Origin of the sequence: Mesorhizobium sp. RCC_202 (genome assembly GCF_041355295.1) — a bacterium.
Taxonomy (GTDB): Bacteria; Pseudomonadota; Alphaproteobacteria; order Rhizobiales; family Rhizobiaceae; genus Mesorhizobium.
The window spans coordinates 57,672-280,658 of the sequence record NZ_JBFUPO010000009.1 but is presented as its reverse complement, the minus strand read 5'-3'; the positions used below and the strand labels follow the sequence as shown (position 1 = coordinate 280,658).

The window sequence follows — 222,987 nt, the reverse complement described above, 5'->3', positions numbered from 1 at the left end:
TGCCTCGGAAGCGCGACGTCTGTGCCAGGCCCCCCTCTCTGTCCTGCCGGCCATCTCCCCCTCAAGGGGGGAGATTGGCTGCGGCTGCGCCCCGCTTCCTTCTCTCGCGTTGAGGATTGGCGAAACCGTCCGCGACTTCTGATCTCCCCCCTTGAGGGGGAGATGGCCGGCAGGCCAGAGAGGGGGGCTTCGCGCAAGCCTTACAATCCTTACCGCTCAACGCCCGCCACCCAGCACGGGCTTGCGTCATGACCATCCGCTTCGACAAGCTCGGCGTGGTCATCGCGGTGATCGTGGCCTACGCGGCGCTGTTCGCGCCTTTCGCCACCTTCCGCGCCAACCGCATCGTGCCAGGACAAGCGCGTTCGATCCTCGACGCACTGCCTACGCCGCTTGGCGCGCTGCTGCTGGCGATCCTCATTGCCGGCGCTATCATCGCCCTGCTGAAGACGCCGCTCGTCCTCAGGCTTGCCACCAGTATCGTGGCACTTGTCGCCCTGACGCTTCTGATCGGTATCGCCGGCGGTTTTCTGACGCCTGCCGGCAACGCTCTAGCCCGCATTGCCCCGGCGTCCGGTTTCTGGCTGCTGATCTTTGCCTTCACGCTGCTCCTGGCCGATGTGCTGACCCGGCTGAACCTCTCGCCATTGGCGCGCGTCGGCGTTCTGGTCGTGGCCGCGCTGGCTATCGCCGGGGTACTCGTCTCCGGAAGCTTGGACAGCCTTTCCATCTTCAAGGAATATGCCAGTCACGCCGACAGTTTCTGGGCCGAGGCCTCCAAGCATGTCACGCTGGCACTTGGATCGCTGGCGGCTGCGGTAATCGTCGGCCTGCCGCTCGGCATCCTTTGCCACCGCATCGAGCGGCTGCAGGCAGGGGTGCTCAATGTTCTCAACATCATCCAGACCATCCCCTCGATCGCGCTGTTCGGTCTGCTGATCGCACCGCTCGGCTGGGTGGCCATGCACATTCCCGGCGCCGCCGCGATCGGCATCAGGGGCATCGGCACCGCGCCGGCTTTCGTTGCGCTGTTCCTCTATTCGCTGCTGCCGGTGGTGGCCAACACCGTGGTTGGGCTTGCGGGCGTGCCGCGCGCGGCCAACGACGCGGCACGCGGCATGGGTATGACCGACCGCCAGCGCCTGTTCGGGGTCGAGTTCCCGCTCGCCTTCCCGGTGATCCTGACCGGTATCCGCATCGTCCTGGTGCAGAACATCGGGCTGGCCACCATCGCGGCGCTGATCGGCGGCGGCGGCTTCGGCGTGTTCGTCTTCCAGGGCGTCGGCCAGACGGCGATGGACCTCGTGCTGCTGGGAGCCTTGCCCACCGTGGCACTGGCCTTCGCGGCCGCCATCATCCTCGACGCGGTCATCGAGATGACCGCCACCAAGCGCAGGGTTGAAACGGCATGATCGAAATCGAAGGCATCACCAAGCGCTATGACGCCACGACCGTGGTAGACAACGTGTCGATGGTCGTCGAGCCCCGCACGATCGCCGTCATCGTCGGCACCTCAGGCTCCGGCAAGACGACGCTGCTCAGGATGATCAACCGGCTGGTCGAGCCGACCTTGGGCGTGATCAAGCTCGACGGCGCCGACAACCGCTCGGTGCCGGGCTACCAGTTGCGCCGCAGCATCGGCTACGCCATCCAGGGCCACGGATTGTTTCCGCACCGGACCGTGGCGCAGAACATTGCCACGGTGCCTTTGTTGCTCGGCTGGGACAAGGACCGCATCAAGGCGCGCGTCGATGAGTTGATGACGCTCTACCAGCTCGATCCGCAGGCCTATGGCCCGCGCTATCCGCATGAGCTGTCCGGCGGTCAGCAGCAGCGCGTCGGCGTCGCCCGCGCCTTGGCCGCGGAGCCGAACGTGCTGCTCATGGACGAACCTTTCGGCGCGCTCGACCCGATCATTCGCACCAAGGCGCAAGAGGACCTGCTCAAGATCCAGAAGCGTTTCGGCACCACCATCATCCTCGTCACCCACGACATGGAAGAGGCGATCCATATGGGCGACAAGATCGCCGTCATGGATGCCGGCAAGCTGGTGCAATACGCCAAGCCCGCTGAAATCCTGGCGAAGCCGGCAAGCGACTTTGTCGAGACGCTGGTCGGCGCCAGCGAGCGGCCGTTCAGGCTGTTGTCGCTTGGACGCGTGCGCGATGCCGTCGAGACGGGCGGCGCGGAAGGCGAGGCGATCCCCGGCGATATCAGCCAGCGCGACGCCCTGGCCGAGCTTTTGTGGACGGGCCGCCCCGCGCTGTCGGTGAAGGACACCGACGGCAAGGCGCTCGGCCGCGTCACGGTCGAAGGGCTGGTGAAGCGTGCGGCGAGGCCGCAATGAAAACCTGGCTGCCGACGCTGCTGAGGCTCGCCTTGCTGGTGCTGCTGGTGGTCTTCATCACTAGACCGGAGTGGTTCGAGCCGCTGCTGCGGCCGCTGACCGAGAACGGCGCGCCGGCAATCTACAATCGCGGCAGCCTGCTGAGCCTGACCCTGCAGCATCTGGGAACAGTGGCGATTGCGACAGCCTGCGCCACGATCGTCGCGGTGGCGCTTGCCATCCTCGTCACCAGGCCCGCCGGCGTCGAATTCCTGCCGCTGTCGCGCAGCCTGGTCAACATCGGCCAGACCTTTCCGCCGGTGGCGGTGCTGGCGCTCGCGGTGCCGGCGGTCGGTTTCGGCGAGGAGCCGACGCTGATCGCGCTGTTCCTTTACGGCCTGCTGCCGATCTTCGAGAACGCGCTGACAGCGCTGACGACGCTGCCCGGCAACGTCACGGAAGCGGCGCGCGGCGCCGGCATGACCGGCTGGCAAAGGCTGGTGAAGGTCGAGCTGCCGCTGAGCGCCCCGGTTATCCTCGGCGGCATCCGGCTCTCGGTGGTCATCAGCCTCGCCACCGCTACCATCGGTTCGACGGTTGCGGCCAAGACACTGGGCGAAGTCATCATCGCCGGCCTGACATCCAACAACCTTGCCTTCGTCCTGCAGGGCGGCCTGATCGTCGCCGCGCTCGCCGTCTTGATCTACGACGCATTCTCGGCGATCGAGCGCTTTGCCGCGCGCCGGATGGGACAGGAAGCGGAATAGGCTCGAAAAGCCGGCCGCCATGGCCGCATGATTCCCCTGCGTCATTTCAATCGATCTAATTCGGGGCCTGCGCCAACAGGGTCGCGGCGCGCTTCGCCTTTTGGGCGAAAGCCGGGCAAAAACCGAACAATATCTTGACGTTCCGAGCCCTGTTTCGCATACACGCCAGCGAAGGGGGCGGATTCCGATTGCCGGCAATTCGTCTCCCGTCTCAACGGCCCAGGGAGGGGTTCTTTTGGGCCATCAATCGAGGAAAATTCGGCAATGACCATACTTTACGCCGTCATCGCCTGCGGCCTGCTTTCAATACTGTACGCCATCTGGGCGACACGTTCGGTCCTCGCGTCCGACCAAGGCAATGCACGCATGCAGGAAATCTCAGCCGCCATCCGCGAAGGCGCGCAAGCCTACCTGGCCCGCCAGTACACCACCATCGCCATTGTCGGCGTCGTCGTGCTGGTGCTTGCCTGGTGGCTGCTCTCCATTACCGCGGCCATAGGCTTCCTGATCGGCGCCGTGCTTTCGGGCGCGGCCGGCTTCATCGGCATGCATGTTTCGGTACGCGCCAATGTGCGCACCGCGCAGGCGGCCTCCAACAGCCTGGCCGCCGGCCTCGACATCGCCTTCAAGTCGGGTGCCATCACCGGCATGCTGGTTGCGGGTCTGGCTCTGCTCGGCGTCTCGATCTACTACCTGATCCTGACCGGCCCGATGGGCCTGCAGCCCAATGACCGCATCGTCATCGACTCGCTGGTCTCGCTCGGCTTCGGCGCCTCGCTGATATCGATCTTCGCCCGCCTCGGCGGCGGTATCTTCACCAAGGGCGCCGATGTCGGCGGCGATCTCGTCGGCAAGGTCGAAGCCGGTATCCCGGAAGACGATCCGCGCAACCCGGCCACCATCGCCGACAACGTCGGCGACAATGTCGGTGACTGCGCCGGCATGGCCGCCGACCTGTTCGAGACCTATGCCGTGACCGTCGTCGCCACCATGGTGCTGGCCGCGATCTTCTTCGGCGGCAGCGCGGTGCTGGGCGCAGCGATGCTTTATCCGCTCGCCATCTGCGGCGCCTGCATCCTGACCTCGATCGTCGGCACCTTTTTCGTCAAGCTCGGGTCCAACGGCTCGATCATGGGCGCGCTCTACAAGGGCCTGATCGTCACCGGCCTGCTGTCGATCGTCGGCCTGGGTGTCGCCACATCGGCAACCGTCGGCTGGGGCGAAATCGGCACCGTTGCCGGCATGGTCATCACCGGCAAGAACCTGTTCACCTGCGGCCTGATCGGCTTGGTTGTGACCGGTCTGATCGTGGTGATCACCGAATACTACACCGGCACCAACAAGCGGCCGGTCAACTCGATCGCCCAGGCATCGGTGACCGGTCACGGCACCAATGTCATCCAGGGCCTCGCGGTCTCGCTGGAATCGACGGCGCTGCCGGCCATCGTCATCGTCGGCGGCATCATCTCCACCTATCAGCTTGGCGGCCTGTTCGGCACCGCCATCGCCGTCACCACCATGCTCGGCCTCGCCGGCATGATCGTGGCGCTCGACGCTTTCGGCCCGGTCACCGACAATGCCGGCGGCATTGCCGAAATGGCCGGCCTGCCCAAGGAAGTGCGCCACTCCACCGACGCGCTCGACGCGGTCGGCAACACCACCAAGGCGGTGACCAAGGGCTATGCCATCGGCTCCGCCGGCCTCGGCGCGCTGGTGCTGTTTGCCGCCTACTCGAACGACCTGAAGTTCTTTGCCGCCAATGGCGACAAATACCACTACTTCCAGGGCATGGGCGATGTCTCCTTCGACCTCTCCAATCCTTACGTTGTCGCCGGCCTGATCTTCGGCGGCCTGATCCCGTATCTGTTCGGCGGCATCGCCATGACCGCTGTCGGTCGCGCCGCGGGCTCGATCGTCGAGGAGGTGCGCAAGCAGTTCCGTGAGGATCCCGGCATCATGGCCGGCACTTCCAAGCCGAACTATGCGCGTGCAGTCGACATCCTGACCAAGGCGGCGATCCGGGAAATGATCATCCCGTCGCTGCTGCCGGTGCTGGCGCCGCTCGTCGTCTATTTCGGCGTGCTGCTGATCTCCGGCTCCAAGGCCTCGGCTTTCGCGGCGCTCGGCGCCTCGCTTCTCGGCGTCATCGTCAACGGCCTGTTCGTTGCCATCTCGATGACCTCGGGCGGTGGTGCATGGGACAACGCCAAGAAGTCGTTCGAGGACGGTTTCACCGATAAGGACGGCGTCAAGCACCTCAAGGGCTCCGAGGCGCACAAGGCCTCGGTCACCGGCGACACCGTCGGCGATCCCTACAAGGACACCGCCGGACCGGCCGTGAACCCGGCGATCAAGATCACCAACATCGTCGCACTGCTGCTGCTTGCCGTGCTTGCGCACGGCTGATTGCTGCGCTCGTTCCAAGATAAAATCCGCGGGAGCGATCCCGCGGGTTTTTGTTTGAGAGGGCTCGACTATTTGTCAAGGACGGCAATGGTTGGGTGAAGTGCTCATCCGGCTTTCGGCGGTTCACTGCTTTTGCTGTAGCGGTCCAGCAACTCCTTGACGCCTGGTTCGCGCTCGGGCATCGGCGAAAGGCCTCGAACTTTGCGTAACGCGTCAATATACGACCCGGGCACATATTTGCGTCGGAACTCCCGGGCTCTCGGATGGACGCCGAATATGGCGGCCAGAAACCTTCGCTTGAAATAATTGAACGGACGCGGCGACTTCGGGTCAACGACGCTGGCCAGAAGCTCTGCGCGCAAGGCATCGGGCGCATCCATGGCGCGGACGAGCTTCTCCTGCTCCAGCGCTCTGTCCGTGACATAGCTTCCTTCGCGCGAGCCTGAATGCAGCGCGAGCACGGTTACATGTGGCAGCGTTGCGATTATTGCTCCCTTGCGCCATGCCCGGAACAGCCAGTCCTGTGAGCTCTCGCAATAGCATTCGATGGCCGGGCGCCAGGGTCCTAGCCGGTCAATGGCCTTGCGCCGAACCAGTTGGGCTGAACCAAATCCCTTGGTAAGGACGGGGTCGTAAAAGCCGCCTTTGCCGTATCCGAAAAGCTCGTCCTTTCCGCCGGCTTCGTGATCGGGGTGAACGACCACGCTGCGCGCGACGACCACGTCGGCGCTGGTTGCGTCGGCCCATCCGGTTGTAGCGGCGAGATGATCGGGAAACCAGAGGTCGTCGTGGTTCAGGATGGCAACGAAGCGGCCGCGCGCCCTGGCAAAGCCGATATTGTTCGGTCCCGATTGTTCACCGTAGTTCACCGGCAGATCGATATAGGACATCCGCGGATCGCCAAAGGAAGCGACTACGGCCGCCGTGTCCGCTCGGCAGGCATCGCCGATGACGATGGTCTCCCAGTCCTGCAACGTCTGGGCCACGACGCTTCTCAATGTCTGCCGCAATACCACTGGGCGGTTGTGCGTCGCGATGACGACCGAGACCAGCGGCTCGCGCCTTCCAACAGCAACGGGTTGGCTGGATTCTGCCAAGTTACACCAGTCTGTAGGGAATGTGTTCGGTGTCCGGAGGCAGGCGCCGGTGGTCGGGCGCGTCGTAAGCGTAGGCCTTGTCGACGAGGTTGAGCAGCAACGCCGTTTCCGGTCCGAGCGAAACCACGCCATGCCATACGCCTGCCGGGATGATGACGAGCGACGGGCGCAAGGGGCCGGCAATCTTGTGCCACAGCGCACCGAAGGTCGGCGAAGCCTTTCTCCCGTCATAGAGCGAGATGCGGACGCTGCCGACGGAGCAGAAAAGCCGGTCGAGCGTCCGAACGTGCGCGTGCCATCCGGTCACTGCGCCTGGATACATCGTCCGCTGAAAGACCTGGCCGACAGGCAGGCCGTCCAGGCCCCACTCGTCGCGAAACACCTCGGTAAGATAGCCGTTCGAAGTCGCGACAGGCCTGATTTCCTTGATTTTTACGCCTTCGAGTGGCGGCGGATCGATCGCCAGCCAGTCCGCCGTCACCGTTTGCCGGTCCGGCGTCCCCGTCGCCATCCACCCCTCCAGCGCCGCATGATCGTCACTGCTCATTGTCAAAGCCCCCAACCCTTCGGATCTGATATGTGCTTTGCCCTGCCGGTGACAAGCTGGTCCTTTCCCGGGCCGAAACAAAAAATCCGTAAGATAGCCCTTCCGCACGTCGCACGCGTTGAAAACCGATCGCATGCCGCGGGGCGGATCAAACAAAAAGACCCGCAGGCGATCCGGCGGGTCTTGGTTTGTCGAAAGCTTGTAGAAACTTATGGCGTGCCGCCGCCGGGGATACCGGGAGCCAGCTTGCTCGCGCCGTTGATGATCTGGCTGAGGAAGTTCTGGTCCTTGCCGCCGGTCGGCGTGGTCCGCGAGATGAAGTCGAAGACCTTGCCGTCTTTCAGGCCGTAATTGGCGATTTGCGTGACGCGCCCATCGGCGCCGAAATAGACCGCAAGCACATGCTGGTCGACTATCCTTGGCTTGGCGAAGGCGACGTAGCGCTTGCGCGTCTGCGAGATGTAATAGAACGTCTCGTTGTCGAAGGTCGCCGTCGTCGACGGCGTGCCCAACGCCAACAATACCTGTTCGCGGCTCGATCCCACCGGCACCGAGTCGATGGCCGCCTGGTCGATGACATAGCCCTGCGTCAGCGTCTGGCTCGGATGAAGATCACCAAACATCTTCGACGAATTGCAGGCTGAAAGCGCGGAGGCCGCCACCAGGAGAGAGGCCATTCCCGCCGGCAACGGCGTAAGAAACGACTTGAATTTCAGCGCACCCAACAACAATTCTCCATCACATCCCCGCAACTTGCGCTGGGCCGCAAAACCGGTAAACCAGCTTGCATGCCGATGCAACAAGGCCAAATCAAACAAAAGGTCCCCGGGAGACCGCCCTCAATGTTCCAGCGCCTTTTTGGTCGTGAACGCTATGCCAACCGCGCTATTACCGACGCGCTCTACGCACAAATCGTGGCGGCGGCGCGGCAAACCGTGTTTTATTCCGACTGGAATGTACCCGATACGCCGCTCGGCCGCTTCGAGATGCTGTCGCTGCACATGTTCCTGTTTCAGCACAGGCTGCGGGGCGAGGAAGGTGCGGCCGCCGAAGTCGCGCAGGTGTTGATCGACGAGTTCTTCCTCGACGTCGAGCATTCGCTGAGAGAACTCGGCATCAGCGATGTCGGTGTGCCCAAACGCATGAAGAAGCTGGCTAAGATGTTTTATGGCCGCACCGCGGCTTATGACGACGCCTTGCGCGAAGACGATCGCGCAGCCCTTGCCGCCGCCCTTGCCCGCAATGTCAGGCCCGAAGCAGGCGCCTGGCCGGAGGCTCCGCTGCTGGCGAACTATGTTTGCGAGGCGTCCCGGGAACTTGCTGGGCAAAAGAGCGAATCGATCACTGCCGGCAAGGTTGCGTTTCCGGCCGCGGCGGCAGAGTAGGACATGGAGATGAAACACGCCGAGCCGAAGAGCCCCGTCTCCTTCATCGCCAATGTCGCGCGGCTGCCGCAGAAGGGCTTGCCGGTCGTCGTCGAGGCCGACGAGCGGCAGCGCGCCGCCCTTGCCGCAGACCACGAGCTGCTCTCGGTCGAGACCTACCGCGCCGAGCTTCTGGTGGAGCGCTGGAAGCGCAACGGCGTCAAGGTCAGCGGTCATGTCGAGGCCGATATCACCCAGGCCTGCATCGTAACCCTCGATCCGGTGAGCGCGCATATCGACGAACCGGTCGAGGCGCTGCTTCTGCCGGAAGAATCGAAGCTTGGACGTGAGGGCTTCGAAGGCGGCGGCGAGATCATTCTGGACGCCGATGGGCCTGACAGCCCAGAGACTTTTTCCGGTGACTTCATCGATGTCGGGGCGCTGGCCGAACAGTTTTTCGGCCTGGCGATCGGCCCTTACCCGCGCAAGGCCGGGGCCGCGATCGAGGCCGCGAGCGACGATCAGCCGGAAGAAAGCGAATTCCAGAAAAAGCTGCGTTCGCTGCTCGGAAAATCCTGAGAGCGGTTCGGATTTTGGAAAAGTTGGTTGTGCGCAGGCGCAAAACAGCTATTTTCGCCAAACCTTCGCGAGCCCCCTTATTCTGGCAGGCGTCCGCCGCAAGCCAGGCAAACCGTGAGAAAAGCAATACGTGATCAGAATTTCCATCGATGCCATGGGCGGCGATCACGGACCGAGTGTGGTCATCCCGGCGCTGATGACGGTGGCCATCCGCCGCCCTGACATCCGCTTCGTCATCTATGGTCGCGAGGACGCGGTGCGCCCCGAGCTCGCCAAGTTCCCCAAACTCGCCGAGGTGAGTGAATTCATCCATTGCGAGATCGCGGTGCGCATGGACGACAAGCCGAGCCAGGCGCTGCGTCATGGCCGTTGGAAGTCGTCGATGTGGAAGGCGGTCGAGGCCATCAAGAACGGCGGCGCGCAAGCCTGTATCTCGGCCGGCAACACCGGCGCGCTGATGGCCATGTCGAAATTCTGCCTGCGCACCATGGCCACCATCGATCGGCCGGCGATCGCCGCACTTTGGCCGACGACGCGCGGCGAAAGCGTGGTGCTCGATGTCGGCGCCACCATCGGCGCGGATGCGCATCAACTGGTCGATTTCGCCATCCTTGGCACCGGCATGGCGCGCTCGGTGTTCGGCATCGAGCAGCCGAGCGTCGGCCTGCTCAATGTCGGCGTCGAAGAGATCAAGGGCCAGGAAGAAGTCAAGGAGGCCGGCCGCATGCTGCGTGAGGCCAACATGGCCTCGATGAGTTATCGCGGCTTCGTCGAAGGCGACGACATCGGCAAGGGCACGGTCGACGTCGTCGTCACCGAGGGCTTTGCCGGCAATATCGCGCTCAAGACAGCCGAAGGCACGGCAAGGCAGATCGCCGGCTATCTGCGCGCCGCCATGAGCCGCACGCTGATGGCCAAGATCGGCTATGTTTTCGCCAAGGGCGCCTTCGACCGGCTGCGCGAAAAGATGGATGTCGGCCGCTCCAATGGCGGCGTCTTCCTGGGTTTGAATGGTATTGTCGTAAAGAGCCATGGCGGCGCCGATTCGGACGGCTTCGCCGCGGCGATCGAGCTTGGCTATGACATGGTGCGCAACAATCTGCTTGACCGGATCGAGGCCGACCTCGATCTGTTCCATGCGCGCAACCCGAGTGCTCAGGCAAACAGGAAATCCGGCGGCACCGCCGACGCCGAGGAATAGGACAGAACCTTGATCAGATCAGTCGTGCGCGGCAACGGTGCCGCGCTGCCCCGCCGCATCATGAAGAATGCCGACTTCGAAGGCATGGTCGAGACCTCGGACGAGTGGATCGTCCAGCGCACCGGCATCCGCCAGCGCCATGTCGCTGCCGACGACGAGACGACTGCTTCGCTGGGTGAGGCGGCTGCGCGCGCCGCGCTCGACAGCGCCGGACTGACGCCCGCCGATATCGACCTGATCGTGCTGGCGACCTCGACGCCCAACAACACCTTTCCGGCGACCTCCGTCGAGATCCAGAACAGGCTCGGCATGCATCACGGCTTTGCCTTCGACATGCAGGCTGTGTGCTCCGGCTTCGTCTACGCGGTCACCACCGCCGATCTCTATATCCGCGGCGGGCTGGCCAAACGCGTGCTGGTGATCGGCTCCGAAACCTTCTCGCGCATCCTCGACTGGAACGACCGATCGACTTGCGTTCTGTTTGGCGACGGCGCCGGCGCGCTGGTCCTGGAAGCGCAGGAGGGTGCTGGCGGCATTGCCGATCATGGCGTGCTGGCGGCGAGCCTGCGTTCGGATGGCGCCCATAAGGACAAGCTTTTCGTCGACGGCGGCCCTTCGACGACTGGCACCGTCGGTCATCTCAGGATGGAAGGTCGCGAAGTTTTCAAGCACGCCGTCGGCATGATCACCGACGTTATCGAGGCGACCTTTTCCCAAGCCGGCATCACGGCCCAGGACCTCGACTGGTTCGTGCCGCACCAGGCCAATAAACGAATTATTGACGCTTCCGCCAGGAAGCTCGGGATTGCCGAAGATAAAGTGGTGGTCACCGTCGATTTGCACGGTAACACCTCGGCTGCCTCGGTGCCGCTCGCGCTTTCTGTGGCCGTCGCCGACGGCCGCATCAAGAAGGGCGATCTGGTGCTTCTCGAGGCAATGGGTGGTGGTTTCACCTGGGGCGCGGTACTACTTCGCTGGTAAGTGCCGAACAGTCCGGTTCGGTTCTTGACCTTGCCGGATCAATTACTTAGGCTCCGCCGTTGCCTGTATCGATTTACGTTTTCTGCGAACTGATGGGACGGTCGCATGGGGGGAAAGACACTGACGCGTGCCGACCTTGCCGAAGCCGTTTACCGGAAGGTCGGCTTGTCGCGCACGGAATCGGCCGAGCTCGTCGAGGCCGTGCTCGATGAGATCTGCGAAGCCATCGTTCGGGGCGAGACGGTCAAGCTGTCGTCCTTTGCCACCTTCCATGTCCGCTCCAAGAACGAGCGCATCGGCCGCAATCCGAAGACCGGCGAGGAAGTGCCGATCTTGCCGCGGCGGGTGATGACCTTCAAATCGTCGAACGTGCTCAAGAGCCGGATCCTGCGCTCGCATCAGAACAGCAAGACCAAAAGCGGCAAATAGTTCTGGCGGCGAATGCGGTTGAAAACCACTGCACGTTTGACGCCGGGCTTGAATATCGTGTCATAAATCGCTGAAATAAAGACCGATTCGGGATCAATTGACCCGATCTCCGTCCAGCGTGAGGTTTCGCCCATGGACAAGAGCCCCGATGCGTTCCGCACCATCAGCGAGGTGGCGGAAGATCTCGACCTGCCGCAGCATGTGCTGCGTTTCTGGGAAACGCGCTTCAATCAGATCAAGCCGATGAAGCGCGGCGGCGGCCGCCGCTATTACCGGCCGCAGGATGTCGAACTGATCAAGGGCATAAGACATATGCTCTACGACCAGGGCTACACAATCAAGGGCGTGCAAAAGCTGTTGCGCGAGAATGGCAATCATTTTCTGGTCGCCATTGGCAATGGCGACATGGCGGCCGTCGAGGCGATCGCGCAGCGCCGGCAGGCCGATCAGGTGCCGCTGACCTCCGGCGCCCAGCCGCGTGGCGACGAGGACGCGCTGGTCGGCCAACCGAAGGTGAAGCCCAGCCGCCGCTTCTTCGGCCTTGGCAAAGGCGACGAGGAAGGCCCCGTACAGCCGGATTCCTCGAAACTGTCGCGCGACAACCGCGCCTTGCTGCAGGAGGCGCTGTTCGACCTTCTGGAGTGCAAGCGCTTGCTCGACCAGGTGCGCTGACGCCGCTTCGTCTTTCGAAAATTGAGGCGAAGCGGTCCGGAACTGCTGCCGCAGCCATGCGTTAGGCCTTCTCTCGGAGAGAAGGACATTCTGCATGGCATCGTTTTCGACCCTCTCGGACCTCGACCTCGACAAGAAGTTTGCCTCGCTTTCGCGGCAGCTCGACGATCTCAGGAAGGCTTTGGCCAAACAGGGCGATGCCTATTACGAGGATGGTCGCGAGACGGCGTCCGATTATTATTCGCAGCTTGCCGAGCGCCTCCACGAGGCGCTGCCGGCCATCAAGCGCCGGGGTAGGGCGCTGGAGCGCACGGCCCGCGGCAATCCCGCGGCCACTGCCGCTGTCGGTCTGGTCGTGGTCGGAGTGCTTGCCGGTCTTCTCTTCAGCCGGCGCTGATTTTTGAGGTATGGAAACAGAAATGGCGGCCGTCATCGACGGCCGTCATTTCCACTCCATAGCTCGTATTGCTTGGCGAACTTGATCTGGCCTGTCGGGGCAAAACTGAGCGGTGGCCGGGCGGCATTTGCCATAAACGGTGCCGGACGAATCGGTGCCGTCGAGATATTTGCCCTTACAGTTGTTGAGCTGCGGCGCCATGCACGGGCCGTGACCCTTGGCAAGCGGGCCGATCGACCGACCATCATCCCCAAGCATAATCACCAGTACGCGCCTTGGTGAGGCAAGCGTGGTGCAAAAAATCAGCAGGAAGGCGGCTTGGTTAGATTGTCCAAAGCCAGCCTTCCCGCCGCGGAAGTCAGCCGGCTCAGGCCTTCTTGGCCACCTTCTTCATGTGGTGGTGATGATGATGGTGGTGATGGTGATGGCGGTGATGATGCTTGTGGTGGTGATGATGGTGATGATGCTTCTTCATCGGAGCTGCATCAGCGCTGGTGGCGCCGACCATCGACATGCCGAACGCCAGGGCCAGAGCCAGCCCGGACGCGGTGAGGAGGGACTTCTTCATGACTTTGTTTCCTTTTTTCGCGGGCGTTCCGAGATCCACCGGACCAAATCAGTGACCCAAGCCCCGCAGTGGAACTATCCTCCTGGTTTTTTTCGACAATTTTTCCCAACTGTAGATTTTTGTTTCTGGATTGTTTCTGGGAGACATTTCGATGCGCGCGCCTGTGCGGGCGCGCGCCAGCATCGCCGGACACACGGAAAGTGCCTGCCTCACATCGGCGGCGCGATGCCGTGATTGCCGACCACGACGCGGCTTGAGACGAGCTTGCCGTCGCCGTCGCGTTCGGCGTTGACGAAGACGGCCGTGCCCGGCGTCAGATCCGCCGGCGTGGCGCTCGCGATAGTCACGATCGGCGTCGTTTGCGGGATCGCGATCTGCTTCTTCTGGCCGTTGTCATAAGTCAGCGTCACCGAACGGCCGTTGATCTCGGTGACGTCGGCGACGGTGCCATTGGTCATGCGGCTGTTAGGCTGCAGGTCCCAGTCGCGGTCGCCCTCGCCGGTGCCTTTGAGAGCGGCCGGGAAGACCACGACCTCCAGCGCGCCGCTGCCGCCATCGGCTTTTGAAACTGAGGCGATGCCGAGGAAATCGCCCTGCTTGATATCCCCAGCCGACGCCTTGGCGACGCCTGAGATCTTCCAGCCATCGGCCAGCGTGATGGCATCGGTCTTGCCGTCACGGTCTTTTACCGTCAGCGTCGAGCCGGCGAGCTCCACCACCGTGCCGCGCACGCGTGTCGCGTCCGCCGCCTGGGCCTCCGCCGCGCCGACAACTGAAATCGTGCCGAGCACGATCGCGAACAATTTCAAGTTCATGGGGTCTGGTCCTTCCAAAAAATGGCCGGCATCCATCTGTCGATAGCCGGCGACAGCAAGCTAACGAGCTGAGGCGTCGAAAATGCTGGCGAATTCGGTTCGGGACCCTTCAAAAGAACTTGATTGGGCGCGCCGCCGCCTTACATGTACGAGGCCTGTGGACATACGGTCCAAATGCCGCTTCACGATGGCGTTATGGCCGCGGCCCTGCTCTTGGCAAATCAATCGTTAACGAGCATTCTGCGCCCGTCTCAGGCAACGCCACATTTCATCCGACCCTGTTTCATCTCAAGGAGTTGCCATGCCCAACACCGCACGAAGCGCTGTTTCCAACGACATCATTGCCGCGCCCGGCCTCAACCCGCTGAAAGCTGCCCGCGAAACCAGGGGATACACGATCGAGGAGCTCTCATTGACGTGCGGCTTGGCCGTGGGTGAGATCATCGATATCGAGGACGGCAAGGATGCCGATCCGGCGAAGCTCCGGCGCATTGCCTTGGCATTGCAGGTGCCGGAAGAGGAATTGATCCGGGTGCCGGCCGCCGAAGACCGGCCCACACAGCAATAGAGACGCGAGCAAGCGTCCATTCGAGAGCCCGCCGGCATCCGCCAGGCGGGCTTTTTGATAAGTACAATGCTGAACCACGGCTCTTGCCAATGGCTGCGCCGCCATGCGATTCGCCGGCATGCGGTTCGATATGTCTGACGAGAGGTCGCCATGAGCTTGGAATCGGTTCGCGCCTTTTTTGCCGAGCACGCGCCGGACATCGAAGTCATGGTCACCGAGGCAAGTTCGGCCACGGTGGCGCTGGCGGCCGAAGCCCATGGCGTTATGCCGGCGCAGATAGCCAAGACGATCTGCCTGCGCGTCGGCGACGAAACCATGCTGGTCGTGACCAGCGGCATCGCCAGGCTCGACAACCGTAAATTCAAGGACAGGATGGGCGGCAAGCCGCGCATGCTGGGCGGCGACGAAGTGGTGGCGGCCACCAGCCATCCGCCGGGCGGCGTCTGCCCGTTCGGCCTGCCGGCGCCGCTGCCGATCTATTGCGATGTCTCGCTGAAGGCCTTTGACGAGGTCGTTCCCGCCGCCGGCGCCACCAACGCCGCGGTGCGCATCGCACCGCAGCGCATGGCCGATCTGGTCGGCGCCGAATGGGTCGACGTTTGCCAATAACTATTGCCGCCTAGATATCTGTTGATGATGTCAAAGCCGCCGTCGAGCGGCCGTAACCAGCTACCGATAAAGTGGCCGGAGACGGCCGCGAAAATCGGTGCGCGCGCGGCTGCTCCGCACCTTTCACGGTGGCGCTTGGACCAATTCGAAAAGCGGCGACTGATGATCGAATAATTGGACATTAGTCTTGACAGAAATACATATGTTCAATACCCGTCAAGCAACCGAACAGCATGCAATATGGGAGGAATATACGGTATGGCATCCAACATTTCGTTGACGGGCCTTGCCCGCGACCTTGAGGAACGCGCCAAGTCCGGCAAGCCCATCCGCATCGGCCTTATCGGCTCCGGCGAAATGGGCACCGACATCGTCACCCGCGTCGCCCATATGTCCGGCATCGAGATCGGCGCCATCTCCGAATTGAACCTGCCGGCGGCCGGCAAGGCCGTCGATATCGCCTTCCAGGAAACCGGGCACGCGCGTGAAGTGTCGAACGCGTCCGCGATGAATTCGGCCATCGAGGCCGGCAAGATCGCGGTGACCAACGATTCCAGCTTGGTTATCGGCAATGACCTGATCGACGTCGTCATCGACGCCACCGGCGTTCCGGCCGTCGGCGCCGAGATCGGGCTGCGCGCCATGGAGCATGGCAAGCATCTGGTGATGATGAACGTCGAAGCCGACGTCACCATCGGCGCTTATCTGAAGAGCGAGGCCGACCGGCTCGGCGTCACCTATTCGCTCGGCGCCGGCGACGAGCCGTCGTCCTGCATGGAACTGATCGAGTTCGTGTCCGCCATGGGCCATCCGATCGTCGCCGCCGGCAAAGGCAAGAACAACCCGCTCAACATCGACGCCACGCCTCCCGACTATGAGGAGGAAGCCAAGCGCCGCCACATGAATGTGCGCATGCTGGTCGAGTTCGTCGATGGCTCGAAGACCATGGTCGAGATGGCGGCGATCGCCAACGCGACAGGACTGGTTCCCGACAAGCCGGGCATGCATGGCCCTTCCGCGACGCTCGGCGAATTGTCGAAGGTGCTGGTGCCGCGGAAGGATGGCGGCGTGCTGTCCAGGGTCGGCGTCGTCGACTACTCGATCGGCAAGGGCGTAGCACCTGGCGTCTTCGTCGTCGCCGACATGTCGCATCCGCGCATCTCGGAGCGCATGGAGGACCTGAAGATGGGCAAGGGCCCGTACTTCACCTTCCACCGCCCCTATCACCTCACCTCGCTCGAAGTGCCGCTGACCTGCGCGCGCGTCGTGCTTTACGGCAAGGCCGATATGGTGCCGCTGGCAAAGCCGGTGGCCGAAGTTGCCGCTGTCGCCAAGAAGGATTTGAAGCCCGGCGACAAGCTCGATGCCATCGGCGAGTACTGCTACCGCGCCTGGATCATGACCGCGCCCGAAGCACATGCGGTCCGGGCCATTCCCTGTGGCCTGTTGCAGGGCGGCTCGGTCACCGCGCCGATCAAGAAGGGCGAGCTCATCACCTATGCCAATGCGGCGGTCGCGCCGGGCTCCAGAATCGCCGAGCTGCGCGCCCGCCAGGACAAGCTCGTTTACGGTGCCGTGGAGGCGTGATCATGGCCACTGCCAGCAAAGCCGTCGTCGATAGCCGCGCCAACCTGCCTTTCGTCTACCGCCAGTACAGCGCCGAGCAGCTCAAGCAGGTGCTCTACAAGATGTACCTCATCCGCCGCTTCGAGGAAGGCGCCGAAGAGTGCTACACGCGCGGCCTCATCCACGGCACCATGCACCTGTCGATCGGCCAGGAAGCGAGCGCCATGGGCATCTGCATGCCGCTCGCCGAGGACGATCAGATCACGTCTACGCATCGCGGCCACGGCCACTGCATCGCCAAGGGCGCCGAGGTCAGCCGCATGTTCGCTGAGTTCTTCGGCAAGACCACCGGCTACTGCAAGGGCCGCGGCGGCTCGATGCATATCGCCGACGTCGCCAAGGGCAATCTCGGCGCCAACGGCATCGTTGCCGGCGGCATTCCGATCGCGGTCGGTGCTGCGCTTTCCTCCAAGCGGATGAAAACCGGCAAGGTCGTCGTCTCTTTCTTCGGCGATGGCGCCAACAATGAAGGCGCTTTCCACGAGGCGTTGAACATGGCGGCGATCTGGAAACTGCCGGTGATCTTCGTATGCGAGAACAATGGCTACGGCATGTCGACCTCGACGGCGCGCTCGACAGCTGTGAAGAACATCGCCGACCGGGCGGCCGCCTATTCGATGCCGGGCGTTATCGTCAACGGCAACATCTTTTCCGAGGTTGCCGAGGCATCGTTCAAAGCGATCGAGCGGGCGCGCGCGGGTGAGGGGCCGACACTGATCGAGTCGAAAACCTATCGCCATCGCGGTCACTCCAAGAGCGATCGCAACCGCTACCGCACCAAGGAAGAGATCGAGGACTGGATGGCGAACCGCGATCCGATCACGCTGTTCGAGACCGAACTGCGCGATTTCGGCTTCATCGATAACCAGGGTGTCCAAGCCATCCGCGACGCCGTGGCGCAGGAAATCGCCGACGGCATCGAGTTCGCCAAGGCGAGCCCGGCGCCCGACATCGCCAGCCTCGCGGATTATGTTTACACGGAGCAGGCGTGATGGACGCCGTGGTGCGTGAACTGAGCTACGCCCAGGCAATCCAGGAGGCGATGGCGATCGCCATGGACATGGACGAGCGCGTCTTCCTGATGGGCGAGGACATCGGCGTCTATGGCGGCGCCTTCCAGGTGACGGGCGACCTTGTCGAGCGCTACGGCGCCGACCGCGTCATCGACACGCCGATCTCGGAGTTGGGCGGCGCCGGCGTCGCGGTCGGTGCCGCAGTCACCGGCATGCGGCCGATCTTCGAATTCCAGTTCTCGGATTTCGCCACGCTTGGCATGGAGCAGATCGTCAACCAGGCGGCGAAGATGCGCTTCATGTTGGGCGGCGAGGTTTCGGTGCCGGTGGTGATGCGTTTCCCGGCCGGTTCCGGCACGGGCGCCGCCGCGCAGCACAGCCAGAGCCTCGAAGCCTGGCTCGGCCACGTGCCTGGGCTGAAGGTCATCCAGCCGGCGACGCCGCACGATGCCAAGGGCATGCTGCTTGCCGCGGTCGCCGATCCGGATCCGGTCATGATCTTCGAGCACAAGCTGCTCTACAAGATGAAGGGCCCTGTGCCTGAAGGCCACTACACCGTGCCGATCGGCAAGGCCGACATCCGCCGCCAGGGGTGCGACCTGACCATCGTCGCGACATCGATCATGGTGCACAAAGCGCTCGACGCCGCGGCAGCACTCGAAAGCGAGGGCATCGACATCGAGGTGATCGACCTGCGCACGATCCGGCCGCTCGACCGGCAGACCGTCATCGACAGCGTCAAGAAGACGTCGCGCCTGCTTTGCGTCTACGAAGCGGTGAAGACGCTGGGTATCGGCGCGGAAGTCAGCGCGTTGGTGGCCGAGAGCGAGGCCTTCGACTATCTCGACGCGCCGATCGTGCGGCTGGGCGGCGCCGAGACGCCGATCCCCTACAATCCGGACCTGGAAAAGGCCACCGTGCCGCAGGTTCCCGACATCATCGCCGCCGCGCGCGACCTCGTGAAAGGGGTTCGCTGAGCGATGCCGACAGAGGTCATTCTTCCCAAGGTCGACATGGACATGGCGACCGGCCAGATCTCGCGCTGGTTCGCCGCGGAGGGCGCTCATGTCAAGAAGGGCGATGTGCTCTTCGAGATCGAGACCGACAAGGCCGCGATGGAAATCGACGCGCCGGCCAGCGGCACGCTACGCAACGTGACGGGCAAGGAGCGCGTCGATATTCCGGTCGGTGCGCCGGTGGCGTGGATCTATGCGGATGATGAAGTGTACGGGGCCAAGCAGGATGAGGCTCCAATCTCCCCCCTCGTGGGGGAGATGTCGGCGAAGCCGACAAAGGGGCGCGCTGTCCCGCCGACCTCTCAGCGCGAGGCCCCCTCTGGCCTGCCGGCCATCTCCCCCACGAGGGGGGAGATCAGCCAATCGCCGACCGGCGAGCGCGCGACGCCACTGGCGCGCCGTTTGGCTCGTGAGGCTGGCCTCAAGATTGCCGACATACAAGGCAGTGGTCCGCGCGGCCGTGTCGTGCGCGCCGACGTAGAGGCCGCAGTCGCCGCGAAAGACTCGGCCATCCCTGCGCAGCCGACCGCCGAGATCGCATCGCCAGCCCAGGCTGAAGTCACGCAGGCCCCTGCATTGCCCAAGGCGATGTCGGACGACCAGGTGCTAAAATTATTCGAGCAGGGTTCCTACGAGCTCGTCCCGCACGACAACATGCGCAAGACCATCGCGCGCCGTCTTGTCGAGGCCAAGTCCACCATCCCGCATTTCTACCTGACGCTCGACTGCGAGCTCGACGCGCTGCTGGCGCTGCGCACGCAGTTGAATGCGGCCGCGCCGATGAAGAAGACCGACAAGGGCGAAGCCCCGGTCTACAAGCTGTCGGTCAACGACATGGTCATCAAGGCGATGGCGATGGCCTTGAAGGCGGTGCCGGACGCCAATGCATCCTGGACCGAGACCGCCATGGTCAAGCACCGGCATGCCGATGTCGGCGTCGCCGTCTCGATCCCCGGCGGCCTGATCACGCCGATCATCCGGCATGCCGATGAAAAGACGCTGTCGACCATCTCCAACGAGATGAAGGATCTGGCCAGCCGCGCCAGGAGCCGCAAGCTGAAGCCCGAAGAGTATCAGGGCGGCACGACGGCGGTGTCCAACCTCGGCATGTTCGGCATCAAGGACTTTGCCGCCGTCATCAACCCGCCGCATGCGACGATTCTCGCGGTCGGCGCCGGCGAGGAGCGGGCGGTGGTCAAGAATGGCGAGATCAAGATTGCCACCGTGATGTCCGTCACGCTCTCGACCGATCACCGTGCCGTCGACGGCGCCCTCGGCGCCGAGCTGCTCGGCGCCTTCAAGCGCATGATCGAAAACCCGATGGGCATGCTGGTGTAGGCCAATTCTGAGGCCTGAATCCGGCTTGCGCATGTGCGCGCGGGTCAACCGATCACCGACTTGTCAGGCAGCTGGTTCACGCCAATCCGATTCCAATGCTTGAAGCTGCCGTTATTTCGTTCCACATCGGGCGCAATGAACGGCAAGATACAGGAATGGTTTCGCAATTGGCGCTGGGCCCTGGCCGCGTCGCTGTTCCTGCATGTCCTGATCGCAGTGTTCTTGTTCCTTGGCTTGCCGAGACCTGAGCAACAGCCGGATCAGCAGGAAGAACCGGTCAATGTCGCCATCGTGCCGCCGACCGAGCCGCCAAAGCCTGCTCCAAAGCCGCCGGAGCCCAAGCCTGTTCCAAAGCCGCCGGAGCCGGAAAAGAAGGCTGAAAAGCCGCCGGAAGAAAAGCCTCCGGAACCGAAGAAACAGCCGGACGATCAGGTTCTGAAGCGCGTCTTCCAGTATGGCCAGAAGGACACCGGGCCGCAGAAATCGCTCGACGGCGGCGCCGCTCAACCCAACACGCCGCAGCCGGCCAAGGACGCCCCTAAGCCGCCTGTCGAGCCGACGCCCGCGCCGGCCCAGGTTCCTCCGCCTCCAACGCCTGAGCCACAGGCAGAGCCCAGCAAGCCTGATGAGAAGCCGGCAACCGCCGCGCCGGACGATAACCCTGCGCCAAGCGAAGAAAAGCAGCCCGACAAACCGGGGCCGCGAACCGATGAGAAGCAAGCGGTCGTGGAACCAAAGCCTTTGGCCGCAACCGGCGGCAAGCCTTCGCCTCCAGCCTCGACGGAAAAGCCAAAGCCTAAACCGGCAAAACCAATGAAGTTCAAATCCGCAAGGGCCCTCAAAGCCCCAAGCGCGGGCATAGCATTGTCAAATCCCACGAACAACGATGCAGCGGGATCGCCGCTGTACTCCGGTCTTCCAGGCGTCAGGAAGCTCTATTCCCAGGGTGCGACCGGCAATATGGATGCCACAAGCTCGATGGAGAACGTGCCACGCGGCGAGCGCGTTGCCAACCTCTGCGCCAATGTTCTGAATCAGGAGCTGCAAAGTGCGGACTATTCGCCCAGATGGTTGCCAACCATTCCGCTGAAAACAGGCACTGTTCTGAACCCCACGGAAGCCGCATTCAGCACCATGACCCAATGGTATGATCTAACCTTCCGCTGCGAGGTCGACCCCGATGCGACGAGGGTTCTATCCTTCAACTTTCGGGTCGGAGGATTGGTCCCGCCCGGCGAATGGGTGCGGCGTAAATTCCCCAGTCTTCGCTAAACTAGGCCGGCACGCCGAGCCCGGCCAATTGCCGGCTAACCTCTTGCCAATCGGCGCAGACGTAATCGGCGCCGGCGGCTGTCAGGCGCACGGCATGCTCGGCATAGGTATGCCCGCCGCCGGTATAGCCGATCGCGATCATGCCGGCCGCGACAGCGCCCTGGATGCCGAAGGGCGAATCCTCGATGACGATGCAGTCAGCGGGCTTCGCGGCCATTTTCTCGGCCGCGTAGAGGAAGATGTCGGGCGCCGGCTTGCCGTTCTTCACCATCGAGGAGCTGTAGATCGCACCGCCGAAGAACTGCGCCAGCCCGGTGACTGCAAGGCTGTGATTGATGCGCTCGACCGACGATGACGAGGCAACGCAGCGGTCGCCCTCGAGCCTATCCAGAAACGCTGCGATCCCCGGTGTCGGCTTCAATTCCTGCGAGAACAGGATTTTGGTTTCGGCCCAGATGTCGCCGTCGGCGGCGAGCGGGAACTGATGGCCGGTCAAGTCCTTGATTTTGGCGATGATGTCGGACTGCTTCATGCCGACGCATTGAGCGACGATGCCGCCGTGAACGCCGGGCATGCCGTGCTTTTCGTAGACGCGCTCATAGGCCTTGGCGGCCAGCGGCTCGCTGTCGACGAGAACGCCGTCGCAGTCGAAAATCATCAGTCTGGATCGCGCCACGCGCCTCTCCCGTCTCGGTAACAATGCGCACATCGCTATCGATAAAAAGTCAGATGTTCAATAGTGAGGTGGGCAGGAGCATCATAGCTGGCGAAGTGCATTGCCCACTGGCGCGCCGCCGAGCGCGCGCTGCATGGCCTGGCGGGACTGGGCGCGATCGGGCGTGATCCAGTTGGGTTCGGCGCCAAGAAAACGGTCGAGGAACGCGACCGCATAGGCCGGCATCTCCGTCGCGTTCTCGCGGTAGGACCACCAGGTGCGCAGGTCGTCGGCGCATTTGTCGATGCTGGGCGCGCTGCCGAATTCCTGCTCGTGGACCGCCAGGATCGCCGACACGCAATAATTCGTATAGAGAAAGCCCTCCGGCCAGAAGCGCACGATTTCCGCAGTGCCGGCGTTCTCCTCTGTCTCGATCATGTCGCCAAGGCCCGAGATTTCGTGCGCCGGCGCCTGCCGGATCAGTTCGCGCAGCACCAGCCCGGCCGAAAAGACGATGAAGTCCGCCCGATCGACAGCGGCGAATCGTTTCTGCGCGTCCATGACCTCGATCCAGTCGAGAAAGGCGCGCGTCAGCTTGGCCTCGTCGATCTCGAAACGCACGCCGAACGTCTCCGACACCACCTTGGCGCTGCTGCGGAAGGTGGCGCGGAACCAGCGCAACTGCCGCAGCCGGTGACGCAGATCCGGCATAAGCGCCAGTTCATGCCTGAAGGGCAGATCCATGTCTCATTTCCCGTTTGCTGGCAGGCTAGCACAAGGGCCGTCAATGCCGAAATCGGCCCGCAGCCTGTGGAGCGTTATGGCGGCTAATATAATACATGTTGACATTGTAGGAAACAAATGTTCTCACTTTCGGGTCGTCTCGCCTCCGTCCAATATGCGCCGGAGGAAGAGAATCGGGAGGAGAACCGAATGGCGATCTGGCAGTGGGCGCTGCTTCTGTTGTTTGTCGTCTGGGCGCTGCAATCGCTCGGCGTCTGGCTGCAGATGCGGCACTATTCGGACGTCTTCAAAGGCGTCACCAATCAGTACAAGGACGGCTTCGTCGGCGCCGGCAATTTCCGCGGCCGGCTCGCAAAAGGCACCATAGCGCTGGTCGTCGTGACGCCGGATCTCATCGTGCGCCGCATGATGATCATGAGCGGCCGCTCGGTGCTCACCAAGTTCAAACGACATGAAGAATTCGAGGGCGTCCCCCTCGATCGAGTCCGGTCCAACCCTGCGATCATGGGGGAGGGGGAACCCGGTGTGGCCGAGGCCGTGAAACGCGCGATCGAGCAGATCGACCGCGCGCGGTCGGAGCCGGGGAAGAAGCCGGGCCTGTCCGGCTTGAACGTAGCAAGGGCTTAAGCGACGCCGTCAGCCGGCTGGGAATGACCGGCAGGGGTCATAAGGAGGAGAAATGTCACTAATATCGTTATTGGCGCAGCATGCCGACCTGGCGGTGCATAACCTGCATGTCGCAGGCACCATGGTCTCGGATGCTGCCTGGCACGGCAAGCTTGGCGTCGAGCACGCCACCGACCATCTCGTGGTCCTGGCGCAGGCAACGACCGACAACGCGCCGGTCACTGCCGATCAGCTGAAGGAACAGCTGAAAAACGTCCAGCAGGAAGAGCAGCTTGGCTGGCTGACCGCTATCGGCAAATACTTCATCGGTATCTTCCAGAAGGGCGGCGAAGTGTTCGCCGGCTTCGTCACCGGCATCATCCCGACCCTGGTCGTGCTGATGACGGCCTTCTACGCCGTCACCGAACTGGTCGGCGAAGAGCGCGTTCACGGCCTGGCGCGCGGCGCCGGACGCATCGCGTTGACCCGCTATACCGTGTTGCCGGTGCTATCGGTGTTCTTCCTCACCAACCCGATGGCTTACACCTTCGGCTCCTTCCTGGAAGAAAAGCACAAGCCCGCCTTCTACGACGCGGCCGTGTCCTACGTGCATCCGCCGCTCGGCCTTTTCCCGCACATCAACCCCGGCGAATATTTCGTCTGGGGCGGCATGCTGGTCGCGCTGCTCGATCTCGAGAAGCGTGGCGTCATCGCCGCCGGCTATCACGTCAAGGTGGCCATCTGGTACGCGCTTGTCGGCCTGGTCGTCATCCTGCTGAAAGGCATGCTGACCGAGCGCATCACGGCCATCATGGCGCGCCGCCAGGGCGTCGAGCTCTGAGCGCGGGGGAGGACATCATGGCCAAGACATACAAAGCCGTACGCATCTCCAGGGGCAACACCGGTTGGGGTGGCCCGCTGGTGATCGAGCCGACCGAGCAACGCAGCAAGGTCGTATCGGTGACCGGCGGCGGCATTCACCCGGTGGCGCAGTTGATCGCCGACATGACCGGCGCCGAGGCAGTCGACGGCTTCAGGGCGCCGCCGATCGAAAGCGAAATGGCGGTCGTCGTCGTCGACTGCGGCGGCACCGCGCGCTGCGGCGTCTATCCGCGCAAGCGCATCCCGACCGTCAATCTGACGCCGGTCGGCCAGGCTGGGCCGCTCGCCCAGTTCATCACGGAAGACATCTACGTTTCGGGTGTGAAGCCGGCCAACGTCACAATGGCGGACGGGTCCGAGGCGGTCACCACTGCGGGGGGAGCAGCATCGATGAGTTCAAGCAACACCACGGCCGCGGCGCCACAACCACTGCCGAGCGAAGGCGGGATGATCGGCCTGATCAGCTCGATCGGCCGCGTCATGGGCCGCGTGGTCGGCATCTTCTTCAACGCCGGCCGCCGCACCATCGACCAGGTCATCCGCAACGTGCTGCCGTTCATGGCCTTCGTGACCATGCTGATCGGTCTGATCCTCTATACCGGCATCGGTGACGTGCTGGCGCAGCCGATGGGCCCCTTGGCCAACAACATCGTCGGCCTGCTGGTGATCTCGGCAATCTGCGGCCTGCCGTTCCTGTCGCCCATCCTGGGACCAGGTGCGGTCATCGCGCAGGTCATCGGCGTCGCCATCATCGGCCCGCAGATCGCCAACGGCACCATCTCGCCGGCCATGGCCCTGCCGGCGCTGTTTGCCTACAACACGCAAGTTGGCTGCGACTTCGTTCCCGTCGGTCTGGCGCTCGGTGAGGCCAAGCCGAAGACGATCGAAATCGGCGTGCCGGCGGTGCTGATCAGCCGCCAGATCATGGGCCCGGTCTCCGTGCTGATCGCATGGATCGTCTCGCTGATCGTGTTCTAAGAAACCAAAAAGAGGTTCGCCATATGTCGGTTCTTCTCAAGACACGGGTCACGGCGATAGGACCCGAAGTGGCGGACCTCGCCGAGGGCGGCGTGGTCATCCTGTTTGCGGATGGCTCGCCCCCTGAACTGGCCGAGGTTTCCGTGCTCCACCTGACGGAGCAGGGCCCGAGCGACGACGCGCCGCAAAGAGGCGCGTCGATCACGCTCGGTCCGGTCTCGGCGACCATCACCGCGGTAGGCGAAACGGCCTGGAGCAAGGTCCGCGAAATGGGCCATGTCGTGATCTCCTTCAACGGCGCGACCGAGGCCGAAAGGCCGGGCGAAGTCTGTGCATCCGCTGTCGATACCGCCGCGCTGGTGGCGGCCCTGACGCCAGGTGCTGTCATCACCATCGCCGCCTGATAGATTTGCCGTCCAAGAACGGCGCCACAACGCTAGAGTATTGTCATGGAACGCTCGACCATCGTCAGAGTGCATGAAGGTTTGCACGCCCGTCCCGCCACGCGGTTCGTCAAGCTCGCCAAGGGTTTCGAATCCGACGTCGAGCTGGTCAAGGACGGCAAGGCGGTCAGCGCCAAGAGCTCGGTCAAGCTGATGCTCTTGGCAGTCAAGGAAAACCAGGAGGTCACCGTACGGGCCAACGGCGCCGACGCTATCGAGGCGATCGAGGCGCTGATCGGCTATCTGGAAAACCCGCATGCTGGCCTCGACAGCGAGGCAGGCGAGGCTGCGTCCGACGCGCCGGCCGCGGTCGCTCCGCAGGGCGCTTCGCCGATTGCCGTGCCGGCGGAGGGGACAGCAAAACTCCAGGGCGTTGCCGCCAGTGAAGGTGTGGCCATCGGGCCGGCCTTTGCGCATTTCCCGGCCGAGATCGAAGGACCAGGCAGGCGGCTCCAAGCCGACGAGATCGATGGCGAGCTCGAACGGTTCCGCGGCGCCGTCGCGTCCGTTCAGGCGCGCATGGATCGCACGCTCGCCGAAGACTCTCTCTCCGGCGGCGATCGCGGCATTGTGGCTGCCTTGCGCGACATTGCCGCCGATGACAGCCTGACCGCCGGGGTCGAAAAATTCATCAGGGACGGCGATGACGCGGTGTCGGCGGTGATCGGCGCAGCCTCGTCCATCGCCGCCGATTTCAGCGCCGTCGACGACCATTACCTCAACGCCCGCGCCGACGACGTCCACGCCGTCGGCAGGCAGATCTGCCTGGTGTTGCTCGGCCAGGATGAGGTCAGCCTCGAGACCATCCCGCAAGGCGCGATCCTGATCGCCGACGACATCGGCGCCTGGGATCTGGCGCGCGCGCCATTGAAGCGTATCGGCGGCGTGGTCTGCGGCCATGGCGGCGCCACCTCGCACATCGCCATCATCGCCCGCTCGCACGGCATCCCGGCGGTGCTGGGTCTGGGCGACAAGGTCAACGCGCTGCGCAACGCCAAGGTGGTGGCGATCGACGGTAATGCCGGGCACGTGATCGTCGATCCGAACGAGGCCGCCCGGGCCGAGTTTGCCACGCGTGTCGAGGCGGCGGCGCAGGAGCGTGCGGGCCTCAAAGTATTCAAGCATTTAACGCCTTCCCGCGCGGACGGAACGGTGATCGAGGTCGCGGCCAATATCGGTTCGCTGGAGGAGATCGAGGCGGCGCAGGAGGCCGGCGCGATGGGCGTCGGGCTGTTCCGCACCGAGTTGCTGTTCATGCGCCACATGCATCTGCCCTCGGAAGAGATGCAGGCCGAAACCTACAGCGCCTTGGCCAAGGCCTTCGCGCCGCATTCGGTCATCGTGCGCACGCTCGACATCGGTGGCGACAAGCCGATCGCCGGTATCGAGTTCCCCGACGAGGAAAACCCATTCCTGGGCTGGCGCGGCATCCGCATGTGCCTCGATCGCCCGGACATTTTCAAAAAGCAGCTGCGGGCGCTGCTCAGGGCCGCAATTCACGGCAACATCAAGGTGATGCTGCCGATGGTTGCGGAGATCGGCGAGGTCACGCGCACCCGTGCGCTGGTCGCGGAATGCGCCGCCGAACTGAAGGCCGAAGGCGTGCCGCATGCCGCCTTTGATCTCGGCGTCATGATCGAGACGCCGGCTGCCGTGCTGATCGCGCCGGCGCTGGCCAAGGAAGTGGCGTTCTTCTCGATCGGCACCAACGACCTCACCCAGTACATCATGGCCGCCGACCGCCTCAACCCGACCGTCGCCAAGCTCAACGACGTCACCAATCCGGCGGTGATGGCGGCGATCGAGCTGACGGCCAGAGCCGGCGTTGCCGCCGGCATCATGGTCGGCATGTGCGGCGAGGCGGCAGGCCGACCTGACCTGATCCCCATATTCATCAAGATGGGCCTGACGGAGCTCAGCATGAGCCCGGCCTCGATCCAGCGCGCCAAGAAGACCATCGCCGCCATGGCGGCCGAAAAGTAGTTTGGAAGCCGGCGGTTACGTCAGATGCGCAAGCAGCGTGGCGAAAACCGGGGTCAGTTCCTGAACCGGATTGGCCTGGGCGCAGGCCAGGCGGATGCGGTCCTCCCGCACTTCGGCCGCCAGCACCGCGATCTCGAGGATATCCGGCTCAGGCGCGCCGCCATCGGCCTTGCTCGCCAGTCCGCAGGCAAGCACCACCGGTGCAAGACTTTTGATCTCGAGCGAATGGTCGATGCTTCCAGTCTCGCCAGATTGCACGGGGCGGTGACTGAGGCATTCGACGAGCAGGGCGGAACAGGCGGCCGCGACCTGATCGTTCGAGGCAGTCTCCGCCGTCGCGGCGGCCAGAAGATCCGCGTGGTGCCTGCGCATCGCGGCATGGATGGCCGAAAAGCTCGCCTCGTGCACCCGGGGATTGTCGATGCCGTAGCCGGCAAGCACCGCGCGGGCCAGGTAATACATATCGCGCCGGAACTGGCGTTCGCCGTCGATCTGCCGGTCCTCATCGCCTTCAGGAAAATAGATGCTCAGGCTTTTGACGGTCGTGCCGTCGACCTTGAGCGGCCGGGAATGCGGAACGAAGGATTCGGCGATCGTCAGCGCCTCGTCGACGGCGCTCGCGGCATGGCCGATCAGGCTCCTGCCCGGGAACGGCGGCAAATTGGCGATTTCGCGCGGCGGCTCGCCGGCGCTGTCGTGGCGGCTCTGGCGGATGACGTCGCGCAGTTCCCGAAGCCGATCCTTCAGATTGACGCGCATATCCTCGGAAATTTGTCGCAGCATCGGCAATGGCCTCGAAATGCTTCAAGCCGGTCAAGGCTCGGGGGTGTCAGCCACCCTCTCTAGATTGTTCCTGTCGATTGGTAGATCAATAGACGATAATTAACCAGCATGCAGAATCGGCGAGGGCAGCGTCATCGCCGGGCTTGGAGGGGAAATTGGGCAGGCGACGTCAAGGCGAATCCGAACACGGCAGGGCGGAAGCGTCCGAGCAGGTCGTCAATGAAAGCCGGACCGATCGCCTGAGAATTCGCGCCGCCTGGATGTATTTCGTCGAGCAGATGACGCAGAACGAGATCGCCGACGTGCTCGGTGTTGGCCGCGTCACCATCGTGCGTATGCTGGCGGACGCCAGATCGCGCAACGAGGTGAAGATCACCATCGAAAGCGAGCTCCTGGAGATCGTTCGGCTTGAGCGGGCGCTGGAAAAGACCTTCGGCCTGCAGCAGGCGCTGGTGGCGCCGCTCAGCGACCCCAACGCCGATCCGATCCCGGCAATCGCCGCCAAGACCGGCATGTTCCTGTCCGACGCCATGAAATCAGGCATGCGGGTCGGCGTCGGCTGGGGCGTGACTTTGTTCCACACCTTGCCTTTCATCAGCGCCAAATCGCTTGCCGATTTCAGTGTGATCTCGCTGCTTGGCGGTGTCGGCGTCGCGCGCCGGGTCAACCCGGCCGAATTCGCCTGGCGCTTCGCCCAGATCTTTCAGGGTGACGGCTATCTGATGCCGACCCCGGCCGTCGTCGACAGCGTCGAGACCAAGATCGCGCTGGTCGAGCGCTGCGGCCTGCAGGAGATTTTTGAAATGGCCGACGCACTCGACGCCGTTCTGCTCAGCGTCGGCGGCATCGCTTCGGCCACCACCTTCTCGCGCGGCGGCTTTCTCAAGGAAGCGGACCGCGAGGCCCTGCTGGCGCGTGGCGCCGTCGGCGACCTTCTGTTCCATTTCTACGACCGCAACGGCGATCTGGTCGACCATCCCGTCAACAGCCATGTGATGTCGGTGGATGTCGACCGCCTGCGCAAGGCGCCGATCCGCATCCTGACGTCCGGCGGCGCGGAGAAGACCGAGGCGCTGCTCGGCGCCATGAACCTCATCGCGCCGACCGTCTTGATCACCGACGAGGAAAGCGCGCGCCGCATGCTGGCAGGGCACGGGGCCTAGCGGTAGAGGCATAAAATTCGCAGGCCACGTTTCGTGCTGCCTTCGCGGGGGATTTCAAGGAAAAATGGTCGGAGTGGCCGGATTCGAACCGACGACCCCTTGACCCCCAGTCAAGTGCGCTACCGGGCTGCGCTACACTCCGGACCGGGTGGCGATGTATCGTGATAAGGCGGTGCGGGTCAACCGAATTCGGCGGCTATCTCGCCGCTGAAAGTACCGGCGTGGTCGCGGGTCGTGCCAGCCGCAATTCGCGCTGGTGCCGGTACTCCAGCGCGATCGCGCTCCAGATCAGTCCGAGCAGCAGATAGAGGTGGCGCCAGTGGTCGATGTCGATGAAGGTGCCGAGCCCGATATTGCCGAGATAGGCGACATAGGCGCACAGCAGATAGGGCTGCCACGGCCGGTCGCGCAGGAGAATGCGGAAGCCGGCCCCGATCGTCCATAGCGTCAGCGTCAGGAACGAGACGAAGCCGAGCCAGCCATAATCCATCAGCGCCTTCAGCCAGATGTCGTGGGTGTCCTCGCCATAGATCGTGCCGAAGACCAGCGGGCCGATGCCGAAGGGGTGCTCCATAGCCAGTTGGAAACCGATCGAGTAGCGGGCGAAGCGGCCGAGCCGCGCGGTGTCGTAGCTCTGTTCCAGATGGGCGCGCTGGGTGAACATGTCCGACACGCCGGGCAGCTGCAGGATGACGAGGATGGCAATAATCAGCAGCGCCGCTGCCGCGATCGTCATCACCACGACCCGCAGGCGGAACATGCCGCTGGCGCTCTGCAGGAAGAGGCATGCGGTAAGCAGCACCGCCGAGACCGCGAACATGCCCCAGGCGCCGCGCGAGAAGGAAAAGAAGATGCCCGCGGTGATGATCAGCAGCGGCACCGCCAGCAGCGGCATGCGCGAGACGGGACCGGCGAGCAGCAGATAGAGCAGATAGGTGCCGGGCAGCACCAGGAACGGGCCGAACACGTTCGGGTCCTGGAAGGCGCCGGCGGCGCGGTCGTATTTGGTGAACATTTCCGCGCCCGGGAAGGCGTGGAAATAGCCGGCGATGCCGAGCAGCGAGGTCGCCACCGCCGACACCACATAGGCGATGAAGATCAGCCGGTAGAGGCTGGGCTGGACCGAGGTCACCGAGGCGAAGAAGACAGCGCTGAAGGCAAGGAACAGCGACACCGAGAGATAGAGCGGCGTGAAGGCGAGATCGGCCATCTGCGTCATCGCGATCATGCCGCCGATGTTCATGGCCACCAGGAGGATGAGCAGCGGCAGGATCGCGCGGGAGATTCTGAGGCCGAACAGCGCCCAGACGGCGATCAGCCCGGCCATGTAGATTTCGTAAGGCGCCGGCTCGCTCATGACGAAGCCCGACAGAAGGATGCCGATGCCGATCGCCGCCGACGCAATGAGCGCGATCGCCTTGGCGTTTATAGCCGAAGCCGGCAACCGGTTGACAGCCTGCGGCTGCAACTTGTTGACAGCCTGCGGCTGCAACTTGTTGACAGCCTGCGGCTGCAACTCATGGGTGACGGCGCTCAATAGGCGTTTTCCGTATTGAGCAGGCGGATCGGCGTCAGGAACAGGATGCGCAGGTCGAACAGCATCGACCAGTTCTCGATGTAGTAGAGGTCGTACTCGGTGCGCATGCGGATCTTTTCGTTGGTGTCCATCTCGCCGCGCCAGCCATTGATCTGAGCCCAGCCGGTGACGCCGGGCTTGACCTTGTGGCGGGCGAAATAGCCGTCGACCACTTCGTTGTAGAGCAGGTTATGCGATTGCGCGGCGATGGCATGCGGCCGCGGCCCGACCAGCGACAGCGAGCCGAGCAGCGAGTTGAAGAACTGCGGCAATTCGTCGATCGAGGTCTTGCGGATAAAGCGACCGACGCGGGTGACGCGCGGATCGTTTTTCGTCACCGTCTGCTTGGCGGTCGGGTCCGACCGGTCGGTGTACATGGAACGAAATTTGTAGACCTCGACGATCTCATTGTTGAAGCCATGCCGCTTCTGCTTGAACAGCACCGGGCCCTTGCTGTCGAGTTTGATGGCAATCGCGGTCGCCAGCATCACCGGTGAGAACAGAATGATGCCGATCAGCGAAAAGACGATGTCGAAAGCGCGCTTGGCGACCGAATCCCAGTCGTTGATCGGCTTGTCGAAGATGTCGAGCATCGGCACCGAGCCGATGTAGGAATAAGCGCGCGGGCGAAATTGCAGCGCATTCGAATGCGCCGACAGCCGGATATCGACCGGCAGCACCCAGAGCTTCTTGAGAAGCTGCAGGACACGCGATTCGGCGGTCAGCGGCAGCGACACGATCAGCATGTCGATACGCGCGATGCGGGCGAATTCGATCAGCTCGGAGATCGTGCCGAGCTTCGGATAGCCGGCGACGATCGGCGGCGAGCGCTTGTCGCCGCGGTCGTCGAAGATGCCGCAGATGCGGATGTCGTTGTAGGGCTGCTTCTCGACCGTGCGGATCAACTGCTCCGCCGCCTTGCCGCCGCCGACAATGACGGCGCGGCGCTCCATGCGGCCGTCGCGCGCCCAGCGTCGGATCAGCCTCGACATCACCACTCTGAGGCTGAAGATCAGCACGAAGCCGACGACGAACCAGGCGCCGAACAAAAGGCGAGAATAGTCTTGCGAGGCCTTCATGGCGAAGGCGGTCAGGGCCATCAGCGCGAAGGCGCCGGCCCAGACGGCCAGTATGCGGCCGAAATTGGCGAACGGTCGCATCAGTCTCGAGATCTGATAGCAGTCGGAGACGTCGAGCAGCACGACCGCCAGGAACGAGGCCGCCGCCATCGTCAGCGGATATTGCCAGGCCAGATAGTTGAAGAAGCCGACAAAGTAGAAGTAGACGCAGAGCCCGGACCCGAACAGCAGCGCGAATTCGACCATGCGCAGCACGCCGCTGACCATAATCGGCGACATCGTATCGCGCCGATATTGCGAGGCGACCTGGCGCGCGACATCGTTCATGCCGCCGGGCTTCTCACCTTCGGCAGGGGCATCGAAATTGCGCACCGCATCCAAGGAAAAGCGGCGCGCGGGGTCGATCTCATTCATGCGATTGTCCGCGAGCTACACGGACCTGCATAGCAAAAGAGAGCTAATAAAGACTTGAAACAACCGGTGGTTTTGAAAAGGTCTGTGCGGTTGTGAAGCAGGTGCCTGGCGCCCTGCTTCTCGACGCGGAAGGTTTGACGGCGATGCGAACTGGTTTCGATCGGAGATGAAATGACGGCAACGCGTCCTGTTTCGATCGCTGTTGCGCCCAATGGCGGCAGGAAAACCCATGCCGATCATCCGGCTTTGCCGATGACGGCGGCCGAGCTCGCCCGCGTCGCCGGTCTTTGCCTGGAGGTAGGGGCCAGCATGATCCATGTCCACGTACGGGATCGTGACGGCAGGCATCTCCTCGATGCGGATGCGTATCGCGCCGCCATCGGCGCGATACGTAAATCGGTCGGCGATGGCCTCGTCATCCAGATCACCAGCGAATCGCTCGGCGTCTACACGCCGGCACAGCAGATGCAGGTGGTTCGCGACGTCCGGCCCGAATCGGTCTCGCTCGCTTTACGCGAATTGCTGCCGGATACGCGCGACGAGACTGAGTTCAGCGTCTTCCTGCATTGGCTGCGCCAGGAAAAAATCGCGCCGCAATTCATTCTCTATTCGCCGGACGAAGCGACGCGACTTGCCCAACTGCAGGGGCGCGGAGTGGTGCCGTTCGAACGCCTTTCGGTCCTCTATGTGCTGGGGCGGTATACCGCCGGCCAGACATCCGACCCCAGCGACCTGCTGCCCTTTCTCGGTGAAGCCATGCCGCGTTTCGCGCACTGGTCGACATGTGCCTTCGGCCGCAGGGAGGCGGCCTGTGTTGTCGCCGGCGCGCTGCTTGGCGGGAATGTCCGCGTCGGATTCGAGAACAATCTGCTCATGCCCGACGGACGGATCGCACGCGGCAATGAGGAGTTGGTCGGCGTGGCCAGGGAAAGCATCGCGCGTCTTGGCTTCAATGTGGCCACAGCCGCTCAACTGCGCGCGGATTGGCAATTGAAGTAGAGACAAGTCACCGCCTGGGTGAATGCCCCAAGCCTATTTTTTCAGCGCCCCGAAATAGGCGCTCTCGATCTCGGCCGCCATGACGTCGGCGCCGAATCGAGCCTTGAGCTCGTCGGCTTGCGGCATCGCCTGCCGATAAGCATCGAGGTCCTTGAGCGCCATGACGATCTTGTCGGCGAGCTGGTTCGGATCCGGCCTGATCAGGGCAGGGGAGCTCTCGCCAAAAATTTCCGGAATGCCGCCGACCGCTGTTGCGATCATCGGCATACCGGCGGCAAGCGCTTCCAGCACGATGTAAGGCATCGCCTCGGCACGGGAGGGCACGACGATCAGTTGCGCCAGCGCGAAGGCTTCCCGCGCCGGCATTGGCGGCAGGAAGCGGATGCTGTTCTTGAGCCCCAATCGTTCGGCCCGCGCGTGATAGCGGGGCAGGTCGTCGCCATCGCCGACCATGACGGCGCTCAACGGGCGCCCCATCGCGACGCTGGCCAGCGCCAGCGCATCGATGAAGATGTCAGGGCCTTTGAGATCGCGCATCATGCCGATGTATAAGAGATCGGCGGCATCCGCCGCCGTCGTCACTGGTTCGAATTCCGCGGCACGCAGGCCGTTATAAACCAGCCTGTTGGGGATTGGCGGCTCGCCGACCTTGCGGCGATAGGTCCGACGCTCGTATTCGGAAACGAACAGCAGGCAGTCGGTGAACCGCGCCATGGAGTACTCCAGGCCGAAGAACAGCTTTCCCGTGACTGTCGTTTCGTCATAGTGGAGCGAGCCGCCATGCGGCGAATAAAGGCGGGCAACGCGAGACCTAGATACCCGCAACAGTGAGCCGAACAGACGGGCATAAGCGCCACCCTTGGCGCCGTGCCCGTGCAGCACGTCCGGCCGCAATTCCTTGATGATTCGATAGGTGCGCCAGGCCGAGGCGAGATCGCCGGGGCCGACATGGCGCTGCATCGGCGTGCGATGGATGCCGAGCGCCAGACTGTCCTTCATCGCCTCGAACAGCCATTCCTCATAGCCGCCGCCTGTCGTCGAATCGCAGACGATGCCCACCGAATGGCCGGCGGCGACCTGCGCCTCGGTCAGGTCGCGCACATGCCGGAAGATACCTCCTACAGGTGAGCGAAAACAGTGGACGATCCTGAGATTCGCCGCCACGTTGATGATTTCAGAACAGGCGTTCGCGGACGTAGACAGTGTCGCCGGGCAGCAGCGGGTCGGATGTCAGCACCCGCCCGGTTATCACCTTGCCGTTGATGTCGCGGGTGATGTCGACGTTCCCCTGATTGGCGCGTGGCGAGAAGCCGCCGGCGATCGCCACCGCTTTCTGCACGGTGAGGCCCGGCACATAGGAATACTGGCCTGCGGCGCCGACTTCACCCATGACGAAGATTGGCCGGTAGCGGTCGATCTCGACCGAAACGTCGGGATCGCGCAGATAGCCCTGGCGCAGTTTGTCGGCGAGTTCCTTTTCCAGCTGCTGGGCGGTATGGCCCCGCGCCGGGATCGCGCCGACAAGCGGGAAGGAGATGTAGCCGGATTGGTCGACGCTGTAAGTGTTGGTCAGCCCGTCCTGTTCGAACACGGTGACGCGGACACGGTCGCCGGCGCCAAGTCTGTAAGGCTGGTCGAGCACTTCATGGAAGGCGGCGGGCGTCGGCCGGTAACTCGAGCAGCCCGTGAGCAGCGACAAGGCAATGAAAGCGCGAAAGAGGGAAGCTGTGCTTTTCATGACCGGTCAGGAACCTTCATCGCTCTTGCCGCAAAATCCTGCGGCCAACCCTAGGACGTAGGATCGTTATCATCCTGTTAGGGTTAATGGGCGGTAAAGGACGGTGACATGAAGAGGCGGCCACCGGCAAAAAACTGAGTCTTTATATTGCCTTCGCTCAATATCGTGCAGACGTCGCACAGCAACCGTCCGCCCAAATCTTAACGGCTGGGTTACCATAGTTGTTTACGGTCCGTCCTCGACTCAAAGTTCGGAGCAGGATGCAATGTCCGTTCAATCCGCGGCCGCAGATGTCGATGTCGACCTGAGACAGCTCTTCGCCAGTCTTGGGCGCAACTGGTTGCGCATTGTTGTCGTCACGCTGGTGGTAACCGGCCTTGCCTTTGCCTTCGCGTGGCTCGCCACGCCTTATTACAAAGCAACGGCCAAGCTGGAGATCGGACCGCGCGAATCGGTCTACACCCGGCCGACGAGCACCGCCAATGACGACAAGGCGGTGACCGACGAGGGCGCGGTGGCCACCGAGGTGCAGATCATCGGCTCGCCCGACATCCTCAAGAAAGTCGCTACCGATCTCGATCTGGAAAAACTGCCTGAATTCGACGAAACGCTGAGAATGTCGGCGCTGGGCCGCATGCTCGTCCTTGTCGGCCTGAAGAGCGATCCCTTCGATATCCCGGCGGAAGAGCGCGTGCTGAATGCCATGCACGAGAAGCTCAATGTCTATGCCGTCGAGAAGACGCGCATCATCGCCGTCGAGTTCTCCTCCAAGGATCCGCAGCTTGCCAAGAAGGTTGCCGATGCGATTGCGCAGGCCTACCTCGGGGCCAAGCAGGATACAAAGAAGGATACCAATACCGCCGCCACCGGCTTTCTTGGCCCGGAAATCACCGATCTGCAGAATCGGGTGAAGGAAGCCGAAGCCAAGGTTGCGGCGTTTCGCTCGCAATCCGACCTCCTGATGGGCGGCAACAATGCGGTGCTCGCGACCCAGCAGCTTTCCGAACAGTCGAGCGAACTGTCACGGGTACGCGCCAATCGTGCCGCCGCCGAGGCCACTGCCGACAGCGTGCGCAGGGCGCTGCAGAATGGCGGCACGCTCGACAGCGTGCCGGAAGTTATGTCTTCCGATCTGATCCAGCGCCTGCTCGAGCGGCAGGTGGAACTCAGGGCCAACATCGCCGACCTGTCGACCACGCTGCTCGACAACCATCCGCGCATCCGGGCGCTGAGGTCGCAGCTTGCCGATCTCAATGGCCAGATCCGCAACGAAGGGCAAAAGATCCTAAGGGGATTGGCGACCCAGGCGCAGACGGCCAAGGCCCGCGAGGACCAATTGGTCAAGGAGGTCGACCAATTGAAGGAGGCCTCGGCTCGCGCCGGCCAACAGCAGGTGCAGCTCGACGCGCTGCAGCGCGACGCCAATGCCCAGCGCCAGCAGCTTGAGTCCTACATGACGAATTATCGCGAGGCATCCTCGCGCGTGGATCGCAAATATCTGCCGGTGGATGCCAATCTGCTGTCGAAAGCGCAGGTGCCGACCGAGCCTTATTTCCCGAAGGTCGGACCGATCACCGGTGCGGCGGCGGCGGCGTCGCTGTTGCTGATGGCGATTGCCACCTTGCTCGGTGAATTGTTCTCCGGCCGCGCCATGCGCCCGGCGCCGGGCGCGCGGATAGAGCATATCGAGCAAGTGCCAATGCCCGCCGCCAGGATCGAGCCAACAGTCGCCGATGCGCGGGACAAAGATGGCACTTTTGCCCTTTACGAGGCGCCTGTGGCAGGCCCGTCGATTGCGGAGGCCGAGCTTCCGAAGCCGGCCGAGAGCGAGCCGGCCGAGGTTCACGCCGTCGCCGAGACGCCGGCCGAACCGATCGACCAGGCACCGGAGCCGGAGCCAGCGCCCGAACCCAGGCAATCCCTGCTGGGCGAGATCGATGTCGACAAGGCGGCGGAAAAGCTGATTTCTTCCGGCACTGCTCGCGCGATCTTCGTATCGCCCGAGGGCGACGAAGCGGCTGCGTCGGCAGTGCTGGTGGCACGCGAAGTCTCCGATGCCGGCCTGCGCGTCCTGCTGCTCGATCTCACCGCGTCGGGCGCCGCATCGCGACCGATGCTCGACTCAAACCTGTTCCCCGGCATCACCAATCTGCTCGCCTCCGAAGCGCAGTTCAGCGATGTCATCCATCCTGACCTTTATTCCGACGCCCATGTCATTCCGGTCGGCACCGCCGATCCGGTCCGCGCCATGCGCGCCGCAGACCGGCTGCCGATCATCATGCAGTCGCTGACGACGGCTTACGACCTTGTCGTGGTCGAATGCGGCCCGGCCGACGCGCAAGGCATCGGCCGTCTGGTCGGCGACGGCACCGAGGTCTTGTTGTCGATGCTGGAAGCCGACGACCAAGTGACGCAGGCCGCGGTCAAGCTGATCGAGAATGGTTATCCTAATCTGACTTTAGTCACGCCGATCGGCCATGAGCCGCCCGGAACGCCGGTGCCGGGACGCCGCTCGGCGGCCTGAGATCGGGCCGCCGACAAAGCGTTGCTTAGGAGTTCAGCAGAATCTAGTTGTCGTCCTCGGCGGCGGGTGCTGCCGCTGCTTGCCCCGCGGTCTTGCGGCGCAGCATCTTGGTCAGCTTCCAGGCCGTCGGATTGTTCTTGATGAACGCCTTGGCGCGCGTGCCTTGCCTCAAGGCAGCCGCCAGCGCACGGCCCTTCAGTGTCAGCGGCGCCAGCAGCTCGAAATGCTGGATTTCGATGTCGCACCAGAGACGCTTGTAAGGTTCATCGCCGACCGAGAAATCATAGACGGCAAAGCCGAGTTCGCAGGCTTCCTGGATATTGTCGAAGAACAGGAAGTCGCCCGGACTGGTGAAGGCGAGATCGTCCTCGGCAATCGCGCCGAACTCGCAGATCAGGCGCTTGCCCGAGCGGCTGGAGCCGGTGACGGCGCGCAGCTTGCCCGCCACCTCCAGCCCATGCAGCAGGAAGGACGGCCTTTCCTCGGCGAGCGCATCGGCAAACAGCGCCCGGAAGAAGGCGCGCACTGGCTTGTCGCTGAACACGTCGGCGATGCCCATTTTGGCGAAACGGGACTCCTTCATTTCGAAGAAGGCGCCAAGCAACCGGTCCACTTCTTCGGGCGTGCGCGCCTCGATGCGGCGGAAAGGTCCGACGGCTTCGAATTTGCGGGTCTGCGAACGGTGCTTCTTGCGCTTGCGCTTGCCGCTGGCGCGCGACAGCAGCGCATCGAACCCGCCATCGAGATCGACCGCGAGCGCCAGATTCGGACTCGTGAAATTGGGCATGGCGGCGAGCGGGTTGGCGACGCCGTCGAGGTCGGGCAGCAGCCTCTCCAGCGCGATGAGGTCGACGTCCGGCCGCGCTTTATGGATCGAGGCGAACAGCGAGCCGATCGCCGCGTTGTCGATAGCCGGCAGAAATCGAGGATCGGCGGCGGCGAAATTGCCGTTGGCGTGACGACCGCCGGCGAAGCGCGCAACCTTGAATGGCCCACGGCGCACGATTTCCAAGGCCAGCGAAAGCGCTGGGCGACCCCCGATGCTGAGCGTTCCGACAGCGATATCCGCATCGATCGCGGCCGCCCAGTTGCTCACCCAGGATGCGCTTTGCGCCGGTGCAAACAGTGCCGAAGCGCAGAATTGCGCATAGTCGGCAAGGCCGGCACTTCCCGTCGTCACGATAACGGTCAAATCGTCATGACGCACTTGGGCCGGCCGGGCAGGGGCCTCATTGGCGGCGACCCGATTGCCGTCAAATGACGCGGCGGCGTCAACCATACCTCAATCCTTAAGACGTATTGGTTCCGATCTGGGGGTTCGCATAGGCGCACTTCGTGCTTGGATAAGCCTAGGCGCAAAAGGTGAAGGAATGATCCACGGGGGCGAGGCAATCCGAAAGCTGGCATTGAACCTTGCCCGCTACACCGGCCTTGCCCCTTTGGCAAAGCCGTTTGTCGGCGGCATCGGCGCCATTCTGATGCTGCATCGTGTCACCGCGACGCCGGAGAAGCCGAACAGCGTCAATCGCCACTTGAACATCGCCCCGGCCTTCCTTGACGCGCTGATCGTCGACATGAAGGCGAGGGGCTACGTCTTTGTTTCCCTTGATGAAGCGATCGAACGCATCAAGCTCGGTGGCAAGGGCGACCAGTTCGCCACCATCACCGCCGACGACGCCTACCGCGACAACATGACCGAGGCGCTGCCGGTGCTGGAGAAACACGGCGCGCCGATCACCATCTATACAGCGCCGGGCCTGATCGACGGCGCCGCCGACCTGTGGTGGGACGTGGTCGAGGATATCGTCGACACCAGCTCACGCCTGACGCTGCAGACGGCGCGCGGAGCCACGGTCGTTGATTGCTTAACCCCCGGCCGAAAGATCCAGGCCGTCGCGCGCCTGAACGCTTGGCTGACCCTCGAAGTGCCGGAGGCGGAGCAAGGAGCTGCGCTGCGCGAGCTGGCGCGCGCCAACGGCTACAATTTCGACTCTGGCCGCCCATGCACTTTGATGAACTGGGACGAGCTGCGCACGATGGCCGCCCATCCGCTGGTGACCATCGGCGCGCACACCGTCAATCATCGCAATTTGAAGCGGCTGTCGGAAGCCGATGCGCGCCATGAGATCGACGACGTCCGCCGCATCCTCCACGAAAGGCTCGGCCAGGAGCCGCGCCATTTCGCCTACCCTTACGGCTACCCCAGCGCCGTCGGCTGCCGCGAGGTGGGCTTTGCCCGCGACGCCGGCTATGCCTCGGCGGTGACGACACGGCACGGCGTGCTCAGGGCCGAGCATGCCGGCTTCCTGCATGCGCTGCCGCGCATCTCCGTCAACGGCCGCTACCAGAGCGTGGCGCATCTCCGCACGATGCTGTCAGGCGTGACGACGCCGCTCGCCAATGCCGGCAAGATGGTCGTTACGATCTGATCGAAATCAACATTGGTGGAAATAGCGATAGGTGCCTGGGCTAGCCAAGGCACTGCCATGTTCAGCTTTTGGGCCGCGGCTCCACCATCAGCCATTTGATGATCCCCATGGCCGGCAGCACCCAGAGCAGGCCGCTGAACAGGAAAAACAGGAAATGCACCATCGGGCCATATTCGACCAGCCTGGTGACCGCGATGGCCGAGGCGATCAGCGCATAGATGATCACCAGCGCCACCAGGAGAATGGTTCCGATCAGCTTTTTCAGGCGAAGGGGCATGTCGCGGTTCCGTTGACGCGCATCGCTTAGGCCGAATGGGACACGCGCGCAACCGTCGCGGGCCGGCGCGACGGCGTGCCGCGCTGTCCGGCCTTGCCACGGCGCAAGCCTTGGTCCACCACTTCGGCGTTTCGAACCGCCGGAAAGCATATGGCTGCCATCACCGCCACGGCCCCTTACGCCGCTCGCGTTCGCGAGTTGCACAATCGCGCCCTGGTGCGCGGCTGGCTGTATTTCGTGCTGCTCTTGTTGTTCGCGCTGGTGCTGGTCGGGGGCTCCACCCGTCTGACCGGCTCGGGCCTGTCGATCACCGAGTGGCAGCCGATCCACGGCGTCATCCCGCCGCTCAACGACACCGAATGGCAGGAAGAATTCCAGCGCTACCAGCAGATCCCGCAATATACCGAGATCAACAAGGGCATGAGCCTGGAAGATTTCAAATCGATCTTCTGGTGGGAATGGGCGCACCGGATTATCGCGCGCCTGCTTGGCTTCGTTTTCGCCCTGCCGCTCGTCTTTTTCTGGGCGATGCGTCGCATCGAACCCGGCCTTGGACCGAAGCTCATCGGCATTCTGGCACTCGGCGGACTGCAAGGCGCCATCGGCTGGTGGATGGTGGCTTCGGGTCTGGTCGACCGCGTCTCGGTCAGCCAGTACCGGCTGGCGACGCACCTGACGCTGGCCTCAGTGATCTTCATCGCAACGATGGTGGTCGCGCGCGGGCTGGCGCCGCATTCCGAACCTGCCGCCGACCGGTCGACGCAGCGGCTCGCCGGCTTCATCGTGCTTTTGGTGCTGATCCAGATCTATCTCGGCGGCCTAGTCGCCGGGCTGCATGCCGGCCTTTCCTACAACACATGGCCGCTGATGGACGGAAAAGTGATCCCGTCCGATCTGCTTCTCCTGAAACCCGCCTGGCTGAACTTCTTCGAAAACCCCAAAACTGTGCAGTTCGTGCATCGGATCGGCGCCTACACGATCTTTCTGGTCGTGCTCTGGCACTTGATCGCCACCTGGCGGCGTCAGCCCGGCACCACGCATGCGCGCCGCGCCACGCTTCTGTTCCTGCTGGTGGTCGTCCAGGCTTCGATCGGCATCGGCACGCTCTTGATGCAGGTGCCGCTGCACATGGCGTTGACGCATCAGGCGATCGCGCTTGTGCTGCTCGGCTTCGCCGCCGCGCATTGGCGTGGCACCAAAGGGGCTTACCCGCTGCCGACCGAGATAAACGTCAGAAGCTGACAGCCGGCGATCAGAACTGCGATTGAACCGTTCGAACGGCTTCGGCGACGGCCAGTTCCCGGTTCTCGTCGACCGCGTTCTTGTCCTCGCGATGCCACGCGGCCGACAGACAGCCATAGGCGATCGCATGGTCGAGGATGGCGCGCGGCGACAGTCCGAGCGTCTTGCCGAACACCTCAGCCATATGCCCGATGCGGCGTGGATCGAGGCAGAGATCGTCGCGGTCGAGCGGGTTGTAGAACAGGTTCGCCGCGTCGAAGCCGGGATCGCCGAGCACGCCCTTGGGGTCGATCGCCAGCCAGCCGCGCGGCCCAAACAGGATGTTGTCATGGTGCAGGTCGCCATGCAGCGGGCGGACTGTATGCGGGTCGGCAAGCAACCGCTCGGCGATCGCCGCCGCCTCGACGTAGAGGCTGTGTCGCCCGGCTTCCTGATCGGCCTTGGCCGCTCGAAACAAGCTTACATATCGTTCCCGCAACGGCTGCAGGTCGGCCGGAGGCGCGTGCTCGGATGGGGATAGCAGCTTCGCCAAAACCTCGGCGGCAATCGCCGTCGCGGCCTCGTCGCCATGTTCCGCAAGATGTTCGGAAAGCAGCCTGTCTCCGGCATATTCGAGCAGCATGCGGTGGCCGTCACGGCCGAGCAGCCGCACCGCGCCTTCGCCGCGCCGCCAGGCGAGGTAATGCTCGCCGCGCAATTCATCCGCGATATCGTCGAAAGGCTTCAGGTCCTTGACGATGGCAACCGAGCCATCGTCCCGCGCGACCTTCCAGATGCGGCTGGAGAAGGTTTCGGCAATGAGTTCGGGCGCGCTGACCTTCCAGCGCTCAGGAAAGGCCTGCATGAGTACTCAGTGCTTGATGCCGAGCATCAGGTCGAGGTTCTGCACCGCGGCGCCTGACGCGCCCTTGCCGAGATTGTCGTAGACGGCAAGCAGCAGCGCCTGCGCCCGGTCGTCATTGGCAAACACGTAGACCTTCATCCGGTTGGTGCCGTTGAACACCTCCGGATCGATCTCGGGCATGCGCTCCATGTGCGTATAGGGCGCGACCTCGACCACGCCGCCGTCGATCGCGGCGAAATGGTCGGCGATCGCCGCATGGAGTTCAGCGCCGGTCGGCACACGATCAAGCCCGCCGAGCTGCAGCGGCACCACCGTGATCATGCCTTGCGCGAAATTGCCGACCGCCGGCTGCATGATCGGGTCGTTCGAGAGCTTCGCATAGGTCCTGAGCTCCGGCACGTGCTTGTGCTGCAGCGTTAGCCCATAGGGCAGGAACTCGGGCGCATCCTCGCCCTTGCCGACATAGTCCTCGATCATCGGCCTGCCACCGCCGGAATAGCCGGAGATGCCGTTGACGGTGACCGGGAAATCCGCCGGCAAAAGCCCGGCAGAGACCAGCGGCCTGAGCGTCGCGATCGGACCTTGCGGCCAGCAGCCCGGATTGGCGAGGCGCTTCGCGCCGGCGATCTTCTTCGCCTGATCCTTGTCGAGCTCGGCAAAGCCGTATTCCCAGCCCTCGGCCACGCGATGCGCGGTCGAGGCGTCGATCACCTTGGTCGTGTCGTTCTCGATCAGCGAGACGCTTTCCTTGGCCGCGGCATCCGGCAGGCACAGGATCGCGACATCGGCGGCATTGAGGAATTCGGCGCGCGCGGCGGCTTCCTTGCGGCGCTCCGTCGGGATCGAGATGATTTCCAGGTCGCCGCGATCGGCCAGCAGCGCCCTGATCTGCAATCCAGTCGTGCCGTGCTCGCCGTCAATGAAGATCTTCGGTTTCATCTCTTGCCAAATTCCCTGCGATTCCAAGCCTATATGCCGTGCGCGTGATTTATCGCGGCATGATTTCCGTTGTTCAAGTCCTCAGCCCGCGCTTTTCGCTCCGCCAGCAGGCCGAGATAGTGCATGGCGATGATCGATCCGGCGATCGCCGTTATATCGGCATGATCGTAGGCCGGCGCAACCTCGACGATGTCGGCGCCGACGATGTCGACCTGGCCGAGCTGACGCAGCGTCGACAGCATCTTTGCCGAGGACGGACCGCCGGCGACCGGTGTGCCTGTGCCGGGCGCGAAGGCCGGGTCAAGGCAGTCGATGTCGAAGGTGAGATAGGTCTTCCTGCCGCCGGTGCGGTCGACGATCGCATAGGCGATGTCGGAGGCGCGCATCTCCTCGACCTCATGGCCGTAGAGGATCTTGATGCCGAAGCTGTCGGGCGCATGCGTGCGGATGCCGATCTGGATCGAGCGGTCCGGGTCGATGATGCCCTCGTTGACTGCCCGCGCAACGAAGGAGCCGTGGTCGATGCGCTTGCCGTCATCGGGCCAGGTGTCCTGATGCGCGTCGAACTGCACCAGCGCCAGCGGGCCGTGGATGGCTGCATGGGCTTTCAGGATCGGCCAGGTGACGAAATGGTCGCCACCGAGCGTCAAAAGGAAAGCGCCTGATTTCAGGATTTTGGCCGCCTCGCGTTCGATCGTGCCGGGCGTCTTCTGGTGGTTGCCGCTGTCGAGCAGGCAATCGCCATAGTCGACCACCGAGAGGTGTTCGAACAGGTCGCGCGAGAACGGGTATTGCGGGTCGTTGTCGAGGATCGCCGAGGCGCGGCGGATCGCCTGCGGCCCGAAGCGCGCACCAGGGCGGTTGGTGACGGCGGCATCGAAAGGAACGCCCCATACCACCGCGTCCGCGCCTTTCACGTCCTTGGAATATTTGCGCCGCATGAACGACAGCGCGCCGGCATAGGTCGGCTCGAACGACGCGCCTGTTTTGGAGCGGGCTGTGAAGGCGTGGTCGATCTCTTGGTTCGCCATTATTTGTCCTCGGTTTTCGTCGGGCAGCCACAACTACAGAACCGGCACGCAACATGCCAGTCACAGCTTGCGGAGAGCAAATGGCGCGCGGTCAGTGCCATGGCAACACAGGATTTGTATCATCATGACGCACGCTGCCTTGCTGAACCTTGCACCCGCTCCGGCGGCGACCCGTGCCGGCACGCGGGCGGGCGAGCGCTTCCTGGTGCTCGATTCCTGGCGCGGCATTTGCGCGTTGCTGGTGGCGCTGTATCATTTCCCGACCAGCTCGATGATTTCGCAAAGCGCCTTTGTCGGCGGCTCCTATTTGTTCGTCGATTTCTTCTTTGTCCTGTCCGGTTTCGTCATCGCCAGCTCTTATGGCGGCCGGCTCGGCGAGCCGGATGAACTCGGCCGGTTCGCGCTGGTGCGTTTTGGCCGTATCTATCCGCTGCATGTGCTGATGCTGGTCGCCTTCGCCGGCTTCGAGGCGCTGCGGCTGGTGCTGCCGGCGGTGCACGGGACAGGCCCGGCACCCTTCACCGGCGGCTTCGACTTGAAAGGCCTGCTCGCCAACCTGCTGCTGCTGCAAGGCATGGGCGTTCAGGACCATCTGAGCTGGAATGCGCCGAGCTGGAGCATTTCGGCCGAGTTCTTTGCTTATCTTCTGTTTGCCGGCGTCGTCTTTGCGACCGGGAGGCGCGCCTGGATCTGGTTCCTCGCCGCGGCGGTCACGGCGCCCTTGTTCCTGCTTGCTGTCTCGACCCACCATATGGACGTGTCTTTCGATTTCGGCTTCATCCGCTGCCTGTACGGCTTTTCGCTTGGCGCGCTTCTGGCCTGGTTTCAGCACGATTCCATTGCAGCGGCGCGACAGTCGCTGGCCGGCGGGGCAGGGCGTATCGCCTGGACGCTGGCCGAGTTCGCGATGATCGCGGTGATCGGGGTGTTCGTATCGGTTGCCGGAACCAACGATGCCGGCATTGCCGCGCCATTCGTCTTCGCGCTCGCGCTCTATCTCTTTGCCCACGAAGGCGGTTGGATCAGCGCCTTGCTGCGCAGCCGCCCGATGCTGATGCTGGGCGCGCTCTCCTATTCGATTTACATGGTCCACCTCTTCATCCAGGCCCGCATGATCAATGTCGGCGGCATCCTCGAGCGCAAGCTCGGCCACGGCATCGTTGGCGACCTTATGCTGCGCGGCGATCCGGCCACCGGCTTCGGCGCCGGATCGCCATGGCTCGGCTTCATCGCCCTCGTGACCATGCTGGTCGCCGTCGTCTTTGCGTCCTGGTTCACCTGGCGCTTCGTTGAAATGCCAGCGCTGGCCTGGTTCCGGCGCCTCGCTAAGAGAATCTAGGGCAGCTTCCGGCCAGACAGCTAGCCGGCTTCGTTCACCGGCCTGTCATGGGCATCGCCTAACCGGGTTGCGACCCGGAACGGAGCGATTCCCGATGCGAGCACTCTGGCTGAGCCTGCTGTTCTCCGCTGCCCTTGCCTCGATGGCGGGGCAAAGCTTAGCCGGCGGGACGCGGGCCAGTCAGATCCTCGAGCGCTTCGAGCACGCCAACCAGTGGCGCGACCATGTGATGATCGCCGCCCATCGCGCCGGCAGCATGCAGGCCGGCAAGACGCTTTATGCCGAGAATCCGCTGGCCGCGGTCGAAGGTTCGATCGCCATCGGCGCCGAGATCGTCGAGGTCGACATCCGGCGCTCGAAGGACGGCGTGTTTGTCGTCATGCATGACAGCTGGCTCGACCGCACGACCACCTGCAAGGGCGAGGTGGTGAACTATGCGCTGGCCGAACTGAAGAAATGCCGGCTGGTCATCGAAGGCACCGGCGCCGTCACCAGCGAACCGGTATCGACACTGCGCGAGATGCTGCTGGCGACAAGGGACCGGATTCTCATCAACCTCGACAACAAGCTGGATGTGACGGACCTGCCCGGCATGATCGCGGTGGCGCGCGATCTCGGCATGGTCGATCAGGTCATCGTCAAGGAAAATCTATGGAACGGCCAGCGCATCGACACCGCCAGGGCCGCGCTCGCCAAGGCTGGTGGCGGCTTTCAGTTCATGCCGATCCTCGCCGACGACGCCGTGTCCGACGCCGCTTTCGCCAGCGATGTCGACAAGGCCTTCGCGCCACATGCCGTCGAGCTCATCAATTGGCGCAACGGCGCCGAGACGCTGACCGCGACCGGTGGCCCGTTGTTCAGCACCCGCATGCGGGCAGAGGCCGCTCGCGGCGACTGGCATCTCTGGGCCGACACTTACGCCATCGTCAACAAGCCGGGCGGCTTCCTCGCCGGCGGCCGCGGCGACGAGCTCGCAGTCGCCGCCAGCTTGCCGCGCGAAGCCTGGGGTTTCTGGGTCGACCGCGGCGCCACCATCATCCAGACCGACGAGCCGAAGGCGGCGATCGACTGGCTGACGGCCAACGGGTTTCGCGTGCCGTATACGACAGATGGCAAGACTGCCGAGCCGCATACGGCGAGCATTAATTGAGAGCCAGCGCCAACACAGCTGATCTCCCCCCTTGTGGGGGAGATGCCCGGCAGGGCAGAGAGGGGCGCTGTCCCGCCGGCATATCCAATGTGAGCCACCACGCTCTACACAGAAGATCGCAAGCCTTCCAGGTCAGCGTTCCTTCGCGCCCCCCTCTGGCCTGCCGGCCATCTCCCCCACAAAGGGGGAGATCAGCTAGTCGCGCCGGCCTACGCCGCCTTCGCCACTCCATCCAACTCGGCCAACACGTCCTCCGAGAGCTTCAACTCCGCAGCCGCCAGGTTCTCCCGCAGATGCGCGATTGACGATGTCCCCGGGATCAGCAGCACATTGGGCGAACGCTGCAGCAGCCAGGTGAGCGCCACTTGCAGCGGCGTCGCGTCAAGACGTTCGGCCACATCCGACAAAGTCGAGGACTGCAGCGGGCTGAAACCGCCGAGCGGGAAGAACGGCGTGTAGGCGATGCCGGCGCGCGCCAATTCGTCGATCAATCCGTCATCATCCCGGTGCGCCAGATTGTACTGGTTCTGCACACAGACGATCTCGGCGATTCCGCGACCTTCCTTGATCTGTGCATGCGTGACGTTGCTCAGCCCGATATGGCGCACCAGGCCCTTGCGCTGCAGTTCGGCAAGCGCTGTCAGCTGCGCTTCGATCGAGCCCTCGGTCGGGCCCATGCCGAACATGATACGCAGATTGACGACGTCGAGCACCTCAAGTCCGAGATTGCGCAGATTGTCATGCACGGCCTGCTTGAGTTCCTTGGGTGAGTAGGCGGGAAGCCAGGAGGCGTCGCTGCCGCGCCGTGCTCCGATCTTGGTGACGATGACCAGATCTTGCGGATAGGGCGCCAACGCTTCGCGGATCAGCTGGTTGGTGACATACGGACCGTAGTAGTCGCTGGTGTCGATGTGGTTGACCCCACTCGCAACCGCTTCGCGCAGCACCGCTATGGCCGCGTCATGATCCTTGGGCGGACCGAAAACATGGGGGCCAGCAAGCTGCATGGCGCCGTAGCCGAGGCGACGGACCGAGCGGTCGCCGAGTTTGTAGGTGCCGGATTTATCGATACTGGACATGCTGCTTCTCCTGATCCTGTTGGCGAGAGAGATAGGGCATAGTCGCTGTCTCGATAATCAGGCATAATCCAAACGGCTTGTGCGGGTTTTCGAACAATGGCTTCAACCGACCTCAACGATCTCCAGGCATTCCTGGTCGTGGCGCGCGCCGGCGGTTTTCGCGAGGGCGCCCGCGCGACGGCGGGTAGCGCGTCCGCGCTCAGCGAGGCCATCCGGCGTCTCGAGACCCAACTGGGCGTCAGGCTGTTCAACCGCACCACGCGCAGCGTCGCCTTGACCGAGGCCGGCGCGAGCCTGCTGGCGCGGCTCGGGCCGGCACTGGGCGAGGTCGAAGCGGCGCTCGACGTGGTCAACGGTTTTCGCGACCGGCCGGCAGGCACGCTGCGGCTCAACGTGCCGATCAGCGCGTCACGGCTGGTGCTGCCGAAAATCGTGCCGGGATTTCTTGCCGCTTATCCGGCGATCCGGCTGGAGGTGATTGCCGAGGAAAGCTTTGTCGATCTGCTGGCGGCCGGCTGCGATGCCGGCATCCGCTATGACGAGCGGTTGGAGCAGGATATGATCGCGGTGCCGATCGGGCCGCGCGTCCAACGCTTCACCGCCTCGGCGGCACCGGCCTATCTGGATCGTCACGGTCGGCCGCAACACCCCAGCGAATTGCTTGGTCATGCCTGCATTCGCGGCCGTTTTCCCAGTGGGGCGATGACGCCCTGGGAATTCGAGCGTGAGGGTGAGGTGGTGCGGGTCGACACCACCGGGCCGCTGATCGTCAGCATCGGTGGCGGCGTAGACCTTGCCATCGAAGCGGCCATCGCTGGCGTCGGCATTCTTTGGCTCTTCGAGGATTGGGTGCGCCCGCACCTTAAAAGTGGCGCGCTGGAGCCCGTCCTCGAGCCGTGGTGGCAGGAGTTTTCCGGACCATTCCTTTACTATCCCGGGCGGCGTCTGGTGCCGGCGCCGCTGCGCGCCTTCATCGACTACATCAAGACGCCGGTGGGGCGTGGTCACTAGCTGGGCGAAAACAAAAGGCCGCCCGGAGGCGGCCTTTCGAGAAACCTGTAAGCCGTAAAGCTTAGCGCTTCGAGAACTGGAAGCTGCGGCGGGCCTTGGCCTTGCCGTACTTCTTACGTTCGACGACGCGGCTGTCGCGGGTCAGGAAGCCGCCCTTCTTGAGCACCGCGCGCAGCGCCGGCTCATAGTAGGTCAGCGCCTTGGAGATGCCGTGACGCACGGCACCGGCCTGGCCGGAGAGACCGCCGCCGACGACGGTGGCGATGATGTCGTACTGGCCGGCGCGGTTGGCCGCCACGATCGGCTGGTTGAGGATCATCTGCAGCACCGGACGCGCGAAATAGGCCGCGAATTCCTTCTCGTTGACGACGATCTTGCCGGAACCCGGCTTCACCCAGACGCGCGCGATGGCGTTCTTGCGCTTGCCAGTGGCATAGGCGCGGCCCGACTTGTCGAGCTTCTGGACGTGGACGGGCGCGGCAGCCTGGGTGTTGGTGTTGCCGGTGGCGGCGCCCAGTTCTGCGAGCGAGGAAAGCTCAGCCATCTTATGCGACCTTCTTGTTCTTGGAATTCAGCTTGGCCACGTCGAGAACTTCGGGCTGCTGGGCGACATGCGGATGCTCGGCGCCTGCATAGACGCGCAAATTCTTCATCTGTCGACGGCCGAGCGGGCCACGCGGGACCATGCGCTCAACGGCCTTCTCGACGACACGCTCCGGGAAACGACCCTCGAGCAGCTGGCGCGCGGTGCGCTCCTTGATGCCGCCGGGGTGGCCGGTATGCCAGTAATAGACCTTGTCGGTGAACTTCTTGCCGGTGAACACCACCTTGTCGGCATTGATGACGATGACATTGTCGCCGTCGTCGACATGCGGGGTGAAGGTCGGCTTGTGCTTGCCGCGAAGATGGTTGGCGATGACAGTGGCCAGGCGACCGACGACGAGACCTTCGGCGTCGATCAGGATCCACTTCTTCACCACATCCGCAGGCTTCTGCGAAAAGGTTGTCATGTTTTCTGCTCTCGGTTCTGACCTTCACGAGGAAGGCGTTTCTTGTTGCTTGGATTGGCGAAAAGCGCTTGCCCGCCGCCAATAACAAAACGGCGGCCTTTGCGGGCCGCTGCTTCGGGATGGCTTATAGGCGAGGGTGGCGGTTGCGTCAAGGCGTAGGAAGGGCGAGTTTGTACGCAAAATCCAGCAAAACCAATGGCTTGCTGGAAAGGTATTATTTTACCACATCGAAATGGTTCGGCGTGAATGGAACTAGAGACTAGGCAGTTGCCTCGGCAAGCGCGGTAGGCAAGCTGGGATCGACCCAGTAGCGCGTCGCTATCCCCGATCCAATCCAAGACCTTTACGTCATACGACAGACCGTAAGGACAAAGAGCTCTCGATAGCAGAAATCAGGCTGGTCGAGCAGATCGCCCGGATTTTGGCCCAGGCGCTGCCAATAGCTACGGTCGTCCTGACTGAGGTCGTAAGTCGTTGAAACGGATGCGAAGTAAGCCAGGAGATCGGTGATATAGGCGCGTGTGAAAGACGAAACGGGTGCCCAGCGTTCCACGAGCCAACCCTTGCGCCATAAAGGTGTGACGCCGGCGGCTCGAAGGCGAGCGGGCAGCGTCGACCCGCAATCGGTTCCCAATACCCCCTTGTCGCGGAATGCCTGCAAGCGGATCGACATGAAACGCGAGAGAACGCTCTGGTCGATCGGCAGGATATGCAGCACAGTCGAATCGAAGTCCTTGATGGCCAGCGTCCCGCCGGGCTTCAGGACACGGCAAGCTTCCCGGACCGCTTGAGCAAACTCGCCCGGGGTCAGGTACTGCATGACATTGGCTGACCAGACGCAGTCGAAGGAAGCGTCAACAAAGGGCAATTCCAGAACGTTGCCAGTTTGGGCGCGGATGGTCGGCTCCTGCCCAACGTCCAGTGCCCAGCCCTTCACCCGCGCGATGTTCTCGGGCGCCAGGTCGATCACATCGATCGTTCCGCTCGGGCCAACCAAGTCACGCAGGACAGGCAAGAAGCTGCCGCCACCGCAGCCGGCGTCCAGAACCGCCCAACCCGGCTGAATGCCTATCGCACGCAGTGCCTGTTCATATTCAGGACGCGACGACTCGAAGTGCAAATCAAGCCATCCCGCATCGCTGGCTTCATGTCCAGTAGAGGTGGAGTTCGTTGCCAAGGACTCAGTCTCGGGTGCCGACCGTGGGTGCAAACTAGTCGGTTGCTTGCCCACTGGGAAGCTTTCTCGCTGCCTTGGTCCGACTGACGCCTTAGGTGACCCGTTTCGGCGGGATCGAATAGGTGCCGGTTGCATGCGCCACAGTGTGCTTGTCAGGCCCGGCAACGATGTCGATGTCGAACACCATCAGGCTCCGGCCGAGCTTGAGAATCCGGCAATGGCCGTCGATCGGACCGGCCTCGGCCTTGCGCACGAAGTTGATGTTGAGATTGGTGGTGACCGAAAGCGCGTCCGGTCCGGCATGCGAAAGCACGCAGACATAGCCGCCTATGTCGGCGAGTGTGAACAGCGATGGCCCCGAAACGGTGCCGCCCGGTCGCAAATGCCGCTCATCGGCATTGAGCCGCACCGTGCAGCCGCCCGGAAACACATCCAGCGCTTCGTAGAAGGTGAACTGGTCGTTCAACTGCGGATAGACGCTTGCCATTAAGCGGTTGACCTCTGGCGCGGTCAGCACCGGCTTCAGATTGCTTTGGGCAGGCATGCTCGGTTCCCTATATGGAGAGAAAGGCCCCAGGCGCGATCCGCCTGGACCAAACGGTGTGACGGAGAAAACACGTCTCGCGGCTGTTCTTCAACCGGCAGCGTGGTAGTTGTGTTGCTCCATGCGAACGCTGACCCCGGAGGTTTTAAAAGTGGCTGAAGTCGTTGCCATGAAGCCGGCCGTCGCCGAAGGCCCCGTTTTTGCCAGTAAGGACAAAGGCGTTCTGCGCCTCACGCTCGCCAGCCCCCCGGCCAATGCGCTCTCGCTGGCGACGATGGCTGCGCTGCAGGCTGAGTTCGATCGCGCGGAAGACGACAAATCCGTGCGCGTCATCATCCTCGCCGCATCCGGAAAAGTGTTCTGCGCCGGCCACGATCTCAAGGAGATCACCGCGCATCGCGCCGAGCCCGACCGTGGCAAGGCGTTCTTCGAGAAGACATTTGGAGCCTGCGCGACCTTGATGCAGACGATCGTGCGCCATCCGAAGCCGGTGATTGCCGAAGTCGATGGCCTCGCCACCGCCGCCGGGCTGCAGCTGGTCGCGAGCTGCGACCTCGCCATTGCCTCGCATGAAGCGAGTTTCTGCACGCCGGGCGTCAACATCGGCCTGTTCTGCTCGACGCCGATGGTGGCGCTGTCGCGCAACGTCTCGCGCAAGCAGGCGATGGAAATGCTTCTCACCGGCGAGACGATCGACGCCGCCACCGCCAAGGACTTCGGCCTGATCAACCGCATCGTGCCGCGCGAATATCTTAATCAGGTTGTCAACAAATACGCGCAAACAATTGCTTCAAAATCGTCTTTGGTCGTCAGCACCGGCAAGGAGGCTTTTTACGCCCAGGCCGAAATGGGGCTGGCCGACGCCTACGCCTATACCGGCCGCGTGATGGTGGAGAACATGCTGGCGCGCGACGCCGAGGAAGGCATCGGCGCCTTCATCGGCAAGCGCAAGCCGGAATGGACCGACGAGTAGCCAACCCGCAATGGAGCCACGCGTTTCAATCGTTGAGGGTCCGACGTGGCTGCCCGCAAGCAACTGACGCGGCTGAAAGCGCCCTACCTCAAGCGCATCCTGCTCGAGCCCTCTCGGGTCACCGACTGGGATCAGTATCCCTGGAACCTGTCGATCTTTCGGGAGCGCGAATTCGAGCTCGCATTCACAACCCCTATCACCATCATCGTCGGCGAGAACGGCACCGGCAAATCGACGCTGCTCGAAGCCATCGGCGCGCTGGCCGGCTATGACGAGGCGGGTGGTGGCAAGGGCTATATGCCAGTCGATCATTCGATTGCCATCGACAAGAGCGGCGCGTCACTCGCCGGTACATTCCGGGCTCATTGGCTGCCGAAGGTCACCGCCGGCTGGTTCTTCCGCGCCGAATCTTTCTACTCGGTCGCCCGCTATCTCGATAAGGCGGCGCTGGAAGATCCGTTCAAGCCGCCGCCACCCGATTTCCTGTCCTGGTCGCACGGCGAGGGCTTCATCCGCTTCTTCGAGGAACGCTGCCGCCGGCAAGGCATCTATATCCTCGACGAACCTGAAAGCGCGCTGTCACCGACGCGCCAGATCGAACTCTTGAAACTGCTTCAGCGCATGGAGCAGTCCGGCACCGCGCAGGTGATCATGGCCACGCACTCGCCGCTGCTGATGGCCTGCCCCAATGCGCGGCTCTTCCGCATCAGCCGCTTCGGCCTCGATCCGACCGATTTTCGCGACACCGATCATTTTCGCATGATGCGCGACTTCTGCCGCGACCCGCAGGCTTTTATGGAGGAAGCGCTGCGGGAGGATGACGAATGACTGCCGGCGATGACGATCTCAATTGGCGGATCGAGCAGGCTTGCCGCGAAGGCTGGCCGGCGGCAGCCGAGACGGTTGTGGGCGGTTGGTTGCTCAGACAATCGGGTGGGCGGATCCGGCGTGCCAATTCGGCCAATCCCTTGCGCGGCGAGCGCGGCGCAGCTGACGGGGTCATCGATGCCGCCGAGGCGTTCTATGCGCGCCACGGCCAGACGCCGCTGTTTCGCGTGCCCGACATCGCCAACGAGCTCGAACCCGCCCTCGACCGGCGCGGCTACCAGCTGGAAGGAGGAACCATCCACCTCCTTGCCGGGATCGACGACCTTGCCGAGGTCCGGGATGAACACGTCACGGCTTCGCCCGTGCCGGGTGAGGACTGGTTCGCGGCGCGGTTTCGCATGGGCGCCTATGACGATACCGATCGCCGTGTCTTTCGCGAGATGACCGGGCTGATCGTCGGCGACCGCGCGTTCGTTTCCTGTCGGCGCGACAGCGAAATTGCCGCTCTGGCCTATGGTGTCATCCGCAACGGGTTGCTTGTGGTGGAATCGGTTGAAACCGACGGCCGTTTCAGGCAGCAAGGCCTGGGTCGCAAGACGGTAGGCGGCCTCATCGACTGGGCGCGACGGGCGGGTGCATCGGCGGCGTGCCTGCAGGTGGTGGCCGACAATTTGGCCGGCCGTGCGCTCTATGCCTCGCTTGGGTTCAATCGTGAACTCTATCGCTATCACTACCGCAGGAAGCCGCATGAACCACGATAGCTACGACAATTCATACATTGGCGGCATCCTCAATTCGGTGAAGACGATCGCCATGGTCGGCGCCTCGCCCAACGATGTGCGGCCAAGCTACTTCGTGCTGAAATATCTTCTGGCCAAGGGCTTTTCGGTCTTCCCGATCAATCCCGGCCATGCCGGTAAGGAGATACTGGGACGCACGGTCTACGCCAGCCTGGCCGACCTGCCGCAGCCGGTCGACATGGTCGACATTTTTCGCGCTTCCCCGGCGGTGCCTGGCATTGTCGAGGAGGTGCTGAAGCTCGATCCGCTGCCACAGGTGCTGTGGATGCAGCTCGGCGTGCGCGATGACGTGGCAGCCGCCCGCGCCGAGGCCGCCGGCATGAAGGTGGTGATGAACCGCTGCCCGAAGATCGAATACGGCAAACTGTCCGGCGAGATCGGCTGGACCGGCGTCAATTCCGGCGTGCTGTCGTCGAAGAAGCCGCTGATGCGGCAGGGTTTTCAAAGCTTCGGCGTTCGACAGAAATAGGCTGCCCGCCAGGCGCGCAAAATTATTCCGGGAAGAAATGGATTTTCCCGGGCGTTCGTTCCAGATCGCCTGCCGAAAGGTATTTTCTTCTTTGCATTCATAGCCGCACTTCGCCAAGAATGCCCGGCGATTTTCAAGACAAGTCAGTAGAGGGAGGTTTCGATGACCCGTACGCCCGGTTTCAACACACTTGCCGTTCACGCCGGCGCAAAGCCCGACCCAGCGACCGGCGCGCGCGCCACGCCGATCTACCAGACGACCTCCTACGTCTTCGATGACGCCGACCACGCCGCCTCGCTGTTTGGGCTAAAGGCCTTCGGCAACATCTACACGCGCATCATGAACCCGACGCAGGCTGTGCTCGAAGAGCGGCTTGCTGCACTCGAAGGCGGTACGGCCGCGCTCGCCGTTGCCTCCGGCCATGGCGCGCAGGTGCTGGTATTCCACAATCTGATGCAGCCGGGCGACAATTTCATCGCCGCCAACAAACTCTATGGCGGTTCGATCAACCAGTTCGGCCATGCCTTCAAGAATTATGGCTGGGAGGTGCGCTGGGCCGACACCAACGACATTTCGACCTTCGAGAGCCAGATCGACGACAGGACCAAGGCGATCTTCATCGAAAGCCTCGCCAATCCGGGCGGCACGTTCGTCGACATCGAGAAGATCGGCGACATCGCTCGCAAGCACGGCCTGCCGCTGATCGTCGACAACACGCTGGCCTCGCCCTATCTGGTGCGGCCGATCGAGCACGGCGCCGACATCGTCGTTCACTCGCTGACCAAGTTCATCGGCGGTCATGGCAATTCGATCGGCGGCGCCCTCATCGACGGCGGCACCTTCGATTGGTCGAAGTCGGGCAAATATCCGATGCTGTCGCAACCGCGCCCGGAATATGGCGGCATCGTCCTGCACGAGACCTTTGGCAATTTCGCCTTCGCGATCGCCGCGCGCGTGCTTGGCCTGCGCGACCTTGGCCCGGCGATCTCGCCCTTCAACGCCTTCCTGATCCTCACCGGGCTGGAAACCCTGCCGCTGCGCATGCAGCGCCATTGCGACAACGCAATCACCGTTGCCGGCTGGCTGTCCAACCATCCCAAGGTCGCCTGGGTGAACTATCCCGGCCTGCCAAGCGACAAGAACAATGCGCTGCAGAAGAAATACTCGCCGCAGGGCGCCGGTGCCGTCTTCACCTTCGGCCTCAAAGGCGGCTACGAGGCGGGCGTCAAGTTCGTCGAGGCGCTGGAACTCTTCTCGCATCTCGCCAATGTCGGCGACACCAAGTCGCTGGTCATCCATCCGGCCTCGACCACGCACCGCCAGCTCACCGACGAGCAAAAGGTCGCGGCCGGCGCCGGCCCCGACACGGTCCGCCTGTCGATCGGCATCGAGGACGTCAACGACATCGTCGCCGACCTCGAACATGCCTTGGCCGAGGTTTGATTTTTTGAGTGAGTAGTGAGTAGTGAGTAGTGAGTAGAAAGCGCTCCGTCGACGCGCGGGTGACTCGTCACTACTCACTACTCACTGTTGGAGGCAAATCCTGTCCACGCACTATCTGACCATTTCGACCGACAGCGTCGACGCCGAGCATGGCGCGCTGGCCCCGGACCGTGTGATCTCGGGCGATCCGAAATTCCGCACCTGGAATGTCGAGGAGCGCGACGGCGGCCTCTATGCCGGCATATGGGAAGCAACACCCGGCAAATGGCGCATCGTCTACGATGAATGGGAGTTCTGCCACATCCTGTCCGGTGTGTCGGTGATCGCCGAGGACGGTGGCGAAGCCCGCACCGTGCGCGCCGGCGACAGTTTTGTGCTGAGGCCTGGGTTCAAAGGCACTTGGGAAGTGCTCGAGACCACCCGCAAGGAATATGTGATCCGGCTTTAGGCACGCCGGGCTTCACAAGAGTCGGTCGATGTCGGCTTTGGCAAAACCGAAGCCGGCCATCAGCTTTCGGTGCCATGGGCTCCCAAGCAGGCTGCCCAGGCATTGATCTAGGCGATCACGCAGGTCATCGTTGCCCTTGGAAATAGCAAATGCACCCGCGGCGGGCTGCTTTTCGGACGCGGGTACATCGACAACATCAAGCGGCGCCCCCGGTCTTCGTGCAACATAGCCGCGATGCGCCATCGCGACGCTGGCGTAGGCCTGCACGGTACTTGTGGCCACCGCCTCCGCCGCCTCGGCTTGCGTTGCGAATGCCCTGATCCGCTCGGGCGGGACACCATTTTGCATCGCCGTTCGATGCTGGATCTGGCCCGATATCACGCCGAGCACAGCCGACTGCTGGCGGGCGAGTGCCCGGTAGCCGTCCAAGTCAAACGGATTGCCTTTGGCGACCATCAGCCCATCCGGCAACGACCAGATCGGCCGGGTGAAGTCCACGAGCTGGCTGCGCTCCTCTGAGATGAAAAGGCCGGTCGTCATGTCCCAGCGGCCGTCGACTAAGCCGGGAAGCAGTTCGCCAAACTCGGTCTCGATCGATGAAAAATCCGCGAGTTCGAGCATCTGACAGATCTTCTCGGCGAGCACCGCATCGCAGCCGCCAAGCCTGCCGCTAGCATTGGTCAAGCAAAACGGCGGTTCCTGCAGGAAGGCGAATTTCATGACTCGGGTCTCGGATGGTGGTTCAGCTCCTCAGGGCAGGCCGATTCACCGGTCAAAAGGTAACGGCAAGCCTTTCCAGCCCATGGAAGTGGTAAGTATCGCGAAATCGCGGCGCCTCGGCCAGCCTTAGATACGGCAGCCGTTCGAACAACGCCTTCAACGATACCTGTAGTTCCAGCCGCGCCAGCGGTGCGCCGATGCAGAAATGGATGCCGGCGCCGAAGGACACATTCTTCTGGTCGGTGCGTGCCGGATTGAACGTGTCGGGTCCGGAAAAGGCCTGCGGGTCGTGATTGGCCATGCCGAGCAGCATCGCCACCATCTCGCCGGGCTTGACCAGAATGCCCGGCGACACCTCCATCTCCTCATAGGCATAGCGCAGGAACATATGCAGCGGCGCGTCGAAACGCAGGCATTCCTCGACCGTCGCGGCATTCGCCTCCGGCGTTGCGAAGAAGCGGCGCGGATCGCCGCCTTGCGCCAGGATCGACCGCACCGCATTGCCGGTCTGGTGCACGGTCGCCTCGTGGCCGGCATTGAGCAGAAGGATAGCTGACGACACAAGCTCGTCCTCGGACAGCTTCTGGCCGTTGTCCTGGGCATCGATCAGCAGCGAAAGCAGGTCGTCACCTGGTTTCCGACGTCGCTCGGCGACGTAGCCGCGCAGGAAATCCGAAAACTCGTGCGCGGCGCGATTGGCGGTATCCTCGATTTCGCGTCTGCGGCCATGCATATACATGGCGACCATCCGGTGCGACCAGTCGAGCAGTTGCGGCCCCATTTCGATGGGAACGCCGAGCATCTCGGCAATGATGGTGATCGGCAAGGGCGAGGCATAGGCCGGCAGGAGATCGACGCCGCCCGGTGCGAAGCGGTCGATCAGCTCATTGGCAAGGATTTCGATGCGTGGCCGCAGCCGTTCGACCTGGCGCGAGACGAAAGCGCGGTTGACCAGCGTGCGCAGCCTGGTGTGCATAGGCGGCTCGAGCTCCAGCATCGAATTGGCTTCGATGCCGTCAAAAGCCGTCAGATGCGAGCGATCGTCACCAACGCCGCGGCTGTCGGGAATGCCCGCCGGGTTCTGGCGTCCAAAGCGGCGGTCGCGCAGCAGGCGGTTGACGTCGTCGAAACCGCCAAAGCACCAGAAACCGTAGTCTTCCCAGAAGAAAGCGTTCGCCGCGCCGTGGAGGAAGGCATAGGCCTCATACGGGTTCTGCACGAAAGCCGGCTCGTGCGGGTCGAGCCGCAGGCGGCGGCTGGCAGCATCGAAGGCAAGATAGGCTGGCATCATGCCAAACCATTAGCGCGCCTTGTCAGCCCGATGCCAGTCGGTATCTTGGCGCCGTTGACGTTGAAGCGTTGAGCCAGGCTAGCTGAGACAGCGGGAGAGCGGAGGGCGCGCGGTATGTCGCACATTCCAGGCAAAATCGAGCTGGCCGCGCTATCGCTTCCTTCCTCTTATCTTGATTTTTTGGAACGTTGCGGCAACTCCCAGTGGGTTTGTCGCGACGAACTTGTTTTTCTTTGGGCCGGGGAGGACATCGAGCCGTTCAACAACGAATACCGAGTTCAAACTCTCGCCCCTGGTCTTATCTTGATCGGTTCCGATGGCTCTACGGAAGCGTTCGGTTTCGATTTGCGCTCGTCCGTAGGCAGGTGGTTCAAATCCCGTTTGTCGGCATGAATTGGAAATACATGAATGTCGTCGCAACCGGATTTGGCGAATGGCAGGCAATGCTGGCTCCACGGGAGGACAGGGATTCTCATCCGGAGATGCAACTCGCGGAAGTAAATCCGGTGTTGTTTGGCGGAGATCCGACCGACCCTGCCAACAGGGCATGGCTGACGCGCGGTCAGCATTTTGAATATGTGCGTTTCTGGAACGACGTGTTTCTGGCCGCTAGCGCGAAAACCACACCGCAGTAGCGATATCGGGATCGTCAGCGTCCCGTCTTTAGAATGCCGGCCACCTTGGCCGCGATCGCCGCGTCGAGTGCCGGCCAGTCGCCCAGCAGTTCCCTGGGAAAGCGGTAGGTCAGGCTGAGGTCATCGCCGACCTGGATGTCGCGTTCGCAAGGCGCCAGCGACTCCTCAGCGCTCGGTCCGCTGAGGCAGCGCGCGACGAACGGATCCTTGCCGGGGCGTTCGGCGACAGCGAGCACTTCGTTGAGATAGCCTGATTTTTCGGTGAAGGCATAAATCGTCGTGCCACCTGGACCCGGCGTGCCCGGCTTTTCGATCAGCGCGCTGTAGATCGGCGCGAAGCGGCCGCTCATGTCGCGCGACATCATTTTCGGCTCGAACGACAGGAAGACGATCTTCTTGGTCGTCACTTGGTTGAAGTCGTCGCGCGCGGCCGTGCTGTAGCCGTCCATTTCCGGATAGCGAAGATAGAGGTCGAGGCGTGAGGCGATGCCGTCGCGCCGGGCCTGGTCGAAGCGGATGAAGTTGGCCGGCACGGCGATCACATTGTCGCCCATGACGATGTGGCGCAGCACGGTCTCATCCGTATAGCCGGCGAGCGCGATCGACCGTCCCAGCCATTTGCCGCCGAGGCTGATCGCCACCGACAGCAGCGCGAGCGCCGCAAACGCAAAGAAAACCCGCTTCATGAAGGTCGAATCGACGATCTGGATGTCGGGGCTCTCGGCAACGGTTGCCTCTCTCATTCGCGTTCCCCGATCCGCTCACCTGTCCTTCGGCGGCACAGAAGGCGCGGCATGGCTCTTGCAGCGCATGGGGACGACTGTGCGATGTCATGGTAAACGGTTGGTAAAGATGGAACCCTTGCTGCTTGCTCTTTATGCTTTCGCGGTCGGCCTGACCGCTTGCGGACTGACGGGATCGGCCATGGAACTGGCCTCCGGCCGGCGACTTGCATTCGCCGAGCCCTATGTTTCGCCCGCCCATATCCTGCGCTCGCTGGGCGCAACCGCCTGCGCGGGACCATTCATGCTCGCCAACGAGGCTTTGGCCGCCAGGCGCGAGGGCCGCATCGGCACGACGGCGTTGCTGTCCTGCGGCTGCACGGCCGTTGCCTGGGCTTTGGCGCTCGGCGTGGTGCTGCTCACCATTGCTTCCTTGGCCGTCGGTCTCCTAGGCTCAGCCGACTTCCCGGCTTGAGACGAATCGGAGACCAGAGAAATGCCGCTCTATGCGATCGACGGAAAGGCGCCGCAGCTCGAGGACGCCGACACCAACTGGATCGCGCCGGATGCCAAGCTGATCGGTGACATCAGGATAGGCCGCAACGCCGGCTTCTGGTTCGGCGTCGTCATCCGCGGCGACAACGAGCCGGTCACCATCGGCGCCGACACCAATGTGCAGGAACATACAGTCATGCACACCGATCCCGGCTTCCCGCTGACCATCGGGGAAGGCTGCACGATCGGCCACCGCGCGCTGCTGCATGGCTGCAGCATCGGTGACAACAGCCTGATCGGCATGGGCGCCATCGTGCTGAACGGCGCCAGGATCGGCAACAACTCACTGGTCGGCGCCGGCGCGCTGGTGACCGAAAACAAGGTCTTTCCGGACAATTCGCTGATCGTCGGCTCGCCCGCCAAGGTCATCCGCGTGCTGGATGAGGCGGCGATCGAGCGGCTTCGTGTCTCGGCCGCGCACTATGTCGCCAATGGCAAGCGCTTCAAAGCCAAACTGAAGCCGGTGTGACGGCGCCGGGTTTCTCGCGCGTTATGCGCCGCGGTTGTTCATCGCCGCGCGCAGCAAGGATGCACCGGCCGCGAAGCCTGCCTGCTCCGCGCCCTCCAGTGCCGTCTCATAGTCGTCGATGCGGGTTCTGAGTGACGGGTCCGCACCGCAATGGAGCAACAGGCGGATCGCTTCGGCGTCACGCCGCGATACCGCATGGTGCAGGGGCGTCCAGTCATTGACGCCGCGCGTGTCCGGATTGGCGCCATGCGCGAGAAGGATATGGATGAGCTCCAGCCGGTCCGGCCGGTCCGTCGACAGCGCGGCAATGATCGACGGAAAGCCTGCGTGATCCTCATAATTCGGGTTCGAGCCGGCATCGAGCAAGGCGCTTACGAACCGGGCCGGGCTCCAATAGATCGCATATTCCAACGGATGGCCGAGGCCGAGCTCGAACGGCATCCTCTCGTCGAACCAGCGCGGCGAGCCGCCGAGCGCTTTGCCAAGGGTCTCGAAATCACCTGCTTTAAAGGCGTCGTCGATCGCCTTGTACAGCTTGGCGCGTTCGCATCGGTCTTCAGGGATCTCTAACATGATCGCGTTACCCGGATCTGCCCTTTCCTTTCTTTTCGACGGCCTTGACCCGTATTCGCATGGACCCGCCTTTGGGGTTCTCGATATCGAAGGCGGCCGTTTTCCTTACCAGATCGCTCAATTTGCTGAAGCCGTAGGTACGCGGGTCGAAATCCGAAAAGAGATTTGAAAGCTGCTTGCCGAAAGTGCCCAGGAGCACCCAGCCATCCTCACTCTCCATCTGACCGATGACCTTCTTCAGAATGGGCGTAGCGGCTGTCGGTGTCTGAAGCGGCTTCGTCGCAGGAGCGGCATCTTGAGCATTCCCCAAGCCATGGAGAAGGTTCTCGGTGTAGACGAAACGGCGACATGCCTGCCGAAAGCTCTCCGGGGTCTTTTGCTCCCCAAATCCAAACACGTCGACGCCTTGCTCGCGTATCCGCGCCGCAAGTCGAGTGAAGTCGCTGTCGGAAGAAACCAGGCAGAAACCGTCGAATCGGCCGCTATGAAGCAAATCCATCGCGTCGATCACCAATGTGATATCCGACGCGTTCTTGCCGGTGATGTAAGCGAACTGTTGCTGCGGAATGATCGCGTGTTTCGACAGAACCTCTGCCCAGCCCTTCGAACGGGCGCTGGAGAAATCACCATAGATGCGGCGAACGCTTGCCTCGCCGATCTTCGCGATCTCCTCGAACAGTCCCTCGGCAATCTTCGCGGAGGCGTTGTCGGCGTCGATAAGAACCGCAAGGCGAGGTGATCGAGGTTCGGTCGGCATGCGGAACATCCCACGACTGGCGCGCAATAGGTCTTGAACCGGACAAACCGGAAAAGAACTGCGCGCTGTTGTCTGTTGTAGCAGAAGCGCCCCCAAACAGAAATTCGGGCCACCGGAAACCGCGCTGCCGGAAACAGCGGAGCCGGCCCCGGGGACAGGGGCCGGCTCCTAAACCCGGTCGTTGGGGACGGGGAGGGTGGGGACTCGACCGGGCTTTCTTTGAAAGCGCGCCGCGTCGGGGCGACGCGCTTAGTCTCGTCGTGTCCTAGCGGACGCTGGCGACGGCGGCGTCGCGGCCGTCGTTGATCGTAACCCAAACGCCCGAATTCTCGGTCGATTGACGCTTGAGGTAGGTGTAGACCGTCTCGTTCCAGGCGAGCACTTTGGTTTCGAGGTTATCGAGGACGAATTCGCCGAGGCTGGTGCGCACCGTCAGCACCGCATGGCCGTCGCCATTCGGCTGGCGCACCACCGTCATCAGCAGATCGCCGGCCGGCACGCCGGCCGCCATCAGCTCGCGGCGCTTCTCCAGCGCATAGTCCTCGCAGTCGCCATAGCCATTGTCGGGATAGGCCCAGTATTCCTCGACGCCGTAGTTTTCCTGGTCGGTACGCGGCTTGACGCGCGTGTTGACCAAATTGTTGACGTTGATGATCGTGGCCCACAGCTTGCGCGACAACACGACCGGGGCGCCCTTCGGCGTGCGTTCGCTGCACTCGACCGGAATGCGCTGGCAGAAGTCATAATGGCCGACCGGCTGGGTGGTGCGGCCGCCGGTGTGCATAAAGGCCGGTCCCGCGCTTGCCGTTCCCCATGCGGAAAGCTGCATCGCCATTGCCAAGAGCAACAGCCTGCCCCTCGTCATTCTCATTGTTGTAGTCTCCCCGTTTGAGAAGACTGTGCCACGATGGGATTTATTTGACGCAAAAACGCGAAGTAGTTATTGAGTAAAACGCCGCTATAATAAGCATAAAATTTGAACTATCTGGATTTGCTATCGTTTAGATTCGGGTCGGGCTTTCGCCTGCGCTCGCTCGAATCGCGGCCCGCGCCGCCGGCGCGAACCGCTGCATCGGACAAACGAAAAGACCGGCCGCAAGCGGCCGGTCGCGTTCTGCCGGACAGGATCAGTTCAGGATCGCGGTGCGTTGAATTCGGAGTCCAGCGTTTCGGGCCTCTGGATGACGGCGAACTCGATGGCGACGCCGTCTTCGAAATGGCGCACCACCTGGCCGCGCATCGTGCCGAGCGTGACCTGGACGCCGATTGCCGGCTTGACGTCGATTTCGACCGCCGCGCCAGAAAGCGACAGATCGATGATACGGCACTGATACTGGCGCCCGTCGATGAGCTGCAGAACGCTCATTGGATTGCGCGGCGCCACCCGTTCGTGCCGGCGGTCCTCGGGCAGATCGAGCTCGTGCTTGTTGGCAAGCCAGGTCAGCTGCGCGGCAAGCTTGTCTTTCTTGCGATCCGAGGCAATGACGGTCATGGCGAAACCGTCTGACGAGGTGCGTGTCACCACGCCTTCGACGCGGCCGATATGGTCGATATAGGCAATTACCTTTTCGCCAGGCATGCCGACGCGTTCGGTGCGCAAGGCGACATTGCCCGGCGACATGTCGATCACCTGGCATGGGTGCTCGGTGCGATCTTCCAGCATGAAGCGTCCGTAGATTTTCACCCGGACACGCTGAAAGTTGCGCCGCTCAGCTCTGGACGGCGCGTAGTCTACCGCCGCTGATCTCATGACTGCCTACACCCCGTTGGCATTCCACGCGACGATGCGGGAATTTCAGACGAAAACTACAGCCAAGCAGGTTAACAAAGGGGAAAAGACGACCGTGAACGGCTTAATATCGCAGGCCGGCGCAGGCTACGAAAGCGATGCAAAATCCGGCGCGACAAGACTTATTCCTGACGCCCGCCATCGAAGACGACGAGGTGGCGGATACGGCGCACGCGGCCGAGCGCCGAGATGGTTTCGGGACGATCGAATTCCGTCGGCACGAGCGAAGGAACGTCGATTGCCGGCCGGTTCTTCAGGAACATCGGCTCTTTGTCGGGATCGATGACCCGGATCGAATCGATAGGCGCGTCGGCCAGCGGGTCGGCGCCAAGCCAGAACGGCTTTTCGACCGCGCTGATGATGCCGAGGCAGCGCGGGTTCTCAGTGCCGCCATCGAGCGGCAGCGCCAGCATTTCGAATTTGTTGGAGCGGCCGTTGCGGCTGAAGCCCTCGTAAGTCAGCAAAAGCACGGATTTCTGTTCGAAAACACCATGCAGAAGCCGCGACACCAGCCGCTGGTCTTTTTCGCGCCAGAGCGAAGGAAAGGAGAAGCCCTTGAGCTCGCGGCCGTAACAGGCGCAGAGCCTGGTGCCGGCAAGCCGGAACACGGCTTCGCCGCGTGTGTCGCGTTCCAGGATGAAAGTGTCGGCCAGAAGCGATTTGATGTCGGCCGGCTCCACTTCCGAACGCTTCGGCGCCGGGCGGCCGTCACGCAGCTGGTTCCAATATTGGAACAGCGTGATCGATCCGTTCTCGTTCATGTCCATTCCGCTCCGCGCAATCTGCCTCTTGATGTCCCATCGGTGGACAGACAGGGCGCCCTCCGATGACCTTCATGCGGTGCGGAGCAGGATGCGTGCCAGTATCGTTAACGTTTGTTCACGCTTCGGGGTCGTTAAGGTTAACAATTGGTTTACGTTGCGCGCCAACCAGGCCTGTGGCACATCAAAACCACTCCAAAACGGTCGTTCAAGCAGCGATCGGCAGCACTTTCAGTCACGAGTTTATGGGGAGCAGGGGGCTCGACCGGCCGTTCAGGGAAACCTGGACGGCCTTCTTTTTGATTCGCGGCCTTTGATTCGGGTCGCTTCCTCTTTACCCAGTGTTGCGGCGATTCGCTGTTTGTCAGCCGTGCGGTCGTGATCTACATCCTCGCAGAATCCGAACTCCAGCCGATTGCAGGGTGCATGAGCGAACCGGTAACCCCTCCTGAAGCCGAGCCCCAACCGGTCGAACCCCAGTCGGTTGAACCCGGGCCGCAAGAGGCGCAGGAACAGCGCCGCGAGCCGGTGTTCAACCTGCCGCCGGTGGTGCTGGCGGTGATCGGCATCTGCGTGGTCGTCTATCTGCTGCAGCAATATGTGCTGAACGATACGCAGAACATGACGCTGCTCTACGACGGGGCTTTCATCCCGGTGCTCTATACCGGCCGGTATGGCTTCGACTGGTTCCTGCTGACGCGGCCCTTCACCTATGCCTTCATGCATGGCAACCTCACCCATATCGCTATCAACATGATCTGGCTTGCCGCCTTCGGCTCGCCGCTCGCCTACCGCGTCGGCGCGCCTCGCTTTGCGCTGTTCTATGCAGTGACCGGATTGGCCTCGGTCGCACTGTTCTGGGCGCTGCATCCTTATGGCGAGGCGCCGCTCGTCGGCGCATCCGGCGCGATTTCCGGCATGATGGGAGCGGCGGCCCGCTACGGCTTCCATGTCGACCGGTCGTCGGGCAGCGCAGCTTTCGTGGGCGATCCCTTGCCGGTTACCGTCGCGTTGCGTTCACGGCGCGTGATGGTCTTTCTTGGCATCCTGACGCTGGCCAATCTCGCCATCGGCCTGTTCGGCTTTGCACCGGGCGTCGATGGCCAGGTCGCCTGGGAGGCTCATATCGGCGGCCTGATCGCCGGCTTTTTCGGCCTGCGATTCTTCGATCGTCCGCTGCCGGCGGCATAGCGTAACCGCGCACTTGAAATGCAACCATTGACGGCGCACGATGTTCTCCAGGCACCTGGCGTCCACGGCGCTGGGCTGAAAAGCCGGTCAGGGCACGAGCCGGCGCACAAGGCTGAGGAGGACGCCATGACGGTTAAGGCAATTCTCGAAAGTAAGGGCCATGACGTGTTCACGCTCGGGCCCAACGAAAAGCTGAGCGAAGCCATTCGAATACTGGCCGACCACAGGATCGGCGCATTGGTCATCACCAATGGTGACCGCAAGATCGTCGGAATATTGTCGGAGCGCGACATCGTGCGCGTGGTTGCCAAGGAGGGCGCCGCCGCGCTCGACATCGCGGTGCGCTCGGCAATGACGCCGAAGGTCAAGATCTGCAACGAGAACCATACGGTCAACGAGGTCATGGAAATCATGACCAGGGGCCGCTTTCGCCATCTGCCCGTCGAGAAGGATGGTCTGCTCGACGGCATCGTGTCGATCGGCGACGTGGTCAAGCGCCGCATCGAGGATGTCGAACGCGAGGCCGAGGAGATCAAGCAATACATCGCCACCGCTTGATGCGGGTGGAAACCGCCGGCCGATAGCGGCCGGCGGCTGTCCCTATCTGTTGTCGAGCTCGGCGCGGACGAGCCGGAGACCGCGCCGGGTGATGCGGTAAGGGCCGCCATCGATCGATGAAACCGCCTTTTTGCGCCTCAGTTTTCGAAACAGATCCAGATCGAAGTCCGGATAGCGCCAACCGTCGCGGGTGAGGCACAGGACCGCCGCGATCCGTTTCTTCTCGTTCTTTTCGATTTCGATACGTCCGCCCTGCGCGAGCAGGTGCAGGATGCGCTGTTCGTTGCGCGAAATGTCCATTGGATAAGTCCTGGGAAAAACAACAAAAGCCGCCGCCGCGAGACTTCGCGGCACGGGGTTTCAGGTTTTTCTGCCCTGCCTCCTAAGAGGTCAGGGCCTTACCGGGACTGAGCGTAAGTGGACATCCACTCTCCGTTGGGATGGGCGTCCTATAGGCGAAAGCCGCCGAAAAGGCCAGAGGACGGCTTTGCGGTTGTCTCACAAGGCTTGTCTCAAAAGGCGGTTTGCACTAGCGAGTGCACATCAAAATATGCGTTTTGCATATTCGCAAATTCACACGACGCAGGCTTCCATGAGCATCATCGACACCCGCACACCCGACGCAAAACGCCTGATCCCTGGCGCCACCGGCGACTGGGAGATCATCATCGGGCTCGAAGTGCATGCGCAAGTGATCTCGCAAGCAAAACTGTTCTCGGGCGCCTCGACGGCTTTCGGCGCCGCGCCCAATGCCAATGTCAGCCTGGTCGATGCGGCGATGCCCGGCATGCTGCCGGTCATCAACGAGGAATGCGTCAAGCAGGCGATCCGAACCGGCCTGGGCCTGAAGGCCGCGATCAACCACAAGTCGGTCTTCGACCGGAAGAACTATTTCTATCCCGACCTGCCGCAGGGCTACCAGATCTCGCAGTTCAAGCAGCCGATCGTCGGTGAGGGCAAGGTGATCGTCTCGGTCGGCCCCGATCGTCAGGGCGAATTCGAGGATATCGAGGTCGGCATCGAGCGCCTGCATCTGGAACAGGATGCCGGCAAGTCGATGCATGACCAGCATCCGACCATGTCCTATGTCGATCTCAACCGTTCAGGCGTGGCGCTGATGGAAATCGTCTCCAAGCCCGACCTGCGGTCGGGCGACGAAGCCAAGGCCTATGTCACCAAGCTGCGCTCGATCATGCGCTATCTCGGCACTTGCGACGGCAACATGGACGAAGGCTCGCTGCGCGCCGACGTCAACGTGTCCGTTCGCCGTCCGGGCGGCGAGTTCGGCACGCGCTGCGAGATCAAGAACATGAACTCGATCCGCTTCATCGGCCAGGCCATCGACTTCGAGGCGCGCCGGCAGATCGCCATACTCGAGGATGGCGGCAGGATCGATCAGGAGACGCGCCTGTACGACCCCATCAAGGGCGAGACGCGCTCGATGCGCTCCAAGGAAGAAGCGCATGATTACCGCTATTTCCCCGATCCCGACCTTCTGCCGCTGGAGTTCGACCAGGCCTATGTCGACGCGCTCGCAAAGCACCTGCCGGAGCTGCCCGACGACAAGAAGGCGCGACTGATCGATACGCTTGGACTTTCGGCTTATGACGCCTCGGTGCTGGTCTCGGAAAAGCCGATTGCCGATTATTTCGAGAAGGTGGCGGCCGGCCGCGACGGCAAGCTTGCCGCCAACTGGGTCATCAACGACCTGCTCGGCGCGTTGAACAGAGCCGGCAAGGACATTGAAAATGCTCCGGTTTCGCCGGAGCAGATCGGCGCGATCCTCGATCTGATCAAGGAAGGCACGATCTCCGGCAAGATCGCCAAGGACCTGTTCGAGATCGTCTTGAACGAAGGCGGCGACCCGCGTCAGCTGGTCGAGAGCCGCGGCATGAAGCAGGTCACCGACACCGGCACCATCGAGAAGGCGGTCGACGATGTCATCGCCGCCAATCCGGACAAGGTCGAGCAGGCGCGCGCCAAGCCGACCATGGCCGGCTGGTTCGTCGGTCAGGTGATGAAGGCGACAGGCGGCAAGGCCAACCCGCAGGCGGTCAACGACCTGGTCAAGGCCAAGCTCGGCATCGAGTGAGCCGATGTTTGTCCGCACCGCAGGCGAACGTGACCTTGATGCAATCCGGGCCGTGCTGGTCGAAACCTGGCATGCGACCTATGACGCCATCTACGGCGCGGCCAAGGTCACCGAGATCACCGACGAATGGCATTCGATCACTTCGCTGAAGGCGCGGCTGATCAAGCCGAACAGCGACTTCCTCGTTGCCGATGACGGAAAGCGCATTGGCGGCGTGGCTTTTGCGGAAAGCATCGACGGCGGCAAGCTGATTGCGCTGAGGCAGCTCTACGTGCTTCCCAGCCTGCAGGGGCGAGGCATCGGCGGCATGCTTCTCGATGAGATCATCGAAAGTTTTCCCGAGGCCAACGCCATCCGTCTGGAAGTGGAGGCGCAAAACACGCGCGCCATCGCCTTCTACGAAGCCAACGGCTTCGTGCAATCCGGTGCTGCCGGTGGGCACACCGGTGCTTCAGGCGGGCCGACGCTGGTCTATCTTCGGCCTCTTGTCGGCTGATCCTTTCGACGCGCACCTGTCTGGATCACCTTCGCGCGAGCGGTGCGGTGGCGGATTGTTTTCGTTTGACGATCCGGGGGGCCGGTACCAAAGCTGCTGCAGCTGACCGTGCGGAAGCCGGAATGGGCTGGCGCGCAAGGCGGCGAAGGGGGACAAACCATGCCGAGCTTGCCGGAATTGATGCCGACCGAGGTGTCGGACGAGACGTTTGGCGGCGTGACCTATCACGTCGCCGGCGAACTGGTGCCGGTGCTGTCGGTCGACGTGACCAACATGCCGGTCTATTTCGAGCACCACATCCTTTTGTGGAAGAACACCACGATCACGATCGGCCTGAAGTCGCTGAAAGGCGCGCTGAAGCGCATGATCGCCGGCATGCAGATCTTCGTCACTGAAGCGTCCGGCGCGGGCGTCGTCGCCTTCAGCCGCGACGGTCCAGGCCATATCGTGCCGATCCATCTTCGCCGTGGCGAGGAAATCCAGGTGCGCGAGCACCAGTTCCTCGCCGCGACCGCCAGCGTCGACTACACGTTCGAGCGCGTGCGCGGGTTAGGGACAATGCTGTTCGGCCAGAGCGGCTTTTTCATCGATCGCTTTCGCGGTGAGACCGGCGACGGCATCGTCTGGCTGCACGGCTACGGCAATGTCTTCGAGAAGGTGCTGGCGCCCGGCGAGACCATCGACGTCGAGCCCGGCGGCTGGCTGTTCAAGGACGCTTCGGTGAAGATGGAGACCAGGATCGACAAGCTCTCAAGCGGCTTCTTTGGCGCCAACATGAACTTCGTCGTCAACCGCTTCATCGGCCCGGGACGGGTCGGCATCCAGTCGATGTATCTGCACATGCCGTCCGAAGAATAGGTCAGTGGCGACCGCGCATTCTCTTTGGCCGTGACCTGGCTGGACCGGGCTGCGCGCCCTGCTGGTAGCGCGGAAACCGCTCAGGCGGCGGGAATCTCCACATTGTCGATCAGCCTGGTCGCACCGAGCCAGACCGCCGCGAGCAGGCGGCCATCGTGGCCGCGCCGCCAGGGCGTGAGCGTGACGCTCTCACGTGCTGCAACATAATCGATCTTCTGAAAGCCAGCGCCGACCAGCAGCTGTTGCGCATGATCGATGCTCTCGATCTCGGTTGAGCCGGCCGCGAGCATTGCCGCGGATTGCCGCAGGATGACGTTCAACCTGCGCGCAATGTCGAGTTCGGCCTCGCCCAGATAGGCGTTGCGCGAAGACATGGCGAGACCATGCGCATCGCGCACGGTCGGCGCGCCGATGATCTCAACTGGCAGGTCGAGGTCGCGGCAGAGTTGGCGCACGACGCAAAGCTGCTGATAATCCTTCTCGCCGAACACCGCGCAGTCGGGCGCGGTCTGCAAAAACAGCTTGGCCACGACGGTGGCGACGCCATCGAAGAAAGTCGGCCTGAAATCCGTTTCCAAACCGGAAGAGGGCCCGCCCACGGAGATTTTCGTCGCAAAGCCGGCCGGATACATGGCGGCGACGCCAGGGGTGAAGGCAAGATGCGCTCCTGCTTCCCGCAGCCGGTCGAGATCGCGGGCGAGCTGGCGCGGATATTTGTCGAGATCCTCGGTCGGCGCGAACTGGGTCGGATTGACGAAGATCGAGACGACGCAGCGCTCGGCCTGTTCAAGGCCAATCCTGACCAGCGAGACATGGCCATCATGCAACGCCCCCATGGTCGGCACCATGGCGACCTTGAGGCCGGCCTGGCGCCAGTCACGGACCTGCGCGCGAAGGGCTGCGACGGTGTCGACGACGATCGGCGCGCTCATGCTTCGTCCTTGAAGACATGGCTGGGGCCAGGAAAGGCGCGGCTGCGCACCTCCGCTGCATAACGTGCGGCCGCGTCGGCGATGACGCTGCGCAGATCGGCATATTGCTTGACGAATTTCGGCACGCGGTCGACCGTCATGCCGATCATGTCGTCGATGACCAGGATCTGGCCGTCGCAATCGCCGCTGGCGCCGATGCCGATGGTCGGGATGGAGATGTGGCGGGTGAGTTCCGACGCCACGGTCTCCATCGTGCCCTCGATGACGACGGAGAAAGCGCCTGCTTTCTCGACCGCTTCGGCGTCGCGGAAGAGGGCTCGGATATTGTCCTGGGTGCGGCCCTTGATCTTGTAGCCGCCGTCTTTTTCCACCGATTGCGGCTGCAGGCCGATATGGCCCATGACAGGAATGCCCTCGGCGACGATCGCGGCGATCTGGCTTGAGACATCGACGCCGCCTTCGAGCTTCACCGCCTGACAGCCGGTTTCGTCAGAAATGCGCCGCGCCGAGGCGACGGCCTGCGCCGGCGACGTCTCATAGCTGCCCGCCGGCATGTCGACCACCACGCATGCCCTGGCCGAGCCGCGCATCACCGCTTGACCGTGGGCGATCATCATCTCCAGCGAGGCGCCGAGCGTCGTGGCGTGGCCGTGCAGCACCATGGCGACGCTGTCGCCGACCAGCAGAAGATCGACATGCGAATCGAGCATGCGGCCGGTCGGATAGGTGTAGGCGGTAAGGCAGACGATTGGCACGCCACCTTTGCGGCGACGGATATCTTCGGCGCCGATCCGGCTATCGGTAGACCGTTCTGGGGCCAAGCGTCACCTCCGTCAGCCGCCACGGGCCAGGCGCGCCCGTTGTCGGGCAATCGAGCTTTAGAAACAGAGGTTGCGCTTGGCAAGCCGGCTTGCCGGCGGACGAGGATGTGCATCGATTTAGCGCACGAAGCATTTACGTCCGCGGCGGCAAAACCCTTGCCTTCGGGGTGACGTGACGCCATAAGCAGGAACAGCGTAGCCGCTGCCGCCCGCGAGGATCTGGATGAAAACTTTCCTGCTGCAGTTTTTCACCTGGTGGAACAGCCAGACGCTTGGCACGCGTCTCCACACCTGGCGCTTCGGCAAGAAGGTCGGCGAGGACGAGAACGGTAACGTCTATTACGAGGGTGGTATCGATTCAGAGGGCCGCACCCGCCGCTGGGTCATCTATCGCGATTATTCGGAAGCCTCGAAGATCCCGCCGGGCTGGCATGGCTGGATGCATCATCGCGTCGATACGGCTCCCGCAAGCGAAAGCTATAAGCCGCGCGAATGGCAGAAGGGCCATCTGCCGAACATGACCGGAACGCCCGGCGCATATCGCCCGAAAGGTTCGGTGCTTGGCAACCAGCATCGCCCGCAGGTGACCGGCGACTACGACGCCTGGACGCCCGGTTCTTAAATCCGGCCGCAGGATCATCGCCGGATCGACTTCGATCCTTTGTCGCCACAATTGACGTTTAGCTGCTTGCTGATATCGCAGCCCTGATTAGCCTTGGGCGATCGAAAGAATCACCTGGGCGCAACCGCCGGTATCCTTGCATGAGCTTTTTTCGCCGAACCTCGACGGCACTGATCGCGGCAACTCCGATCCTGTTTGCGTCCGCGACGGTCTTTGCCGCCGCGCAGACGCCGGCCGCGCCCTCGGTCGCCGATCGCATCACCAATCCGGTGGCCGAGTTCGCCGGTATCGACAAGATCACCGGCCGCATCATCACCTTCGATGTCTATATCGACGAGACCGTGCAGTTCGGCGCGCTGCAGGTGACGCCGCGTGTCTGCTATTCGCGGCCAGACACCGAGCAGCCGAAGACCGATTCGTTCGTCGAGGTCGACGAGATCACGCTCGATCGCAAGATCCGCCGCATCTTCACCGGCTGGATGTTTGCCGAAAGCCCCGGCCTCAACGCCGTCGAGCACGCTGTCTATGACGTCTGGCTGAAGGGCTGCAAGCAGAAGTCGGACGTGCCGCCGCCGACCGCCGCCAAGGCCGATACGGCAAAGCCGAAGGCGCCAGCCGCCAACCCCAAGCCGACCGCGACTCAACCGGCCGACACCGCGCCGGATTCGACCGACGCAGCACCAGACGCCACCGACGACGCGCCCGCCACCACCAATTGATTGCGGAACCCTCGTTCTCACCGCCCGTTGGTAGACAGCGAGCGTCAAGGAGGAGTCCCGTCATGGCCAACAGCAAGCCGATTACCGCCAACAAGCAGGAACTTCTCGACCTCGAGAAGGCTTTCTGGACGGGGGATTCCGCCTTCTACGCGGCCAATGCCGACGTCGAGTGCCTCGTCGCCTTTCCCAAGATGGCGCAGGCTATGAGCAATGCCGACCTGGCCAAGACCGCAACCAAGCCGAACAAATGGCGCGACCTCGACATCAAGATGAAGGGCATGGTCGAGCCGGGCAGTGACATCGTCATGCTGACCTACGAGGCGCATGCGACACGCGAGGACGGCGAGCTCTATGCCGCGTTGGTCAGCACCGGCTATGTCCATCGCGCCGACGGCTGGAAGATGATGTTCCATTCCCAGACGCCAATCGAGACGGGGGCAAAGGCTCAGGGGTAGAAGACAGCCTCGCCCTTTAGCGCGGCGGCCAGCATCTTCTCATACTGGCCGCGCGGCACGTCGACAGCGCCGAACCGTTTCAGATGCTCGGTGGTGAACTGCGTGTCGAGCAAGGCGAAGCCGCGCGCCTTCAACCGCTCGACGAGATAGTAAAGGCAGGTCTTCGACGCGTCCGTTTCCCTGGCGAACATGCTTTCGCCGAAGAAGACACGTCCTAGCGAAACGCCATAGAGTCCGCCGACAAGCTGTCCCTCGCGCCAAGCCTCGACCGAGTGGCAATGGCCTAGCCGGTAAAGTTCGGTGTAGGCTTCGCGGATCGGGGCGTTGATCCAGGTCGAGCGGCGCTCCTCGCGCTTTTCCGCGCAGCCGTCGATCGTCGCCTCGAAATCGAAATCGTAACGGATCTCGAACGGGTGCTTGCGGATCGTTTTCCTCAGACTGCGCGGTGTGTGGAACCCTTCCAGAGGGATGATGCCGCGGGTTTCCGGCCGCACCCAGAATACCTCCGGGTCACTGGCGCTTTCGGCCATCGGGAACACGCCCGAGGCGTAAGCTTTCAGGAGCAGGTCGGTCGGGATGCGATAGCCGGGCGCGTAGGGTCGGGTCATCGCATTCCCGGATTATTCTTCCTTGGCCAGATATTTTTCCAGCCAGTGGATGTCGTAGTCGCCATTGGCGATGTCGGCATTGCCGACCAGGTCGCGAAACAGCGGCAGCGTCGTCTTGATGCCGTCGACGACGAATTCATCCAGTGCGCGCCGCAGCCGCATCATGCATTCGACACGATTGCGGCCATGCACGATCAGCTTACCGATCAGGCTGTCGTAATAGGGCGGGATCTTGTAGCCGGAATAGACGCCGGAATCGACGCGGATGCCGAGGCCGCCAGGCGTGTGGAAATGTGTGATCGTGCCGGGCGACGGCGTGAAGGTACGCGGATCCTCGGCGTTGATGCGGCATTCGATGGCATGGCCGTTGAACTTGATGTCCTCCTGCCTGACCGAAAGCCCGCCGCCGGAAGCGACGCGGATCTGCTCGTGCACGAGGTCGATGCCGGTGATCGCTTCCGTCACCGGATGCTCGACCTGCAGGCGGGTGTTCATCTCGATAAAATAGAACTCGCCATTCTCGTAGAGGAACTCGATCGTGCCGGCGCCGGAATAGCCGAGATCGGCAATGGCCTTGGCGCAAATGCCGCCGATGCGAGACCGCTCCTCGGCGTTGAGCGCCGGCGAATTGGCTTCTTCCCAGACTTTCTGGTGGCGCCGTTGCAGCGAACAGTCGCGTTCGCCGAAATGCACGCCGCGGCCAAAACCGTCGCCGAACACCTGCACTTCGATGTGGCGCGGCTTCTGCAGGTACTTCTCGATGTAGACCGCGTCGTCACCAAAGGCGGCGCCTGCTTCCGTGCGCGCCGTCTGCAAGGCGATCTCGAGGTCCGCTTCGGTAAGTGCGACCTTCATGCCGCGCCCGCCGCCGCCGGCCGAGGCCTTGATGATCACGGGATAGCCGATCTCGGCGGCAATGCGCTTGGCTTCCTTCTCGTCGCTCACCGCGCCGTCGGAACCGGGCACCACCGGAATTCCGAGGCGCTTGGCGGTACGCTTGGCCTCGATCTTGTCGCCCATGATGCGGATGTGGTCGCCGGACGGGCCGATGAAGGTGATGTTGTGCGCGGCCAGGATGTCGGCGAACTTGGCGTTTTCGGACAGGAAGCCGTAGCCCGGATGCACGGCATCCGCCCCGGTGATCTCGCAGGCGGCGACGATCTGATGGATGTTGAGATAGCTGTCGCGCGACGGCGGCGGGCCGATGCACACGCTTTCGTCGGCAAGTCGGACATGCATGGCGTCGGAATCGGCCGTCGAATGGACCACCACCGTCTGGATGCCGAGCTCCTTGCAGGCGCGCAGCACCCGAAGGGCGATTTCGCCGCGATTGGCGATGAGGATTTTCTGGAACATCCGGCCTACTCGATGACCACGAGCGGCATGCCGTATTCGACCGGCTGGGCGTCCTCGATCAGGATCGCCGTCACCGTGCCGGCGCGCGGCGAGGGGATCTGGTTCATCGTCTTCATCGCTTCGATGATGAGCAGCGTCTGGCCTTCCTTGACCTTCTGGCCGACCTCGACGAAGGCCTTGGCGTCGGGCGAGGGCGACAGATAAGCGGTGCCGACCATCGGCGAGGGCACGGCGTTCTTGGACGGGTCTGCCACCGCCACGGCTGCCACCGGCGTTGCGGCCTGCGCCGGGGCGGATGCCGAAGCCGCATAGGGAGCGGCGACCGTGTGAACCGTCTGCGACTGCCGTGACACGCGCACCTTGAGATCGCCGAGTTCGACCTCGATCTCGGTGAGGTTGGTGTCGTTCAGAATGCCCGCCAGATCGCGGATCAGCTGCTGGTCAACACCGGTCTTCTTTATTGACATTTTCGAGCCTTCTGGTTGGGGGCTGGTCACAGGCGTGCCGCCAATGCCTGCAGCGCAAGCGTGTAGCCGAGCGGCCCGAATCCGCAGATCATGCCGACAGCGACCGGCGCGACCATGGAGACGTGGCGGAAGGGTTCCCGCGCGTGGATGTTGGAAAGATGGACTTCAGCGACGGGCAGGGGTGCCGCGGCGCGTATGGCGTCATGGATGGCGATCGAGGTGTGGCTGTAGGCGCCGGGATTGATGACGATGCCTGCCGCCTTGTCGCCGGCTTCCTGGATCCAGTCGACCAGGTCGCCCTCATGGTTGGACTGGCGGAAATCGATCTCGAGCCCGAGCGCGGCGCCCGCTGCCTTGCAGTCCTCTTCTATGGCGGCCAGCGTCTTGCCGCCATAGATCCCCGGCTCACGTTTGCCGAGCGCATTGAGATTGGGACCGTTAAGGACGAAAATCGTTTTCAATATGCCGACCTTGTTCAGCGCCGGCCCAAAGCCGGCGCACTGGGCCTCTATAATGGGCATAGCCGCCCACGAAAAGAGCGCAAGTGCGTTCTTTTGCTGTCCACAGCAGGCACAAAACCGCCCCTTGGCGCAGCCGGTTGCTGCTCAAAGCGCTGTTTTCGCTTCCTCGATCTTCTGCGCAAGAACCTGCTGTCCGAGCGCGCCGAAGATAACCTCGTTGCCGACCACATAGGACGGTGTGCCGGTGATCGACAGCTTGGTGGCGAGGTCATAGGTCCGCGACAGCGCCTCTGGGATGCGCGGGTCCTTCATCTTTTCGCGCAAGGCTGCCTCGTCGGCGCCGAGTGACAGCGCCACTTTGATGGCGGTGGCTTCCGTGGCGCGGCCCTGGCCGCCGAGCAACGCGGTGTGGAATTCGCCGTATTTCTCCGGGTGCATCAGGTGGAACGCCATCGACACGACGCTGGCCTTCTGCGAATCCGGGCTCAGAATCGGGAATTCCTTCAGCACGAAGCGCAGATCCGGATCGGCCTTGGTCAGCGCCTTCATGTCGTCGATGGCCCTTTTGCAGAAGCCGCAATTGTAATCGTAGAACTCGACGATGGTCATCTTGCCCTTCGGATTGCCGACGACGCCGTCGAAGGTGGAGTTGAAGATCTCGTCCTTGGCGTCCTTGATGACGCCGAGATTGGCGAGCCGCTGTTCTTCCTTCTGCTTGGCCTCGAGCGCATCTTGCACCTCGAGCAGCACTTCGGGGTTCTTCAGCAGGTAATCGCGGATGATGCCCTCGACTTCCTTGCGATCGACCTTGGTATCGCCAGGGACCTTCGCATCGCTAGGCGCCTTGGTGTCGGCGGCGGCGGCCACCTGAACCGCTTGCACCGTATCGGCCTTCGCGCTCTGCGGGCTTCCCGCCACAAAGCCGACGGCCAGCATGCCCAGCGCCACCACCACGCCAGCGCTGCCAAGCAGGATTGCCTTGTTCATGATCGTCGATCCTTTCTGTCCCGGTCCACTCCAGTCGCCGCTGGCGTCCAGGAGGTTCATTTGAGTTTGTTCGATGGCGTGTAGTTTATGATATCCTGAGCCCGGACCCAGCGAGGCTCGCCTCGCTTCAACTTTTGTTGAGCGCGCATGGCGAAGATTTTCGCGTTCTGGTAGTCGCCGGCATAGTAGTGGCCCTCGGCGGTGGCAAGGTCGGCGGCAGGAATATCGCCAAGTTCGCCATAGGCCTGCGCCAGAAAGCGATAAGCTTCGGCATTATCCTTGTCGCGTCCGACGCCGCTATTGAGCATAGCCGCGGCTTTCTTCACCGAATCGGGCGTGCCGATCGCCATCAGCGCTTGGCCGAGCGAGACCATCAGCAGTCCTGAACGCGTAGGATCCAGGCTGACCGCCTTGGCATAGGCGTCGGCCGCATCCTTCGGCTTGTTGATTTTCATCAGGATGTCGCCGCGCAACTCCTGGAAATAAGGGTTTTTCGGCTGCTCCTTGATCAGGGCCGCCGTCTTTACAAGCGCAGCACCAGGATTGCCGTAGAGATAGTTTGACTGCGCATCGCCATAGCGTGCGGCGAGCCCTGTCGGATCCTTGCGCATCAGCCGCGCCACTGCCGCCTGGCCCTGCATATAGGCGGCTATCTTGATGCGCATCATGTCATGCCGTTGCTGCAGCGGCGCCGGGTCGACATTGCCGACATAGGGGCTCGCCTTGACCAGCACTTCGAGATTGGCGATGCGCTCCTGCGGCATCGGATGGCTGATCCGGTAGGGGTCGATCTGGGTGCCGGCCAGCGAAAGCGCGCTTTGGAAGCGGCCGAAGGTCTTCAGCATGCCCATGCCGGATTGGCCGGTGGCGTTGAGATAGGTGATGGCCGAACGGTCGGCGGTGATCTCTTCGGTGCGCTGATAGGCAAGGATCGAGCGCTGGGCCATCTCGCCGCCGCCCGCGGCGACGCCCATGCCGGCACCTGCCAGGCCCTTGCTGTTGGTGGTTGCGCCGGCGACGATGGCGCCGGCCCCGAGCAGCGTGGCGATGATGGCCATGGTCTTGGCGCGGTCGAGCTGGTCGCGCAGCTTCTGCTGGTGCCCGCCGGCGATGTGGCCTGCCTCGTGCGCGATGACGCCGATGATCTCGTTCGGCGTTTCGGCGGTCACCAGCGCGCCGGTGTTGATGAACAGGCGCCGTCCGGTGACGAAGGCGTTGAAACTCTGATCGTTGACCAGGACGATGTCGATGCCGTCATTGGCGAGGCCGGCAGCCTTGAAGATCGGCCGCGCATAGTCACGTACCAGCGCCTCGATCTCGGCATCGCGCACCACCGGCACGCCCTGCGCGAAGGCGCTAACCGAACTCGAAACAGCGACAGCGGCGGCAAGCAGAAGGGTCGCAAATCCGCGCGTATTTCGGGTCAGATAGGTCGATCTGCCAATCATTGATCGGGGTCGGCTCAACATAAGTCCACTGGTAGACGAGCGGGCGAAAGATGAAAAGTCGGCGCCGGTAACTTCCTGCGCGCTTGTGATCCCCACATCAATCGGGCATTTGTGCGGCGCTACCGCCGAACTCCAACCTGTTCAAGAACAACAGGCGGCGGTTTTCTGTCGGAATTGCGCCGGAACTGGCAGGCTGGACAAGAGGTCAAATGGTGGTTTCGCTTTCACGTCGCGGCGCGGTCGAGCCGTTCCACGCCATGGATATCCTGGCCGAAGCCAATCGGCTGAAGGCCACCGGCGTTCCCGTCGTGTCGATGGCGGTCGGCCAGCCTTCCGACCCTGCGCCGGCGGGTGTCCGCGAGGCCGCGGCCGCGGCACTCAAGCACGGTCGCATCGGCTATACCGATGCTCTCGGCCTGGCCGATCTGCGCAAGGCGATCGCCGCGCATTACGGCGAGCATTACGGGCTCGATATCGCGCCAGCCCGCATCGCCGTCACCACCGGCTCATCGGCCGCCTTCAACCTGGCGTTCCTGGCGATGTTCGATCCCGGTGACCGTGTCGCCATCGCGGCGCCTGGTTATCCGGCCTATCGCAACATCATGGCTGCTCTCGGCATCGAGATCGTCGAGATCGAGCTAGGCTCGGAGGCCTATCTGCATGCCGATCACCTGAAGGCGGCGCACGGTGAAAAACCGTTGAAGGGCGTGCTGTTCGCCAGCCCCGCCAACCCGACCGGCGCGGTCATCCCGGCCGGCGAACTGTCGGCGCTGGTAAAGGCAGCCGAGGAACTGGGCGTCGCCGTCATCTCCGACGAGATCTATCACCGGCTGGCCTATGCGGCGCCGGATACGACGGCGCTTTCCCATGGCGCCGACGTGACGGTCATCAACTCGTTTTCGAAATACTATTGCATGACCGGCTGGCGCATCGGCTGGATGGTGCTGCCGGAGGCACTTGTGCGGCCGGTGGAGCGGATTGCCCAGAGTCTCTACATCTCGCCGCCCGAGCTCTCCCAGATCGCCGCGATCGAAGCTTTCAAGGCGACCGTGGAATTGGAAGCGGTGAAGGCGCGCTATGCCTGGAATCGCAAGCTGCTGATGACCCGTTTGCCGGAACTCGGTTTTCCGCTTGCAGCACCCATGGATGGCGCCTTCTATGCCTTCTGCGATGTCACCCGGCACACCAATGACAGCATGGCCTTCGCGCGCAAAATGCTGGGCGAGGCGCATGTCGCGGCGACACCTGGCCGCGACTTCGATCCACTGCAAGGGCACCGCACCATGCGCTTTTCCTATGCCGGCAGCCATGACGACATGGTCGGGGCGCTGGCGCGCATCGAGCGCTGGCTGAAATAACCATGCCGGAACTCGAGCAAGCACTGGCCGAAGTCGCCGCCGAAATGGCGGCGCGCACCGATCGCGGCAATGTCGCCACTTATATTCCACAGCTCGGCAAGGTCGATCCGCGCAAGTTCGGTATCGCGGCGGTGACCAATGACGGCCGTGTCATCCTTGCCGGCGATGCCGACCAACCCTTTTCGATCCAGAGCGTCTCGAAGGTCTTCACGCTGACACTGGCGCTGGGCAAGATCGGCGACGCGCTCTGGCAGCGGGTCGGCCGAGAGCCCTCCGGCAATCCGTTCAACTCGATCGTCCAGCTTGAGCACGAGAACGGCATTCCGCGCAATCCGTTCATCAATGCCGGCGCCATTGTCATCTCGGATGTCCTGCTTGCCGGCCATCAGCCGCGCGAGGCGATCGGCGAGATCCTGCGCTTCATCCAGTTCCTCGCCGATGACGACACCATCATCATCGACCGCGACGTCGCAGCGTCCGAGCGCGCCACCGGATACCGCAATTTCGCCTTGGCCAACTACATGAAATCCTTTGGCAATCTTCATCATGAGCCGGAGCTGGCGCTGGGCGTCTACTTCCACCATTGCGCCGTCGCCATGAGCTGCAGGCAGCTCGCCATGGCTGGCCGATTCCTTGCCAATGGCGGCAGGAATCCGGCAACGGGTCATTCGGTGGTGTCAGCCGAGCGCGCGCGCCGCATCGGCGCGCTGATGCTGACCTGCGGCCACTATGATGGCTCCGGCGATTTCGCCTTCCGCGTTGGCATTCCGGGAAAAAGCGGTGTCGGGGGAGGCATATTGGGCATCGTGCCAGGCGTGGCCTCGCTGGCGGTCTGGTCGCCCGGCCTCAACGAGAACGGCAATTCGAAACTCGGTTCGATCGCGCTTGAGAAGCTTGCCCGGATGATGGGCTGGTCGATCTTCGCACCGTAAGGCCGCTGCGAAAAATCCCGCGCCGTGTGGCGCGGGATTTTGTAAGAAAATCAAACTAACTAGCTGAAAAGCTTAGAAAAAGCCTTTGCGCTGCCACCAGCCGCCGCGCTTCGGCTTGTCCTCGGTCTTGGCATCGTCGCTGACAGTCGACGACACGACAGGGACAACCGGCGCGTCATTCGCCTGCGGCTTGCGCCGTGTCGGATGAGCACTGGCGGTAGGCTCCGCCTCGGGCGTGGCAACAATTGCCGGCTCAGGCTCGGCTACCGCTGGCGACATCGCGGCTTCCGCGACGGGTTCGGAGACCGTCTCGGCAATTGTTTCCTCGGTCGCCTTCTTCGCCCTCGAACGACGCGGCTTCTTCGGCTTCTCGGCCACCGCGGCATCGTCATTGGCTGCCGCGGGAGCGACAGCTTCGTCGGGCGCGGCTGCCGCCACCGGCTCGCTGGCGGCGTCCCCGTCTGGCGCGGCTCCAACCTCGGCTTCACCAACGGTCTCCCCGGCGCCGGCCTCTGAAGTCTCATCCTCGCGGCGACTACGCTTGCCGCCGCGCTTACCGCGCCGGCGCTTCTTGGCCGCGCTGTCGTCGTCGGCTGCCGCCACGGCCTCGCCACCTGCGGTCACGTCCTGAGCGACTTCGTCGGTTGCTTCGTCGTCGGCATCGCCGGCTTCCGCCGCCGTCGAAGCGGGTGCGGCATCGCCGTGTTCGCGGTCGCGATCCCTGCCGCCACGCCGCCGCCGGCGCTTGCGGCGCTTTCGGCCGTCGCTGTCCTCCGACCGCTGCTGATGCTGGCCCTGCGGCTGCGGCTGGCGCGGCTGCTCGGCCTGCACCGCAACCTCGTCTTCGTCTTCCTCGATGACGATTTCGTCCTCGGGCTCCTCAGGCTCGACATAGGCCGGCAGGCTGCGCACCTCGACGAAACCTTCCGGCTTCTCGGCGATGGCGCCGCGGAAGATCGCGTAATGCTGGGTGCCCAGCGTCTCGTCGGCTTCGATGGTGATCGTCAGGCCGAAGCGAGCCTCGAGCTCGACCAGCATGGAACGCTTGTGGTTGAGCACATAGAGCGCCGTCACGGACGGCGTGCGCACGGTGATGTGGCTGCGCGAATCCTTGAGCAGGAATTCCTCGATCGCCCGCACCACCATCAGCGCCACCGACGAATCGGAACGCACATGGCCGGTGCCGCCGCAATGCGGGCAGGGCTTCATGGTCGATTCCAGCACGCTGGCGCGGATGCGCTGGCGTGACATCTCCATCAGGCCGAAATGCGAGATGCGGCCGACCTGGATGCGCGCGCGGTCGTTCTTGAGGTGATCCTTCAACCGCTTCTCGACGGAGCGGTTGTTGCGGTTCTCCTCCATGTCGATGAAGTCGATGACGATGAGGCCGGCAAGGTCGCGCAGCCTCAGCTGGCGCGCCACTTCCTCGGCCGCCTCCAGGTTGGTGTGGAGCGCCGTCTCCTCGATCGAATGCTCCTTGGTGGAGCGGCCGGAGTTGACGTCGATGGCAACCAGCGCCTCGGTCTGGTTGATGATGATGTAGCCGCCGCTCTTCAGCGTCACCTGAGGCTGCAGCATGCGGTCGAGCTGCGCCTCGATGCCGTTGCGCACGAAGATCGGCGTCGTGTCGCGGAACGGCTGAACCACCTTGGCGTGGCTCGGCATCAGCATGCGCATGAAGTCCTTGGCCTCGCGGTAGCCGTCTTCGCCGGAGACCAGAATCTCGTCTATGTCCTTATTGTAGAGGTCGCGCACCGAACGCTTGATCAGGCTGCCTTCCTCATAGACCAGGGCAGGGGCGGTGGACTGAAGCGTCAGATTGCGGACGTTCTCCCACAACCGCATCAGATATTCATAGTCGCGCTTGATCTCGGCCTTGGTGCGGCTTTCGCCGGCGGTGCGCAGGATGACGCCCATGCCCTGCGGCACTTCGAGATCGGCGACGACCTCCTTGAGGCGCTTGCGGTCGACTGCGTTGGTGATCTTGCGCGAGATGCCGCCGCCGCGTGCGGTGTTGGGCATCAACACCGAATAGCGGCCGGCAAGCGACAGATAAGTGGTAAGTGCGGCGCCCTTGTTGCCGCGCTCTTCCTTGACAACCTGCACCAGCAGGATCTGCCGGCGCTTGATGACTTCCTGGATCTTGTACTGGCGGCGGACCGGCTTGCGGCGGTTGCGGATCTCTTCCAGCGCGTCCTCGGCGCCGACGGATTCGACCTCGTGTTCGTCCTGATGCGCGGACGAGACCTCCTCCAGCATGCCGCGATCGTTCTCGCCGGTAGCGGCTTCGTCGCTGGTGGGCGCATCGCCGGCCGCTTCGGCCTGCTGCACCGTCTCGGAAATCACATCGGCTTCGACGCTTGCGGCAATCGAGGTGGGGCCGCCTTCGGAGGCCTTTTCATCGTCGTCATGCGCGGCCTCGCTGCCGGTCTCGCCATCGGACTGCGTCGTGGCGCCATCCGGAGACTCCGACGCGGTGTCGACGTCAAAGGCTTCTATTTCTGTATTTTCAGACGCAGCGTCTGCTGCCTCGCTGGCCGCAGCCGTTTCTGCCGGGCTGTCGTTGGCCGCGGCAGCGGATACTTCATCATGCCTATGGTCGCCGCGGTCTCGGCTCTTGCTACCGCGCCGCCGGTTGCGCCGGCCGCCGCGATCGCGCGCCTGGTGCTCCTCGCCGTTCTCGGCGTCCTCCTCGTCTTCGTCCTCGGCCTCCTGCGCTTCGGCGCGCAGCAGGGCCTGACGGTCGGCGACCGGGATCTGGTAGTAGTCGGGGTGAATTTCACTGAAGGCGAGAAAACCGTGACGGTTGCCGCCATATTCGACAAAGGCTGCCTGGAGGGAAGGTTCGACGCGGGTTACGCGGGCGAGGTAGATGTTTCCTTTGAGCTGCTTCTTGTCCTGGGATTCAAAGTCGAATTCTTCGATGCGGTTACCGCGAACGACAACGACCCGTGTTTCCTCCTGGTGGGAGGCGTCTATCAGCATTTTGTTGGGCATTATTTTGTTTCCTGCCGGCAGCAGACGGCGGCAGCTGGCGTGGCAAGGCCCGCCGCTGTGCGCCTGAAAATGTGTGCATGCCGGATAATTGAATGTCCGCCGGCCGCTGCCTCAGCGCAATGGCGGTTCCGCCCGCAGCCATTATGGCGCGGTTTGATGCGGACCTTTCCATGATTGCGCTTGAAGCCATCGGCACCTAGCAGAACCTTTTGAACCAAAGCCCGGACTGAGCCGGACCAGCTTGTTTGCTCACACAGAGCCGGCACGGGACTCCCGGCCGTTTCCCTCACGCAAGCGATTCCCCCGCCACGGGAGCACGCCTGCGAAAATCGTCGCGATCACTTGGGCCTGGAAGCGGAAGAAGTCGCCTTGCTTTGACCTTTGGCAGGAACTGCTGCGGCAAGCGGTCCAGGATTGCAGTGATCCAACGTCGCTTTTATGATTTGACGGGTTGGAAGGCAACCCTGATTTCGGATGCCGGCAAAAAGCGCTTCCGCAACGGAAGGCCGCATTCCAGTTCACACCGTGAAAGGCTTGGTTAACCTTCTCTGAATACCAATCGTTAAGCGAGTTGGCGGCCCGAAAGGCACTTCATAAAAGACCCGGCGCATGACGCGCCAAACCGGAGCAACTGGAAGAGAGATGGGACCGGCAGGCAGCGCAGACAAGGGGCAGACCGCCGCCGCCTATTTGCGGCATCTGGTGCGGGCCCTTGTGCTGCTGGCGGCGCTGCTTGGTTCCGCGGCGCTGTCCCGGGCCGACGCCCCGCTTGGCGCATCCGGCTACAAGATGGCGGGCGACGCCACCAAGATGCGCATCGTGCTCAACTTCGACCGCGAACCGGACATCAAATGGTTCCTGCTGCGCGGCCCCAATCGTCTTGTCGTCGACCTGCCGCGCACGCGATTCGCCCTTGATGCGAAGGAGCTGAAGCCACGCGGACTGGTGCGAGCCGTCCGCTACGGCGATCAGGGCGAGGGTTCTCGGCTGATCCTCACCGGCAAGGGACCATTCGCCGTCGACAAGCTGGACGTGCTCAAGAATGACGACGGCAACGGTTATCGGATCGCCATCGACATGTCGGCGGCTTCCGAGCGCGAGTTCGACGAAGCCCTGGCCAACCAGTCGCTGACCACCGGTTCGACCGTTTCCACCGACAAGGGAGAGCGGGTCGGCACTGGACCGGTCTCGGCGCCCGGACACCGCTTCACCATCGTCATCGATCCCGGCCATGGCGGCGTCGACGGCGGTGCCGAAAGCTCCGGCGGCACGATCGAGAAGAACGTGACGCTGGCCTTTGCCACCGAGCTCCGCGACAAACTGGCGTCGGTTGGGAAGTACGATGTGTTCATGACCCGCGACACCGACGAGTATCTGACCCTTGACGACCGCGTGCGCATAGCCCGTCAGCACGAGGCCGATCTTCTGATTTCGATCCATGCCGATACGATTGCCGTCAAGGGCCTCCGCGGCGCGACGGTTTACACCTTGTCGGACAAGGCCTCCGATCCGGAAGCACAGGCGCTCGCCGATCGCGAAAACCTGTCCGATCAGTTCGCCGGCATGAAGATCAAGAACGACGACAAGGAAGTCACCGACATCCTGATCGACCTGATCCGCCGCGAAACCCACAATTTCTCGATGAGCTTCGCCCACACGCTCGTCGGCCAGCTGTCGACCAATGTCGGCCTCATCAACAATCCGCAGCGTTCGGCCGGCTTCAGGGTTCTCAAAGCGCCCGACGTACCGTCGGTCCTGGTCGAGCTCGGCTATCTTTCCAACGCCAAGGACGAGGCGCAGCTGCTCAACGCCGACTGGCGCGGCAAGGCCGCCCAGAGCATCACCAATGCAGTCGCCCTGTTCGCATCGGCGAAAACAGGCACGGCAACAGGTGGCTGACGGCGCCGTCGCAACCGGGCGCAACCCCACAACCACAAGCGGCGTTGCATGACGACAACACCCGGCGTTATTATTTTGCCGGACAGAGTCCCGAAACCGAGCGCTGCCGTATTTTGTCCACATGCTCGCGACAATGGTCTTCCATTGCGGATTGGGACCGCTCCGGGAAGCTTGCGCGACGGTCGGCTTCGTTTAGGAAAATCCCGAACCTCGGACTGGAGCGGGCATGATTCGTCTTATCGGCTATTTCTTCGGCATCGGCACGACGCTGGCGCTGCTGGTAGCTGCCGGCGTCGCCATCTATATCAGCCATGTGGCGAAGGACCTGCCCGACTATGAGGTTCTGGCCAAATACGAGCCTCCGGTGACGACGCGCATCCACGCCTCGGACGGTTCGCTGATGGCCGAATATGCGCGCGAGCGGCGCCTCTATCTGCCGATCCAGGCGATCCCCGACCGCGTAAAAGCCGCCTTCATGTCGGCCGAGGACAAGAATTTCTACAACCACCCCGGCATCGACATCACCGGCCTCGGCCGCGCCATCATCGTCAACCTGCAGAATCTTGGTTCCGGCAGGCGACAGGTCGGCGCCTCGACGATCACGCAGCAGGTGGCGAAGAACTTCCTGCTCACCTCCGACCAGACCTATGAGCGCAAGATCAAGGAAATGATCCTGGCCTTCCGCATCGAGCAGGCCTATTCCAAGGACCGCATCCTTGAGCTCTATCTCAACGAAATCTTCTTCGGCTTCGGCGCTTACGGCGTCGCCGGCGCCGCGCTCACCTATTTCGACAAGTCGGTCAACGAGCTGACGGTCGCTGAAGCCGCCTATCTCGCCTCGCTGCCGAAGGGCCCGAACAACTACCACCCCTTCAAACATGCCGACCGCGCGATCGAGCGCCGCAACTGGGTCATCGATCAGATGGTCGAGAACGGCTACGTGACCCGCGAGGAGGGCGCCAAGGCCAAGGCCGAGCCGCTCGGCGTGACGCCGCGCCGCACCGGTTCCTATCTGTTCGCCGGCGAGTATTTTACCGAGGAGGTCCGCCGCCAGATCATCTCCCGCTATGGCGAGAACGCGCTTTACGAGGGCGGCCTGTCGGTACGCACCACGCTTGATCCGAACATCCAGCTTATCGCCCGCAAGTCGTTGCAGAGCGGCCTGCTCAAATATGACATGCTGCGCGGTTATCGCGGACCGGTCACGCATATCGACATTTCCAGCGACTGGGGCGTGCCGCTGGGCAACGTCAAGGGCCTGGAGGACGTGCCGGAATGGACGCTTGCCGTCGTGCTCGACAGCTCGGCCTCCGGCCTGACCATCGGCCTGCAGCCAACGCGTCAGATTTCCGGCGATATCGTCAAGGAGCGCGTCGAGGGCACCGTCAGCAAGGACGATATGGGCTTCGCCATGCGCCACTTCGTCAACGGCAAATCCGTCAGGGCGAAGTCGCCGGCGGAGGTGCTGGAGCCCGGCGACGTCGTCTTCGTGCAGAAGAATGAAGGCTCCGACAACACCTACATGCTGCGCCAGGTGCCCGAGGTCGAAGGCGGTCTCGTCGCCATGGATCCGCACACCGGGCGCGTGCTGGCCATGGTCGGCGGCTTCTCCTACGCGCAGTCGGAGTTCAACCGCGCCACCCAGGCGATGCGCCAGCCGGGCTCTTCGTTCAAGCCGATCGTCTATTCGGCGGCGCTCGACAACGGCTATACGCCGGCTTCGGTGATCATGGACGGCCCGATCACCATCCAGAGCGGCAACACGACCTGGACGCCGAAGAACTATGACGGCACGGTGGCCGGCCCTGCGACGCTGCGCTCCGGCATCGAAAAATCGCGCAACCTGATGACGGTGCGGCTCGCCAACGACATGGGCATGAAGCTGGTCGTGGAGTATGCCGAGCGCTTCGGCGTCTACGATCATCTGGCGCCCTATCTGCCGATGGCGCTGGGCTCGGGCGAGACGACGGTCATGCGCATGGTCTCGGCCTATTCGATCATGGCCAATGGCGGCAAGTCGATCAAACCCTCGTTGATCGACCGCATCCAGGACCGCTACGGCAAGACCGTGTTCAAGCAGGACGAGCGCGGGTGCGACGGTTGCAACGCCGCCGAATGGAAGAACCAGCCTGAACCGGAACTGGTCGACAATTCCGAACAGGTGCTCGACCCGATGACGGCCTACCAGATCACCTCGATGATGGAGGGCGTGGTGCAACGCGGCACAGGCGCCACCATCGGCGAGCTTGGCCGCCACATCGCCGGCAAGACCGGCACCACCAACGATGAAAAGGACGCCTGGTTCATCGGCTTCACACCCAACCTCGTCGTCGGCCTCTATATGGGTTACGACACGCCGCGCGGCCTTGGCCATGGCGCCACCGGTGGTGGTCTCGCCGCGCCGATCTTCAAGGATTTCATGCGCGTAGCGCTCGACGGCAAGCCGAACACCGACTTCCAGGTACCGGACGGCATGAAGTTGATCGCCATCAACCGCAAGACCGGCATGCGCGCCGCCGAAGGCGATCCCAACACCATCATCGAGGCCTTCAAGCCCGGCACCGGCCCGGCCGACAGCTACTGGGTCATCGGCATGGGCGCCGACGGTTCCAACGGTTCCGGCGGCCAGCTGTCGCCGCAGGCCAACCAGGCCATCCAGGACGGCGGCGGCGGCCTCTACTGACGTATCGGTATTTCGCGCAATGGGCCGGCAGGAAGTGCTGGCCCATTTCGCTTTACAGGTAGCGATGCCGTGCCTATGTATCGCGCCAACTCCGAAAAGAATGAAAAAAACAGGACAGAACGAACAGCCATGCGCGCGGAAACGCTGAACATTGTCGACGAGATCAGGCAGGCGATAACCCTGCTGAGGAGGCATCTTTGACTGGGATCAGGCCATCAAGCGGCTTGAATACCTGAACGTACGCGCGGAGGATGCCAGCCTCTGGAACGATCCGATCGAAGCGCAGAAGCTGATGCGCGAGCGCCAGGAACTTGAGGACGGCATCGCCGCCGTCAAGGGAATGACCCAGGCGCTGGAAGACAATATCGGCCTGATCGAGCTTGGCGAGGAAGAAGGCGACAACGGCGTCATCGCGGAAGCGGAAGCAGCGCTGCGCTCGATGCAGGGCGAGGCCAAGGCCCGCCAGGTCGAGACGCTGCTGTCGGGCGAAGCCGACGCCAACGACACCTATCTCGAAGTCCATGCCGGCGCCGGCGGCACCGAGAGCCAGGACTGGGCCTCGATGCTGTTGCGTATGTATACGCGCTGGGCCGAACGCCGCCGCTTCAAGGTCGAGGTGCTGGAAGTTCATGACGGCGAAGAAGCCGGCATCAAATCCGCCACGCTGCTCATCAAGGGCCACAATGCCTATGGCTGGCTGAAGACGGAATCGGGCGTCCACCGCCTGGTGCGCATTTCGCCCTATGACAGCAATGCGCGTCGCCATACGTCCTTCTCCAGCATCTGGGTCTATCCAGTCGTCGATGACAGGATCGAGATCGACGTTTCGGAATCGGATGTGCGCATCGACACCTATCGCTCGTCCGGCTCGGGCGGCCAGCATGTCAACACCACCGATTCGGCTGTACGCATCACCCACATCGCAACGGGCATCGCGGTCGCCTGCCAGGCCGAGCGCTCGCAGCATAAGAACAAGGCCAAGGCCTGGGAAATGCTGCGTTCGCGCCTCTACGAGGAAGAGTTGAAGAAACGCGAAGCCGTCGCCAACGCCACCGAGGCGTCCAAGAGCGATATCGGCTGGGGCCATCAGATCCGTTCTTATGTCCTGCAACCCTATCAGTTGGTGAAGGACCTGCGCACCGGCGTCGAAAGCACGAACCCGTCGAGCGTGCTTGACGGCGACCTCGACGAGTTCATGGAAGCTTCGCTGTCGCATCGCATCGAAGGCGGCGCGGGCGAGGCCGTGGCGGACCTCGATTAGCGTAAGCTTCATATCCGGTGTTGAGGAGGCAGAGCCGATGACCAGCAAACTGACAGGCAAATGCTTCTGCGGCACCGTCAGCTACGAAGTGGCCGACGCGTTCGTCTATGCCGCGAACTGCCATTGTTCCAACTGCCGGCGCACGACAGGCTCTGCCTTCAAGCCGTTCGCCGGCATAGAGCGCGAGAAGTTCCGACTGACTGGCGGCGACGACCGGCTGCTGCTCTATGGTGACGAGAGCGGTCACGACGCGCATTGCGGGCGGTGCGGTTCGCTGCTCTATTCGCTGGTGCGCGAGGGCGCCTACGTCCATATCCCGATGGGAACGCTTGTCGACGCGCCGGCCATCCGTCCGAGCGCCCATATCTTCGTCGGTTCCAAGGCACCATGGTTCACGATCACCGACGACCTGCCGCAATATGACGAGCACACCTCTGGCTGACGGGTCAGAATCCCGCGGTCCCGGCCTTTAGGCGGCGACCCGCCGGAGGACGCCAACGAGGACGGTCCGCATTGCCGAATACTGTCGGCTGCCCACTGTGACTTCCCAATCGGTGTTGCGCTTCCGAGGGAGCTTCGCATTGCGCAACGCCTCCCGGAACGCGTCCGGTCTAACGCCTACGGTCAGGGCCATTTCTGCAGCAGTCGTGGATTTGGCGATCATGAGGTCTCCTATTTCATACATATGGGGATTTGCGCCGCGTTGCGCCATGAATCAGTTTCAACCGAGCAGAATACATTGCGCCGACCAAGGAATCAGCGCAGCCTTGACTGCGTGGTATAGAAGCATTTATGGCCGGGCGCGGCGTAACTGCGACTGACGATCCGGCCACTGGGAAGACACGTTCCGGGAAAAACGGGCAAGCAACAATGCTTGATGCTCGAAAGGAACGTTTCGATGTCTGCTGCCAAATCAAGATCGGCCAAAGCCGTTCAACCGGCCGGCCGACTTCTGTTTTCCCTGTTCGCCACTGGAGCCATCGCGATACTGACCGCGCCAGCCCTCGCGCATGACGCCAAGCCGACGGCTGTCTTGCCGCAGGGTTGGAGCTATCCCTTTGCCTGCTGCGCCAACTACGATTGCAAGGAGGTGCCGCAATCGTCGATCAGCGAGCGGCCGGATGGCTATGTCATAAAAGGCACGGGCGAGGTGGTCGCCTACAGCGACAAGCGTGTCAGGAATTCGCCCGACGGTGAGTACCACTGGTGCGCGCACCAGGCCGGGCTCGATGCCGGCAGGACCATCTGCCTGTTCGTACCGCCGCCTTCATATTGAGGCCCGTCGCGTAAACGTGAGGCTTTGAACCGCACGGCAGGATGTCTGCCGACGCTGCTGACGGACGGTTGTCAGGATCGCTTCTTTATGTTGCTTTGCCGCCAGCTGGCGCGGCGGCGGACAATGGAGAGGTGATTTGATGACGATCAAGGCAAGCTGCCACTGCAAGGCGACGACGTTCGAAGTTTTGGAAGCGCCGCAGACGGTCACGCAATGCACGTGCTCGTTCTGCTCGAAACGCGGAGCACTCTGGGCCTACTACCTGCCGTCGCAGTTCAAGCTTACCAGCCCGCCTGAGAACGTCTCGTTCTATCGCTGGGGCTCAAAGACCATCAAGCATGGCTTCTGCGGCGTTTGCGGCTGCGGCACCTTCACCGAAACGCCGGACTGGTCGAGCGGCGAGCCCGATTTCGACAACCCGAAGATCAGCGTCAACTCCCGCCTGTTCGACGATTTCGACCTCGACAAGGTCGAAGTGGTGGTCATCGACGGCAAGAATCTCTGGTAGCGAAAAGGTTCGCCGCAGAACGATTGCCGGTGAAGCGATTTCGGCCGTGATACCGTTCCGCTTTTCGCCGCATTTTATGCTACAAAGCGTCCGGAAGGGTTGATTTGGCGCGGCCGCGCGGCCGCGAATTGAGAGGGATCATTTCATGAAGAAGACTGTGCTCGTCGCTGTGGCGACGGCTTTGCTGGTGAGCGCTTGCACCACCACCGATCCATATACCGGCGACCAGAAGATTTCGAACACCGCGGCCGGCGCCGGCCTCGGCGCCCTTGCGGGCGCCAGCCTCGGTCTGCTCGCCGGCGGCAATGACCGCCGCAACGCTCTGATCGGTGCCGGCATCGGCGCACTGGCCGGTGGCGCGATCGGCGCGACGATGGACCAGAACGAGGCGGAACTGCGCCGGCAGCTCGAGGGTACCGGCGTCAGCGTCACCCGCAGCGGCGACCAGATCATCCTCAACATGCCGTCGGACATCACTTTCAATGTCGACCAGGACGCGGTGAAGCCGGGCTTCTATCCGGTGCTGAATTCGGTCGCGCTGGTGTTGAAGAAGTTCCGCCAGACCACCGTCGACGTCTTCGGTCACACCGATTCGACCGGTGGCGACCAGCACAATTTCGATCTGTCGCAGCGCCGCGCGCTCGCGGTCGCCAATTATCTGTCCGGCCAGGGCGTCGATCAGCGCCGCTTCGCCGTCACCGGCTTCGGCAAGACGCGGCCGATCGCCTCCAACGCGACGGCCGCTGGCCGTGAGCAAAATCGGCGCGTCGAAATCCAACTGTCGCCGCTCACCTGATCCGCTCGGTATTCCAACGCAAAACGGTCCCGCAAGGGGCCGTTTTTGTTTGAGACGATGGGACCATGCTTCGATATTCAAACAAAAATTAGATAGTCCTAAAATACAGCTTTCCCGTGCGTATCGAAAGGGCTAGCATTGACGCTGTTCCAGAGGGGATGAGGCGGTACAACTGGCCGCGCAATCAGCATCTACGCGCCTCGGTCTTGCACGGCCAGATAAAATATCTGGGAGGAATGCATGACAAGAACAGCTCGCGTTGGGCATTACGGCGTCCTCGTTTTGGCCGGCCTTCTCGCCGCATTGTTCGGCGCAGGCACGGCCCGGGCCGACGATGCCAACAAGGCCGATATCGAAGCCTTGAAGAAATCGCTGGCCAAATATGAAGACTACACCGCAGCGGTCCGCGACCTTTATCTGTCGACCGTCGGTTGCGTCTATTACGCCGGAGAAAAGCTATCCGGCGCGATGTATTATCCGAAAGGCGCCATGGGCATCCATTTCGTCAACGTCCCAAGCGTCGGCCAGAAGCTCGACCCGATGAAGCCCAACGTCCTGATCTACGAGCCGACCAAGAAAGGCCTGAAGCTGGTTGGCGTGGAGTGGCTGGTGCCGTTGACGCCGGACATCAAGGAGGCCCCCTCACTATTCGGCCAGAAATTCATGGGCCCCATGGAGGGACACTATCCGCTCATCCCGCGCGAGTTCGTCCACTACGATCTTCACGCCTGGCTTTTCAGGGACAATCCGAACGGCATGTTCAGCCCGACCAATCCGAATGTAAAATGCACCAAGGCGGATTTTCCGATGCTGGAAAAACCGACCAAGATGATGCCTGGCCCGATGTAAGGCAAACCGCTGGATCTTTTCGACGGAACGACAAAAAACGGCCCCGTACGGGGCCGTTTCATATCTGCCGGCACTGCGTCGAAGCTTAGACCTTGGCGACGATGCGCATGAAGGCCGGCACGTCATCGCCGAAGCCGACGGTGCCGTCGTCCTCTTCGCGGCGATGGCGGGCAGGGCGGTTGTGATCGCGCGGCGCGCGGGCTTCGCCGCGCGGCTCGTTGCGATTGCCTGCATCACTTCGGTTGCCCGAATCGTTTCGATTGCCTGAGCCCTTGCGGTCGTTGTCGGAACGGATCGCATCCTTGCGGGCGCGGCGCTCGGCAATATCGGCGACTTCGGCCTCGGCCAGCACGGGCTCGAGCACCGGCTCAGGCGTGGCATCCTCGTTCTTCTTGGGGCGGCGCTCGCCGCCCTTCTTGCGATCGCCGCGTTCCGGGCGATCCTCATCCTTGCGGCCGGCACGGCGCGGCGCACCGCGGCCACGGCGGGGCGCTTCGTCGTCGCCTTCGCTGGCGACGACCGTGGACAGGTCGCCGTCGTGCCACTCGATCTTGTTGCCGATCAGCCGCTCGATGGCGTCGATGTATTTCGTGTCCGACTTGGTGGCGATGGTGAACGACTTGCCGGAGCGGCCGGCTCGGCCGGTGCGGCCGATGCGGTGGACATAGTCCTCCGCATGGATCGGAACGTCGTAGTTGAAGACGTGGCTGACGTCGGGAATGTCGAGACCGCGCGCGGCGACATCCGAAGCGACGAGATAGCGCAGCTTGCCGTCGCGGAAATTGGCCAGCATCTGCATGCGCGCCCGCTGATCCATATCGCCATGCAGCGCGCCGGCGTCGAAATCATACTTCAAGAGCGAGCGGAACAGTTCCGAGACTTCGATCTTGCGGTTGCAGAAGATGATGGCGTTCTTCAATTCCGCGTCTTCGGCCTTGATCAGGTTGCGCAGCGTCTCGCGCTTGTCCCACGGCTTCGAGCCCGACTTGACCAGCCGCTGGATGATGTTGGTCGCCGCGGAAGCAGCCTTCGAGACCTCGACGCGTACCGGCGCATGCAGGAATTTCTCGGTCAGCTTGGTGATCTCCGGCGGCATCGTTGCCGAGAAGAACAGCGTCTGGCGCGTGAACGGGATCATTTCGCAGATGCGCTCGATGTCGGGGATGAAACCCATGTCGAGCATACGGTCGGCTTCGTCGATGACGAGGATCTCGACGCCGTTGAGCAACAGCTTGCCGCGTTCACGGTGGTCGAGCAGGCGGCCTGGCGTCGCGATCAGCACATCGGCGCCGCGCTCCAGTTTCTTATCCTGCTCGTCGAAAGAGACGCCGCCGATGAGCAACGCGATGTTGAGCTTGTGGTTCTTGCCGTATTTGATGAAGTTTTCCTCGACCTGCGCGGCGAGTTCGCGCGTCGGCTCGAGGATCAAAGTGCGCGGCATGCGGGCGCGGGCGCGTCCCTTTTCCAGTCGCGTCAGCATCGGCAGCACGAAGGAAGCGGTTTTGCCGGTGCCGGTTTGGGCGATGCCCAGCACATCCTTGCCGAGCAGCGCATGCGGGATGGCGCCGGCCTGGATCGGGGTGGGTTGCGTGTAACCGGCGTCGGTGACTGCGGAAAGGACCTTCGGCGACAGGCCGAGGTCTGAAAAGGTCAACGCTTCTTGAGCGGTCGTGGTGTCTGAGGACAAGTGTTTGATGTCTTTGGCTGGTTCGGGAAATCGCAACGCGTGTTGCGGCAGGCGCCGCGCGTCTGCAAAGTCGAGGTTGCAGTTAGTCGCAAGTCCGCGATTTGTCAACAGAAACGGGCGCGATTCCGCCGATTGTGAAGACGTAACCTTAATCGCGATGCTTAATCGCAACGATAACTTTGCGCCGGCTCAATAGCGGAATTGCTCGGCAAGAATGCGTTCGTTCCACGAATGGTTGGGATCAAACAGCAATGTCGCCGTCGCCGTCGGCGATTCCCGCACGGTGACGGACGCAATCGCCTTAACCTCGGTATGGTCGGCGGCGGCGTTCACCGGGCGCTTTTCGGGTTCCAATATGTCGAAGCGCACGGTCGCTTTGTTGGAGAGCAGCGCGCCGCGCCAGCGGCGGGGCCGGAACGGACTGACCGGGGTGAGCGCCAGGAGTGGCGCGTCGAGCGGCAGGATTGGACCGTGCGCCGACAGATTGTAGGCGGTGGAGCCTGCCGGTGTGGCGATCATGACGCCGTCGCAGTTGAGCTCCTCCAGCCGGACCTGACCGTCCACCGTGATGCGGATCTTCGCGGTCTGGTAGGATTGGCGCCAGAGCGCCACCTCGTTGATCGCCGGCGCTGAAACGGTCTCGCCGTCATGCGTTATCGCGACCATTTCGAGCGGGCGGATGGTTTCGGCTGCGGCGGCGGCGATACGCTCCTCCAGTCCGCCGGCGCGATATTCGTTCATCAGGAAGCCGATGGTGCCGCGGTTCATGCCGTAGACCTTCTTGCCCGAGCCCATCGTGTCGCGCAGCGTCTGCAGCAGGAACCCGTCGCCGCCGAGCGCGATGATAATCTCGGCCTCCTCCATGGACGCCTGCCCGTAGCGCGCCGACAGCGTCTCCAGCGCCGCGCGGGCGTCGTCGGTGTCGGAAGAGACGAAGGCGAAACGGCTGGCGGCTTTGCTCATGGCTCCCGGAGGGCGACCGCTTGCAAGGCCGCGCCGGCGACGGCGTAGCATGCGTCGGCTCTATCTGTGAAGGGCAGGGCGTTCGGCTGTCGAAAAGTGCGGTTCACGATGATCGCGCTTCATGACAACAGCGTCACGAATGTGATGGCCACAATGGTTAAGGCAGTGCTTAAACACTCGTAAAGATGCGAGGATCATGTTAGCCCGCAATGGATGGTTGGCGGGGGCTGACCAGTCGAGAGAGACCTGATCTATTGCCGGTAACGCGTTTGATCATAGTCTTCCTGATGATGGGAAGCTTCGCCATTATGTTCGCGGAACTTGTCCGCCATGCCGAAGAAATGAGCCAGCGGCCTCATTCAACGGCCACCCAATGCGGCGAAGCCACCGGCACGCCTTGCCCGCAAAGGGCGCTTTAGCCTTACCCCTATAGAGAACGACACAGCGCCGTCTCGCTAGCCTATGTCTACAATCCGTCAGGGTGAGGAACGCGTTCGATAAGGCTGCGGTGACCGAGCAGACTGCGGCTGCTTTTCAGTGAGGGCGGGGCGCTCAGCTCTTCCCATAAGCTGTCATCGGGTCCTCCTTCACCAAGTCTTCGGAAGACATTTCTCATCCAACAATGTTCGGGTGGCCCACCACCCGAACCTCATATAGCGACCTTGGTGGCCGCCATCCGAAGCTCGAAGAGCGAAGCATGGTGCCCCGGCAGGATCGAACCCGCGACCTTCGGTTTACAAAGACCACAGGTCGACCGCGGCCTTAGAGCGTGAACCCGATCAAACCCTCGGCAAAAGTGCACTGTCACCGTATTCCCGAATGGCCGTTGCAGGAGGGGAAAGGGGTCGAGCATTGCGACTTCACCCTTCGGGCATGCCGAGAGCAAGAAGGTCCCTCCGAAGGCCCTCGAGGATTTTCGGGTCACGATACGGATCTACGAGAACGGCGCTGACGGTTACGCCGGGCTTGGCTGCCAGGCATTTCCTGACTGCGTCGGCAGCGAGAGCGGCATCGCCCTCCCGCAAATGGCAAACTGCCAGAAACGCGTATGACCAAAATGAGTAGGAGTTGAGATTGCGGTAGGACTTTATTGCCTCCAAATATCGCCCGAGAACCAAAAGGATCTGCCCACGCACGTCCCAGAACCAATCGTAAGTCAGCGGATCACGGGCAACACATGCGTCAAGATCGGACAACCCTTCCGCGTGCTCACCGATATAGCTGCGGCACAAACCGCGGATTGCTAGTATCCAGACGTCATTGGGGTTGAGGCTCACGCCCTGTTCCAGGTGGGCAAGAGCCTCGTCGAGTTGTCCCAGGAACATGAGCGGGTGAGCCACCGCCTTGTGGCACCACGCCTGTTGCGGTCCGAGTTTGAGGGCGCGGCGGCCATGAGCCAAGGCCGCCTCGAGTAGTTCTCGATTGTGCGGATTCGCCTCGAGCAGCCATCTTGTCGAGAGTACAATCGCCATCATGGCATGGATTGGCGCGACGTTCGGGTCGAGTTCGATCGCCCTGACGAGATAGGGCTCCGCCTCCAGGATTGTGTCATAGCGAACGAAGCGAACACGCGCCTGCAGGTAAAGTTCATAGGCATCAAGTTGAGTGATAGGAACACGCCGTATTTTCTCTACGCTTGAGATCCGGATCGTTCCCACCACGATCGTGGCCACACTTCTGGCAATCTCGTCCTGAAGATCGAAAATGTCGACGAGTTCGCGATCAAATCGATCCGCCCATATTTGATTGCCAGACCTTGCATCTATGAGTTGGGACGAAATCCGCACCCGGTTGCCGGCACGGCGGACGCTTCCTTGAACAAGGTAGTCAGCGGACAACTGCTTCGCGACGGTCGAGGTGTCGGGAACCCTGCCCTTGAAGGTGAAGGATGAATTGCGGGCAATGACGTGAAGTTCACCAAATCGGCCCAGTTCGGTAATGATATCCTCTGTAATCCCGTCGCTGAAATAGTCCTGATCGGAATCGCCGCTCATGTTCTCGAAGGGAAGAACAGCTATTACCGGGCTGTGGCTCGATGGACCCTTGTCAGATCGCGTGACCGACGTCTCGTCCAGCACGCCGCGCAATTGTTGAAGTTGGTCGCCGGGCTCCACGTTCAACTCGCGCTTCAGCAACAGCTTGCATGCCTCATACTGCTTGATGGCAAGAGCTGTCTGGCCCATGGCGACATGGGCCTGAACCAATGCGATGTGTGACTGTTCGCGTAGGGGGTCGAGGGCTACCAGCCGCTCGGCCGCCGCGACACGCTCGCTACCGCTCACCGATGCCGCCAGGGACTCGAACACACGAACTGCTCGGGCCAACAAGTCGGCGCGGACGTCGCGCAGCCAGTCTTCTAAGACGTTGTCAGTCGAACCTAGGCCGTCAAGGAATGACCCGGCATAGATTTCGGCCGCTTGCCGGAGCCCGGCGGCATCGCGGCTTGCGGAGGCGGCGACGAACTCGGTTACATCGACCGAAAGGTGCCTTGGACTGAGCGCGACGCGATCTCCGGTCAGAACCAGAGTGTTAGCTTCCAGATCCCCAAAATCCTTACGGATAGAAGCCAGGGCCTGCCGCAGGCTATTTCTGGCCTGCTCCTCGCCTCGATCACCCCATAAGAGCCCGGCGAGCTTCTGGCGGGTCGCCTCATGGTTCGGCGCCAAGGCGAGGACGCCCAGAAGCGCTCGGTTCTTCCTAGCGGGCACCTCTAGCCTCATTCCCTCCCGAGACGTCAGGCGAAACCCGCCCAGCAGATCGAGCCGCGCCAAGCTCATCGCGATTTGCTCTGAATTTCGATTTCTTTCGCGATTTTCACGCGGCTTTTCACAGCCACCTCACGCCCTTCATTCCACGCTGTCCTTCGATGACTAAACAACATCTGAGGTGGAAACTCCAATGTCCGTCGCACCGGAGGCTTTGAAAACGGCAAACGAGGTTCGCACAGCCAATTGCGCGCGATTGCCGGGAACCGATTTCCGTCGATTTTTTTGCAAGCTGCCAATGGCTTACGCCACCGCCATCTGGGCGGCCTACAGCGTTGCGATTGGTTTCAGCTCAAACACCTGTCGCCTCGACGAGGACGTTGGCGAGCGTTGATCCTTGACAAACGACAGAAAAAACACGCGCAATATATTTGGTGCCCCCGGCAGGAATCGAACCCGCGACCTTCGGTTTACAAAACCGCTGCTCTACCAGCTGAGCTACAAGGGCATGGCGCTCCGGTTAGCATATTTGTTGCGCCAGTAAAGACAAAACTCCGTTTTGGGTTCCTAATGGACCTGACGTTAAGCCACATGCTGAAAAGCGGCGGAGCGCTTCCTACATTCCGTTCAGGTGCAATGGCATCGAACGGGGTGTCGCATGATCAGATTCGTCATCATCCTGCCGCTCATCGTCGTGACCTGGCTGCTGCTCATCCGGATCATCCGCGACGTGAAGAAGGCCAATATCGACTGGACCGGCGTCGCCACTATCGTCGGCTTCATCGCGCTGGCCTTCTGGCTGAGGCACGTCACGGGAATGGGGTGAAAGAGAGCGAATGGGGAGTAGCGAATAGCGAATAGGGATTTTGGGTTTGGCGCATGCCATCTTTCCCTACTCGCTGTTCGCTACTCCCTATTCGCTCAATTCCTCGAACCTTTTGCCGCTTCGCCGCCACTGATCTCCAGAGGCGAATGGTCGCCTCGATCAAGGATCCAGGAGATCATCATGTTCAAGCGCACACTGACTTCCGCTCTCGCAGCCATCTTTGTCGCCACAGGCGCGCTGGTCGCCACGGTGCAGACGTCCTCGGCTCACGGCATGCATTACCATCACTACGACTACTACGACGACTATGGTGACTATTGGTGGTACCACCATCATCATCACCATCATCATCACCACGGCCGGGTGGTCATTATCCTTTGAAGCGAAAACCTGTTGCTTTCGAAGGGCGGCCTCGGCCGCCCTTTTTCATTTGTATGCAACCAGCCGATGGCCGGCCGGCAAAAAGCCGCCCGCTGCCTCGGCGAAAAAATCTCAAAAAAACTTCGAACCTTTTTCCCGGCCGCCGCGACCCATGTTCAAGAGGCGGATGGTTCGCCTCTCCACTGAAACCCAAGGAGATCGTCATGTTCAAGCGCACCATCGTTTCCGCTCTCATCGCCAGCACCGTTGCCGCCGGCTCGCTCGTCGGCACCGTCCAGCCTTCGGCCGCCAATCCTTGGCATCACCACCACGGCCATGATCTCGGCATCGGTATTGCCGCGGGCGTCGGCGGCTTCGTGCTCGGCAGTCTGCTCGCCCAGCAGCAGCCCCGCACCGTCTATGTCGAAGACGACTACGAAGCGATCCACATCCGCCGCTGCTACGCCCGCTACGCCAGCTACGATGAAGGCTCCGACACCTATATGAGCTACGACGGCCCGCGCACCTGCAGGCTGTGAGAGGAGCCGACCAACGACAGGAAACAGGGGGCTGCGCGCAGCCCCTTTTTACTGTGTCTGAGCAGATATCAGGGATGCGTCTACGGCGCAGCGACCGGCATCGGTAGCCCGGCTTCGCTGCAAGTGCCGGCAACCCGAAGCCTCGCATTCGGCGAACCGTCGTCGATCGCCACGAGCTCGAAGCTGTTTCCGGTATCCGGGTGGATCTTTGCAACGAATGGCACGTTGTGGTCAGCGGCGCCGGAGGACCTCTTGTCGTTGACATAGCCGCACGCCACGATCTCCTGGCGGCGGTTCAGCGTCCGCTCGCCGGCAAGTATCGTCCCGAACTTTGCGGAGAGCGGGTTGCTCAGATGCGGGCGCACACCAGCGGTAATGATTTCCTCCAGCGCGAGCGAAACCGGCATCGGATCGACGCGCTGGCTACCGCCGGGTTCGGTTGGCGGCACTGCCGCCACGCATCCGCAAAGCGAAACGGCAAGCAAAAGCTGAAGCGTCTTCCTCATCAGCGCCCTTTCGCATGCAACCGAACGCCGCCGCAAGGCGATCGAGCCCTTTCAGCCCAAGGTGTACAGCGATTTTGCCAGGGGCTAATCTGTCCTCGATCGTCAAATGGAGGGGAGGGCAGCTTGGACGAGCAGGATCCGAAGGATGAACAGGTCGAGACGACCTTCCGCAACGGCACCGTCACCACCGTCGGCATCCTGCTGGCCTTTTCGCTGGGTTTCATAACCCACTGGGCCGCCAACCCCATCCCATGGCGGACCTACCATCTGGTCGCCGTGCTGCCGATCTTGGTCGGCATCGCCTTGCAGATGCGGGCGCTTGCCATGCTGCTTGACATCAAATCGCTGCAGCGGCGCATCTTCGAGCGGGCCAACCGGATATTTATCGTCGGTCTCATTTTCACCGCCTGCGGCGTCGGCGGGGCGATCCTGCTCGATTTCTTCGATATTGCGGCAAAGAGCGCGTTGCCGGGCGCTGCGTGATCAGCCGGCGCTGACGCCGCCGATCATCTTCGTCACTTCGGCCGCCGCATCATGGACCAGCGGGCCGATCTCGGCCAGCCGCTCAGGTGTCACACGAACCGTCGGGCCTGATACCGAAACGCCGCCGATCGGCTCGCCATATTCATTGAAGATGGCGGCGGCTACGCAGCGCATCCCGGGGTGGCGCTCCTCGTCATCGACCGACCAGCCGCGATGCTTGATGGTGGCGAGATCATGCGCCAGCGCTGAAATGTCTGACAGCGTCTTGTCGGTGTAGCGCTGCAGGCCGGCCTTGCGCAGGATAGCCGCGACCCGCTCCGGCTCGAGATGCGCCAGCACCGCCTTGCCAATGCCGGAGGCGTGGAAGGGGCTGCGCGTGCCCGGCCTGAAGAAGGCGCGGATCGCCTGATGCGTCTCGACCTGGCTGACGAAGACGACGCAATCGTCCTCCGCGACACCCAGATTGGCGGTTTCGCCGGTCTTTTCCATCAGTTCCTGCATGACGATGCGGGCACGGTCGACCAGTTTGCGCCGGCGCAGGAAGGCAGCACCCATGCGATACGTCTCGACCCCAACGGACCAGAGCTGGTCGGTCGTATCGAATTCGACCATGCCGTGGTTCTCTAGCGTCGTCAGCATGCGGTAGGCGGTCGAAGCGGCAATGCCGCTTTGCGCCGCGATCTCGCTCAGCGACAAGCCGCTGGCTTCCGCGACGATCGCCAGGATGCGCAGCGCGCGGTCGAGCGACTGCACCGACGTCGCTTCCGCCGGGCCATTGAAAGCGCGCGGCCGGCCGCGCTGGCGCTTTTCGGTGTTTTCCATGCCACGCATTCTCACTGGAATTCGTGCCAAGCACAATGAAAAAGTTTTTCATCATCTGCCAGGATGCATTTCTGGAAAACGAAAAGCCGCATGAAATCAGATAATAACGGCTGTTTTCTCGAAATGAAAAAATATTCTGAAAAAATTGAAAAATCAAAAGCGCGCTGGCATTGTCAAGCCAACAAACGAAATGGAGGCTTCAAATGGCCAGGATGCGCGCTATCGACGCGGCGGTTCTTGTTCTCGAAAGGGAAGGCATCACCAATGCCTTCGGCGTGCCGGGCGCGGCGATCAACCCGCTCTACTCGGCGCTGAAGGCGCGCGGCACCATCCGCCACGTGCTGGCCCGCCATGTCGAGGGCGCCTCGCATATGGCGGAAGGCTATACCCGCGCCAAGGCCGGCAATATCGGCCTCTGCATCGGCACCTCGGGCCCGGCCGGCACGGACATGATCACCGGCCTTTACTCGGCCTCGGCCGATTCCATCCCGATCCTGTGCATCACCGGCCAGGCGCCGCGTGCTCGGCTGAACAAGGAGGATTTCCAGGCTGTCGACATCGCCGCCATCGCCGCGCCCGTCGCCAAATGGGCGGTCACCGTCATGGAGCCTTATCTGGTTCCGATGGCTCTGCAAAAAGCGTTCCACCTGATGCGCTCGTCACGGCCTGGCCCGGTGCTGGTCGACCTGCCGCTCGACGTCCAGCTCGCCGAGATCGAGTTCGACATCGATGCTTACGAGCCGCTTGCCGTCTTCAAGCCGGCGATGACGCGCGCCCAGGCCGAAAAGGCGCTGGCGATGCTCAACCAGGCGGAAAAGCCGCTAATCGTCGCCGGCGGCGGCATCATCAACGCCGATGCGTCGGATCTGTTGATCGAATTCGCCGAGATCACCGGCGTGCCGGTTATCCCGACGCTGATGGGCTGGGGCGCCATCCCCGACGACCATCGGCTGATGGCCGGCATGTGCGGCCTGCAGACGTCGCACCGCTACGGCAACGCCACGATGCTGGCGTCCGACTTCGTCTTCGGCATTGGCAACCGCTGGGCCAACCGCCACACCGGTTCGGTCGACGTCTACACCAAGGGCAAGAAATTCATCCATGTCGATATCGAGCCGACCCAGATCGGCCGCGTCTTCGCGCCCGACCTCGGCGTCGTCTCGGATGCGGGCGCGGCGTTGAAGATCCTGCTCGATGTCGCCACCGAATGGCGCACGGCCGGCAAGCTGCGCGACTGGTCGGGTTGGGCCAAGGAATGCCAGGGCCGCAAGAAGACGATGAAGCGCAAGACGCATTTCGACCAAGTGCCGCTGAAGCCGCAGCGCGTTTACGAGGAGATGAACAAGGCGTTCGGGCGCGACACCACCTATGTCACCACCATCGGCCTGTCGCAGATCGCTGGCGCGCAATTCCTGCATGTCTACAAGCCGCGCAACTGGATCAATTGCGGCCAGGCCGGCCCGCTCGGCTGGACGCTGCCGGCAGCTCTTGGCGTGCGCGCCGCCGATCCGGACCGCGCCATCGTCGCGCTGTCGGGCGACTACGATTTCCAGTTCATGATCGAGGAACTGGCGGTCGGCGCGCAGCACAGATTACCTTACATCCACGTCGTCGTGAACAACGCCTATCTCGGCCTGATCCGCCAGGCGCAGCGCGGCTTTTCGATGGATTATGAGGTGAGCCTCGCCTTCGAGAACGTCAATCGCAAGGACGACCCCGAGGCCGGCTACGGCGTCGACCATGTCGCGGTCGCCGAAGCGATGGGCTGCAAGGCGGTCCGTGTTCGGAAGCCCGAAGAATTCGCCGGCGCTTTCAAGGAAGCGCAGCGGCTGATGAAGGAATACCAGGTGCCGGTCGTTCTCGAATTCATTCTCGAGCGCGTCACCAATATTTCCATGGGCACGGAAATCGACAAGATCACCGAATTCGAGGACCTTGCCGAAAACCATGAAGATGCGCCGACGGCCATCGTCATGCTTGATTGAGGCCGGGCCTAGAAGAAGGAGAAAAAGAATGCCACGTTTTTCAGCCAATCTGTCGATGCTCTTCGGCGAGCATGATTTCCTCGACCGCTTCGACGCCGCCGCCCGCGCCGGCTTCAAGGGTGTCGAGTATATCGGCCCCTATGACCATGCGCCCGACGTTGTCGCCGCGCGCCTCAAGAAGAACGGCCTGACCCAGGTTCTCTTCAACCTGCCGGCGGGCGACTGGGCCAAGGGCGAGCGCGGCATTGCGGTGCTGCCGGATCGCGTGCCGGAATTCCGCCAGGGCATCGCCAAGGCGATCGCTTATGCCCACGCGCTGGGCTGCGAGCAGGTCAACTGCCTGGCCGGCATCGCGTCGCAGGGCGCCGACCGAGCCGTGCTTGAGAATGTCTTTGCCGAAAACCTCGCCTTCGCGGCCGAGAAGCTGGAGCAGGCTGGCATCCGGCTGCTGATCGAGCCGATCAACACCCGCGACATCCCTGGCTTCTTCCTGAACTACAGCGATCAGGCGCTGGCGCTGATCGACCGCGTCGGCTCGAAAAACCTCTATTTGCAATACGATATCTACCACATGCAGATCATGGAGGGGGATCTCGCCCGTACCATCGAGGCAAACCTTCCCCGCATCGCGCATATCCAGCTTGCGGACAATCCCGGCCGTCACGAGCCGGGGACGGGCGAGATCAACTATCCGTTCCTCTACGACCACATCGACCGCCTCGGCTATGCCGGCTGGATCGGCGCCGAATACAAGCCGAAGGCCGGCACGGATGCCGGGTTGGGCTGGTTCAAGGAGTTAGCTCGGCAGGGGAGCGAGGCGGCTTAGAGCCGAGGCCCCCTCATCCGGCCGCTACGCGGCCACCTTCTCCCCGAGGGGGGAGAAGAGATCGTCAACGCTGGCGCGTACCTCTTCTCCCCGCCGGGGAGAAGGTGGCCCGAAGGGCCGGATGAGGCGGCGCCTCAGAATTTGGAGCAACCACAATGGAAACCATCGGTTTCATCGGCCTCGGCATCATGGGCGCGCCGATGGCGGGGCATCTGCTCGATGCCGGCTATAGCGTTGTCGCCAGCGATCACCGCTCCAAGCCGCCGGCAGACCTCGTCGCCAAGGGCCTGAAGACCGTTACCGGCCACAATGCAGTGGCCAAGACAGCCGATATCATCATCACCATGGTGCCGGACACGCCGCAGGTGGCCGACGTGTTGTTCGGCGATAATGGCGTCGCCTCAGGCCTGTCGAAGGGCAAGCTCGTCATCGACATGAGCTCGATCTCGCCGATCGAGACCAAGGAATTCGCCAGGAAGATCAACGATCTCGGCTGCGAGTATCTCGATGCGCCGGTGTCGGGCGGCGAGGTTGGCGCCAAGGCTGCCTCGCTCACCATCATGGTCGGCGGCGAGGACAAAGCGTTCGAACGCGCGAGGCCGGTGTTCGAGAAAATGGGCAAGAACATCACCCTGGTCGGTCCGAACGGCGTCGGCCAGACCACCAAGGTCGCCAACCAGATCGTCGTGGCGCTGACCATCGAGGCGGTCAGCGAGGCGCTGGTCTTCGCCTCGAAGGCGGGAGCCGATCCTGCGAAAGTCAGGCAGGCGCTGATGGGCGGGCTCGCCGCCTCGCGCATCCTCGAAGTGCATGGCGAGCGCATGATCAAGCGCAGTTTCGCGCCGGGCTTCCGCATCGAACTGCACCAGAAGGATCTCAACCTGGCATTGGAGGGCGCCAAGGCGCTCGGCGTCTCACTGCCCAACACCTCGACCACGCAGCAGCTGTTCAATTCCTGCGCCGCCAATGGCGGGGCCAAGGAGGATCACTCGGCGCTGGTCAGGGCACTGGAAAGAATGTCGAACGTCGAGGTTGGCGCGGAAGCAACCTCAGCCAAGGGCAAGGCGGCTTAGGTCAGGAGAGGGCGGCTCAACGTTCCCACGCCGCCTTTCTCTTTTCCTGTCTGAGAACGGGTTCCTGCCTCGCCGGCGGAACCCGTTCGTCTTTGATCGGCCGCGAAAAGTCCGGCTCAGCCGCGTTTCAGGAACGCCCGCGCCGCATAAAGGCTCACCGCCGCCGCGTTGGAAACGTTGAGCGAGCGGATCGCGCCGGGCATATCGAGCCGGGCAAGCGTCGTCACCGTCTCGCGTGTCTTCTGGCGCAGGCCCTTGCCTTCCGCGCCCAGCACCAGCGCTATTCTGTCGCCGGTAAAACTGGTTTCCAATTCCGCCGGACCGTCCGAATCGAGCCCGAGGGTCTGGAAGCCGGCCTCGTGCAACTGTCCCAGCGCATCGGCGAGGTTTTTCACCTCGATCTGGTCGATATGCTCCAGCGCGCCGGAGGCAGCCTTGGCCAGCACGCCCGATTCCTGCGGGCTGTGGCGGGCCGTGGTGATCAGGGCGCCGGCGCCGAAAGCGACCGCCGAGCGCAGGATGGCGCCGACATTGTGCGGATCGGTGACCTGGTCGAGCACCAGGACGAGCATTGTATCGCCGAGCGCATCGAGGCGCTTCGCTTTCAGCGGTTCGGCCTCGATCAGCACGCCTTGATGCACGGCGTCAGTGCCGATGATCCTGTCGATATCCTTCGGCTCGACCAGTTCGGCCTTGAAGGGCAGGGCGGCGAGATCGGCGATCTCGAGCCGCTCGGCGGCGTTGCGCGTCACCAGCATTTTGCGGATCTTGCGCCGCGGATTGTCGAGCGCGGCCCGCACCGTGTGCAGGCCATAAAGCCGCACCAGGCCGTCCGCCGGAGCTTCGCCCGGCGCCACCGGCTGGCGTGGCCGGAACGCCGGTGCGCCGCCGGCCTTCTGGTCGCGATGCGCGCGCCGCAGCTTGGCGTAATGGGTGTCTTTCGGGGTGCCTGGCTTGTCGCTCATGCGGCCTCTATAGCCGTCTCGTCCGGCTAAGGATACCGGCCGCGACAATGAATGCCGGACATGGTCTGAAAAACCGCCGTCGCGCCGGTTGACACCCATCGGCCTTGCCGCCATAAGGCGCTTCGCTGATTTCGGAGAAGATCTTACTCGGGCTCCGGGTTGGCGAAAATGCCTCGTTGCATGGCTCCGGCGGCAGACTGGAGAGGTGCCCGAGTGGTTAAAGGGGACGGACTGTAAATCCGTTGGCTTAGCCTACGTTGGTTCGAATCCAACCCTCTCCACCACTGCCGGCCCGGAAGCCCTGAACGAACGAGTGTCGGAGACGAAAAGTGCGTGGCGCTTTTCGGGTGAATCCGGTACTTCAGGGTAAGGCGCGGGTATAGCTCAGTGGTAGAGCAGCAGCCTTCCAAGCTGAATATGCGGGTTCGATTCCCGCTACCCGCTCCAGATTTTCCCCTTATGAATCTCGCAGAAAACGCCGCGCGCCGTAGCGCGCAGCGTTTTGCATCAAAAGATGCTGCCTAGCTGTTGAAAGCCGAAGCAACCTGGTGCTGCTGCGGCACCTGGCCGTTCGGCGTCAGCTTGTCGACGATGCCGGGCAGGGCGGTCGACAGTTGCTTGAGCAGTTCCTGCTCGTCCATTCCGGTGCGCTGCGCGATCTCGCGGATCACCGCCGGACCGAGCGCCGAGCCGAGATCGCCCGGATTGATCGACTGGTTCTGGCCGGTGCCGACCCAGGAGTCGGCCACATTGCCGTGGCCGGCATCCCTCAGCTTGCCGAGCAGGCCGCCGAGCAAGCCGCCATCGGCGGACGCGTCGGTTCCCGCTGGCGTTGGCGTCGGCGCCGGGGCTTCGGCCGGCTGATCGCCGCCTCTGCCGCTCAGCATCTTGCCGACCAAGAGCGCGCCGAGCGCGATCATCAGGGGTTTGGTGATGTTGCCGCCTGGAACGGCGTTGTCAAAAAGGCCCATCGTGGATCTCCCGTTTACACCAAGTCCGTCCCTTGCACCAACAATGGCGCAATCGGGCGGAATTGCAAGTTCGCTTGTGGTTTTGACAATCATATGAACATGATGGGGCAGGCGCGGAATGGAGGGAACAATGGGCATTATCAGCTGGATCATCCTCGGCCTTGTCGCCGGCTTCATCGGCAGCAAGATCGTCAACAAGACCGGCCAGGGCATGATCATGGATATCGTGCTGGGCGTCGTCGGCGCTATCGTCGGCGGTCTGATCTTCAGCGCCTTCGGTTCGGCCGGCGTCACGGGTCTCAACATCTGGAGCCTGATCGTGGCCGTAATCGGTGCCGTCGTCGTGCTCTGGGCCTATCACCAGATCACAGGCAACCGGTCGCTGTAGCAGGCTTGCCGTAGCGCGCATGAAGGGTCGGATCCGACCCTCGTCCTGCTATTGTTTCGGCCGCTATATCGCGTAAGGCCTGCGCCTTATGCGATGGGCGCCAGTCGTCGCCTTCGTTCGTCGAGCGAAACGATGGCCAGACCGCTGCCCATCACCAGCAGGATGCCGCAGACGGCGAGCGCGTTGGGGAATTGCCCGAACACCAGCAGGCCGGAAATCACCGCCCACACGGTGAAGCAATAATAGAACGGCGCCACCGCGCTCGTCGGCCCGACGCGGTAGGCCATGAAGATGAAGAAATGGCCGAAGATCAGGAACAGTCCGGCTGCCGCGATCAGGAGTAGATGATGTCCCTGCGGCATCACCCATTGCTCCGAGACCAGATGCGCCGCGCCGGCGCCGACCAGCACCACCAGGACGGCGGAGATCGCCACGATCATGCCGGGCACCTCGGCGCCGACCTTGCGCCCGGCAAGATCGCGTGCCGCGGCCAGGGCGGCGTTGCCGAGCGCTAGCAGCGCGTAGACGGAAATCCCTTGCATCGTCGGTTGCGCCACCATCAGGGCGCCGACAAAGCCAAGTCCGATCAGCGCCATGCGCGCGGCGCCGATCTTTTCACCAAACAGCAGCGATGAGCCGGCCAGCACGATCAGCGGCGTGATCTGCCCGAGCGCCGTCGAATCCGCGATCTGCATATTGGCCAGAGCCACGATGTAGCAGAGGATCGCCGCCAGTTCGCAAAAATTGCGGCTGAGCACCTTGCGCTCGAACAGCAGCGGGATCTGCCTGCCATAGCCGAGCATCAGAAGCAGCGGCATGCCCCATAGGGTCGCGGCGGCGCCACGCAGCAGCAGCACCTCATAAGGAGGCAGCCCCTCGGTCGCGAGCTTCATCATCGTGTCGTTGACGAGATAAGAGCCCGTCGAGACGATCATGAACAGCGGACCGCGGATGTTTGCCGGAATGAAGTGCATGGGATGAGGAAATCAGAGCGGTGGTTCGGCGGCAATGGGCCAGTCCGGCGGCATTTGATTTTATGTGCGCCATCCCTATATCCGGGCCACATCCCCCGTGAAATCGACCTCTGTTCAGGCCGCGCCAAAAGACGCTCAGCGACAAGGCACTTGTGTTTTTCAGCCGTTGTCGCTAATCGGCCCCGCATTCGACTGAACTGAAGGTCAAAGGCCGCCTAAGGAAAGAGACTATGGCAAAAGGTAAATTCGAGCGCACCAAGCCGCATGTGAACATTGGCACGATCGGCCACGTCGATCATGGCAAGACGTCGCTGACGGCGGCGATCACGAAGTATTTTGGCGAATACAAGCGCTATGACCAGATCGACGCGGCGCCCGAAGAGAAGGCGCGCGGCATCACCATTTCGACGGCGCATGTCGAGTATGAGACGGCCAACCGTCACTATGCCCACGTCGACTGCCCCGGCCACGCCGACTATGTGAAGAACATGATCACCGGTGCCGCCCAGATGGACGGCGCGATCCTGGTCGTGTCGGCCGCCGACGGCCCGATGCCGCAGACCCGCGAGCACATCCTGCTTGCCCGTCAGGTCGGCGTGCCGTCGATCGTGGTGTTTTTGAACAAGGTCGACCAGGTCGACGACGCCGAGCTTCTCGAGCTGGTCGAGCTCGAGGTTCGCGAGCTTCTGTCGAAGAACGAGTTCCCCGGCGACGACATTCCGATCGTCAAGGGTTCGGCGCTGGCTGCGTTGGAAGATTCCAACAAGACCATCGGCGAGGACGCGATCCGCGAGCTGATGGCTCAGGTCGACGCTTACATCCCGACCCCGGTTCGTCCGCTCGACAAGCCGTTCCTGATGCCGATCGAAGACGTGTTCTCGATCTCGGGCCGCGGCACGGTCGTGACCGGCCGCGTCGAGCGCGGCGTGGTCAAGGTTGGCGAGGAACTGGAAATCGTCGGCATCCGTCCGACCACCAAGACGACCTGCACCGGCGTTGAGATGTTCCGCAAGCTGCTCGACCAGGGCCAGGCCGGCGACAACATCGGCGCGCTGCTGCGCGGCGTCGACCGTGAAGGCGTCGAGCGCGGCCAGGTTCTGGCCAAGCCCGGCACCGTGAAGCCGCACAAGAAGTTCGTCGCCGAAGCCTACATCCTGACCAAGGACGAAGGTGGCCGTCACACGCCGTTCTTCACCAACTACCGTCCGCAGTTCTACTTCCGCACCACGGACGTGACCGGCATCGTGACGCTGCCGGAAGGCACCGAGATGGTCATGCCTGGCGACAACATCACCGTCGACGTCGAGCTGATCGTGCCGATCGCGATGGAAGAGAAGCTGCGCTTCGCCATCCGTGAAGGCGGCCGCACCGTCGGTGCCGGCATCGTCGTCACCATCAAAGAGTAAATCGATCCGGCACTTGCCGGTTGAGAAGGAAAGGGCGGTCTTCGGGCCGCCCTTTTTTGTTTACTTGCGCCGTGCGGAACAAGTCTTGCGCGGTTGTTTCAAAGCTATTGCAAGTGCCAACGCCGCAACTATGATCGGTTTTGTCGAGGGGGGCTTCGTCGGTGGTTAGGGAGCATTGTTTAAATAATAGCGTAAGGTGGTGGTGCGCACTGGTTCGCCTGATGCCAGTGGTCGCGATGGCGATAGCTGCCTCGGCCGCGAAGGCTGAAGATGTCCGGCTGCCGCTGTCCTATTCGCAGCCATGGACGTATCCGACCGTCTGGGCCGTTCCACCGCCCAATCCATCGGTATGGTCGACCCCGCAGGCGCCGTCCGATCCAAAAACTTAGTCCAGCCCGACAATAGCATTCGACAATCTCCCACCGATGCGCTTCGTTATCGTGCGCAGCGGTGCGGCTGGTTGCGAACCCAATTGTCCGGAATGGATCTCGGCGGAAGGCGCTATCGAGATCGACACGCCGGCGAAGTTCAAAGGGATATTGAAGGCACTCGGCCGCCGTCACCTTCCCGTCATCGTCAATTCCCCGGGCGGCAGCGTAGATGCCGCGCTTCAGCTTGGCCGCATAATCCGCAAAAACAAACTTGACATCGCCGTTGGCGCCACCAGATTTTCCGGCTGTTGGCCGGGAATGGAGGGATGCCGAGCCAATGATGGTACCGGCGCGCCTATTTAGGGTTCGCATCCGACGGCGGCGCTATGTGTAATTCCGCATGTCCTCTGATGTTTGCCGGCGGTGTTCGTCGCCTGGTCGGGAGTTGGGCTTATCTCGGTGTCCACCAGATCACCACGACCTACCGACGCCAACAGCTGTATTACCGCACCACCTATAGACTTGTGCACGGCAGGAAAAAGATCGTCAGCTCCAAGGTAGTCGGGCGCATCGACGTCGGCACCTATCAGACCTACGAGATGAGCAAGGCCGTCCAGAGGAGGCTCTCGGCCTATCTCAGCGAGATGGGCGTGGAACAGGGCGTTCTCGACGCAATGAAGGCCACGCCTGCCAGCGATATCCGACAGATCGCTCTCCACGATATGATGACAATGAAATTGGTCACCAGCACAGACACATTGGACTTGCTGACCAGCGCAAACCTCTGCTTGCTCGACAAGTCGACCCCGAACTGCCGGGAAATACCCGGGAATGCCAAGCCGGCCAGCGTGGCAACCGCAAAGGCCGCACCTTCTCAACCAGCCAAGGCTCCAGCTATCATCCAGCCATTCCAGGGAGCAGCAGCAAACGGCGCGCCACAGATGCGCCTCGTGGTTGTTCGCGGCAGCGATCCGCTCTGCGATCCCGACTACCCGGAATGGATCTCGGCGGAAGGCGCGATCACGCCTCAGACCGCGGATAGGCTTCGCCACTTGCTCACCGCGCTTGGCAATCCACGGCTTCCCATTGTGATCAGTTCACGCGGAGGCGACCTGTTCGGCGCTTTAACAGTGGGACGGCTTATCCATGAACGGAAGCTCGACGTCGTCGTCGCTCGCACCAATATCACGGGCTGCAATCCGGCCGGGGCAGGTTGCTCGGACGACAACGGCGCCTATATCGGGCTGATCAGCGAATTCGGCGTGGGGTGCGATTCAGCCTGCGCGCTCATGCTTGCCGGCGGCGCCAAACGGCTGGTCAATCCAAAGGCGCGGCTCAGCATGTCCACGATGGGGCAGAAGCAACTGGTCAAAGCTTATCTGGAGGAGATGGCGATCAACCCGGATTTGTTCGCCGCGATAGAGAAGAGCGCGGTCGAGCTTCTGCTCGAACCGGACAAGATGCTGAAAGTCGGGCTGTCGACCGGGCCGGAGTCGGCGCAGGCCCTGACCGGCGCCACCATTTGCAAATCCTCACCCAAACCTGACAATTGCCGGCTTCCACCTGCCGTCAATGCCGCGGCACATACGCCGCAGAAATTGTAGCATTGTTCCTTGGTAGCCCCGGCGTTGCGTGGCCGGCTTGGAGCGGGGGCAAGGCGGATCGCCCGTTTACGGCATCGGATCAGAGCTGGTGACGCTGGGGTTAGGCCGCTGGTTTGTTCCGAGGCCTGCCCGCTTCAAAGCTGTTGCAAGCACCGCCGTCGCAACTAGTATGGGCTGTACCTAAGGGCTGGCCAGGCGTGATTTCCACATTCCGTTCAAACAGCATTCCGTGGTGGCGCGGGCTGGTCCGGCTGGGCTTGGCCGTTGCCATGGGCCTGGCCGCGTTCACCGCCGCGGCGAAGGAGAAAGCGCCGGATTACGGCCCGGCGATGCGCTTTGTCGTCGTGCGCAGCAGCGCGCCGGGTTGCGAGCCGAATTGTCCGGAATGGATATCGGCCGAAGGCACGATCGAGGCGGGTACGCCGGCGCTGTTCAAGCGCACGCTGAAGACGCTCGGCCGCCGCCAATTGCCGGTCGTGGTCAATTCTCCGGGCGGCAACGTCGACGCCGCGCTCCAGCTCGGCCGCATGATCCGCAAGGCCAGGCTCGATATCGGTGTCGGCGCAACAATATTTTACGGCTGCGAACCGCAGATGAAGGATTGCCGGGTCAATGACGGCAAGGGCGCCGACTATTTCGGCTTAACCTATGCCGAGGGCGCGATGTGCAATTCGGCCTGCCCGTTGATGTTTGCCGGCGGCGTCCGCCGCGTCGTCGGCGAATGGGCCTATCTCGGCGTGCATCAGATCACCACGACCTTCCGGCGCGAAAGACTGTTCTACCGCACGACCTATCGCATCGAGAACGGCAGGAAGAAGGTGCTGAGCACCAAGATCGTCGGTCGCAAGAATGCCGGCAGCTACAAGACTTATGAAATGAGCAAACCGGTCGAGAAGCGGCTGTCGGCCTATCTGAAGGAGATGGGCATCGACCAGGGCATGCTGGACACCATGAAGGCAACGCCGGCCAGCGACATAAGCCGGATCAAACAGCCGGACCTGCTGGCGATCAAGCTCATCACCAGCCTCGACACCGTCGACATGTTCACGCAAGGCGGCTTGTGCCGGCGCAGTCCGGCGCCGGCGAATTGCAGGGACATTCCGGCAAACGCCAAGCCAGCCCCGGCGACAACGATCGAAGTGAAGGCCGTACCCGAGCAAGCGGTTGAAGCCCCGGCTGCCAAAGCCGCACCGCCCATGCCGGCCGCAGCCGCGCCGGCCAACGAAGCGCCGGAAATGCGCTTCGTGGTCGTTCGCGGTGGCAACCCGCTCTGCAATCCGGATTGTCCCGAATGGATCTCGGCGCAAGGCGCGATCACGCCTCGCACCCCGCAGAAGCTCAGCCAGTTGCTTGCCACGCTTGGCGGCCGGCATCTGCCTCTGGTGATCAGCTCGCGCGGAGGCGATCTGTTCGGCGCGCTGGCGACGGGACGGCTTGCCCATGAAAACCAGCTCGACATCGCCGTTGCCCGCACCGATTTCGTCGGCTGCGATCCGGCGGCCTGGAACTGCCTGGCCAACGACGGCGCCTATGCGGGGCTGACCGTCGATACGGGCGGCGAATGCGATTCCGCCTGCGCCCTGGTGCTTGCCGGCGGCGTCAGCCGGCTTGTCGGCGCCAAGGCGCAGCTCAGCATGTACCTGATGGGGCAGAAGAAGGTGGTCAAGGCCTACCTGGACGAGATGGCGATCAACCCCGCGCTGTTCGCCGCACTTCAGCGCACGTCTGTCGAGGGACAGCTCGAACCCGAAATGATGTTGAAGACCGGACTGACGACGGGGCCGCAATCGGTGGACGCCCTGACCGGCGCTACCATTTGCAAGTCATCTCCCAAGCCGGACAATTGTCGGGTTTTGCCGAGCACCGATGTCGCGGCAAAGTCGCAATCGAAACTTTGACGCCCATGCACTGGCCATGGAGGCAGGTTGAGTCTGTCTCGGTAAACTCGATATCGTCGCGTGGCTGGATGAGTGGAGGAGCAGCGATGAGCGAGGGCGTCCCGACCTTGTATGAATGGGCCGGCGGCAGCGAGGCGTTCGAGCGGCTGACCCGGACTTTTTACGACCGGGTGGCGGCGGATCCGATCGTTGGCCCGGTGTTCAAGACCATGTCGCCCGATCATCCCGCGCATGTCGCGGCCTTTATCGCCGAGGTCTTTGGCGGCCCAAAGACCTACAGCCAGCAACATGGCGGCCACCGCGAGATGATCTCGCACCATCTCGAGCGGCATCTGACCGAGGATCAACGCCGCCGCTGGATCAGCCTTCTTGTCGATACCGCCGACAAGGTTGGCTTGCCCGACGACCCCGAGTTCCGTTCCGCTTTCATGGCCTATATCGAATGGGGCACGCGGCTGGCGAAGATAAATTCCACGCTCGGCAAGGATGCCAAGCTGACCGATGAGCCGATGCCGGTCTGGGGCTGGGGGGTGCCAGGCGGGCCTTACAAGCCGGCCGGAGACTGACGGCGATGGCCGAGCGGGAAAGCATCGTCCGCTGGCGGCAATGGCAAGGGCCGGGCATCGAGCATCTTGTCCTGCAAGAAACCGCCGACGGCATCGTAGCCGAATCTGTCGTCGTGGCGGTCGACGCCCAGCCTTTTGCCGCTCATTACCGGATCGTCTGTGGACCCGACTGGCTGAGCAGGGAGGTCGAGATCGGTCTCATCGGCGGGGCGCGATTCCAATTGCGCACGGATGGCCTGGGCAACTGGTCACGCGACGGCGTTGCGCTGCCCGAATTGGCCGGGGCGCTCGATCCCGACCTCACTGTCACACCCTTCACCAACACGCTGCCGATCCGGCGGCTGCGGTTAAAGCCGGGCGAAAGCGTCGAAATCGCCGCCGCTTTCATCGAATTTCCGCAGCTTACCGTCGTGAAGAGCCCGCAGCGCTACACGTGCCTAGAGGAAAACAGGCGCTATCTCTACGAGTCGCTGACGAGCGGCTTCATGCGCGAAATCGACGTCGACGGGCAAGGCCTGGTCGTTACCTATCCGGATTTCTGGCAAAGGATTTAAAACCGCTCGCAAGCGCTCTTTACAGCGGGCCTCGAAGCTTTTAGGAAGCGCCTACGCTCAAGAAGCGCATGCACGGGCATAGCTCAGTTGGTAGAGCGGCGGTCTCCAAAACCGCAGGTCGTAGGTTCGAGCCCTGCTGCCCGTGCCATTTTCCTAGACAGAAAGCCGGAATCAAGGCTCAGCCGTTGAAAACCGGCGGGCGGCTTGCCATATTGGGAAAACTCGGGCATAAGGCCCGCATAGCCGGGACGGGACGACTGGATGGTTCCGAGGCGGCGTTAAAACATAAAGCGGACGCTTGCCACTTGCGTGGATTAAGAATCGGTTTTATGTAGACAAGACAGACACGCGGCGCGTGGAGCTGGGAAGCCAGCTTTACGCGTCTGATTTGCATGGGTGAAATGGTGACGCTGATTCGGCGTTGCATGCAGCCTAGGCGGCACGTCCCGGCCAGCGGGATCATCCAGGAGATCCGGCCAACGGATCTTGAAGACAGAGCGGCACATGGCTTCGAAAACCACCAATCCTTTCACCTTTCTCCAGCAGGTCCGCGCGGAGACGGCCAAGGTAACGTGGCCTTCGCGTCGCGAAACCATGATCTCGACGGTGATGGTTCTGGTGTTTGCGGTGATTGCGATGATCTTCTTCTTCGCTGCCGATATTCTGATGGGCTATGCGATCGAGTGGATCCTGGGCCTCGGGCACTGAATTCGGCGATTACGGAGAGGTCGTGAAATGACTGCGCGTTGGTATATCGTCCACGCCTATTCGAACTTCGAAAAGAAGGTCGCCGAGGATATCGAGAACAAGGCCAAGCAGAAGGGCCTGTCCGCCGATATCGAGCAGATCGTGGTGCCGACCGAAAAGGTCGTCGAAATCCGTCGCGGCCGCAAGGTCGATGCCGAGCGCAAGTTCTTCCCGGGCTACGTGCTTTTGAAGGCCAATTTGACCGACGCCGTGTTCTCGCTGGTCAAGAACACGCCGAAGGTCACCGGCTTCCTGGGTGACTCCAAGCCGGTGCCGATCACCGAGGCCGAGGCGCAGCGCATCCTGAACCAGGTCCAGGAAGGCGTCGAGCGGCCGAAGCCCTCGGTCACCTTCGAGATCGGCGAGGCGATCCGCGTTTCCGACGGTCCGTTCGCGTCGTTCAACGGCGTCGTCCAGGAAGTGGACGAGGAGCGGGCCCGCCTCAAGGTGGAAGTTTCGATCTTCGGGCGCGCCGTGCCTGTCGATCTGGAATTCGGACAGGTCGAAAAGGGCTGATCCGGAAATCCCTGCACCGAGAGGTGTCAGGGGCGGTTGCTTAAGGCGCCGCATGAACGGGTGGGAGGCGAAAGCGGCTTAGCCGGCCGCTGGAACCGCACCACCAGACTGCAACCGCCGGTATTCTCCGAAAATGGAGCCGGCATGACAAAAGGCAGGAATAGAGATGGCTAAGAAAGTTGCAGGCCAGCTCAAGCTCCAGGTTGCCGCGGGCTCGGCTACGCCGTCGCCCCCGATCGGCCCGGCGCTTGGTCAGCGCGGCATCAACATCATGGAGTTCTGCAAGGCGTTCAACGCGCAGACCCAGGAGCTCGAGAAGGGATCGCCTATACCGGTGGTCATCACCTACTATCAGGACAAGTCGTTCACCTTCGTCATGAAGACGCCGCCGGTGAGCTACTTCCTCAAGAAGGCCGCTAACCTGAAGTCGGGCTCCAAGGAGCCGGGCAAGGTCAAGGCTGGCACCGTTTCGCGTGACAAGGTTCGCGAAATTGCGACTGCCAAGATGAAGGACCTGAACGCAAACGACGTCGAAGCGGCCATGCGCATGGTCGAGGGCTCCGCCCGCTCGATGGGCCTGGAAGTGGTGGGCTGAGATCATGGCAAAGATTGCAAAGCGTATTGCTAATAGCCGTGAAGGCATCGATCCGAACAAGGCTTATGCCCTCTCCGAGGCGCTGCAGCTGCTCAAGGACCGTTCCAAGGTGAAGTTCGACGAGACCATTGAGGTCGCGATGAACCTCGGCGTCGATCCGCGCCATGCCGACCAGATGGTCCGCGGTGTGGTCAACCTGCCGAACGGCACTGGCCGCTCGGTGCGTGTCGCCGTGTTCGCCCGTGGCGACAAGGCCGAGGAGGCCAAGGCCGCCGGCGCCGATATCGTTGGCGCCGAGGATCTGGTCGACATCGTCCAGAAGGGCACGATCGATTTCGATCGCTGCATCGCCACCCCGGACATGATGCCGCTGGTCGGCCGTCTGGGTAAGGTGCTTGGCCCGCGCGGCATGATGCCGAACCCGAAGGTCGGCACCGTGACCACCGATGTGGCCGCGGCCGTCAAGGCTTCGAAGGGCGGCGCCGTCGAGTTCCGCGTCGAGAAGGCCGGTATCGTCCAGGCCGGCGTCGGCAAGGTCTCGTTCGACGTCAAGGCGCTGGAAGAAAACGTCCGCGCATTCGCCGATGCGGTGACCAAGGCAAAGCCGGCTGGCGCCAAGGGCAACTACGTCAAGAAGGTGTCGGTCACCTCGACGATGGGCCCTGGCCTCAAGCTCGACATCGCGACGCTCGCCGCGTCCTGATACGAACATCTGGATCGACCGCTAAAGGTCTGATCCACAAAGTGAATTCCGGGCCTCCGACTTGTCGGCGGCCCGGTACCGGAAGCCGAGAGGCTTCCGGACATCCTGTCCGAGATTGCAGGCGGCCCATAAGCCTTAATTGAATTGGGCCTGCATGAGACGGGTGAAAACCGGACAACGGAGCGACAAGCTCCAATGAAAGGTTCGAACCGTGTTTGCCTTTTGTCTGCGCATCATCTGGCTCGCTGGCTGATGTGGCGAAAGGGGGCAGGATCCTCGAGCGTCGTTCGGGAGATCCATTTTTGGATGGCCCGACCGGCAAAAAGGCAACCCGACGCCTGTCCTCTAAATGGGAATGTTCCCATCAATGGGGCAGGGGTCAACTGGAGATAGGCAGTGGACAGAGCGGAAAAACGCGAACTCGTCACGGGCCTGAATGGCGCTTTTGCAGGCGCTGGTTCAGTCGTCGTGGCCCACTACGCCGGTATCACCGTCGCGCAAATGAACGACCTTCGGTCGAAAATGCGCGCCGCCGGTGGCACCGTCAAAGTCGCGAAGAACCGTCTCGCCAAAATCGCTCTTCAGGGCACGGACTCCGCATCGATCATCGATCTGTTCAAGGGACAGACGCTGGTCGCTTATTCGGAGGATCCGATTGCGGCGCCGAAGGTCGCGTCCGAATTCGCCAAAGGGAATGACAAGCTGATCATTCTCGGTGGCGCGATGGGCTCGACCTCGCTCAACGCCGACGGTGTGAAGGCACTCGCCACACTTCCGTCGCTCGACGAGCTGCGCGCCAGGCTGGTTGGCATGATCGCCACGCCGGCAACCCGGATCGCCCAGATCGTCAATGCACCCGCGGCTTCGGTCGCGCGCGTCATCGGCGCTTACGCCCGGAAGGACGAGGCGGCATGAGGCCGTTCCTCGCTATCAAAAACACACGTTCGAACCTAACGAAGGAATACAACAATGGCTGATCTCGCAAAGATCGTAGACGACCTTTCGAAGCTGACCGTCCTCGAGGCGGCCGAGCTGTCGAAGCTCCTGGAAGAGAAGTGGGGCGTTTCGGCTGCTGCTCCGGTGGCGGTTGCCGCTGCTGGCGGCGCTGCCGCTGCTGCTGCTCCGGCTGAAGAGAAGACGGAATTCGACGTCGTTCTCGCCGACGCCGGCGCCCAGAAGATCAACGTCATCAAGGAAGTCCGCGCCATCACCGGCCTGGGCCTCAAGGAAGCCAAGGACCTGGTCGAAGCGGCTCCGAAGCCGGTCAAGGAAGCCGTTTCCAAGGCCGACGCCGAGAAGTTCAAGGCTCAGCTGGAAGCAGCTGGCGCCAAGGTCGAGCTGAAGTAATAGGCGAGGGCGGACGGTCTCGCGCCGTCCGCCCCCTCCCTTGAAGAGGGAGGTTTTCGTTGCGCGAGGCGTTCGAAAACCTTTTTCCTGAGGGCCGCAAGCGGCCTTCAGGAAACGGGTTTTCTCCCGTTTTAGCCGGCAGCCGCCAAGCAATTGGAAAGGGCTGGCCGGACAACAGACAGGGGCAGCCGCCAAGGCCGCCCATTGGTGCAAGGCGAACCGCGGCGAGGTTCGCCCCGAGTTCAGAGCTAAGGAGCGACGATGGCCCAGACCCAGACTTTCAATGGCCGCAGACGCGTACGCAAATTCTTCGGAAAGATCCCGGAAGTTGCGGAGATGCCGAACCTTATCGAGGTTCAGAAGGCATCCTATGACCAGTTCCTGATGGTGGACGAGCCCAAGGGCGGCCGTCCCGACGAAGGATTGCAGGCTGTTTTCAAGTCGGTCTTCCCGATCTCCGACTTTTCCGGCTCCTCCATGCTGGAGTTCGTGAAGTACGAGTTCGAGGCACCGAAATTCGACGTTGACGAATGCCGTCAGCGCGACCTGACCTATGCCGCGCCGCTCAAGGTGACGCTGCGCCTCATCGTGTTCGATATCGATGAGGATACCGGCGCGAAGTCGATCAAGGACATCAAGGAGCAGGACGTCTACATGGGCGACATGCCGCTCATGACGTCGAACGGCACCTTCATCGTCAACGGCACCGAACGCGTCATCGTTTCGCAGATGCACCGTTCGCCGGGCGTCTTCTTCGACCACGACAAGGGCAAGTCGCACTCGTCGGGCAAGCTTCTGTTTGCCGCGCGCGTCATCCCCTATCGCGGTTCGTGGCTCGACATCGAGTTCGATTCCAAGGACGTCGTGCACGCCCGCATCGACCGTCGTCGCAAGATCCCGGTGACGTCGCTGTTGATGGCGCTCGGCATGGACGGCGAAGAGATCCTGTCGACCTTCTACAACAAGGTCACCTACAAGCGCGCCGGCGACCACTGGCGCATCCCGTTCAACGTCGAGCGTTTCCGCGGCCTCAAGGCTGTCGGCGACCTGGTCGATGCCGACACCGGCGAGGTTGTCGTCGAGCAGGGCAAGAAGATCACCGCCCGTCAGGCGCGCCAGCTCGGCGAAAAGGGCCTGAAGGCGATCAAGGCAACCGACGAGGATCTGCTGGGCAATTACCTGGCCGAGGACATCGTCAACTATGCCACCGGCGAGATTTTCCTCGAGGCTGGCGACGAGATCGACGACAAGACCCTGAAGGTGCTTCTCGGCACCGGCGAGGACGAGATCCAGGTCCTGGACATCGACCACGTCAATGTCGGCGCCTACATCCGCAACACGCTCAACGTCGACAAGAACGAGAGCCGCCAGGACGCGCTGTTCGACATCTACCGTGTCATGCGCCCGGGCGAGCCGCCGACGCTCGAGACCGCCGAAGCCATGTTCAACTCGCTGTTCTTCGACAGCGAGCGCTACGACCTGTCGGCCGTCGGCCGCGTCAAGATGAACATGCGCCTCGAGCTCAAGGCCGAGGACACCGTGCGCGTGCTGCGCAAGGAAGACATCCTGGCCGTGGTCAAGACGCTGGTCGAGCTGCGCGACGGCAAGGGCGAGATCGACGACATCGACAATCTCGGCAACCGCCGCGTGCGTTCCGTCGGCGAGCTGATGGAGAACCAGTACCGTGTCGGTCTGCTGCGCATGGAGCGCGCGATCAAGGAACGTATGTCCTCGATCGAGATCGACACCGTCATGCCGCAGGACCTGATCAACGCCAAGCCGGCGGCCGCCGCCGTGCGCGAGTTCTTCGGTTCCTCGCAGCTGTCGCAGTTCATGGACCAGACCAACCCGCTGTCGGAGATCACCCACAAGCGTCGTCTCTCGGCGCTTGGACCGGGCGGTCTGACCCGTGAGCGCGCCGGCTTCGAGGTGCGCGACGTGCACCCGACGCATTACGGCCGCATCTGCCCGATCGAGACGCCGGAAGGCCCGAATATCGGCCTGATCAACTCGCTGGCCACCTTCGCGCGCGTCAACAAGTACGGCTTCATCGAAAGCCCGTACCGCAAGATCGTGAGCGGCAAGCTGACCAACGAGGTCGTCTACCTGTCGGCGATGGAAGAGGCCAAGCACTATGTCGCGCAGGCCAACGCCGAGCTCGACAAGAACGGCAGCTTCGTCGACGAGTTCGTCATTTGCCGTAACGCCGGCGAAGTGATGATGGCGCCGCGCGAAAACGTCGACCTGATGGACGTGTCGCCGAAGCAGATGGTGTCTGTCGCGGCCGCGCTCATCCCGTTCCTCGAGAACGACGACGCCAACCGCGCGCTGATGGGTTCGAACATGCAGCGTCAGGCCGTGCCGCTGGTGCGCGCCGAAGCTCCGTTCGTCGGCACCGGCATGGAGCCGGTCGTCGCCCGTGACTCGGGCGCCGCCATCGGCGCCCGCCGCGGCGGCATCGTCGACCAGGTGGACGCGACCCGTATCGTTATCCGCGCTACGGAAGATCTCGATCCGGGCAAGTCCGGCGTCGACATCTACCGGTTGATGAAGTTCCAGCGTTCGAACCAGAACACGTGCATCAACCAGCGTCCGCTGGTGCGTGTCGGCGACCGGTTGAACAAGGGCGACATCATTGCCGACGGTCCGTCGACCGAGCTCGGCGATCTGGCGCTCGGCCGCAACGTGCTCGTCGCGTTCATGCCGTGGAACGGCTACAATTACGAGGACTCGATCCTGCTCTCCGAGCGTATCGTGGCCGACGACGTCTTCACCTCGATCCACATCGAGGAGTTCGAGGTCATGGCTCGCGACACCAAGCTCGGTCCGGAGGAAATCACGCGCGACATTCCGAACGTTTCGGAAGAGGCGCTGAAGAACCTCGACGAGGCCGGCATCGTCTATATCGGCGCGGAAGTGCAGCCGGGCGACATCCTGGTCGGCAAGATCACGCCGAAGGGCGAAAGCCCGATGACGCCGGAAGAAAAGCTTCTGCGCGCCATCTTCGGCGAGAAGGCTTCCGACGTTCGCGACACCTCTATGCGCATGCCTCCGGGCACCTTCGGCACGGTTGTCGAAGTGCGCGTCTTCAACCGCCACGGCGTCGAGAAGGACGAGCGCGCCATGGCGATCGAGCGCGAGGAGATCGAACGCCTGGCCAAGGACCGCGACGACGAGCAGGCGATCCTCGACCGCAACGTCTATGCGCGCCTTTCCGACGTGCTTGTCGGCAAGGAAGCGATCGCTGGACCGAAAGGCTTCAAGAAGGGTTCGAAGCTGGCGAAAGACACGCTGGACGAGTATCCGCGTTCGCAGTGGTGGCAATTCGCCGTGGAGAACGAAAAGCTCCAGAGCGAGCTCGAGGCTCTGCGCGGCCAGTACGACGAGTCCAAGAAGGCGCTCGAGCAGCGCTTCATGGACAAGGTCGAGAAGGTGCAGCGCGGCGACGAAATGCCTCCGGGCGTCATGAAGATGGTCAAGGTCTTCGTGGCCGTGAAGCGCAAGATGCAGCCGGGCGACAAGATGGCCGGCCGTCACGGTAACAAGGGTGTCGTGTCGCGCATCGTTCCGGTCGAGGACATGCCTTTCCTCGAGGACGGCACGCATGCCGATATCGTGCTCAACCCGCTGGGTGTGCCGAGCCGCATGAATGTCGGCCAGATCCTGGAGACGCATCTGGGCTGGGCCTGCGCTGGCATGGGCAAGAAGATCGGCGAGCTGATCGACGCGTACAAGACGGCTGGAGACATCAAGCCGCTGCGCAAGACGCTCGAGAGCTTCATCCCGGCCAACGACCGCAACGAGCCTGTGCGCCAGTATGACGACGAAAGCGTCGTGCGTCTCAGCGAGCAGATGCGTCGCGGCGTGTCGATCGCGACCCCGGTGTTCGATGGCGCGCATGAAGCCGACATCAACATCATGCTGGAGCAGGCTGGCCTGCACACCAGCGGTCAGTCGCAGCTCTATGACGGCCGCACCGGCGAGCCGTTCGATCGCAAGGTGACGATGGGCTACATCTACATGCTCAAGCTGCATCACCTGGTGGACGACAAGATCCACGCGCGTTCGATCGGTCCGTACTCGCTCGTCACCCAGCAGCCGCTGGGCGGCAAGGCGCAGTTCGGTGGCCAGCGCTTCGGCGAAATGGAGGTCTGGGCGCTCGAAGCTTACGGCGCCGCTTACACGCTGCAGGAAATGCTGACGGTGAAGTCGGACGATGTCGCCGGCCGCACCAAGGTCTACGAGGCGATCGTGCGCGGCGACGACACGTTCGAGGCGGGCATCCCGGAGAGCTTCAACGTTCTCGTCAAGGAAATGCGCTCGCTCGGCCTCAATGTGGAGCTGGAGAACACCCAGGTCGATGAGACCCAGACGCGTCTGCCCGACGCGGCCGAGTAAAGCCTATGGCGCGCCGCGCTTCTGTTGCGGCGCGCCCTGAGCATGACCCCGAAAAGTAACCACCGGTTTTCGGACAAGGTCATGCTCAATCAAGAAATCTTTCGGCCGGTTGACCGGCCATTCTGCGGACATTTCGTCCGCGATCGATGCAAGGGGTTATCGAGGACCCCGAAAAGGAGAACGGCATGAACCAAGAGGTCATGAATCTCTTCAACCCGCAGGCGCCTGCGCAGGTGTTCGATTCCATCCGGATCTCGCTTGCCAGCCCAGAGAAGATTCTGTCCTGGTCGTTCGGCGAGATCAAGAAGCCGGAGACCATCAACTACCGCACCTTCAAGCCGGAGCGTGACGGCCTGTTCTGCGCGCGCATTTTTGGCCCGATCAAGGACTATGAGTGCCTGTGCGGCAAGTACAAGCGCATGAAGTACAAGGGCGTCATCTGCGAAAAGTGCGGCGTCGAAGTCACGCTGTCGCGCGTTCGCCGCGAGCGCATGGGCCATATCGAGCTCGCCGCGCCCGTCGCCCATATCTGGTTCCTGAAGTCGCTGCCCTCGCGCATCGGCACGTTGCTCGACATGACCTTGAAGGACATCGAGCGTGTGCTTTACTTCGAGAACTACATCGTCACCGAGCCGGGCCTCACCGCGCTGAAGGAACACCAGCTGCTCAGCGAGGAAGAGTACATGCTGGCCGTCGACGAGTATGGTGAGGACAGCTTCACCGCCATGATCGGCGCCGAAGCCATCCATGACCTGCTTGCCGGCATGGACCTGGAGAAGATCGCCGGCGACCTGCGCTCGGAGCTGGCTTCAACCACGTCAGAGCTCAAGCAGAAGAAGTATCTGAAGCGGCTCAAGGTTGTCGAGAACTTCATGGAATCCGGCAACCGTCCGGAATGGATGATCATGAAGGTGGTTCCGGTGATCCCGCCGGACCTGCGTCCGCTCGTCCCGCTCGACGGTGGCCGTTTCGCCACGTCGGACCTGAACGACCTCTATCGCCGCGTCATCAACCGCAACAACCGACTGAAGCGGCTGATCGAGCTGCGCGCCCCCGGCATCATCGTGCGCAATGAAAAGCGCATGCTGCAGGAAGCCGTCGATGCGCTGTTCGACAACGGCCGTCGCGGCCGCGTCATCACCGGCGCCAACAAGCGTCCGCTGAAGTCGCTGTCCGACATGCTCAAGGGCAAGCAGGGCCGGTTCCGCCAGAACCTGCTCGGCAAGCGCGTCGACTATTCCGGCCGTTCGGTCATCGTGACCGGTCCGGAGCTCAAGCTGCATCAGTGCGGCCTGCCGAAGAAGATGGCGCTGGAACTGTTCAAGCCCTTCATCTACGCCCGCCTCGACGCCAAGGGGTTCTCCTCGACCGTCAAGCAGGCCAAGAAGCTGGTCGAGAAGGAGCGTCCGGAAGTCTGGGATATTCTCGACGAGGTTATCCGCGAGCATCCGGTGCTGTTGAACCGCGCGCCGACGCTGCACCGCCTCGGCATCCAGGCGTTCGAGCCGATCCTGATCGAAGGCAAGGCGATCCAGCTGCATCCGCTGGTCTGCACGGCCTTCAACGCCGACTTCGACGGTGACCAGATGGCGGTCCACGTGCCGCTGTCGCTCGAAGCGCAGCTTGAAGCCCGCGTGCTGATGATGTCGACCAACAACATCCTGCATCCGGCTTCCGGCGCGCCGATCATCGTGCCGTCGCAGGACATGGTTCTCGGTCTCTACTATCTCTCGATCGTCAATCAGAACGAGCCGGGCGAAGGCATGGTGTTTGCCGACATGGGCGAGCTCCAGCATGCGCTCGAGACCAAGGCCGTGACGCTGCACGCCAAGATCAAGGGCCGCTTCCGCACTGTCGATGCCGAAGGCAAGATGGTGTCGAAGATCTATGACACCACGCCTGGCCGCATGATCATCGGCGAGCTTCTGCCGAAGAACGTCAACGTGCCCTACGAGACCGCCAACCAGGAGATGACCAAGAAGAACATCTCCAAGATGATCGACACCGTCTACCGCCACTGCGGTCAGAAAGAGACGGTCATCTTCTGCGATCGCATCATGGCGCTCGGTTTCGCCCATGCCTGCCGTGCCGGCATTTCGTTCGGCAAGGACGACATGCTGATCCCGGATGCCAAGATCAAGCTGGTGTCCGACACCGAGGCTTTGGCCAAGGAATACGAGCAGCAGTACAATGACGGTCTGATCACGCAGGGCGAGAAGTACAACAAGGTCGTCGACGCCTGGGCCAAGTGCTCGGAAAAGGTCGCCGACGAAATGATGGCCCGCATCAAGGCGGTCGAGTTCGAGGACAACGGCCGTCAGAAGCCGATGAACTCGATCTACATGATGTCGCATTCGGGTGCGCGCGGTTCTCCCACCCAGATGCGCCAGCTCGCCGGCATGCGCGGCCTGATGGCCAAGCCGTCGGGTGAAATCATCGAGACGCCGATCATCTCGAACTTCAAGGAAGGCCTTACCGTGCTCGAGTACTTCAACTCGACCCACGGCGCCCGCAAGGGTCTGGCCGACACCGCCTTGAAGACGGCGAACTCGGGTTACCTCACCCGTCGTCTGGTCGACGTGGCGCAGGACTGCATCGTCAACTCCGTGGATTGCGGCACCGATAAGGGCCTCACCATGCAGCCGATCGTCGATGCCGGTCAGGTCGTCGCTTCGGTCGGCCAGCGCGTGCTCGGCCGCACCTCGCTCGACGACATCAACCATCCGGTGACCGGCGACCTGCTGGTCAAGGCCGGTACGTTGATGGACGAGCGCGACGTGGAGCAGATCGAAAAGGCCGGCGTGCAGTCGGTTCGTATTCGCTCGGCACTGACCTGCGAGGTCAGGATCGGCGTCTGCGCGGTCTGCTACGGACGCGATCTTGCCCGCGGCACCCCGGTCAACCAGGGCGAGGCCGTCGGCGTCATCGCGGCGCAGTCGATCGGCGAGCCGGGCACCCAGCTCACCATGCGTACCTTCCACATGGGCGGTACCGCACAGGTGGTGGACTCTTCGTTCCTCGAAGCCTCGTATGAAGGAAAGGTCGAGATCCGCAACCGCAACGTGGTGCGCAACTCCGACGGCCAGCAGATGGTCATGGGCCGCAACATGGCGGTGCTGATCCTCGACGAAGCCGGCAAGGAGCGCGCCACCCACCGTGTCACCTATGGTTCGCGTATCTTCGTGGACGATGGCGACAAGGTGAAGCGCGGCCAGCGTATCGCCGAGTGGGATCCCTATACCCGCCCGATCCTCACCGAAATCGAGGGCAAGGTGGCGTTCGAGGACCTGGTCGACGGCATCTCCGTTCAGGAAACGGCCGACGAGTCGACCGGCATCACCAAGCGTGAGGTCATCGACTGGCGTTCGACGCCGCGCGGCAGCGACCTGAAGCCGGCGATGATCGTTCAAGACGCCAAGGGCAAGGTCGGCAAGCTGTCGAAGGGCGGCGATGCGCGCTTCCTGCTCTCGGTCGAGGCCATCCTCTCGGTCGAGCCGGGCGCGCATGTCCGTCCGGGCGACGTGCTGGCGCGTATCCCGATGGAAAGCGCCAAGACCAAGGACATCACCGGTGGTCTGCCGCGTGTTGCGGAACTGTTCGAGGCTCGCCGTCCGAAGGATCACGCCATCATCGCCGAGATCGATGGCACGATCCGCTTCGGCCGCGATTACAAGAACAAGCGCCGCATCATCATTGAGCCGCATGACTCGACGCTTGAGCCGGTCGAGTACCTGATCCCGAAGGGCAAGCCGTTCCATCTTCAGGACGGCGACGTCATCGAGAAGGGCGACTACATCCTCGACGGCAATCCGGCGCCGCACGACATCCTGGCGATCAAGGGCGTGGAAGCGCTTGCTTCCTACCTCGTCAACGAAATCCAGGAAGTCTACCGACTGCAGGGCGTGTCGATCAACGACAAGCACATCGAGGTGATCGTTCGCCAGATGCTGCAGAAGGTCGAGATCACCACGCAGGGCGACTCGACCTACATCCCGGGCGACCACGTCGACGTGATCGAGCTGGAAGAGGTCAACGATCGCCTGGTCGAGGACGGCAAGAAGCCGGCCGAAGGCCTGCCGGTGCTCTTGGGCATCACCAAGGCATCGCTGCAGACGCCGTCCTTCATCTCGGCCGCCTCCTTCCAGGAGACGACCAGGGTGCTGACGGAGGCCGCGGTTGCCGGCAAGACCGACATGCTGCAGGGCCTGAAGGAAAACGTCATCGTCGGCCGTCTGATCCCGGCCGGTACGGGCGGCACGATGAGCCAGATAAGGCGCATCGCCACCTCGCGCGACGAGCTCATCATCGACGAGCGCCGCAAGGCCTCCGGTGTCGAGGTCGCCGAGCCGATGCTGACCGACATGGTCAACGCCGCGCAGTAGGCGCGGATGAAACGAGAATAAGAAAAGGGGCCCACGCGGCCCCTTTTCGCATTTTTGGCTTCACGATCGAGGAGCAATTCCAGGAAAAGTGCGAAACGGTTTTCCGTTCGGAATTGCGTTAAGACAGAGAAGGGAAAGCTCATGAGCAGCAAGACCTGGACAGCCGTCGACGACTACATCGTCTCATCGCTTTTCGAAGCCGATCCCGTTCTTGACGCGGTGATCAAGGCCAACCGCGACCAGGGCCTGCCGGCGATCGACGTTTCGGCCGCGCAAGGCAAGCTGTTGTCGTTGCTGGTGCGCATCCGCGGTGCCAGGAATGTGCTCGAGGTCGGCACGCTCGGCGGCTACTCGACCATCTGGATGGCCAGGGGCTTGCCGGCCGACGGCAGGATCGTCACCTTGGAGCTCGATCCGCATCACGCCAAGGTCGCGCGTTCGAACTTCGAGCGGGCAGGGGTCGCCGACAAGGTCGACCTGCGCCTCGGCCCGGCGCTGCAGTCGCTCGGCGCCCTGGACAGCGAAAAGGCCGGGCCATTCGACCTGATCTTCATCGATGCCGACAAGCCCAACAACGCCAACTACCTGTCCCTGGCGATGCGGCTTTCCTGCTCCGGCACGGTCATCATCTGCGACAACGTCATCCGCGACGGCGAGGTGATCAGGCAAGACGGCCGCGACCCTTATGTCGAAGGCGCGCGTGCCGCGTTTTCCTTCATCAGCAGTGACAAGCGGCTGGACGGCACGGCCATCCAGACCGTCGGCGCCAAGGGCTATGACGGCTTCGCCATCGCGATCGTCGATTGAGCGAATCGCCTTCTTCGCGGTGATTTAATCGAAGAACGCCTCGACCACATTGCGCTTGCCCAGCATGAAGGCATCGGCGACATGCTGGAGCGGCGCGAGATCGACGTCGGACGTGCCGGCACGGACGATTTCGGCGAAGCGCCGGTAGAGCATCGGATATTCCGCTTCCGCTTCGTCATGGACTGTTTTGCCGTCGATGGCGAGTTTCGCGCCGCCGCCCGACAGCATCATCTTGCCCTTGTCGGTCTCGGCCAGGATGTCCCAGCTTTGCGGACCGGTCTGCAGCCAGTCGAGCTCCATCGTCACCGGCAGTCCGGTCGAGGTGCGGAAGACGACATGCGCCGCGACAGGCGCAGCCCTGTTCTCGGGAAAATCGAGCACGGCCGATGTGATGAACATCGGCGGCAGGATGTGGGTGACGATCGACAGCGCATTGATGCCGGGGTCGAAGACGCCGAAACCGCCCGGCTCCCAGATCCATTCCTGGTTCGGGTGCCAGCGGCGCACGTCTTCCTTCCAGTTGATCGCAGCCGAACCGATCCTGGCCGAGGCGAGGAAGGCGCGCGCGGCCTCTACCGCCGGCGCGTAGCGCGAATGCCAGCTGGCGAAGAGGGAGACGCCATTTTTCGTGGCAAGCGCCTTCAGGTGCTCGACCTCGCTGACGGTGGCGCCCGGTGGCTTTTCTAGGAAGACATGCTTGCCCGCTTCGAGCGCGGTGCGCGCGGCATCGTAGCGGAACTGGGGCGGCATGCAGAGCGAGACCGCATCGAGGCCGGACTCCGCGGCAAGCATGGCCTCGATCGTCGGGTAGTTGGGAATCCCGTCCACCTTGCCGTGGCGGCTGGCCGCCGCCGCCAGCTGAAAGTCGCCGTCTTTGGCCACCGCCGGCAGGTGCTGGTCGCGCACGATCTTACCCACGCCGACGATACCGAGCTTGATGGGACTGCTGGTCATGGGAGCTCCAGGTGAGGAAAGAGTGGTCGTTCTAGGCAGGAGAATCTTGTCCGGCAAGCCGGCAGGGCGTTATCGCGCGCAGGTCCGATATCAGATCGGCTCGTCGAAAGTGACGATCGAGACTTCGCCTTCGAGCGCGCCCTGGTAGGCCGACAGATGCGGTTCCTCGTCGGGCACGCCGTCCATGTCGCCGATCTGGTCGAGCTCGGCTTCGGCGTATCCTTCCGCCGCGAGCGATTCGAGCGCGCGCCGAACGGCCGAATCATCGTCGGGCGCCACCAGCATCACATGGACGCCTTCGGACTTGCCGCCTTTCTTCTTCCAGACCCGTCCGGTGATGATGGTCACCGGTCGTTCTTCGTTGTCGTTCACGCTCTGATTCCTTCATTGCCGGGAAATTGCCCCGCATAACCGGCCTTTTGGCATGAAGCCGGCAAGGAGGACAGTCGAAAGCCGGTCACTTTCTTCCTCGCCATTGAAAAAAGGCGCAAGAAAATTACATGCGTTTTCCACATGGCTGCCCAGCCTCTGATCAGGCGCAATATTTGGCGTTCCGGGGTTGACGGTTGGGAGGGTTGCGAGTAGAAGCCGCCCAGTCAGAACCGATGTGAGGCTTTCCTGTCCGAAGCGACACGCTTTGGAGTTTGCCTCAAACAGGGTTCGTTTTACGAGCGAAAAGACATTTTCCGGCGCGCATGAAGCGGTTTCCGCTTCCTCTGCATTTGTTCGGGCAGGACCGCGAGGCGCGGTGTTTTGCCCGAATTTGCGTATGGAAAAGACGCTTTGAGCGGCCCTGACAGGGCAGACACGGAATTGAGAGACAAGAGGGTTTAATGCCTACCGTCAACCAGCTGATCCGCAAGCCGCGCCTGGCGCCGGTGAAGCGAAACAAGGTCCCGGCCATGCAGCAGAACCCGCAGAAGCGGGGCGTCTGCACGCGCGTCTACACAACGACGCCGAAGAAGCCGAACTCGGCGCTGCGCAAGGTGGCCAAGATTCGCCTGACCAACGGTTTTGAAGTGATCGGCTACATCCCCGGCGAAGGCCACAACCTTCAGGAGCACTCGGTGGTCATGATCCGCGGCGGCCGCGTCAAGGATCTGCCGGGCGTTCGCTACCACATCATCCGCGGCGTGCTCGACACGCAGGGTGTGAAAAACCGCAAGCAGCGTCGTTCGAAGTACGGCGCCAAGCGTCCGAAGTAAGGGTTTCCCATGTCCCGTCGTCACAGTGCAGAAAAGCGTGAGATCAATCCGGACCCCAAGTTCGGCGATCTCGTCGTCACCAAGTTCATGAACGCCGTCATGTATGACGGCAAGAAGTCGGTTGCCGAGACCATCGTCTACGGCGCGCTCGACCAGGTCCAGTCGAAGACCAAGCAGGAGCCGGTCACCGTCTTCCATCAGGCGCTCGACAATGTCGCGCCGCATGTGGAAGTGCGCTCGCGTCGCGTCGGCGGCGCCACCTACCAGGTTCCGGTCGACGTGCGCCCCGAGCGCCGTCAGGCGCTGGCCATCCGCTGGCTGATCGCCGCTGCCCGCAACCGCAACGAGACCACCATGGTCGACCGCCTTTCGGGCGAGCTGATGGACGCGGCCAACAACCGCGGCACGGCCGTCAAGAAGCGTGAAGACACCCACAAGATGGCAGAAGCCAACCGCGCCTTCGCGCACTACCGCTGGTAAAGCGCGAACAGGACTGAGAGGCAGCTACGATGGCCCGCGAATACAAAATCGAAGACTACCGCAATTTCGGTATCATGGCGCATATCGACGCCGGCAAGACGACGACCACCGAGCGCGTCCTCTATTACACGGGCAAGTCGCACAAGATCGGCGAAGTGCACGACGGCGCTGCCACCATGGACTGGATGGAGCAGGAGCAGGAACGCGGCATCACCATCACGTCGGCCGCGACCACGACCTTCTGGAAGGGTCGCGACGGCAAGATGCGCCGCTTCAACATCATCGACACCCCCGGACACGTCGACTTCACCATCGAGGTCGAGCGTTCGCTGCGCGTGCTTGACGGCGCAATCGCGCTGCTCGACGCCAACGCCGGTGTGGAGCCGCAGACCGAGACCGTGTGGCGCCAGGCCGACAAGTACCACGTGCCGCGCATGATCTTCTGCAACAAGATGGACAAGATCGGCGCCGACTTCTACCGCTCCGAGGAAATGATCGGCTCGCGCCTCGGTGCGCAGGCTGTCGTCATGCAGCTGCCGATCGGCGCCGAGACCGAGTTCAAGGGCGTCGTCGACCTCGTCGAGATGAACGCGCTTGTCTGGCGCGACGAGACCCTGGGCGCTGCCTGGGACGTCGTCGAGATCCCGGCCGACCTCAAGGAAAAGGCCGAGCGCTACCGCGAGAAGATGATCGAAGCGGCCGTCGAGATGGACGAGACCGCGCTCGAGAATTACCTCGAAGGCAAGATGCCGTCGAACGACGAGATCCGCGCGCTGATCCGCAAGGGCACGATCGCGGTCAAGTTCTACCCGATGTTCTGCGGCTCGGCCTTCAAGAACAAGGGCGTGCAGCCGCTGCTCGACGCCGTTGTCGAATACCTGCCGTCGCCGATCGACGTGCCGGCCATCAAGGGCGTCGATGCCAAGACCGATGCCGAGATCGAGCGTCATGCCGATGACAACGAGCCGCTGTCGATGCTGGCGTTCAAGATCATGAACGACCCGTTCGTCGGTTCGCTGACCTTCGCCCGTATCTATTCGGGCAAGCTCGCCAAGGGCGTCTCGGTCGACAACACCGTCAAGGGCAAGAAGGAGCGCATCGGCCGCATGCTGCAGATGCATGCGAATTCGCGCGCCGACGTCGAAGAGGCTTTTGCCGGCGACATCGTTGCGCTTGCCGGCCTCAAGGACACCACCACCGGCGATACGCTGTGCGACCCGCTGCATCCGGTCATCCTCGAGCGCATGGAATTCCCCGATCCGGTCATTCAGATCGCCATCGAGCCGAAGACCAAGAACGACCAGGAAAAGATGGGCCTCGCGCTGCATCGCCTGGCGGCCGAGGATCCGTCCTTCCGCGTCAAGACCGACGAGGAATCGGGCCAGACCATCATCGCCGGCATGGGCGAATTGCATCTCGACATCATCGTCGACCGCATGCGTCGTGAGTTCAAGGTGGAAGCCAATGTCGGCGCTCCGCAGGTGGCCTATCGCGAGACGATCACCCGCAGGCACGAGCAGGACTACACCCACAAGAAGCAGACCGGCGGTACCGGTCAGTTCGCTCGCGTCAAGATCGTGTTCGAGCCGAACACCGAGAGCGAAGAGTTCGTGTTCGAGTCCAAGATCGTCGGCGGTGCTGTTCCGAAGGAATACATTCCCGGCGTCGAGAAGGGCATCAACAGCGTCATGGGTTCCGGCCCGTTCGCAGGCTTCCCGATGATCGGCGTCAAGGCGACGCTCATCGACGGCGCCTTCCACGATGTCGACTCCTCGGTGCTGGCGTTCGAAATCGCGTCGCGTGCGTGCTTCAAGGAAGCCGCGCCGAAGCTCGGCGTTCAGCTGCTGGAGCCGATCATGAAGGTCGAGGTCGTGACGCCGGAAGACTATGTCGGCGGCGTCATCGGCGACCTCAATGGCCGTCGTGGTCAGATCCAGGGCCAGGAAGCGCGCGGCGTTGCCGTCGTCATCAACGCGATGGTGCCGCTCGCGAACATGTTCAAGTACGTCGACAATCTGCGTTCGATGTCGCAGGGCCGCGCCCAGTACACGATGCAGTTCGACCACTACGAGCCGGTTCCGACCGCGGTCGCCCAGGAAGTCCAGAAGAAATACGCGTAACTCGAGCGGGTTGCACGAGACCTTAATTCAAGCCCCGCACGGGCAAGCAGGAATGGAGAGATCACATGGCAAAAGGTAAATTCGAGCGCACCAAGCCGCATGTGAACATTGGCACGATCGGCCACGTCGATCATGGCAAGACGTCGCTGACGGCGGCGATCACGAAGTATTTTGGCGAATACAAGCGCTATGACCAGATCGACGCGGCGCCCGAAGAGAAGGCGCGCGGCATCACCATTTCGACGGCGCATGTCGAGTATGAGACGGCCAACCGTCACTATGCCCACGTCGACTGCCCCGGCCACGCCGACTATGTGAAGAACATGATCACCGGTGCCGCCCAGATGGACGGCGCGATCCTGGTCGTGTCGGCCGCCGACGGCCCGATGCCGCAGACCCGCGAGCACATCCTGCTTGCCCGCCAGGTCGGCGTGCCGTCGATCGTGGTGTTCCTGAACAAGGTCGACCAGGTCGACGACGCCGAGCTTCTCGAGCTGGTCGAGCTCGAGGTTCGCGAGCTTCTGTCGAAGAACGAGTTCCCCGGCGACGACATTCCGATCGTCAAGGGTTCGGCGCTGGCGGCGTTGGAAGATTCCAACAAGACCATCGGCGAGGACGCGATCCGCGAGCTGATGGCTCAGGTCGACGCCTACATTCCGACGCCGGTTCGTCCGCTCGACAAGCCGTTCCTGATGCCGATCGAAGACGTGTTCTCGATCTCGGGCCGCGGCACGGTGGTGACCGGCCGCGTCGAGCGCGGCGTGGTCAAGGTTGGCGAGGAACTGGAAATCGTCGGCATCCGTCCGACCACCAAGACGACCTGCACCGGCGTTGAGATGTTCCGCAAGCTGCTCGACCAGGGTCAGGCCGGCGACAACATCGGCGCGCTGCTGCGCGGCGTTGACCGTGAAGGCGTCGAGCGCGGCCAGGTTCTGGCCAAGCCCGGCACCGTGAAGCCGCACAAGAAGTTCGTCGCCGAAGCCTACATCCTGACCAAGGATGAAGGCGGCCGTCACACGCCGTTCTTCACCAACTACCGTCCGCAGTTCTACTTCCGCACCACGGACGTGACCGGCATCGTGACGCTGCCGGAAGGCACCGAGATGGTCATGCCTGGCGACAACATCACCGTCGACGTCGAGCTGATCGTGCCGATCGCGATGGAAGAGAAGCTGCGCTTCGCCATCCGTGAAGGCGGCCGCACCGTCGGTGCCGGCATCGTCGTCACCATCAAAGAGTAATTTGGACTTCAAACCGATCTGTCGCGGGCGCGGGAGCTGCCCGCGCCGCGCCAGAACAAGGAATTGACGCATGAACGGACAGAATATCCGCATCCGCCTTAAGGCGTTTGACCACCGCGTGCTCGACGCCTCGACGAAAGAAATCGTGTCGACGGCCAAGCGTACCGGCGCAAACGTTCGCGGGCCCATTCCGCTGCCGACGCGGATCGAAAAATTCACGGTCAACCGGTCGCCCCACGTCGACAAGAAGAGCCGCGAGCAGTTCGAGATGCGCACGCACAAGCGGCTGCTCGACATCGTCGATCCGACCCCGCAGACCGTCGATGCTTTGATGAAGCTCGATCTGGCCGCCGGCGTCGACGTCGAGATCAAGCTCTAAGGGAACGAGAGCGCGGTAAGGGGCGGTGCCCCTGGCCCGGAACTCTAAAGGAATTGAACCGATGCGTTCAGGTGTGATTGCAAAGAAGGTGGGAATGACCCGCATCTATAACGATGCCGGCGAACACGTTCCCGTCACCGTTCTCCAGATGGAGAACTGCCAGGTCGTGGCTCAGCGCACGCAGGAGAAGAACGGCTACACCGCCGTCCAGCTCGGCGTTGGCCTGGCCAAGGTGAAGAACACGTCGAAGGCGCTGCGCGGCCATTTCGCTGCCGCCTCCGTCGAGCCGAAGGCGAAGCTCGCCGAGTTCCGCGTCTCCGCCGACAACATGATCGATGTCGGCGCCGAGATCACCGTCGAGCATTTCGTCGTCGGCCAGAAGGTCGACGTCACGGGCACCTCGACCGGTAAGGGTTTCCAGGGCGTGATCAAGCGGCACCACATGGGTGGCGGTCGCGCCACGCACGGTAACTCGGTCTCGCACCGCACGCACGGTTCGACCGGTCAGCGCCAGGACCCCGGCAAGGTGTTCAAGGGCAAGCATATGGCCGGTCACATGGGTGACACCCGCGTCACCACGCAGAATGTCGAGGTTGTCTCGACCGACGCCGATCGCGGTCTGATCCTGATCCGCGGCGCCGTCCCCGGCGTCAAGGGCGCCTGGATCCTGGTTCGCGACGCTGCCAAGGTTGCGCTGCCGGCCAACGCGCCGAAGCCCGCCGCGATCCGTGCCGCTGCCGCCAAGAACGAAGCCCCGGCCACCGAGGGAGCGGAATAATGGACATCAAGATCACAACGCTGGGCGGCAAAGACGCCGGCAAGGTGGAGCTCTCCGAGGAGATTTTCGGCCTTGACCCACGCGAGGACATCCTGCAGCGCGTCGTGCGCTGGCAGCTCGCCAAGAAGCAGCAGGGCACGCACAAGGCCAAGGGCCGCGCCGAGATCGCGCGCACCGGCGCCAAGATGTACAAGCAGAAGGGTACGGGCCGCGCTCGTCACCACTCGGCTCGCGCTCCGCAGTTTCGCGGCGGCGGCAAGGCGCACGGCCCGGTCGTGCGCAGCCACGAGCATGAACTGCCGAAGAAGGTTCGCGCTCTGGGCTTGAAGCATGCGCTCTCGGCCAAAGCCAAAAGCGCTTCGATCATCGTCATCGACGAGCTGAAGCTGACCGAAGCCAAGACCAAGGCGCTGATCGCGAATTTCGCGACGCTGGGCCTGACCAACGCTTTGGTCATCGGCGGCGCCGAGCTTGACAAGAACTTCAAGCTGGCGGCGACCAACATTCCGAACATCGACGTGCTGCCCATCCAGGGCATCAACGTTTACGACATTCTGCGCCGCGGCACGCTGGTCCTTTCGAAGGCCGCCGTCGAGGCTCTCGAGGAGCGCTTCAAATGACCGACCTTCGTCATTACGACGTGATCGTCTCGCCGGCGATCACCGAAAAGTCGACCATGGCGTCCGAGAACAACCAGGTCGTCTTCAACGTCGCCAAGAAGGCGTCGAAGCCGGAAATCAAGGCCGCGGTCGAAGCGCTGTTTGGCGTCAAGGTCACGGCTGTGAACACGCTCGTCCGCAAGGGCAAGATCAAGCGCTTCCGCGGCACCGTTGGCCGCCAGGGCGACGTCAAGAAGGCGGTAGTGACGCTGGCCGATGGCCAGTCGATCGACGTCGCGACGGGTCTCTGAGCAAGGCCGCGAGGACAGAACAATGGCACTTAAGAAATTCAACCCGGTAACGCCGAGCACCCGCCAGCTGGTCATCGTCGACCGCTCGGGGCTCTACAAGGGCAAGCCCGTCAAGGGCCTGACCGAGGGCCTGACCAAGTCGGGCGGCCGCAACAATTACGGCCGCATCACGGCCCGCTTCATCGGCGGCGGTCACAAGCGTTCGTACCGCATCATCGACTTCAAGCGTAAGAAGTACGATGTCGTCGGCACGGTCGAGCGCATCGAATACGATCCGAACCGCACCGCCTTCATCGCGCTGATCAAGTATGACGACGGCGAGCTGTCCTACATCATCGCCCCGCAGCGCCTTGCCGCCGGCGACAAGATCGTGGCCGGCGAAGCGGTCGACGTGAAGCCGGGCAATGCGATGCCGCTGGCCTCGATGCCGGTCGGCACGATCGTCCACAACATCGAGCTGAAGCCGGGCAAGGGCGCCCAGGTCGCCCGTTCGGCGGGTGGTTACGCCCAACTCGTCGGCCGCGACCAGGGCATGGCGATCCTTCGCCTCAACTCGGGTGAGCAGCGTGTCGTTCACGGTTCCTGCATGGCCACGGTCGGTGCCGTGTCGAACCCCGACCACGGCAACATCAACGACGGCAAGGCCGGCCGCACGGTTTGGCGTGGCAAGCGCCCGCACAATCGCGGCGTGACTATGAACCCGGTCGACCATCCGCACGGCGGTGGTGAAGGCCGCACCTCGGGTGGCCGTCATCCGGTCAGCCCATGGGGCAAGCCGACCAAGGGCAAGAAGACGCGGTCCAACAAGGCGACCGACAAGTTCATCCTGCGCTCGCGCCATCAGCGCAAGAGCTAAGAAGAGGTAACGCCAAGTGACTCGTTCTATTTGGAAAGGCCCCTTCATCGACGGCTACCTTCTCAAGAAGGTGGACAAGGTTCGTGAAGGTGGTCGCAATGAGGTGATCAAGATGTGGAGCCGTCGCTCCACCATCCTGCCGCAGTTCGTCGGCTTCACCTTCGGTGTCTACAACGGCCAGAAGCACGTCCCGGTCTCGGTGAACGAGGACATGGTCGGCCACAAGTTCGGTGAATTCGCTCCGACCCGGACCTATTACGGTCACGGCGCGGATAAGAAGGCGAAGAGGAAATAATCATGGGCAAGGCCAAAGCTCCGCGCAGGCTTGCTGACAACGAGGCGCGCGCCGTTCTGCGCACGATCCGTATCAGCCCGCAGAAGCTGAACCTGGTTGCCGCGCTGATCCGCGGCAAGAAGGTCGCGACCGCGCTCTCCGACCTCGAATTCTCGGCCAAGCGGATTTCCGGCACGGTCAAGAAGACGCTGGAATCGGCGATCGCCAACGCGGAAAACAATCACGACCTCGACGTCGATGCGCTGGTGGTGGCGGAAGCCTATGTCGGCAAGTCGATCGTCATGAAGCGGTTCCACGCTCGTGGCCGCGGTCGCGCCAGCCGTATCGAGAAGCCGTTTTCGCACCTCACGATCGTCGTTCGTGAAGTCGAGGAAAAAGGGGAGGCCGCATAATGGGCCAGAAAGTCAATCCGATCGGGCTGCGTCTCGGCATCAACCGCACCTGGGATTCGCGCTGGTTCGCGAACACGGGCGAGTACGGCCAGCTGCTGCATGAGGACATCAAGATCCGCAAGTATCTTGAGAAGGAACTCAAGCAGGCCGCGATCTCCAAGGTCGTGATCGAGCGCCCGCACAAGAAGTGCCGCGTCACCATTCACGCGGCGCGTCCGGGCCTGATCATCGGCAAGAAGGGCGCCGACATCGAGAAGCTTCGCAAGAAGCTGACCGAGATGACGAAGTCCGAGACGCACCTCAACATCGTTGAAGTGCGCAAGCCGGAAATCGACGCCACGCTGATCGCGCAGTCGATCGCCCAGCAGCTCGAGCGCCGCATCGCGTTCCGCCGCGCCATGAAGCGCGCCGTTCAGTCGGCCATGCGTCTCGGCGCCGAAGGCATCCGTATCAACTGCTCCGGCCGTCTCGGCGGCGCCGAAATCGCGCGCATGGAGTGGTACCGCGAAGGCCGTGTGCCGCTGCATACGCTGCGCGCCGATGTCGACTACGGCACGGCCGAGGCCAACACGGCTTACGGCATCTGCGGCGTCAAGGTGTGGGTGTTCAAGGGCGAGATCCTCGAGCACGACCCGATGGCTTCCGAGCGTCGCGCCACCGAAGGTGATGCAGCGCATGGCGGCGGTGGTGGTGAGCGCGAACGCGGTCGCCGTCGCGAGAACGCCTGAGACATTTGAGAATTTGGAGTTAGAACGATGCTGCAGCCAAAGCGCACAAAGTTCCGTAAGCAGTTTAAGGGCCGTATCCACGGTACCGCCAAGGGCGGCACCAATCTGGATTTCGGCGGTTTCGGGCTGAAGGCGCTTGAGCCGAACCGCGTCACCGCGCGCGAGATCGAGGCGGCCCGCCGCGCGATCACCCGCGAGATGAAGCGCGCCGGCCGGGTCTGGATCCGGGTGTTCCCGGATCTGCCGGTCACCTCGAAGCCGACCGAAGTGCGTATGGGTAAGGGCAAGGGCGCCGTCGATTATTGGGCGGCCCGCGTCAAGCCTGGCCGCATCATGTTCGAGATCGACGGCGTCAGCGAGGAGATCGCGCGTGAAGCGCTGCGTCTCGGCGCCGCCAAGCTCTCGGTTAAGACGCGCTTCGTACAGCGCATCGCAGAATAAGGACGGGCTGAACCATGAAAGCCGAAGACATCCGGACCAAGACCCAGGATCAGCTGACCGACGACCTGGCGGCCCTCAAGAAAGAGCAGTTCAACCTGCGCTTCCAGAAGGCGACTGGCCAGCTCGAGAAGACCGCGCGCGTGAAACAGGTCCGCAAGGACATCGCGCGCATCAAGACCATTGCCGCGCAAAAAGCCGCGGCCAAGAAGGGTTAAGACCATGCCAAAGCGCATCCTGCAGGGCACCGTCGTCAGCGACAAGAACGAGAAGACGGTCGTCGTCAAGGTCGAGCGTCGCTTCACGCATCCGGTCATGAAGAAGACCGTGCGCATGACCAAGAAGTACAAGGCGCACGACGAAACCAACGCCCACAAGGTTGGCGATGAGGTGTTCATCCAGGAATCGAAGCCGATTTCCAAGGACAAGCGCTGGATCGTCATTACCTCGGACCAGGCGTAAACAACGAATTTTGGACAGACCGGGGAGGGGCGTCGCGCGCCTGTCCCGTTAGAAAAGAAGAAGGCGGCCAGTCATGATTCAGATGCAAACAAACCTCGACGTCGCGGACAATTCCGGCGCCCGTCGTGTCATGTGCATCAAGGTGCTGGGCGGTTCGAAGCGGAAATATGCTTCCGTCGGCGACATCATCGTGGTGTCGATCAAGGAAGCCATTCCGCGCGGCCGCGTTAAGAAGGGCGATGTGATGAAGGCGGTCGTGGTTCGCACGGCCAAGGACATCCGCCGCCCGGACGGCAGCGTGATCCGTTTCGACAAGAACGCGGCCGTTCTCGTCGACAATAAGAAAGAGCCGATCGGCACGCGTATCTTCGGGCCGGTTCCGCGCGAGTTGCGCGCCAAGAACCACATGAAGATCATCTCGCTCGCGCCTGAAGTGCTGTAAGGAGCCGGACCAATGCAAAAGATAAAAAAAGGCGACAAGGTCGTCGTGCTTGCCGGCAAGGACAAGGGCCGTTCGGGCGAAGTCCTGTCGGTTCAGCCGAAGGAAGACACCGCGCTGGTGCGCGGCGTCAACATGATCCGTCGTCACCAGAAGCAGACCCAGTCCCAAGAGGGCGGGATCATCACCAAGGAAGCGCCGATCCACCTGTCGAATATCGCGCTGGCCGACCCCAAGGATGGCAAGCCGACCCGCGTCGGCTTCACCACCCAGAAGGACGGCAAGAAGGTGCGCGTCGCCAAGCGTTCGGGAGAAGTCATCAATGGCTAAGGCTGCAAGCAAGCAGGCAACTGCAAAGAACGAGCCCCGCCTCAAGAAGGTCTACAACGAGACCATCCGCAAGGCGATGCAGGAGCAGTTCGGCTACGACAACGACATGCAGGTTCCGCGCATCGACAAGATCGTGCTGAACATGGGTGTCGGCGAAGCGACCGCGGACTCCAAGAAGCCCTCGGTCGCCGCCGAGGATCTCGCGATGATCGCCGGCCAGAAGGCCGTCGTCACCCGCGCCCGCAACTCGATTGCAGGCTTCAAGGTGCGCGAGAATATGCCGATCGGCGCCAAGGTCACGCTGCGCAAGGAACGCATGTACGAGTTCCTCGACCGCCTCGTGAACATCGCGCTGCCGCGCGTTCGCGACTTTCGCGGACTGAACCCGAAGAGCTTTGACGGCCGTGGCAACTACGCCATGGGCATCAAGGAACACATCGTGTTCCCGGAGATCAACTACGACAAGGTTGATCAGGTCTGGGGCATGGACGTCATCGTTTGTACGACGGCGAAGACGGACGACGAGGCCAGGGCATTGCTCAAGGCTTTCAACTTCCCCTTCCGCCAGTAACGGCAGCGAAAAAGGAAAAATCTGAAATGGCAAAGACCAGCTCAGTCGAAAAGAACAACAGACGCCGCAAGCTTGCCGACCAGTTCGGTCCCAGGCGCGCTGCGCTGAAGGCGATCATCATGGATCAGTCGAAGCCGATGGAAGAGCGCTTCCGCGCTCAGCTGAAGCTTTCGGCGCTGCCGCGCAATTCGGCCAAGATCCGCATTCGCAACCGTTGCGAAGTGACGGGCCGCCCGCGCGCCTATTATCGCAAGCTCAAGCTTTCGCGTATCGCGCTGCGTGATCTCGGCAATAACGGCCAGATCCCGGGCCTGGTCAAGTCGAGCTGGTAAGGAGACACTGAGATGTCATTGAGCGATCCCCTCGGCGATATGCTGACCCGCATCCGCAACGCCTATGGCCGCAAGAAGTCGACCGTTTCGACTCCGGCCTCGCGTCTGCGTACCCGTGTTCTCGACGTGCTGAAGTCGGAAGGCTACATCCGCGATTACAGCCAGACCGACTTCGACAACGGCAAGTCCGAAATCGAGATCGAGCTGAAGTATTTCGACGGTGCGCCGGTCGTGCGCGAAATCGCCCGCGTTTCGAAGCCGGGCCGCCGCGTCTATGTGTCGGCCAAGTCGATTCCGCATGTCGCCAACGGCCTCGGCATCGCCATCCTTTCGACACCGAAGGGCGTGATGGCCGACCACGAAGCGCGTGAACAGAACGTCGGCGGTGAGATCCTCTGCCAGATCTTCTGATCCGGCAGCTGACCGCAAAGTGGAATCCGGTCTTCGGATCGTTCCCGAAGACAGAGACCTGAAACAAGAGAAGTGACGAGGACAACAAAATGTCTCGTATTGGAAAGAAACCCGTTTCGCTGCCGCAGGGCGTGACCGCGACCGTCAACGGCCAGACCGTGACGGCGAAGGGCCCCAAGGGCGAGCTGAAGTTCGTGGTGAACGACGAAGTGCTGGTCAAGATGGAAGGCAGCGAGATCGCTGTCCAGCCGCGCGACCAGACCAAGACCGCACGTTCCAAGTGGGGCATGTCGCGCACGCAGATCGTCAACATCCTGCAGGGCGTGAAGGACGGCTTCGAGAAGAAGCTCGAGATCACCGGCGTCGGCTACCGCGCGGCGTTGCAGGGCAAGAACCTGCAGCTGGCGCTTGGCTTCAGCCATGACGTCGTCTACGAGACGCCGGCTGGCATCACGATCACCGTGCCGAAGCCGACGGAAATCACGATTACCGGCATCGACAAGCAGCAGGTCGGCCAGGTTGCAGCCGAGATCCGCGAGTATCGCGGTCCCGAGCCCTACAAGGGCAAGGGCGTGCGCTATGCCGGCGAGCGCATCGTGCGCAAGGAAGGCAAGAAGAAGTAATAGCTTGGCCCCGAAAGGTCGCAGACTTTTCGCAAGGGGCCAGGTCTGAGAATACAACGCCGCGGGGCGCGACCGCGGGAGGCTTGGCCTACCGCACAGGGTTGCCCCCGTTTACTGAAGGCAAGGAACTGACATCATGGCTAGCCCAAAAGAAACCATCCAGCGCCGCGCGCAGCGCGTCCGCCGCCAGCTCAAGAAGGTTGCCGGCGAGCGTCCTCGGCTTTCGGTGCACCGCACCTCGAAGCACATCTACGTCCAGGTCATCGACGACGCGAACGGCCACACGCTGGCTGCCGCCTCGACGCTTGAGAAGGACCTCAAGGGTTCGCTCAAGACCGGCGCCGACACCGCTGCCGCTGCCGCGATCGGCAAGCTGATCGCCGAGCGCGCCACCAAGGCCGGCGTCAAGGAAGTCGTCTTCGACCGTGGCCCGTACATCTATCACGGCCGCGTCAAGGCCCTGGCCGAGGCTGCCCGCGAAGGTGGTCTGAGCTTCTAAGCATGATCCCGAACCGAAGGTCGGCGTAGCAAAAAGTTGCAGACTTTTCGGATAGAGATTATGCGAGGGAAAAATTAGCTTTCGCCCCCGGTGACCGTTTCCCGATTTTTTCGGGGCGAGGCACCGGATCTTATCATCAACCGTGCTTCCGGAAAAAAACAAGGAACAGGATATGGCACAGGAACGTAGGGATGGCGGCCGCGGCCGCGATCGTGAAGAACGCGATGACGGCATGGTGGACAAGCTGGTCCACATCAACCGCGTCGCCAAGGTCGTCAAGGGCGGCCGTCGCTTTGGTTTTGCGGCACTCGTCGTCGTCGGCGACCAGAAAGGCCGCGTCGGCTTCGGTCACGGCAAGGCGCGCGAAGTGCCGGAAGCCATCCGCAAGGCAACCGAATCGGCAAAGCGCGACATGATCTTCGTGCCGCTGCGCTCCGGCCGCACGCTGCATCACGATGTCGAAGGCCGCTGGGGCGCTGGACGCGTTCTGCTGCGCGCTGCCAAGCAGGGTACCGGCATCATCGCCGGTGGTCCGATGCGCGCCGTCTTCGAGACGCTCGGCATGCATGACGTGGTCGCCAAGTCGATGGGTTCGTCGAACCCCTACAACATGGTCCGCGCCACCTTCGACGCGCTGAAGAGCCAGATGCATCCGAAGGATGTGGCTGCTGCGCGCGGCGTCAAGTACTCGACCCTTCAGGCCCGCCGCGGCACCGCCGTTGCGGCTGAAGAATAGTCGATCTGACCAGGGATTTAGACCATGGCCAAGAAAGCTACCAAGACCATCACCGTTGAGCAGATCGGTTCGCCGATCCGCCGCCCGAAGGAACAGCGCGCGACGCTGGTCGGCCTCGGCCTCAACAAGATGCACAAGCAGCGCACGCTGGAAGACACCCCTTCCGTGCGCGGCATGATCGCTGCCGTCCAGCACCTCGTCCGCGTCGTGGACGAGGGCTGAACAGAAGCGCAGGAGAACTCAGATGAAACTCAACGATCTGCGTGACAAGGACGGCGCGACGCACTCCAAGAAGCGTCTCGGCCGCGGCATCGGTTCCGGCTCGGGCAAGACAGCCGGTCGCGGCGTCAAGGGCCAGAAGGCGCGCTCCGGCGTCGCCATCAACGGCTTCGAGGGTGGCCAGATGCCGCTCTACCGGCGCCTGCCGAAGCGCGGCTTCAACAACATCTTCGCCAAGAGCTTCACGGTCGTCTCGCTGGCCCGTATCCAGGCCGCCGTCGACGCCAAGAAGCTCGACGCCAAGGCGACCGTGACGGCGGAGGCCCTGGTCGCCGCCGGCGTCATCCGCCGCGTCAAGGACGGCGTGCGCGTGCTGTCCGACGGTGAACTCAAGGCCAAGCTCTCCTTCGACGTCGCCGGCGCCTCCAAGGCCGCGATCGAAAAGATCGAAAAGGCCGGCGGTTCGGTGAAGTTGCCGGAAGCGGCCGCCGCCGAGTAACGGCGATTTGAAGCGCAGCCGGCCCGAATGCGTTCGCATTTGCCGCCGAACCGCGCTTTGCTCCGTTGAATTGAGCGGCCGCGTCAACGCGGCCGCTTGCATGTTTACAGTCCGGAGCTTATCTCGTGAGCTTCGGTGACACGCGCCGCCTGAGCTGCGGACATCGAGCGTGGCATAGAAATCAATGAAGTAGAGCATGACGTTGTCCGAAAACCGCTCCACACTTTTCGGCACCATGCTCTAGCGGAGAATCAGGCATGGCTTCGGCTGCTGAACAACTAGCCTCCAATCTCAATTTTGCGGCCTTCGCCAAGGCCGAAGACCTGAAGAAGCGCATCTGGTTCACGATCGGTGCGCTGCTCGTCTACCGCCTCGGCACCTACATCCCGCTTCCCGGCATCAACCCCGACGCCTTCGCCCAGGCCTTCTCTTCGCAGAGCAAGGGCGTGCTCGGCATGTTCAACATGTTCGCCGGCGGCGCCGTGCAGCGCATGGCGATCTTTGCGCTCGGCATCATGCCCTATATCTCCGCCTCCATCATCATGCAGCTGATGACGTCGGTCATTCCGTCGCTGGAAGCGCTGAAGAAGGAAGGCGAGCAGGGCCGCAAGATCATCAACCAGTACACGCGCTACGGCACCGTGCTTCTGGCGCTGGTCCAGGCCTACGGCATTTCGATCGGCCTCGAAGGCGGCGCCGGCATCGTCAACGATCCGGGCATCTTCTTCCGGCTCTCGACCGTCTGCACGCTGGTCGGCGGCACCATGTTCCTGATGTGGCTCGGCGAGCAGATCACGGCGCGCGGCATTGGCAACGGCATCTCGCTGATCATCTTCTCCGGCATCGTCGCCGGCCTGCCCAGGGCAATCTCCGGCACGCTGGAACTGGGCCGCACCGGCGCCTTGTCGACCGGCCTGATCCTGGCGATCATCGTGCTCGCTATCATCGTCATCGGCCTGATCGTCTTCTTCGAGCGCGCGCAGCGCCGCCTGCTGATCCAGTATCCGAAGCGCCAGGTCGGCAACCGTATGTTCCAGGGCGACACCTCGCACCTGCCGCTGAAGCTCAACACATCAGGCGTCATCCCGCCGATCTTCGCGTCTTCGCTGCTGCTTTTGCCGGCAACAGTGGCCGGCTTCTCGCAGTCGACCAACCTGCCGGCTTGGGCAAGCACCATCCTGGCCTCGCTCGGCCACGGCCAGCCGCTCTATATGATCTTCTACGCGAGCATGATCGTCTTCTTCGCCTTCTTCTACACGGCGATCGTCTTCAACCCGAAGGACACGGCCGACCAGCTCAAGAAGCATTCCGGCTTCATCCCGGGCTATCGTCCGGGCGAGCGTACTGCCGATTACATCGACTATGTGCTGACGCGCATCACCGTCATCGGCGCCATCTACCTGGTGCTTGTCTGTCTGCTGCCGGAGTTCCTGATTTCGGCGACTGGCGTACCTTTCTACCTCGGTGGCACATCGCTTCTGATCGTGGTCAGTGTCACGCTCGACACGGTGGCGCAGATTCAGGGTCACCTGATCGCGCACCAATATGAGGGCCTGATCAAGAAGTCGAAGTTGCGCGGGGGGAAGAGGAGCAGATGAGGCTGATATTGCTTGGGCCGCCAGGAGCGGGCAAGGGGACGCAAGCACAAAGACTGGTAGAAAAACACGGCATACCACAGCTCTCGACGGGTGACATGCTGCGTGCAGCAGTCCAGGCAGGAACCGAGGTCGGCAAGCGCGCCAAGGCGGTGATGGATGCCGGCGAGCTGGTGTCGGACGCCATCGTCAACGCGATCGTCGCCGAGCGCATCGACCAGGCCGATTGCGCCAACGGTTTCATCCTCGATGGCTATCCGCGCACACTGGTGCAGGCCGACGCTGTCGAGGCCATGCTCGCCGAGCGCGGCATTGCACTCGACACCGTCATCGAGCTCGTCGTCGACGACAAGGCGCTGGTCGGGCGAATCGTCAAGCGCGCCGAGGATGCCAAGGCCGCCGGCCAGCCGGTGCGCAAGGACGACAACCCCGAGGTGTTCGAAGAGCGCCTGCGCGAATATTACAAAAAGACGGCGCCGCTGACCGGCTATTACTACGCCAAAGGCAAGCTCAAGACCGTCGACGGCATGGCCAGTATCGATGCGGTGACCGCGGAGATCGGCAAGGTGCTCGCGGCTGCGGTGAAGTAGGCCGCGGCAACAATTAAAGATTGCGCTTGACTGGAGCGAGCCGCTGGGGTATGGCGGCCCGTCTTCCTGTCAGGCATGGAGTTTGCTTGCCCCAAAAGGGCAAGGCATCCGTTTTGAACCAGGAAACTCCCGCAAGGGCCGGCCTCCACCGGACGCGGGGCAACTTTGACAGTGCCGGCCTACCTTGTTTATCGGGGTTGTCCGGCCCATATGGAGAAAGAGAAGAATATGGCTCGTATAGCCGGCGTCAACATTCCGACCAACAAGCGCGTCGTCATCGCGCTTCAATACATTCACGGCATCGGCAAGAAGTTTGCCCAGGAGATCGTCGACAAGGTCGGCATCCCGGCGGACCGTCGCGTCAACCAGTTGACCGACGCCGAAGTGCTGCAGATCCGCGAGACGATCGACCGCGACTACCAGGTCGAAGGCGATCTGCGCCGCGAAGTCTCGATGAACATCAAGCGGCTGATGGACCTCGGCTGCTACCGCGGCCTGCGTCACCGCCGCTCGCTGCCGGTTCGCGGCCAGCGCACGCATACCAATGCGCGCACCCGCAAAGGCCCGGCCAAGGCGATCGCCGGCAAGAAGAAGTAAATTGGAGTGAGTAGCCGGTAGTGAGTAGTGAGTAGCAGCGTCAACGGCTGCATCTCTTCACTACTCACTAATTTGCTATTCACTTTCCTAGGTGGAGCCGCTGGCATTACGGCGGTGTAGAGATCAACTGAAAGGACTATTATGGCCAAGGAAGCCGCTCGTGTTCGCCGTCGCGAACGCAAGAACATCTCGTCGGGCGTTGCCCACGTCAATTCGACCTTCAACAACACCATGATCACCATTACCGACGCGCAGGGCAATTCGATTGCCTGGTCGTCGGCCGGTGCCCAGGGCTTCAAGGGTTCGCGCAAGTCGACCCCGTTCGCCGCCCAGATGGCTGCCGAAGACGTCGCCAAGAAGGCGCAGGAACACGGCATGCGCATGCTCGAGGTCGAGGTCTGCGGACCCGGCTCCGGCCGCGAATCGGCGCTGCGCGCCCTGCAGGCCGCCGGCTTCACCATCACGTCGATCCGTGACGTGACGCCGATCCCGCACAATGGCTGCCGCCCGCGCAAGAAGCGTCGCGTCTAACAATTACTGAACGCCGCGCGAACGCCCCTCAGGGCGGTCCTCCACGGTATTTCCAGGCTGCCCGCCACGATTGGATGGTGGCGGGTCCAAGGAAGGAAGACACCATGATCCAGAAAAACTGGCAGGAACTGATCAAGCCGAACAAGATCGAGTTCTCGTCGAAGAAGAAGACGCTGACCACGCTGGTCGCCGAACCGCTCGAGCGCGGTTTTGGCCTGACGCTGGGCAACGCGCTGCGGCGCGTGCTTTTGTCTTCGCTGCGCGGCGCGGCTGTGACCGCCGTGCAGATCGACGGCGTGCTGCATGAATTCTCGTCCATCGCCGGCGTGCGCGAGGACGTGACCGACATCGTCTTGAACATCAAGGAAATCGCCATCCGCATGGAAGGCGATGGTCCCAAGCGCATGGTCGTGCGCAAGCAGGGCCCGGGCGCCGTGCTCGCCGGCGACATCCAGACGGTTGGCGACGTCGAGATCCTCAACCCCGACCACGTGATCTGCACGCTGGACGAAGGGGCGGAGATTCGCATGGAGTTCACCGTCGACACCGGCAAGGGCTACGTGCCGGCCGAGCGTAATCGCGCCGAGGACGCGCCGATCGGCCTGATCCCGGTCGACAGCCTGTACTCGCCGGTCAAGAAGGTCTCCTACAAGGTCGAGAACACCCGCGAGGGCCAAGTTCTCGACTATGACAAGCTGACCATGACGATCGAAACCAACGGCTCGATTTCGGGCGAGGACGCGGTGGCTTTCGCCGCTCGCATCCTGCAGGACCAGCTCGCCCTGTTCGTCAACTTCGACGAGCCGCAGAAGGAAGTCGCCGCCGAAGCCGTCACCGAGCTCGCCTTCAACCCGGCGCTGCTCAAGAAGGTCGACGAGCTCGAGCTTTCGGTGCGTTCGGCCAACTGCCTGAAGAACGACAACATCGTCTATATCGGCGACCTGATCCAGAAGACCGAAGCCGAGATGCTGCGCACCCCGAACTTCGGCCGCAAGTCGCTGAACGAGATCAAGGAAGTCTTGGCGGCAATGGGCCTGCACCTCGGCATGGAAGTGCCGGACTGGCCGCCGGAAAACATCGAAGACCTCGCAAAACGTTACGAAGACCAATATTGAGCATGAATTCCAAGGATCGGGCGGCGTGAGCCACTCGATCCGACGGTCATGCGGAAAACCATCAGAGGCTATGGCCTCTTGAACAACTGAAGAAGGAAAAGAGCCATGCGCCACGGTTTTAAAGGCCGTCGCTTCGCCCGCAGCGTAAGCCACCGCAAGTCGATGTTCGCCAACCTCGCCGTGTCTCTGATCGAGCACGAGCAGATCGTCACCACCCTGCCGAAGGCGAAGGACCTGCGTCCGATCGTCGAGAAGCTGGTGACGCTCGGCAAGCGCGGCGACCTGCACGCCCGCCGCCAGGTGATCGCGCAGATCGGCAATGAAGGCGTCGTCAAGCGTCTGTTCGAAACCATCGCTCCGCGCTACGCCACCCGCAACGGCGGCTATTTGCGCATCATGAAGGCGGGCTTCCGCAAGGGCGACAACGCCGCCATGGCGGTCATCGAGTTCGTCGATCGCGACACTTCGGCCAAGGGCGCCGCCGACCGCGCTCGCGTCGAAGCTGAAGGCGCCAACGAGGAAGCCGCGGCCGCCTGAGGCCAGCGTTTTCTTCAATGAGTTCAAGGGGCCTTCGGGCCCCTTTTGCATTTTTGAAGCGCGAGCAGGTGAGGGCGAATTTTCGACCTGGCGCTTACTCTTTTGCGCGACAAGTGCCGCATTTGCGTGCATTAGCCTTTCATTCTGCACAATCGTCGGGACAATGGCGCCCGTTCAGGAGGGATTCGGAAATGCACCTCAAACGGCTGTTTCTTGTTGCCATTTGCGCGCTCGCCGCCTTCGCCGCGGCGCCGGCCGTGCGGCAGGCACTGGCAGAGGATGCCGCCAAGCCGGCCGATCCCGGTCTCTCCGATGTGCTGACCGACCTGCTGCATGGCGTCGAAGGCGAGAACGGCACGTCCGGTCCCGACAAGCGCGTGCCGTTCGGCCGCGAAGAGGTGCAGTTGTCCTTCGCGCCGCTGGTCAAGCAGACCGCGCCGGCGGTGGTCAACGTCTATGCCTCGCAGACCGCCAAGGTGGTCTCGCCTTTCGAGGGCGATCCGTTCTTCGAGGAGTTCTTCGGCCGCGCCCAGCCGCGCGCGCAGTCCTCGCTGGGCTCCGGCGTGCTGGTCGATCCGAGCGGCGTCATCGTCACCAACTACCATGTCATCAAGGATGCCGACGAAGTGAAGGTGGCGACCGCCGACGGCCGCGAGTTCACCTCCAAGGTCATGCTCAAGGACGAAACGCTCGATCTCGCCGTGCTCAAGATTTCCGCCGACAAGCCGTTCCCGGTGATCGCCATCGGCGATTCCGACGCGCTCGAGGTCGGCGATCTGGTGCTAGCCATCGGCAACCCGTTCGGCGTCGGCCAGACCACCACCAGCGGCATCGTTTCCGCACTTGCCCGCAGCCATATCGGCGTCTCGGATTCCGGCTATTTCATCCAGACCGATGCCGCCATCAACCCCGGCAATTCCGGCGGCGCGCTGATCAACATGGGCGGCCAGCTGGTCGGCATCAACACCGCCATCTACAGCCGCAGCGGTGGCTCGATCGGCATCGGCTTCGCCATCCCGTCGAACATGGTGCGCGCCTTCGCCGACGCCGCCAAGGCGGGGCTCGACTTCTTCGAGCGTCCCTATATCGGCGCCGAGTTCGAAGCGGTGACGCCGCAGATCGCCGAATCGCTCGGCATGGAGAAGCCGACCGGCGCGCTGGTCTCTTCGGTCGAGGGCGCCGGCCCGGCCGGCAAGGCCGGTCTGAAGCCAGGCGATGTCGTCCTGTCGCTTAACAACACGCCGGTCGAGAGCATCGAGGCGCTCGACTACCGCATGGCGACGCTGTCGATCGGCACCAAGGCAACCTTCGCTATCCTGACCAAGGGCCAGCAGGCGACGCTGGAGATCCCGCTGGAGCGCGCGCCGGAAGGCGCCAGGGCGGTCGAGGTGACGCTGCATGGCCGCAGCCCGTTCTCCGGCGCCAAGGTGACGGAACTATCGCCGCGCCTTGCCCAGCGGCTTGGCCTGCGCACCGACCTCAAGGGTGTCACCGTGGTCGATGTCAACCGCGATTCACCGGCCGCCGATTTCGGCTTCCAGCCGGGCGATATCGTGCGCGAGGTGAACGGCACCACCATCGACACCGCCGCAACGTTGGCGCAGGCCGCCCAGCAGGACACGCGCTGGTGGCGCTTTACCGTCGAGCGTGGCGGGCAGATACTGCGCCAGGTGTTGCGCTACTGAGGCGATCTTCCCATTTTAGAGCATGATCCCCGGAACCGGTTTTCCGATAGGATCATGCTCCAGAAAGAGCAGGCTCGTGCTCCAACCAAAAGACTTGCATGGCTGATCTCTTCAGCGTTGATGAACCCGAAAAAGCGGCGCCTGGCCGGCCGCTTGCCGACCGGCTGCGCCCGAAGAACCTCGGCGAGGTCGTTGGCCAGGAGCATCTGACCGGCCCTGACGGCGCACTGACCAGACTGATCGATTCCGGTTCGCTTGGATCGATGATCTTCTGGGGGCCGCCCGGCACCGGCAAGACGACCGTGGCGCGGCTGCTCGCCGGCGAGACCGATCTTGCCTTCGAGCAGATATCGGCGGTGTTTTCCGGCGTGGCCGACCTCAAGAAGGTGTTCGAGACGGCAAAGCTGCGTCGCGCCAACGGCCGCCAGACGCTGCTCTTCGTCGATGAGATCCACCGCTTCAACCGCGCGCAGCAGGACGGCTTTCTTCCCGTGATGGAAGACGGCACCGTCGTGCTGGTCGGCGCCACGACGGAAAACCCGTCCTTCGAGCTCAACGCCGCGCTTTTGTCGCGCGCGCGCGTGCTGGTGTTCCGTTCGCTTGGCGAGGAGAGCATCGCCAAGCTGCTGGCGCGAGCGGAGGAAACCGAGGGCAGGGCGCTGCCGCTCGACGACGAGGCGCGCGCGATGCTGATCCGCATGGCGGACGGCGACGGCCGCGCCTCACTGACTTTGGCCGAGGAGGTCTGGCGCGCCGCCAAGAAAGGCGAAGTGTTCACTCCCGAAGGCCTGCAGCGCGTCATCCAGCGCCGCGCGCCGATCTACGACAAGGGTCAGGACGGCCATTACAATCTGATCTCGGCGCTGCACAAGTCGGTGCGCGGCTCCGATCCGGATGCAGCGCTCTACTATCTCGCCCGCATGTTCGACGCCGGCGAGGATCCGCTCTATCTCGGCCGCCGGCTGGTGCGCATGGCGGTGGAAGATATCGGCCTTGCCGATCCGCAGGCGCTGGTCGTCGCCAACGCCGCCAAGGATGCCTATGACTATCTCGGCTCTCCTGAGGGTGAGCTCGCCTTTGCCCAGGCCGCCGTTTATCTCGCCACCGCGCCGAAATCGAACGCTGTCTATAATGCCTTCAAGGCCGCGACGGCCGCCGCCAAGGAATTCGGCTCGCTGCTGCCGCCGAAACACATCCTCAACGCGCCGACCAAGCTGATGAAAGAGGAAGATTACGGCGCCGGCTATCGCTACGATCATGACGAACCGGACGCGTTTTCCGGCCAGGATTATTTCCCTGAAAAGATGGGACGGCGGACATTCTACGATCCGCCCGAACGCGGCTTCGAACGCGATATCCGCAAGCGGCTGGAATACTGGGCAAAGCTGCGCAGCGAACGGAACGGCTGAATTGCGCGGCCAGGCGGTCGGTGCGCTTCGAAGCGAGATTTCGCCCTGGGGCATCCCTACATCGATCGCGCTGCATGCATTGCTTGCCGTGGCATTGGCATTGATGCCGCTGCCCAAGCGGCCGAAAGGGCTGGAAGAGGAGAGGGTGTCGGTGACTTGAAGCGCGTCGTTTGAATCCATCCCGCCGCGATGCGCTTTAAGTGGAGTTTTTTACTCCAAATATTTATGCCTGCTGGCGGCTCGGACCCATGCCTTAGCATTGTGCCGGGAAACAAAAAATCCTATCAAGGCGCACGGCCCGCGGGGGTCGCCGTGATTTTGGCTCATGGAATAGGACCGCGCACCCGCGCGTAACAAGAATGACAAAGCAAACCGTCAAGACCCTTCGCAAGGCTGCGATTGCAGTGGTGGTTCTCGCGCTCGCCTTCTACTTCATCCCGATCATAACGGCGATCTTCGTCGTCTGCGGCCTGATCGACGTCATGCGCAACGACCAGAAGGACCGCAACCTTTTCGAACGCTATTTCCTCGGCAACGGCCTGTTCACCTGGCTGCTATCGCCGTTCAACCTGATCGTCGATCTGATCTGCTACCGGAACCCCGGCGTGTGGAAGCCCGAGCAGTTCCCGGAAGACTATCAGCGCGAGATCAACGAGATTCTCGGCGTCTTCAAGGCGCGCAAGGATGAGATCATCGCCGACATCGATGCCAATTTCGGCGCCGGCCGGCGCGGCATGTATGTCTACCAGTGGTACGGCAAGCACAAGATCGACAACGTCCCGGAATTCAACAAGGATTACAAATACATCAAGACGATTGCCGTCTCGGTTTTCAGCAAGCGCGAATCGACTTCCTGGCATTTCGGCCCGCTGCGGCTCAGCCTGCGCATTCTCTACAATTTGATCCCGGTGCAGGCGGAGATCTTCGTCCAGTGCGGCAGCAAAAAGAACTACTGGTTCGACAATCCGCTGTTCATCTTCGACGACACGCTGTTCCACCGCTCGGTCAACGAGTATGACGGCCGCCGCTACTGTGTCTTCGTCGACATCATCCGGCCGTCTCCGTTCCCTGGGCTGATCGCCGGCCTTCTGGCCATCGTCTCGGTCAGCGTCGAGCGCATCAATTCGGTCTTTTACAAGAACTGGAAGATGATCGGCTCGTCCAAGCCGAAGGCGGCTGCCAACTGATCCTGGCAATTGCTGCTTGTTCTCCGGTTCGGCCGTTGTCCGGCCGAACCGTCGAAACGGTCTCTAGCACCATTATCCTATGGCGCCGCAAGGCTCGACGATCTGCGCCGTGCCGCCGCCGGCGGACAACTAACCGCATTAAAGCCGCGACGATTGGGGCAATCGTCGCGCTAAGTTGGGTCTTTGGCTCGCAACCTAGCTGTCTTAGTGCTATGGCGCCGCTTCAAATGGAAAAGCGAAGTCATGGCAGGCGTTGAACAGATCACGGTGGAGGCCGGCGAAGCGGGCATGCGGCTCGATCGCTGGTTCAAGACCCACTTCCCCGGCCTAGGCTTCGGCCACCTGCAGAAGCTGCTGCGCTCCGGCCAGATCCGTGTCGATGGCGGCCGCGTCAAGGCCGACAGCCGCGTCGAGCCTGGCCAGGTTGTCCGCATCCCGCCACTCGAGGTGGACAAGAAGGGCGAGAGCGCGCTGACCGGCCACTCGATCCGCAACCAGGGCGATGCCGATGTCCTGGCGAAGATGCTGATCCATGAGGACCCGAAGGTCTTCGTCTTCAACAAGCCGGCGGGCCTCGCCGTGCAGGGCGGCTCAGGCGTCACCCGCAATGTCGACGACATGCTGGAGGCCTGGCGCAACCAGAAGGGCGAGAAGCCACGCCTGGTGCACCGGCTCGACCGCGATACGTCCGGCGTGCTGGTGGTTGCCCGCACCAGGCTTGCGGCGATGAAGCTTTCGGAAGCGTTCCGGGCACGCGAGACGAAGAAGACCTATTGGGCGCTGGTCAAGGGCGTGCCGCCGAAGCGCGAGGACAAGATCTCGACCTGGCTGATCAAGGAGCCGACCGAGGACGGCGATCGTGTGCGCGTGGCGGCACACGGTGAAAAAGGCGCCGACCATGCCGTGTCCTTCTACCGCATCATCGAGCAGGCGGCGCAGACTATGACCTGGCTGGAGATGGAGCCCTATACCGGCCGCACGCACCAGCTTCGCGTTCATGCCGCCTATATCGGCTGCCCGATCATCGGCGACCCGAAATATTTCGAGGCCGATACCAACTGGGATTTCCCGGGCGGCATCCAGAACCGCCTGCATCTGCATGCGCGCCGCATCGTCATTCCGCATCCCGACAAAGGCGTCATCGACGTCACCGCGCCGATGCCGCCGCATATGCGCCAGAGCTGGAACCTGATCGGCTTCGACGACGCCAGCGCGGAGGACTGATAGTGGCCGTCGTGCCCGCATTGGATCGCCGCGACGCTGTCGATATGGCGGCGGTCCTCATCATGGTCGGGCTGACCTTCTCCTGGGGGCTGAACTACGTCGCCGCCAAGATCTCCTATGCCGGCTACGATCCTGTCTTCGTCTCGATCGCGCGTTCGATCATCGGCGGGCTCTGTGTGTTCGCCTGGTGCCGTCTGCGCGGCATCAGGCTGTTCGAAGCCGACGGCACGCTGATCGCGGGGATCATGGTCGGCGTGCTCTTCGGTGTCGAGTTCCTGTGCCTTTATGTCGGGCTGGAATACACCACCGTTGCCCGCAACACGCTCTTGGTCAACACCATGCCGTTCTGGGTGCTGATCGGCGGCCATTTCCTGCTTGGCGAACGCATCAATACGCGCAAGCTCGCCGGGCTCATCCTCGCCTTCTGCGGTCTTGCGGCGGTCTTTTCCGACGGCATCGTCGCCGGCACCGACGCGACGCTGACCGGCGACCTGCTCAGCCTCGGCTCCGGCGTCCTGTGGGCATCCACCAGTATCGTCATCAAACGCTCGAAGCTGGTCCAAACCAGCGCTGAGAAACTTCTGCTCTACCAACTGGCCGGCGCTGCAATTGTCGGCCTCCTGGTGCTGCCGTTCGCCGGTCCGCCGATCCGCAACGTCAACGCCTTGGCGACATGGGCGCTGCTCTTCCAGTCTTTCTATGTCGTCGCCTTCACCTATGTATTGTGGTTCTGGCTGCTTCGGCGCTATCCGGCGTCCGGCCTGTCGAGCTTCGCCTTCCTGTCGCCGGTGTTCGGCGTGCTGTGCGGCGCGGTCATTTTGGGTGAGCCGCCGACGGTCCGGATTTTTGTGGCGCTGGCGCTGATCGCGGCTGGCCTGATCATCGTCAACCGGCCGGCGCGAAGGCAGCCGGCGCCCTAGTAGTCTACGGAATCGAATCGATATGCGCGATATTCTTGAAGACCTCGAAGCAGGAAAACTGCTGTCCGATCCGGATCCGGTGCGCCGTGCCCAGCTGCAGATGAAGACGCCGCTGCCGAAGCGTTTTTACAAAGATGTCTCGGTGGCGCCGGTCGAAAACGGCCTTGCCGTGCATCTCGACGGCCGTCCGGTGCGCACACCGGGCAAGGCGGTGATGGTGTTGCCGACCGAAAAGGCCGCAAACCTGGTGGCCGATGAGTTTGCCGCGCAGGGTGAGGTCATCGACCCGGTGACGATGCCGGTCATGCGCCTCGTCAACACCGCCGTCGACGGCGTCGCCACCGATCCGCAGGCTGTGCTGGAGGATGTGCTGCGTTTTGCGTCATCCGATCTGCTCTGCTACCGCGCCGACGCTCCGCAAGGCCTGGTCGATCGCCAGAACAAGCACTGGGATCCGGTGCTCGACTGGGCACGCGGCCGCCTTGGCGCGCGTTTCAATCTTGCCGAGGGCGTCATCCATGTCGAGCAGCCACGTGAGACGATTGCCGTGCTCAGCTCGCATCTTGGGCAGCGCGCCGAACCGATGCGGCTGGCCGCCATCCATGTCATGACCTCGCTGACCGGCTCGGCGCTGCTGGCGCTCGCGGTCGATTTCGGCGAGATCGACGGCGAGGAAGCCTGGCTTGCCGCCCATGTCGATGAGGACTGGCAGATCGAGCACTGGGGCCATGACGCCGAAGCGGTCGCCCGCCGCTCGGCACGCAAACGCGACATGATGGCGGCTGTCAGCTTGCTCGAGGCGCTGCAGGGTTAAGCGTACCGCACTGCACCTAATACGAAAGTCATAATCCCATCGTCGCTCTGCCGTTGCCGGCTCCTTTCTGTCATTTTTTCACCCGTGGCTGCGTTTTTTGAGTCCGCATTCGGAGGAAGGCGGACTGTCGCGCGCAGCCATCGAGGACAGACGGGATCCCACGGGAGGACAGTTCAATGGCAATGGCATCGACCGCCGGCGGAACAAGCCGCGGCATGACGCGGGAAGAGAAGAAAGTCATCTTCGCTTCCTCGCTCGGCACCGTATTCGAATGGTACGATTTCTATCTCTACGGCTCGCTGGCGGCCTTTATCGGCTCGACCTTCTTCAGCCCGGCAATCCCGGAAGCCACGCGAAACATCTTCGCGCTGCTTGCCTTTGCCGCCGGCTTTCTTGTCCGCCCGTTTGGCGCGCTGGTCTTCGGCCGCATCGGCGATCTCGTCGGCCGCAAATACACCTTCCTCGTCACCATGACGATCATGGGCCTGTCGACCTTCCTGGTCGGCTTGCTTCCCGGCTACGCAACCCTGGGCATCTTGGCACCCGTGATCCTAATTATCCTGCGAATGCTGCAGGGGCTTGCGCTGGGTGGCGAATATGGTGGTGCCGCGACTTATGTCGCTGAACACGCGCCGGACGATCGCCGTGGCTTCTACACATCGTGGATCCAGACGACGGCCACACTCGGTCTGTTCCTGTCGCTGATCGTCATCCTGATCGTGCAAGGCTCGCTCAGTAAGGAAACCTACGCTGCCTGGGGCTGGCGCATTCCTTTCATCGTCTCCTTCCTGCTGCTCGCCGTTTCGATCTGGATCCGGTTGTCGCTCTCGGAGTCTCCGACCTTCCAGAAGATGAAGGATGAGGGCAAGGGTTCCAAGGCGCCTCTGACCGAAGCCTTCGGCCAGTGGAAGAACGCCAGGATCGCGCTGCTCGCGCTGCTCGGCCTTACCGCCGGTCAGGCCGTCGTCTGGTACAACGGCCAGTTTTACGCGCTGTTCTTCCTGCAGAACGTGCTCAAGGTCGATCCGCAATCGGTCAATATCATGATTGCGATTGCCCTGGCGCTTGGCTCGATCTTCTTCGTCGTGTTCGGCTGGCTGTCCGACAAGATCGGCCGCAAGCCGATCATCATGGCCGGCCTCGCGCTTGCCATCGTCTGCACCTTCCCGCTGTTCAAAGCGCTGACCAAGGCGGCCAACCCGGCTCTTGCCGCCGCCCAGCAGAACACACGCGCCACTGTGACGACCGCGCCGGGCGACTGCAAGTTCCAGTTCAACCCGGTCGGCACCGCCAAGTTCACGACGTCTTGTGATATCGCAACTTCGTTCCTGACCAAGAACTCGGTGCCTTACGACGTCGTTTCTACGGCTGCACCCGGCACGGCGGCCACGGTCAAGATCGGCAACGAAACGGTGCCGTCCTACGACGCCGTCGCGGCCGGCGACCAGGCCAAAGCCAAGGACGCAGCCTTCGTCAAGGCGGTCAACATGTCGCTGCAGGACGGCGGCTATCCGCTGAAGCGCGCGGCGATCAAGATACCTGACCAGAAGCTGGACGCCTTCATCGCGGCCAACCCGGAGCTGAAGCTCGACGCCGCGGCAATCCGCAGCGGCGAGAAGGCGACGGTTCCGATCGATAAGGCAATCAGCGACAAGCTGCTGACCAAGGATGAAGCGGCCGGTGCGCCGGAGGTCACAGTCTACAACATCCCGGGCGGCGGTCCGTTCGCCATGGTCGCCGATCCGGCCCAGGTCAACTGGCCGATGACGATCGGCATCCTGTTCATCCTCGTGATCTTCGTGACCATGGTCTATGGCCCCATCGCCGCGATCCTGGTCGAGATGTTCCCGACCCGCATCCGCTACACCGGCATGTCGCTGCCTTACCACATTGGCAACGGTTGGTTCGGTGGCCTGCTGCCCGCGATCGTGTTCGCGTTCAGCGCCTACAAGGGCGATATTTATTTCGGTCTCTGGTATCCGGTGATCATCGCCGCGATGACGCTGATCATCGGCATGATCTTCGTCAAGGATACGCTTGGCACCGACTTGCACGCCAAGGACTGATCGTCAGGACATCCAATAGAAAACCCGGCGCGAGCAATCGCGCCGGGTTTTCTTGTCGGAAGGGATGAAGCGGATCAGCTCTTACGCTGGTGATTTTCTTCCTCGACGGCCGCTTCGTGGTACCAGCCGTCGAAGTCGGTATGCTCGCCGCGCAACGATGCCAGCTCTGCCGCGAATTTCGCCTTGGCGCCTAAATTTGAGGCAGACTTGCGGGCTGCGAGCGGGAACATCAGGATCTTTGCCGACGGGCGCGGTTGCGTGACTTGCATTGGCTGCCCTCCTTACTTTTCCAGGGGCTATCGATTCAGCTTTCCATCAAGATAGGTTCTGCGATTCCTTTAGGCAATATGCCTACAAAAAGATCATCTTTTGCCTATGATTTGAGCAAAATCGGCGCCTGAACGATCCGCACGCATTGCTGAGATGGCTCAGCAAAATCAACGTCTTGCCATGACCATTTTGCCGCACCCGCCATCAGCCGAGTGGCATACGATTTGCTTTTTAACGATCGGCAGGCCGGCCCAGTCCGGCCATGCGTTGATGCCGCCCACATACGGCGTCCTAGCAACGAGAGGCACTGGAATGACCAAATACAAGCTCGAGTATATCTGGCTAGACGGATATGTCCCGACCCCCAGCCTGCGCGGCAAGACCCAGATCAAGGAGTTTGCCGAGTTCCCGACGCTCGAGCAGCTGCCGCTGTGGGGCTTCGATGGCTCCTCGACGAACCAGGCCGAGGGCCACAGCTCGGACTGCGTGCTGAAGCCCGTCGCCGTCTATCCGGATCCGGCCCGCACCAATGGCGTGCTGGTCATGTGTGAAGTCATGATGCCCGATGGCGTGACGCCGCATGCCTCCAACAAGCGCGCTACCGTCCTCGACGACGAGGGCGCCTGGTTCGGCTTCGAGCAGGAATATTTCTTCTACAAGGACGGCCGTCCGCTGGGCTTCCCCGAAAGCGGCTATCCGGCCCCGCAAGGCCCGTACTACACCGGCGTCGGTTTCAAGAATGTCGGCGATGTCGCCCGCAAGATCGTCGAGGAGCATCTCGACCTCTGCCTGGCCGCCGGCATCAACCATGAAGGCATCAACGCCGAAGTGGCCAAGGGCCAGTGGGAATTCCAGATCTTCGGCAAGGGCTCCAAGAAGGCCGCCGACCAGATGTGGATAGCGCGCTACCTGCTGCTGCGCCTGACCGAGACTTACGGCATCGACATCGAATTCCACTGCAAGCCGCTCGGCGACACCGACTGGAACGGCTCGGGCATGCACTGCAACTTCTCCACCACCTACATGCGCGAAGTCGGCGGCAAAGCCTATTTCGAGGCGCTGATGGCCCAGTTCGACAAGAACCTGATGGACCACATCGCCGTCTATGGCCCGGACAACGACAAGCGCCTGACCGGCAAGCACGAGACCGCGCCGTGGAACAAGTTCAGCTACGGCGTCGCCGACCGTGGCGCCTCGATCCGCGTCCCGCATTCCTTCGTCAAGAATGACTACAAGGGCTATCTGGAAGATCGCCGCCCGAACTCGCAGGGCGACCCCTACCAGATCGCTTCGCAGGTGCTGAAGACGATCTCGGAGGTTTCGACCGACGCGAAGGTTTCGGCCGCAGCCTGATTGGTTTGATGGCGTAGGCCACAAGGCCATTGAAGATAAAAAAGCCCCAGCAGGGAAACGCTGGGGCTTTTTGCGAGTCGATTGCAGGAATGGCTGGCCTGTCAGCCGGCAACCACACCACGCGCTTTCAGCGCTGCCACCACCCTGGCATGCGGCAGGGCAGGTGTGCGATTGCCGTCGCGGCCGATCATCTCGGTATTCGCGATGAGCGCATTGAGCACGGCCTCCTCGGTCGCCTGCACGACGGCGGTGTAGAAATCGTCCATGCGGCCCCAGGGAATGAAGTCCATATGGCTGTAGCTCTCCTCGCTCGGCGCGCCCTTCGGGAAGCGTCCGTTGAGCGCATCGCGGTTGGCGGTCGAGAAGGCTAGGAAGATATCGCCGGAGAAATGCGAGCCGGCCGTGCCGGTGCGCGCCAGGCCGAGCGGCACACGTCGCGCCAGCGCCTTGCATTGTCCGGGCAGCAGCGGTGCGTCGGTGGCGACGATGCCGATGCAGGAGCCGGCGCCGGTCGGGCCGCCGCTGAAATAGGCCTCCATCGGATTGTCATCGGCAAGCTCTGCACCAAGCGGCACGCCGGCGATGCCGAGTTCATTGCGCGAGCCGAAATTGGCCTGCAGGAAAACGCCGACGGTGTAGGACCGGTGGCCGTAGTCGACGATCCGCGACGCACTGCCGGAGCCGCCCTTGAAGGCATAGCAATTCATGCCCGTGCCGCCGCCAACGGAGCCTTCCTCGATCGCGCCGCCGGCGGCGTTGTCGATCGCTTCCATCGCGTGCTCGACGGTGACATGCGAGCCGTTGATGTCGTTGAGATAGCCGTCCCAGGTCTCGGCCACCACCGGCAGCAGCCATTGCTGCGCCACCTCCGGCTTGTTGCGCGCCGCCCAGTCGATGACCCCGCGATGGCAGGTACCGACGGCATGCGTGTTGGTGATCAGGATCGGCATGTTGAGGCTGCCGGCCTCTTCCAGCCATGAAGCGCCGGTCATTTCGCCATTGCCGTTAAACGAATGATAGCCGGCTGCGCAAGCGATGCCGACGCCATCGCGGCCGAGCGGCAGGATAGCGGTGACACCGGTGCGGACAGGGCCATGGCCAAGGCTGAGCTTGCCGTCGCCCTTGATCAGCGTCGCGTAACCAACGAGCACACCATCGACATCGGTGATGGCATTGGCAGGGCCGGGCGTGCCCGGCAGCGGGATGCCGAGGCCGCGGGCGCGCGTCTTGCCGGCCGGCGTGACGGTCGAGACTATGAGTTGGTCCATGCTTCAAAATGCTCCGTTGATGAAAGCCGGCTCAGCGAAGGCTGCAGCCTGTCGCGAGTTCGGCATAGCTGGTGAGAATTGCCAGAGCCGAGGATTGGTCGACGGCGGGCACGACGTTGACGAGATGCAGGCCAAGGCCGTCCTCGAGAACGACCAGGCTGCGGGCTATGACCTCGCTGGCGGCATTCAGCTTGAACGCTCCAGTGGCGGCACCCGCTTCAAGGATGCCGACATAGATCGCCACCTGGCGCTCGAACAGCGTGATGTGCCGCGCGGCGTAACTGGCGTCCGAACGCGAATAGGCGCCGAGCTCGAGCAACAGCCGGCAAAGCTGGTCGTCGGGGTCGGTCGGCAGGCCTGTGTCGATCATCGCCCTCAGCCGCAACCGGGGATCGGCGATCGCCGCGACGGAGGCCGCGCGCTGCGTGCAGAAGCGCTCGACGGCCTTTGTCTGCACGTCGTCCAGAAGCTCCTTGAGGCCCGGATAATAATAGAGCAGGGCGCTCGAGCTCATGCCGGCCTCGTTGGCGACGTCGCGCAAGGTGACGCCGGCAAGGCCGCGCCTGGCAATCATCGATTCGGCTGCCGCGACCAGCGTCAGGCGGCGATCGGTCTGTGTCTTGGGTCTGCCCATTTCGTTTCCTGAATTCAATTCAATTAAAACTGGCCTGCGGTTTTTTGCAAGCCGGCATATCGCATATTTGTTGACGGTATATGTCGACGCAGATAGGTTCCGCAGCGGATAGTAATTTTTATCCAATTAAAAAAAGGGGAGGACAATGTCCACAAACGAAGCCACGACAGCGGCCGTCGATAAGGCCGCGCCAACCGCCAAGGGCCTGGATCGCGCGCTCAACGCATTGGGCACGCTGATGATCGTGCTCTCGGCGGTGACGCCGGCATCATCGGTCTTCATCATCGTGCCCGGCGTCATTGCGCTCGCCGGCACCGGTTCATTCCTGAGTTTCGTGATCGCAGCCGTCATCGGTCTGTTCATGGCCTTCGTCTATGCGGAGCTATCGTCGGCCTACCCGATGGCCGGCGGCGAATACACCATGATCGGCCGCACGCTCGGCCGCTTCTGGGGTTTCGTCACGCTGGTGCTGGTCTTCGTGTCGATCGTGCTCATCGTCGCCGTCATCGCGCTCGGCGTCGGCACCTATCTCGGCGTGCTCATCCCCAATCTCAGCCCGCAATGGGTGGGCGTGGTGACGATCATTCTGGCCGGCGTGGTCGCGGCCATGCGCATCAAGCTCAATGCCTTCGTCACCGGCATCTTCCTCGGCATCGAGATGCTGGCGCTGCTGATCCTGACCGGGCTCGGCTTCACCCATGTCGAGCGGCCGCTCTCCAGCCTGTTCACCGCGCCGCAGCTGCTCGACGCCACCAGCAACGCGCTGGTTCCGGCCTCAGCCGCCATCATCCTGGCCTCCACCGCCGTTTCGCTCTTCGCCTACAACGGTTACGGCGCGGCCGCCTATTTCGGCGAGGAAACGCATGACGCCAGGCGCAGTATCGGCAAGGTGGTGCTGTGGGCGCTGGTGATCACGGTGGCCGCCGAGCTTATCCCGCTGACCGCCGTGCTGCTCGGCGCGCCCGATCTCGTCGGCCTGCTCGCCGCGCCGCAGAAGATCGAATATTTCCTCGAAGCGCGCGGCGGCCATTGGCTGACGGTCGCCATCAGCCTGGCGATCGTGGTCGCCATCTTCAACGCCGTCATCGCCATCATCCTGCAGGCGGCCAGGCTTCTGTTCAGCTCCGGCCGCGACAAGACCTGGTTCGGCCCGATCAACAACGCGGTCGCTTCCGTCCATGGCACTTATGCTTCGCCATGGATCGCCACCATCGTGGTCGTGGTGCTGGCAGCGCTTGCCTGCTTCATTGACCTCAATTTGCTGCTGGTCGTCAGCGGCACGTCGCTGGTGGTGATCTACGCGCTGCTTTGCGTCGCCGTCTTTGCCGGCCGCCGCAACGGCACGACATCGGGCGGGCATTACCGCATGCCGCTGTTCCCGATCCCGGCGATCCTCGCCTTCGTCGCGCTGATCTATGTCGCCTACCAGAACCTGCTCGACGCAGCCTTCGGCCGCCCGAGCTTGATCGCGACATTGGCGATCATGGCCGTTGCCGCGATCTATTTCCTGGTGTTCCTGGCGCGGCGCGCCGACTGGAATTTGCATGGTCCCGACGAGCTTGCGGGATAGGCGTCAGCCCTCCGACGTCCTGTCCATGCGAGAACCCCGGCGAAAGCCGGGGTTCTTTTTGTCATCGATGAGAAGAAGTTCGGTCGTCAGACCGAATAATACATGTCGAACTCGACCGGATGCGGGGTCATTTCGTAGCGCATCACCTCGGCCATCTTCAGCTCGATATAGGAATCGATCTGGTCGTCGTCGAAGACGCCGCCGGCCTTGAGGAAGCCGCGGTCCTTGTCGAGGCTCTGCAGCGCTTCGCGCAGCGAGCCGCAGACGGTCGGGATCTTCTTTAGCTCCTTCGGCGGCAGGTCGTAGAGATCCTTGTCCATCGGCTGTCCGGGGTGGATCTTGTTCTTGATGCCGTCGAGACCGGCCATCAGCAGCGCCGCGAAGCCAAGATAGGGGTTCGCGCCCGGATCGGGGAAGCGGACCTCGACGCGCTTCGACTTCGGCGACGAGCCGAACGGAATACGGCACGACGCCGAGCGGTTGCGCGCCGAATAAGCGAGCAGCACCGGTGCTTCATAGCCCGGCACCAGGCGCTTGTAGGAGTTGGTCAGCGGGTTGGTGAAGGCGTTGATCGCCTTGGCGTGCTTGATGACGCCGCCGATGAAGAACAGGCAGTTCTCCGACAGTCCGGCATATTCGTTGCCGGCAAAGGTCGGCTTGCCGTTCTTCCAGATCGACATGTGGACGTGCATGCCCGAGCCATTGTCGCCGAACACCGGCTTCGGCATGAAGGTCGCCGTCTTGCCATAGGCATTGGCGACCTGATGCACGACATATTTGTAGATCAGCATCTTGTCGGCGTTGCGAACCAGCGCGTCGAACTTGATGCCAAGTTCGTGCTGTGCGGCTGCCACCTCGTGGTGATGCTTCTCGACGCGCACGCCCATCTCGGAGAGCACGGTCAGCATTTCGGAACGCATGTCCTGGCAGGAATCGATCGGCGGCACCGGGAAATAGCCGCCTTTGATGCGCGGACGGTGGCCGAGATTGCCGGTCTCGTAGTCGGTGTCGTCGTTGGAAGGCAGTTCGGTCGAGTCGAGCCGGAAACCGGTGTTGTAGGGATCGGCCTTGTACTTGACGTCGTCGAACACGAAGAACTCGGCTTCAGGGCCGACATAGATGGTGTCGCCGATGCCTTCCGCCTTCATGTAAGCCTCGGCCTTCTTGGCCGTGCCGCGCGGATCGCGGTTATAGGCCTCGCCCGAGATCGGATCGAGGATGTCGCACAGGATGACCATGGTCGACTGGGCGAAGAACGGATCCATGTGGACAGTGTCGGTATCCGGCATCAGTACCATGTCGGACTCGTTGATCGCCTTCCAGCCGGCGATCGAGGAGCCGTCGAACATCACGCCGTCGGCGAACATGTCTTCCTCGACCTCGACGACATCCATCGTCACATGCTGCAGCTTGCCCCGCGGATCGGTGAAGCGCAGGTCGACGAACTTCACGTCGTTGTCCTTGATCTGCTTCATTATGTCTTTGGCTGTCGTCATGTCGTTTCTTCCCTGTGTGATGACGTCTGGAATGATTTGAAGCTTGCGGTCAGATGGCGTCGATGCCGGTCTCGCCGGTACGGATGCGCACGACTTCCTCGATGTTGGAGACGAAGATCTTGCCGTCGCCGATACGGCCCGTCTGCGCCGCCTTGCGGATCGCCTCGATGGCGCCTTCGACAGCCTCGTCGCCGAGCACAACTTCGATCTTCACCTTGGGCAGGAAATCGACGACATATTCGGCGCCGCGATAGAGCTCGGTATGGCCCTTCTGCCGGCCAAAGCCCTTGGCTTCGGTGACGGTGATACCTTGCAGTCCGGCCTCTTGAAGCGCTTCCTTCACTTCGTCCAGCTTGAATGGCTTGATGATCGCTTCGATCTTTTTCATGTAAAAAGTGGCCTCCACTGCCAAAAAGTCGGGTTATGAGCCCCGCTTGCGCCTCCATCAAGCACGAAGCGTGCCAATCCAAGGCCTGGAAGGCAGGGCAGGGCGATTCCAACCCCACGCCGCACCCCGACGCAAATTCGCGCCATCCACGGCACTGGATGCGTCACGGACGCCTGAACCTTGCGCATCGCTCCTCCTAAGGTCTGCGCAAAAAATAGGCATGCAGCGCAATTCGCAGGCAGATCTCCTCCCGGACACGTCCATCGTTGCCAGCAATATCGGATGCAACGGTTTGCTTCGAACCTGAAACTGGACAATGCTTGATCGCATGAAGATCGGCAATCCCATGCGTAATGAACTTCTTTCACCGGCCGAAATGGCCGAGGCTGACCGGCTGGCGATCGCGGCCGGACCGCTCGATGGCTATGGACTGATGCAACGCGCCGGCGAGGCGGTCGCTGCGGTAGTGCTGGCGCGCTACCCGGCTGCGACAAAGGTGCATGTGCTGTGCGGCCCCGGCAACAACGGCGGCGACGGCTACGTCGTGGTGCGGCTGCTGGCCGAGGCCGGCGTCGACGTGGCGATTTGGGCCGAGAGCGAGCCGCGGTCAGGCACTGATGCCGCGCTTGCTGCTGCTGAATGCACCCTGAAGCGACGGCCGCTGTCTGCCTTCACGGCGGAGCCCCACTCACTGGTTGTCGATGCTCTTTACGGTGCCGGGTTATCGAAACCGTTGTCAGGCGATGCCCGGAGCGCCGTCGAGATCGCGGCCAAGCTCGACCTGCCGGTTATCGCGGTCGATCTGCCGTCGGGCGTTTCCGGAGAAAGCGGCGATAGTCTTGGCACGGCATTTCGCGCCTCCGTCAGTGTGACATTCGCGCGCAAGAAACCTGGCCATTTGCTTTTGCCGGGTCGCGCGCGATGCGGAGAGATCGTGGTTGCAGATATCGGCATTGGCGACGATATCATCGCTCGCGTCGCGCCGCGCACGTTCGAAAACAAGCCGGCGTTCTGGCTCGGGGACTTTCCGGCTCCGGCAGTTGATACGCACAAATACAAACGCGGCCATGTCGGCGTTTTTTCCGGCGGGCCGTCGGCAACGGGCGCGGCGCGGCTAGCCGCACTTGCCGCCGCAAGAAGCGGGGCAGGGGCGGTGACCGTGCTCTCGCCGGGAAATGCCATGCAGGTCAATGCCGCGCATCTGACCGCGATCATGCTGCGCAAGACGGATGCGATTGAAGACGTACACGACTTTCTCGGCGATCGCCGATCGTCGAGCTTTGTCCTCGGCCCTGGCTTTGGCGTCGGCGACAGGGCGCGCAATTTCGCGCTCGCCGTGCTCGGCCGGACAAGGCAGGAAGGCGGCGTCGAGGGATTGATCCTCGATGCCGACGGCATCACGTCTTTTCGTAATGTCGGCTCGACGCTGTTCGATGCTGCCAGCAAGCCGGATGCTCCCGCGCTGGTCATGACGCCGCATGAAGGCGAGTTCGCCCGGCTGTTCCCCGACATCGCCGGCGATAAGACGCTCTCCAAACTCGCCAAAGCGCGCGCGGCCGCGCAACGCGCCAAGGCCGTCATCGTCTACAAAGGTGCAGACAGCGTGATAGCCTCCCCGGATGGTCGCGCGGCCATCAACAGCAACGGCGCCGCCTGGCTCGCAACCGCCGGATCGGGCGATGTTCTGGCGGGCATTATTGCCGGCCTGCTTGCCCAAGCCATGCCGGCCTTCGATGCCGCCTGCGCCGGTGTGTGGATCCATGCCGAGGCGGGCAGCCGTTTCGGGCCGGGACTGATCGCCGAGGATCTGCCGTTGGCAATGGTGCCGGTGCTGCGCGAATTGATCATAGGCCCGGGCTTCGGCGCGGCTCAGGACGAATAGCCTCCGGCGCCGCGCGCGCGGTTCGCGGTCCGCAACGTGTCTTCAAGCGCCTCGAGCACTTGGTCGGCACTGATGCCTAGTGTGCTCGCAATCCGGCTCGGCGTTGAAATCGGCGGCTCGACGAACCGGACGCCGCGGTTCACCGGGCAGCCCTCGAAGGCATGATTGGCCCTGAAGATAAGCAGGGTCGGAACGTCGAGCGCCGCAGCGGCATGTGCGGGGCCGCCATCCACGCCAAGGAACGCGGTCGAGGCCGCGATCTGGCACATGGCGTCGATGAGCTGCGGCGTCGACGTCAAGTCGACGACCTCCGGCACGGCGGAGCGGATCGTTCGGGCTGCCTCACGCTCGCGCGCCGCGCCGATGATCCAGACCGACCAACCGCGCTTGACGCGGTCCGCCGCGACCGAAATGAAGCGCTCGATCGGCCATGCCCGTCGATCCTCGAAGGCGGAGGCATATAGCGCAAGCACCGGCTTTGTCTGGTCGAGACCGCTGCGGCGGCGCCACTCCTCCAAGCGTTCAGGTGAAAGGACAAGCTTGGGTGCCGGCCAGCCCGCTACGGGCACATCTGCGCTGGCGAGCGTGGCGACAGCACAGACCTCCTCGTAGAGACGCGGATGCCTTTCGCCCAACAGCGGCAACTGCCGCCACCAGTCGGCTGGGAAGCGATTGAGCAGGCCGAACTGAAACTCTCGCGGATAGCCGATGCGTTCGGGTATATGCGCCAGCCAAGGTATAAAAGCTGCCTTCGCTGTGTTGGTCAGCAGATAGGCTGTGCCGTAATTCTCGGCGCGGAGTTCGTGGGCAAGGCGGCGACGGTCGGCCAGGCCGAGCTGGCGCTTCTTCTTGTTCAGCGTCCAGCTTTTGCGGACATGCGGCATAAGATCGGCGAGCGGCGCGGCGATGGAGGAGGTGACGACGTCGATCGGGCGTCCCGGGAATTTTTCGGCGATGATCTGGATCGCCGAGTGCGAGCGGATGAAATCGCCGATCGCCGGGAAGCTGACTACGAGGATCGGGCTCAAGATGGGTCCTGTTCGATTGGAAGGCGTCGCCCTTACAGCGGGATGTTGTCGTGCTTCTTCCAGGGGTTCTGCATGTCCTTGTTGCGCAGCATCCGTAGCGCGCGGGCAACGCGGCGTCTTGTCGAATGCGGCATGATCACCTCGTCGACATAGCCGCGCTCGGCCGCCACGAAGGGCGACAGGAACCGATCCTCGTAAGCTTTTGTATGCGCAGCGATTTTCTCGGGATCACCGATATCCTTGCGGTAGATGATCTCGACAGCGCCGCGGGCACCCATCACGGCGATCTGCGCCGTCGGCCAGGCGTAGTTCATGTCGCCGCGCAGATGCTTCGAGGCCATGACGTCATAGGCGCCGCCATAGGCCTTGCGGGTGATGACGGTGATCTTCGGCACGGTCGCTTCGGCATAGGCAAACAAGAGCTTGGCGCCGTGCTTGATCAGCCCGCCATATTCCTGCGCGGTGCCCGGCAGGAAGCCCGGGACGTCGACGAAGGTGACGATCGGGATAGAAAAACAGTCGCAGAAGCGCACGAAACGCGCCGCCTTGCGGCTGGCGTCGGAATCGAGCACGCCGGCCAGCACCATCGGCTGGTTGGCGACGAAGCCAACCGTGCGGCCCTCGACGCGACCGAAGCCGGTAACGATGTTCTTGGCAAAGTTTTGCTGGATTTCAAAGAAGTCGCCTTCGTCGGCGACCTTCAGGATCAGTTCCTTGATGTCGTAGGGCTTGTTGGCGTTGTCCGGGATCAGACGGTCGAGCGATAAATCATGGTCCGTCACGGACTGGTAGCATTCGATCTCGGGGATTTCGGCCGTGTTCGACGCCGGCAAAAGATCGACCAGCCGCCGCATCTGCAGCAATGCCTCGACGTCATTGTCGTAAGCGCCGTCGGCGATCGAGGATTTGGTTGTGTGCACGGAAGCGCCGCCAAGGCTCTCGGCCGTCACCGTCTCGTTGGTCACCGTCTTCACCACGTCCGGCCCGGTGACGAACATGTAGGATGTATCGCGCACCATGAAGATGAAGTCGGTCATGGCGGGCGAGTAGACGTCGCCGCCCGCGCAAGGCCCCATGATCAGCGAAATCTGCGGAATGACACCGGATGCCAGAACGTTGCGCTGGAAAATCTCGGCATAGCCGCCAAGTGCGGCCACGCCCTCCTGGATGCGCGCGCCGCCGGCGTCGTAAAGGCCGATGATCGGCGCGCGGTTGCGCAATGCCATCTCCTGGACCTTAATTACCTTCTCGGCATGCGCCTCCGACAGCGAACCGCCGAACACGGTAAAATCCTTGGCAAAAATATAGACCGGACGGCCGTTGACCGTGCCCCAGCCGGTGACGACGCCATCGCCGGCGATCTTGGTCTTCTCCATGCCGAAATCGGTCGAGCGGTGCTCGACATACATGTCGAACTCCTCGAACGAGCCCTCGTCGAGGAAGACGTCGATGCGCTCGCGGGCCGTGAGCTTGCCCTTCTTGTGCTGCGCCTCGATGCGGTCCTTGCCGCCGCCCATGCGGGCGGCTTCGCGGCGGCGCTCGAGTTCCTTCAGCACGTCTTTCATCGCTCGGTCCCTATGCGCGATACTTCTTGGCAGGCATTCGCCAGATATGGCAGAATAAGCCTATGAAGAACAACGTAGAAATATCCGAGGACTTAAACCGTCGGATCGAAATGTTGACCTCGCGCTCGACACTCACCCGCGATCAGATCATCGAGGACGCCCTGTCCCATGGCCGTTCGCTGGCGTGGCAGGAAAAGTGGATCGCCGGCGTCCAAGCGGGAATCGAGGCTGCCGACCGTGGCGACTTTGCCAACGAAGAAGAGATAGCGACGGTTCTCAACAAATACAGTCAGGCATGAGCCTCTGTGCGAATTGTCTGGACCCGACACTATCTGATCGAGCTTGCATCAATCGGCGACTACATCGGCCGACATAACCCACGAGCGGCTGCCCGGGTCGTCAACGAGATTCATTCAAAGACCGCCCGACTGCTCTCCGCCAACCCGTTCATCGGCCGAGTAGGCGAGATCAGAGGTACGCGTGAATTGGTGATTCCTGGCACGCCGTATATCGTCGCGTATCGAGTGAAGGAAACTCAGATAGAAATTCTGTTTGTTCAACACGGCGCCAGGAAATGGCCGGATGAAGTTTGAATTGATATTGCCGACTGCTCTCTAGTCGATTTTGCTGCACTGCAACATGATACCCCTTGCATTCCGGGGCGAACTCAGCCATATGCAGCCCATAGGCGCTTGGGCCGGGAGATTCCGGCCTTCTCGACAAATGAGACTGGTTGCGTCTGTTTTCCCTCTTTCCGGTATATCGGCCCCTCTTTCCGGTACATCACAAAGTGGCGAAAAGCCCCGTGGCATGATGCTCGCGGGCACGACAGCGCAGCCGAGTGGACGTTATCGTCCGCCCGCCTTGTCGTTTCATATGATTTTTTCGACGGCAGGTTGCGCCCTGCCGGCTTCGATGTTTGCGGCCACGGGCCGCGTGAAAGAAGACTATTTTGACCAACGAAAACACATTGCCCGGCAAGGACACAGCGGAACTCTCCGGTTTCGCAGCGCTGGGAATTACGGGTGCGCTGCTCAAGGCCACCCACAACGCCGGCTTCTCCGAGCCGAAGCCGATCCAGATGCAGGCGATTCCGCCGCAAATTGAAGGTCGCGACATTTTTGGCATCGCCCAGACCGGTTCCGGCAAGACGGCCGCCTTTGCGCTGCCGATCCTGTCGAAGATCATCGCGCTCGGCACCAAGCGTCGTGCCAAGACCACGCGCGCGCTGATCCTGGCGCCGACGCGCGAGCTCGCGGTGCAGATCGAGGACACCATCAAGATCCTCGCCAAGGGCGCGCATGTCTCGACCGCACTGGTGCTGGGCGGCGTCTCGCGCTTCAGCCAGGTGAAGAAGGTTGCGCCCGGCGTCGACATCCTCATCGCCACGCCCGGACGTCTGACCGACCTGGTGCGCGAGGGCGACCTCATCCTCTCCGACACCAAATGGCTGGTGCTGGACGAGGGCGACCGCATGCTCGACATGGGTTTCATCAACGATGTCAAGCGCATCGCCAAGGCGACCGCGCCTGACCGCCAGACGGCGCTGTTTTCAGCCACCATGCCGGACGAGATCGCCGAGCTGGCTAAGGGCCTTTTGAAGAACCCCGTCCGCATCGAAGTCTCGCCGCAAAGCACGGCAGCGGTAGAAATCTCCCAGGGTGTCGTCTTCGCCCGCACCAAGCAGAAGCGCCAGGTGCTGTCCAAGATGCTGGCCGACGGGGCCATGAAGTCCGTCATCATCTTTTCGCGCACCAAGCATGGCGCCGACCGGGTGACCAAGGACCTCGAGCGCGATGGCTTCAAGGCCGCCGTCATTCACGGCAACAAGTCGCAGAACGCGCGCCAGAAGGCGCTCAACGATTTCCGCGAGGGCTCGGTGCGCATCCTGGTCGCGACCGATATCGCGGCGCGCGGCATCGATGTCCCCGGCATCAGCCATGTCGTGAATTTCGACCTGCCGGACGAGGCGGAAAGCTACGTCCACCGCATCGGCCGTACCGGCCGCAACGGCATGGACGGCATCGCCATCACCCTTTGCGATCCGTCGGAAAACGCCAAGCTGCGCCAGGTGGAACGCATCATCCGCACCAAGCTGCCGATCGTTGCCGATCATCTCGGCAGCCCGGATCCGCAGCGTAATCCGGCTGAGAAGAACGAGCGTCATTTCGAGCCGACCGATCGCGAGCATCATGGCGGCCGCCGGGACGGGCGGCGCCCTGCCAATGGCGCCGGCAAGCAGCGGTTTGGCGGCAAGCCCGCCGGCGAGCGTCAGTTCGCTGCAAAGCCGCAAGGCGAACGCCCGGCTGGCGCCCAGCCGAATGGCGAGCGCAAGCCGGACGGGTTCAAGCGCTTCAAGGGCAACAACAAGCGCCGCTTCGGCGGCAAGCGCCCGGCGAATCGGGCAGCCTAAATCCCAGCAGGCCAGAGACTATAAAGAACGGCCGGAGCAATGCTCCGGCCGTTTTCATTTCATTGGCCTGATTGCTGCTGCATCAATGCCTTCACCCAGACCACGATACGCTCGGTGAGGAAGGCCGTTGTCTGCGGCGACAGCGCATCGCCGGCGATGACGTGGTTGTCGGGATCGCCGGTGTCGTCTATCGGCACCAATTCGTGCGGACCGCCCCAACGTCCAGCGATCTCACGCGTGCGGTCGGGCCGCACGACCTTGTCGGAATCCGAAAAGATGAACAGGGTAGGGATCGTCGCCTTTTCGACCGGCGCCTCATAGGCAAGATTGGTGAGCGCCGCCATCGGCAGCAGCGCGGCCATCGGATATTTGGTGGTCCATAATTTCGCATGCAGCGCATTGTGCGGTGTGAAACTGCGCTCCTTGCCGCCGACAAGCTCGGCGATCTGCTTGCCCCATGGCATGGTCAGGACCTCGGCGCCGGAGGCCTTTACGCCGAAATTCGGCGAGATGAACGCGATTGCCGCGACGCCATCGGAAGCGCCGGCTTGTGTTGCGGCCCAGGCCGCAAGCGAGCCGCCGGTCGAGGTGGAAATGACGATCACCTTGTCGCCGATCGCCCTGCCGATGGCCAACGCCTCCTCATAGTCGTTGATCCAGGCATTGACGCTGCCTTCGGCCATGGCGGCGCCATCCCGGCCGTGCCCGGTCAGGCGGGTGTAGTAGAGGTTGGCGTCCAATTCATCCGCGACATCGTCAGGCAAAGGACGGACTTCGCCCTTCGAGGCGGAAAAGCCATGAACGTAAACGATGGCCAAAGGCGTCTTGGCATGGACCATCGGGTTCGCCCAGATGATCTCCTTGTCCAACCCGTCGCGGACATTGGGCACCGCCGCTTCTTCACGCGCCAGATAGGCTTGCGGATCGTCGCCGATCACCGAAGGACTGAAGCGGATGGTGGTGTCGACAGGCACGCGCGGGCCAAGGAAGAAGCCTGCGACCAGAATAAGGGCAAGGCCAAGCACCGCAAGCACGATCCGTCGCCCCATCGCAGACTCCAAGCAATGATTCTCAACCTATGGCCGCCCCAGCCGGCAGGCAATCGCGGTTTCGCCGGTTATCTCGTCTGATCCGGGGATGAGTCTTGTTTCTGCGCCGGCTTGCGATCGAAAAACAACGGCCGCCCCCACCAGCTGGTGGTCAGGCCGATGACGAAGCGGCCAATCGGCCGCGGCAACAGGGCAAGCAGCTTCAAGGGCCAGCTTATGTGGTAGGGGAAGGTGACTTCGAAGCCGCCTTTTCTGATGCCGCGCGCCATGCGCCGCGAGGCGCGGTGCACAGGCATCAGCCCCGGCATCGGCAGCTGATTCTTTTCCGTCAGCGGCGTGTCGACGAAGCCCGGGTTCACAACCTGAATGCGGATATTCATCTTGTCGAAATCGTATTTGAGCGACTCGGCCAGGATGTTGATCGCCGCCTTGGTGCCACCATAGGCGGCCGTGGTCGGCCAGCCGGAATAGGCGGTGACCGATCCGACCAGTACGACATGGCCACGGCCGCGCACCCGCATGCGCTCCGCAACGGGCACCACACCGTTGACGATGCCGAAATAGTTGACGGCAAAGGAGCGGTGGAAATCGCGCACGACCAGTTTTTCGCCGGGAGTGGAAATATAGTTGCCGGCGTTGAACACGGCGAGCACGATCGGCCCCATATCCTGTTCGATCGCGGCGACCGTCTGCGCCATGCCGTGCTCGTCGGTGACGTCGCAAGGAAACGATTTTATGTGGCCGGGCATCTGGGCGGTCTCGACCAGCAGCGTGTCGACAGGGTCGCCCGGCAGCGCAGTGACCGCAACAGCGTAGCCTTGATTGGCGAAATCCTTGGCCAGCGCGCGACCAAGGCCGGTATTGGCGCCCGTGATCCAGGCGACACCGTCCTTCGGATTGGCCCGGTAAAGTGTCATGCGAAGTCCCGCGAATAGTCTGGCTTGCTCTAGCGGTGCAGGAATCGAATGAAAAGAGCGCTTTTGCGCCGCCCGCTGAAATGATTGCTCGCTTTGCAGCATCCACAATGCGACTGGACCAGGCAAATTCTTACCTTGAAACCGCGGCGTCCGGTTTCTAGGGTCGCGGCACACCTACACAAGGAACCCTTGATGCCCCGCTCTGTGATCGAAGCCATCGGCAACACGCCTCTGATCAGACTCCACAAGGCTTCGGAAGCGACAGGCTGTGAGATACTCGGCAAGGCCGAGTTCATGAATCCTGGGCAATCGGTCAAGGATCGCGCCGGCCTGTTCATCATTCGCGACGCTGAACAGCGCGGGCTTTTGCAGCCAGGCGGCTTCATTGTCGAGGGAACGGCCGGCAACACCGGCATCGGCCTGACATTGGTCGCCAAGGCGCTCGGCTACCGTACCGTGATCGTCATTCCTGACACGCAGAGCCAGGAAAAGAAGGACGTGATCAAGATCCTGGGCGCGGAGCTCATCGAGGTGCCGGCTGTGCCCTACAAGAACGCCAATAATTACATAAAACTGTCGGGCCGCCTTGCCGAGCAGCTGGCGCGGTCGGAGCCGAATGGCGCGATATGGGCCAACCAGTTCGACAATGTCGCCAACCGCGACGGCCATATCCGCACGACCGCACAGGAGATCTGGGCCCAGACGAATGGCAAGGTCGACGGTTTCGTCTCGGCCGTAGGTTCGGGCGGCACGCTGGCCGGCGTGGCGATGGGGCTCAAGGCCAAGAGCAAGCAAGTCAAGATCGCGCTCGCCGACCCGCTGGGCGCGGCGCTCTACAGTTTCTACACCAGCGGCGAATTGAAGTCCGATGGCAGCTCGATCACCGAAGGCATCGGGCAAGGCCGCATCACCGCCAATCTCGAAGGCTTCACGCCGGACTTCTCCTACCAGATCCCGGATGAGGAGGCGTTGCCGATCATCTTCGACCTGATCCAGGAAGAGGGGCTGTGCGTCGGCGGCTCGACCGGCATCAACATTGCCGGAGCCATCCGGCTGGCGCGCGAGCTCGGGCCCGGCCATACCATCGTCACCGTGCTTTGCGACTACGGCACGCGCTACCAGTCGAAATTGTTCAATCCCGCTTTCCTGCGCGAAAAGAATCTGCCGGTACCAGGCTGGATGGAAGAGAAGGCCGACATTTCAGTGCCGTTCGAAAAGGTGGCCTGATGGCGCAAAAGACCGAAGCGCTGTTTCGCGACGACGCCTATCTGAAGGCGGCGGATGCAGTGGTTGTCGCCGTCAACGACCGCGGCGGCATGCTGCTGGACCGCACGATCTTTTATGCCACCTCCGGCGGCCAGCCGGGCGACACCGGGCTTTTCGAGCGCGCCGATGGCAGCCGCATCGCGATTGCCACCACCATTACCGGCGAGACCAAGGAAGAGATCATCCATGTCCCGGCGCCGGACCAGGGATTGCCCACGGTTGGCGAAAAACTGAAGCTCGCAATCGATTGGCAACGGCGGCACCTCTTGATGCGCATGCACACCGCCTGCCATCTGCTCACCGTCGTCTGTCCGTTTCCGATCACCGGGGCAGCGGTCGCCGAGGACGACAGCCGCGTCGACTTCGACATTCCCGATACCGGTTTCACCAAGGAAGATGTGACGGCCGCCTTGATGGAACTGGTGCGCGCTGACCATCCCGTCTTCACCCGGCTGATCACCGACGAGGAACTCGCTGCCAATCCAGGCCTGGTCAAGTCCAAGAACGTGCGACCGCCTGTCGGCACCGGCAAGATCCGCCTGGTCTGCATCGGCGAGAATGCCATGATCGACAGCCAGCCTTGTGGCGGCACGCATGTCAAAAGCACCGGCGAGGTCGGCGAGATCCATATCGGCAAGATCGAAAAGAAGGGCCGCGAGAACCGGCGCTTCCGCATCCGCTTCGGGCCGATGCCGGCGAATTAGAGCAATTCCAGGAAAAGTGCGAAACGGTTTTCCGTCCGGAATTGCGCCAAAACAAACAGATAGAGCGCTTCGACGTTTCCGTGAAACGATGAAGGGCTCTAATCGGGCAGGAGAAAAAAATGGCGCAGGACAGTCCTTTCATCGTCGACGCCGACTGGCTTGAGAAGCGGCTGGGCGAGCCTGGCCTCACCATCATCGACGCCTCCTGGTATTTGCCGGCGCAAAAGCGCGACGCGCGCGCCGAGTATGAAGCAGCCCATATCCCCGGCGCCCGCTTCCTCGATCAGGATGCTGTTTCCGATCCCGATTCCAAGCTGCCGCACACTTTGGCGTCGCCGCAGTATTTCGCGCAATATGTCGGCTCGATGGGCGTGTCGGCCGACGACACGATTATCGTCTATGACGGGCCCGGCTTGTTTTCAGCACCCCGCGCCTGGTGGATGTTCCGCGTCATGGGCGTTTTCCAGGTCTATATCCTGAATGGCGGCTTCGAGCGCTGGAAAGCGGAAGGGCGGCCGGTGACGGCGGAACCGACCAAAATAGCGCCCGGCGTCTTCCACGCCGATTTCGACGCGGGCAGGGTGGTTAGCCTCGATGAGATGCGCAAGATCGTCGGCAACGGTGACAGCCAGATCGCCGATGCGCGCTCCGCCGGCCGCTTTGCCGGGACAGATCCCGAGCCGCGTGCCGGCGTGCGTTCCGGCCATATGCCTGGCGCCCGCAATGTCCCGATCACCGCGCTCGGCGAGAATGGCGAATTGCTGTCCAAGGACCGGCTGCGCAAAGTGATCGAGGATGCCGGCATTGACCTATCGAAGCCGGTGGTCACCTCCTGCGGATCGGGCATCACGGCGGCAGCGATCACGCTGGCGCTGGAAACGCTTGGCCACACCGACAACAGGCTTTACGACGGTTCGTGGACGGAATGGGGCGGTCTCAGCGACACGCCGGTGGTGACGGGGAATAAATGATGGAAAACGGCGCGTTGAAGGATATCGACGTCACGGTGACATTCCTGGAGATGCATGCGCCGCCGGCTGTCTCCCCATCCATCCCTTACAACCGCCAGATCGCGCTCTTAAAAACGAAAGACGTCCCGCTGCATTTCTACCGCTATCTGATGGATCGCGTCGGGCGCAAATGGCATTGGGTCAATGTGCTGCGCTTGAGCGACGAGGAGCTGGCAGCCGGCCTGCATCGTGAGGACCGCGACATCAGGGTGCTTTACCTCGACGGCGCACCGGCCGGCTTCTTCGATCTCAAGCCGCATTTGCCGGATGAGGTGGAGCTCGCCTATTTCGGCATGATGGAGCATGCGCACGGCCAGGGCATCGGCCGCTGGTTCCTGGGCGCGGCGATTTCGGCCGCCTGGGCGCATGGGCCGAAACGCGTCACCGTGCAGACCTGCACGCTCGATCATCCGGCGGCGCTGCCGCTCTACCAGAAGCTTGGCTTCACGCCCGTTGCGCAGAAGAAGGAAGTCGTGCATCCGATGGCCTTCGCCGAGCGTTCGGCCAGCGTGATGCGGCCCTGATCTTCCCCGGAACGTCCGAGATGAACCTGGCGTTCATCGAGCCTTCAGGCTGACTTTGCCATTCTCCTTTCAACATCAGTGGCCGAAGGAGAAAAAGGACATGCTGACCCGACGTACATTTGCCGTGGCCATGATCGCGGCAATTGCCATGCCGAGCCTGGCATCGGCGCAGGCAACCACGCCTTCGGCCGCGACGATCGAGCGTCAGCTCGACGCTGCTCCCACGAAGAGGCTGCGTCCCAATGAACGCGTCACCATCCGCGAATTCAAGCGCCGGCCGGATCTACGCCGCATGGCGCGCTCGATCGACATCCAGTCGATCAATTTCGAGTTCGGCTCGGCGGCGATTGCGCCCTCGCAATACGGCAAGGTCGAGATCATAGCCGACGCATTGCACCGCATCCTGCGTCGTGACCGCGGCGCCCGCATCCTGATCGAGGGGCATACCGACGCCGTTGGCTCGTTCGCGTCCAATCAGGTCCTTTCCGAGCGCCGCGCCGCTTCCCTGAAGCGGACGCTGGTCGGCGAATTCGGCGTGCCGGCCTATGCGCTCGATACCGTCGGTTATGGCGAGGAATTCCTTCTGGTGCCGACGCAGCAGGAGAACTGGCGCAACCGCCGCGTGACGCTGCGCCGCTATGACGACTTCGTCCGATAACGCCACAGACACCAAAGCCCGGCTTGAAGGAACCGGGCTTTGCGCACCTTAGAGGGTTCAGCGCTTGACGGAAAACGAACCGCTCTAAGTCTCTGTTTTTGCGCAATTCCGGACGGAAAACCGCTACACACTTTTCCTGGAATTGCTCTAAGCGCCAGGCAGGAATCGGGTGGGAGGAGCTGCTCCCAAGGCATAGTTTCCGGTCATCGAAATCGGAGACGTTGCCATGTCGATTCAGTTCACAGCCTTGCCAACCGAAGCCGTTCGCGCCTTGCAGCGGGGAGGGCCCGACGCCTATGGTCGCACGCCTGAGCACAGGATTTCCGACGGCGACGGTGTGCCGTGCCGGCATTGCATGAAGAACGTTGCCGAGGGTGACGCCTATCTCATCGTCGCCTACCGGCCATTTCCCGAACTTCAGCCCTACGCAGAGACCGGTCCGCTCTTCCTGCATGCGCAGGAATGCGAGCGTGCCGCGGAAGGGGATGCGCTGCCGGAGATGCTGGCGAGCAGCGACTACATCGTGCGCGGTTACGGCATGGACGACCGCATCGTCTACGGCAGCGGCGCCGTCACGCCGACAGACGAGATCGCCGCGCGGGCGCAAACGCTGTTTGCGCGTGACGACATCGCCTACATCCACGTCCGTTCGGCGCGAAACAACTGCTACCAGTGCCGCATCGACCGGGCCTGACTCGCCAAAAAAAGAGCCCGCCGATGGTCGGGCGGGCCGTTGGGAAGGTCTGCGACAGAAGCTGTCGGCGAGTGCTGTCCCGGGCCGGCTGAGCCGGCGCCGGCAAGCAGCTCAGGCCGCCAGGTAACAATGAATGTCTATGCGTCTTCCCGACCGGCCGAATGTGAAGCATTTCACATAAGGCAGATAATGCCGGGCGGGATCGGGCATTTCGTCATGACTGTCGTATTCTCGTCGTACTACCGCGCTAGACAGTAATCGTTGATGATCAGTCGACCGCGGATGAACCGGCGGCAGGTCGCAACATCGAGGAAGCGGGGCTTTTGCTCCGCTTTTTTGTTTTTTCTCCGGCGCAAGAAAAAGCCCGCCGGAACGAACCGGCGGGCGCGACAGGAGGAAAAGTCTTGGTCGACTGTCAGGCGGCGACCAGCACTGCCTTCGGCTCGACCATTTCGTAGCCGAGCGCCTCGGCGACGGCACGGTTGGTGATCTTGCCCTTGTGGACATTGAGCCCGTTGCGCAAATGGTGGTCGTCGACCAGCGCCTTCAGCCCCTTGTCAGCAAGCTGCAGGCCGTAATGCAACGTCGCGTTGTTGAGCGCATGCGCCGAGGTGACCGGCACGGCGCCCGGCATGTTGGCGACGCAATAGTGGATGACGCCGTCGACCTCATAGGTCGGGTCGGCATGGGTCGTGGCATGCGAGGTTTCGAAGCAGCCGCCCTGGTCGATGGCGACGTCGACCAGCACCGAGCCCTTCTTCATGCCCGACAGCATTTCGCGGGTGACGAGCTTGGGCGCTGCCGCACCTGGGATCAGCACGGCGCCAATGACGACGTCGGCCGAGAAGCATTCCTCTTCCAGCGCCTCGACGGTCGAGTAGCGGGTGTGGACGCGGCCGCCAAAGATGTCGTCGAGCTGGCGCAGGCGCGGGATCGAACGGTCGATGATGGTGACGTCGGCGCCGAGGCCTGCCGCCATCTTGGCCGCATGCAGGCCGACGACGCCGCCGCCGAGCACGGTGACCTTGCCGGGCAGCACGCCTGGCACGCCGCCGAGCAGCACGCCGCGGCCGCCATGGGCCTTCTGCAGCGCGGTAGCGCCGGCCTGGATCGACAGGCGACCGGCGACTTCCGACATCGGCGCGAGCAGCGGCAGGCCGCCGCGATCGTCGGTCACGGTCTCGTAAGCGATGGCTGTGACGCCCGAAGCAAGCAAGCCCTTGGTCTGCTCCGGATCCGGAGCCAGGTGCAGATAGGTGTAGAGGATCTGGCCGTCGCGCAGCTGCACCCATTCATTGGGCTGCGGCTCCTTGACCTTGACGATCATGTCCGACTTGGCGAACACATCGGCCGCGCTCTTGGCGATGGTGGCGCCGGCGGCGCGATAGGCGTTGTCGTCAGCGCCGATGCCGGCGCCAGCGCCGGTCTCGACCAGCACTTCATGGCCATGCGCGACATATTCGCGGACCGAGCCAGGCGTCAGGCCGACGCGGTATTCGTGGTTCTTGATTTCCTTGGGGCAGCCGACGCGCATTTTGTTCTCCTATACGGCCCTTTAAAGGGCACTCTCCCTGTCATTCGACATGCCATCAGCGTCGAAACCGCCATGCGATTTCGGGCGACGTGCAGCAAAGTCAGTCAACCATGAATCGTTGCGTATGTGTTTGCGAATGCACTTGCGGCAAGGCCCGATCTTCGTTAATCGTTGCGCAAATCGTCGCTATATTCGCAGGAATCATGAAGAATGCCGCTCGACAGGATTGATATCGCCATTCTGGAGACTCTGCAAAAGGATGGCCGGATACCCAATGCGGCGCTTGCCGAGAAGGTCGGGCTCTCGCAATCGGCTTGCTCGCGCAGGCTCGACAATCTGGAGAAAGCCGGCACCATCCGCGGCTATCACGCCAGGCTATCCAACGCCGCGCTCGGCCATCAGATGACGGCGATCGTGCATATATCGCTGTCGGGCCAGTTCGAGAAGACGCTGTCGGACTTCGAGGCGGCGATCAAGCGCTGTCCGAATGTGCTATCCTGCCACCTGATGTCGGGCGAATACGACTACATTTTGCGCATCGCGGCCAAGGATCTCGTCGATTATGAGCGCATCCACAAGGAATGGCTGTCGGCAATGCCGCATGTGACGAAGATCAATTCATCCTTCGCCCTGCGCGAGATCGTCGATCGCACGGCCGTCGGCTTGCGGCCGGAGATGGCCTAGGGGCCCGGACTATAGCCAGTCTGCAATTGGCAGGAGATCGTATCCCCATGACGGAAAGAACGACCATGGCCGAGTCATTGCCGGCAACTGCCGTCGTCCGCGTCTCGCGCGCCAGCTACGACCCGAGCCGGTTCTCCGAGGTCGACGCCGCCAGCAAGAAGACCTCGCGGTACATAATCCCGGCCCTCAGGCGACTGCCGGGGCTGCTTCACTTTTATGCCGGCGTCTCGCCGAAGGGCTCGATCGTGCAAGTCAGTGTTTGGGACACCGACGAGCATGCGGCACAATTGGATCACCTGAAGGAGATGGTCGTCGACGGCCGCAGGGACATGGAGGCGGTCGGCGTGACCTTCACCCCGATTTTCAACTACCCGATCGACTGGACCTGGACCGTCTGACCTAGAACCGGCTGAACCAGAAGAGTGCTAGGCAGCCGTAGTCTCCGTCACCACCTCACTCATCGGGATGTCGTGCGGCTGCGGATAGATGGTCGCGATGCGCTGCAATTCGTAACCAACGCCGATGACCAGTGGCTTGAATGGCATGGCGACCAGCGTACGGTCGAAAAAACCGCCGCCATAGCCCAGCCGGTAATTGCCGGGATCGATGCCGACGATCGGTGAAATGACGACGTCCGGCAGCACCGGTTCACCCTCGGCGGGGATCGGAATGTTCCACACGCCTTTTTCCAATCGGTCGCCTGGCTTGTAGGGCCGGAACACCAAAGGCTGGCCTTTCTCGATCACCACGGGCAGGGCGGTGCGACCGCCGCGATCGTTGATTGCCGCCATCCAGCCGCGCAAATCCGGCTCGCCGCGAAACGGCCAGTAGAGGCTGACCATGCGGCCGGCGATATCGCCGATCAGTGCGTCGAGCCCTTCGGCGATGCGTGTCGACATGGTGGCGCGAGCGTCGGCGGAAACGGCAAGGCGGGCCGAGATCAACCTCTCGCGCTCAGCCTTGCGCCAGCGCCGGACATCGGCCCAGTCGGTGAGTGGCGCCCGGTATTCCGGATCGAGTTCATGCATGAAACAGGGTGGCGAGGCGTATTGGGCCGGGTCGTCGTCGCGATTGTCAGCCATACCTGGCTCCCATGATTTCATTTCAGGCTATACCTGCTCCTTGCTGGCGACATGTGCATTCACGACGCCGCGCGACGACTCCGGGGCATCGGTCCCGCTCGACGTTGTTGCAGCGCACAAAAATACCTACATGACTGAGGTAGTTTTTACGTCGCGAGGTGGGATGAAATGAGCGAAACCAGCCATCATATCGTCGTTGTCGGCGCGGGGTTCGGCGGCCTCGAACTGACCCGCGCACTGGACGGTGCGCCGGTGCGCATCACCATGATCGACAAGCGCAACCACCATTTGTTCCAGCCGCTGCTCTATCAGGTGGCGACCACGTCGCTGGCTACCTCCGAGGTCGCCTGGCCGATCCGTCACCTGCTGCGCAAGCGCAAGGACGTGACCACGCTGCTCGGCAACGTCACCGGCGTCGACCGCGCCGGCAAACACGTCCTGCTCGAGGACGGCAGTTCGATAGGCTATGACACGCTGGTGCTCGCCACCGGCGCCCGCCACGCCTATTTCGGCCATGACGAATGGGAACCGTTCGCGCCGGGGCTGAAGACGCTCGAGGATGCCACGACGATCCGCCGCCGCATCCTGCTGGCCTTCGAGCAGGCGGAGCGCGAGACCGATCCCGCCAGGCGCCAGGCGCTGCTGACGCTGGTCATCGTCGGCGGCGGGCCGACCGGCGTCGAGCTTGCCGGCACCATCACCGAACTCGCGCATGACACGCTGCGCGGCGAGTTCCGCAACATCGATACGCGCCAGGCGCGCGTGGTGCTGGTCGAGGCCGGCGACCGCATCCTTTCCAATTTCGCGCCACAGCTGTCCGCCTACGCAAAGGCGTCGCTGGAGCGCCTTGGCGTGACGGTGGAGCTTGGCCGGGCTGTCACGAAGCTCGACGCGGAGGGTGTCGTCTTCGGCGATACGCATCTGCCGGCGCGAACGATCCTGTGGGCCGCCGGTGTTGCCGCTTCGCCGGCGGGAGAGTGGCTAAAGGCACCGGTCGACCGCGCGGGCAGGGTGCTGGTCGAGCCCGATCTCACCGTACCGGGCAGCCCGGAAATCTTCGTCATCGGCGACACCGCTCATGTGTTGCGGCCGGATGGCAAGCCTGTGCCGGGCGTGGCTCCTTCCGCCAAGCAGGAGGGCAAGCATGTTGCCGCGACGATCAAGGCGCGGCTTGCCGGCGACACCGCGGCCCGTCCTTTCCAGTACCGGCATGCCGGCGACCTGGCGACGATCGGCAAGCGGGCGGCCGCGATCGATTTCGGCTGGATCAAGCTCACCGGCTGGCTCGCCTGGTGGCTCTGGGGCATCGCGCACATCTATTTCCTGATCGATTTCCGCAATCGTCTGGCGGTTTCGCTTAGCTGGCTATGGATCTACTTTACCGGCCAGCGCAGCGCGCGGCTGATCACCCAGGGCGACGACAAGAGCTAATAGGCTCGTCTGCCGTTTCATCGCGGCGTCACCTTGTCGTGATCGAAAGCTTTTCCCTGCGCATGGACTCGAAGCGCCTCTGGCGCGATGCTCCGCGCCGGGGCAGGGGTTGGTGTGTTGTCGAAGAGGAGCGAACGATGTCACCACTGCCCATCTCCAGCCGCGAATTCTCCCGCCGGGAATTCCTGGCCGGCGCCGCCGCCAGCGGCGCGCTGATCATGCTGCATCCGTTCTCCGCCCGCGCCGCGACCAATCAGGCGCATCTGAGAATCATGGAAACGACCGACATCCATGTGAACGTGCTGCCCTACGACTACTACGCCGACAAAGCGAACGACACGATGGGCCTGTCGCGCACGGCCTCGCTGATCGATGCGGTACGCAAGGAGGCCGCCAATTCGATGCTGATAGACAATGGCGACCTTTTGCAGGGCAACCCGATGGGCGACTACATCGCCTATGAGAGGGGTCTCAAGGACGGCGATCTGCATCCGATCATGAAGGGCATGAACCTGCTCGGCTACGAATGCTCGACGCTCGGCAATCACGAGTTCAACTACGGTCTGTCCTTCCTCGACAAGGTGCTGGCCGGCGCCAATTTCCCCTTCGTCTGCGCCAATTTGATCCGCGGCACGACGCTTGCCGCCAACCCGCGCGACGACAAGCTCTATCTCAAGCCCTATGTGATCCTCGACAGGAAGATCAAGGATGGTTCCGGCGCCGAGCAGCCGATCAAGATCGGCGTCATTGGTTTCGTGCCGCCGCAGATCATGGTCTGGGACTTGAAGAACCTCGAAGGCAATGTCCAGACGCGCGACATCGTCGAGGCGGCCAAGGCCTGGGTGCCGCAGATCAAGGAAGAGGGCGCCGATATCGTCATCGCGCTCTCGCATTCGGGCATCGACGTCAAGCAAGGCGACAAGATGGAGAACGCCTCGTTCTTCGTCGCCGGCGTCGAGGGCATCGATGCCGTTTTCACCGGCCACCAGCACCTGGTCTTCCCCGGCAAGAAGGATTTCCAGGCACTAGCAGGCGTCAACACCGACAAAGGCACGCTGCAGGGCAAGCCGGCGGTGATGGGCGGCTTCTGGGGCTCGCATATGGGCCTGATCGACCTTTTGCTTGAGCGCGACGGCTCGAAATGGCGCGTGGTTTCGGCAACCTCGGAAGCGCGGCCGATCTATGAGCGGGTCGACAACAAGAACAAGCCGACCGTTGCGGACGACAAACGTATCATCGCGGCACTCGAGCAGGACCATCAGGCGACGCTTGCCTATGTGCGCCGTCCGGTCGGCAAGACATCGGCGCCGCTCTATTCCTATTTCGCTTTGGTTGCCGACGATCCGTCGGTGCAGATCGTCAACCAGGCGCAGAGCTGGTACCTCAAGGGCATCTTGAAGAGCACTGAGTGGAAGGATGTGCCGCTGCTGTCGGCGGCAGCGCCCTTCAAGGCCGGCGGGCGCAACGGCGCCGACTATTATACCGACGTTCCGGTGGGCGATATCGCCATCAAGAACGTCGCCGACCTCTACCTCTATCCGAACACCGTGCGTGCGGTCGAAATCATCGGAGCGCAGGTCAAGGAATGGCTCGAGATGTCGGCCGGCATCTTCAACCGGATCGAGCCGGGCAAGGCCGATCAGGCGCTGATCAACACCGATTTCCCATCCTATAATTTCGACGTGATCGACGGCGTCACCTACAGGATCGATCTGTCGCAGCCGCCGAAATACGATTCGAAGGGCGGCATCGCCAACGCAGGCTCCAGCCGTATCATTGACTTGAGCTTCAACGGAAAACCGATTGATCCGGCAGCGAAATTCGTCGTCGCCACGAACAATTATCGCGCAGGCGGTGGCGGCAATTTCCCCGACATCAACGCCTCGAAGATCATCTACGAGGCGCCGGACACCAACCGCGATGTGATCGTGCGCTTCGTCATCAGCGAGGGCACGATTAATCCGTCAGCCGACGACAATTGGTCGTTTGCACCGCTGCCGGGAACCAGCGTCGTCTTCGAGACCGGATCGAAGGCCAAGGATTTCATCGCCGAGGTGAAAACCCTCAAAATTGAGGCCGCGGGGGACGGTGACGCGGGGTTTGCCCGGTACCGCATCACGCTTTGAAGCTCCGCGCCACGCAAGTCGGCAAACTATGGCGAACCCGTAGCAGGCGTCGAGAGCGGCCCGGGCAATATCGGCTGGATCGACACGAGCGCTTGAAGCTGGGCGGCCTCGGTAAAAAAGCCGTGGACTGGAACGCGCGCTATGGCCCCGACAGCCTGCATACGATAGTTTTAGCTATGCGTTATGTGATCGTCATCGCCGCCATCGCCTTTTTCCTGATCTGGGACGGTCTCTACAACCATGGCTACTACCTGGATCAGACGGTGAGGGAGATGTCGCGGATCGTGCGCACCGTCACCGGAGCGGTCTGAACTCCGGGCATCTGCGGATCGCGGGCGCGACATCGTTGCCGGTTGACGCTAGCGCGTCGCTCCCACAAGAAAGCTGAATTGACGATCAAGGAGGCTGGGTTGATCCGGCACATCGTTTTCTTCAGCGTGCGGTGCAAGGAAGATGTCGAAGCTGTGCGGACAGGTCTGCAGGCTCTCGGCAATATCCCGCATTCGAGCCATTTCGAAGTGACGCTCAACACCAAGGTCGACCTGTTCTCCAACGCGATCGACGTTGTCGTCTATGCCGAATTCGAGGATGAGGCGGCCCTTGCGGCTTACAAGGCGCATCCGACCTATGCGGAGACGACCAGCAAGGTGAAACCGCTGCGCGAGCTGCGCTATTCGGCGGATGTAGTCGCGGCAGCCTGAGGGCGCCGATCCATCTCCGTTGCACTTGAACCGCCGGCAGGAATGGGGCACACCGCGCCGGCATGACCAAAACATCACCTCATCCGCTCGACCATCTGGTGCTGCCGACTGCAAGCCTCGATGTCGCGCGGGCACGTCTGACCGCGCTCGGCTTTGTCGTCGCGCCGGTTGGCGTCCATCCTTTCGGCACGGAGAACGCCTGCGTCTTCTTCGCCGACGGCACCTATCTTGAGCCGCTTGCCATCGGCAACGAACAGGTGGCGGACCGGGCTATAGGCGAGGGCAATGTCTTCGTCGGGCGCGACCGTCTCTACCGCCAGAACCTTGGCGAAGAAGGCTTCTCCGCCGTCGCGCTCGGTACCGGCAACGCCGATGCCGACCATGCACGCTATTTCGAGGCCGGCCTGTCGGCAGGCAATATGCTGAGCTTCTCGCGCACCTTTGCCGATGCAAGCGGCAAGAGCGACCTGGCATCCTTCAGGCTGACCTTCTGCGCCAGCAAGGAAGCCGATGATGCCTTCCTCTTCGCCTGCCAGCGCATCAACGCGCCAAGCATCGACCGAACGGCGCTGCAGGCGCATGGCAATGGCGTGACCGGCATCGTGGAAATCGTCGCTGTCAGCGACAGGCCATCCGCGCAGATCGGATTGATCGCGACCGCTGCAAGCGCGGGCGCAACCGACGGTGACGCGGTGCGGCTGCCGAATGCGATGCTCAGCGTGCTCTCGCCCCAGGACTATAGCGCGCGCTTTGGCCTGCCTGCCGGGCCATCGCCGGATATGCGCTTCGCCGCTGTTGTTTTCTCGGTCCGCGACAACGCTGCCGCCAAGCGTGTGCTTGCGAACAACGCAATCGAACACAACATGAGCGGCAACGATATCGCCGTGCCGACGGCGCCCGGGCAGGGCGCCGCCTTCATCTTCCGGGAGATCCCATGAGCAAGCCCCTGGCCCCTAACGCGTCCGTCAGCGTCGGCAATGTCGTCTTCGCCAACAATGCGCCGCTGTCCCTGATTGCCGGCCCCTGCCAGCTTGAATCGCGCCAGCACGCCTTCGACATGGCCGGCGCCCTGAAAGAGTTGACGCAACGGCTGGGCATCGGCCTCGTCTACAAGACCAGCTACGACAAGGCCAACCGCACCTCGCTGTCGGCGACGCGCGGCGCCGGGCTCGATGCGGCGATGCCGATCTTCGACGATCTGCGCAAGGAGTTCGGTCTGCCGGTGCTGACCGATGTTCACACCGAGGAACAATGCGCTGTTGTCGCTCCGCATGTCGATGTGCTGCAGATCCCGGCTTTCCTGTCACGGCAGACCGACATGCTGGTCGCCGCGGCCAAGACCGGCAAGGTCATCAATGTGAAGAAGGGGCAGTTCCTGGCGCCCTGGGACATGAAGAACGTGGTCGCCAAGATCACCGGCTCCGGCAATCTGAACGTGCTGACGACCGAGCGCGGCGCCTCCTTCGGCTACAACACGCTGGTGTCCGACATGCGCGCCTTGCCGATCATGGCCGAGATCGGTGCTCCGGTGATTTTCGACGCCACCCATTCCGTGCAGCAGCCGGGCGGGCAGGGCGGCTCTTCCGGCGGCGAGCGGCGCTTCGTGGAGACGCTGGCGCGCGCGGCGGTCGCTGTCGGCGTTGCCGGCGTCTTCATCGAAACCCATCAGGACCCGGACAACTCGACGTCTTCCGACGGCCCCAACATGTTGCCCCTCAAAGACATGCCGGCGCTGCTGGAAAAGCTGATGGCCTTCGACCGTATCGCCAAGGGGCACTGACGCGGCGCTTCACGCGGATCCTGGGTCGGCTTGTGAATGTGCAAAGCCGGCGGTACGCTTCGACCTGCAAATGAGCGTCTTGGCAGGAGGAAGCCATGTCTGTCGCCCGCGTCACCGAAATCACGTCATCGTCCAAGAAGAGTTTTCAGGATGCCATCGAAAAGGGCATCTCGCGCGCCGCGAAAACCCTGAAGAACGTCGAAGGCGCCTGGATCCAGGACCAGAAGATCGTTGTCGAGGACGGCAAGATCGCCGCTTACCGGGTCAATATGAAGGTGACGTTCATCCTCACCGACAACTAACTCGGGAACCTTCAACGGCTCCTCTCATTGTCCATTCAGGCATTCAATCGAGAGGAGTTCCCCCTATGACCACCCCGTCTGGCCATACCGAAGCCATTGCCGCCTCGCGCGTCATCGGCACCGCCGTCTACAACACCGAAGGCAAGAGCATCGGCAGCATCGAGGACGTAATGCTGGACAAGATGTCGAATGGCATCATGTTCGCCGTCATCGGTTTCGGCGGCTTCCTTGGTATGGGCGAGAAATATCACGCCGTTCCCTGGGCCACGCTCGACTACGACACCGACAAGGGCGGCTATCTCGTGCCGTTCACCAAGGAGCAGCTTCAGGCCGCGCCGGCCTATTCCATCAACGAACTGACCGGCGCCGACAGCGAAGCCGCGCGCGATGCGTCCTTCGATTACTACAAGGTCACGCCCTACTGGCATTGAGCAAGGATGAGCCATGAGAAGGCCCCCGTCGACGGGGCCTTCTTTTTCACGCTACTCCACTAGCGCAGAGTCGATAGCTCCATGGAGCTCTGCTGCGGTTTCTGGTTGTCGCAGGACGTCATGAACGCCGCCGCGATCAGCAACAAACTCACGATACCGCTCAACTGGGACATGGCGAAACTCCTCCTGTTTCGCCCCGCGCGAACGCGACCATAGATCAGAAGGTCGCTTAGCGTGCATGACTTATGATGACAGAAATTTGCGCTTCGTGACTCTTTCTCGGGGCAATAATTGCCGGCCGGCCGATTGCCTTTTGCGCCGCTTTGGCTAAGACGGGCGCGACGCTTCAATCGATCAATCGGGGACATCGCAAATGACCGCCATCATCGACATTGTCGGGCGTGAAATCCTGGACAGCCGTGGCAATCCGACCGTCGAGGTCGATGTGGTGCTGGAGGACGGCTCGATGGGCCGCGCCGCTGTGCCGTCCGGCGCTTCGACCGGCGCGCATGAAGCGGTCGAGCTCCGCGACGGCGGGCCGCGTTATCTCGGCAAGGGCGTCCAGCGCGCCGTCGAGGCGGTGAACGGCGAACTTTTCGAGGCGATCGGCGGCATGGAAGCCGAGAACCAGATCCATATCGACCAGACGATGATCGAGCTCGACGGCACGCCCAACAAGAGCCGCCTCGGCGCCAACGCCATCCTCGGCGTGTCGCTGGCGGTCGCCAAGGCCGCCGCCGAAGCCGCCGGCCTGCCGCTCTATCGTTATGTCGGAGGGACCAAGGCGCATATCCTGCCGGTGCCGATGATGAACATCATCAATGGCGGCGCGCATGCCGACAACCCGATCGACTTCCAGGAATTCATGATCCTGCCGGTCGGCGCGCCGACGCTGCGCGAGGGCGTGCGCTGGGGCTCCGAAATCTTCCACACGCTGCGCAAGAAGCTCAAGGATGCCGGCCACAACACCAATGTCGGCGACGAAGGCGGCTTCGCGCCGAACCTCAAGAGCGCGCCGGCCGCGCTTGATTTCGTCATGGAATCGATCGTGCAGGCTGGTTTCAAGCCCGGCGAGGACGTGGCTCTCGGCCTCGACTGCGCCGCGACCGAGTTCTTCAAGGACGGCAACTACGTCTATGAAGGCGAGAAGAAGACCCGCGATCCGAAGGCGCAGGCCAAGTATCTGGCCAAGCTCGCCGCCGACTATCCGATCATCACCATCGAGGACGGCCTGGCCGAGGACGATTGGGAAGGCTGGAAGATCCTGACCGACCTGATCGGCAAGAAGATCCAGCTCGTCGGCGACGACCTTTTCGTCACCAACACGGCGCGGCTGCGCGACGGCATCCGCATGGGTGTCGCCAACTCGATCCTGGTCAAGGTCAACCAGATCGGCTCGTTGACCGAGACCCTCGACGCCGTCGAGACCGCGCACAAGGCCGGCTACACCGCCGTCATGTCGCACCGCTCGGGCGAGACCGAGGATTCGACCATCGCCGACCTCGCCGTCGCCACCAATTGCGGGCAGATCAAGACCGGCTCGCTGTCGCGCTCGGATCGCACCGCAAAGTACAACCAGCTCATCCGCATCGAGGAAGAGCTCGGCCAGCAGGCGCGTTACGCCGGCAAGTCGGTGGTCAAGAGCTGAACCCAGCCAAATCCGGATTGTTCGAAAAGGGCGGGTTATTCCCGCCCTTTTTCGTGACCCACCGGTCACCCATCGGCGCTCCGTAACCGTCCATTAAGCACAATTGGGCGAAATAGGAGTCGATGCCGCCTGCGTTCGCGGCCTTAAGGGTTCGGGTCATGTGGACACGTCAGCACAAGCAGAGAAACACCGGACGGCTGATCATTCCGTCACTCTGCGTGCTCTTCCTGGCCTATTTCGGTTTCCATGCCTATCACGGCGAATTCGGCATCTATTCCAAATACCGGCTGGAGGCGCGCGCGGTAGAGCTGCAGGCTCAGCTCGACGCCGTCAAGGCGCGCAGGATCGACTTTGAGCGCCGCGTCCAGCTGCTGCATGAAGGCACGCTGGAGAAGGACATGCTTGACGAGCAGGCGCGAAAGGCGCTCAATCTGTCCCAGCCTGACGAAATCACCATCATGTTGCCCGTCTCGGCGAAATAACCGAATTTCGGTTAATCAACCTTATTTGCAATGATTATAATCGCTTAGATGCATGCCAGCCATGCATTTTTCAGCATGGCGCAATGCATTCTTGCATGTTAGCCTCTCGCAAATCGGTGGGAGACATTCGATCTCCCTGAATGTCCGCAAAGAGACGCCAACAGGGAGTGATGCATGGCCACCGCCGCCAAAAAAGCGCCTGCCAGATCCAAATCCGACAAGCAGCCGAATCTGTCCGCGCCGAAGCCGGCCGATTTCACCAAGGAAGAAGAACTTTCCGCCTATCGGCACATGCTGCTCATCCGCCGCTTCGAGGAGAAGGCGGGTCAGCTCTACGGCATGGGCTTCATCGGCGGCTTCTGCCACCTCTATATCGGCCAGGAGGCCGTCGTCACCGGCATGAAGATGGCGCTGGTCGAAGGCGACCAGATGATCACCGCCTATCGCGACCACGGCCACATGCTGGCGATGGAGTTGTCGCCGCGCGGCGTGATGGCCGAGCTTACCGGCCGCCGCGGCGGCCTGTCGAAAGGCAAGGGCGGCTCCATGCACATGTTCTCCAAGGACAAGCATTTTTACGGCGGCCACGGCATCGTCGGCGCGCAGGTGTCGCTGGGCACCGGTCTGGCCTTCGCCAACCGCTACCGCGAGAACAAGAATGTCTCGCTGACCTATTTCGGCGACGGCGCCGCCAACCAGGGCCAGGTCTACGAAAGCTTCAACATGGCCTCGCTGTGGAAGCTGCCGGTGATCTACATCATCGAGAACAACCGCTACGCCATGGGCACCTCGGTGTCGCGCTCGTCGGCCGAGACCGATTTCTCGCATCGCGGCGCTTCCTTCAAGATCCCCGGCATCCAGGTCGATGGCATGGACGTGCGCGCCGTGAAGTCGGCCGCCGATCTCGCCACCGATTGGTGCCGCTCAGGCAACGGCCCGCTGATCCTCGAGATGCAGACCTATCGCTATCGCGGCCACTCGATGTCCGACCCGGCGAAATACCGCTCCAAGGAGGAAGTGCAGAAGATGCGCTCCGAGCACGACCCGATCGAGCAGGTCAAGGCGCGCTTGATGGACAAGAAGTGGGCGAGCGAGGACGAGCTCAAGGCCATCGACAAGGATGTCCGCGACATCGTCGCCGATGCCGCCGAATTTGCCCAGCACGACGCCGAGCCGGATCCGTCCGAGCTCTGGACCGACATCGTATTGTAAGGGAGGGCAAGGACATGCCAATCGAAATTCTCATGCCCGCGCTCTCGCCGACCATGGAAGAGGGCAATCTTTCCAAGTGGTTGAAAAAGGAAGGCGACAAGATCGTCGCCGGTGACGTCATCGCCGAGATCGAGACCGACAAGGCGACTATGGAAGTCGAGGCCGTCGACGAAGGCACGCTTGCCAAGATCGTGGTTCCCGCCGGCACCGAAGGCGTCAAGGTCAACGCGGTGATCGCCGTGATCGCGGTCGACGGCGAAGACGTCGACAAGGCCGGTGAAGGCATCGGTGAAGAAGGCAAGGCTGAAGCAGCCGCGCCGGCCCCGGCGCCCGCTGCCTCCAAGAGCGAGGCTCCGGCCCCTGTTGCCGCCGCGCCGAAAACGGAAGTCGCCGCCGACCCGGATATCCCTGCCGGCACCGAAATGGTTTCGACCACCGTGCGCGAGGCGCTCCGCGATGCCATGGCCGAGGAAATGCGCCGCGATGGCGATGTCTTCGTCATGGGCGAGGAGGTCGCCGAGTACCAGGGCGCCTACAAGATCACGCAAGGCCTGCTGCAGGAATTCGGCCCGCGCCGGGTCGTCGACACCCCGATCACCGAGCACGGTTTTGCCGGCGTCGGCGTCGGTGCGGCGATGTCCGGCCTGAAGCCGATCGTCGAGTTCATGACCTTCAACTTCGCCATGCAGGCGATCGACCAGATCATCAACTCGGCCGCCAAGACGCTCTATATGTCGGGCGGCCAGATGGGCGCGCCGATCGTCTTCCGTGGTCCGAATGGCGCGGCTGCTCGCGTCGCTGCCCAGCACTCGCAATGCTACGCCGCCTGGTACAGCCACATCCCTGGCCTGAAGGTGGTGATGCCCTACACGGCCGCCGACGCCAAGGGCCTGCTCAAGGCGGCGATCCGCGATCCGAACCCGGTCATCTTCCTCGAAAACGAAATCCTCTACGGCCAGTCCTTCGACGTGCCGAAGCTCGACGATTTCGTGCTGCCGATCGGCAAGGCGCGCATCCACAAGCAAGGCAAGGACGTCACTCTCGTCTCCTTCGGCATCGGCATGACCTATGCGGTCAAGGCGGAAGCCGAATTGCGCGGCATGGGCATCGACGCCGAGATCATCGATCTCAGGACCATCCGTCCGCTCGATCTCGACACGATCATCGCTTCGGTCAAGAAAACCAACCGCCTGGTGGTGGTGGAAGAAGGTTTCCCGCAGAGCTCGGTCGGCGACCACATTGCCAACCAGGTCTCGCAGCGCGCCTTCGACTTCCTCGACGCGCCGGTGATCACCATTGCCGGCAAGGACGTGCCGATGCCTTACGCGGCCAACCTCGAAAAGCTGGCTTTGCCCAATGTCGGCGAGGTCGTCGAAGCAGTCAAAGCTGTAACATATCGGTAGGGAAAGATGCCCATGCCATCCTTCTGGGTCTTGGCGGCCATCATCGCACCTACCGTCGCGATTGCTTTTCTTGTGCGCACCATGACGGGCAAATTCGATGCGATCCTGCTGATGCTCAGCGGAGTCGCATCGCTCGTTCTCGCTACCGTCGCGACTGGTTCCGCCCAAATCGACCAGACGGGCGGCATGATGAGCCTGGAAATGAGCAAGAGCAGTTTCCATTTCGGCGTCCTGCCGCCGGTTTTCATCGTCGCCACGCTGACAGTCATGCGGGGCCTGTTCAAATTCATTCAGGAGTGAGCGATGCCCATCAACATCACCATGCCGGCCCTGTCGCCCACGATGGAAGAGGGCAATCTTTCCAAGTGGCTCGTGAAGGAAGGCGACAAGGTTTCGCCTGGCGACGTCATCGCCGAGATCGAGACCGACAAGGCGACGATGGAAGTCGAAGCCGTGGATGAGGGCACCGTCGCCAAGCTGGTCGTTCCAGCCGGAACCGAAGGAGTCAAGGTCAACGCGCTGATCGCCATCCTGGCCGGCGAAGGCGAGGATGCCGGCGCCGCGGCAAAGGGCGGCGGCGATGCCGCGCCGAAAGCTGAGGCGCCGAAAGAAGCCCCGAAGGCAGACGCGCCCAAGGAAGCGCCCAAGCCGGCAGCCGCCGCTGCTGCGCCCGCACCAGCCAAGGCTGAATCTGCTCCGGCCGCCAACGGCCATGCTGTTGGTGAGCGCGTCTTCGCCTCGCCACTGGCCCGTCGTATCGCCAAGGATGCCGGCGTCGATGTCGCTTCATTGACCGGTTCCGGCCCACATGGCCGCGTGGTTCGCGCCGATGTCGAAGCCGCGATTTCATCCGGCGGCGCTCCGGCCCCCGCCGCGAAGGCTCCGGCCGGCGCGCCCGCCGCGCCCCCCGCAGCCGCACCCAAGGCGATGTCGGACGAGCAGGTGCTGAAACTGTTCGAGCAGGGCTCCTACGAACTCGTTCCGCACGACAATATGCGCAAGACCATCGCGCGCCGTCTGGTCGAAGCAAAATCCACCATCCCGCATTTCTATTTGACGCTCGATTGCGAGCTCGACGCACTCTTGGCGCTGCGCACGCAGTTGAATGCGGCCGCCCCGATGAAGAAGACCGACAAGGGCGAAGCCCCGGTCTACAAGCTGTCGGTCAACGACATGGTCATCAAGGCAATGGCCATGGCCTTGAAGGCGGTCCCGGATGCCAATGCGTCGTGGACCGAAAGCGCCATGGTCAAGCACCGGCATGCCGATGTCGGCGTCGCCGTCTCGATCCCCGGCGGCCTGATCACGCCGATCATCCGCCATGCCGATGAAAAGACGCTGTCGACCATCTCCAACGAGATGAAGGATCTCGCCAGCCGCGCCCGCAGCCGCAAGCTGAAGCCCGAGGAATATCAGGGCGGCACGACGGCGGTGTCCAACCTCGGCATGTTCGGCATCAAGGACTTTGCCGCCGTCATCAACCCGCCGCATGCGACGATCCTGGCGGTCGGCGCCGGCGAGGAGCGGGCGGTGGTCAAGAACGGCGAGATCAAGATAGCGACCGTGATGTCGGTGACGCTCTCGACCGATCATCGTGCCGTCGACGGTGCGCTCGGCGCCGAGCTGCTCGGCGCCTTCAAGCGCATGATCGAAAACCCGATGGGCATGCTGGTGTAGGAAGGGAAAAGGCGGTGCGGGTATTCTTCACCAGCCTTTTCGCGTTTGTCCTTTCCGGCTTCGCCGGCGGGTTGGTGGCGCAGTGGCTGGCTGTCGCCACCGACGATCAGGGAGCCTACATCGTCGCCTTCACAGTCTCGATGCTGGTGACGTTCGTCGTTACCTTTGTATTCTTCATCGCCCAGTTGATGAATGACCCCGTCGCGGCAGTGGCCAAAACCGGCAAATGGACGCTGATCGTGTTTGCGGTGCTGCTTGTCCTGCTGGTCGCGTTGACGCTCTACAGCGACAGCAGCGCGGCGGTCGTCAGGGAAGACATGCCGTTCCTTGCAGGCCTTGGCTTGCCCGGGCTGGTGACCATCATCGTGCAGTGGTTGTTCGTGCGCTGGCGGGTCAGGCGCGCTCAGATTGGTTTTGGTAGAGGCGGGGTAAACGCGTGAAGACCATTCTCTGCTACGGCGACTCGCTGACCTGGGGCTACGATGCCGCCAGCCTCGGCCGCCATGCGCTGGAAGACCGCTGGCCAAGCGCGCTCAAGGCCGAGCTCGGCAGCGATGTCGAGGTCATTGCCGAAGGTCTCAACGGCCGCACCACCGCCTTCGACGACCATCTGGCCGGCGCCGACCGCAACGGCGCCCGTGTGCTGCCGACGATCCTCACCAGCCACGCACCACTCGACCTGATCATCCTGCTGCTCGGCTCCAACGACATGAAGCCGTGGATCCATGGCAATCCGGTCGCCGCCAAGCAAGGCATGCAGCGCCTGATCGATATCGTGCGCGGTCACGACTACCCGTTCGACTGGGAAGCTCCGCAAATCCTGCTGGTCGCACCGCCGGTCGTGTCACGCACCGACAATTCGGAATTCAAGGCAATGTTCGCCGGGGGCGATGACGCCTCAAAGCGGTTGGCGGCGCAATATTCGGCGCTCGCCGACGAGGCTGGCTGCGGCTTCTTCGATGCCGGCACAGTGGCCGAAACCACCCCGCTCGATGGCGTCCATCTCGATGCTGAAAACACGCGAAACATCGGGCAGGCGCTGGCGCCGCTCGTGCGCGTGATGCTGGAACTCTAGAAAGAAAATCGGAGAAAACCCGTGGCTGAATCCTACGACGTCATCATCATCGGCTCAGGCCCCGGCGGCTATGTCACGGCGGTGCGTTCCGCCCAGCTCGGCTTCAAGACGGCGATCGTCGAACGCGAGCATCTCGGCGGAATCTGCTTGAACTGGGGCTGTATCCCGACCAAGGCGCTGCTGCGCTCGGCCGAGATCATGCATTATTCCGATCACCTCAAGGATTACGGGCTGAAGCTCGAAGGGGGCAAGATCAGCCCCGATACGGCCGCCGTCGTCGATCGCTCGCGAAAAGTGTCGCTCCGGCTCAACACCGGCGTCGGCTTCCTGATGAAGAAAAACAAGGTCGACGTCATCTGGGGCGAGGCGAAGCTCGCCAAGCCCGGTGAGGTCGTGGTCTCCAAGACGGCCAAGAAGGCGATGGAACCGCAGCCGCCGGTGCCGAAGGGCGTCAAGGGTGAGGGCACCTATACGGCCAAGCACATTATCCTGGCGACCGGCGCGCGACCGCGCGCGCTGCCCGGCATCGAGCCGGACGGCAAGCTTATCTGGACCTATTTCGAGGCCATGGTGCCGAAGGAGATGCCGAAGTCGCTGCTGGTCATGGGCTCCGGCGCCATCGGCATCGAGTTCGCCTCTTTCTACCGCACCATGGGAGCCGATGTGACCGTGGTCGAGCTTTTGCCGGCGGTGATGCCGGTCGAGGACGCCGAGGTCTCGAAATTCGCACAGAAACAGTTCGAGAAGCAGGGGATGAAGATCATCCTCGAGGCCAAGGTGACCAAGGTCGAGAAATCGGCCAATTCGATCACTGCGCATGTCGAGATGAAGGACGGCAAGGTCGAGAAGATAACCGCCGACCGCATGATCTCCGCTGTCGGCGTGCAGGGCAACATCGAAAATCTCGGCCTTGAAACGCTCGGCGTGAAGACCGATCGCGGCTGCGTTGTCGTCGACGGTTACGGCAAGACGAATGTGCCTGGCATCTACGCCATCGGCGACGTCGCCGGACCGCCGATGCTCGCCCACAAGGCCGAGCATGAAGGCGTGGTCTGCATCGAGAAAATCGCCAATTTCCCCGGTGTGCACGCCATCGACAAGTTGAAGATCCCGGGCTGCACCTATTGCAACCCGCAGGTCGCCTCGGTCGGCCTGACCGAGGCCAAGGCCAAGGCCAAGGCGGAAGGCAAGGATATCCGCGTCGGCCGCTTCCCGTTCAGCGCCAACGGCAAAGCCATTGCGCTCGGCGAGGACCAGGGTTTCATCAAGACGATCTTCGACAAGAAGACCGGACAGCTTCTCGGCGCGCATATGGTCGGCGCCGAGGTGACCGAGCTGATCCAGGGCTTTGTCGTGGCTATGAACCTCGAAACCACCGAGGAAGAGCTGATGCACACCATCTTCCCGCATCCGACGCTATCGGAGATGATGAAAGAGAGCGTGCTCGACGCCTATGGCCGCGCTTTGAACGCATGATAGACTGCCTGTGCGAGACTCATGCGCGGCAGCCGGAGAAACCTGACGGCAAGGCAGCTTGTATCCGGATGCATTTTCACCTGACCGAGGAGGAACTGGCATATGCATTTGAATGGCGTGGGCTGGATCGCAGCCATCATCGTCGGAGGCTTGGCGGGCTGGCTCGCCGAAATGGTCATGAAGAGCAACACCGGCATCTTCATGAACATCATCATGGGCATCGTCGGCGCAATCGTGCTGAACGCGATCCTGCAGGCTCTCAACATCCAGACCTTCGGTGTCGGCTGGGTCGCCTATCTGATCACCGGCTTCATCGGCGCCTGCCTGCTGATCTTCGTCGGCCGGCTCGTTCGCCGCTAAAGCGCGCGAATGCGTCGCTGAACGAAGGCCGTTATGCAAAAACGGTCGTGGCGGCATGCGCCGCCGCGGCCTTTTTCTTTACCTCGAAAAGTCTTAGATGACTAAAAACAGGCGGCTGCACGCAAGCGCGGCCGCGAAGGGTTTGAGATGGTCACTGTTCTCGACACGATCGCCAACGCGCCGCGCCTGCGGCATCCCGAGAAGGCGCACAAGCCCGACCAGGAGGTGCTGCGCAAGCCGGACTGGATCCGCGTCAAGGCGCCTGTGTCCAAGGGCTATGCCGAAACGCGCGAGATCGTGAAGTCGCACAAGCTGGTGACGGTCTGCGAGGAGGCCGGCTGCCCCAACATTGGCGAATGCTGGGAAAAGAAGCACGCCACCTTCATGATCATGGGCGAGATCTGCACGCGCGCCTGCGCCTTCTGCAATGTCGCCACCGGCATCCCGACCGCGCTTGATGCCGACGAGCCCGCGCGGGTGGCGCACGCGGTAAAACAAATGGGCCTCAGCCACGTCGTCATTACCTCGGTCGATCGCGACGATCTCGCCGATGGCGGCGCGCAGCATTTCGCCGACGTCATCCGCGCCATTCGCGCCGCGACGCCGTCGACCACGATCGAAATCCTGACGCCGGACTTCTTGCGCAAGGAGGGCGCGCTGGAGATCGTCGTTGCCGCAAAACCTGACGTCTTCAACCACAATCTGGAAACCGTGCCGTCGAACTATTTGACGGTGCGCCCCGGCGCCCGCTATTTCCATTCGATCAGGCTGCTGCAGCGGGTCAAGGAACTCGATCCCTCGATCTTCACCAAGTCCGGCATCATGGTCGGCCTCGGCGAGGAGCGCAATGAAGTGCTGCAATTGATGGACGATCTGCGTTCGGCCAATGTCGACTTCATGACCATCGGCCAGTACCTGCAGCCGTCGAAGAAGCATCATCCGGTGATCCGCTTCATCCCGCCGGACGAATTCAAGTCGTTCGAGACGATCGGCAGGACCAAGGGCTTCCTCCTGGTCGCATCGAGCCCGCTGACGCGCTCCTCGCATCATGCCGGCGAGGACTTCGCCAGGCTGCGCGCGGCGCGCGAGGCACAGCTCAAGAAGGCCGGCTGACACTCTATGCCGAAATTCGAGGCGACCCGCCGCGTCGCGCATACCCCTGAAGAGATGTTCGCGCTGGTGGCCGACATCGAGGCCTATCCGCAGTTCCTGCCGCTTTGTGAATCGCTCACCGTGCGCTCGCGCAAGGAACGCGACGGCCGCACCATTCTGGTTGCCGATATGAGCATCGGTTACAAGGCGATCCGCGAGACCTTCGCCACGCAGGTGTTGCTCAATCCGGCCGAGCGCGCCATCGATGTCAAATACATCGACGGCCCGTTCAAATATCTCAGCAACATCTGGCGTTTCGACCCTGCCGACAAGGGCTGCGAAGTGCACTTCTTCATCGACTACGAATTCAAGAGCCGCATCCTCGGCGCGCTGATGGGCACGATGTTCGACCGTGCCTTCCGCATGTTTTCGGAAGCCTTCGAGAAACGTGCCGATGTGATCTACGGACCGAAGCCGGCTTAAAGCACGTCGCGTGAAAAAGGATTCACGCGACCTGCTTTAAGTTTTTGAGTTTAAGCATGTCTTTGTCCCGAAACCGGGCCTACTTTCGGGAGACATGCTTTAGTCCTTGCCGAGGGCATGTAGGCCAAGCTGCAGCGCGCGCCGCACCGTCTCGTGGCGGATGAATTCGCGGCCCTTCTGGCCGAAAAGCTGGCGCTCGGCGACGACCAGCTGGCCAGCAAGCGCGATACCGAACCAGACCAGGCCGACCGGCTTTTCCGCCGAACCGCCACCAGGGCCGGCAATGCCGGTGACGGCAAGCGATAGGCTGGCTCGCGAATGCGCCAGCGCGCCGGCAGCCATTTCCAGCACCGTCTCGCGCGAGACCGCGCCATGCGCGTCGAGCGTTGCGGCGGAGACGCCCAGCATCTCCATCTTGGCTTCGTTGGAATAGGTGATGAAGCCGCGATCGACCACGGCCGAAGAGCCGGCGATATCGGTCAGCGCGGCGATGATCAGGCCGCCGGTGCAGCTTTCGGCCGTCGCCAGCATGATGGCGCGCTGCTGGCACGCCTGGAGCAGGGCGTTGGCTAATTCTGCATTGCTCATGCCGGCACGTCTCCCGGATAGACGACGCTTGCGGTGGCGATCGCCGCTATGCCTTCGCCGCGCCCGACAAAGCCGAGCTTTTCGTTGGTCGTCGCCTTGATCGAAATGCGCTCCGGCGCAATGCCGAGCATGGCGACAAGCGCCTGCGTCATCGCCGCGCGATGCGGCCCGACGCGCGGCGCTTCGCAGATCAGCGTGATGTCGGCGTTGGCGATGCGGCCGCCGCGCTCGCGCACCAATTTTGCCGCATGCTCGACGAAGATCTTCGAGGCCGCGCCCTTCCATTGCGGGTCGGACGGCGGGAAATGCGTGCCGATATCGCCTTCGCCACATGTGGCGAGCAGCGCGTCGGTCAACGCGTGCAAGCCGACATCGGCATCCGAATGCCCGGAGAGCTTGCGATCATACGGGATGGCGACGCCGCACAGCGTGACATGGTCGCCGGGCTCGAAAGCATGCACATCATAACCATTGCCGGTGCGGATATCGGGAAAGCGCGCCAGGGCGCTGGAGAGCCGTTGATCGGCCAATGCGATATCCCTTGCCCAGGTGAGTTTGACATTGTCCGGCGATCCAGGAACGATCTTGACCGGAATCTGCGCCCATTCTGCAATGGCCGCGTCGTCGGTAAAATCCTCCTTGCCGAGAGTATGCGCCTTCTCATGCGCCGCAAGCAGCGAGCCATAGGGAAAGCCCTGCGGCGTCTGCGCGGCGTGCAGGCCAGCTCTCGACACGGTTTCCTCGATCATGCCGGCAGCGGATTCCCGCTTCAGAGTTTCGGCGACGGGAAGGCAGGGCAACGCACCCTGGCGATCGTCGATCGCCTCGATGGTGCGGTCGATGATCGCTGCATCGACGAAGGGCCGTACGGCGTCATGAACCAGCACCTTTCCGGGCGCATGGTCCTTGAGCGCCAGCAGCCCGAGCCGCACCGAGGCCTGCCGCGAGGAGCCGCCGATCACCGTGACGAGGCGCCCGCCATGTCCACCAGCCGCGCGCTCGAAGAGCTCGGCGTCGTCGGCATGGATGGCAACGACCACCGTGCCGATCATCGGGTGGGCAAGAAAAATATCCAGCGTATGGGCGATGACGGCGCGGCCGCCGATGCGCTGGTACTGCTTCGGGCCGTCGGCCTGTCCAGCGCGCGCGCCGCGGCCGGCGGCGACGATCACCACCCCTATACCGCCGCTTGGGCTGGACGCTTGCTTTTCGCTTGCCTCGCTCATTCGGATCGGTCCTAGTCGGGGTCATGGCCGAAGGCCAGCATTTTCCAAAATGCGCCTTAATGTGACGTCATTGCGCGTTGCACAATGCCACACTTCTGTCTAGAGAATGTGCAACGAGGGAACATGCTTGGTTTTTGTGCATGGCTGAATTGACCAAATTGGCGTCGCCGCTCGACGTCGGCGGCGTGAGGATTCGCAACCGTATCTTCCTCGCGCCGATGTCGGGGATTACCGACGAGCCGTTCCGGCAGCGCGCTCATGCGCATGGCGCCGGTCTGGTCGTGTCCGAAATGGTGGCGAGCGGAGAACTGGCCAAGGGCAGGGCGGGTTGCGACCTGCGCATTCGTCATTCCGGCCTGCCTGTGCACATGGTCCAGCTGGCCGGCCGCGAAGCCGCCCACATGGCGGAAGGCGCGCGTATAGCCGCAGGCGAGGGCGCCGACATCATCGACATCAACATGGGCTGCCCGGCCAAAAAGGTCACCGGCGGCTATGCCGGTTCGGCGCTGATGCGCGATCTCGACCATGCGCTGCTGCTGATCGAAGCCGTGGTCGGCGCCGTTTCGGTGCCGGTGACGGTCAAGATGCGGCTGGGCTGGGATGAAAGCGCGCTCAACGCGCCGATGCTGGCGCGCCGCGCCGAGCAGGCGGGCGTCGGGATGGTGACGGTGCATGGCCGCACGCGCTGCCAGTTCTACCAGGGCACGGCCGATTGGCGGGCGATCGCGCGCGTCAAGGAAGCCGTGTCGATCCCCGTGGTGGCCAATGGCGATGTCGGCTCACCACAAGAAGCCGCGGTTATCCTTGAACAGTCCGGCGCCGACGCGGTGATGATCGGCCGCGCCCACTACGGCGCGCCCTGGACCGCCGGCAGCATTGCAGCCCGGGCCGCCGGTACCGCAGCAAGCGGCATCCCTGAAACGGCGGAAGCGCTCGCCGACTACATCGTAGCTCACCATGAGGACATGCTCTCGCTCTACGGGGTCGAGAGCGGCCTGCGCCAGGCGCGCAAGCATCTCGGCTGGTATCTCGACCGACACGCGCCCGATGTTCCCGCCGAGAAGCGCAAGCGCATCCTCACCTCCTTTGAACCGGCCGAGGTCATTGCCGAATTGCGTCGAACATTTTCGCAAGGCGCTGCAACGCCTGCAATGCGGAGCGCGGCATGAAGGCCAACGTCCCGCAGCCAAACGATATGGCCGATGCCGCCAACATCGTGCTCAACACCATTCGCCGGCCGGTGATCATGGTCGATCCGGACGGCTTCATCATCTTCGCCAACGCGGATGCCGAGGATTTCTTCCGCTCCAGCGCTAACATGCTTGCCCGCAACACGCTGTCCAAGCTGGTGCCGTTCGGCAGCCCGCTGCTGACGCTGGTCGACCAGGTGCGCGAGCGCCGCGCGCCGGTCAACGAATACCGCGTCGACGTTTCCTCGCCGCGCCTCGGCATCGAGAAGATGGTCGATCTCTACGTCGCGCCGGTGCCGGAGTTTCCGGGTTCCGTCGTGGTGATGTTCCAGGAACGCTCGATGGCCGACAAGATCGACCGCCAGATGACGCATCGCGGTGCCGCGCGTTCCGTCACCGGCCTTGCCGCCATGCTCGCGCATGAGATCAAGAACCCGCTTTCCGGCATCCGCGGCGCCGCCCAGCTGCTTGAGCTCTCCGCCTCCGACGAGGATCGCGCGCTCACCCGCCTGATCACCGACGAGACCGACCGCATCGTCTCGCTGGTCGATCGCATGGAAGTGTTTTCCGACGAGCGCCCGATCGAGCGCTATCCCGTCAACATCCATGTCGTGCTCGATCATGTGAAGGCGATCGCCAAGAATGGTTTTGCCAAGCGGATCAAGATCTTGGAGGAATATGATCCATCGCTTCCTCCAGTCTTCGCCAACCGCGACCAGCTGATCCAGGTGTTCCTCAACCTGGTCAAGAATGCCGCAGAGGCGATCGGCGCCGACCCGCAGGGCGAGATCGTCCTGTCGACGGCTTTCCGGCCCGGCATCCGCGTTTCGGTACCGGGAACGCAGGATCGCGTCTCGCTGCCGCTTGAGTTTTGCGTGCATGACAACGGTCCCGGCGTCTCCGAGGACATCCTGCCGATCCTGTTCGATCCGTTCATCACCACCAAGCCGAACGGCTCGGGCCTCGGCCTGGCGCTGGTCGCCAAGATCGTTGGCGAGCACGGCGGCGTCATCGAATGCGATTCGACGCCGCGCGGCACCAATTTCCGCGTCTTGATGCCGGCCTGGAAGGCCAACCCACCCGGCCTCGGCGACGAAACTGAAGGAGACCGCCAATGACCGTTCGCGGCAATATTCTGGTCGCTGACGATGACGCGGCCATCCGTACCGTGCTCAACCAGGCGCTGTCGCGCGTCGGCCACGAGGTGCGCGTCACCTCGAACGCCTCGACGCTGTGGCGCTGGGTGGCGGCCGGCGAGGGCGACCTCGTCATCACCGATGTGGTGATGCCGGACGAGAACGCCTTCGACATGCTGCCGCGCATCAAGAAGGCGCGCCCTGAGCTGCCGGTCATCGTCATGAGCGCGCAAAACACCTTCATGACGGCGATCCGCGCTTCGGAGACCGGCGCATACGAATATCTGCCCAAGCCCTTCGACCTGACTGAACTGCTCAGCATCGTCAACCGGGCGCTGGCCGAGCCGAAACGGCCCAAGCTCGATTCCCGTGCCGACGAGCAGCCTGACGCCATGCCGCTGGTCGGCCGTTCCGCCGCCATGCAGGACATCTACCGCATGCTGGCGCGCATGATGCAGACCGATCTGACGGTGATGATTTCAGGCGAATCCGGCACCGGCAAGGAGCTGGTGGCGCGCGCGCTGCACGAATATGGCCGCCGCCGCGGCGGTCCCTTCGTTGCGATCAACATGGCGGCGATCCCGCGCGACCTCATCGAATCGGAACTGTTCGGCCACGAGAAAGGCGCCTTCACCGGGGCGCAGAATCGCTCCACCGGCCGCTTCGAGCAGGCCGAGGGCGGCACGCTGTTCCTCGACGAGATCGGCGACATGCCGATGGAAGCGCAAACGCGCCTGCTGCGTGTGCTGCAGCAGGGCGAATACACCACTGTCGGCGGCCGCACGCCGATCAAGACGGATGTGCGCATCGTCGCCGCCACCAACAAGGATCTCAGGACGCTGATCAACCAGGGCCTGTTCCGCGAGGATCTGTTCTACCGCCTGAACGTCGTGCCGTTGCGGCTGCCGGCGCTGCGCGAGCGCTCCGAGGACATTCCCGACCTGGTGCGGCATTTCTTCAAGCAGGGCGCCAGTGAGGGCTTGCAGACCAAGCGCATTTCGGCGGGCGGCATCGAGTTGATGAAGCGCTATCCCTGGCCGGGCAATGTGCGCGAGTTGGAAAACCTGGTGCGCCGGCTGGCGGCCCTTTACTCCCAGGACGAGATATCGTCCGAGATTATCGATTCCGAATTGAAGACCGGCGACAGGCCGGTTGTTCCCGGCGGCGGCCCGCTCATTCCCGACGATCTGTCGATCGGCCAGGCGGTCGAGCATTTCCTGCAGCGCTATTTTGCATCTTTCGCCGGCGACCTGCCGCCGGCCGGGCTCTACCAGCGTATCCTTGCCGAGGTCGAATTCCCGCTTGTGCTGGCCTCGATGACGGCAACGCGCGGCAACCAGATCAAGGCGGCCGAGCTGCTGGGCCTCAACCGCAACACGCTGCGCAAGAAAATTCGCGAACTTGGCGTCAACGTCTACAAATCCACCCGGCAGCCTTGATGCGCGAAGCACAAATGCGCTGGGGTTGGAAAAGATGGCATATAACAACGGCTTAGGATGCCTCGCCGGGTCGACCTCGTGTCCACCCCGTTTGCGTCTTCTCGCCCTGTCGGTGAATTGATCGGGGGAAAGATTTTCCTCACGGCCACACTTGTTGCATAATCGCCACAATGCGTTGCATACATCCGACCCAATGACCGACTCTGTACAGCGACATGGCAGCTGAGGCTCCGATCCTGACCCAACCGCTTTTCAGCCAGGCCGGCACGCGCGACGGCCGCCGGCTGCTGGCGCTGCCCGGGGTGGTCGCGATTGCTGGAGCAATGATCACGGCCGCGATCTCGTTCGCGATTCTGGTCGGCGCGACACCGATCGCGCCGACCGCCGACACCACTTTGGCGCTGATCGCCGCCAACGCCGTGTTCGTCCTGTTCCTGATCGCGCTGGTGGCCCGCGAAGTCCATCGCATCGTCATGGCGCGCAGGCATGGCAGGGCCGCCTCGCGGCTACATGTGCGCATTGTGGCGATGTTCGCGCTGGTCGCCGCGATTCCGGCGATCATGGTGGCGATCATCGCCTCGATCACGCTCGATATCGGCCTCGATCGCTGGTTTGAGCTCCGCACCAAGGCGATCGTCAACTCGTCGTTGTCGATCGCTGACGCCTATGTCCAGGAGAATGCGCGCAATCTTCAGGGCACGACGCTGTCGATGGCCTATGATCTCGACGCTTCGCGCACGCTCTGGGGCCTCGACCGGGGCGGTTTTCTCGATTTGATGAACAAGGAAGCCGTCGGTCGCGGACTGGCGCATGCGGCCCTGGTCAAGTCGGACGGCTCGTTCGTGATGAACGCCCAGACCGACGCCGACTTCAAGATGCCCGACCCGCCGTCGGGCGCGGTGGAGACGGCCGCGGACGGCAAGCCGGTGCTGATCGAGCCGAAGACGCGCAACATCATGGGCGCGATCATCAAGCTGCGCGAGATCGAAGGGCTCTATCTCTACACGATCCGCCTGGTCGACCCCGACGTGATCAAGGCGCGCCAGATCGTCAGGGCCAACACCGACGAATACCGCAATCTCGAGGATAACCGTCGCACGTCGCAAGTGGCGTTCGCGCTGCCTTATCTGTCGCTTACGCTGATCATTATTCTATCGGCGATCTGGACCGGCATTGCCGTCGCCGATCGTCTGGTGCGGCCGATCCGGCAGTTGATCGGCGCCGCCGATGAGGTGGCGACCGGCAACCTCGACGTTGCCGTCGCGGTGCGTCATTCAGATGGCGACGTCGCCTCGCTCGGTGAGACCTTCAACAACATGATCCTGGAGCTGAAATCGCAGCGCAACGAGCTGCTCTCGGCCAAGGATCTGATCGACGAGCGCCGGCGTTTCTCCGAGGCGGTGCTGGCCGGCGTCACGGCCGGCGTCATCGGCGTCGACCCCTACGGCATCGTCACCATCGTCAACCGCTCCGCCGAAACCATGATGGGGATATCGGCCAGTGCCGCGCTCGGCCAAAACCTGTCGACGATCCTGCCGCATGTCGGTCGCGTCTTCGAAATCGGCCGGCAATCCGGCAAGCCGGTCTATCGCGAGCAGGTGACCTTCTTCCGCACCGGTGTTGAACGGACCTTCAATGTCCAGATCACCGTCGAGGCTGGCGACGACGGTTCGGAGGAGAAATCCTATGTCGTCACCGTCGACGACATCACCGATCTCGTCCAGGCGCAACGCTCGTCCGCTTGGGCGGACGTCGCACGGCGCATCGCGCATGAGATCAAAAACCCGCTGACGCCGATCCAGCTCTCCGCCGAGCGCATCAAGCGCCGCTACGGCAAGGTCATCACCGAGGACCGCGAGGTCTTCGATCAGTGCACCGACACCATCATCCGCCAGGTCGAGGATATCGGCCGCATGGTCGACGAATTTTCAGCCTTCGCCCGCATGCCGAAGCCCGAGATGAAAGCCATCGACCTGCGCGAATCGTTGCGCGAGGCCTCTTTCCTGGTTGAAGTCAGCCGCTCGGACATCGCTTTCCAGCGCGATTTCGGCAACGAGCCGCTCAAGGGCACGTTCGACAGCCGCCTGATGGCGCAGGCCTTCGGCAACATCATCAAGAACGCCGCCGAGGCGATCGACGGACTTGATGCGGAAGACCGCTCGGACGGCACAATCCGGATTCAAGCCGGGCGCCAAGATGGCGCCATACGAATCGATGTTATCGACAACGGCAAGGGCCTGCCGCGTGAGAATCGCCAAAGGCTGCTCGAGCCCTATATGACGACACGCGAGAAGGGCACAGGGCTCGGTCTCGCTATCGTCAAGAAGATCGTGGAAGACCATGGCGGCCGTCTCGAATTGCATGACGCGCCGTCGGATTTCCACGGTGGCCGCGGCGCGATGATCTCGATCATCCTGCCGCCGGCGACGGTCATTGCCGCGCCGCCACGCGGTGAAGGTCGAAGCGAACACGAACGAGAAACTGAAAAGGTCGGTAATGGCGTCTGACATTCTCATCGTCGATGACGAGGAAGACATCCGCGAGCTCGTCGCCGGTATTTTGAGCGACGAGGGTCACGAAACCCGCACGGCACACGATGCCGACAGCGCGCTGGCGGCGATTGCCGATCGCGCGCCGCGCTTGATTTTCCTCGATATCTGGCTGCAGGGCTCACGCCTCGACGGCCTGGCGCTGCTCGACGAGATCAAGACCATGCACCCCAGCATGCCGGTGGTGATGATCTCCGGTCACGGCAACATCGAAACGGCGGTCTCGGCCATCCGCCGCGGCGCCTATGATTTCATCGAAAAGCCATTCAAGGCCGATCGCCTCATCCTGGTCGCCGAGCGCGCGCTCGAGACCTCCAAGCTGCGGCGCGAGGTCTCCGACCTCAAGCAGCGCAGCGGCGAGACCTTCGACCTGATCGGCATGTCGTCGGCGATGAGCCAGTTGCGCCAGACCATCGAGCGCGTCGCGCCGACCAACAGCCGCGTCATGATCGTCGGCCCATCCGGCTCCGGCAAGGAGCTGACGGCACGCGCCATCCACACGCTATCGTCGCGCAAGGGCAGCCCGTTCGTCACGCTGAGCGCGGCCACCATCACGCCGGAACGCATGGAGATCGAGCTGTTCGGCACCGAATCGAACGGCACCGAGCGCAAGGTCGGCGCGTTGGAAGAGGCGCATCGCGGCATCCTCTACATCGACGAAGTGGCCGACATGCCGCGCGAGACGCAGAACAAGATCCTGCGCGTGCTGGTCGAGCAGCAGTTCGAGCGGGTAGGCGGCACCAAGCGCGTCAAGGTCGATGTCCGAATCATCTCGTCCACCTCGCAGAACCTTGAGGCGATGATCGCCGACGGCCGTTTCCGCGAGGATCTCTACCATCGCCTGGCGGTGGTTCCGGTCGTGGTCCCGGGGCTCGCCGAACGGCGCGAGGACATCCCCTATCTCGTCGACAATTTCATGAAGCAGATCGCCCGCCAGGCCGGCATCAGGCCACGTCGTATCGGCGATGACGCTTTAGCCGTGCTGCAGGCCCACAATTGGCCGGGCAATGTTCGCCAGCTGCGCAACAATGTCGAGCGGTTGATGATTTTGGCGCGCGGCGACGATGCCGATGCGCCGATCACCGCCGATCTTTTGCCCTCCGAGATCGGCGACGTCATGCCGCGTACGCCCAACCAGTCGGACCAGCACATCATGGCGCTGCCGCTGCGCGAGGCACGCGAACAGTTCGAGAAGGACTATCTGATCGCCCAGATCAACCGCTTCGGCGGCAACATCTCGAAGACCGCCGAGTTCATCGGCATGGAGAGGTCGGCGCTGCATCGCAAGCTGAAGTCGCTTGGGGTGTAAGCAATTCCAGGAAACGTCTGAGCGGTTTTCCGTCCTGAATTGCTAAAACAAAGAGATAGAGCGGTTCGCCGGTTCTGTGAAACGGTGAAACGCTCTAGCTGATCTCTTCCGGAAGAAAGCCCCCCGTCTGGCGTTTCCACAGCCGTGCGAACAAGCCGCCCTGCTTGACCAGTTCGTCCGGCTTGCCTTCTTCGACGATACGGCCCTGATCGAGCAAGACTATCCGGTCCATCATCGCAATTGTCGAGAGGCGATGGGCGATGGCGATCACCGTTTTTGCCTCCATCACGAGATTAAGTCTCTCTTGGATAGCAGCCTCGGACTCACTGTCGAGGGCGGAGGTTGCCTCGTCGAGCACCAGGATCGGCGCGTTCTTCAACAACACGCGGGCGATAGCGACGCGCTGGCGCTGGCCGCCGGACAGCTTGATGCCGCGGTCGCCGACGAAGGCGCCATAGCCCTTGCGGCCTTCGGCGTCCGAGAGATCGGCAATGAAGGCATCAGCGGCGGCCATCCTCGCCACCTCTTCGATCTCCCGGCCACTCGCCTCTGGCCGGCCATAGCGAATATTGTCGCCGATCGAACGATGCAGCAGCGCGACATCCTGGGCGATGACACCGATGGCGCGCCGAAGACTTGCCTGGCTGACGGTGCGGATGTCCTGCCCATCGATGAGGATCGCGCCTTCCCTGATATCGTAGAAGCGCAAGAGCAGGTTTGCGAGTGTGGTCTTGCCTGCGCCCGACAGGCCTACGAGGCCGACCTTCTCGCAGGGGCGGACGGTCAGCGATAGATCCTCGATGACAGGCTTGCCGGCCTTGTAGGCGAAGTGGACATTTTCGAAACGGATCTCGCCGGTCTCGACCTTGATATCAGGGGCATCCGGACGGTCGGTGATCGTGGGCGGGGTTGTCATGACCGGCATGGCATCCTTGATCGTGCCAATCGCCTGGAAGATCTGCTGGCCCATCTGCAGGAATGTGAAGATCTGTGTCGACAGCCGCTGGAGGATGTAGACGGCGCCTACAAACTGGCCGACCGTGAGAAACCCGTTGACGAGACCAGAAAATCCGATCGAAAGCATGGTCAGCCACAGCACCATGTTGAGGACGACGACAGTCAGTTCCGAGGTGCGATAGATGCGTTGTTCGCTGTGTTGCGTCTGCACGGCCTTCAGGATGGTGCGGCGGATAGTGCCTGCCTCACTATCTTCTGCGGCGAACTGCTTGATCATCTGCATGTTGGTGTAGAGATCGGTGATGGCGCCGGCCACCAGGCCGCGCTGCTTGGCGGTACGGCGCGCGCGTTCGGCAAAGGTGGGAACTACCCTGACGGTGAATGCCACGTTGAGCGCGATCCAGACGACGACCGGCAAGGCAAGCTGCCAGGACAGCGTGCTGAGCAGGACGACCGAGCCGACCAACTGCAGCAGGAAGCGTGGAATGGACTGGAATGCGGCAATGATCTGCTGCTGGACGGCAGATGCCACCTGCTGCAGGCGTGAGGCGACCTGACCGGCATAGAGATCATGGAAAAAGGCGAGATCCTGCCGCTCGACTGCCTTGTGGCCCTGCCACTGGATGGCGGCCGGCATGCCGACGCCGAGCGTGTGCGAGGTCAGAGTGTTGAGCAGGAACGAAGCCACCGGCATGGCCGGAAAAATCAGCAAGCCGAGGAAAGTCAAAAGCGGCCATTCGTTATGCAGGAATGCGGAAGCGCCTTGTTGCGTGACGCCATCGACGATGACCGAAAGTCCCCAGACTATCGTCAGATTGATGGCTTCCATCGCCATGGAGGAAAGTGCCAGCGCAATCAGCACGCCCCTAAACATCGAAATGAAGTGGAGGAGGACGGCTACAGGCCCCTTGGAGGGCAGCGGCCGATAGGGAATCTCCAGCGGCCGGATCAGGTTTTCGAATGGACGGTAGATCGCATCTGAAATCGACATGGTGCGCTTGAGCTCTGAATGGGATCGAGGCGAGGACTCAACTGCCGGAATACGATCATCTACCGGCCGCAACCTCAATTAGAGTAATTCCGGAAAAAGAAACGGTTTTCCATCCGGAAAAGCGTCAACGCTCTGACAGGCGCGACCTCGGTTCAATCGCGCTGGGCCAAGCATTTGCCGGTTACGACGGCGGCGGAATCACATAAGAAACCAGGAATTCTGTTCAGGGGTGACCCATGCCGCGCATTGCCTATGTCAACGGGCGCTACGTCGTCCATGCTCAAGCCAGCGTCCATATCGAGGACCGCGGCTACCAGTTCGCCGACGGCGTCTACGAGGTCTGCGAAGTGGCGCGCGGCTACATCGTCGACATGCCGCGCCATCTTGCCCGGCTCAAGCGTTCGCTGAAGGAGCTGTCGATCGCCTGGCCGGTCTCGGAAGGGGTGTTGCCGATGCTGCTGCGCGAGGTGGTGCGCCGCAACCATGTCGTCAACGGCTTCGTCTACCTCCAGGTGACGCGTGGCGTCGCCAGCCGCGACTTCGTTTTCCCGGCGAACGCCAGGTCGGCGCTCGTGATCACGGCAAGGAAGGCCGATCCTGCCTCGGCGGCCAAGCGCGCGGAGACCGGCATCAAGGTCATCACCGTGCCGGAGAATCGCTGGGACCGCGTCGACATCAAAAGCACCGGCCTCCTGCCCAACGTGCTCGCCAAGCAAAAGGCCAAGGAAGCCGGCGCCCAGGAAGCCTGGTTCGTCGACGCCGACGGCAGCGTCAAGGAAGGCGGCTCCTCGAACGCCTGGATCGTCACCAGGGACGGTGTGCTGGTCACGCGGCCTGCCGAGCACGGCATCCTGCGCGGCATCACCCGCACGACGCTGTTCGATGTCGCCGCCAAGCTCGGTTTGAGGATCGAGGAACGCTCCTTTTCGGTCGCCGAAGCGAAGACCGCCAGGGAAGCGTTCATCAGCTCAGCAACCACAATCGCCATGCCCGTGGTTGAAATTGACGGTGCCCCGGTGGCAAATGGCCATCCCGGTTCCATGACACTTTCGTTGCGGCAGGCCTTTTTTGACATTGCGGAAAAAAGTCCAGCCTGATAACCGCACAACTGGAATGAACCTCAACTATCTCGTTCTGCTTGCCGTTGTGACGGCAAGAGGGGGTTTGCGCGCTTGACAGGTGCCACGTAATTTGGCGCATTGGCATGCAGACCGAAGGGGATCGGCGAAAGACAAGAAAAATGGCGGAACGATCGCAAAACCTTCAGGACCTGTTCCTGAATTCAGTTCGCAAGAGCAAAAATCCACTTACCATCTTCCTCATCAATGGCGTGAAGCTGACCGGTGTGGTCACTTCGTTCGACAACTTTTGTGTGTTGTTGCGGCGGGACGGCCACTCGCAGCTCGTCTACAAGCACGCCATTTCCACGATCATGCCGAGCCAGCCGGTTCAGATGTTCGATGGCGAGGAAAGCCAAGGCGCCTGATTATTGGCACGTGAGAAAGACGCGGACGCCACCGTTCGCGGAAAACCAGCGCATCATCCCGGGACGGAAGCCAAGGGCCCGACCCGGGCTGTTGTCATTGTGCCCGTGCTTACCCGGCATCAACGCAGCGATGACGAAATCAATCGTCCACGCCTGACGCGTTCGGCCGATGCCCGCCACGACGAAGCCGTCGGGCTTGCCCGTGCCATCGACCTCGACCTGATCCACACCGCGGTGGTGACCGTCAACGATCCGCGCCCGGCAACCTTGCTCGGCAGCGGCAAGGTTGCGGAGTTCGCGGAGATCGTCAAAGAGGGTCACGCGGAGGTGGTCGTCGTCGACCACCCGCTGACGCCGGTGCAGCAACGCAATCTCGAAAAGGAATTCAACGCCAAGGTGCTCGACCGCACCGGACTGATCCTGGAGATATTCGGCGAGCGCGCCCGCACCAAGGAAGGCACGCTGCAGGTCGAACTCGCCCATCTCAACTACCAGAAGGGCCGGCTGGTTCGCAGCTGGACCCACCTTGAGCGGCAACGCGGCGGCGCCGGGTTCCTTGGCGGTCCCGGCGAAACCCAGATCGAATCCGACCGGCGGCAGTTGCAGGAAAAGATCATCAAGCTGAAGCACGAGCTGGAAACGGTGCGCCGCACCCGCGACCTGCATCGCGCCAAGCGCAAGAAAGTGCCGTTCCCGGTGGTGGCGATCGTCGGCTACACCAATGCCGGCAAGTCGACACTGTTCAACCGGCTGACCGGGGCAGGCGTGCTGGCCGAGGACATGCTGTTCGCCACGCTCGACCCGACGCTGCGCCGCGTGCGGCTGCAACACGGCACGCCGATCATCCTGTCGGACACGGTCGGTTTCATCTCCGACCTGCCGACTCACCTGGTCGCCGCGTTCAGGGCGACGCTGGAAGAGGTCGTCGAGGCCGACCTCGTGCTGCATCTGCGCGACATCTCCGATCCGGACACGACGGCGCAGGCCGAGGATGTCGAGCGCATCCTGGGCGATCTTGGCGTGGATGCGAGCGACACGAAGCGCGTCATCGAGGTCTGGAACAAGATCGACCTGTTGGATGACGGCAACCGGGAGCGGCTGCTTGCCGAAGGAGCGGGCGGCAAGGCGCCGCCGATTGCGATCTCGGCCGTAACCGGCGAAGGGATCGACGCCCTGAAAGCGCTCATCGAAACGCGGGTTTCGGGCGAGCTGGAAAAGACGACGGTGACGCTCAGTCCTGCCCAGCTCGGCCAGGTCGACTGGCTCTACCGCAATGGCGACGTCGTATCGCGGATCGACAATGAGGACGGCAGCGTCACCATTTCGCTACTGGCGACGCACAGCGCCCGGCAGGAGATCGAAAGCCGGCTGCACCGCAAAAACAGCGGCTAGACCTGCTTATTTTGCGCTTTTGGCCTGCTGCCAAAGCGCTTCCATCTCGCCCAGCGTGGCTTTCTCCAACGAGCCGCCCGACGCCTCGAGCGCCTGTTCGACATAGTGGAAACGCGAGCGGAATTTCTCGTTGGTGCCGCTCAATGCAGCCTCGGAATCGAGCTTGAGGTGGCGGCCGAGATTGACGACGGCAAACAGCATGTCGCCGAACTCGTCCTTGATCGATGCGGTATCGCCCTTGGCGAGCGCTTCGCGCAATTCGCCGATCTCTTCCTCTATCTTGTCGAGGATGGGGGCGGCCTCGCTCCAGTCGAAGCCGACGCGGGCCGCCTTCTCCTGCAGTTTCAGCGCCCGGGTGAGAGCGGGCAGGGCGACCGGCACGCTGTCCAGGAAACCCCTGCCGTGGTCCTCGGGATCGAGGCCGCGGGCGATGCGGGCATTGCGCTTCCCGGCCTTCTCCTCGGCCTTGATCTTCTCCCACATGCCTTTGGCCATGCCGGCGCTGCGCGCCTTCTCGTCGCCGAAGACATGCGGATGGCGGCGGATCATCTTGGTGGTGATCGCCTCGACGACATCGCCGAACGCAAACTCGCCGATCTCCTGCGCCATCTGAGCGTGGTAGACGACTTGCAGCAGGAGATCGCCGAGCTCGTCGCGCAGATCGCCGAGATCGCCGCGCGCGATCGCGTCGGCCACTTCATAGGCTTCCTCGATCGTATAGGGGGCGATGGTCGAGAAATTCTGCTCGATATCCCAGGGACAACCGGTCTCAGGCGCTCTCAGCGCCGCCATGATCTCGATCAGCCGGGAAATGTCCTTGGAGGGTGTCATCACGCCAACCCTAGCGCGCCGCGCCGCGGGCGACCAACGCTGCGGCAAGGCGGCCAGCACTTGTCCACAGTTGCGGCTTCTCAGCCGAGGACCGAAACAATCGCCTTGGCGAGGTCGTCCATGCCGTCTTCCGGCAGACCGGCAACATTGATGCGGCTGTCACCGACCATGTAGACGGCATGCTCGGCGCGCAGACGCTCGACCTGGGCCTCGGTCAGGCCGAGACGGGAAAACATGCCGCGATGGCTGGCGACGAAGTCGAAGCGGTCGGAGTTGGACTGCCGGCGAAGCGCCTCGGCAAAGGCGACGCGCAGCCGCAGCATGCGCAAGCGCATCTCCTCGAGCTCGGCTTCCCAGTCCGCCTTCAGCTCGGTGTCTTCCAGCACCATGCGCACCGCCGCCGCGCCATGGTCCGGCGGCATCGAATAAAGCGCACGCGCCGCGGCCAGCATCTGGCCGAGCGCCAGGTCGGCCTGCGCGCCATCCTTGGCCAGGATCATCGCCGCGCCGACGCGGTCGCGATAGACGGCAAAGTTCTTCGAGCAGCTCGAGGCGACGACCATTTCCGGCATTTTCTCGGCCAGCAGCCGCAGGCCGGCAGCGTCGGCGTCGAGACCTTCGCCAAAGCCCTGATAGGCGATATCGACGAAAGGCAGCAGACCGCGCTCCAAGAGGACATCGGCGACCTGCGCCCACTGCGCGACATCGAGATTGGCGCCGGTCGGGTTGTGGCAGCAGCCATGCAGCAGCACGACGTCGCCAGAGTTTGCCGTCTTCAATGCCGCCAGCATATCGTCGAAACGCACACTGCCCGAAGCCGCGTCGAAATAGGGATAGTCGCGCACCGCCAGCCCGGCGGCCCGCATCACCGGCGGATGGTTCGGCCAGGTCGGGTCGGACAGCCAGACCGTGGCGCCGGGGCGGCTGCGCTGCAGGAGCTCGGCCACCAGCCGCAGCGCGCCTGAACCGCCCGGCGCCTGCGCCGCGCGGATGCGCGACAGGTCGGCCTTGTCGCCAAAGGCAAGCTTGATCATCGCGGTGTTGAAAGCGATGTCGCCGGCAAGGCCGAGATAGGTCTTGGTGTCCTGGCTGGCGAGCAGCCGCTTCTCGGCTTCGCGCACGGCACGCATGACCGGCGTCTTGCCGTCGATATCCTTGTAGACGCCGACACCGAGGTCGACTTTGCCGGGCCGGGGGTCGTTGCGATAGAGGCCGATCAAGGCAAGGATCTTGTCGGCGGGCGCCGGCTGCAAGGCTTCGAACATCGATAACAACTCCCAATGGCGGCGGAGTGATACGCAAATCGACCCTGCCGCGCCAGCGGTTTCCTCACAGACGGCGACATGAAAAGAAATGCCGGGGCGTGGGATTAATATCCCTATCTGCTCCGTAAACAGGGCATGAAACGGTCGATGGCACGCTTCGATATTGTCGGACAGCTTGGCTCGCTGCGCCGCTACGCGCGCTCGCTGACGCGCGACGGCGCTGATGCCGAGGATCTCGTGCATGACGCGCTGGTGCGCGCCTATGAGCGGCGCGGCACTTTTCGCACCGGCGGCAATCCGCGCGCCTGGCTGTTTGCGATCATGCACAACCTTTTCATCGACCGCATGCGCTCGCGCCGGTCGGAAACAGCGCGCGTCGAGCAGGCTGGCTACCTGACCGAGGCCAGCATGCCGGCGCCGCAGGACCATTCCGTGCGGTTGGCAGAGGTTAGGCAGGCCTTCCTGGCGCTGCCGGAAGAGCAGCGTTCGGCGCTGCATCTCGTCGCTGTCGAGGGGCTTTCCTACCAGCAGGCGGCCGATGTCATCGGCGTGCCGCTCGGAACCCTGATGTCGCGCATCGGCCGCGCGCGTGCGGCCCTACGCGACATGGAGCAGGGCGGTTCGGCAAAGGCCCGGCCCAATCTCAGAATTGTTGGAGACGAGTGATGAGCGAGCTTGTCGATCCCGTGACGGATGCCGATCTCGACGGTTATGTCGACGATCAGCTGGACGTTGCCCGCCGCATCGAGGTCGAGGCGTATCTGGCCGCGCGCCCGGAAGCCGCGGCGCGCGTGATGGCGGACCTCAGGACCCGCGACGAGCTGCGCGTTGCGCTTGCCCGCCCGGCCGGCATGGCCCGCCCGGCAACGACCGAAGCGGCGCGACGGCTGGAGAGAGGGCTTGCCAGGGGCCGGATCCTTTCCGTGCTGCAGCGGGCCGCGGCCGCCGCAGTGCTGATTGCCGCCGGCTGGCTGGCCAACGGCATCTTCGGGCCGATCGCGGTGACCAAGGTGGTCGCTTCGACGCAGCCGCCAGCCTATGTCGAGGAAGCGGTGCGGGCGCACAGGACGACGCTGGTGCGCGAGACCATGCCCTCGCAAACCGAGGCACCGGGCTACAATGCCGACGAAATCCGCGCCGCCACCGCAATCGTCATGCCGACGCTGCCCGATGACTGGAAGATCCGCGACGTCCAGGTCTACCCGTCGCAATTCGGGCCGAGCGTCGAGATGGCGATCGAGACGAAGGACCTCGGCCTGTTGTCGCTGTTTGCCATCCGTCCCGGCACGTTCGACGTGGTGAAGCCCAGGGTCGCGCCTTCGGACGATATCTCGTCGGCCTATTTCCAGATCGGCGAGGTTGCCTATGCGGTCGTCGGCCGAAGCGATGCCGCCAATCTCGACCGAGCCGCCGAAAAACTCGCCAGAACGCTCTACTGAAAACCACGCTTTGCTAAGAACAAAGGAGAACCAAATGAACAACCCCAATCCAGGATATCGCATGGGCGCAGGCGTCCAGGCCGGATCCGCCTATGACGAGGGCCTGCGCCAGCACATGCTGCGCGTCTACAACTACATGGGCCTCGGCCTCGTCGTCACCGGCCTCGTCGCCTTCTTCGTGGCCTCGACGCCGGCGCTTTATGTACCGATCTTCTCCAGCCCGCTGAAATGGGTGGTGATGCTGGCGCCGCTCGCTTTCGTCATGATCTTCTCGTTCAAGATGCAGACCATGTCGGCCGCGAGCGCGCAGATGATGTTCTGGGCCTTCTGCGCCGTCATGGGCCTGTCGCTTGCCTCGGTGTTCCTCGTCTTCACCTCGACTAGCATCGCGCGCACCTTCTTCATCGCGGCGACGATGTTCGGCGCCACCAGCCTCTATGGCTACACGACGAAGCGCGACCTGACACAGTTTTCGTCGTTCTTGATCATGGGCCTGATCGGCGTGGTGATCGCCAGCCTCGTCAACCTGTTCCTCGGATCGACCGCGCTGCAGTTCGCCATTTCGGTGATCGGCATCGCCGTCTTCATCGGCCTGACCGCGTGGGATACGCAGACGATCAAGGAACAGTATGCCGAGAATTTCGACGCGGAATCGCGGCAGAAGCTCGCCGTGTTCGGTGCCTTCTCGCTTTATCTGAATTTCATAAACATCTTCCAGCTGTTGCTGAATTTCACCGGCGAGCGCGAATAACAAGAACCGTCCAAGCAACATGTCTGACCTATGGCCGGAGGGAAACCTCCGGCTCTTTTTTTGGATGAGAACCAAGGGCAGTCTGCCGCTCTTGAGTTTACGTCCGGCCCTTTGCTAGCCTGTCACCATAACGGCCAGCCGCGAGGGCACATGGAACAGGTGACGCTTCACGGTGATGGCATCTCGGCGATCATAATCGAGCAAGGAGCCGAACTGGTCTCGCTGCGCAATGGCGAGGGAACCGAGCTTCTATGGCAGGCTGGCCCGGAATGGCGCCGGCATTCTCCGGTGCTGTTTCCGATCGTCGGCCGGCTGAAGGGCGATCAGCTGCGGCATCACGGGCAAAGCTACCCGATGACGCAGCATGGTTTCGCCCGCGACAAACGCTTTGCCTGGTCGGAGCAGGGGCCTTCGTCCTGCACCCTGGTCCTGACCGACGATGCCGAGACCCGCGCCCATTACCCATTCGCCTTTCGCCTGGCCGTCAGCTACCGCCTGGGCGATCGGCGGCTCGAGGTGGGTTACGAAATCACCAATCCGGGTGAGGAGGTGTTGCCGGCCTCGATCGGCGCGCATCCGGCCTTCAACTGGCCGCTGCTGCCGGGCCTGCCCAAAGAGGCTTACCGGCTGACCTTTGCCGAGGCCGAGCCGGAACCAATCCGCCGCCTGAAGGATGGCCTGCTGTTGCCGGCAGCCCAGCCCACGCCGATTGAAGGCAGAACCTTGGCGCTGTCGGAGCGGCTCTTCCTCGACGACGCCGTCATCCTGGACCGGCCGGTCAGCACCAGCGTGCGTTACGCCGCAGACCAGGGCCCGGCGATCGAAGTGTCGTGGCAGGGGTTGAACGAGCTCGGCATCTGGTCGAAACCCGGCGGAGCGCCCTTCCTGTGCATTGAGCCCTGGCACGGTATTGCAAGCCCCATCGACTTCGACGGCGAGTTTGCGGACAAGCCTGGCGTGATGCTGATCGAACCTGGCGCCAAGCGTGCGCTGAGCTACTGGATTCGTGTGGATCGCTAGCGGCGCAATCGCGCCGAGAGTAAATGCAGGAGGGCCCATGAAACCGGTGATAAGCCGATCCTTTCTGGACCGCCTGTTCGCGGCGCAGGACTATGATGGCCTGGTTCAGCTCTCGTCGTTCTTTCAGGGAACGTCGACCTGCCGGCTGGAGAAGGCAGACTACGGTCTGCCGCGACCGTTCTTCCTGATCGTCGAAAGCCTGGTCTGGTTTGCGCAGGCCGACCGCTCCGGCGTCTGGACCTATTTCGAGGCAACATCGGCGCCACGCCAGCAAGCAATGCTGGAGGCGCTGACCGCAGGGGCTCCGGCGGGCTTTGCGCAGGCATATGCCAAAGGCGTCAGCGGTTGGCGGGACGAAGCCGGGATGGCCGGGCTCGACCGATGGCTGTCGGCGCGCGACGACGAAAACAATCGCTGGCTTTGGCAACTGGCACGCGCCAACCGCGCACAGATCGACGAGCTTCTGTCATAGGGCAGTTATTGCTCAGGCAAGGTCAGTCAAACGGGAGACGGCACATAGCATTCGCGATCAAGGCCGAGGTCCAGGACACCCAGGCGATGACGTTTGCGTTCACTGCGCAGAAAACCATGTATGGCGGCAGGCAAATTGTCGAGGGCGACACGGTCTTCGTATTCGCCAGCGAGAATGAAGGCGGGCAGGGGCTGTTCGCGCGTGGCGTGGTCACGTCCTCTTCCGCCATCGCAAGACGCCCCGACCTCGAACGCCAGACGCCGCGCGTCAGCGTTTCGATCCGCCGCACCGCCTTGGCCACGAGACGGCTGGGCCGTGATGAGCTCAAGCGCTTCAGGGACTGGCAGGACGGCCGGCCGGAGACCGAGCTCAATTTCAAATTCTATCGCCAGGCGACAAACAAGATCGTCGGCATTTCGGACGATACCGCCGCGTTTCTCGATAGCTATTTTTGACAGCGCAACGGTTCGACCCAAAGAAAAGCCCGGCGCGAGGCCGGGCCATCCTGAAGCCAGTTCGATCGATCGTTAGTTCCCGAACTTGTAGGTCAGCCGCGCCATGACGGCATCGGCCCGGGCTTTGACCTTGTAGGTTTCCGGATTGGCTCCCAGCGAGCCATCGTCGAAAACATTGTTTCCGGTGCTGGTCTTGGAGCCAAGATCGATATGCGTATAGTCGACGCCAAGGATCACTTTGTCGGTGAGGGCGTAGTCGATGCCCGCGCCCACGGCATAGCCGTTGTGCCATTCATTCTGTTCGTAGGTGACGAGAGCGTCGTTGTCCCGCGCCTTGAAGCCAACCTTGCCACCAGCGTAACCGCCTTTGGCGTAGATCATGAAGCGGTCGAACGCATAACCGACCTTGCCCACAACGGTGGCGTAGTGCTGAATTTTTCCGGTCTCGGTATCGCTGTCCGGGAAGTAAGGGCTGACGATCGTCTTGTCGATTCCGGTGAAGGTCCACGAAGCTTCGCCGCCCAGCACGAACTGGTCCCATTGATGCTGCCAGCCGACATGCGCGCCGCCCGCTATGTTCGTGTCGCGGAAACCGA

At 62.7% G+C, this 222,987-nt stretch carries 237 protein-coding genes and 5 tRNA genes (1 of these 242 cut by a window edge); 172 read left to right on the top strand and 70 right to left on the bottom strand.

Annotation, left to right across the window (positions count from 1 at the left end; genetic code table 11):
• Positions 1–248: 248 nt before the first annotated feature.
• The 4 genes from AB6802_RS21780 to AB6802_RS21765 all read left to right on the top strand — a co-directional run bounded on the left by AB6802_RS21780 (position 249) and on the right by AB6802_RS21765 (position 5,499).
• Positions 249–1,412 carry an ABC transporter permease gene (locus AB6802_RS21780; protein WP_371012234.1) on the top strand — a complete coding sequence of 388 codons (1,164 nt, stop codon included), beginning with the start codon at positions 249–251 and terminating at the stop codon, positions 1,410–1,412.
• Positions 1,409–2,347 carry an ABC transporter ATP-binding protein gene (locus AB6802_RS21775; RefSeq protein ID WP_371012233.1) on the top strand — a complete coding sequence of 313 codons (939 nt, stop codon included), beginning with the start codon at positions 1,409–1,411 and terminating at the stop codon, positions 2,345–2,347. Before AB6802_RS21780 ends, AB6802_RS21775 begins: the two co-directional genes overlap by 4 nt.
• Positions 2,344–3,093, top strand: a complete 750-nt coding sequence (locus AB6802_RS21770; protein ID WP_371012232.1) for an ABC transporter permease — start codon at positions 2,344–2,346, stop codon at positions 3,091–3,093. Before AB6802_RS21775 ends, AB6802_RS21770 begins: the two co-directional genes overlap by 4 nt.
• A 264-nt stretch (positions 3,094–3,357) precedes the next feature.
• Complete coding sequence (locus AB6802_RS21765) at positions 3,358–5,499, top strand: sodium-translocating pyrophosphatase (RefSeq protein ID WP_371012231.1); 2,142 nt, start codon at positions 3,358–3,360, stop codon at positions 5,497–5,499.
• A 104-nt stretch (positions 5,500–5,603) separates the two neighbouring features.
• Here AB6802_RS21765 and AB6802_RS21760 read toward each other — a convergent pair whose 3' ends face one another.
• The 3 genes from AB6802_RS21760 to AB6802_RS21750 all read right to left on the bottom strand — a co-directional run bounded on the left by AB6802_RS21760 (position 5,604) and on the right by AB6802_RS21750 (position 7,868).
• Positions 5,604–6,596, bottom strand: coding sequence for a glycosyltransferase family 2 protein (locus tag AB6802_RS21760; RefSeq protein WP_371012230.1), 993 nt, complete (start codon positions 6,594–6,596; stop codon positions 5,604–5,606).
• Position 6,597: 1 nt separating this feature from the next.
• On the bottom strand, positions 6,598–7,143 hold the full coding sequence (locus AB6802_RS21755) for a dTDP-4-dehydrorhamnose 3,5-epimerase family protein (RefSeq protein WP_371012229.1): 546 nt from the start codon (positions 7,141–7,143) through the stop codon (positions 6,598–6,600).
• A 209-nt stretch (positions 7,144–7,352) separates the two neighbouring features.
• Complete coding sequence (locus tag AB6802_RS21750; RefSeq protein WP_371012228.1) at positions 7,353–7,868, bottom strand: outer membrane protein assembly factor BamE; 516 nt, start codon at positions 7,866–7,868, stop codon at positions 7,353–7,355.
• Positions 7,869–7,985: 117 nt separating this feature from the next.
• Here AB6802_RS21750 and AB6802_RS21745 point away from each other — a divergent pair, with 117 nt between their 5' ends.
• From AB6802_RS21745 to AB6802_RS21725, 5 genes are all read left to right on the top strand, one after another.
• Positions 7,986–8,528, top strand: coding sequence for a ubiquinol-cytochrome C chaperone family protein (locus tag AB6802_RS21745; RefSeq protein ID WP_371012227.1), 543 nt, complete (start codon positions 7,986–7,988; stop codon positions 8,526–8,528).
• A gap of 9 nt (positions 8,529–8,537) precedes the next feature.
• Positions 8,538–9,086, top strand: coding sequence for a DUF177 domain-containing protein (locus AB6802_RS21740; protein ID WP_371012226.1), 549 nt, complete (start codon positions 8,538–8,540; stop codon positions 9,084–9,086).
• 130 nt (positions 9,087–9,216) lie between these two features.
• The gene (gene plsX, locus AB6802_RS21735) at positions 9,217–10,287 is read left to right on the top strand and encodes a phosphate acyltransferase PlsX (RefSeq protein ID WP_371012225.1); all 1,071 of its coding nucleotides are present in this window, start codon (positions 9,217–9,219) and stop codon (positions 10,285–10,287) included.
• A gap of 9 nt (positions 10,288–10,296) precedes the next feature.
• On the top strand, positions 10,297–11,268 hold the full coding sequence (locus AB6802_RS21730) for a beta-ketoacyl-ACP synthase III (protein ID WP_371012224.1): 972 nt from the start codon (positions 10,297–10,299) through the stop codon (positions 11,266–11,268).
• A gap of 105 nt (positions 11,269–11,373) precedes the next feature.
• Positions 11,374–11,697 (top strand): integration host factor subunit alpha, encoded by a 324-nt coding sequence (locus tag AB6802_RS21725; protein WP_140820159.1) that lies wholly within the window; start codon positions 11,374–11,376, stop codon positions 11,695–11,697.
• Here the strand turns inward: AB6802_RS21725 and AB6802_RS21720 are convergent.
• Positions 11,667–11,831, bottom strand: a complete 165-nt coding sequence (locus tag AB6802_RS21720) for a hypothetical protein (protein WP_371012223.1) — start codon at positions 11,829–11,831, stop codon at positions 11,667–11,669. The genes AB6802_RS21725 and AB6802_RS21720 overlap by 31 nt on opposite strands.
• Between AB6802_RS21720 and AB6802_RS21715 the strand changes: the two genes are divergently transcribed.
• Together AB6802_RS21715 and AB6802_RS21710 are read left to right on the top strand one after the other, a co-directional pair.
• A complete protein-coding gene (locus tag AB6802_RS21715; RefSeq protein ID WP_371012222.1) occupies positions 11,830–12,369 on the top strand; it encodes a MerR family transcriptional regulator in 540 nt (179 codons plus the stop codon). The genes AB6802_RS21720 and AB6802_RS21715 overlap by 2 nt on opposite strands.
• 94 nt (positions 12,370–12,463) lie before the next feature.
• Positions 12,464–12,766: a hypothetical protein gene (locus AB6802_RS21710; protein ID WP_371012221.1), complete on the top strand. Its 303-nt coding sequence runs from the start codon at positions 12,464–12,466 to the stop codon at positions 12,764–12,766.
• A 367-nt stretch (positions 12,767–13,133) separates the two neighbouring features.
• On the opposite strand, the gene AB6802_RS21705 is transcribed toward AB6802_RS21710, so the two are convergent.
• Together AB6802_RS21705 and AB6802_RS21700 are read right to left on the bottom strand one after the other, a co-directional pair.
• Positions 13,134–13,334, bottom strand: a complete 201-nt coding sequence (locus tag AB6802_RS21705; RefSeq protein ID WP_371012220.1) for a hypothetical protein — start codon at positions 13,332–13,334, stop codon at positions 13,134–13,136.
• A gap of 209 nt (positions 13,335–13,543) precedes the next feature.
• Positions 13,544–14,149, bottom strand: a complete 606-nt coding sequence (locus AB6802_RS21700) for a hypothetical protein (RefSeq protein WP_371012219.1) — start codon at positions 14,147–14,149, stop codon at positions 13,544–13,546.
• A gap of 301 nt (positions 14,150–14,450) precedes the next feature.
• On the opposite strand from AB6802_RS21700, the gene AB6802_RS21695 reads away from it, so the two are divergent.
• The 7 genes from AB6802_RS21695 (at position 14,451) to AB6802_RS21665 (ending at position 21,591) form a co-directional block, all read left to right on the top strand.
• A complete protein-coding gene (locus AB6802_RS21695) occupies positions 14,451–14,717 on the top strand; it encodes a helix-turn-helix domain-containing protein (RefSeq protein ID WP_371012218.1) in 267 nt (88 codons plus the stop codon).
• A 150-nt stretch (positions 14,718–14,867) separates the two neighbouring features.
• Positions 14,868–15,326 (top strand): YbaK/EbsC family protein, encoded by a 459-nt coding sequence (locus AB6802_RS21690; protein ID WP_371012217.1) that lies wholly within the window; start codon positions 14,868–14,870, stop codon positions 15,324–15,326.
• Positions 15,327–15,584: 258 nt separating this feature from the next.
• Positions 15,585–16,913: an NAD(P)H-dependent oxidoreductase gene (locus tag AB6802_RS21685; RefSeq protein ID WP_371012216.1), complete on the top strand. Its 1,329-nt coding sequence runs from the start codon at positions 15,585–15,587 to the stop codon at positions 16,911–16,913.
• A gap of 2 nt (positions 16,914–16,915) precedes the next feature.
• Entirely contained in the window at positions 16,916–17,944 is a 1,029-nt protein-coding gene (locus AB6802_RS21680; protein WP_371012215.1) for a thiamine pyrophosphate-dependent dehydrogenase E1 component subunit alpha, read from the top strand.
• On the top strand, positions 17,944–18,942 hold the full coding sequence (locus AB6802_RS21675; protein WP_371012214.1) for an alpha-ketoacid dehydrogenase subunit beta: 999 nt from the start codon (positions 17,944–17,946) through the stop codon (positions 18,940–18,942). Before AB6802_RS21680 ends, AB6802_RS21675 begins: the two co-directional genes overlap by 1 nt.
• Before the next feature lie 3 nt (positions 18,943–18,945).
• Entirely contained in the window at positions 18,946–20,319 is a 1,374-nt protein-coding gene (locus AB6802_RS21670) for a pyruvate dehydrogenase complex dihydrolipoamide acetyltransferase (protein ID WP_371012212.1), read from the top strand.
• Between the two features lie 135 nt (positions 20,320–20,454).
• On the top strand, positions 20,455–21,591 hold the full coding sequence (locus tag AB6802_RS21665) for a DUF930 domain-containing protein (RefSeq protein WP_371012211.1): 1,137 nt from the start codon (positions 20,455–20,457) through the stop codon (positions 21,589–21,591).
• Between the two features lies 1 nt (position 21,592).
• Here the strand turns inward: AB6802_RS21665 and AB6802_RS21660 are convergent, their stop codons facing one another.
• A complete protein-coding gene (locus AB6802_RS21660; protein WP_371012210.1) occupies positions 21,593–22,267 on the bottom strand; it encodes an HAD family hydrolase in 675 nt (224 codons plus the stop codon).
• 81 nt (positions 22,268–22,348) lie between these two features.
• Positions 22,349–22,990: a hypothetical protein gene (locus AB6802_RS21655; protein WP_371012209.1), complete on the bottom strand. Its 642-nt coding sequence runs from the start codon at positions 22,988–22,990 to the stop codon at positions 22,349–22,351.
• A 189-nt stretch (positions 22,991–23,179) separates the two neighbouring features.
• On the opposite strand from AB6802_RS21655, the gene AB6802_RS21650 reads away from it, so the two are divergent.
• Genes AB6802_RS21650 through ptsP form a run of 5 tightly spaced genes read left to right on the top strand, consistent with a single transcriptional unit; the run spans position 23,180 to position 27,882 of the window.
• Positions 23,180–23,617: a transcriptional regulator GutM gene (locus AB6802_RS21650; protein WP_371012208.1), complete on the top strand. Its 438-nt coding sequence runs from the start codon at positions 23,180–23,182 to the stop codon at positions 23,615–23,617.
• A gap of 52 nt (positions 23,618–23,669) precedes the next feature.
• Positions 23,670–24,437 (top strand): PTS glucitol/sorbitol transporter subunit IIC, encoded by a 768-nt coding sequence (locus AB6802_RS21645; protein WP_371012207.1) that lies wholly within the window; start codon positions 23,670–23,672, stop codon positions 24,435–24,437.
• 17 nt (positions 24,438–24,454) lie between these two features.
• Positions 24,455–25,456: a PTS glucitol/sorbitol transporter subunit IIB gene (locus tag AB6802_RS21640; RefSeq protein WP_371012206.1), complete on the top strand. Its 1,002-nt coding sequence runs from the start codon at positions 24,455–24,457 to the stop codon at positions 25,454–25,456.
• 23 nt (positions 25,457–25,479) lie between these two features.
• The gene (locus AB6802_RS21635) at positions 25,480–25,860 is read left to right on the top strand and encodes a PTS glucitol/sorbitol transporter subunit IIA (RefSeq protein ID WP_371012205.1); all 381 of its coding nucleotides are present in this window, start codon (positions 25,480–25,482) and stop codon (positions 25,858–25,860) included.
• A gap of 45 nt (positions 25,861–25,905) precedes the next feature.
• Positions 25,906–27,882: a phosphoenolpyruvate--protein phosphotransferase gene (gene ptsP / locus AB6802_RS21630; protein ID WP_371012204.1), complete on the top strand. Its 1,977-nt coding sequence runs from the start codon at positions 25,906–25,908 to the stop codon at positions 27,880–27,882.
• Between the two features lie 15 nt (positions 27,883–27,897).
• Here the strand turns inward: ptsP and AB6802_RS21625 are convergent, their stop codons facing one another.
• Positions 27,898–28,665, bottom strand: a complete 768-nt coding sequence (locus AB6802_RS21625) for a hypothetical protein (RefSeq protein WP_371012203.1) — start codon at positions 28,663–28,665, stop codon at positions 27,898–27,900.
• Positions 28,666–28,820: 155 nt separating this feature from the next.
• Between AB6802_RS21625 and AB6802_RS21620 the strand changes: the two genes are divergently transcribed.
• Positions 28,821–29,828, top strand: a complete 1,008-nt coding sequence (locus AB6802_RS21620; RefSeq protein WP_371012202.1) for a sugar-binding transcriptional regulator — start codon at positions 28,821–28,823, stop codon at positions 29,826–29,828.
• 65 nt (positions 29,829–29,893) lie between these two features.
• On the opposite strand, the gene AB6802_RS21615 is transcribed toward AB6802_RS21620, so the two are convergent.
• The 3 genes from AB6802_RS21615 to AB6802_RS21605 form a co-directional block, all read right to left on the bottom strand.
• A tRNA-Pro gene (locus tag AB6802_RS21615) sits at positions 29,894–29,970 on the bottom strand.
• A gap of 54 nt (positions 29,971–30,024) precedes the next feature.
• Entirely contained in the window at positions 30,025–31,365 is a 1,341-nt protein-coding gene (locus tag AB6802_RS21610; RefSeq protein ID WP_371012200.1) for an O-antigen ligase family protein, read from the bottom strand.
• Positions 31,362–32,897 (bottom strand): undecaprenyl-phosphate glucose phosphotransferase, encoded by a 1,536-nt coding sequence (locus AB6802_RS21605; protein WP_371012199.1) that lies wholly within the window; start codon positions 32,895–32,897, stop codon positions 31,362–31,364. The genes AB6802_RS21610 and AB6802_RS21605 overlap by 4 nt, the downstream gene beginning before the upstream one ends.
• 171 nt (positions 32,898–33,068) lie before the next feature.
• On the opposite strand from AB6802_RS21605, the gene AB6802_RS21600 reads away from it, so the two are divergent.
• On the top strand, positions 33,069–33,896 hold the full coding sequence (locus AB6802_RS21600) for a 3-keto-5-aminohexanoate cleavage protein (protein WP_371012198.1): 828 nt from the start codon (positions 33,069–33,071) through the stop codon (positions 33,894–33,896).
• A gap of 33 nt (positions 33,897–33,929) precedes the next feature.
• On the opposite strand, the gene AB6802_RS21595 is transcribed toward AB6802_RS21600, so the two are convergent.
• On the bottom strand, positions 33,930–35,060 hold the full coding sequence (locus AB6802_RS21595; RefSeq protein WP_371012197.1) for a glycosyltransferase family 4 protein: 1,131 nt from the start codon (positions 35,058–35,060) through the stop codon (positions 33,930–33,932).
• A 10-nt stretch (positions 35,061–35,070) separates the two neighbouring features.
• Positions 35,071–35,634, bottom strand: a complete 564-nt coding sequence (locus AB6802_RS21590) for a polysaccharide biosynthesis/export family protein (RefSeq protein ID WP_371012196.1) — start codon at positions 35,632–35,634, stop codon at positions 35,071–35,073.
• 265 nt (positions 35,635–35,899) lie between these two features.
• Here AB6802_RS21590 and AB6802_RS21585 point away from each other — a divergent pair, with 265 nt between their 5' ends.
• Positions 35,900–38,158, top strand: coding sequence for a GumC family protein (locus AB6802_RS21585; protein ID WP_371012195.1), 2,259 nt, complete (start codon positions 35,900–35,902; stop codon positions 38,156–38,158).
• Between the two features lie 43 nt (positions 38,159–38,201).
• Here the strand turns inward: AB6802_RS21585 and AB6802_RS21580 are convergent, their stop codons facing one another.
• Positions 38,202–39,437 (bottom strand): GNAT family N-acetyltransferase, encoded by a 1,236-nt coding sequence (locus AB6802_RS21580; protein WP_371012194.1) that lies wholly within the window; start codon positions 39,435–39,437, stop codon positions 38,202–38,204.
• Between the two features lie 91 nt (positions 39,438–39,528).
• Here AB6802_RS21580 and AB6802_RS21575 point away from each other — a divergent pair, with 91 nt between their 5' ends.
• A complete protein-coding gene (locus AB6802_RS21575; RefSeq protein WP_371012193.1) occupies positions 39,529–40,587 on the top strand; it encodes a polysaccharide deacetylase family protein in 1,059 nt (352 codons plus the stop codon).
• Positions 40,588–40,648: 61 nt separating this feature from the next.
• On the opposite strand, the gene AB6802_RS21570 is transcribed toward AB6802_RS21575, so the two are convergent.
• Complete coding sequence (locus AB6802_RS21570; RefSeq protein ID WP_371012192.1) at positions 40,649–40,864, bottom strand: DUF2842 domain-containing protein; 216 nt, start codon at positions 40,862–40,864, stop codon at positions 40,649–40,651.
• Positions 40,865–41,014: 150 nt separating this feature from the next.
• Between AB6802_RS21570 and AB6802_RS21565 the strand changes: the two genes are divergently transcribed.
• The gene (locus AB6802_RS21565; protein WP_371012191.1) at positions 41,015–42,106 is read left to right on the top strand and encodes a COX15/CtaA family protein; all 1,092 of its coding nucleotides are present in this window, start codon (positions 41,015–41,017) and stop codon (positions 42,104–42,106) included.
• A gap of 10 nt (positions 42,107–42,116) precedes the next feature.
• Here AB6802_RS21565 and AB6802_RS21560 read toward each other — a convergent pair whose 3' ends face one another.
• The 3 genes from AB6802_RS21560 to speB are packed head-to-tail and all read right to left on the bottom strand — an operon-like array spanning position 42,117 to position 44,920.
• Positions 42,117–42,950, bottom strand: a complete 834-nt coding sequence (locus AB6802_RS21560) for an aminoglycoside phosphotransferase family protein (protein ID WP_371012190.1) — start codon at positions 42,948–42,950, stop codon at positions 42,117–42,119.
• Positions 42,951–42,956: 6 nt separating this feature from the next.
• Positions 42,957–43,889 (bottom strand): N-acetyl-gamma-glutamyl-phosphate reductase, encoded by a 933-nt coding sequence (gene argC / locus AB6802_RS21555; RefSeq protein WP_371012189.1) that lies wholly within the window; start codon positions 43,887–43,889, stop codon positions 42,957–42,959.
• 29 nt (positions 43,890–43,918) lie between these two features.
• Positions 43,919–44,920: an agmatinase gene (speB, locus tag AB6802_RS21550; protein ID WP_371012188.1), complete on the bottom strand. Its 1,002-nt coding sequence runs from the start codon at positions 44,918–44,920 to the stop codon at positions 43,919–43,921.
• A gap of 124 nt (positions 44,921–45,044) precedes the next feature.
• On the opposite strand from speB, the gene AB6802_RS21545 reads away from it, so the two are divergent.
• Positions 45,045–46,259, top strand: coding sequence for an acyltransferase family protein (locus AB6802_RS21545; RefSeq protein ID WP_371012187.1), 1,215 nt, complete (start codon positions 45,045–45,047; stop codon positions 46,257–46,259).
• A 94-nt stretch (positions 46,260–46,353) separates the two neighbouring features.
• Positions 46,354–47,409 (top strand): glycerophosphodiester phosphodiesterase family protein, encoded by a 1,056-nt coding sequence (locus AB6802_RS21540; protein ID WP_371012186.1) that lies wholly within the window; start codon positions 46,354–46,356, stop codon positions 47,407–47,409.
• Positions 47,410–47,618: 209 nt separating this feature from the next.
• On the opposite strand, the gene AB6802_RS21535 is transcribed toward AB6802_RS21540, so the two are convergent.
• Positions 47,619–48,488 (bottom strand): aldo/keto reductase family oxidoreductase, encoded by an 870-nt coding sequence (locus AB6802_RS21535; protein ID WP_371012185.1) that lies wholly within the window; start codon positions 48,486–48,488, stop codon positions 47,619–47,621.
• 96 nt (positions 48,489–48,584) lie between these two features.
• Here AB6802_RS21535 and AB6802_RS21530 point away from each other — a divergent pair, with 96 nt between their 5' ends.
• Positions 48,585–49,499, top strand: a complete 915-nt coding sequence (locus tag AB6802_RS21530; RefSeq protein ID WP_371012184.1) for a LysR family transcriptional regulator — start codon at positions 48,585–48,587, stop codon at positions 49,497–49,499.
• A 61-nt stretch (positions 49,500–49,560) separates the two neighbouring features.
• Here the strand turns inward: AB6802_RS21530 and rpsI are convergent, their stop codons facing one another.
• The 4 genes from rpsI to AB6802_RS21510 form a co-directional block, all read right to left on the bottom strand.
• Positions 49,561–50,043, bottom strand: coding sequence for a 30S ribosomal protein S9 (gene rpsI / locus AB6802_RS21525; protein ID WP_371012183.1), 483 nt, complete (start codon positions 50,041–50,043; stop codon positions 49,561–49,563).
• Position 50,044: 1 nt separating this feature from the next.
• Positions 50,045–50,509, bottom strand: a complete 465-nt coding sequence (gene rplM / locus AB6802_RS21520) for a 50S ribosomal protein L13 (RefSeq protein WP_010915638.1) — start codon at positions 50,507–50,509, stop codon at positions 50,045–50,047.
• 343 nt (positions 50,510–50,852) lie between these two features.
• The gene (locus tag AB6802_RS21515) at positions 50,853–51,686 is read right to left on the bottom strand and encodes a class I SAM-dependent methyltransferase (RefSeq protein WP_371012182.1); all 834 of its coding nucleotides are present in this window, start codon (positions 51,684–51,686) and stop codon (positions 50,853–50,855) included.
• A gap of 91 nt (positions 51,687–51,777) precedes the next feature.
• The gene (locus AB6802_RS21510) at positions 51,778–52,230 is read right to left on the bottom strand and encodes a PaaI family thioesterase (RefSeq protein ID WP_371012181.1); all 453 of its coding nucleotides are present in this window, start codon (positions 52,228–52,230) and stop codon (positions 51,778–51,780) included.
• Between the two features lie 151 nt (positions 52,231–52,381).
• Between AB6802_RS21510 and AB6802_RS21505 the strand changes: the two genes are divergently transcribed.
• The 6 genes from AB6802_RS21505 to AB6802_RS21480 all read left to right on the top strand — a co-directional run bounded on the left by AB6802_RS21505 (position 52,382) and on the right by AB6802_RS21480 (position 57,191).
• Positions 52,382–53,203 carry an enoyl-CoA hydratase gene (locus AB6802_RS21505; RefSeq protein ID WP_371012180.1) on the top strand — a complete coding sequence of 274 codons (822 nt, stop codon included), beginning with the start codon at positions 52,382–52,384 and terminating at the stop codon, positions 53,201–53,203.
• Between the two features lie 45 nt (positions 53,204–53,248).
• The gene (locus AB6802_RS21500) at positions 53,249–54,031 is read left to right on the top strand and encodes an AAA family ATPase (protein WP_371012179.1); all 783 of its coding nucleotides are present in this window, start codon (positions 53,249–53,251) and stop codon (positions 54,029–54,031) included.
• Positions 54,028–54,792, top strand: a complete 765-nt coding sequence (locus tag AB6802_RS21495; protein WP_371012178.1) for a GNAT family N-acetyltransferase — start codon at positions 54,028–54,030, stop codon at positions 54,790–54,792. Before AB6802_RS21500 ends, AB6802_RS21495 begins: the two co-directional genes overlap by 4 nt.
• Positions 54,779–55,300 carry a CoA-binding protein gene (locus tag AB6802_RS21490; RefSeq protein WP_371012177.1) on the top strand — a complete coding sequence of 174 codons (522 nt, stop codon included), beginning with the start codon at positions 54,779–54,781 and terminating at the stop codon, positions 55,298–55,300. The genes AB6802_RS21495 and AB6802_RS21490 overlap by 14 nt, the downstream gene beginning before the upstream one ends.
• A gap of 162 nt (positions 55,301–55,462) precedes the next feature.
• Entirely contained in the window at positions 55,463–56,743 is a 1,281-nt protein-coding gene (locus tag AB6802_RS21485; protein WP_371012175.1) for an O-acetylhomoserine aminocarboxypropyltransferase, read from the top strand.
• A 100-nt stretch (positions 56,744–56,843) separates the two neighbouring features.
• Positions 56,844–57,191, top strand: coding sequence for a cupin domain-containing protein (locus AB6802_RS21480; protein ID WP_371012280.1), 348 nt, complete (start codon positions 56,844–56,846; stop codon positions 57,189–57,191).
• A 12-nt stretch (positions 57,192–57,203) separates the two neighbouring features.
• Here the strand turns inward: AB6802_RS21480 and AB6802_RS21475 are convergent, their stop codons facing one another.
• Positions 57,204–57,911 (bottom strand): transporter substrate-binding domain-containing protein, encoded by a 708-nt coding sequence (locus AB6802_RS21475; protein ID WP_371012174.1) that lies wholly within the window; start codon positions 57,909–57,911, stop codon positions 57,204–57,206.
• A 52-nt stretch (positions 57,912–57,963) separates the two neighbouring features.
• A complete protein-coding gene (locus tag AB6802_RS21470) occupies positions 57,964–59,202 on the bottom strand; it encodes a cytochrome P450 (protein ID WP_371012173.1) in 1,239 nt (412 codons plus the stop codon).
• A gap of 114 nt (positions 59,203–59,316) precedes the next feature.
• Here AB6802_RS21470 and AB6802_RS21465 point away from each other — a divergent pair, with 114 nt between their 5' ends.
• On the top strand, positions 59,317–59,595 hold the full coding sequence (locus AB6802_RS21465) for a hypothetical protein (RefSeq protein ID WP_371012172.1): 279 nt from the start codon (positions 59,317–59,319) through the stop codon (positions 59,593–59,595).
• Positions 59,596–59,606: 11 nt separating this feature from the next.
• Entirely contained in the window at positions 59,607–59,837 is a 231-nt protein-coding gene (locus AB6802_RS21460; protein WP_371012171.1) for a hypothetical protein, read from the top strand.
• A 14-nt stretch (positions 59,838–59,851) separates the two neighbouring features.
• On the opposite strand, the gene AB6802_RS21455 is transcribed toward AB6802_RS21460, so the two are convergent.
• Positions 59,852–60,580 (bottom strand): hypothetical protein, encoded by a 729-nt coding sequence (locus tag AB6802_RS21455; RefSeq protein WP_371012170.1) that lies wholly within the window; start codon positions 60,578–60,580, stop codon positions 59,852–59,854.
• Positions 60,581–60,689: 109 nt separating this feature from the next.
• Here AB6802_RS21455 and AB6802_RS21450 point away from each other — a divergent pair, with 109 nt between their 5' ends.
• Both AB6802_RS21450 and AB6802_RS21445 read left to right on the top strand, forming a co-directional pair.
• On the top strand, positions 60,690–61,034 hold the full coding sequence (locus AB6802_RS21450; RefSeq protein ID WP_371012169.1) for a hypothetical protein: 345 nt from the start codon (positions 60,690–60,692) through the stop codon (positions 61,032–61,034).
• A gap of 21 nt (positions 61,035–61,055) precedes the next feature.
• Positions 61,056–61,583 carry a gamma carbonic anhydrase family protein gene (locus tag AB6802_RS21445; RefSeq protein ID WP_371012168.1) on the top strand — a complete coding sequence of 176 codons (528 nt, stop codon included), beginning with the start codon at positions 61,056–61,058 and terminating at the stop codon, positions 61,581–61,583.
• Between the two features lie 21 nt (positions 61,584–61,604).
• Here AB6802_RS21445 and AB6802_RS21440 read toward each other — a convergent pair whose 3' ends face one another.
• From AB6802_RS21440 to AB6802_RS21420, 5 genes are all read right to left on the bottom strand, one after another.
• Entirely contained in the window at positions 61,605–62,156 is a 552-nt protein-coding gene (locus AB6802_RS21440) for an ankyrin repeat domain-containing protein (protein ID WP_371012167.1), read from the bottom strand.
• 7 nt (positions 62,157–62,163) lie between these two features.
• Positions 62,164–62,913, bottom strand: a complete 750-nt coding sequence (locus tag AB6802_RS21435; protein ID WP_371012166.1) for an NYN domain-containing protein — start codon at positions 62,911–62,913, stop codon at positions 62,164–62,166.
• A gap of 265 nt (positions 62,914–63,178) precedes the next feature.
• On the bottom strand, positions 63,179–63,784 hold the full coding sequence (locus tag AB6802_RS21430; RefSeq protein ID WP_371012165.1) for a transglutaminase-like cysteine peptidase: 606 nt from the start codon (positions 63,782–63,784) through the stop codon (positions 63,179–63,181).
• Between the two features lie 261 nt (positions 63,785–64,045).
• The gene (locus AB6802_RS21425; protein ID WP_371012164.1) at positions 64,046–64,663 is read right to left on the bottom strand and encodes a PilZ domain-containing protein; all 618 of its coding nucleotides are present in this window, start codon (positions 64,661–64,663) and stop codon (positions 64,046–64,048) included.
• Positions 64,664–64,824: 161 nt separating this feature from the next.
• Positions 64,825–65,463: a PAS domain-containing protein gene (locus AB6802_RS21420; RefSeq protein WP_371012163.1), complete on the bottom strand. Its 639-nt coding sequence runs from the start codon at positions 65,461–65,463 to the stop codon at positions 64,825–64,827.
• 426 nt (positions 65,464–65,889) lie between these two features.
• Between AB6802_RS21420 and AB6802_RS21415 the strand changes: the two genes are divergently transcribed.
• The gene (locus AB6802_RS21415) at positions 65,890–66,654 is read left to right on the top strand and encodes a rhomboid family intramembrane serine protease (protein ID WP_371012162.1); all 765 of its coding nucleotides are present in this window, start codon (positions 65,890–65,892) and stop codon (positions 66,652–66,654) included.
• Between the two features lie 126 nt (positions 66,655–66,780).
• The gene (locus AB6802_RS21410) at positions 66,781–67,212 is read left to right on the top strand and encodes a CBS domain-containing protein (protein WP_371012161.1); all 432 of its coding nucleotides are present in this window, start codon (positions 66,781–66,783) and stop codon (positions 67,210–67,212) included.
• 42 nt (positions 67,213–67,254) lie between these two features.
• On the opposite strand, the gene AB6802_RS21405 is transcribed toward AB6802_RS21410, so the two are convergent.
• Positions 67,255–67,512: a YjhX family toxin gene (locus AB6802_RS21405; RefSeq protein WP_371012160.1), complete on the bottom strand. Its 258-nt coding sequence runs from the start codon at positions 67,510–67,512 to the stop codon at positions 67,255–67,257.
• A gap of 292 nt (positions 67,513–67,804) precedes the next feature.
• On the opposite strand from AB6802_RS21405, the gene gatB reads away from it, so the two are divergent.
• From gatB to AB6802_RS21390, 3 genes are all read left to right on the top strand, one after another.
• Positions 67,805–69,304 carry an Asp-tRNA(Asn)/Glu-tRNA(Gln) amidotransferase subunit GatB gene (gene gatB, locus AB6802_RS21400; RefSeq protein WP_371012159.1) on the top strand — a complete coding sequence of 500 codons (1,500 nt, stop codon included), beginning with the start codon at positions 67,805–67,807 and terminating at the stop codon, positions 69,302–69,304.
• 4 nt (positions 69,305–69,308) lie between these two features.
• Positions 69,309–69,800 (top strand): N-acetyltransferase family protein, encoded by a 492-nt coding sequence (locus tag AB6802_RS21395; protein WP_371012158.1) that lies wholly within the window; start codon positions 69,309–69,311, stop codon positions 69,798–69,800.
• Between the two features lie 159 nt (positions 69,801–69,959).
• Positions 69,960–70,658, top strand: a complete 699-nt coding sequence (locus AB6802_RS21390) for an AIM24 family protein (protein ID WP_371012157.1) — start codon at positions 69,960–69,962, stop codon at positions 70,656–70,658.
• 80 nt (positions 70,659–70,738) lie between these two features.
• Here AB6802_RS21390 and panC read toward each other — a convergent pair whose 3' ends face one another.
• Both panC and panB read right to left on the bottom strand, forming a co-directional pair.
• Entirely contained in the window at positions 70,739–71,590 is an 852-nt protein-coding gene (panC, locus tag AB6802_RS21385) for a pantoate--beta-alanine ligase (protein WP_371012156.1), read from the bottom strand.
• Entirely contained in the window at positions 71,587–72,411 is an 825-nt protein-coding gene (gene panB / locus AB6802_RS21380; protein WP_371012155.1) for a 3-methyl-2-oxobutanoate hydroxymethyltransferase, read from the bottom strand. Before panB ends, panC begins: the two co-directional genes overlap by 4 nt.
• 223 nt (positions 72,412–72,634) lie before the next feature.
• On the opposite strand from panB, the gene AB6802_RS21375 reads away from it, so the two are divergent.
• The 3 genes from AB6802_RS21375 to AB6802_RS21365 all read left to right on the top strand — a co-directional run bounded on the left by AB6802_RS21375 (position 72,635) and on the right by AB6802_RS21365 (position 74,207).
• On the top strand, positions 72,635–73,033 hold the full coding sequence (locus tag AB6802_RS21375) for an NADH:ubiquinone oxidoreductase subunit NDUFA12 (protein ID WP_371012154.1): 399 nt from the start codon (positions 72,635–72,637) through the stop codon (positions 73,031–73,033).
• Positions 73,034–73,173: 140 nt separating this feature from the next.
• Complete coding sequence (locus AB6802_RS21370; RefSeq protein ID WP_371012153.1) at positions 73,174–73,752, top strand: DUF2155 domain-containing protein; 579 nt, start codon at positions 73,174–73,176, stop codon at positions 73,750–73,752.
• Positions 73,753–73,814: 62 nt separating this feature from the next.
• Positions 73,815–74,207, top strand: a complete 393-nt coding sequence (locus AB6802_RS21365) for a hypothetical protein (RefSeq protein WP_371012152.1) — start codon at positions 73,815–73,817, stop codon at positions 74,205–74,207.
• Here the strand turns inward: AB6802_RS21365 and aat are convergent.
• The 6 genes from aat to AB6802_RS21335 form a co-directional block, all read right to left on the bottom strand.
• Positions 74,198–74,815, bottom strand: coding sequence for a leucyl/phenylalanyl-tRNA--protein transferase (aat, locus tag AB6802_RS21360; protein WP_371012151.1), 618 nt, complete (start codon positions 74,813–74,815; stop codon positions 74,198–74,200). The genes AB6802_RS21365 and aat overlap by 10 nt on opposite strands.
• A gap of 12 nt (positions 74,816–74,827) precedes the next feature.
• The gene (gene accC / locus AB6802_RS21355; protein ID WP_371012150.1) at positions 74,828–76,171 is read right to left on the bottom strand and encodes an acetyl-CoA carboxylase biotin carboxylase subunit; all 1,344 of its coding nucleotides are present in this window, start codon (positions 76,169–76,171) and stop codon (positions 74,828–74,830) included.
• Positions 76,172–76,176: 5 nt separating this feature from the next.
• Complete coding sequence (accB, locus tag AB6802_RS21350; RefSeq protein WP_371012149.1) at positions 76,177–76,638, bottom strand: acetyl-CoA carboxylase biotin carboxyl carrier protein; 462 nt, start codon at positions 76,636–76,638, stop codon at positions 76,177–76,179.
• A 26-nt stretch (positions 76,639–76,664) separates the two neighbouring features.
• Positions 76,665–77,099, bottom strand: coding sequence for a type II 3-dehydroquinate dehydratase (gene aroQ, locus AB6802_RS21345; RefSeq protein WP_371012279.1), 435 nt, complete (start codon positions 77,097–77,099; stop codon positions 76,665–76,667).
• Positions 77,100–77,243: 144 nt separating this feature from the next.
• Positions 77,244–78,086, bottom strand: coding sequence for a DsbA family protein (locus AB6802_RS21340; protein ID WP_371012148.1), 843 nt, complete (start codon positions 78,084–78,086; stop codon positions 77,244–77,246).
• A 56-nt stretch (positions 78,087–78,142) separates the two neighbouring features.
• Positions 78,143–79,555, bottom strand: a complete 1,413-nt coding sequence (locus AB6802_RS21335; protein ID WP_371012147.1) for a M48 family metalloprotease — start codon at positions 79,553–79,555, stop codon at positions 78,143–78,145.
• Positions 79,556–79,743: 188 nt separating this feature from the next.
• Here AB6802_RS21335 and AB6802_RS21330 point away from each other — a divergent pair, with 188 nt between their 5' ends.
• The gene (locus tag AB6802_RS21330) at positions 79,744–80,892 is read left to right on the top strand and encodes a pyridoxal phosphate-dependent aminotransferase (protein WP_371012146.1); all 1,149 of its coding nucleotides are present in this window, start codon (positions 79,744–79,746) and stop codon (positions 80,890–80,892) included.
• 2 nt (positions 80,893–80,894) lie between these two features.
• A complete protein-coding gene (locus AB6802_RS21325; RefSeq protein WP_371012145.1) occupies positions 80,895–81,824 on the top strand; it encodes a glutaminase in 930 nt (309 codons plus the stop codon).
• Between the two features lie 72 nt (positions 81,825–81,896).
• Here AB6802_RS21325 and AB6802_RS21320 read toward each other — a convergent pair whose 3' ends face one another.
• On the bottom strand, positions 81,897–84,821 hold the full coding sequence (locus AB6802_RS21320; RefSeq protein WP_371012144.1) for a ribonuclease E/G: 2,925 nt from the start codon (positions 84,819–84,821) through the stop codon (positions 81,897–81,899).
• A 642-nt stretch (positions 84,822–85,463) separates the two neighbouring features.
• Here AB6802_RS21320 and AB6802_RS21315 point away from each other — a divergent pair.
• From AB6802_RS21315 to AB6802_RS21280, 8 genes are all read left to right on the top strand, one after another.
• Positions 85,464–86,720, top strand: a complete 1,257-nt coding sequence (locus tag AB6802_RS21315; RefSeq protein ID WP_371012143.1) for an N-acetylmuramoyl-L-alanine amidase — start codon at positions 85,464–85,466, stop codon at positions 86,718–86,720.
• Between the two features lie 226 nt (positions 86,721–86,946).
• Positions 86,947–89,403: a penicillin-binding protein 1A gene (locus tag AB6802_RS21310; RefSeq protein WP_371012142.1), complete on the top strand. Its 2,457-nt coding sequence runs from the start codon at positions 86,947–86,949 to the stop codon at positions 89,401–89,403.
• A 129-nt stretch (positions 89,404–89,532) separates the two neighbouring features.
• Positions 89,533–90,664, top strand: a protein-coding gene (gene prfB / locus AB6802_RS21305; RefSeq protein WP_371012141.1) for a peptide chain release factor 2 whose coding sequence is annotated in 2 segments (ribosomal slippage) — positions 89,533–89,598 and positions 89,600–90,664 — 1,131 coding nt in all. Because the reading frame shifts where the segments join, the coding sequence is not laid out codon by codon here.
• A gap of 37 nt (positions 90,665–90,701) precedes the next feature.
• Positions 90,702–91,106 (top strand): GFA family protein, encoded by a 405-nt coding sequence (locus AB6802_RS21300; RefSeq protein ID WP_371012140.1) that lies wholly within the window; start codon positions 90,702–90,704, stop codon positions 91,104–91,106.
• Between the two features lie 456 nt (positions 91,107–91,562).
• On the top strand, positions 91,563–91,940 hold the full coding sequence (locus AB6802_RS21295; protein ID WP_371012139.1) for a hypothetical protein: 378 nt from the start codon (positions 91,563–91,565) through the stop codon (positions 91,938–91,940).
• Positions 91,941–92,079: 139 nt separating this feature from the next.
• A complete protein-coding gene (locus tag AB6802_RS21290; RefSeq protein ID WP_371012138.1) occupies positions 92,080–92,448 on the top strand; it encodes a GFA family protein in 369 nt (122 codons plus the stop codon).
• Between the two features lie 145 nt (positions 92,449–92,593).
• Positions 92,594–93,244 (top strand): OmpA family protein, encoded by a 651-nt coding sequence (locus tag AB6802_RS21285; RefSeq protein WP_371012137.1) that lies wholly within the window; start codon positions 92,594–92,596, stop codon positions 93,242–93,244.
• Positions 93,245–93,484: 240 nt separating this feature from the next.
• Entirely contained in the window at positions 93,485–94,093 is a 609-nt protein-coding gene (locus tag AB6802_RS21280; protein WP_371012136.1) for a hypothetical protein, read from the top strand.
• Between the two features lie 85 nt (positions 94,094–94,178).
• Here the strand turns inward: AB6802_RS21280 and AB6802_RS21275 are convergent, their stop codons facing one another.
• The 3 genes from AB6802_RS21275 to AB6802_RS21265 form a co-directional block, all read right to left on the bottom strand.
• A complete protein-coding gene (locus AB6802_RS21275; RefSeq protein ID WP_371012135.1) occupies positions 94,179–95,780 on the bottom strand; it encodes a DEAD/DEAH box helicase in 1,602 nt (533 codons plus the stop codon).
• Between the two features lie 189 nt (positions 95,781–95,969).
• Positions 95,970–96,743, bottom strand: a complete 774-nt coding sequence (locus AB6802_RS21270) for an NAD kinase (protein WP_371012134.1) — start codon at positions 96,741–96,743, stop codon at positions 95,970–95,972.
• Between the two features lie 860 nt (positions 96,744–97,603).
• Positions 97,604–99,520, bottom strand: coding sequence for a BTAD domain-containing putative transcriptional regulator (locus tag AB6802_RS21265; RefSeq protein WP_371012133.1), 1,917 nt, complete (start codon positions 99,518–99,520; stop codon positions 97,604–97,606).
• A 121-nt stretch (positions 99,521–99,641) separates the two neighbouring features.
• Between AB6802_RS21265 and AB6802_RS21260 the strand changes: the two genes are divergently transcribed.
• Positions 99,642–99,842 carry a hypothetical protein gene (locus AB6802_RS21260; protein WP_371012132.1) on the top strand — a complete coding sequence of 67 codons (201 nt, stop codon included), beginning with the start codon at positions 99,642–99,644 and terminating at the stop codon, positions 99,840–99,842.
• A gap of 38 nt (positions 99,843–99,880) precedes the next feature.
• Here the strand turns inward: AB6802_RS21260 and AB6802_RS21255 are convergent.
• A tRNA-Thr gene (locus AB6802_RS21255) sits at positions 99,881–99,956 on the bottom strand.
• A gap of 150 nt (positions 99,957–100,106) precedes the next feature.
• Here AB6802_RS21255 and AB6802_RS21250 point away from each other — a divergent pair.
• The 3 genes from AB6802_RS21250 to AB6802_RS21240 all read left to right on the top strand — a co-directional run bounded on the left by AB6802_RS21250 (position 100,107) and on the right by AB6802_RS21240 (position 101,173).
• Entirely contained in the window at positions 100,107–100,274 is a 168-nt protein-coding gene (locus AB6802_RS21250) for a hypothetical protein (protein ID WP_371012131.1), read from the top strand.
• Between the two features lie 180 nt (positions 100,275–100,454).
• Positions 100,455–100,655, top strand: a complete 201-nt coding sequence (locus tag AB6802_RS21245; protein ID WP_371012130.1) for a hypothetical protein — start codon at positions 100,455–100,457, stop codon at positions 100,653–100,655.
• Positions 100,656–100,858: 203 nt separating this feature from the next.
• Positions 100,859–101,173, top strand: a complete 315-nt coding sequence (locus tag AB6802_RS21240) for a BA14K family protein (RefSeq protein WP_371012129.1) — start codon at positions 100,859–100,861, stop codon at positions 101,171–101,173.
• Positions 101,174–101,253: 80 nt separating this feature from the next.
• Here AB6802_RS21240 and AB6802_RS21235 read toward each other — a convergent pair whose 3' ends face one another.
• Positions 101,254–101,622: a hypothetical protein gene (locus tag AB6802_RS21235; RefSeq protein WP_371012128.1), complete on the bottom strand. Its 369-nt coding sequence runs from the start codon at positions 101,620–101,622 to the stop codon at positions 101,254–101,256.
• Positions 101,623–101,802: 180 nt separating this feature from the next.
• Here AB6802_RS21235 and AB6802_RS21230 point away from each other — a divergent pair, with 180 nt between their 5' ends.
• The gene (locus AB6802_RS21230; protein WP_371012127.1) at positions 101,803–102,162 is read left to right on the top strand and encodes a hypothetical protein; all 360 of its coding nucleotides are present in this window, start codon (positions 101,803–101,805) and stop codon (positions 102,160–102,162) included.
• Here AB6802_RS21230 and bhcR read toward each other — a convergent pair whose 3' ends face one another.
• The gene (bhcR, locus tag AB6802_RS21225) at positions 102,163–102,984 is read right to left on the bottom strand and encodes an HTH-type transcriptional regulator BhcR (protein WP_371012126.1); all 822 of its coding nucleotides are present in this window, start codon (positions 102,982–102,984) and stop codon (positions 102,163–102,165) included.
• 203 nt (positions 102,985–103,187) lie between these two features.
• On the opposite strand from bhcR, the gene gcl reads away from it, so the two are divergent.
• From gcl to AB6802_RS21210, 3 genes are all read left to right on the top strand, one after another.
• Positions 103,188–104,969 carry a glyoxylate carboligase gene (gcl, locus tag AB6802_RS21220; RefSeq protein ID WP_371012125.1) on the top strand — a complete coding sequence of 594 codons (1,782 nt, stop codon included), beginning with the start codon at positions 103,188–103,190 and terminating at the stop codon, positions 104,967–104,969.
• A 28-nt stretch (positions 104,970–104,997) separates the two neighbouring features.
• Complete coding sequence (gene hyi, locus AB6802_RS21215) at positions 104,998–105,795, top strand: hydroxypyruvate isomerase (RefSeq protein WP_371012124.1); 798 nt, start codon at positions 104,998–105,000, stop codon at positions 105,793–105,795.
• A 155-nt stretch (positions 105,796–105,950) separates the two neighbouring features.
• Positions 105,951–106,868 carry a 2-hydroxy-3-oxopropionate reductase gene (locus AB6802_RS21210; RefSeq protein ID WP_371012123.1) on the top strand — a complete coding sequence of 306 codons (918 nt, stop codon included), beginning with the start codon at positions 105,951–105,953 and terminating at the stop codon, positions 106,866–106,868.
• Between the two features lie 116 nt (positions 106,869–106,984).
• Here AB6802_RS21210 and AB6802_RS21205 read toward each other — a convergent pair whose 3' ends face one another.
• Positions 106,985–107,833: a TrmH family RNA methyltransferase gene (locus AB6802_RS21205; protein WP_371012122.1), complete on the bottom strand. Its 849-nt coding sequence runs from the start codon at positions 107,831–107,833 to the stop codon at positions 106,985–106,987.
• A 199-nt stretch (positions 107,834–108,032) separates the two neighbouring features.
• Here AB6802_RS21205 and AB6802_RS21200 point away from each other — a divergent pair.
• Together AB6802_RS21200 and AB6802_RS21195 are read left to right on the top strand one after the other, a co-directional pair.
• Positions 108,033–108,117, top strand: a tRNA-Tyr gene (locus AB6802_RS21200).
• A gap of 89 nt (positions 108,118–108,206) precedes the next feature.
• Positions 108,207–108,280, top strand: a tRNA-Gly gene (locus AB6802_RS21195).
• Positions 108,281–108,354: 74 nt separating this feature from the next.
• On the opposite strand, the gene AB6802_RS21190 is transcribed toward AB6802_RS21195, so the two are convergent.
• Entirely contained in the window at positions 108,355–108,804 is a 450-nt protein-coding gene (locus AB6802_RS21190; protein WP_371012121.1) for a YidB family protein, read from the bottom strand.
• Between the two features lie 130 nt (positions 108,805–108,934).
• Here AB6802_RS21190 and AB6802_RS21185 point away from each other — a divergent pair, with 130 nt between their 5' ends.
• Complete coding sequence (locus AB6802_RS21185; protein WP_371012120.1) at positions 108,935–109,192, top strand: GlsB/YeaQ/YmgE family stress response membrane protein; 258 nt, start codon at positions 108,935–108,937, stop codon at positions 109,190–109,192.
• 86 nt (positions 109,193–109,278) lie between these two features.
• On the opposite strand, the gene AB6802_RS21180 is transcribed toward AB6802_RS21185, so the two are convergent.
• Entirely contained in the window at positions 109,279–110,166 is an 888-nt protein-coding gene (locus AB6802_RS21180) for a DMT family transporter (RefSeq protein WP_371012119.1), read from the bottom strand.
• A gap of 230 nt (positions 110,167–110,396) precedes the next feature.
• Here AB6802_RS21180 and tuf (AB6802_RS21175) point away from each other — a divergent pair, with 230 nt between their 5' ends.
• From tuf (AB6802_RS21175) to AB6802_RS21100, 16 genes are all read left to right on the top strand, one after another.
• Positions 110,397–111,572 (top strand): elongation factor Tu, encoded by a 1,176-nt coding sequence (gene tuf, locus AB6802_RS21175; protein ID WP_371012103.1) that lies wholly within the window; start codon positions 110,397–110,399, stop codon positions 111,570–111,572.
• A 425-nt stretch (positions 111,573–111,997) separates the two neighbouring features.
• Positions 111,998–112,306 (top strand): hypothetical protein, encoded by a 309-nt coding sequence (locus AB6802_RS21170; protein ID WP_371012118.1) that lies wholly within the window; start codon positions 111,998–112,000, stop codon positions 112,304–112,306.
• Between the two features lie 47 nt (positions 112,307–112,353).
• Positions 112,354–113,547 carry a hypothetical protein gene (locus AB6802_RS21165; protein WP_371012117.1) on the top strand — a complete coding sequence of 398 codons (1,194 nt, stop codon included), beginning with the start codon at positions 112,354–112,356 and terminating at the stop codon, positions 113,545–113,547.
• A gap of 269 nt (positions 113,548–113,816) precedes the next feature.
• Positions 113,817–115,445: a hypothetical protein gene (locus AB6802_RS21160; protein ID WP_371012278.1), complete on the top strand. Its 1,629-nt coding sequence runs from the start codon at positions 113,817–113,819 to the stop codon at positions 115,443–115,445.
• A gap of 86 nt (positions 115,446–115,531) precedes the next feature.
• Positions 115,532–116,011 carry a group II truncated hemoglobin gene (locus AB6802_RS21155; RefSeq protein ID WP_371012116.1) on the top strand — a complete coding sequence of 160 codons (480 nt, stop codon included), beginning with the start codon at positions 115,532–115,534 and terminating at the stop codon, positions 116,009–116,011.
• Positions 116,012–116,016: 5 nt separating this feature from the next.
• Positions 116,017–116,565: a putative glycolipid-binding domain-containing protein gene (locus AB6802_RS21150; RefSeq protein ID WP_371012115.1), complete on the top strand. Its 549-nt coding sequence runs from the start codon at positions 116,017–116,019 to the stop codon at positions 116,563–116,565.
• Between the two features lie 72 nt (positions 116,566–116,637).
• Positions 116,638–116,713, top strand: a tRNA-Trp gene (locus AB6802_RS21145).
• Between the two features lie 356 nt (positions 116,714–117,069).
• Entirely contained in the window at positions 117,070–117,273 is a 204-nt protein-coding gene (gene secE, locus AB6802_RS21140) for a preprotein translocase subunit SecE (protein WP_371012114.1), read from the top strand.
• 27 nt (positions 117,274–117,300) lie between these two features.
• On the top strand, positions 117,301–117,828 hold the full coding sequence (nusG, locus tag AB6802_RS21135; protein WP_371012113.1) for a transcription termination/antitermination protein NusG: 528 nt from the start codon (positions 117,301–117,303) through the stop codon (positions 117,826–117,828).
• A 166-nt stretch (positions 117,829–117,994) separates the two neighbouring features.
• A complete protein-coding gene (gene rplK / locus AB6802_RS21130; RefSeq protein ID WP_140822948.1) occupies positions 117,995–118,423 on the top strand; it encodes a 50S ribosomal protein L11 in 429 nt (142 codons plus the stop codon).
• Positions 118,424–118,427: 4 nt separating this feature from the next.
• Positions 118,428–119,126 (top strand): 50S ribosomal protein L1, encoded by a 699-nt coding sequence (gene rplA / locus AB6802_RS21125; protein WP_371012112.1) that lies wholly within the window; start codon positions 118,428–118,430, stop codon positions 119,124–119,126.
• A gap of 396 nt (positions 119,127–119,522) precedes the next feature.
• Positions 119,523–120,041 (top strand): 50S ribosomal protein L10, encoded by a 519-nt coding sequence (gene rplJ, locus AB6802_RS21120; protein WP_371012111.1) that lies wholly within the window; start codon positions 119,523–119,525, stop codon positions 120,039–120,041.
• A 54-nt stretch (positions 120,042–120,095) separates the two neighbouring features.
• Complete coding sequence (rplL, locus tag AB6802_RS21115) at positions 120,096–120,473, top strand: 50S ribosomal protein L7/L12 (RefSeq protein WP_371012110.1); 378 nt, start codon at positions 120,096–120,098, stop codon at positions 120,471–120,473.
• Between the two features lie 261 nt (positions 120,474–120,734).
• A complete protein-coding gene (rpoB, locus tag AB6802_RS21110) occupies positions 120,735–124,871 on the top strand; it encodes a DNA-directed RNA polymerase subunit beta (RefSeq protein WP_371012109.1) in 4,137 nt (1,378 codons plus the stop codon).
• A gap of 185 nt (positions 124,872–125,056) precedes the next feature.
• Positions 125,057–129,253, top strand: a complete 4,197-nt coding sequence (gene rpoC, locus AB6802_RS21105; RefSeq protein WP_371012108.1) for a DNA-directed RNA polymerase subunit beta' — start codon at positions 125,057–125,059, stop codon at positions 129,251–129,253.
• Between the two features lie 141 nt (positions 129,254–129,394).
• The gene (locus tag AB6802_RS21100) at positions 129,395–130,060 is read left to right on the top strand and encodes an O-methyltransferase (RefSeq protein ID WP_371012107.1); all 666 of its coding nucleotides are present in this window, start codon (positions 129,395–129,397) and stop codon (positions 130,058–130,060) included.
• Between the two features lie 24 nt (positions 130,061–130,084).
• On the opposite strand, the gene AB6802_RS21095 is transcribed toward AB6802_RS21100, so the two are convergent.
• Together AB6802_RS21095 and AB6802_RS21090 are read right to left on the bottom strand one after the other, a co-directional pair.
• Positions 130,085–131,014: a Gfo/Idh/MocA family protein gene (locus tag AB6802_RS21095; protein ID WP_371012106.1), complete on the bottom strand. Its 930-nt coding sequence runs from the start codon at positions 131,012–131,014 to the stop codon at positions 130,085–130,087.
• 90 nt (positions 131,015–131,104) lie between these two features.
• Positions 131,105–131,386: a transcriptional regulator gene (locus AB6802_RS21090; protein ID WP_371012105.1), complete on the bottom strand. Its 282-nt coding sequence runs from the start codon at positions 131,384–131,386 to the stop codon at positions 131,105–131,107.
• 461 nt (positions 131,387–131,847) lie between these two features.
• On the opposite strand from AB6802_RS21090, the gene rpsL reads away from it, so the two are divergent.
• The 38 genes from rpsL (at position 131,848) to AB6802_RS20900 (ending at position 160,227) form a co-directional block, all read left to right on the top strand.
• Positions 131,848–132,219 carry a 30S ribosomal protein S12 gene (gene rpsL / locus AB6802_RS21085; RefSeq protein WP_006202128.1) on the top strand — a complete coding sequence of 124 codons (372 nt, stop codon included), beginning with the start codon at positions 131,848–131,850 and terminating at the stop codon, positions 132,217–132,219.
• 9 nt (positions 132,220–132,228) lie between these two features.
• Entirely contained in the window at positions 132,229–132,699 is a 471-nt protein-coding gene (rpsG, locus tag AB6802_RS21080; protein ID WP_112099612.1) for a 30S ribosomal protein S7, read from the top strand.
• 29 nt (positions 132,700–132,728) lie between these two features.
• On the top strand, positions 132,729–134,819 hold the full coding sequence (fusA, locus tag AB6802_RS21075) for an elongation factor G (RefSeq protein WP_371012104.1): 2,091 nt from the start codon (positions 132,729–132,731) through the stop codon (positions 134,817–134,819).
• Positions 134,820–134,884: 65 nt separating this feature from the next.
• Positions 134,885–136,060: an elongation factor Tu gene (gene tuf, locus AB6802_RS21070; protein WP_371012103.1), complete on the top strand. Its 1,176-nt coding sequence runs from the start codon at positions 134,885–134,887 to the stop codon at positions 136,058–136,060.
• Between the two features lie 70 nt (positions 136,061–136,130).
• Positions 136,131–136,439, top strand: a complete 309-nt coding sequence (rpsJ, locus tag AB6802_RS21065; protein WP_010909272.1) for a 30S ribosomal protein S10 — start codon at positions 136,131–136,133, stop codon at positions 136,437–136,439.
• Between the two features lie 61 nt (positions 136,440–136,500).
• Positions 136,501–137,217: a 50S ribosomal protein L3 gene (rplC, locus tag AB6802_RS21060; RefSeq protein ID WP_371012102.1), complete on the top strand. Its 717-nt coding sequence runs from the start codon at positions 136,501–136,503 to the stop codon at positions 137,215–137,217.
• A complete protein-coding gene (rplD, locus tag AB6802_RS21055; protein WP_371012101.1) occupies positions 137,217–137,837 on the top strand; it encodes a 50S ribosomal protein L4 in 621 nt (206 codons plus the stop codon). Before rplC ends, rplD begins: the two co-directional genes overlap by 1 nt.
• Entirely contained in the window at positions 137,834–138,127 is a 294-nt protein-coding gene (locus AB6802_RS21050; RefSeq protein WP_371012100.1) for a 50S ribosomal protein L23, read from the top strand. The genes rplD and AB6802_RS21050 overlap by 4 nt, the downstream gene beginning before the upstream one ends.
• 22 nt (positions 138,128–138,149) lie before the next feature.
• Positions 138,150–138,983 carry a 50S ribosomal protein L2 gene (gene rplB / locus AB6802_RS21045; protein WP_027170366.1) on the top strand — a complete coding sequence of 278 codons (834 nt, stop codon included), beginning with the start codon at positions 138,150–138,152 and terminating at the stop codon, positions 138,981–138,983.
• Positions 138,984–138,999: 16 nt separating this feature from the next.
• On the top strand, positions 139,000–139,278 hold the full coding sequence (rpsS, locus tag AB6802_RS21040) for a 30S ribosomal protein S19 (RefSeq protein WP_006205463.1): 279 nt from the start codon (positions 139,000–139,002) through the stop codon (positions 139,276–139,278).
• Between the two features lie 2 nt (positions 139,279–139,280).
• Positions 139,281–139,670 carry a 50S ribosomal protein L22 gene (gene rplV, locus AB6802_RS21035; RefSeq protein WP_010909277.1) on the top strand — a complete coding sequence of 130 codons (390 nt, stop codon included), beginning with the start codon at positions 139,281–139,283 and terminating at the stop codon, positions 139,668–139,670.
• Positions 139,670–140,398 (top strand): 30S ribosomal protein S3, encoded by a 729-nt coding sequence (gene rpsC, locus AB6802_RS21030; RefSeq protein ID WP_371012099.1) that lies wholly within the window; start codon positions 139,670–139,672, stop codon positions 140,396–140,398. Before rplV ends, rpsC begins: the two co-directional genes overlap by 1 nt.
• Positions 140,399–140,425: 27 nt before the next feature.
• Positions 140,426–140,839, top strand: coding sequence for a 50S ribosomal protein L16 (rplP, locus tag AB6802_RS21025; RefSeq protein WP_371012098.1), 414 nt, complete (start codon positions 140,426–140,428; stop codon positions 140,837–140,839).
• A gap of 14 nt (positions 140,840–140,853) precedes the next feature.
• On the top strand, positions 140,854–141,054 hold the full coding sequence (gene rpmC / locus AB6802_RS21020; protein ID WP_371012097.1) for a 50S ribosomal protein L29: 201 nt from the start codon (positions 140,854–140,856) through the stop codon (positions 141,052–141,054).
• A gap of 4 nt (positions 141,055–141,058) precedes the next feature.
• A complete protein-coding gene (gene rpsQ / locus AB6802_RS21015; protein ID WP_140815876.1) occupies positions 141,059–141,298 on the top strand; it encodes a 30S ribosomal protein S17 in 240 nt (79 codons plus the stop codon).
• A 73-nt stretch (positions 141,299–141,371) separates the two neighbouring features.
• Complete coding sequence (rplN, locus tag AB6802_RS21010) at positions 141,372–141,740, top strand: 50S ribosomal protein L14 (RefSeq protein WP_006205457.1); 369 nt, start codon at positions 141,372–141,374, stop codon at positions 141,738–141,740.
• Between the two features lie 12 nt (positions 141,741–141,752).
• Positions 141,753–142,067, top strand: a complete 315-nt coding sequence (gene rplX / locus AB6802_RS21005; RefSeq protein WP_371012096.1) for a 50S ribosomal protein L24 — start codon at positions 141,753–141,755, stop codon at positions 142,065–142,067.
• Positions 142,060–142,638: a 50S ribosomal protein L5 gene (rplE, locus tag AB6802_RS21000; RefSeq protein WP_371012095.1), complete on the top strand. Its 579-nt coding sequence runs from the start codon at positions 142,060–142,062 to the stop codon at positions 142,636–142,638. The genes rplX and rplE overlap by 8 nt, the downstream gene beginning before the upstream one ends.
• 26 nt (positions 142,639–142,664) lie before the next feature.
• Positions 142,665–142,970 carry a 30S ribosomal protein S14 gene (gene rpsN, locus AB6802_RS20995; RefSeq protein WP_371012094.1) on the top strand — a complete coding sequence of 102 codons (306 nt, stop codon included), beginning with the start codon at positions 142,665–142,667 and terminating at the stop codon, positions 142,968–142,970.
• Positions 142,971–142,982: 12 nt separating this feature from the next.
• The gene (gene rpsH, locus AB6802_RS20990; protein ID WP_371012093.1) at positions 142,983–143,381 is read left to right on the top strand and encodes a 30S ribosomal protein S8; all 399 of its coding nucleotides are present in this window, start codon (positions 142,983–142,985) and stop codon (positions 143,379–143,381) included.
• An 89-nt stretch (positions 143,382–143,470) separates the two neighbouring features.
• Positions 143,471–144,004: a 50S ribosomal protein L6 gene (gene rplF / locus AB6802_RS20985; RefSeq protein WP_371012092.1), complete on the top strand. Its 534-nt coding sequence runs from the start codon at positions 143,471–143,473 to the stop codon at positions 144,002–144,004.
• 136 nt (positions 144,005–144,140) lie between these two features.
• On the top strand, positions 144,141–144,503 hold the full coding sequence (gene rplR, locus AB6802_RS20980) for a 50S ribosomal protein L18 (protein ID WP_371012091.1): 363 nt from the start codon (positions 144,141–144,143) through the stop codon (positions 144,501–144,503).
• Positions 144,504–144,675: 172 nt separating this feature from the next.
• Positions 144,676–145,239 carry a 30S ribosomal protein S5 gene (gene rpsE, locus AB6802_RS20975; RefSeq protein ID WP_371012090.1) on the top strand — a complete coding sequence of 188 codons (564 nt, stop codon included), beginning with the start codon at positions 144,676–144,678 and terminating at the stop codon, positions 145,237–145,239.
• Positions 145,240–145,263: 24 nt separating this feature from the next.
• Positions 145,264–145,461: a 50S ribosomal protein L30 gene (rpmD, locus tag AB6802_RS20970; RefSeq protein WP_006205449.1), complete on the top strand. Its 198-nt coding sequence runs from the start codon at positions 145,264–145,266 to the stop codon at positions 145,459–145,461.
• Positions 145,462–145,483: 22 nt separating this feature from the next.
• On the top strand, positions 145,484–145,957 hold the full coding sequence (rplO, locus tag AB6802_RS20965; protein WP_140544877.1) for a 50S ribosomal protein L15: 474 nt from the start codon (positions 145,484–145,486) through the stop codon (positions 145,955–145,957).
• 257 nt (positions 145,958–146,214) lie between these two features.
• Positions 146,215–147,555, top strand: coding sequence for a preprotein translocase subunit SecY (gene secY, locus AB6802_RS20960; protein ID WP_371012089.1), 1,341 nt, complete (start codon positions 146,215–146,217; stop codon positions 147,553–147,555).
• Positions 147,552–148,142: an adenylate kinase gene (locus AB6802_RS20955; protein ID WP_371012088.1), complete on the top strand. Its 591-nt coding sequence runs from the start codon at positions 147,552–147,554 to the stop codon at positions 148,140–148,142. Before secY ends, AB6802_RS20955 begins: the two co-directional genes overlap by 4 nt.
• A gap of 228 nt (positions 148,143–148,370) precedes the next feature.
• Positions 148,371–148,739: a 30S ribosomal protein S13 gene (rpsM, locus tag AB6802_RS20950; protein WP_027170351.1), complete on the top strand. Its 369-nt coding sequence runs from the start codon at positions 148,371–148,373 to the stop codon at positions 148,737–148,739.
• A gap of 141 nt (positions 148,740–148,880) precedes the next feature.
• The gene (gene rpsK, locus AB6802_RS20945) at positions 148,881–149,270 is read left to right on the top strand and encodes a 30S ribosomal protein S11 (protein ID WP_006205444.1); all 390 of its coding nucleotides are present in this window, start codon (positions 148,881–148,883) and stop codon (positions 149,268–149,270) included.
• A gap of 104 nt (positions 149,271–149,374) precedes the next feature.
• Entirely contained in the window at positions 149,375–150,385 is a 1,011-nt protein-coding gene (locus AB6802_RS20940; protein WP_040983001.1) for a DNA-directed RNA polymerase subunit alpha, read from the top strand.
• A gap of 105 nt (positions 150,386–150,490) precedes the next feature.
• The gene (gene rplQ, locus AB6802_RS20935; RefSeq protein ID WP_371012087.1) at positions 150,491–150,922 is read left to right on the top strand and encodes a 50S ribosomal protein L17; all 432 of its coding nucleotides are present in this window, start codon (positions 150,491–150,493) and stop codon (positions 150,920–150,922) included.
• A 191-nt stretch (positions 150,923–151,113) separates the two neighbouring features.
• Positions 151,114–152,607: a DegQ family serine endoprotease gene (locus tag AB6802_RS20930; RefSeq protein ID WP_371012086.1), complete on the top strand. Its 1,494-nt coding sequence runs from the start codon at positions 151,114–151,116 to the stop codon at positions 152,605–152,607.
• Positions 152,608–152,705: 98 nt separating this feature from the next.
• Entirely contained in the window at positions 152,706–154,016 is a 1,311-nt protein-coding gene (locus tag AB6802_RS20925) for a replication-associated recombination protein A (protein WP_371012085.1), read from the top strand.
• 359 nt (positions 154,017–154,375) lie between these two features.
• Positions 154,376–155,203 carry an aspartyl/asparaginyl beta-hydroxylase domain-containing protein gene (locus AB6802_RS20920; protein ID WP_371012084.1) on the top strand — a complete coding sequence of 276 codons (828 nt, stop codon included), beginning with the start codon at positions 154,376–154,378 and terminating at the stop codon, positions 155,201–155,203.
• Positions 155,204–155,446: 243 nt separating this feature from the next.
• Positions 155,447–156,427, top strand: coding sequence for an RluA family pseudouridine synthase (locus AB6802_RS20915; RefSeq protein WP_371012083.1), 981 nt, complete (start codon positions 155,447–155,449; stop codon positions 156,425–156,427).
• Between the two features lie 44 nt (positions 156,428–156,471).
• Positions 156,472–157,347 carry a DMT family transporter gene (locus AB6802_RS20910; protein WP_371012277.1) on the top strand — a complete coding sequence of 292 codons (876 nt, stop codon included), beginning with the start codon at positions 156,472–156,474 and terminating at the stop codon, positions 157,345–157,347.
• Between the two features lie 22 nt (positions 157,348–157,369).
• Positions 157,370–158,161, top strand: coding sequence for an ATP12 family chaperone protein (locus AB6802_RS20905; RefSeq protein ID WP_371012082.1), 792 nt, complete (start codon positions 157,370–157,372; stop codon positions 158,159–158,161).
• Between the two features lie 176 nt (positions 158,162–158,337).
• Positions 158,338–160,227: an MFS transporter gene (locus AB6802_RS20900; protein WP_371012081.1), complete on the top strand. Its 1,890-nt coding sequence runs from the start codon at positions 158,338–158,340 to the stop codon at positions 160,225–160,227.
• Positions 160,228–160,301: 74 nt separating this feature from the next.
• Here AB6802_RS20900 and AB6802_RS20895 read toward each other — a convergent pair whose 3' ends face one another.
• The gene (locus AB6802_RS20895; RefSeq protein WP_371012080.1) at positions 160,302–160,496 is read right to left on the bottom strand and encodes a DUF2735 domain-containing protein; all 195 of its coding nucleotides are present in this window, start codon (positions 160,494–160,496) and stop codon (positions 160,302–160,304) included.
• Positions 160,497–160,809: 313 nt separating this feature from the next.
• Between AB6802_RS20895 and AB6802_RS20890 the strand changes: the two genes are divergently transcribed.
• The gene (locus AB6802_RS20890; protein WP_371012079.1) at positions 160,810–161,850 is read left to right on the top strand and encodes a glutamine synthetase beta-grasp domain-containing protein; all 1,041 of its coding nucleotides are present in this window, start codon (positions 160,810–160,812) and stop codon (positions 161,848–161,850) included.
• 101 nt (positions 161,851–161,951) lie between these two features.
• Here the strand turns inward: AB6802_RS20890 and AB6802_RS20885 are convergent, their stop codons facing one another.
• Together AB6802_RS20885 and AB6802_RS20880 are read right to left on the bottom strand one after the other, a co-directional pair.
• Positions 161,952–163,118 carry a P1 family peptidase gene (locus AB6802_RS20885; RefSeq protein ID WP_371012078.1) on the bottom strand — a complete coding sequence of 389 codons (1,167 nt, stop codon included), beginning with the start codon at positions 163,116–163,118 and terminating at the stop codon, positions 161,952–161,954.
• Positions 163,119–163,149: 31 nt separating this feature from the next.
• Positions 163,150–163,752 carry a TetR/AcrR family transcriptional regulator gene (locus tag AB6802_RS20880; protein ID WP_371012077.1) on the bottom strand — a complete coding sequence of 201 codons (603 nt, stop codon included), beginning with the start codon at positions 163,750–163,752 and terminating at the stop codon, positions 163,150–163,152.
• Positions 163,753–163,897: 145 nt separating this feature from the next.
• Between AB6802_RS20880 and AB6802_RS20875 the strand changes: the two genes are divergently transcribed.
• Complete coding sequence (locus tag AB6802_RS20875; protein WP_371012076.1) at positions 163,898–165,322, top strand: APC family permease; 1,425 nt, start codon at positions 163,898–163,900, stop codon at positions 165,320–165,322.
• A gap of 86 nt (positions 165,323–165,408) precedes the next feature.
• Here AB6802_RS20875 and glnA read toward each other — a convergent pair whose 3' ends face one another.
• Positions 165,409–166,818 (bottom strand): type I glutamate--ammonia ligase, encoded by a 1,410-nt coding sequence (gene glnA, locus AB6802_RS20870; RefSeq protein ID WP_371012075.1) that lies wholly within the window; start codon positions 166,816–166,818, stop codon positions 165,409–165,411.
• 49 nt (positions 166,819–166,867) lie between these two features.
• A complete protein-coding gene (locus AB6802_RS20865; RefSeq protein WP_018428041.1) occupies positions 166,868–167,206 on the bottom strand; it encodes a P-II family nitrogen regulator in 339 nt (112 codons plus the stop codon).
• 346 nt (positions 167,207–167,552) lie between these two features.
• Between AB6802_RS20865 and AB6802_RS20860 the strand changes: the two genes are divergently transcribed.
• The gene (locus tag AB6802_RS20860; RefSeq protein WP_371012074.1) at positions 167,553–169,088 is read left to right on the top strand and encodes an NAD(P)H-hydrate dehydratase; all 1,536 of its coding nucleotides are present in this window, start codon (positions 167,553–167,555) and stop codon (positions 169,086–169,088) included.
• Here AB6802_RS20860 and waaF read toward each other — a convergent pair.
• Together waaF and AB6802_RS20850 are read right to left on the bottom strand one after the other, a co-directional pair.
• Positions 169,076–170,116, bottom strand: a complete 1,041-nt coding sequence (gene waaF / locus AB6802_RS20855) for a lipopolysaccharide heptosyltransferase II (RefSeq protein WP_371012073.1) — start codon at positions 170,114–170,116, stop codon at positions 169,076–169,078. The genes AB6802_RS20860 and waaF overlap by 13 nt on opposite strands.
• Positions 170,117–170,148: 32 nt before the next feature.
• Positions 170,149–171,681 (bottom strand): acyl-CoA carboxylase subunit beta, encoded by a 1,533-nt coding sequence (locus tag AB6802_RS20850; RefSeq protein WP_371012072.1) that lies wholly within the window; start codon positions 171,679–171,681, stop codon positions 170,149–170,151.
• A gap of 62 nt (positions 171,682–171,743) precedes the next feature.
• On the opposite strand from AB6802_RS20850, the gene AB6802_RS20845 reads away from it, so the two are divergent.
• From AB6802_RS20845 to AB6802_RS20835, 3 genes are all read left to right on the top strand, one after another.
• On the top strand, positions 171,744–171,980 hold the full coding sequence (locus tag AB6802_RS20845; RefSeq protein WP_371012071.1) for a transcriptional regulator: 237 nt from the start codon (positions 171,744–171,746) through the stop codon (positions 171,978–171,980).
• 6 nt (positions 171,981–171,986) lie between these two features.
• Positions 171,987–172,274 (top strand): type II toxin-antitoxin system RelE/ParE family toxin, encoded by a 288-nt coding sequence (locus AB6802_RS20840; protein ID WP_371012070.1) that lies wholly within the window; start codon positions 171,987–171,989, stop codon positions 172,272–172,274.
• A gap of 359 nt (positions 172,275–172,633) precedes the next feature.
• Positions 172,634–174,094 (top strand): DEAD/DEAH box helicase, encoded by a 1,461-nt coding sequence (locus AB6802_RS20835; protein ID WP_371012069.1) that lies wholly within the window; start codon positions 172,634–172,636, stop codon positions 174,092–174,094.
• Between the two features lie 59 nt (positions 174,095–174,153).
• Here the strand turns inward: AB6802_RS20835 and AB6802_RS20830 are convergent, their stop codons facing one another.
• Positions 174,154–175,143, bottom strand: a complete 990-nt coding sequence (locus AB6802_RS20830; protein WP_371012068.1) for an alpha/beta hydrolase — start codon at positions 175,141–175,143, stop codon at positions 174,154–174,156.
• Positions 175,144–175,211: 68 nt separating this feature from the next.
• On the bottom strand, positions 175,212–176,060 hold the full coding sequence (locus AB6802_RS20825) for an SDR family NAD(P)-dependent oxidoreductase (RefSeq protein ID WP_371012067.1): 849 nt from the start codon (positions 176,058–176,060) through the stop codon (positions 175,212–175,214).
• A gap of 192 nt (positions 176,061–176,252) precedes the next feature.
• Here AB6802_RS20825 and AB6802_RS20820 point away from each other — a divergent pair, with 192 nt between their 5' ends.
• The 6 genes from AB6802_RS20820 to AB6802_RS20795 all read left to right on the top strand — a co-directional run bounded on the left by AB6802_RS20820 (position 176,253) and on the right by AB6802_RS20795 (position 180,916).
• Positions 176,253–177,287 carry a cysteine synthase A gene (locus AB6802_RS20820; protein WP_371012066.1) on the top strand — a complete coding sequence of 345 codons (1,035 nt, stop codon included), beginning with the start codon at positions 176,253–176,255 and terminating at the stop codon, positions 177,285–177,287.
• On the top strand, positions 177,287–178,030 hold the full coding sequence (locus tag AB6802_RS20815) for an alanyl-tRNA editing protein (protein WP_371012065.1): 744 nt from the start codon (positions 177,287–177,289) through the stop codon (positions 178,028–178,030). Before AB6802_RS20820 ends, AB6802_RS20815 begins: the two co-directional genes overlap by 1 nt.
• Before the next feature lie 119 nt (positions 178,031–178,149).
• Positions 178,150–179,001 (top strand): 3-mercaptopyruvate sulfurtransferase, encoded by an 852-nt coding sequence (sseA, locus tag AB6802_RS20810; protein ID WP_371012064.1) that lies wholly within the window; start codon positions 178,150–178,152, stop codon positions 178,999–179,001.
• Positions 179,001–179,564, top strand: a complete 564-nt coding sequence (locus AB6802_RS20805) for a GNAT family N-acetyltransferase (RefSeq protein WP_371012276.1) — start codon at positions 179,001–179,003, stop codon at positions 179,562–179,564. The genes sseA and AB6802_RS20805 overlap by 1 nt, the downstream gene beginning before the upstream one ends.
• Before the next feature lie 100 nt (positions 179,565–179,664).
• Entirely contained in the window at positions 179,665–180,222 is a 558-nt protein-coding gene (locus AB6802_RS20800) for an OmpA family protein (protein WP_371012063.1), read from the top strand.
• A 226-nt stretch (positions 180,223–180,448) separates the two neighbouring features.
• On the top strand, positions 180,449–180,916 hold the full coding sequence (locus AB6802_RS20795; protein WP_371012062.1) for a DUF1203 domain-containing protein: 468 nt from the start codon (positions 180,449–180,451) through the stop codon (positions 180,914–180,916).
• A gap of 415 nt (positions 180,917–181,331) precedes the next feature.
• Here the strand turns inward: AB6802_RS20795 and ald are convergent, their stop codons facing one another.
• Positions 181,332–182,450 carry an alanine dehydrogenase gene (gene ald / locus AB6802_RS20790; protein WP_371012061.1) on the bottom strand — a complete coding sequence of 373 codons (1,119 nt, stop codon included), beginning with the start codon at positions 182,448–182,450 and terminating at the stop codon, positions 181,332–181,334.
• A 210-nt stretch (positions 182,451–182,660) separates the two neighbouring features.
• On the opposite strand from ald, the gene AB6802_RS20785 reads away from it, so the two are divergent.
• Together AB6802_RS20785 and AB6802_RS20780 are read left to right on the top strand one after the other, a co-directional pair.
• A complete protein-coding gene (locus AB6802_RS20785; RefSeq protein ID WP_371012060.1) occupies positions 182,661–183,134 on the top strand; it encodes an Lrp/AsnC family transcriptional regulator in 474 nt (157 codons plus the stop codon).
• A 47-nt stretch (positions 183,135–183,181) separates the two neighbouring features.
• Entirely contained in the window at positions 183,182–183,532 is a 351-nt protein-coding gene (locus AB6802_RS20780) for a hypothetical protein (protein WP_371012059.1), read from the top strand.
• A 27-nt stretch (positions 183,533–183,559) separates the two neighbouring features.
• On the opposite strand, the gene AB6802_RS20775 is transcribed toward AB6802_RS20780, so the two are convergent.
• The gene (locus tag AB6802_RS20775) at positions 183,560–184,216 is read right to left on the bottom strand and encodes a 5-formyltetrahydrofolate cyclo-ligase (protein ID WP_371012058.1); all 657 of its coding nucleotides are present in this window, start codon (positions 184,214–184,216) and stop codon (positions 183,560–183,562) included.
• A gap of 168 nt (positions 184,217–184,384) precedes the next feature.
• Between AB6802_RS20775 and AB6802_RS20770 the strand changes: the two genes are divergently transcribed.
• From AB6802_RS20770 to AB6802_RS20675, 20 genes are all read left to right on the top strand, one after another.
• Positions 184,385–185,647, top strand: coding sequence for an NAD(P)/FAD-dependent oxidoreductase (locus AB6802_RS20770; RefSeq protein WP_371012057.1), 1,263 nt, complete (start codon positions 184,385–184,387; stop codon positions 185,645–185,647).
• A 137-nt stretch (positions 185,648–185,784) separates the two neighbouring features.
• A complete protein-coding gene (locus AB6802_RS20765) occupies positions 185,785–187,773 on the top strand; it encodes a bifunctional 2',3'-cyclic-nucleotide 2'-phosphodiesterase/3'-nucleotidase (RefSeq protein ID WP_371012056.1) in 1,989 nt (662 codons plus the stop codon).
• A 92-nt stretch (positions 187,774–187,865) separates the two neighbouring features.
• Complete coding sequence (locus tag AB6802_RS20760) at positions 187,866–188,084, top strand: hypothetical protein (RefSeq protein WP_371012055.1); 219 nt, start codon at positions 187,866–187,868, stop codon at positions 188,082–188,084.
• Between the two features lie 99 nt (positions 188,085–188,183).
• A complete protein-coding gene (locus tag AB6802_RS20755; RefSeq protein WP_371012054.1) occupies positions 188,184–188,474 on the top strand; it encodes a Dabb family protein in 291 nt (96 codons plus the stop codon).
• Positions 188,475–188,536: 62 nt separating this feature from the next.
• On the top strand, positions 188,537–189,412 hold the full coding sequence (locus tag AB6802_RS20750; RefSeq protein ID WP_371012053.1) for a VOC family protein: 876 nt from the start codon (positions 188,537–188,539) through the stop codon (positions 189,410–189,412).
• Positions 189,409–190,254: a 3-deoxy-8-phosphooctulonate synthase gene (kdsA, locus tag AB6802_RS20745; RefSeq protein WP_371012052.1), complete on the top strand. Its 846-nt coding sequence runs from the start codon at positions 189,409–189,411 to the stop codon at positions 190,252–190,254. The genes AB6802_RS20750 and kdsA overlap by 4 nt, the downstream gene beginning before the upstream one ends.
• 95 nt (positions 190,255–190,349) lie before the next feature.
• The gene (locus AB6802_RS20740; protein ID WP_371012051.1) at positions 190,350–190,556 is read left to right on the top strand and encodes a dodecin family protein; all 207 of its coding nucleotides are present in this window, start codon (positions 190,350–190,352) and stop codon (positions 190,554–190,556) included.
• Positions 190,557–190,621: 65 nt separating this feature from the next.
• Entirely contained in the window at positions 190,622–190,987 is a 366-nt protein-coding gene (locus AB6802_RS20735) for a PRC-barrel domain-containing protein (protein WP_371012050.1), read from the top strand.
• 373 nt (positions 190,988–191,360) lie between these two features.
• Positions 191,361–192,635: a phosphopyruvate hydratase gene (gene eno / locus AB6802_RS20730; RefSeq protein ID WP_371012049.1), complete on the top strand. Its 1,275-nt coding sequence runs from the start codon at positions 191,361–191,363 to the stop codon at positions 192,633–192,635.
• Between the two features lie 158 nt (positions 192,636–192,793).
• Positions 192,794–193,117 carry a septum formation initiator family protein gene (locus AB6802_RS20725; protein WP_371012048.1) on the top strand — a complete coding sequence of 108 codons (324 nt, stop codon included), beginning with the start codon at positions 192,794–192,796 and terminating at the stop codon, positions 193,115–193,117.
• A 174-nt stretch (positions 193,118–193,291) separates the two neighbouring features.
• A complete protein-coding gene (gene pdhA, locus AB6802_RS20720; RefSeq protein WP_371012047.1) occupies positions 193,292–194,329 on the top strand; it encodes a pyruvate dehydrogenase (acetyl-transferring) E1 component subunit alpha in 1,038 nt (345 codons plus the stop codon).
• A gap of 14 nt (positions 194,330–194,343) precedes the next feature.
• A complete protein-coding gene (locus AB6802_RS20715) occupies positions 194,344–195,732 on the top strand; it encodes a pyruvate dehydrogenase complex E1 component subunit beta (protein WP_371012046.1) in 1,389 nt (462 codons plus the stop codon).
• 12 nt (positions 195,733–195,744) lie between these two features.
• The gene (locus AB6802_RS20710) at positions 195,745–196,032 is read left to right on the top strand and encodes a hypothetical protein (RefSeq protein WP_371012045.1); all 288 of its coding nucleotides are present in this window, start codon (positions 195,745–195,747) and stop codon (positions 196,030–196,032) included.
• A gap of 3 nt (positions 196,033–196,035) precedes the next feature.
• Complete coding sequence (locus tag AB6802_RS20705; protein WP_371012044.1) at positions 196,036–197,409, top strand: pyruvate dehydrogenase complex dihydrolipoamide acetyltransferase; 1,374 nt, start codon at positions 196,036–196,038, stop codon at positions 197,407–197,409.
• Between the two features lie 14 nt (positions 197,410–197,423).
• The gene (locus AB6802_RS20700) at positions 197,424–197,849 is read left to right on the top strand and encodes a hypothetical protein (protein WP_371012043.1); all 426 of its coding nucleotides are present in this window, start codon (positions 197,424–197,426) and stop codon (positions 197,847–197,849) included.
• On the top strand, positions 197,846–198,484 hold the full coding sequence (locus AB6802_RS20695) for an SGNH/GDSL hydrolase family protein (protein WP_371012042.1): 639 nt from the start codon (positions 197,846–197,848) through the stop codon (positions 198,482–198,484). Before AB6802_RS20700 ends, AB6802_RS20695 begins: the two co-directional genes overlap by 4 nt.
• Positions 198,485–198,505: 21 nt before the next feature.
• Positions 198,506–199,960, top strand: a complete 1,455-nt coding sequence (lpdA, locus tag AB6802_RS20690) for a dihydrolipoyl dehydrogenase (protein WP_371012041.1) — start codon at positions 198,506–198,508, stop codon at positions 199,958–199,960.
• 102 nt (positions 199,961–200,062) lie between these two features.
• Entirely contained in the window at positions 200,063–200,320 is a 258-nt protein-coding gene (locus tag AB6802_RS20685; protein ID WP_371012040.1) for a GlsB/YeaQ/YmgE family stress response membrane protein, read from the top strand.
• A gap of 147 nt (positions 200,321–200,467) precedes the next feature.
• Positions 200,468–201,433 (top strand): lipoyl synthase, encoded by a 966-nt coding sequence (lipA, locus tag AB6802_RS20680; RefSeq protein WP_371012039.1) that lies wholly within the window; start codon positions 200,468–200,470, stop codon positions 201,431–201,433.
• A gap of 6 nt (positions 201,434–201,439) precedes the next feature.
• Positions 201,440–201,895, top strand: a complete 456-nt coding sequence (locus AB6802_RS20675; RefSeq protein WP_371012038.1) for a type II toxin-antitoxin system RatA family toxin — start codon at positions 201,440–201,442, stop codon at positions 201,893–201,895.
• A gap of 99 nt (positions 201,896–201,994) precedes the next feature.
• Here AB6802_RS20675 and AB6802_RS20670 read toward each other — a convergent pair whose 3' ends face one another.
• Both AB6802_RS20670 and AB6802_RS20665 read right to left on the bottom strand, forming a co-directional pair.
• A complete protein-coding gene (locus AB6802_RS20670) occupies positions 201,995–202,483 on the bottom strand; it encodes a CinA family protein (protein WP_371012037.1) in 489 nt (162 codons plus the stop codon).
• Positions 202,480–203,709 carry a bifunctional 2-C-methyl-D-erythritol 4-phosphate cytidylyltransferase/2-C-methyl-D-erythritol 2,4-cyclodiphosphate synthase gene (locus AB6802_RS20665; RefSeq protein WP_371012036.1) on the bottom strand — a complete coding sequence of 410 codons (1,230 nt, stop codon included), beginning with the start codon at positions 203,707–203,709 and terminating at the stop codon, positions 202,480–202,482. Before AB6802_RS20665 ends, AB6802_RS20670 begins: the two co-directional genes overlap by 4 nt.
• A gap of 140 nt (positions 203,710–203,849) precedes the next feature.
• Here AB6802_RS20665 and dusB point away from each other — a divergent pair, with 140 nt between their 5' ends.
• The 5 genes from dusB (at position 203,850) to AB6802_RS20640 (ending at position 211,332) form a co-directional block, all read left to right on the top strand.
• Positions 203,850–204,878 (top strand): tRNA dihydrouridine synthase DusB, encoded by a 1,029-nt coding sequence (gene dusB, locus AB6802_RS20660; RefSeq protein ID WP_371012035.1) that lies wholly within the window; start codon positions 203,850–203,852, stop codon positions 204,876–204,878.
• Complete coding sequence (locus AB6802_RS20655) at positions 204,875–206,017, top strand: nitrogen regulation protein NR(II) (protein WP_371012034.1); 1,143 nt, start codon at positions 204,875–204,877, stop codon at positions 206,015–206,017. The genes dusB and AB6802_RS20655 overlap by 4 nt, the downstream gene beginning before the upstream one ends.
• Complete coding sequence (ntrC, locus tag AB6802_RS20650; protein WP_371012033.1) at positions 206,014–207,474, top strand: nitrogen regulation protein NR(I); 1,461 nt, start codon at positions 206,014–206,016, stop codon at positions 207,472–207,474. Before AB6802_RS20655 ends, ntrC begins: the two co-directional genes overlap by 4 nt.
• Positions 207,475–207,689: 215 nt before the next feature.
• Positions 207,690–209,981 (top strand): ATP-binding protein, encoded by a 2,292-nt coding sequence (locus AB6802_RS20645; RefSeq protein ID WP_371012032.1) that lies wholly within the window; start codon positions 207,690–207,692, stop codon positions 209,979–209,981.
• Positions 209,971–211,332 (top strand): sigma-54-dependent transcriptional regulator, encoded by a 1,362-nt coding sequence (locus AB6802_RS20640; RefSeq protein ID WP_371012031.1) that lies wholly within the window; start codon positions 209,971–209,973, stop codon positions 211,330–211,332. The genes AB6802_RS20645 and AB6802_RS20640 overlap by 11 nt, the downstream gene beginning before the upstream one ends.
• A gap of 94 nt (positions 211,333–211,426) precedes the next feature.
• Here AB6802_RS20640 and AB6802_RS20635 read toward each other — a convergent pair whose 3' ends face one another.
• Positions 211,427–213,280 (bottom strand): ABC transporter ATP-binding protein, encoded by a 1,854-nt coding sequence (locus AB6802_RS20635; protein ID WP_371012030.1) that lies wholly within the window; start codon positions 213,278–213,280, stop codon positions 211,427–211,429.
• 236 nt (positions 213,281–213,516) lie between these two features.
• Between AB6802_RS20635 and AB6802_RS20630 the strand changes: the two genes are divergently transcribed.
• The 3 genes from AB6802_RS20630 to hflX all read left to right on the top strand — a co-directional run bounded on the left by AB6802_RS20630 (position 213,517) and on the right by hflX (position 216,158).
• Complete coding sequence (locus AB6802_RS20630; protein ID WP_371012029.1) at positions 213,517–214,377, top strand: D-amino-acid transaminase; 861 nt, start codon at positions 213,517–213,519, stop codon at positions 214,375–214,377.
• 143 nt (positions 214,378–214,520) lie between these two features.
• Complete coding sequence (hfq, locus tag AB6802_RS20625) at positions 214,521–214,766, top strand: RNA chaperone Hfq (RefSeq protein WP_006202172.1); 246 nt, start codon at positions 214,521–214,523, stop codon at positions 214,764–214,766.
• Between the two features lie 3 nt (positions 214,767–214,769).
• A complete protein-coding gene (gene hflX, locus AB6802_RS20620; RefSeq protein WP_371012028.1) occupies positions 214,770–216,158 on the top strand; it encodes a GTPase HflX in 1,389 nt (462 codons plus the stop codon).
• A 6-nt stretch (positions 216,159–216,164) separates the two neighbouring features.
• Here hflX and mazG read toward each other — a convergent pair whose 3' ends face one another.
• Complete coding sequence (gene mazG / locus AB6802_RS20615) at positions 216,165–216,989, bottom strand: nucleoside triphosphate pyrophosphohydrolase (protein ID WP_371012027.1); 825 nt, start codon at positions 216,987–216,989, stop codon at positions 216,165–216,167.
• Positions 216,990–217,069: 80 nt separating this feature from the next.
• Positions 217,070–218,254, bottom strand: coding sequence for an aromatic amino acid transaminase (locus AB6802_RS20610; protein WP_371012026.1), 1,185 nt, complete (start codon positions 218,252–218,254; stop codon positions 217,070–217,072).
• Positions 218,255–218,401: 147 nt separating this feature from the next.
• On the opposite strand from AB6802_RS20610, the gene AB6802_RS20605 reads away from it, so the two are divergent.
• The 6 genes from AB6802_RS20605 (at position 218,402) to AB6802_RS20580 (ending at position 222,391) form a co-directional block, all read left to right on the top strand.
• A complete protein-coding gene (locus tag AB6802_RS20605; RefSeq protein ID WP_371012025.1) occupies positions 218,402–218,920 on the top strand; it encodes a sigma-70 family RNA polymerase sigma factor in 519 nt (172 codons plus the stop codon).
• Entirely contained in the window at positions 218,920–219,693 is a 774-nt protein-coding gene (locus AB6802_RS20600; RefSeq protein ID WP_371012024.1) for an anti-sigma factor, read from the top strand. The genes AB6802_RS20605 and AB6802_RS20600 overlap by 1 nt, the downstream gene beginning before the upstream one ends.
• A gap of 34 nt (positions 219,694–219,727) precedes the next feature.
• The gene (locus tag AB6802_RS20595) at positions 219,728–220,444 is read left to right on the top strand and encodes a Bax inhibitor-1/YccA family protein (RefSeq protein WP_371012023.1); all 717 of its coding nucleotides are present in this window, start codon (positions 219,728–219,730) and stop codon (positions 220,442–220,444) included.
• Positions 220,445–220,594: 150 nt separating this feature from the next.
• The gene (locus tag AB6802_RS20590) at positions 220,595–221,464 is read left to right on the top strand and encodes an aldose 1-epimerase family protein (protein WP_371012022.1); all 870 of its coding nucleotides are present in this window, start codon (positions 220,595–220,597) and stop codon (positions 221,462–221,464) included.
• 37 nt (positions 221,465–221,501) lie between these two features.
• Positions 221,502–221,936, top strand: coding sequence for a hypothetical protein (locus AB6802_RS20585; RefSeq protein ID WP_371012021.1), 435 nt, complete (start codon positions 221,502–221,504; stop codon positions 221,934–221,936).
• Positions 221,937–222,022: 86 nt separating this feature from the next.
• On the top strand, positions 222,023–222,391 hold the full coding sequence (locus AB6802_RS20580) for a hypothetical protein (RefSeq protein ID WP_371012020.1): 369 nt from the start codon (positions 222,023–222,025) through the stop codon (positions 222,389–222,391).
• Positions 222,392–222,463: 72 nt separating this feature from the next.
• Here AB6802_RS20580 and AB6802_RS20575 read toward each other — a convergent pair whose 3' ends face one another.
• Positions 222,464–222,987: the 3' portion of an outer membrane protein gene (locus AB6802_RS20575; RefSeq protein ID WP_371012019.1), read on the bottom strand. The gene runs 220 nt beyond the window's last position; the window shows 524 of its 744 coding nt (coding positions 221–744); its start codon lies beyond the right edge, outside the window — the gene reads right to left on this strand; it ends in the stop codon at positions 222,464–222,466.

Coding starts and splice junctions, on each gene's coding strand:
- AB6802_RS21780 (WP_371012234.1), top strand. CDS start 249: ATGACCATCCGCTTCGACAAGCTCGGCGTGGTCATCGCGGTGATCGTG.
- AB6802_RS21775 (WP_371012233.1), top strand. CDS start 1,409: ATGATCGAAATCGAAGGCATCACCAAGCGCTATGACGCCACGACCGTG.
- AB6802_RS21770 (WP_371012232.1), top strand. CDS start 2,344: ATGAAAACCTGGCTGCCGACGCTGCTGAGGCTCGCCTTGCTGGTGCTG.
- AB6802_RS21765 (WP_371012231.1), top strand. CDS start 3,358: ATGACCATACTTTACGCCGTCATCGCCTGCGGCCTGCTTTCAATACTG.
- AB6802_RS21755 (WP_371012229.1), bottom strand. CDS start 7,143: ATGAGCAGTGACGATCATGCGGCGCTGGAGGGGTGGATGGCGACGGGG.
- AB6802_RS21745 (WP_371012227.1), top strand. CDS start 7,986: ATGTTCCAGCGCCTTTTTGGTCGTGAACGCTATGCCAACCGCGCTATT.
- AB6802_RS21740 (WP_371012226.1), top strand. CDS start 8,538: ATGAAACACGCCGAGCCGAAGAGCCCCGTCTCCTTCATCGCCAATGTC.
- AB6802_RS21725 (WP_140820159.1), top strand. CDS start 11,374: ATGGGGGGAAAGACACTGACGCGTGCCGACCTTGCCGAAGCCGTTTAC.
- AB6802_RS21715 (WP_371012222.1), top strand. CDS start 11,830: ATGGACAAGAGCCCCGATGCGTTCCGCACCATCAGCGAGGTGGCGGAA.
- AB6802_RS21720 (WP_371012223.1), bottom strand. CDS start 11,831: ATGGGCGAAACCTCACGCTGGACGGAGATCGGGTCAATTGATCCCGAA.
- AB6802_RS21710 (WP_371012221.1), top strand. CDS start 12,464: ATGGCATCGTTTTCGACCCTCTCGGACCTCGACCTCGACAAGAAGTTT.
- AB6802_RS21705 (WP_371012220.1), bottom strand. CDS start 13,334: ATGAAGAAGTCCCTCCTCACCGCGTCCGGGCTGGCTCTGGCCCTGGCG.
- AB6802_RS21700 (WP_371012219.1), bottom strand. CDS start 14,149: ATGAACTTGAAATTGTTCGCGATCGTGCTCGGCACGATTTCAGTTGTC.
- AB6802_RS21695 (WP_371012218.1), top strand. CDS start 14,451: ATGCCCAACACCGCACGAAGCGCTGTTTCCAACGACATCATTGCCGCG.
- AB6802_RS21690 (WP_371012217.1), top strand. CDS start 14,868: ATGAGCTTGGAATCGGTTCGCGCCTTTTTTGCCGAGCACGCGCCGGAC.
- AB6802_RS21685 (WP_371012216.1), top strand. CDS start 15,585: ATGGCATCCAACATTTCGTTGACGGGCCTTGCCCGCGACCTTGAGGAA.
- AB6802_RS21680 (WP_371012215.1), top strand. CDS start 16,916: ATGGCCACTGCCAGCAAAGCCGTCGTCGATAGCCGCGCCAACCTGCCT.
- AB6802_RS21675 (WP_371012214.1), top strand. CDS start 17,944: ATGGACGCCGTGGTGCGTGAACTGAGCTACGCCCAGGCAATCCAGGAG.
- AB6802_RS21670 (WP_371012212.1), top strand. CDS start 18,946: ATGCCGACAGAGGTCATTCTTCCCAAGGTCGACATGGACATGGCGACC.
- AB6802_RS21665 (WP_371012211.1), top strand. CDS start 20,455: ATGAACGGCAAGATACAGGAATGGTTTCGCAATTGGCGCTGGGCCCTG.
- AB6802_RS21655 (WP_371012209.1), bottom strand. CDS start 22,990: ATGGATCTGCCCTTCAGGCATGAACTGGCGCTTATGCCGGATCTGCGT.
- AB6802_RS21650 (WP_371012208.1), top strand. CDS start 23,180: ATGGCGATCTGGCAGTGGGCGCTGCTTCTGTTGTTTGTCGTCTGGGCG.
- AB6802_RS21645 (WP_371012207.1), top strand. CDS start 23,670: ATGTCACTAATATCGTTATTGGCGCAGCATGCCGACCTGGCGGTGCAT.
- AB6802_RS21640 (WP_371012206.1), top strand. CDS start 24,455: ATGGCCAAGACATACAAAGCCGTACGCATCTCCAGGGGCAACACCGGT.
- AB6802_RS21635 (WP_371012205.1), top strand. CDS start 25,480: ATGTCGGTTCTTCTCAAGACACGGGTCACGGCGATAGGACCCGAAGTG.
- ptsP (WP_371012204.1), top strand. CDS start 25,906: ATGGAACGCTCGACCATCGTCAGAGTGCATGAAGGTTTGCACGCCCGT.
- AB6802_RS21625 (WP_371012203.1), bottom strand. CDS start 28,665: ATGCTGCGACAAATTTCCGAGGATATGCGCGTCAATCTGAAGGATCGG.
- AB6802_RS21605 (WP_371012199.1), bottom strand. CDS start 32,897: ATGAATGAGATCGACCCCGCGCGCCGCTTTTCCTTGGATGCGGTGCGC.
- AB6802_RS21600 (WP_371012198.1), top strand. CDS start 33,069: ATGACGGCAACGCGTCCTGTTTCGATCGCTGTTGCGCCCAATGGCGGC.
- AB6802_RS21590 (WP_371012196.1), bottom strand. CDS start 35,634: ATGAAAAGCACAGCTTCCCTCTTTCGCGCTTTCATTGCCTTGTCGCTG.
- AB6802_RS21585 (WP_371012195.1), top strand. CDS start 35,900: ATGTCCGTTCAATCCGCGGCCGCAGATGTCGATGTCGACCTGAGACAG.
- AB6802_RS21580 (WP_371012194.1), bottom strand. CDS start 39,437: ATGGTTGACGCCGCCGCGTCATTTGACGGCAATCGGGTCGCCGCCAAT.
- AB6802_RS21575 (WP_371012193.1), top strand. CDS start 39,529: ATGATCCACGGGGGCGAGGCAATCCGAAAGCTGGCATTGAACCTTGCC.
- AB6802_RS21570 (WP_371012192.1), bottom strand. CDS start 40,864: ATGCCCCTTCGCCTGAAAAAGCTGATCGGAACCATTCTCCTGGTGGCG.
- AB6802_RS21565 (WP_371012191.1), top strand. CDS start 41,015: ATGGCTGCCATCACCGCCACGGCCCCTTACGCCGCTCGCGTTCGCGAG.
- AB6802_RS21560 (WP_371012190.1), bottom strand. CDS start 42,950: ATGCAGGCCTTTCCTGAGCGCTGGAAGGTCAGCGCGCCCGAACTCATT.
- argC (WP_371012189.1), bottom strand. CDS start 43,889: ATGAAACCGAAGATCTTCATTGACGGCGAGCACGGCACGACTGGATTG.
- speB (WP_371012188.1), bottom strand. CDS start 44,920: ATGGCGAACCAAGAGATCGACCACGCCTTCACAGCCCGCTCCAAAACA.
- AB6802_RS21545 (WP_371012187.1), top strand. CDS start 45,045: ATGACGCACGCTGCCTTGCTGAACCTTGCACCCGCTCCGGCGGCGACC.
- AB6802_RS21540 (WP_371012186.1), top strand. CDS start 46,354: ATGCGAGCACTCTGGCTGAGCCTGCTGTTCTCCGCTGCCCTTGCCTCG.
- AB6802_RS21535 (WP_371012185.1), bottom strand. CDS start 48,488: ATGTCCAGTATCGATAAATCCGGCACCTACAAACTCGGCGACCGCTCG.
- AB6802_RS21530 (WP_371012184.1), top strand. CDS start 48,585: ATGGCTTCAACCGACCTCAACGATCTCCAGGCATTCCTGGTCGTGGCG.
- rpsI (WP_371012183.1), bottom strand. CDS start 50,043: ATGGCTGAGCTTTCCTCGCTCGCAGAACTGGGCGCCGCCACCGGCAAC.
- rplM (WP_010915638.1), bottom strand. CDS start 50,509: ATGACAACCTTTTCGCAGAAGCCTGCGGATGTGGTGAAGAAGTGGATC.
- AB6802_RS21510 (WP_371012181.1), bottom strand. CDS start 52,230: ATGCCTGCCCAAAGCAATCTGAAGCCGGTGCTGACCGCGCCAGAGGTC.
- AB6802_RS21495 (WP_371012178.1), top strand. CDS start 54,028: ATGACTGCCGGCGATGACGATCTCAATTGGCGGATCGAGCAGGCTTGC.
- AB6802_RS21490 (WP_371012177.1), top strand. CDS start 54,779: ATGAACCACGATAGCTACGACAATTCATACATTGGCGGCATCCTCAAT.
- AB6802_RS21485 (WP_371012175.1), top strand. CDS start 55,463: ATGACCCGTACGCCCGGTTTCAACACACTTGCCGTTCACGCCGGCGCA.
- AB6802_RS21475 (WP_371012174.1), bottom strand. CDS start 57,911: ATGAAATTCGCCTTCCTGCAGGAACCGCCGTTTTGCTTGACCAATGCT.
- AB6802_RS21470 (WP_371012173.1), bottom strand. CDS start 59,202: ATGATGCCAGCCTATCTTGCCTTCGATGCTGCCAGCCGCCGCCTGCGG.
- AB6802_RS21465 (WP_371012172.1), top strand. CDS start 59,317: ATGTCGCACATTCCAGGCAAAATCGAGCTGGCCGCGCTATCGCTTCCT.
- AB6802_RS21460 (WP_371012171.1), top strand. CDS start 59,607: ATGAATGTCGTCGCAACCGGATTTGGCGAATGGCAGGCAATGCTGGCT.
- AB6802_RS21455 (WP_371012170.1), bottom strand. CDS start 60,580: ATGAGAGAGGCAACCGTTGCCGAGAGCCCCGACATCCAGATCGTCGAT.
- AB6802_RS21450 (WP_371012169.1), top strand. CDS start 60,690: ATGGAACCCTTGCTGCTTGCTCTTTATGCTTTCGCGGTCGGCCTGACC.
- AB6802_RS21445 (WP_371012168.1), top strand. CDS start 61,056: ATGCCGCTCTATGCGATCGACGGAAAGGCGCCGCAGCTCGAGGACGCC.
- AB6802_RS21440 (WP_371012167.1), bottom strand. CDS start 62,156: ATGTTAGAGATCCCTGAAGACCGATGCGAACGCGCCAAGCTGTACAAG.
- AB6802_RS21435 (WP_371012166.1), bottom strand. CDS start 62,913: ATGCCGACCGAACCTCGATCACCTCGCCTTGCGGTTCTTATCGACGCC.
- AB6802_RS21430 (WP_371012165.1), bottom strand. CDS start 63,784: ATGAGAATGACGAGGGGCAGGCTGTTGCTCTTGGCAATGGCGATGCAG.
- AB6802_RS21425 (WP_371012164.1), bottom strand. CDS start 64,663: ATGAGATCAGCGGCGGTAGACTACGCGCCGTCCAGAGCTGAGCGGCGC.
- AB6802_RS21420 (WP_371012163.1), bottom strand. CDS start 65,463: ATGAACGAGAACGGATCGATCACGCTGTTCCAATATTGGAACCAGCTG.
- AB6802_RS21415 (WP_371012162.1), top strand. CDS start 65,890: ATGAGCGAACCGGTAACCCCTCCTGAAGCCGAGCCCCAACCGGTCGAA.
- AB6802_RS21410 (WP_371012161.1), top strand. CDS start 66,781: ATGACGGTTAAGGCAATTCTCGAAAGTAAGGGCCATGACGTGTTCACG.
- AB6802_RS21405 (WP_371012160.1), bottom strand. CDS start 67,512: ATGGACATTTCGCGCAACGAACAGCGCATCCTGCACCTGCTCGCGCAG.
- gatB (WP_371012159.1), top strand. CDS start 67,805: ATGAGCATCATCGACACCCGCACACCCGACGCAAAACGCCTGATCCCT.
- AB6802_RS21395 (WP_371012158.1), top strand. CDS start 69,309: ATGTTTGTCCGCACCGCAGGCGAACGTGACCTTGATGCAATCCGGGCC.
- AB6802_RS21390 (WP_371012157.1), top strand. CDS start 69,960: ATGCCGAGCTTGCCGGAATTGATGCCGACCGAGGTGTCGGACGAGACG.
- panC (WP_371012156.1), bottom strand. CDS start 71,590: ATGAGCGCGCCGATCGTCGTCGACACCGTCGCAGCCCTTCGCGCGCAG.
- AB6802_RS21375 (WP_371012154.1), top strand. CDS start 72,635: ATGAAAACTTTCCTGCTGCAGTTTTTCACCTGGTGGAACAGCCAGACG.
- AB6802_RS21370 (WP_371012153.1), top strand. CDS start 73,174: ATGAGCTTTTTTCGCCGAACCTCGACGGCACTGATCGCGGCAACTCCG.
- AB6802_RS21365 (WP_371012152.1), top strand. CDS start 73,815: ATGGCCAACAGCAAGCCGATTACCGCCAACAAGCAGGAACTTCTCGAC.
- aat (WP_371012151.1), bottom strand. CDS start 74,815: ATGACCCGACCCTACGCGCCCGGCTATCGCATCCCGACCGACCTGCTC.
- accC (WP_371012150.1), bottom strand. CDS start 76,171: ATGTTCCAGAAAATCCTCATCGCCAATCGCGGCGAAATCGCCCTTCGG.
- accB (WP_371012149.1), bottom strand. CDS start 76,638: ATGTCAATAAAGAAGACCGGTGTTGACCAGCAGCTGATCCGCGATCTG.
- AB6802_RS21340 (WP_371012148.1), bottom strand. CDS start 78,086: ATGAACAAGGCAATCCTGCTTGGCAGCGCTGGCGTGGTGGTGGCGCTG.
- AB6802_RS21335 (WP_371012147.1), bottom strand. CDS start 79,555: ATGTTGAGCCGACCCCGATCAATGATTGGCAGATCGACCTATCTGACC.
- AB6802_RS21330 (WP_371012146.1), top strand. CDS start 79,744: ATGGTGGTTTCGCTTTCACGTCGCGGCGCGGTCGAGCCGTTCCACGCC.
- AB6802_RS21325 (WP_371012145.1), top strand. CDS start 80,895: ATGCCGGAACTCGAGCAAGCACTGGCCGAAGTCGCCGCCGAAATGGCG.
- AB6802_RS21320 (WP_371012144.1), bottom strand. CDS start 84,821: ATGCCCAACAAAATGCTGATAGACGCCTCCCACCAGGAGGAAACACGG.
- AB6802_RS21315 (WP_371012143.1), top strand. CDS start 85,464: ATGGGACCGGCAGGCAGCGCAGACAAGGGGCAGACCGCCGCCGCCTAT.
- AB6802_RS21310 (WP_371012142.1), top strand. CDS start 86,947: ATGATTCGTCTTATCGGCTATTTCTTCGGCATCGGCACGACGCTGGCG.
- AB6802_RS21300 (WP_371012140.1), top strand. CDS start 90,702: ATGACCAGCAAACTGACAGGCAAATGCTTCTGCGGCACCGTCAGCTAC.
- AB6802_RS21295 (WP_371012139.1), top strand. CDS start 91,563: ATGTCTGCTGCCAAATCAAGATCGGCCAAAGCCGTTCAACCGGCCGGC.
- AB6802_RS21290 (WP_371012138.1), top strand. CDS start 92,080: ATGACGATCAAGGCAAGCTGCCACTGCAAGGCGACGACGTTCGAAGTT.
- AB6802_RS21285 (WP_371012137.1), top strand. CDS start 92,594: ATGAAGAAGACTGTGCTCGTCGCTGTGGCGACGGCTTTGCTGGTGAGC.
- AB6802_RS21280 (WP_371012136.1), top strand. CDS start 93,485: ATGACAAGAACAGCTCGCGTTGGGCATTACGGCGTCCTCGTTTTGGCC.
- AB6802_RS21270 (WP_371012134.1), bottom strand. CDS start 96,743: ATGAGCAAAGCCGCCAGCCGTTTCGCCTTCGTCTCTTCCGACACCGAC.
- AB6802_RS21265 (WP_371012133.1), bottom strand. CDS start 99,520: ATGAGCTTGGCGCGGCTCGATCTGCTGGGCGGGTTTCGCCTGACGTCT.
- AB6802_RS21260 (WP_371012132.1), top strand. CDS start 99,642: ATGTCCGTCGCACCGGAGGCTTTGAAAACGGCAAACGAGGTTCGCACA.
- AB6802_RS21250 (WP_371012131.1), top strand. CDS start 100,107: ATGATCAGATTCGTCATCATCCTGCCGCTCATCGTCGTGACCTGGCTG.
- AB6802_RS21245 (WP_371012130.1), top strand. CDS start 100,455: ATGTTCAAGCGCACACTGACTTCCGCTCTCGCAGCCATCTTTGTCGCC.
- AB6802_RS21240 (WP_371012129.1), top strand. CDS start 100,859: ATGTTCAAGCGCACCATCGTTTCCGCTCTCATCGCCAGCACCGTTGCC.
- bhcR (WP_371012126.1), bottom strand. CDS start 102,984: ATGGAAAACACCGAAAAGCGCCAGCGCGGCCGGCCGCGCGCTTTCAAT.
- gcl (WP_371012125.1), top strand. CDS start 103,188: ATGGCCAGGATGCGCGCTATCGACGCGGCGGTTCTTGTTCTCGAAAGG.
- hyi (WP_371012124.1), top strand. CDS start 104,998: ATGCCACGTTTTTCAGCCAATCTGTCGATGCTCTTCGGCGAGCATGAT.
- AB6802_RS21210 (WP_371012123.1), top strand. CDS start 105,951: ATGGAAACCATCGGTTTCATCGGCCTCGGCATCATGGGCGCGCCGATG.
- AB6802_RS21205 (WP_371012122.1), bottom strand. CDS start 107,833: ATGAGCGACAAGCCAGGCACCCCGAAAGACACCCATTACGCCAAGCTG.
- AB6802_RS21190 (WP_371012121.1), bottom strand. CDS start 108,804: ATGGGCCTTTTTGACAACGCCGTTCCAGGCGGCAACATCACCAAACCC.
- AB6802_RS21185 (WP_371012120.1), top strand. CDS start 108,935: ATGGGCATTATCAGCTGGATCATCCTCGGCCTTGTCGCCGGCTTCATC.
- AB6802_RS21180 (WP_371012119.1), bottom strand. CDS start 110,166: ATGCACTTCATTCCGGCAAACATCCGCGGTCCGCTGTTCATGATCGTC.
- tuf (WP_371012103.1), top strand. CDS start 110,397: ATGGCAAAAGGTAAATTCGAGCGCACCAAGCCGCATGTGAACATTGGC.
- AB6802_RS21170 (WP_371012118.1), top strand. CDS start 111,998: ATGCGCTTCGTTATCGTGCGCAGCGGTGCGGCTGGTTGCGAACCCAAT.
- AB6802_RS21165 (WP_371012117.1), top strand. CDS start 112,354: ATGTTTGCCGGCGGTGTTCGTCGCCTGGTCGGGAGTTGGGCTTATCTC.
- AB6802_RS21160 (WP_371012278.1), top strand. CDS start 113,817: ATGGGCCTGGCCGCGTTCACCGCCGCGGCGAAGGAGAAAGCGCCGGAT.
- AB6802_RS21155 (WP_371012116.1), top strand. CDS start 115,532: ATGAGCGAGGGCGTCCCGACCTTGTATGAATGGGCCGGCGGCAGCGAG.
- AB6802_RS21150 (WP_371012115.1), top strand. CDS start 116,017: ATGGCCGAGCGGGAAAGCATCGTCCGCTGGCGGCAATGGCAAGGGCCG.
- secE (WP_371012114.1), top strand. CDS start 117,070: ATGGCTTCGAAAACCACCAATCCTTTCACCTTTCTCCAGCAGGTCCGC.
- nusG (WP_371012113.1), top strand. CDS start 117,301: ATGACTGCGCGTTGGTATATCGTCCACGCCTATTCGAACTTCGAAAAG.
- rplK (WP_140822948.1), top strand. CDS start 117,995: ATGGCTAAGAAAGTTGCAGGCCAGCTCAAGCTCCAGGTTGCCGCGGGC.
- rplA (WP_371012112.1), top strand. CDS start 118,428: ATGGCAAAGATTGCAAAGCGTATTGCTAATAGCCGTGAAGGCATCGAT.
- rplL (WP_371012110.1), top strand. CDS start 120,096: ATGGCTGATCTCGCAAAGATCGTAGACGACCTTTCGAAGCTGACCGTC.
- rpoB (WP_371012109.1), top strand. CDS start 120,735: ATGGCCCAGACCCAGACTTTCAATGGCCGCAGACGCGTACGCAAATTC.
- rpoC (WP_371012108.1), top strand. CDS start 125,057: ATGAACCAAGAGGTCATGAATCTCTTCAACCCGCAGGCGCCTGCGCAG.
- AB6802_RS21100 (WP_371012107.1), top strand. CDS start 129,395: ATGAGCAGCAAGACCTGGACAGCCGTCGACGACTACATCGTCTCATCG.
- AB6802_RS21095 (WP_371012106.1), bottom strand. CDS start 131,014: ATGACCAGCAGTCCCATCAAGCTCGGTATCGTCGGCGTGGGTAAGATC.
- rpsL (WP_006202128.1), top strand. CDS start 131,848: ATGCCTACCGTCAACCAGCTGATCCGCAAGCCGCGCCTGGCGCCGGTG.
- rpsG (WP_112099612.1), top strand. CDS start 132,229: ATGTCCCGTCGTCACAGTGCAGAAAAGCGTGAGATCAATCCGGACCCC.
- fusA (WP_371012104.1), top strand. CDS start 132,729: ATGGCCCGCGAATACAAAATCGAAGACTACCGCAATTTCGGTATCATG.
- tuf (WP_371012103.1), top strand. CDS start 134,885: ATGGCAAAAGGTAAATTCGAGCGCACCAAGCCGCATGTGAACATTGGC.
- rpsJ (WP_010909272.1), top strand. CDS start 136,131: ATGAACGGACAGAATATCCGCATCCGCCTTAAGGCGTTTGACCACCGC.
- rplC (WP_371012102.1), top strand. CDS start 136,501: ATGCGTTCAGGTGTGATTGCAAAGAAGGTGGGAATGACCCGCATCTAT.
- rplD (WP_371012101.1), top strand. CDS start 137,217: ATGGACATCAAGATCACAACGCTGGGCGGCAAAGACGCCGGCAAGGTG.
- AB6802_RS21050 (WP_371012100.1), top strand. CDS start 137,834: ATGACCGACCTTCGTCATTACGACGTGATCGTCTCGCCGGCGATCACC.
- rplB (WP_027170366.1), top strand. CDS start 138,150: ATGGCACTTAAGAAATTCAACCCGGTAACGCCGAGCACCCGCCAGCTG.
- rplV (WP_010909277.1), top strand. CDS start 139,281: ATGGGCAAGGCCAAAGCTCCGCGCAGGCTTGCTGACAACGAGGCGCGC.
- rpsC (WP_371012099.1), top strand. CDS start 139,670: ATGGGCCAGAAAGTCAATCCGATCGGGCTGCGTCTCGGCATCAACCGC.
- rplP (WP_371012098.1), top strand. CDS start 140,426: ATGCTGCAGCCAAAGCGCACAAAGTTCCGTAAGCAGTTTAAGGGCCGT.
- rpmC (WP_371012097.1), top strand. CDS start 140,854: ATGAAAGCCGAAGACATCCGGACCAAGACCCAGGATCAGCTGACCGAC.
- rpsQ (WP_140815876.1), top strand. CDS start 141,059: ATGCCAAAGCGCATCCTGCAGGGCACCGTCGTCAGCGACAAGAACGAG.
- rplN (WP_006205457.1), top strand. CDS start 141,372: ATGATTCAGATGCAAACAAACCTCGACGTCGCGGACAATTCCGGCGCC.
- rplX (WP_371012096.1), top strand. CDS start 141,753: ATGCAAAAGATAAAAAAAGGCGACAAGGTCGTCGTGCTTGCCGGCAAG.
- rplE (WP_371012095.1), top strand. CDS start 142,060: ATGGCTAAGGCTGCAAGCAAGCAGGCAACTGCAAAGAACGAGCCCCGC.
- rpsN (WP_371012094.1), top strand. CDS start 142,665: ATGGCAAAGACCAGCTCAGTCGAAAAGAACAACAGACGCCGCAAGCTT.
- rpsH (WP_371012093.1), top strand. CDS start 142,983: ATGTCATTGAGCGATCCCCTCGGCGATATGCTGACCCGCATCCGCAAC.
- rplF (WP_371012092.1), top strand. CDS start 143,471: ATGTCTCGTATTGGAAAGAAACCCGTTTCGCTGCCGCAGGGCGTGACC.
- rplR (WP_371012091.1), top strand. CDS start 144,141: ATGGCTAGCCCAAAAGAAACCATCCAGCGCCGCGCGCAGCGCGTCCGC.
- rpsE (WP_371012090.1), top strand. CDS start 144,676: ATGGCACAGGAACGTAGGGATGGCGGCCGCGGCCGCGATCGTGAAGAA.
- rpmD (WP_006205449.1), top strand. CDS start 145,264: ATGGCCAAGAAAGCTACCAAGACCATCACCGTTGAGCAGATCGGTTCG.
- rplO (WP_140544877.1), top strand. CDS start 145,484: ATGAAACTCAACGATCTGCGTGACAAGGACGGCGCGACGCACTCCAAG.
- secY (WP_371012089.1), top strand. CDS start 146,215: ATGGCTTCGGCTGCTGAACAACTAGCCTCCAATCTCAATTTTGCGGCC.
- AB6802_RS20955 (WP_371012088.1), top strand. CDS start 147,552: ATGAGGCTGATATTGCTTGGGCCGCCAGGAGCGGGCAAGGGGACGCAA.
- rpsM (WP_027170351.1), top strand. CDS start 148,371: ATGGCTCGTATAGCCGGCGTCAACATTCCGACCAACAAGCGCGTCGTC.
- rpsK (WP_006205444.1), top strand. CDS start 148,881: ATGGCCAAGGAAGCCGCTCGTGTTCGCCGTCGCGAACGCAAGAACATC.
- AB6802_RS20940 (WP_040983001.1), top strand. CDS start 149,375: ATGATCCAGAAAAACTGGCAGGAACTGATCAAGCCGAACAAGATCGAG.
- rplQ (WP_371012087.1), top strand. CDS start 150,491: ATGCGCCACGGTTTTAAAGGCCGTCGCTTCGCCCGCAGCGTAAGCCAC.
- AB6802_RS20930 (WP_371012086.1), top strand. CDS start 151,114: ATGCACCTCAAACGGCTGTTTCTTGTTGCCATTTGCGCGCTCGCCGCC.
- AB6802_RS20925 (WP_371012085.1), top strand. CDS start 152,706: ATGGCTGATCTCTTCAGCGTTGATGAACCCGAAAAAGCGGCGCCTGGC.
- AB6802_RS20920 (WP_371012084.1), top strand. CDS start 154,376: ATGACAAAGCAAACCGTCAAGACCCTTCGCAAGGCTGCGATTGCAGTG.
- AB6802_RS20915 (WP_371012083.1), top strand. CDS start 155,447: ATGGCAGGCGTTGAACAGATCACGGTGGAGGCCGGCGAAGCGGGCATG.
- AB6802_RS20910 (WP_371012277.1), top strand. CDS start 156,472: ATGGCGGCGGTCCTCATCATGGTCGGGCTGACCTTCTCCTGGGGGCTG.
- AB6802_RS20905 (WP_371012082.1), top strand. CDS start 157,370: ATGCGCGATATTCTTGAAGACCTCGAAGCAGGAAAACTGCTGTCCGAT.
- AB6802_RS20900 (WP_371012081.1), top strand. CDS start 158,338: ATGGCAATGGCATCGACCGCCGGCGGAACAAGCCGCGGCATGACGCGG.
- AB6802_RS20895 (WP_371012080.1), bottom strand. CDS start 160,496: ATGCAAGTCACGCAACCGCGCCCGTCGGCAAAGATCCTGATGTTCCCG.
- AB6802_RS20890 (WP_371012079.1), top strand. CDS start 160,810: ATGACCAAATACAAGCTCGAGTATATCTGGCTAGACGGATATGTCCCG.
- AB6802_RS20885 (WP_371012078.1), bottom strand. CDS start 163,118: ATGGACCAACTCATAGTCTCGACCGTCACGCCGGCCGGCAAGACGCGC.
- AB6802_RS20880 (WP_371012077.1), bottom strand. CDS start 163,752: ATGGGCAGACCCAAGACACAGACCGATCGCCGCCTGACGCTGGTCGCG.
- AB6802_RS20875 (WP_371012076.1), top strand. CDS start 163,898: ATGTCCACAAACGAAGCCACGACAGCGGCCGTCGATAAGGCCGCGCCA.
- glnA (WP_371012075.1), bottom strand. CDS start 166,818: ATGACGACAGCCAAAGACATAATGAAGCAGATCAAGGACAACGACGTG.
- AB6802_RS20865 (WP_018428041.1), bottom strand. CDS start 167,206: ATGAAAAAGATCGAAGCGATCATCAAGCCATTCAAGCTGGACGAAGTG.
- AB6802_RS20860 (WP_371012074.1), top strand. CDS start 167,553: ATGCGTAATGAACTTCTTTCACCGGCCGAAATGGCCGAGGCTGACCGG.
- AB6802_RS20850 (WP_371012072.1), bottom strand. CDS start 171,681: ATGAAAGACGTGCTGAAGGAACTCGAGCGCCGCCGCGAAGCCGCCCGC.
- AB6802_RS20845 (WP_371012071.1), top strand. CDS start 171,744: ATGAAGAACAACGTAGAAATATCCGAGGACTTAAACCGTCGGATCGAA.
- AB6802_RS20830 (WP_371012068.1), bottom strand. CDS start 175,143: ATGGGGCGACGGATCGTGCTTGCGGTGCTTGGCCTTGCCCTTATTCTG.
- AB6802_RS20825 (WP_371012067.1), bottom strand. CDS start 176,060: ATGACACTTTACCGGGCCAATCCGAAGGACGGTGTCGCCTGGATCACG.
- AB6802_RS20820 (WP_371012066.1), top strand. CDS start 176,253: ATGCCCCGCTCTGTGATCGAAGCCATCGGCAACACGCCTCTGATCAGA.
- AB6802_RS20815 (WP_371012065.1), top strand. CDS start 177,287: ATGGCGCAAAAGACCGAAGCGCTGTTTCGCGACGACGCCTATCTGAAG.
- sseA (WP_371012064.1), top strand. CDS start 178,150: ATGGCGCAGGACAGTCCTTTCATCGTCGACGCCGACTGGCTTGAGAAG.
- AB6802_RS20805 (WP_371012276.1), top strand. CDS start 179,001: ATGGAAAACGGCGCGTTGAAGGATATCGACGTCACGGTGACATTCCTG.
- AB6802_RS20800 (WP_371012063.1), top strand. CDS start 179,665: ATGCTGACCCGACGTACATTTGCCGTGGCCATGATCGCGGCAATTGCC.
- AB6802_RS20795 (WP_371012062.1), top strand. CDS start 180,449: ATGTCGATTCAGTTCACAGCCTTGCCAACCGAAGCCGTTCGCGCCTTG.
- ald (WP_371012061.1), bottom strand. CDS start 182,450: ATGCGCGTCGGCTGCCCCAAGGAAATCAAGAACCACGAATACCGCGTC.
- AB6802_RS20785 (WP_371012060.1), top strand. CDS start 182,661: ATGCCGCTCGACAGGATTGATATCGCCATTCTGGAGACTCTGCAAAAG.
- AB6802_RS20780 (WP_371012059.1), top strand. CDS start 183,182: ATGACGGAAAGAACGACCATGGCCGAGTCATTGCCGGCAACTGCCGTC.
- AB6802_RS20775 (WP_371012058.1), bottom strand. CDS start 184,216: ATGGCTGACAATCGCGACGACGACCCGGCCCAATACGCCTCGCCACCC.
- AB6802_RS20770 (WP_371012057.1), top strand. CDS start 184,385: ATGAGCGAAACCAGCCATCATATCGTCGTTGTCGGCGCGGGGTTCGGC.
- AB6802_RS20765 (WP_371012056.1), top strand. CDS start 185,785: ATGTCACCACTGCCCATCTCCAGCCGCGAATTCTCCCGCCGGGAATTC.
- AB6802_RS20750 (WP_371012053.1), top strand. CDS start 188,537: ATGACCAAAACATCACCTCATCCGCTCGACCATCTGGTGCTGCCGACT.
- kdsA (WP_371012052.1), top strand. CDS start 189,409: ATGAGCAAGCCCCTGGCCCCTAACGCGTCCGTCAGCGTCGGCAATGTC.
- AB6802_RS20740 (WP_371012051.1), top strand. CDS start 190,350: ATGTCTGTCGCCCGCGTCACCGAAATCACGTCATCGTCCAAGAAGAGT.
- AB6802_RS20735 (WP_371012050.1), top strand. CDS start 190,622: ATGACCACCCCGTCTGGCCATACCGAAGCCATTGCCGCCTCGCGCGTC.
- eno (WP_371012049.1), top strand. CDS start 191,361: ATGACCGCCATCATCGACATTGTCGGGCGTGAAATCCTGGACAGCCGT.
- AB6802_RS20725 (WP_371012048.1), top strand. CDS start 192,794: ATGTGGACACGTCAGCACAAGCAGAGAAACACCGGACGGCTGATCATT.
- pdhA (WP_371012047.1), top strand. CDS start 193,292: ATGGCCACCGCCGCCAAAAAAGCGCCTGCCAGATCCAAATCCGACAAG.
- AB6802_RS20715 (WP_371012046.1), top strand. CDS start 194,344: ATGCCAATCGAAATTCTCATGCCCGCGCTCTCGCCGACCATGGAAGAG.
- AB6802_RS20710 (WP_371012045.1), top strand. CDS start 195,745: ATGCCATCCTTCTGGGTCTTGGCGGCCATCATCGCACCTACCGTCGCG.
- AB6802_RS20705 (WP_371012044.1), top strand. CDS start 196,036: ATGCCCATCAACATCACCATGCCGGCCCTGTCGCCCACGATGGAAGAG.
- AB6802_RS20685 (WP_371012040.1), top strand. CDS start 200,063: ATGCATTTGAATGGCGTGGGCTGGATCGCAGCCATCATCGTCGGAGGC.
- lipA (WP_371012039.1), top strand. CDS start 200,468: ATGGTCACTGTTCTCGACACGATCGCCAACGCGCCGCGCCTGCGGCAT.
- AB6802_RS20675 (WP_371012038.1), top strand. CDS start 201,440: ATGCCGAAATTCGAGGCGACCCGCCGCGTCGCGCATACCCCTGAAGAG.
- AB6802_RS20670 (WP_371012037.1), bottom strand. CDS start 202,483: ATGAGCAATGCAGAATTAGCCAACGCCCTGCTCCAGGCGTGCCAGCAG.
- AB6802_RS20665 (WP_371012036.1), bottom strand. CDS start 203,709: ATGAGCGAGGCAAGCGAAAAGCAAGCGTCCAGCCCAAGCGGCGGTATA.
- dusB (WP_371012035.1), top strand. CDS start 203,850: ATGGCTGAATTGACCAAATTGGCGTCGCCGCTCGACGTCGGCGGCGTG.
- AB6802_RS20655 (WP_371012034.1), top strand. CDS start 204,875: ATGAAGGCCAACGTCCCGCAGCCAAACGATATGGCCGATGCCGCCAAC.
- ntrC (WP_371012033.1), top strand. CDS start 206,014: ATGACCGTTCGCGGCAATATTCTGGTCGCTGACGATGACGCGGCCATC.
- AB6802_RS20645 (WP_371012032.1), top strand. CDS start 207,690: ATGGCAGCTGAGGCTCCGATCCTGACCCAACCGCTTTTCAGCCAGGCC.
- AB6802_RS20640 (WP_371012031.1), top strand. CDS start 209,971: ATGGCGTCTGACATTCTCATCGTCGATGACGAGGAAGACATCCGCGAG.
- AB6802_RS20635 (WP_371012030.1), bottom strand. CDS start 213,280: ATGTCGATTTCAGATGCGATCTACCGTCCATTCGAAAACCTGATCCGG.
- AB6802_RS20630 (WP_371012029.1), top strand. CDS start 213,517: ATGCCGCGCATTGCCTATGTCAACGGGCGCTACGTCGTCCATGCTCAA.
- hfq (WP_006202172.1), top strand. CDS start 214,521: ATGGCGGAACGATCGCAAAACCTTCAGGACCTGTTCCTGAATTCAGTT.
- mazG (WP_371012027.1), bottom strand. CDS start 216,989: ATGACACCCTCCAAGGACATTTCCCGGCTGATCGAGATCATGGCGGCG.
- AB6802_RS20610 (WP_371012026.1), bottom strand. CDS start 218,254: ATGTTCGAAGCCTTGCAGCCGGCGCCCGCCGACAAGATCCTTGCCTTG.
- AB6802_RS20605 (WP_371012025.1), top strand. CDS start 218,402: ATGGCACGCTTCGATATTGTCGGACAGCTTGGCTCGCTGCGCCGCTAC.
- AB6802_RS20600 (WP_371012024.1), top strand. CDS start 218,920: ATGAGCGAGCTTGTCGATCCCGTGACGGATGCCGATCTCGACGGTTAT.
- AB6802_RS20595 (WP_371012023.1), top strand. CDS start 219,728: ATGAACAACCCCAATCCAGGATATCGCATGGGCGCAGGCGTCCAGGCC.
- AB6802_RS20590 (WP_371012022.1), top strand. CDS start 220,595: ATGGAACAGGTGACGCTTCACGGTGATGGCATCTCGGCGATCATAATC.
- AB6802_RS20585 (WP_371012021.1), top strand. CDS start 221,502: ATGAAACCGGTGATAAGCCGATCCTTTCTGGACCGCCTGTTCGCGGCG.
- AB6802_RS20580 (WP_371012020.1), top strand. CDS start 222,023: ATGACGTTTGCGTTCACTGCGCAGAAAACCATGTATGGCGGCAGGCAA.